The organism is Streptomyces sp. NPDC012935, assembly GCF_042900345.1.
In the GTDB taxonomy this organism is placed as follows: Bacteria; Actinomycetota; Actinomycetes; order Streptomycetales; family Streptomycetaceae; genus Streptomyces.
Window position 1 is genome coordinate 1 of the sequence record NZ_JBIBBC010000010.1, and the last position, 227,537, is coordinate 227,537.

A 227,537-nucleotide genomic window follows, 5' to 3' on the forward strand; every position below is an offset into this window, starting at 1 on the left:
GCAGAGCCGCAGAGCCGCAGAGCCGCAGAGCCGCAGAGCCGCAGAGCCGCAGAGCCGCAGAGCCGCAGAGCCGCAGAGCCGCAGAGCCGCAGAGCCGCAGAGCGGAACGACCGGCGCCCGGGATGGCAACCCGGCGCTCGGAAACGCGCCGGGCAGCCGGCCCCGTCCAGCGCGGGCGGGGCAGAGACGGGCTCGGTGTACTCGGTCCCTCGCGGCGGGGCGGATCCGAGCCCGGGGTTCCGGAGTCCCCGCCGGGTCCCATCCCGTCGCACCGGAGCGCACCCGTGCCGTTGCGCCGGGGTGAAAAGGGGTGGAAGGCTGGATAGCGGCACCGGTTCGGGGAGCACCCGGGAACCACGCGGTTCGCGCCGGGTGCGGCTTGTGCCCCGCGTCGCGGCGGCCCACCGCCGACCGCGGTGAGTTCGGGCCCGTCCCCACCACCTGGAGGTACCCGTGAACAGCGCCGACGGATGGGGTGACGACGTCTACCAGCCCGACGCATCCGATCAACGCGAGGACACAGGGCTGCTCGACGCCGAGGACACCCTGGAGAACGACGGCGTCGACGACCCCCTGGACCGCGGCTGGTCCCCACCTGACCGACCATGGGCGGTGGAGCACAGCGGTGTCACGGCCGCCGAGCGCCACCAGGGCGAGACACTCGACCAGCGGCTCGCCGAGGAGCAGCCCGACCTGGTCGCCCCCGACGGCGACGGCCTCGGCGACGCCGAGGGCACCGACGGGGAACTCGTCGACAACGAGGTCGGAGCCGCCCGCTCCGGCCGCCTCGTCGCACCCGACGAGGGCGCCCACGAGGACGAGGAGAGCGCGCTCGTCGCGACGGACGTGGGCATCGACGGCGCGGCGGCGTCCGCCGAGGAGGCCGCCATGCACATCGTCGACGAGGACGCGTACGGCTGACCTCCGCGGTCCCTGCTCGGCTGATCCCCGCAGCCTCCGTGCCACAGTCCCCGCGCCTTCGGCGCCACGCCTTCGACCGTTGCCGATTCCGTTGCCGAGGCCGCAACATGAGGAGCTCGCATGCAGCAGGACAAGCACCCTGACTACCACGAGGTCGTCTTCCGCGACCGCGCCGCAGGCTACGCCTTCCTGACGCGGTCCACCGCGACCAGCGACCAGACCATCGACTGGGACGACGGCGCGACCTACCCGGTCGTGGACGTCGAGATCTCCTCCGAGAGCCATCCCTTCTACACCGGGAAGGCACGGACGGTGGACTCCGAGGGCCGGGTCGCGGCCTTCGAGCGGCGTTACGGCGGCGGAGCCGGACAAGGCGGCTGATTCGCAGAGCGAACCGGAGGCCCAGGGCGCCCCGCTGCCCGACCCGTCACGGCGTGCCGCAGGCCGATCACCGGCGGGCCGGCCTGGGGGCCACCGCCCGCTCAGATCACGTTGAGCGCCGCCGCGCAGCCCACCCCACCGAGCACCATGAACACCGGCATCAGCACCTTGAGCTCGACCCAGCTGCCGGCCCGGAACCGCATGACCTTCGGCGGGCCCACCGGGTACCAGCGCTTGCGGCCCACCGGAATCGGCCACAGGATCGGGCAGCCGGACACCGTCAGCGCGTCGCCGATGTCGTGCACCAGCGCACCCAGCACGATCGGCAGCCCCAGCCACAGATACTCCTGGCCCGGCGCCGTGAACAGCCAGTCCGAGCCGTTGCCCGGCTTGTCCAGCACGCCCGCGAGGATCCACGCGCTGGTCGCCGCCAGCAACCAGACCAGGACGTCGGCACTGGAGCCCCGGGTCGCACGCCACAGCAGGCCCTCGATGGCCAGCACCATGTGCGCGAACAGGATCGCCAGCACCGCCCAACGCCCCCCGGTGATCGCCAGGGCGGAGGCGCCCCCGCCGATCATGACCGCCCACAGCCAGGTGTGTGTGAGCGTGCGATGCCCACCGGAGCGACGTGGGTCGCCCTGCTTCTTCGTCGCCTTGTAGACCGCGTACGACAGCTTGTCGACGATCTCGCACAGCCAGCGCGACAGGGGACCGAAGGCCCGCGAGATGGTGGCCGCCTTGTGATCGAGGTCCGGGGCGAGAGCGGCACCTGCGCAGATCAGGGCGCCGGCGAGGAGGACCGGCCAGGGCATTCCGTGCCCGGCAGCGGCAGCTGCCGCTCCGACGCCGAGCCAGGCGGCAGCGCCCGACAGTGAGTGTGCTGGTCCCATCATCGGTGTTGCCCGCCCCATTCCTCGTGTGCCGCTGTCCAGTTGACCGGGTTCGCTGACGTGTCGTCGGCGACACAGCGTAGCGTTCGCGATCTTCGCGCCCGCAGCCGATTCCCCTCTGGGCCAGGAGGGCAGGCAAGATGGGTGGGTGACCCTCATCGATCAGCTGCCGCCGACCGCCGACCCCGACGCCCTCTACGAAGCCTTCGAGTCGTGGGCCGAGGAGCGGGGTCTGACTCTGTACCCCCACCAGGAGGAGGCGCTGATCGAGGTGGTCTCCGGCGCGAACGTGATCGTGTCGACCCCCACCGGCTCCGGCAAGAGCATGATCGCCGCGGGCGCCCACTTCGCCGCGCTGGCCCGGGACGAGGTCACCTTCTACACCGCCCCGATCAAGGCGCTGGTCTCGGAGAAGTTCTTCGAACTGTGCAAGATCTTCGGTACCGAGAACGTCGGCATGCTGACGGGTGACGCGTCCGTCAACGCCGACGCCCCCGTCATCTGCTGCACCGCCGAGGTGCTCGCGTCGATCGCCCTGCGCGACGGCAAGCAGGCGGACGTCGGTCAGGTCGTGATGGACGAGTTCCACTTCTACGCGGAGGGGGACCGCGGCTGGGCATGGCAGATCCCGATCCTGGAGCTGCCGCAGGCGCAGTTCATCCTGATGTCGGCGACGCTCGGCGACGTCTCGATGTTCGAGGAGGACCTCACCCGGCGCACAGGCCGCCCGACCTCGGTGGTCCGCTCGGCGACCCGCCCGGTGCCGCTGTCCTACGAGTACAAGCTCACCCCGCTCACCGAGACTCTGACCGAGCTGCTGGAGACCAAGCAGGCGCCGGTCTACATCGTGCACTTCACTCAGGCTCAGGCCGTGGAGCGGGCGCAGGCGCTGATGAGCATCAACATGTGTTCGCGCGAGGAGAAGGACCAGATCGCCGAGCTGATCGGCAACTTCCGCTTCACCACCAAGTTCGGCCGCAATCTCTCCCGTTATGTCCGGCACGGCATCGGTGTCCATCACGCCGGCATGCTGCCGAAGTACCGGCGACTGGTGGAGAAGCTCGCCCAGGCCGGTCTGCTGAAGGTCATCTGCGGCACGGACACGCTCGGTGTGGGCGTCAACGTCCCCATCCGCACGGTGCTGTTCACGGCCCTGACCAAGTACGACGGCAACCGCGTCCGCACCCTGCGCAACCGGGAGTTCCACCAGATCGCGGGCCGCGCCGGGCGCGCCGGCTTCGACACGGCAGGCTTCGTCGTCGCTCAGGGCCCCGAGCACGTCATCGAGAACGAGAAGGCGCTCGCCAAGGCAGGCGACGACCCGAAGAAGCGTCGCAAGGTCGTCCGCAAGAAGGCGCCCGAGGGCTTCGTCGGCTGGACGGAGAACACCTTCGAGAAGCTCATCGGCTCCGAACCGGAGCCGCTGACGTCCCGCTTCCGGGTCACGCACACGATGCTCCTGTCGGTGATCGCCCGACCCGGCAACGCCTTCGAGGCGATGCGGCATCTGCTGGAGGACAACCACGAGCCGCGCAAGCAGCAGCTGCGGCACATCCGGCGCGCGATCGCGATCTACCGCTCGCTGCTGGACGGCGGCATCGTCGAGAAGCTCGACGAGCCGGACGCCACGGGACGCATCGTCCGCCTCACCGTCGACCTCCAGCAGGACTTTGCGCTCAACCAGCCACTGTCCACCTTCGCGCTGGCCGCGTTCGAGCTGCTGGACCCGGAATCGCCGTCCTACGCCCTGGACATGGTGTCCGTCGTCGAGTCCACCCTGGACGACCCGCGGCAGATCCTGGTCGCGCAGCAGAACAAGGCGAAGGGCGAGGCCGTCGCCGCGATGAAGGCGGACGGCATCGAGTACGAGGAGCGCATGGAGCGCCTCCAGGACATCACGTACCCGAAGCCCCTGGAGGAGTTGCTCTTCCACGCGTACGACACGTACCGCAAGAGCCACCCCTGGGTCGGTGACCACCCGCTGTCGCCGAAGTCGGTCATCCGGGACATGTACGAACGCGCCATGTCCTTCACGGAGTTGGTGTCCTTCTACGAGCTGGCCCGGACCGAGGGCATCGTGCTGCGCTACCTCGCCAGCGCCTTCAAGACCCTCGACCACAACATCCCGGACGACCTCAAGTCCGAGGATCTGCAGGACCTGATCGAGTGGCTCGGCGAGATGGTGCGCCAGGTCGACTCCAGTCTGCTCGACGAGTGGGAACAGCTCGCCAACCCGGAGGAGATGACCGCCGAGGAGGCCCAGGAGAAGGCCGACGAGGTCAAACCGGTCACCACCAACGCACGTGCCTTCCGCGTCCTCGTCCGCAACGCGATGTTCCGCCGCGTCGAGCTCGCCGCCCTCGACAACGTCGAGGAGCTGGGCGAGATGGACGCCGACGCCGGCTGGGACGCGGATGCCTGGGGCGAGGCGATGGACAAGTACTGGGACGAGTACGAGGACCTCGGCACCGGCCCCGACGCCCGTGGCCCCAAGCTGCTGGTGATCGAGGAGGAGCCGGCGAACCGCCTGTGGCGGGTCCGTCAGATCTTCGACGACCCGAACGGCGATCACGACTGGGGCATCAGCGCGGAGATCGACCTGACCGCCTCCGACGCGGAGGGCCGCGCCATGGTCCGCGTCACCGACGTAGGCCAGCTGTGAGCACAGGAGAATCCCACTCATGACGACGAACCCGGCCGAGAGGCTCGTCGACCTGCTCGACCTGGAGCAGATCGAGGTCAACATCTTCCGCGGCCGCAGCCCGCAGGAGTCCCTGCAGCGGGTCTTCGGCGGCCAGGTGGCTGGCCAGGCGCTGATCGCCGCCGCGCGCACCACGGACGGCGACCGTCCGGTGCACTCACTGCACGCGTACTTCCTCCGCCCGGGGCGGCCGGGCGTGCCGATCGTGTACCAGGTCGAACGAGTGCGGGACGGCAGGTCGTTCACGACCCGCCGGGTCACCGCCGTACAGCAGGGCCGCACGATCTTCAATCTCACCGCCTCCTTTCACAAGCCGGAGCAAGGGAGCTTCGAGCACCAGCTGCCGCCGGCCCGCAAGGTCCCGGACCCGGAGTCGCTGCCGACGGTCACCGACGAGATCCGGGAACATCTGGGCACGCTGCCCGAGCAGTTGGAGCGGATGGCCCGCCGCCAGCCCTTCGACATCCGCTACGTGGACCGGCTGCGCTGGACCGACGACGACGTCAAGGACGCCGAGCCGCGCAGTGCCGTATGGATGCGCGCGGTCGGGCCACTCGGCGACGACCCGGTCGTGCACACCTGCGCGCTGACCTACGCCAGCGACATGACACTCCTGGACGCCGTCCGTATCCCGGTCGAACCGCTGTGGGGCCCCCGGAGTTTTGACATCGCCTCGCTGGACCACGCCATGTGGTTCCACCGGCCGTTCCGCGCGGACGAGTGGTTCCTGTACGACCAGGAGTCGCCGATCGCGACGGGCGGGCGGGGCCTCGCCCGTGGACGGATCTACGACGTCGAGGGACGTCTGCTGGTGTCCGTCGTCCAGGAGGGACTGTTCAGGGCGTTGTAGCCCGCGGACTTCCGCGCCGGAGCCAGCTCAGCAAGCCGCGCGGCGGTTCCGGCTCCACGGGTCGGGACGAACTGAGGTGTCCTGCGTGGTGCGCCGGAGCCGGGGCCCGTTTCGCTGTCGGACGCGGCGCGGGCCGCCTCGCTCGGGCCTCCTGGAGAACCGCTGCCAGTTCGGCCCGAAGCAGGCTGATCTCGTCCGGGTCGTCCGCCGTCATGAGCCTCTCGGCGATGAGCGCGGAGGGTGAACCCGGTGCGCCGGATGCCGGCGGACCGGGGCGGAAGCGGTTGACGTGGGAGCGCTCATAGGGATCGGGGACGAGCTCGGCGATCTGGACGGGATCGAGGAAGGCGGCCAGCGCGCCTGCGCTCTCCCATGGGTCCTCGGCCAGTCGCAGCAGGAATCCCCGGTGGCGGCCCCGCCAGTTGCGTGGACGCAGATCCACGCCCGCGTCCAGCATGCCTCGCAGCCCTTCGGGCATGCGTCGGCCGTTCAGCAGTGGAGCGTTCTTCTCGTTGGCGGCGAACTGCTTCAGCTCCTCGGCCAGATACAGCCAGACCACGGCGCGATAGCGGTTCAGGTACCACTTCACCGGCACCGTCAGGCCCAGTCGTGCGAGGCGTGTGAACCTGCCGGGGGACACGTCGATGAGGTCCGCGCCCTCGGTCGTGCCCACCACCTGCACCTGGTCCACCAGGGACTCCGGGAACCCGTCCCCCGCACTCACCCGGTCGATCTCGGACCGGAGGACACGACGACCCCCGCCTCCCTCGTCGGGCACGGTCCGGATGAGGCCGAGATGGATGGCGAGGTCCAACTCTCCTCGCTTCACCCCCAGTTCCCGGGCGGCACGACTCGGCGTGCACGACAGGAGGTGTGGTTTCGTAATGGTGTCGCCTGACATGGTCGATCTCCCCCGTGGAGTCGGTGGCTCACGCTCTGTGCGTTCGCCGTGACAGAACCGTAGCCGCTCGGCGGGATCTCGCGGCGAGCCTGTGGATAACTCCGCGGGGGTCGACGAACCGGCAGGTCAGAGGTCTGTGAGAGGTGCCCGCTCGGGCTGTCGGGCGTCCACGTCGAGGTGCTCACCGACGCGGTTGACGAGCAGGGTCATCTCGTAGGCGATCTGGCCGATGTCGACCTCCGCACCGCTGAGCACGCACAGACAACTGCCGGTGCCCGCCGCGGTCACGAACAGCACCGCGTCATCGAACTCGACCATCGTCTGGCGAACCTTGCCCGCGCCGAAGTGCCGTCCGGAGCCCTTCGCCAGGCTGTGCAGCCCGGACGAGACGGCGGCCAGGTGCTCTGCGTCCTCGCGCCGCAGTCCCGTGCTCGCGCCCGTCACGAGTCCGTCGTTGGACAGCACCAACGCGTGCCGCACATGATCGACACGCTCCGTGAGGTCGTCCAGGAGCCAGCCAAGTCCCTGGTTCTGCGCCATGTTCCGGTCTCCCCGTGTAGATGTCTCCCCCTGCACCGGAGGAACTCTTCGCCACCCTTCCCGACGATCCGGCTCGCAAGCAAGGAGGATGGGGGGCATGGCGAAGAAGATGACCGATGAGGAATGGCGAGCGTTCGTCTCGCAGGGCACACGCACCGGAAAGCTGTCGACCGTGCGAGCCGACGGCAGTCCGCATGTGACGCCGATCTGGTTCGTGCTCGACGGGGAGGAGCTGGTGTTCAACACCGGCAAGTCGAGTGTCAAGGGGCGCAATCTGATCCGCGACGGCCGGCTGGCGCTGTGCGTGGATGACGACCGGCCGCCTTACGACTTCGTGGTGCTGCAGGGCCGCGCCCGGATTTCGGAGGATCGCGAGGAGCTGCGGCACTGGGCGGGTCGTATCGGGGCGCGTTACATGGGCGAGGAGCGCGCGGAGGAGTTCGGGGCCCGCAATGGCGTCCCGGGTGAACTCCTCGTCCGCGTCACGATCGACAAGGTCCTGGCGGAGAAGAACGTCGCCGAGTAGCAGCGGCGCGCACGCCGCTCGAAACAGGAGCCGGCGGCAGCTGAGGCACCCAGTCGGCTCCCCAAGCCGGCCGGTCGTCGTCCACGCGCGGAGCCAGTCAGCCCACCGAGTCGAGCAGCCGGGCGGTGTGCATCCGCCCGGCGTACTCGACGAGCCGGATCAGCACCTCCTTCCCCGAGTCCCGGTCCCGTGCGTCACAGAGCACCACGGGCGTGCCCCGGTTCAGGTCGAGGGCGCGTGAGACGTCCTGTGCGCCGTAGGTCCGCGCGCCCGTGAAGCAGTTCACGGCCACGACGAACGGGATGTGACGGTGCTCGAAGTAGTCCACTGCGGGGAAGCAGTCCTCCAGGCGCCGGGTGTCGGCGAGGACCACCGCACCGAGGGCTCCCTGTGACAGTTCGTCCCACAGGAACCAGAAGCGGTCCTGGCCAGGGGTGCCGAAGAGGTAGAGGGACAGGCCCGACCGGATGGTGATGCGCCCGAAGTCCATGGCGACCGTCGTGGTGACCTTGTGGTCCACCCCGTCGGTGTCGTCGACCCACTGCCCGGCTTCACTGAGCAGTTCCTCGGTGCGCAGCGGCCTGATCTCGCTGACCGCGCCCACCAGGGTGGTCTTGCCCACGCCGAATCCGCCGGCGACAAGTATCTTCAACGCCAGCGCGGCGGTCTCGCCGTCGGTGGCGTCGGAGTGCTCGGAGACCATCGTTCACTTCTCTCGGGAGTGCGGGTATCGATCGACGTCACTGTGCGAAGTCAGCATCATGACAACTGCCGCTGCCCTTCGTGGGATTGGACCGTTTCTTGCCGCCTGGTTCCGAAGTGTCATCTACAGCGCCCGCAATCCTTCGATCACCTCGCGCAGAATCCGTTCGTCAGGAAGCTGTGCCGGTGGCACCGGACGGCTGACGGTGACGCAGCCGAGTTCCAGGAGGTCCCCCAGGAGCACCCTGACGACCCCAACGGGCAGATCGGCGCCTGCGGCGAGTTCCGCGACCGACTGGGTCTCCGGCCGGCAGAGCTCGATGAGGGCCCGGTGTTCCGGCCCGAGCGCCGTGTCGTCGTCTGCAGCGGGGGCAGCCGCGTCCAGGGTGACAAGGGCGATCAGATCGAAGCTCACGCCCGTGGGGCCAGGTCTGGTGCGCCCGCCCGTCATGGCGTACGGACGGACAAGGGGCCCGGCCTCGCCGTCGTACCACTGGCTGCCCTGCTCGCGCGGGGCGCCCGTCGTGTCCTCGGTCATGTGCACGGACCGCCCTTCCGGCTCATCCCGCCGCGGGCGGTTGCGCGGAGGCCCGTGGCGGCGCGTAGAGGTGCTCGCCGACGCGCTTGACCAGCCGTGCCATCTCGTACGCCACGAGTCCGATGTCGGCGGTCACGGCGGTGAGAACGGCGAGACAGGAGCCGTCGCCCGCGGCCGCCACGAACAGGAAGGCCTCGTCCATCTCCACCATGGTCTGCCGCACGCCTCCGGCGCCGAAGTGCCGGCCGGCGCCCTTGGCCAGGCTGTGGAAGCCGGAGGCGACCGCGGCGAGATGCTCGGCGTCCTCACGGCGGAGGTCACTGGAGGCGCCCACGGCGAGCCCGTCGTTGGACAGCACCACGGCGTGCCGTACCTCGCTGACCCGCAGTACCAGGTCGTCCAGCAGCCAGTCGAGTTCACCGGACCGCTGGGCGGCTCTCATGCTCGGATCCTGCATCATGCGGGGTCTCCTTCGCTGCTGTCGCTGCGGGATCTGGAATCGGGCGTGGCGCCGCGACCCGGCTGCCTGCCGCCGCCGCGCGTCCAGCCGTCGCGGTAGGCCGCCATGCGGTCCCGGACGAGTTCGGGGGTGCGACGGCCGTCGTCGTTCGAATGGACCGTCCCCGCCTGTTCGTCGGGGCGTCCCTCGCGCAGTTGGGGGGCGAGGTTTGCCTGCCGTACACGGCGCGGCAGGTCGTCGGAGGCTTCGGAGTCGTCCGGGGGTCGGTGCAGTCGCAAGGTGGTGACTCCCGGGGGTGGGGTGTCGGTGTGGGGCTGCGCCGCGGCCGGCGCGGGAGCCACCAGCGCGGGCCGGTCGGCGACCGCGTGGACGGCCTCCTGGTGGGATTCGGCGGCGGGCACACGCGCGTACTCGTGTTCGTCGTTCCGATCGGTGCCCGCCGACTTCCCGGGGGAACGTTCCGCCAGGGCGTTGTGCAGCAGAGCCGTGGGCAGCAGGACGACCGCGGTGGTACCGCCGTAGGGCGAGGTGCGCAGGTGCACCTTGATGGCGTGCCGGGCCGCGAGCCTGCTGACCACGAAGAGGCCGAGCCGGTCGCTGTCGAACAGGTCGAGCGCCTCGGACTGTTCGATGCGCCGGTTGGCCTCGGCGAGGGTCTCCTTGCCCATGCCGAGCCCGCGGTCCTCGACCTCGACGGCATAGCCGTTGCCGACGGGCTCGCCGGTGATGCGCACCCGCGTGTGGGGAGGCGAGAACTGTGCGGCGTTCTCGACGATCTCGGCCAGCAGGTGGGTGAGGTCGGCGACGGCCGCGCCGATGACGGACGCCTCGGGGAGCTGACGTACCTCCACGCGCGCGTAGTCCTCGACTTCGGAGACGGCGGCGCGGACCACGTTGGTCAGGGAGACCGGCATCCGCCAAGCCCGTCCGGGCGCCGCCCCGGAGAGGATGATCAGGCTCTCGGCGTGGCGTCGCATACGGGTAGTGAGGTGGTCCAGCCGGAAGAGGTCGCTGAGTTCGTTCGGGTCGTCGGAGCGCCGCTCCATGCTGTCCAGCAGGCTCAGTTGACGGTGCACTAGGACCTGGCTGCGGCGGGCGAGGTTGACGAAGACGCCGGAGATGCCGCTGGCGAGTTCGGCGCGCTCGACGGCGGCCCGCAGCGCGGCGCGGTGGACGGTGCCCAGTGCTTCGCCGACCTGACCGGTCTCGTCCTCGGCGGGCGGCCCGGGCGGCGCCTCGGCCCGGATGTCGATCTCTTCGCCGGCGCGCAGTTTCCGCATGGCCTCGGGGAGTTTGCGCCGGGCGATCTCCAGGGCGCTGTTGCGCAGGCTCACCAGCTCGATGACGAGACCCCGGCCGATGCGGACGGAGATCACAAGTGAGGCGGCCACGGCAGCGAGACCGAGGAGCACAGCAGCGCCGGCCGGGGTCAGCAGACCTCGGGTGAACGGGTCGGCGCGATCCGCGACACCGCGCCCGGCGTCCTGCTCGATCGTCCGCATCGCGTCCTGCACGCGTGTGTGTGCCTGGCCCCAAGTGGCTTCCCCAGCCGCGTCGGCCGCCCGTGCGCCCGGCGCGGTGGCGAGGACCCGGTCCTCGACCGCGGCCACGGCCGCGTAATCGCTGCCGTCGGCGAGGCTCTCCCAGGCCGCGCGTTCCGGGCCACGCAGGTCGGCCACGGCCGCCTCGAGGAGGGTACGGCGGGTGTCGACAGCGCCGGTGAACAGCCGCAGCCGCTCTCCGTCGAGGCGCCCGGCGAGGCGTGCGCTGTCCAGCACCACGTCCTCTTGAGCCAACGCCTCCCCCGCGCGGGCGAATTCGAGCAGTACGCGCGCGTCGGAGCCGAGTTCGGCGTCCTGGATGCCGGTGAGCGCACCGCCCACCGAGAACGCGCTCGCGATGGTCGTGGTGTACCGCCCGTAGGCCTCGTCCCAGCCCGCGCGGCGGTCGAGAACGGCACTTCTTACGGTGCTCAGTTGCTCGGCGCCGCTGACGAAGGCTTCGAGTCGCCGGGCGACTCCGGCTGGGAGTTCCTCGCCGTCGGCGACCGTGTTGTGGTCGCCGAGCCGCAGTCGCGCCACCGCCTTGTCGGTGTCCTGCGCGAGCTTCTTGAAGTCGTCGCTCTGTCCGGCGGACGGGTCGGTCGCGTAGCGCACGGCGGCCTCGCGTTCGGCCTGCAGGGCAGCGACGGCAGTAGCGACGGGAGCCCTGACCTGGGAATCGACGCGCTGCAACTGGCGCAGCCTGGAGACGTCCTGTGCGGTCGTGACGGTCGCGTAGGCCCACAGGGCCAGCAGCGACACGACCGGCACCATCAGCAGGCAGACGATCTTGGCTCGGACGGTGCGCGGCCGGATGCGCCAGCGCTCCGCGCGCGTGGGTATGTCGTCGGGCGCCAGGCCCAGGCTCTCGTCCGGGCCTTCGTCGGCCGGCGGTCCGGCATGGGCGCGGCGGCCGCGCGCGGGGGGCTGTGCCGGCGTCCCGGCGCCGGCTGCGGTGGTCCTACGGGGTGTACGCATGGCCTCCTCGCTCGGAAGTGGTTCAGGGCGGGCCTCTCGGGCCGCCGCCGGTCCGGACTCGCCGCTAGCCGGTGACGCTCTCGACCGATCCTTGGGCCGACGCGGATGCCGCGCGCTCCCCCGTGGTGGGCGACAGCGCGACGAAGGCGGAGGTCAGGAAGAGGTAGGACCCGAGGCCGACGGCGAGGGGGAAGATGAACTGCATCGCCGTGGCCCCGGGCAGGACCTCACCGGCGGGCGTGACGTCCACGCTGACCGCGAACATCCCGGTGTAGTGCATGCTGCTGACTGCCGCGCCCATGATCAGGGAGGCGATGGTGACGGCGACGGGCGACTTGATGTTGAGTGCCGCCCACAGAGCCGCCGTCGCCGCGACGATGGCGATCAGGACGGACGCTCCGACGAGAACGGGGTCGTAGGTCACGTCGCCGTGGAGTCGTACGGCGGCCATGCCCAGGTAGTGCATGCTCGCGACGCCGAGCCCGGTGGTGAGCCCGCCGAGGAAGAGCGCGCGGGTCCGGTCACGGCTGTATCCGACCGCGAAGACGCCTGCGCAGACGACGGCCATGGCGACGAGCAGGCTCACGATGGTGAGCGGCACGTCGTAGCGGATGTCGGTGCCGCTGACGCTGAAGCCCAGCATGGCCACGAAGTGCATGGTCCAGATGCCGGTGCCGATCGCCGAGGCGGCTGTGACGAGCCAGTTGCGGCGCGACCGGCCGGTGGCGCCGAGGGCGCGGACGGTGCAGCGAAGTCCCAGCGCGGCGCCTATGCACGCCATCGCATAAGACAGTACGGGGGTCAGCCAGCCGAGGGCGGCGTGGTCCAGGTGTCCCATGGCTCCGGGACGCTAGCCGGGGCAGGGGCGCGCGCGAGGGGCGCATTTCGAAAGCTGTTGGAATATGACACGGAGATGCAGCGGAACGATCGCGTCACGCTCGAACGTGTGCACAGCGGCGTCATCCGTGCCGGTGAGGGATCATGCGGAGCATGAGCGACGACCACACACATGTGCAGGAGTTCTTCGGGGCCCGCGCCGCCGACTGGGACAGTCGGTTCCCCGACGACGGGCCCGCCTATGCGGCCGCGGCCGCGGCGGTCGGATTGCGCGAGGGGGATCGCGTGCTCGATGCCGGCTGCGGCACCGGGCGCGCCCTGCCGCCGCTGCGTGCCGCTGTGGGGCCCTCGGGAGTGGTCCTCGGGGCCGATCTGACCCCGGCGATGCTGGAGGCCGCCGTACGGGCCGGACGCGGCACGGACGGGCAGTTGCTGCTCGCCGACGTCGCCGCGCTGCCGCTGCGGTCGGAGTCGCTCGACGCCGTGTTCGCCGCAGGTCTCATCGCGCACCTGCCCGATCCGGCTCAGAACTTGCGGGAGTTGGCGCGTGTGGTGCGCCCCGGCGGCACGCTCGCGCTGTTCCACCCGATCGGCAGAGCGGCCTTGGCGGCCCGCCAGGGCAGGCAGATCACCCCGGACGACCTGCGGTCCGAGCCCAACCTGCGGCCGGTGCTGGCGGGGTCGGGGTGGCGCATGACGTCGTACGTCGACGAGGACGACCGTTTCCTGGCGCTGGCCGTGCGGGAGTCCTGAGGCATCAGCCCTGCCCGGCGACGGCGGCCACGAAGGCGTCCGGGTTGTCGAGCATGACGTTGTGGCCGGCACCGGGCACGGTGACCACGCGTACGCCGGCGGCCTCCAGGGCTGCGGTGCCCGGGAGTTCACCGGTGAGCTCGCCCTGAAGGTACACGCGGTCGATCGTCAGACCTTCGAGGATGTCGCGCATGATCGGCTCGGAACCGCGCCGCAGCCCCACGGCGCTGCGGTGCAGGGCCCGCGGGTCGGCCAAGCGCATGGTCGCAGCCCACAGGGGCCCGATCGCTTCCAGCACGCGCGTGTGCGCCTCACCGACGAACTCCTCCTCCCCGTAGGCCGTGATCCACGCGCTTCCGGCACTGGGCGGAGGCGACGCGTCGAGGTTGGCCTCGGTGAGCACCAGCCGGGAGACGAGGTCGGGCCGTCGGTGGGCCAGCACGATGGCGACGGAACCGCCCATGCTGTGCGCGATCAGCTCCGCGCCGCTCACCCCTGCCGCATCCAGAGCCACGGCCAAGGCGTCGGCGTGGTCCTCCAGCCGGTAGCCGAAGTCATCGGGCCGGTCACTGATGCCATGTCCCGGCAGATCGACGAACAGACTCCGTCGCCCCGCGAGTTCGGGCCGCGCTGCGACATGGGCGTGGTACACCGAGGAGATCGACCCCAGCCCGTGCACGTACACGCGCGCGGGTTCCTCTCCCGGAGCCTCCGTCCAGCGGATACAGCTGCCCTTGCCGTCGAACTCGGCCTGCCTCATCGCGTCCTCCTGGGACCCTGGTCGGCCACGCCTGGCCGACTTCGTGATGTCGATGAGCTCAACGATATACTTCGTCACCGATGTATCAAGACTTCAATGTATGACGAGTTGGATGTACAGCGGATGTGAGCGAGAATGTCAGCATGCTGGAGCTCGCCATCCTCGGATTCCTCTACGACACCCCGCTCCACGGCTATGAGTTGCGCAAGCGCCTCACGGCGCTGACAGGGCACGTGAAGCCGGTCGCCGAGAGCACGCTGTACCCCGCGATCAAGCGGCTGGAGAAGGCCGACCTGCTCGCCCGCACCACGGAGCCCGGGGCAGTGGCCGCTCCGCGTCACGTCCTGACGCTGACCGAAGGGGGCCGACAGGAACTGCGCCGCCGGCTCGCCGAGCCCGACCCGCGCGACATCAGCGACGAGAACCGGTGGTTCACCGTGCTCGCCTTCCTCCGCCACCTGGGCGACTCCGCCGCCCAGTGCGCGGTACTGCGACGCCGGCTCGCCTTCCTCGAAGAGCCCGCAAGCTTCTTCTACGACGGTGACCGGCCCCTGAGCGCCGAGGAGCTGGACGATCCCTTCCGACGCGGCATCCTGACCATCGCGCGGGCCACCTCCCGGGCCGAACTCAGATGGCTGCGCGAGACGATCGCCTCACTCGACGGCTGACGGGCCGACGCGCCGCGCCGGGCAGCCGCGGACGCCCGGCACCGGACGAGTGCCGAGATCATCGAGCCGGTAGCCGTTCGGGTAGCCCTTGATCTCCCAGTTCTGCCGTGCGAAGTGCGGCGCCCGGCGCGGCGGCAGCAGACGCACCGCACGGCCACGAGCGCGTACCGCTCGCCGCACGAGGGCGCGGGTGGCTGCGCTCGGCATCGGGTATCGGAAGGCCCGCAGGAGCGAGTCGTCGAGGAGAGCGAGTGTCGAGGTGCGCAGCAGGGGTGCGAGGAGGCGCGGGTACCAGGAGGCCATCAGGTCGAGCGTCGCGTCCGAGACCCGCCGCGCGTTCTCGTCCCAGCCGAAGTGGGCCTCCTCGTAGGCGTCGAGGCAGGCCTCGAACTCCTCATAGGACTCGGGGACGTCCTTGATGCCCATGTACCTGCCCAGCGTGCCGTAGTGGACGGTGGAGGCGACGATCTCGTGGCGCGAGAGCCTGCGCCAGCCGTAGGCGTCGATCCAGCGCCTGGGCATGACGACGAATGTGCACAGCACGTACCGCATGTCGTCGTTGCTGATGTCGTAGCTGCCGTGCATCTGGTTGATCCGACGGATCGCCGTGCGCCCCTGCTCGCTGTCGAAACCGTGCTCGACGACGGCACCCAGGAGCAGCGAGGTGTCGTCATAGCGCTTCTGTGTGCGGTCGGTCAGCTCGGCCGTCTCGGCGAGCAGCCGGCCGATGGCGGGCACGGCGTACGTGCGGTAGAGCGCGAGCTCGAGCGCCCGCGTGAAGTCCCAGGGGAACTCGTACGCCGCGGTGAGCCGGTAGATCTCCGAAGCTTCGCGGAACGGGTCCATCCGCCGGATCTGTTCGAGCCGCTCGAAGCGCTTCACCGTGCTGTCCCCCTTCTGTCGCCGAGGCTCCAACTCTACGTTGAGCAGTGGAAGATGGACGATCAGTCACGCAGGGGGAAGGTGGTCACTATGTGGGGCACGGTGCGCGAGTTGTGTGCGAGGGTTCTCCGCTCCTTTCGCGCGGAGGCGGACACCGGCAAGGACAAGCGCTCACACAATCTCTTCGAGGCCGCCGCCGTGTATGTGTCGGCCTGCGCGGAGGACGACCAGGAGCAGATCGACGAGGCCGCCGGCTGGGTCTCTCCGGAGGCGCTGTCGTTCGGGGTGAGCGAACTGGCGTGCCGGGCCGTCATCGCGCTCGCCCGGGAACGCGACGAGTCGCCGCAGGCCGTCGCCCGGACCCTCCTCGGGCTCCCGGCGGCCTGACACGGCGGACGATCTCGGCCGATTCGCCCGACCAGCCGGAAAACTGCAGCTCCGGGTGTGCCTGGGAGTCGTGACAAGCGGCTCCCGGTCGCACTAAGGTGCGCGCCGACGGACGAAGCGATGGGGAGGCTGGGATGGCAGAGACGGACGAGGAGGCCGTCGCCGCCGCGGACGATGCGCTGTACGTGCTCACGGCGGTGCTGCTGACGCCGGCGAAGTTCCCGAGCGTGCTGGGCGACGACTACCCGGAGGCCTGCGCGGCGCTCGGTCTCGCGCCGCTCGCCGACGGATACGGCCTGGTCATCGGCCAGGACAGCGACGGCGCCCGGTGGACGGTCGTCATCGACGACGTCTCCCTGGTCGCGGTCGCCATCGCGTCCTGGGACTGCGGCATGGAGTACGACCTGTCGCCCGACGAACGTACGGTCGTGGCCGCACTGCCCGGCTGGCCCCTGGCCGTCGCCGTGGCCGCCCCGAATGTGCCCGCCCCGCACGATCCCGACCCCGAGATCGCGGACGGTCCGCCACTCGAGCCGCCGGACACGAGCGTGTGGGGACCGGCCCAGCGGCGTCTGGGCGCCGACGAGATCGCCCTGCAGTGGGCTATGTGGCGCGAGCAGATCGACGACGCCGACTTCGCGACGCCGGGCGCCGGTTCGGACACCCCCGAGGACACGGCCGAGGGCGAGAAGGCCGGGGGCCAGAAATCCGAGGCCGAGAACACTGAGGCGACCGAGGAGACCGAGAAGCAGGGTGGCCATAGCGGTATCCGGCGGGTCCTCGCCGAGGCACGCGCGTACGTGGAGTCCCCGCCGCCCCTCGGCCGTGTCCGGTCCTCTTTCGCCTCGGGCGACGCGCGGACCCTGCGCGCGGACGGCCCCGGCTGGTCGCTGGTCGCCAGGACCGACGACATCGCGTTCGTGCTCCTCGACGACGAGCCCGGCGAGGTCCTGCCAGTGGGCCGCGGGTCGGAACTGCCCGGGCTCCTTGCAGCGCTCGACAAGATGGCCGTACGCCCCTCCTGAGCCCTCCCGAACCCCTCCTGACCTGCGCACCGGGCGGCCGGGCAGGGCGCCCGGCCGGACCTGCCGGTGTCTGGTGACCCTATTCGGCGGCAGCGTCACATGTGGCCCCAACCCATGGATGGCACGGCAGCAGGACCGCACCATGAGGCAGCCTTCACGGCTCCGCTCCCTCATGTGCCCGTCCCTTCTGCCAGGAGGCCGTCATGCGCCTGTCCCGAGGTCTTCCGTTCCTCACTGCCGCACTGCTGGCCGGCTCCCTCAGCTGGCCGACTCCCGTGGCGGCCACGGCAGTCGGCGAGCAGCACTGCGCCCGTCAGGAACGCGCACGGGTACCCGGCGCGGCCTTCCAGCAGAGCGCCTGCCTTCCGGATCTGACCACGTCGGGGCTCGCCGGCACGCCTTACACCGACATGGCCGACCAGGCCGGGCTCACGGCACGGGGCACCCGGACCCCGACCGGGGTGCCCGGCATTCAGATCGACGGCTACTTCCCGGACTCCTCCCGCTTCAATGCCACGCATGGATGGCGTCATGACGCACAGTTCGTGATCCGGCTGCCGGACCGCTGGAACGGCGGGCTGGTCGTCACCGGCGCCCCGGGCACCCGCAGGCAATACGCGACGGACAAGGCAGTCTCCGATCAGGTGCTCGCGCTGGGCTACGCCTACGCGGCGACCGACAAGGGCAACAACGGCTCCGACTTCTACCGCGACGGCAAGCGGCCCGGTGACGCAGTCGCCGAGTGGAACGCGCGTACCACTCAGCTCACCCGAGCCGCCCGCGAGGCGGTGGCCCAGCGCTACGGGCAGACTCCTCGTCATACGTACATGACCGGCATCTCCAACGGCGGCTACCTCACCCGCTGGCAGCTGGAGAACCATCCCGAGCTGTACGACGGTGGTGTGGACTGGGAGGGCGCCCTGTGGACCGCGGGCGGCCCCAATCTGCTGACCTCTCTGCCCACCGCAGTGGCACGCATGCTCGGCTCCGCACGGGACGAGGACCTGTACGCGGCCGGCTTCGCACGCGGCTCCGAATTTCTGTGGCCTTACCACGAACAGGCCTACTGGGGCGTCACGCAGAAGATCTACCGCGCCGAGTTCGACCCGGCCTATGACCCCGGCTGTCCTGGCCCGTCCGCCGGGACCACGCCGGAGCAGATCCTGGCACCGTGCGCCTCCGATGCCTCGTACGACTACGCGTCGCGCCCGGCATCCGTCCGTCGCGCCGTGGCCCGCGTCGCTCTGACCGGGCGTATTGGCAGACCGCTGATCACGCTGCACGGCGATCTGGACGCGCTGCTGCCGAAGGCGGCCGACTCGGACGTGTACGCCCGCATGGTCGACGCGAGTGGGCGGGGCCCACTGCACCGGTACTTCACGATCGCGGGTGGCACGCATGTGGACGGGCTGTACGACACCCATCCGGACCGGCTCCGGCCGATCCTGCCCTGCTACCGGTCTGCGTTCGACGCGCTGGTCGCGTGGGTGGAGCGGGGCACCCGACCGCCCGCGGACCATACCGTCGGCAGGCCCGCGAGCGGCGATGTACTCAACTCCTGCGCGCTGTCCACCCCGGTCGCATCGACGGCCGGGCGATGATCAGCGACCGAGTTCCTTGCGCGTGTTGCGGCGCAGCCTGCGCCGCTGTGACGGGTCGAGCGTGAGGTAGGCGGCGGCCGGGACTCCCAGGACTATCAGGAGCGCGGCCCACCAGGGCAGCCAGATCAACAGGATGAGACCGGCCGCCACACCTCCCGCGGCGATCTTCGCGTTCTTCGACATGTGCGTCGCCTCCTTCGCGGCCACTGCCGCTCTCTGTCCTGAAAACGGGCCCGCGCTTCCGGCGGTTCCGAACTGCGACCCTGAGACGACCCTGAGTACGGCCCCTACTGGTCGCGGAGATCGGGTGACGACCGATGCCCGATACACCTGTCTCGACCTTCGATGCCCGACCCTCGATGCCCGATGCCCGATGCCAGTGTCCGATGTCCGAGGGCCGAACGACACACCGGATTCCGCACAACGGGGATACCCACGCCTACCCGATAGTGACCCAGGTCACCGATCTGGCATTTCGGATAGGCGCCCGAGTGCTGTACCCTCGGCCACTCCAACCTGGGTAGTCAAATTTGAGGAGTGCTGCAGAGCTGTGCCGAGGCTTCCCGAGGCAACACCGTCCGAGATCTCCGACGTGTCCGGCTGCTGTGCCGTGTTCCTACCCGGTGACCCGGCCCGCACCAGCCGGGTCGCCTTCTGGCGAGCCGACGGGGGGACCGTTCCGCTCGCCGCAGCCGGATCCGCCGATGAACTCGCCATCGAGGACCTGACCGTCGCCCTGCCCGGCCAGGACGGTGTCGAGCTGGTGAGCGTGGCGGCGGTCCTGCTGCCTGTACGTGCCGCCCTGCCTGTCCTCACGCGTGCACGTGCGGCCGAGCAAGCCCACCGAGCGGGCGTCTTCTGGGGCACGGCGGCTGTGCTCGCCCTTCAACTCGTGGCACGCGGCCTGCTCCTGCCCGGCCTCTCCGCGGACGATCACGACGCCTGGCGCGCCGGTCCCCTGCGACCCGAGGACGTCGAACGCATTCGCGCCCTCGCAGCCGCGATGCCCCCCGAGGCGCACGCCGTACCGCTGAGCGGCGTGGAGCCGCTGGTGCTGCCGGATCCGGAGCGGCTGCTACGGGCCTTCCTGGACGCGGTCGCCGACACACTACCCCGCTCCCCCGCCGCGAAGCTCGTCACGGGCGGGGCCGCCTACGCGGCCCGGGAGCCGCAGCACCTGCCTGAACAGCGCGCATGGGCCGCAGATGTCGCCGCGGGCCACGACGCGGGCGTGCGGCTCTCCCTGCGGCTCGAGGTGCCCGGCCTCTCCGCGGCGGCGCAGGATGACGGGGAACTGTCGTTCCGGGCTGTTCTGCAGCTGCACAGCGTGAATGACCCGGCGCTGGTCGCCGACGCCGCCGAGGTGTGGGCGGGCTCCGGCGCCTTCGGCCCACGCGCGCGGCTGGACGCCCTGCTGGCGCTGCGCCGCGCGGCTCGCGCCTGGGCGCCGCTCACGCCGCTGCTCTCGGCTGCCGTGCCGGACGCGGTGGAACTGGCCGACGACGAGGTGACCGACCTCCTTCAGGAGGGCGCCCGGGCCCTCGCCGGAGCCGGCGTCGATGTGCACTGGCCCAAGGAGCTGACCCGCAGCCTTACCGCCCGCGCGGTGATCGGCCCGCCGGACGAGGAGTCCGCGCAGGGCAAGGCGTCCTCGGGCACGCCGTCCTTCCTGGCCGCCGACGCGCTGCTCGCCTTCAACTGGCGGTTCGCGCTGGGCGACCAGCGGCTCACGCGCGAGGAACTGGACCGACTGGCCGAGGCGAACCGCCCCGTGGTGCGGCTGCGCGACCAGTGGGTCCTCGTCGATCCTCAGGAGGTGCGCCGCGCCCGCGAGCACCAAGACCACAAAGTGACGCCCATCGACGCGCTCGGCGCAGCGCTGACGGGCTCCACCGAGGTGGACGGCCGCCAGGTGCAGGTCCAACCCACAGGCTGGTTGGCGGCGCTGCGCGAGCTTCTCGCGGATCCGGAGGGGCAGGAGCCGGTGGGCCAGCCTGCCGCACTCGCGGCCACACTGCGGGACTACCAGCGACGCGGCCTGAGCTGGCTGGCCCGGATGACGTCCCTCGGCCTGGGCTGCTGCCTGGCCGACGACATGGGCCTCGGCAAGACGATCACGCTCATCGCGCTGCACCTGCACCGGCAGTCCGACACCTCGTCCGCCGGTCCGACGCTGGTCGTGTGTCCGACCTCGCTGATGGGCAACTGGCAGCGCGAGATCGAGAAGTTCGCGCCCGGCACACGCGTGCGTCGCTTCCACGGGTCACGGCGTGACCTGAATGCCCTGGCGGACGGGGAGTTCGTGCTCACCACGTACGGCACGATGCGGCTGGATGCGCGTCGGCTCGCCGGGGTGCCCTGGGGCATGGTCGTGGCGGACGAGGCCCAGCACGTGAAGAACCCGTACTCGGCGACGGCGCGTGAGCTGCGTTCGATCGGCGCACGCGCGCGCGTGGCGCTCACCGGCACACCCGTGGAGAACAACCTGTCGGAACTGTGGGCGATCCTCGACTGGACGACGCCTGGCCTGCTGGGCCGCCTCGGCACCTTCCGCATGCGCTACGGCCAGGCCGTCGAGGGCGGCCAGGACCCGGCTGCCGCGGAGCGTCTCGCCCGGCTCGTACGCCCGTTCCTGCTGCGTCGGCGCAAGTCGGATCCCGGGATCGCGCCGGAGCTCCCGCCGAAGACGGAGACCGATCGCGCCGTGTTCCTCACCACGGAGCAGACGGGTCTGTACGAGGCAGTGGTCCGCGAGACACTCGCGGAGATCTCCGGCGCCGACAGCATGGCGCGGCGCGGCCTGATCGTGAAGCTCCTGACGGGCCTGAAGCAGATCTGCAACCACCCCGCGCAGTTCCTGAAGGAGGAGCGGCCGAGGATCGCCGGGCGCTCGGGGAAGCTGGAGCTGCTGGACGAGTTGCTCGACACCATCCTCTCCGAGGGGGCGAGCGTCCTGGTCTTCACGCAGTACGTGCGCATGGGACGCCTCATCGAACAGCACCTGGCGGCTCGTGGCATGCCCTCGCAGTTCCTGCACGGCGGCACACCGGTGGCCGAGCGCGAGGCCTTGGTGCGGCGCTTCCAGGAAGGTGAAGTGCCGGTCTTCCTGCTGTCGTTGAAGGCTGCGGGAACCGGTCTGAACCTCACCCGCGCCGAACATGTCGTGCACTACGACCGCTGGTGGAACCCCGCGGTCGAGGCGCAGGCGACCGACCGCGCGTACCGCATCGGCCAGACGCGGCCCGTACAGGTGCACCGGCTGATCGCCGAGGGAACCATCGAGGACCGTATCGCCGACATGCTGAGCCGCAAGCGGAAGCTGGCCGACGCTGTGCTCGGCGCGGGCGAGGCGGCGCTCACGGAACTGACGGACGCGGAGCTGGCCGATCTGGTGGAACTGCGAGGGGGCGCCCGATGACTCGACACGACGGTGACATGGAGCGCACGTTCGCCGCGCTGCCGCCCGCGCACGGGCGGGGATTCGCACAGACATGGTGGGGACAGGCCTGGCTGCAGGCGCTGGAGGAGTCGGCCCTGGACTCGGGGCAGCTCAAGGCCGGCCGCAGGCTCGCGCGCGCGGGAGCTGTCGGCGCGGTGTCGGTGCGCCCCGGCCGCATCACGGCGGTTGTGCAGGGCCGCGACCGTACGGCGTACCGGGCCGACGTGCTGCTGGAGGAACTGTCCGCGGGACAGTGGGACCGCTTCCTGGACATGGCCGCTGAGCGGGCCGGTCATGTCGCCGCGCTGCTGGACCGCGACATGCCACCGCACCTGGTGGAGGACGCGGCCGCCACGGGCATCGAACTGTTGCCGGGCATGGGAGATCTGGAGCCTGAGTGCGGCTGCGGCGCCTGGGACCACTGCGGGCACACGGCGGCCCTCTGCTACCAGGTGGCTCGACTCTTGGACCAGGACCCCTTCGTACTGCTCCTGATGCGCGGACGGGGCGAGCGCGGCCTCCTGGAGGACCTCCAGGCCCGCAGCGCCGCACCCGCGACCCCTTCCTCCGCGTCGTCCGAGGCGTCCACCTCGCCCGACGCGGAAGGCGTGGATGCCGCTGAGGCGTATGCGACCGGCGACATCCTGCCCCCGCTGCCCGCTCTGCCCGAGTTGCCCGCTGAGCCGGGAGTGCCGCCGTCCCTGGACACCGAGACGCCTCCCGCGCCCGGCGTCGACCCGGCTGCCTTGGAGTTCCTTGCCGCCCGGACCGCCGCCGAAGCGCACCGCATGCTCGCGGAAGCGCTGCGGCCGGGTCCGCGACAGCAGGGCCCGGAAACGGAGTTGACGCTCGACCAGGATGCGGTGCGCCTCGCCGCCGGCGCCCCTGTCGCCGACGTGGCGGAGCGGCTGGCCGACGGATCGGGACGCGGCCGGGAGGGCCTGGCGACGGCCGTATGCGCCTGGCACGTCGGAGGCGTCGTCGGGCTGTCCGTGCTGGACGGGGAGTGGACCGTCGAGGGCGAAATGCTCGCACGCGCGCGTGCCGCCCTCGATTCAGCCTGGGACGACGACGAACGGCCATCGCTGCGGGCGAAGGGCAACCGCTGGACAGTCGTCGGCGCGCCTCGTCAGCTCCGCCTGGGGCAGGACGGACGGTGGTGGCCGTACCGCAAGGAACGGAACCGTTGGGTGCCCGCAGGAGGCCCTGCGCAGGATCCGGCAACAGCACTGGCCTCGGCGCAGGTTGGGACCGAGGAGGCACAGCCCTAGGTCTTGTCTGGCGGCCCTAGGTCTTGTCTGGCGGCCTCACAAGGACCCCTCCCGCAGCACGACATCCGGCGAACGGACATGGCTGCTGGGCGAGCTCGGTCTCCTGAGGGCGACGTCGGCTCGACGAGACCGACCTCGGCTCGACGAGCGGCCGTCGCCCCGCGTTCATCCCGCAGTCGCACGGCGTTCCGCCCGAGCTTCAAATCTGGCCGCTGTCAGACAACTTGGTCCTCAGGAGGCCCGATGTCCCCGCACGCCACCGGCCGGCGCCACGCTCAACGTCTCGTCGCCGGGGGCGTACCCCTCGCCGTGATCGCGGCGCTCGCGGCCGCCGGGCCCGCCGCGGGCGCGGGGAACGAGGACAGCATCGCCGGCAAGGGCCGCGCTGCCCACGTCGTGCACACGGCGACGCTCGGCGACATCCCGCTCGGCGCGTTCAGCAACGCACTGCTGCCCGGCAGCGTGGGCAACGACCGGGGCGTGGACCTGGGGGGCATCGGCAGCGACATCTACCCGACGGGTCGCAAGGGCGAGTTCTGGACCGTCACCGACCGCGGCCCCAACGGCCAGATCAAGGTGGACGGCACGAAGCGGCGTACGTTCCCCGTGCCCGGCTTCGACCCGGCGATCGTGAAGATCCGCGTGGCGGGAGACACCGTGCGGGTGCTGGACGCGATCCCGATCACGACGGCTTCCGGGAGGCCTGTCACCGGGCTGCCGAACCAGGAGAGCCGCGACGAGGCGCCGTACTCCTATGACGCGCGGACGCCTCAGGCGTACAACCCGAACGGGCTGGACACCGAGGGCATCGTACGGGCCGCCGACGGGAGCTTCTGGCTCGTCGACGAGTACGGGCCCTCCCTGGTCCACGTCTCCGCGCGCGGGAAGGTCCTCACACGCTACGTCCCCGAGGGGCTCGACCTGACCGGCGCGGACTACCCGGTGGTGGAGGCACTGCCCTCAGTCCTGCTGCACCGGAAGATCAACCGCGGTTTCGAGGGGCTCGCCCAACTGCCCGGCGGCGACCTGGTGATGGCCGTGCAGAGCCCTCTGTCCCTGCCGGACACGGACGCCGGTGAGGCTTCGCGCACCACGCGCCTGCTGCGTTTCTCTCCGAAGAAGAAGGCGGTCACCGCGGAGTACGCGTACCGCTTCGACCCGGTGAACGTGGTGGACCCGAGCGAGGACGACACCTCCGAGCTGAAGATCTCCTCGGTCGTGGCCGTAGGCGGCAACCGGCTGCTGGTCGAGGAGCGCACCGACAAGGCCGCCCGGCTGCACCTGGTGCGTCTGGACCGTGCGGCGAACATCCTCGGCGGCCCCTGGGACGACGACACGACGTCTCCGTCGCTGGAGCAGCTCGACGACCCGGCGGGATCGGGTGTACCGGTCCTGTCCAAGCGGCTGGTCGTCGACCTGGGCACGGTCGAGGGCGTGCCCGGGAAGATCGAGGGCGTTGCCCGCGTGGACCGCGGCACGCTGGCTCTGATCAACGACAACGACTTCGGGATGACGGACGGCGAGGGCGCGTTCGACGCCCAGGGCAGGCTCGTCGACAGCGGTGTCGAGACGTCGGTGATCTACGTGCGGCTGCCGCGCGGCATCTGACGACCTGAGGCAGCTCGCCCGCCGCAGACGCCAGGGACTCCCTAGGGCAGTTCGTCCGGAAGTGACGGGAGCAGCGATTCGAGACCACTCGGAAAGCCGCTCGGCAGGTCGGTGGGGAATCCCGATGGCAGGTCGGTGGGGAATCCCGATGGCAGGTCGGTCGGGAACCCCGAGGGCAGAGACGTCGGCAGTTCGCTCGGCAGCCTGCTGGGGAGCCCCGTCGGGATGCTGAAGGACGGCCTGGGCGAGCTGCTGGTGCTCTCGGCGGGCGATTTCTCGTCGGGCGAGCCGTCGCTCCCGGACGCCATCAGGACCACGGCAGCCACGACTGCTCCGACGGCGACGATCGCCGCCAGCAGGATGAACAACGGATTCCGCCGCCTTGGCCCATCCCCTCCGTCGGGCGATTCCTGGGGCGGCCAACCACCGTACGTGGGTGGGCCACCGTCCCCCGGAGGAGGACCGTAGCCTCCAGGAGGCGGTCCGAAGCCACCGCCCGGCGGCGGCGTGTCACCAGGCGGTCCAGGCGGCTGAGGAGGTACGGGCGGCATGGCCATACCGACAAGACTCGCCTCGTACCGGTCAGGATGCGAGCCTCTCGCGGGAGTTGATACGGGCCCACGCCGTGGAGCACACAGTTCCGGAACATTCCGCGCTGAGACCGGTCGATTACCGGCATCAATCACCGGTACCCATTGCCCGTCCCGCGTGCGACTGCCTCTCAACAGGCGGGTCACACGCGGGACGGGCACACGCGCGTGGCCTCAGCCGCGCGCACCCAGCAGGTGGTCCATCGCCAGCTGGTCGAGGCGCTCGAAGGCCATCCCGCGCGCGGCGGCCGCCTCGACGTCGAACTCCTCGAAGGCCGTGCGGTCCGCGAGCAGCGACTTCAGGCCGTCCGCCGCCGTCGGCTGCGCCAGCTCGTCCAGGCGCGCGGCACGCAGGGCCTCCTGGACCTCCGGGTCGGCGCGGAAGGCGGCTGCACGCTCCTTGAGGATGAGGTAGTTGCGCATGCATCCCGCGGCCGACGCCCACACGCCGTCGAGGTCCTCGGTCCGCGGCGGCTTGAAGTCGAAGTGGCGGGGCCCGCTGTAACCGGCGCTCTCCAGGAGGTCGACCAGCCAGAAGGCGGCACGCAGGTCGCCGGCGCCGAAGCGCAGGTCCTGGTCGTACTTGATGCCGGACTGGCCGTTGAGGTCGATGTGGAAGAGCTTGCCCGCCCACAGCGCCTGCGCGATGCCGTGCGGGAAGTTGAGCCCGGCCATCTGCTCGTGCCCGACCTCGGGATTGACGCCGTACAGCTCCGGGCGCTCCAGGCGCTCGATGAACGCCAGCGCGTGGCCGACGGTCGGGAGCAGGATGTCGCCGCGCGGCTCGTTCGGCTTGGGTTCGATGGCGAACCTGAGGTCGTAGCCCTGCGAGGTGACGTACTCGCCGAGCAGGTCGAAGGCCTCCTTCATGCGGTCGAGAGCCATGCGAACGTCCTTCGCGGCGCCGGACTCGGCGCCCTCGCGCCCGCCCCAGGCGACGTAGGTCCTGGCGCCCAGTTCGGCCGCCAGGTCGATGTTGCGGATCGTCTTGCGCAGGGCGTAACGGCGCACCTCGCGGTCGTTGGCGGTGAAGGCGCCGTCCTTGAAGACGGGGTGGGTGAAGAGGTTGGTGGTGGCCATCGGCACCTTCATGCCGGTGGCGTCGAGGGCCTCGCGGAAGCGCTTGATGTGCGCTTCGCGCTCGGTGTCCGAGGACCCGAAGGGGATCAGGTCGTCGTCGTGGAAGGTGACGCCGTGGGCGCCGAGCTCGGCCAGGCGCTGCACCGTCTCGACCGGGTCGAGGGCGCGGCGGGTGGCGTCGCCGAAGGGGTCCCGTCCCTGCCAGCCGACGGTCCACAGGCCGAAGGTGAACCTGTCTTCGGGGGTGGGCTGGTAGCTCATGCCGCGGCTCCTCGCTTGCTGACAACTGCTTGCTACGACTATTTCGTCATGGCCGTTTACAAATTAGTATGCCGACGCGTCCCTGGGAAGGGACAAGATGTCCCCGAAGGGGTGAGGTCCGGGTCGTGACGCACCGGGCACCCTCGAAACAGCAGGTCGGTTCCCGCAGAGCCGCGGAAAAGGGAGAGCCCGATGTCAGCAGCCGAGGGTCCGCTCGTCGTCGGCGTGGACACGTCCACCCAGTCCACCAAGGCACTGGTTGTCGACGCGTCGACCGGGCAGGTCGTCGCGAGCGGCCAGGCACCGCACACGGTGTCCTCCGGCGTCGGCCGCGAGAGCGACCCACGCCAGTGGTGGGACGCCCTGCGCGAGGCGCTGAGGCAGTGCGGCGACGCCGCGCACGAGGCCGCGGCGGTGTCGATCGGCGGGCAGCAGCACGGCCTGGTCACGCTGGACGACCGGGGTGAGCCGGTGCGTCCGGCCCTGTTGTGGAACGACGTGCGCTCGGCGCCGCAGGCCCGTCGCCTGACCGAGGAAATGGGTGGCGCGAAGTTCTGGGCCGAGCGCACGGGCTCCGTTCCGGCCGCCTCCTTCACGGTCACGAAGTGGGCCTGGCTCGCGGAGAACGAGCCGGAGTCCGTCCGGGCCACCAAGGCCGTGCGTCTCCCCCACGACTACCTCACCGAACGTCTCACGGGGCAGGGCACCACCGACCGCGGCGATGCCTCCGGCACGGGCTGGTGGGCGTCGGGGACGGAGTCGTACGACGAGGAGATCCTCGCGCGCGTAGGGCTCGACCCGGCGATGCTGCCCCGTGTGGTCCGGCCCGGCGAGATCGCGGGCACCGTGCGCGACAGCCACGAGCTGCCGTTCTCCAAGGGCACCCTGGTCGCGCCCGGCACCGGCGACAACGCTGCGGCGGCACTGGGCCTCGGCCTGCGGCCCGGCATGCCCGTACTGAGCCTCGGCACCTCGGGCACCGTGTACGCCGTGTCGAGGCGGCGCCCCGCCGACCCGACAGGCACCGTGGCGGGCTTCGCCGACGCGCACGGCGACTGGCTGCCGCTCGCCTGCACCCTGAACTGCACGCTCGCCGTCGACCGCCTCGCGACCCTGCTGGGTCTCGACCGCGAGGCCGTGGAACCCACCACCGGCCTCACCCTCCTGCCCTACCTGGACGGCGAACGCACCCCGAACCTGCCGAACGCCTCCGGTCTGCTGCACGGCCTCCGTCACGACACGACCGCCGGCCAGCTCCTGCAGGCCGCCTACGACGGCGTCGTCCACGCGCTGCTCGGCGCCCTGGACCTGGTCCTGGACGAGGACGCGGACCGCTCCGCGCCGCTGCTGCTGATCGGCGGAGGCGCGCGGGGCACAGCCTGGCAGCAGACCGTACGGCGGCTGTCGGGGCGCCCGGTGCAGGTCCCCGAGGCCAGGGAACTGGTCGCGCTCGGCGCCGCGGCTCAGGCGGCCGGCCTGCTGACCGGCGAGGATCCGGCCGCGGTCGCCCGGCGTTGGAACACCACGCGCGGGCCGGTGCTGGACGCCGTGGAGCGCGACGACGAGACGCTGGCCAGGATCAGCGGGGTACTCTCCGACGCGGCCCCGCTGCTGGAGCGGAACCCCGAGGCTCACTGAGGACTGACGAGGATTGACTCAGGCATGACCGCACCGCTGCACGAGGCCCACCCGACGGGAGCCGGGCGCGCGCTGCCGGACACTCAGCAGGGCATGCGTCGCCGCAATCTCGCCCGGGTGATGCACACCGTCAGCGCCGAGGGTCCGCTCTCGCGTGCCGCCGTCGCCTCCCGTATCGGGCTGACGCGCGCGGCGGTGTCCACCCTCGTCGACGAGCTGATCCGCTCCGGCCTGCTGGAGGAACTCGGTCCCGAGCGCCCCGGCCGGGTGGGCCGCCCCGGCTCGGCGCTGGCCGTCAGCGGGCGCGGTCCGGCCGGGATCGGGGCGGAGGTCGGCGTGGACCATCTCGCCGTCTGCGCGGTCGATCTGCGTGGCGAGGTGCGGTACAGGGCGGTGCGGCACGGCACGAATCGGGGCCGTGCGCCCGCACCGGTGCTCGCGGAACTCGGCGAGTTGGTGCGCCAGGTCGTGGCGGAGGCCGAGCACGAGGGACTGTGGCCCGCCGGTCTGGCGGTCGCTGTGCCGGGTCTGGTGGCGCGGGACGCCCGCACGGTCGTGCGCGCCCCCAACCTCGCCTGGCGGGACGCTGACCTCGGCGGTCTGCTGCCCGTGGACTTCCCGCTGAGCGTGGGCAACGAGGCCAACTTCGGCGCGCTCGCCGAGCTCTGGCTCGGCGACGGCACTCCGCGCGACTTCGTGCACGTGTCGGCGGAGATCGGCATCGGTGCGGCGGTGGTGGTGGACGGCGGGCTGCTGCGCGGGACGCACGGTTTTGCGGGCGAGTTGGGCCATGTGCCGGTCCAGCCGGACGGACCCGAGTGTCCCTGCGGGGGGCGCGGGTGCCTGGAGCAGTACGCCGGCGAGGAGGCGGTGCTGCGCGCGGCCGGGCTGGAGCCGGGCGAGGACCGCGTCGGCCTGCTCGCCGATCGTGCCGCCGAGGGTGACGAGGACGTACGGCGCGCTCTGCACGGCGCGGGAACGGCGCTCGGTATCGCGCTGACAGGCGCGGTCAATCTGCTGGACCCGGAGAGCGTGGTGCTGGGTGGCGCGCTGGCCATGCTGGCGCCCTGGCTGCTGCCATCGCTGGAAGCCGAGCTGGACCGGCGGACCGCGGGGCCGGCCTGCCCGGTGTCCGTGTCGCGACTGGGTCCCGAGGGGCCGTTGCTGGGGGCGGCGCACTCCGTGGTGCGGGCGGTGCTGGACGATCCGGCGGTGGTGGCGGAGCGGGCGTGAATCCCGACGAAGCCGGGCCCGGGCCCAGGCCCACTCCTGGGCGTCCGGCGGTGCAAGGCTGCTTCGATTCCACAGCGGGCCCGGTTTTGATCTCTCAATGGGCCCGATTCCAGACTGAGTTCACTCGTGTGAGTGAGCGAGTTATCCACAATCCTGCCGCTGTCCACGGAAACGGACGCTCGCTTCTGCCCAACCCACCGGCGCCGTAACGTGATTCACGCGAGCCGCAGTCAGCGCAGGGCTCCGGCGCGGCGCGCGATCGGTTCCATTCCCCACCTGCTTCATGTGTCCCACCTGTCCCACAGGCCTTCCGCAGAACGGAGCTGTGCAGCGATGAGCGACCCCAGGATCCTGACCGTGCGCCCCGATCCCGGCGAGTATGCCTGGACGTTCGGCGGCGCACCGCCTGTGGCCCGCATCGCGCCCGGCACGGTTCTCGACCTGTACACGGAGGACTGCTTCGCCGGGCGGGTGCGGTCGGAGAAGGACCTGGTGTCCGAGGTGTGCGAGTTTCCCTACCTCAACCCGCAGACCGGACCGTTCCACATCGAGGGCGCCGAGCCCGGTGACACCGTCGCCGTGCACTTCGTTTCGATCGAACCTGCCCGGGACTGGGCCGCGTCGACCACAGTCCCCCTCTTCGGCGCGCTCACCTCCACGCACACCACGGCCACGCTGCAACCGCCGCTCCCGGAGACCGTCTGGATCTGGCAGCTCGACGGGACACGACGCACGGCGTTGTTCCGGGCCCACGACAGTGACATCGAGGCGGAGCTGCCCATGGACCCGATGCACGGCACCGTGGGGGTCGCTCCCGCCAATCTGGAGGTGCGTTCTGCCCTGGTGCCCGACACGCACGGCGGGAACATGGACACGCCCGAGATGCGGGCGGGCGTGACCTGCTATCTCGGGGTGAACGTCGAGGGCGCGCTCCTCAGTCTCGGCGACGGACACGCCAGGCAGGGCGAGGGCGAGACCTGTGGCATCGCGGTCGAGTGCGCGATGAACACCGTGGTCGTCGTCGAACTGCTCAAGGGACTCGCAACACCCTGGCCCCGCATCGAGTCGGACACCCACATCATCTCGACGGGCTCGGCCCGGCCGCTGGAGGACGCGTTCCGGATATCCCAGCTCGACCTGGTGCAGTGGCTGGTACGTGACTACGGGTTCAGCGAGCTGGACGCCTACCAGTTCGCGACCCAGGCCGTCGAGTCACCGCTGGCCAACGTGTGCGACACCAACTACACGTGCGTGGCCAAGATCCGCAAGCAGTGGCTGCCGGTACGCGAGACGCACCGCGGAGTGCACGCGCGACTTCGGGAGACGGCGGCGGCCCTGAGGTGAGCGCCCGGCCGGCTTCGACCGCCGATCCCCCGGCCACTCTGCGCCGAAGGCGCAACTGCTGACATTGAAAGGCAATCCTCCGACCCTGAAAGGCAACCCCTTTGGAACGCGCAAGACCACGCCCCAGCCGTCGGCTGATCCTCCAAGGCACCGCACTCGCCGCCGTCCCGTATGTCCTGCTCCCCGAGCGACCGGCCGGTGCGCATGTCCCCGCACCGGACTACGCGCTCGCCGTGTGGCGCCCAGCGAGCACGGCCAACTACACGGTGGCGAAGCGCCCAGCGGCCCGTCCTGTCGATCGGGTGATCATCCACGTGACGCAGACCACCTACCCCAAGACCCTGTTCGTCTTCGAGAACCCCAGGAAGCACGTGTCCGCGCACTACGTCGTCCGGTCGGCCGACGGCCACACGTCACAGTGCGTCCGCGAGGCCGACATCGCCTGGCACGCCGGGAACTGGGAGCACAACACACGCAGCATCGGCATAGAGCACGAGGGCTGGGTCGACGAGCCCTCCTACTTCACCGACGTCATGTACAAGGCGTCTGCCCGGCTCACGGCTGCCATCTGTACCAGGCACGGCATACGGAAGGACCGCGAACACATCATCGGGCACCACGAGGTGCCGGGCACGGACCACACCGATCCCGGCCCGCACTGGGACTGGGAGCGCTACATACGGTTGGTCAACGCGGTCTGAGGGTGCACAGGCTGCCACCGGCGGGGCCGTCGTTCGAGTGACCCGGGTCGAAAAGGTTGTCCGGGTGCGCACCCGGAGTGACGATGTCCTCAGCCGCATCGCCTTCCGGGAGGCCGAGTTGACCGATCCATGGGTGGCTCTGGAGCCGGGGGCCGACCCTGCCGAGAGGGTACGGGTGCTGCGTCATGCTCATGAGACGTTCACCGAGGTGGGCACGGTGCCGAAGCCGGTGCGTGCCGTCGTGGCCGACTCATGGCGGCGTTCGGCGCGGGCGGGCGTGGGTCCGGACGGGACGGCGAGTGTGGAGCTGGCGGACGGCGATCTTGGCGCCTATCGCGCTGAGCACCCGCTGGCGCGGGTGATGCCGCTGTTCCGGGAGCTGTTGGGCACCTTCGCCGCCGACGGGGAGCATCTGCTCGCGGTGTGCGACGCGCACGGCCGGCTGCTGTGGGTCGAAGGCGATCCGACGACCCGGCGCAAGGCAGGAGGGATGAACTTCGTGCCGGGTGCGCGGTGGGCGGAGACCGCGGTGGGGACGAACGCGCCGGGCACGGCTGTCGCGGTGGACCGGCCGGTGCAGGTGTTCGCGGCCGAGCACTTCATCCGCCGGGTGCAGCCCTGGACCTGTGCGGCGGCGCCCGTGCACGATCCTCGCACGGGGCGGGTGCTCGGGGCGGTGGACATCACCGGCGGCGACAGGCTCGCGCATCCGCACAGCCTGGGGTTCGTGCAGGCGGTTGCACGTGCCGCGGAGTCCCAACTGGCGCTGCTGGCCCCGCAGGTGTCCGCCACCGACACGCCCGAGCTGTGCGCGCTGGGCCGCGACGAGGCGCAGTTGCGCATCGGGGGCCGCCGGGTCAGGCTCAGCCGCCGGCACAGCGAGATCCTGGTGCTGCTGGCGCGCCACCCGGAGGGGCTGACCGGTGACGAACTGCTGTGTGCGCTGTACGAGGACGAGTCGGTGACGCCCGTGACCCTGCGGGCCGAACTGGCCCGCCTGCGCCGGATCCTCGCCCCGGGGCTGCTCGGCTCCCGGCCCTACCGGCTCACAGTGCCGGTCGATTCGGACGTGACGGTCGTCGAACGCCGGCTGGATGCCGGTGCGGTGACCGGCGCGGCCATGGCATACACCGGCCCGCTGCTGCCCGGCTCCCAGGCACCGGCGGTGATGCGGCTCCGGCGGCGCCTCGCGGACGGGGTCCGTACGGCGCTGATCGCCCGCCGTGATCCCGACCTGCTGGCCGACTGGGCGCACGCGCCGTGGGGCGAAGACGACCTCGAAGTATGGCGGGCCCTCGCGGCGGTGCGTCCGACGTCGGCCGTCCGCTCTCGGCTGGCCGCGCTGGAGTCCGAACTCACGGCACCGCCCGCTCGGGAGCGCCGCCCGGCCCGCTGACCCCGATTCCCGGCCCTCGGCAGAAGCCATCGGCGCACTGGCCCTACCCCAGGCGCGCGCAACGTAGTTGCAACCTCGCCTTCCCTAGCCTCGCGCCGAGAGCTGCCCAACGGCGGGCAGCGCTTCTTCGGGAGGCAGAGCAGTATGACCCGTTACGCGGCGCCCGGCACCGAGGGTGCGATCGTCTCCTACCAGGCACGCTACGACCACTTCATCGGCGGTGAGTACGTGCCGCCGATCGGGGGGCAGTACTTCGAGAACCCGTCGCCGGTGAACGGGCAGCCGTTCACCGAGATCGCGCGAGGCACGGCGGGGGACGTGGAGCGGGCGCTCGACGCGGCGCATGCGGCCGCCCCCGCGTGGGGCCGGACGTCGGTGACCGAGCGGGCCGACATCCTGCTCAAGATCGCCGACCGGATGGCGGCGAACCTGGAGCAGTTGGCGGTCGCGGAGAGCTGGGAGAACGGCAAGCCGGTGCGCGAGACGCTGGCGGCTGACATCCCGTTGGCCATCGACCACTTCCGCTACTTCGCGGGCGCGATCAGGGCGCAGGAGGGGTCGCTCGGCGAGGTCGACGACGACACGGTGGCGTACCACTTCCACGAGCCGTTGGGTGTGGTCGCGCAGATCATCCCGTGGAACTTCCCGATTCTCATGGCGACGTGGAAGCTCGCCCCCGCACTGGCGGCCGGCAACGCGGTCGTGCTCAAGCCGGCCGAGCAGACCCCGGCTTCCATCCACTACTGGCTCAGCCTGGTCGCCGACCTGCTCCCGCCCGGTGTACTCAACATCGTCAACGGCTTCGGCGTGGAGGCGGGCAAGCCGCTGGCGTCGAGCCCCAGGGTGGCCAAAGTGGCGTTCACCGGTGAGACCACGACCGGCCGGCTGATCATGCAGTACGCCTCGGAGAACATCACCCCGGTCACCCTGGAACTGGGCGGCAAGTCCCCGAACATCTTCTTCGACGACGTCTGGGCGGCGAACGACGACTTCCGGGACAAGGCGCTCGAAGGCTTCACGATGTTCGCGCTCAACCAGGGCGAGGTGTGCACCTGCCCGTCCCGGGCGCTGGTCCAACGCGGCCAGTACGCCGAGTTCATGGAGGCGGCGGTCGCCCGCACCGAGCAGATCAAGAGCGGCCACCCGCTCGACACGGACACGATGATCGGCGCACAGGCCTCGAACGACCAGCTGGAGAAGATCCTCTCCTACCTGGACATCGGCCGGCAGGAAGGCGCGAGGGTTCTCACCGGCGGCGAACGCATCGAGCACGACGGTGAGTTGAAGGGCGGCTACTACGTTCAGCCGACGATCTTCGAGGGCGACAACCGTATGCGGATCTTCCAGGAGGAGATCTTCGGCCCGGTCGTCTCGGTGACGTCCTTCGACGACTTCGACGACGCCATCAAAATCGCCAACGACACGCTGTACGGCCTCGGCGCGGGCGTGTGGACCCGCGACATCAACACCGCGTACCGCGCGGGCCGAGCGATCCAGGCGGGCCGGGTCTGGACGAACTGCTACCACGCCTACCCGGCGCACGCGGCGTTCGGTGGCTACAAGGGCTCGGGGATCGGGCGTGAGACGCACAAGATGATGCTGGAGCACTACCAGCAGACGAAGAACATTCTTTGTTCTTACAGCCCTCGGAAACTTGGCTTCTTCTAGAGCGTGAAGTCGGGTTGCCAGGAGGCATCGGTTGCGCTCCTGGCAACCCGACACGACACGTACCTGCCGGCATCAAGTGGGTTCAGTGCGTTGCTGTCTGACATCCAGCGAGTTCCCCCTGGAGCAGTCGCGGACCAAGAACGCCGAAGGACATCACCCCACGAGCCGCCCGCTCACGCAATGACCCGCCGACACCCGAAAGCAGCACCCGAACCGCCGACAGCCCGACAAACCCGAGGGCAATCCTCACGCCGGAAGCGGGCACTTGAGAAGGAGGCCCGGGTGGCGACGGACGTCATCGGAAGGATTCACGTGATCTGGTGCTGATCATGCGGGATGCCGGGCTCGAACCACTGGATGCCGATCCCGGGGCGACACCCCTTGGCGTTGCCGGGAACACGCCCAACATGCTCCTATCAGCGGGTGGACCAAGTACTCATCAGCCTCGTCGCCGTTGCTGGCACACTCATGGGTGCCCTGCTTGGCTACGTCCTCCAACGGCAGTCCGCCGACCGGAGTGAGCGCAAGGCCGCCGTTCTTGCCTACACCGGCGCCATCACCGAGACGATCCGTGGACAACAGGACTGGTGGCACCGCCAGGACGAGAACCCAGAAGGCCCCGAACACCGGGCAGCACGGGTCGAGGCACACAGGCTGCGTGGCGTGGCTCGGCAAGCCATCAACGGCATTGCGTTCTACGTCGACGACGCCGGACTTCTCGACCTCGCGGAAGCCACCTTCCAGGTCGCCAGCGACATCCACCGAGCAGATACCAGAGGCGAGTTGGACACCAAGACCGCAGTCGCCCGCGAATCGCTCCGTGTCTTCATCCACAGCGCCTCCGACAAGGTGCGGTAGGCGGAAGCTGTGGACAACGCAGGTCTCGGCGGCATGAACGGTCGACGGCACGAAGTCAGATCCGGCGAGAAGCCAAGACGGTCTGTGGGAGGGTGAGCCGGTCGACGTCCATACGTACGACGGCAGCCAGTCCAGGGGCGGCGGTGTCCACGAGTTCCAGCAGGGCGTCGTCCTGGTGCTGCAGCCGCCAGTTGACATAGGCCAGCAACACCTGGTGCAGCTCTTCGATGCCCTTGCGGGCCGCATCCAGGGTCGGTTCACCGATGAGGTGGGAGTTGTCCAGTACAAGATCGAAGCAGGAGCGATCGGTGTAGAGGTCGACTGTCCGCTCCTGCCAGAGATAGGCGCGGGTGAATGCGTCCTTCTCGTCGAGCAGGCGCAGGCTGTCGTCGGTGGAGATGACACCAGGCAGCCGCGAGACGCTGCACTTCCAGGCGCGCGAGGCCCGATCCGAACCGAGCCAGACATTGATCTGCCGACCCGGATGCAGCCAGGGTGCGAGCACTGCGTCCACCACCATCGGCTCGTCGGCGTCCAACAGAGCACCGATGGCTTCATCCGCCCGGCGATCGGCGGACCCGCCCGCGCGCATTGACTCGATCTCGCGCAGTCGACTGAACCAGATCTGATCAGACGAGCCTGCTTCCACCTGTAGTTCTCGGAAAAGCAGATCGGTGAAGTGCACCGCGCGGAAACCGAGCGTTTCGGCCAACAGTTTCGTGTGCGTTGTCTTGCCTGCGGCCGTGAGGCCACTGATCACGATCTTTTGAGTCATCCCCGCCTCGCGATCAAAAACGTCGACGTGCACCTAATCCCCAAGAGTGAACATGGCATTGTATTCGGCTTGGGGCCGCGTACTATACCTGGCAGCGAGTCGGGGAAGACGCTGCGCGCAGCACCTGTGGGGCGACGGGTGGTCGTGCCGACCAGCCGGGGATGCGGGGTGATCTTGTGGAAGCAGGGCCTCCGCCACATGACTGTGCGCACCCGGAGCACCCCGAGCACCCAGAGCAGCACGTGCGCAACGAGGCGGCCGGCGCGGTGTTCGGGCATCTGGTCCAAGTGGGCACCCTTCAGGGCGATATCGCCATCCGTGAGTCTCCACGCGTGCAGGTCGTCCCGCAGCAGGTGCCGCCGGCCAATCCACGTTTCACCGGCAGAGCGAACGAGCAAGCAGCGATGTCGGATGTGTGGGCTCACCGAGAGACCGGCCTTGGCGGTACCCCTTCAATCGTGGCTATCGACGGGATGGGTGGGATCGGCAAGACGAGTCTTGCGGTCCATTGGGCTCATCGCAATGCCGCTGAATTCCCCGATGGAAGTTTCTATGTGAACCTACGTGGGTTCGACCCGCAACTCCCCGCGGTTGAGCCTCAGAGCGCAATCAACGAACTCTTGAACTCATTAGGCGTGCCGCCGCGCGAGATTCCGCCCACGTATGTCGCTCAGGAAGCTCTCTATCGCAGTCTGCTGGCCGACCGGAGTGCGCTCATCCTGCTCGACAACGTCCGCTCGGTCCAACAGGTCCGACCGTTGCTCCCAGCCGCAACCAACAGCATGGTCATCGTTACCAGCCGAACCGAGTTGACGAGTCTCGTTGCCCACTTCGGCGCAAGAGTCATCAAGCTGGCACCGCTGTCACTCACGGAATCCGAGCAGCTTCTACGAGCCCATCTCGGCTCGGGCCGAGTGATGTCCGATCGGGCCTCGACGCGTGCCCTCGTCGACAACTGTGCGCGACTGCCGCTCGCATTGTCGATCGTGGCCGCACGCGCAGCCGCAAGACCCGGGTTCGAGCTGGCGGACATCGCTGACGAACTGAACGACGAGTCCAGCAGATTGGACTACTTCAACCTCGGCGAGATCGAGAACGACATACGTGCGGTCTTCTCTTGGTCCTCGGCGGGGTTGTCAGACCAAAGCGCTCTGCTGTTCCGGCTGATCGGTTTCTTCGCCGGTCCGGACATCAGCCTGGGCGCAGCGGCCAGTCTGATCGGCACCCGGATGCCCGCCGCCCTGAGCGCCCTTGGAGAACTCGCGCGAGCCAACCTGATCGAAGAGTACCGACCACATCGCTACCGTTTCCACGACTTGGTCCGGGTCTACGCCGCGGAACAGGCCCAGCACGAGGACCCCGGCGTCACAGAGGCTGCAGTCAGGCGGTTACTCGACCACTACCTGCACACGAGCGCGATGGCGGACCATCTCCTCGACCCGCCGCGGCGGATGATCAGCCTCGACCCGCCCACGGCGGACGTCCACATACCCGCCATGAGCCGATACGACGAGGCGCTCACCTGGTTCGACGACGAACACCGCAACATCCTGCACGCCGCCGAGACCTCTTCCGCACAAGGCTGCCATGCCCATACTTGGCGCTTGGCGTGGGCAGCAAATACCTACTTCTACTGGCGCTCGCAATGGAACGAGTGCGTCCGCATGCAACGGTTGGCGGTGCATGGGGCACAAGACCTCGGAGACCCCACGGCTGAGGCCAAGGCTTTACGGGGCCTGGGCCGCGCGCTGGCCAGACTCGGCGAGTTTGCTGAGGCTCGCGAGTGCCACCAGAGAGTTCTGGACATCTGCACCGGCCTCGACGACAGAGTCGGTCAGGCGACCACGCATCACGCACTGTCTTTCATGTTCGACAAGCAGGGCGATCTGGCTGCGGCGCTTCACCACGCGGAGGCCGCGTTACCCCTGTGGCGAGCAGAGGGAAACAGAGCGCGGGAGGCCCGCGCCCTCAGCGACCTGGGATGGGCCCATTTCCGGGCCGGCAGCGCAGAAGCTGCTCTGCAGGAGTGCCGTGAAGCCCTAGCGCTCTTCACCTCGCTGGCCAATCCGCACGGCGAGACACTGGTGCTGCAGAACCTGACTCGTATTGGCATAGCCACGGGCCAACTGCTCGATGCAGCCTTGTATGCGCAGCAGCAGATAGCGTTGGAATCACAACTGGGCAATCGGATATCCGAGGCGTCGGCGTACGACTTACTCGGTGACATCCGATACCGTCAGGGTCAGGAAAACCAGGCATTGGAAGCCTGGCGCGCCAGCGCGCGGATACTGAGTAGCTCCGGCCGTGCCGAGGCTCGCACCGTTGAGCAAAAAATTGAGAAACACACACAAAGGAACAGTCGTGGCCGTTCGCAATAGCCAGATCGAATCAACGGTACGTGAGTACCTCACGCACTGGCCCGACGAGACAGAGGGTCTGGCACCTTTGACCGCCGCACTCCAGGATGACGTCCCACTGTGTGGGCGGTACGAGTTCCAGGGAGGCGGACACGTGACGTGCGGGGCAGCCGTCCTGAACTCGTCCGGAGACGTGCTGTTCATCCTGAACCGGCCCTTGGACAAATGGCTGTTGCCCGGAGGGCATCTCGAACTCACCGACCCCTCGTTGCATGCTGCGGCAGTGCGTGAACTGGTCGAGGAGACCGGAATTCCTCGGAGTGCCATCGGCGCCGAACTCAACGAGCGGCAGCCGTTGGACATCGGCCTCTACCAGATTCCGGCGAACCCCAAGAAGAACGAGCCGGCCCACTGGCACGCGGACTTCTGCTTCGGATTCCTGGTGGACCGACCCGAACTCCACCTCCAGGTATCCGAAATCGGAGGGTTCGCATGGAAAAAGAGCTTCGACGACCTGATCCCCGGACTGACACAGAAACTCAAATCCATCGATCGATGACCGGCCTCATGTGAAGGACGTCATGAACCCACAGCAGCCCGCAGCATCCAGCGGCGATCCGCAGTCGGCACATTCCTTCGTCATCCGCAGCACAGGGCACGACATCGAGGGGGCACCAATTGGCGCCGCCTACGCTCCACTGCTGGATGTGATCATCGGGATCACACCGGGTGAGACGTCCGTGGACACCGAGTTCGCGAAAGCAGAAGAGGCGGCGCGGCTCGGTGTGCGGATCGTCACGGACGTCTCAACATCTGGCGACGCCACTCTGCGCCGCCAGATCTTGAAATCGCTGCCTGTGGCCGTCCGGACGGTTCCGACCTATGACATCCACCGTGCGTTCAAGGCAGGCGAGGACGCCCGCGACGCAACGCTGCGCGTGGTGCAGGAACATGTCAGTGACGGAGTCGACTGCATCACGATCCACGCCACTGGCACCAGCGCGGGCGTACGGGACAAGGAGGTCACCAGTCGGATCATCCCTGTCACCAGCCGTGGCGGCGCCATGGTGAACGAGATCTCCACCCACACCGGAGGACCCAACTGCTACGAGGAAGTCTTCGACGAGATCCTGGACATCTGCGCGGAAGCACACGTTGCCATCAGCCTGGCAACGACCGCGCGGCCCGGAAGCGTAGTGGACGCCCTCAGCGCGAGTCACATCCACGAGATCCACCGGCAGGGGGAGTTGGCACGACGCGCGCATCAGCGTGGAGTCGACGTCGTTGTTGAGCTCATGGGGCATGTACCGCTCCACCTCATAGCGGAGTACTGCACGCTGGCACGAACCGTGCTCGACGGCGCCCCCTTCGGCGCTCTGGGGCCATGTGTCACCGACGTGGCCATGGGACACGATGACGTTGCAGGAGCGATCGGCGCCGCCGTCGCCGCCATGCACGGCACGTCGTTCATCGCCTGCCTCACCGCCGGGGAACATTCCCACCTGCCGACACACGAGGAACTCCTGCGGTCGATCAGGTCATTCCAAGTGGCGCTACACGCCGGGTGGATCGCGTTCAGTGGTGACCTGACACGCGACGCAGCCATGTCGCGGGCCCGCAACGCCAACGACTGGCCACGGATGGTGGAACTCTCCCTGCACCCAGACGACTCCGAGCGCATCGTCGCAGCGGCCGGCTATCACGTCGGTCAGGTCTGCTCCATGTGTGGCAGCTCATGCCCGATCGTCCGAACAGGAGCCGCCGTGCGGAAACAGAGCTGAGTGAACTCCTTCGGATTCGCGGCCGCACGGCAGCAAGTCTTCTTTTCCTGACCGGAGTTGTCGCACCACGGGCCGTCAGGCTGCCGGGCGGCCCGACGGCCCATGGTTTCGGCGGGATGTCTAGGGTCGGCGGCTGTGCCGTAGTTACTTCTCTGCAACCACGGTGCCGTCAACCGAAGTTCAGGTCACCGTTGATGGTGCGGCTTTGGACGACCGCCCCCCTCACCTCACCACCGCTGATGACGTTGTGCACCGAGCCTGTTTGATCAGCTGAGTCGGCCACCAAAGCACGCACCTGTTCAGCCGTCGCCGGATCCTCTTGCAGCAGCACGAGGAGCCGCGCTTGCCACTGCGAAACGAACTGGGCGAGACGCATGTCATCGCTACCAGCAGCGGCGGCAACGTGCGTCTCGTCGAGTTCGGTCTCGACCGACTCCACGCCGTTCGCCCCTCTTCCGCCGAAAAGCGCCAGCACCCGGTCCTTCGTCGTGGCCCAGGCGTCCTGAGCCATCAGCTGCACGATCGTGGTGGCCCCTGACGCGGCCAACACCGCCAACTCCGCCTGCATGGCACCCCTGTCGCCGTCCGCACGTTCTGTTACCGACAGAGTACGCATCACGCACCCATTTGGTGGCTGCCAGGTGACTTTCGGTGAGCGCGAACCCTGGCCACCATCCCAGTCGACGGGCGAAAAGAAGCTCGGCTTCTTCTAAAGGCATTGGGGCGCCTGCCGTGGGTTTCTCCTGACACGCGCCCTGCTATCGCATCATCCACAGCGAGGGAGGGAGCCGCGCCCCGGCTCACGCGGCCCCACTCCGGCATGGACTGATGCATGAGCCGGTTCGCCTGCCCTCTGACGCCGTCCGACCTCACGCGAAAGCGACAGAGGCGTCCACACCCTGCCCCGCGGTCAGGCCCGGGGCGATCACGGTTCGGTACGCGAGAACGCCGAACCGGTCTTCAGCCATGTCAGCACCCCTCGGCACGGCCGTTGCGCCTCCGCCTCCGTGGCGACGATCCGTCGAACACCTACAGTAGCCTCCTGTGATCGACAAGTGACTGCGTGTGCGGCTCCGCGCCGGACGGCAGACATGCCCGTCACACACCGCGCGGGCGAAAGGGCCGCTCCCGACGCCGAGCGGGACAAGCCCGTCACCCTTCTCACCTCGTCGGAGTCACCATGGCCCCGCCCTCGCACTCGCCCCGTCCCCGCCGATTCGGGGCATCGATTCTGCCGGTCCTGATCCCTTTTGCCCTCCTGGTCCTGGTGGCGGTGTCCGTTGGGTCATGGCTGCAGTTCACCGAGCGGAACGCGAACGAGACGGTTCGCACGGTCGGATCCCGAGCCGTCGACCGGGTGGACGTCGAGGCCACCGTCCAGAGCGTCGACGCCGCGGCCAGAGAGCTGGTCCTGCGAGTCCGAGTCACCCCGCGCGGGACTCTCGGCGAGGAGGAAGGGACGGCCCCGGTGGCCGATCTCAGCCTCCAGACCTCGGTGGCGACCCTCAGCGACCTGGCGTTCGAGGCCCACGAGCGGCTCGCGCCCAAGGACGTACAGGTTGCGATCACGGGGGGATCGATCAGCGACTATCCGTTCGACACGTACGAGACCGACATCGAGTTCTGGGCACTGATGGGGGGCAAGCAGGTGCCGGTGCGGATGCTCTTCTCCAACAACGCCACGCTCTTCTCCATCTCCGCGGCGCCCCCTCCTTCCGGGCAAGAGGCCGTCGTGGAGTTGAGGCTGTCGCGGTCGGGCAGCCTGCTCGCCTTTGCGGTCTTCATGATGGTCGTCATGTGGGCGCTGGCGGGATCCGTGCTCATCGGGGCCTGGTATCTGACGACCAGTGGTGAGGGCGTGGTCTGGCCCGCCCTCTCCTGGATGGCCGCCACGCTGTTCGCTCTCGCGGCGTTCCGCAACACCGCCCCCGGCACGCCTCCGATCGGCTGCGTGTTGGACTGGTTCGCCTTCTTGTGGGCCGAGACCATCATCGCCCTGTGCTTGATCGCCGTGGTCGTCACCGGCGTCCGCACCGCCCTCCGCGCCGCCCTCCGCTCGGGCGACACCCCCATCACCCCCTAGGGCTTTGACAGTCAGGGTCCACGCCGCCGCCCGCCGGGCCACCAGGGCCGTACCGCCGACGCTTTGGCCGTGCACGGTCGTCAGTGAGCCCGGCCCGCGCCCCCGGGTGGAAGGAGTGGGCCGGGCTGGGGACGGTGTCCCGCGTTCGGCGCGGTCGGGGTGGCGAAGAAGGAGCGGGATGGCTGGGCGTGCGCACTGGGCGGGGTCGCGCCAGGACCTCAGTCACCTACAGCCCGTCGCCTGAGCCCCATGGGTACGACCACAGGCGGATCACCGTCAGAGCCAAGGGCACCGACGCAGGCTGAAGGGCCGGAAACAGGCCGCAGATCGGGACCGTCAGCCCTGAAATCTCGTCCGGCCGCAGCGCGTCGCGGCGAGGCCGACGACCTCAGTCGGCCTCGCCGTCGTGCAGAGACCTGCCATCCCACCGGCTTCGGCTGCTTCTCAGCCCCAGCGAGGCGCATAAGGGCGCCTGCCGGACACGGTCACCGCTGTGGGCGGCGGTACGCCTTCACCACACTGGCGTAGCTGTTCCTGGCGTGGCCCTGGGCGATGATGCCCTCCATCAGCGCCTCGGAGTACCGGGGCAGTTCGGTGTCGACGCCGAGCGCCTCGCTCTCCTCGACGAGGTGCTTGAGCGCACCCAGGTGCGTCTCCAGGGTGGCGTCGTTGGCCGGGAACTTCTCGTCGCCGGCGTCGATCTGCGCGGCGTAGTCGGCCGTGAACATCTTGATGGCGTCGAGCCACATGTGCGCCCACGGCAGGAACTCCTGTGCTTTGACGCCGCCGGTCTCCACGATGGCGACGCCGTGCAGGAAGCTGTTGAGGGCACCCCACATCAGGCCCAGCAGCGACACGTCGAACAGGGCGGGCTTGCCGTGGTCGGTGCCGAGGTAGGTGGTGCCGCCGCCGAGGAGTCTCAGGACCGGCTCATGGGCGTCGAAGATCGCCTGGTCGCCGGCGTAGAAGAGGACGGAGGTCTCGGCGCCGATGCCGGGCGGGGTGATCATGATGGCGCCGTCGAGGTACTCGACGCCGTTCTTCTCCGCCCACTCGGCGGTCCACCGGGCCTGCTCGGAGGAGCCCGTCGTCAGGTTCACCACGGTCTTGCCGTGCAGGGCCTCGCCCAGCGAGCCGATGACGTCGTGCACGACGTCGTACGTCGACACACACACGACGACGAGGTCACTCGCGGCGACGGCATCGGCGGGGTTCGCGGCGAGCACCGCGCCGTCCGCGACGAGTCCGTCGGCCTTGTCCGGCGAGCGGTTCCACACGGTCGTGGCGTGACCCGCCTTCAGGAAGGCGGCGGCCAGGGCCTGCCCCATCAGGCCGAGCCCGAGCACCGACACCGAGGTGTGGTTGTCGTCCATGAATCAATTCCTCCAGTACGAAGTGGCTCGAAGTGGCCTCGAAGTGGCCTGGGGGAACCCTGGTCCATGCCCCTTCGGATTCGCTTCGGACGGCTTCGGAAATGCTGCGTACAGGCACTTCGGGGAGGTGGCCGAGCCCTTTCGTCGCAAGTCGCCTCGGTCGACAGCCCGTTACGCTGAGATCATGGAATTCGGGGTACTGGGGCCGCTGGAGGTGCGCACGGATACCGGACGTGTCGTGCGGGTACCCGAAGTCAAAGTGCGGATGCTCCTCGCCGATCTGCTCGCGCACCACGGGCAGGTCGTCCCGGCGGGCCGGCTCATCGAGGGCCTGTGGGGCGGCTCGGCGTTCACGGCACGGCCCACGGCGTCGCTCCAGGCCAAGGTGTCCCAACTGCGGCGCGCGCTGGAGGACGCGGAGGCCGGCGGCCGCGAACTGGTCGTGCACCGGCCGCCCGGATACGTCCTGGACATCCCTGCCGGAGCGCTCGACACCGCGCGTTTCCGCGTCCTGGTCGCCCGGGCCAGGTCCGGCGAGGACCCGATGACGCGGGCAGCGCTGTACACCGAGGCGCTGGGGCTGTGGCGCGGCCCCGCCTTCGCCGAGTTCGCGGACCAGCCGTCCGTGCGGCCGACGGCGGCGAGCCTCGAGGAGGAGCGCCTCACGGCGGTGGAGGAACACGCCGGGGTACGTCTGGAGCTCGGCGAACACAGAGCGCTACTGGGCGAGTTGACAGAGCTGGTGGAGCAGCACCCGTTGCGCGAAGGGCTGCGGGGCGCGCTGATGTGGGCGCTGTATCAGGCGGGACGCTCCTCCGACGCGCTCGACTGCTTCACCGATCTGCGACGCCGGCTCGACGACGAGCTGGGGCTGACTCCCGGGCCGTCCCTGGAGGCGCTGCAGCAGGCCATCCTGCGCCACGACCCCGTTCTCGCCCGGCCGGAGCCGCCCGCGCAGTCGGCGGCGGGGCTGCCGGCCGGGCCGCGGCCGACCGGTTCGGCCTCGCCCCTGGTGGGCCGCGAACAGGATGTGCGGGCGATCCGGGCGCTGCTCTTACAGCACCGCCTGGTGACGCTCACGGGCCCGGGAGGGGTCGGCAAGACCCGCCTCGCCCAGGCCACGGCTCAGAGCCTGGCCGGCACGTTCGGCGGGGGCATCCGGCTGGTGGAACTCGCGGACACCGGGGGCTTGGAGAGTTTCGCCGGTGCGGAGTCGCTGGCCGAGCGGGTCATGGCGACGATAGGCATCCGCGAGAACGTTGCGGACGACGACGCCAAGGGCTCGACGGAACGTCTGGCGAGCGCGCTGGCGGGCCGGCGGCTGCTGCTCGTGCTGGACAACTGCGAACACGTCGTGGAAGCCGTCGCGCGCCTGGCCGGGCTGCTGCTGGGCCGGGCCCCGTACGTGCACATCCTGACGACCAGCCAGGAACCGCTGCGCATCCGGGACGAGACGGTGTACCCGGTGGTGCCGCTGTCGCTGCCGCCGGCGGATTTGCCGGACCTCGACGCGCTGACGAGCGCGGGCGCCGTACGCCTCTTCGTCGACAGGACCAGGGCGTCGGACCCGGACTTCGTGCTCGACGCCACCACCGCCCCGCTCGTCGCGGATGTGTGCCGGCGCCTGGACGGCATCCCGCTCGCCCTGGAACTGGCCGCCACGCGCGTGCGGTCGCTGGGCATCAGGGAACTGCACGACCGTCTCGACGACCGTTTCAAGGTACTCAACAGCGGTTACCGGGACGCCCCTTCACGGCACCGGACCCTGCAGGCGACGCTCGACTGGAGCTGGGGCCTGCTCGACGCCCGGGAGCGGACCGTGCTGGGCAGGCTGTCGGTGTTCAGCGAGGGATGCGGCCTGCGGGCAGCCGAGGACGTGTGCTCCGGGGGTGGCGTGTCTCCCGACGACGTCCTCGACGCGCTGAGCCTGCTCGTGGAGCGCTCACTGGCACTCCGCACTGAGGGACCGCAGGGACCGCGCTACCGGCTGCTGGAGTCCGTCGCCGTCTACGCGCGTGACAGGCTCGCCGATTCCGGTGACCATGCCGAGACCGCGGCCCGGCACCTGCTCCACTGCGTCCGCCTCGCCGAGCGCGCCCGGCCGCATCTGCACGGGCGGGAGCAGTCGCGCTGGTTGCAGTACCTCGGCCTGGAGGCGGGCAATGTGCAGCGCGCGCTGGCCGAGGCGGCCCGGGCCGGGGCCGCGCAGGAAGCACTGCGCCTGGTCAACTCGATGACCTGGTACTGGTACGTCCGGGGCCGGCTGGGTGAGGCCCGCAGGGCGCTGGCCACAGCCCTGGACACGCCGGGCGAGGCCGCGCCCGAGGAGCGCCGGGAGGCGGAGTTCTGGTACGCGGGAATCCGCCTGCTGCTCGGCGAGCACGACCGCGGGTGCGACGCCTTGGACGCGTACGGTCCCGCGTCCACCCTGGGGTCGACCAGGGCGCAGTGGTTCCTGGCGCACGCGCAGTGGACGGTGGGGGCGTTGGTCGCGGGCGAGCAGCGCGTCGAGCGCGTCCTGGTCCGCTTCCGCACCCTGCGCGACACGTGGGGCACCGCCGCCGCGCTGACCACACGGGCCTGCTTCGCCCTGGCCCGCGGTGACCTGGAGTCGCTGCGCGGCAACGCCGAGGACGCCCGCTCCCACTTCGCGGAACTGGGCGACCTGTGGGGCCGGTTGAAGACGACCGACGTGCTCGGCAGGCTCGCCGAGATCAACGGCGACTACGACCGGGCGGCCCGGTTGCACCGGGAGAGCCTGCAGATCGCGCAGGCCCTGGAGACCTGGCCGGAGATGTCCGCGAAGCTGTCGGGCCTCGGCAGGATCGCCTTGCTCGACCAGCGCTACGACGAGGCCGACGACCTGCACACGCGTGCCCTGCGGCTTGCGGTCGAGCAGGGCAACCAGCCCGCAGAGCAGTTCGCCGCACTGGGCCTCGCGCTGAGCGCCCGCCGCCAGGGCCGGCTGGACGCCGCCGAGGAGTGGCTGCGGCCCTGGCTCACCTGGAACCGCCGGCGCGGCGACGGACCGGGCCTCGCTCTGGTCCTGGCCGAGCTGGGCTTCATCGCCGAGCTGCGCGGCGACGCCGGCCGTGCGCTCGCGTACCACCGGGACGGTCTCGCGGCCGCCGCGACGACCAAGGACCCCCGCTCGGTCGCCCTGGCCCTCGAGGGGCTGGCGGGTGCGTACTCCCTGGCCGGGGCCGCGGAGCGGGCGATCCGTCTGCTCGGTACGGCGGCGGCGACCCGGGAACGGGCCGGGGCCCCGCACCCCGCTGCGGAGCAGGGTGACGTGGAGCGCATCTCCGGCCGCCTGCGCGCCATGGTCGACGAGGCCGCGTACACCCACGAGTTCACCGTCGGCGCCCAACGGGACCACGAGAGCCAGGCCACGGTGGAGGCGACGCAGCCGGCGAAACCGTGAGCGGCGGCGACCCACTGCGGGCGTCACCGTCGTCGGCGGGTGTTGAGGCGGGCGGCCTGGCGGGTCAGATAGTCGCGTTCGGCGAGGTTGTGGGCTTGCCGGGCCGCCTCGGCGTAGAGCCGTGCCGCCGTCGCCAGGTCGCCGTCGCGCTCGTGCAGGTACGCCGCCACCGCGGTGTGGCGGGGCAGTGAGTCGTCCAGCTCCGCGAGCGCCGCGAGGCCCGCGCGTGGACCGTCGGCCTCGCCCACGGCGACCGCACGGTTGAGGCGGACGACCGGGCTGTCGGTCAGGCGCGTGAGCTCGTCGTACCACAAGACGATCTGCACCCAGTCGGTCTCCTCGGCGACGGGTGCGTCGGCGTGGAGTGCCGCGATGGCGGCCTGGGCCTGGAACTCGCCGAGGCGGTCGCGGGCGAGCGCCGCCTGCAGGATGTCGACGCCTTCGGCGATCGACTTGGTGTCCCACTTGCCGCGGTCCTGCTCGGCGAGCGGCACCAGGCTGCCGTCGGGCGCGGTCCGCGAGGCGCGCCGGGCGTGGTGGAGCAGCATGAGGGCGAGCAGCCCCGCCACCTCGGGGTGGTCGATCGCCGCCGCGAGCTGCCGGGTGAGCCGGATGGCCTCGGCGGCGAGGTCGATGTCGCCGGAGTAGCCCTCGTTGAAGACGAGGTAGAGGACGCGCAGCACGGTGGCGACGTCTCCGGGCTGGTCGAACCGCACGCCGGAGACGGTGCGCTTGGCGCGGCTGATGCGCTGCGCCATGGTCGCCTCGGGCACCAGGTAAGCCTGGGCGATCTGCCGCGTGGTGAGGCCGCCGACGGCGCGCAGGGTGAGCGCGACCGCCGACGACGGCGTGAGCGAGGGGTGGGCGCACAGGAAGTAGAGCTGGAGCGTGTCGTCGACCGCGGGCGCGGGCCCGGGCGCCGGCTCCTCGTCCACGAGGTCCTCACGCCGGCGGCGGGCGGCGTCCGACCGGGTCGCGTCGAGGAACTTGCGCCAGGCCACGGTGATCAGCCAGCCCTTCGCATCGCGCGGAGGGCCGGCCGGCCAGACGCGGACCGCCTCGACCAGGGCGTCCTGTACGGCGTCCTCGGCCGCCGCGAAGTCGGCTCCGCGGCGGACGAGGACGGTCAGCACGCTCGGAGTGAGGCTTCTGAGGAGTGCCTCATCCACCGGCGTGGCAGTCCGTGACGGTGGGCGACGCGGTGAGGAACGGGCGCAGCTCCAGCCACTCGTGGATCGGCTTCCCGCCGGCGCCGGGGGCGGCCGACAGCTCGCCGGCCAGTTCGACGGCCCGCTCGTAGCTGTCGACGTCGATGACCATCCACCCGGCGATGAGGTCCTTGGTCTCGGCGAACGGCCCGTCGGTGACCGGCGGGCGCCCCTCACCGTCGTACCGCACCCACGTCCCCTCCGGGGCGAGCGCCTGCCCGTCGACGTACTCTCCGGCCTTCTCCAGCCGGTCCGCGAAGTCCCGCATGTACTGCACGTGCGCCGAGATCTCCTCCGGTGTCCACTGGTCCATGGGCACGTCGTTGGCCGCCGCCGGAGCGCCACGGTAGTGCTTGAGCAGCAGGTACTTGGCCATGATGTTCTCCTCGGTGCTGATGCGACCCATTGTGGTCGCGTTCACCCCGGGGACGGAGCAGGTCGCGGGTTCTCGACATCCGCGGCCAAATTTTTCCGGCTTTCTTCCGGCTCTTCCGCGGTCGGCGGGGCCGGCCGTCGAGGGACCCCCTTTACGGAGCCGCAGGCCGGGTCGTCTCTTCGCTGGGCAGCCTTCCGGGGCCGCCGTATAGTTGCGCTATGAGCAACCACGCGGCAGAAGGAGAAACAGCAGGTCCCACGGTGAGCGGCGTGCAGTCCGTCGACCGCGCTGTCAGCGTCCTGGAGATCCTCGCTCAACGCGGTGAGGCGGGTGTCAGCGAGGTCGCCGCCGAGATCGACGTCCACAAGTCGACCGCGTTCCGTCTCCTCGGTGCGCTGGAGGCGCGCGGTCTGGTCGAGCAGACGGCCGAGCGGGGCAAGTACCGGCTCAGCTTCGGGATCGTGCGTCTGGCGGGCGCGGTCACGAGCCGTCTGGACATCACGCAGCAGGGTCGGCCGGTGTGCGAGCGGCTCAGCGAGGAGATCGGCGAGACGGTCAACATCGCGGTCCTGCAGGAGCATTACGCCGTCAACCTCTATCAGGTACGGGGCCCGGGAGCGGTCGGTGCGCACAACTGGGTAGGGAGGCTGACCCCGGTGCACGCCACGTCGAGCGGCAAGATCCTGCTGGCCCACCGGCCGGCGAAGGAGCGCGCCGAAGTGCTCGCGGCGTCCGGGATGCAGAAGATGACCCCGCACACGCTCACCGCTAAGACCAAGCTGGAGAAGAACCTCGCCGAGACCCGGGAGCGCGGATACGCGGTGACGCTGGAGGAACTCGAGATCGGGCTGCACGCCGTCGCGGCCCCGATCCGGTCCCGTGAGGGCGACGTCGTCGCCGCCCTCAGCGCCTCAGGCCCCGCGTACCGCCTCACCGAGGAGCGCATCCACGAGCTCGCCCCTGTGCTGATGAGGGGCGCGGACGAGATCAGCCACCGGATGGGCTCCCCGGACTGATCACCCTCACCCGCGGAGCCGGGACATCGACGGATCGAACAACGGCTCCTCGGCCACGACCGCCTCGACCCGCTTGTCGAAGTAGCCGATGTGCAATGCCGTGCCGGGAGCAGCGAGTTCGGTCGGCAGCCACGCGTAGGCGATGCCCTTGCCGATCGTGTAGCCGTAGGCCGCGCTGGTGACGTAGCCGACCGCGCGCTCCCCGTCGTACACCGGCTCCTTGCCCATGACGACGGACTGCGGGTCGTCGATGGTGAGGCAGGTCAGCTTCCGCCGTGCCTCCGTCCTACGGCGCTCCAGGGCCGCCTTCCCGATGAAGTCGTCCTTGTCGGGCTTGACGGCGAAGCCGACGCCGGCCTCGTACGGGTCGTGCTCGTAGGTCATGTCGGTGCCGAAGGAGCGGTAACCCTTCTCCAGCCGGAGGCTGTTGAAGGCGCCGCGGCCCGCGATGATGCCGCCCAGCGGCTCGGCCGCCTGCCACAGGGTGTCCCACAGCTTCAGGCCCTGGTCGGCGGAGGTGTAGAGCTCCCAGCCGAGTTCGCCGACGTACGACAGGCGCATCGCCGTCACCGGGACGCTGCCGATGTAGGCGGGCTTGGCGCGGAAGTACTTCAGCCCGTCGTTCGAGAAGTCCTCGTCCGTCAGGGGCTGCAGGACCTTGCGGGCGAGCGGGCCCCACAGGCCGATGCAGCAGGTTCCTGGGGTGATGTCGCGGACCTGGACGGTGCCGTCGGCGGGGAGGTGGCGGGTGAACCAGTCGAGGTCGAGGTTGCCGTTGGCGCCGACCTGGAACCGGTCGCGGGCGAGTCGGGCGACGGTGATGTCGCTGCGGATACCGCCGTCGTGGTCCAGCAGGAGGGTGTACGTCACCGAGCCGACCGACTTCGCGACCTTGCCCGTGCACAGCCGCTCCAGGAAGGCCGCCGCACCGGGGCCGGCCACCTCCAGCCGCTTGAGGGCCGTCATGTCGTACAACGCGACCGTCTCGCGGGTCACTTGGGCCTCGGCGCCGACGATGGGCGACCAGTACTGCGCGGCCCAGTCGTTCGGGATGGGGACCGAACGGCCCTCGGTGAGCGCCGCGTTGGCCTCGTACCAGTGCGGCCGCTCCCAGCCGTTCGCCTCCAGGAAGAAGGCGCCGTGCTCGCGTTGGCGGACGTGGAAGGGGCTGGTGCGGATCGGGCGCGGGTCGCCCGACGGCTGAAGCGGGTGGAGGATGTCGTAGACCTCGACGAAGTTCTGGCAGTCACGGGCCAGGACGTACTCCGGGGAGAGCTGGTGCGGCTCGAAGCGGTTGACGTCGCACTCGTGCAGGTCGAAGGAGGAGCAGTACCCGTCGACCAGCCACTCGGCCATGGCCCGGCCGACGCCCGCTGAGTGGGTGACCCAGACGGCCTCGGCGACCCAGAAGCCCTTGACGTCCGGGGACTCGCCGAGAAGCGGGAAGTTGTCGGTGGTGAAGGAGAACAGGCCGTTGATGCCCTCCTCGACCTTGGCCTCCTTCGTGGCGGGGAGCAGGGACCGGGTCTCGGTCCAGGCCTCCTCGAAGTCCTCCTGCGTGAACTTCAGGACCGAAGGCATGTCGTCGGCCTCGTCGACGGAGAGGATGTCGTCGGCGGAGATCGGCATCGGGCGGTGGCCGTAGTAGCCGATGCCGATGCCGTCGAAGCGTTCGCGGTAGTAGAGGTCGGCGTCCTGGTGGCGCAGGATCGGGCGGACCGCCTCCTCGGTCTGGCCGGCCAGGGCCGGGACGGGGCCGGTCCAGGCGAGCTGGTGGGCGAGCGGGGTCAGCGGCAGGTTCATGCCGACCATGCGGGCGATCCTCGGGCCCCAGATGCCGGCGCAGCACACCACGATGTCGGCGGGGATCTCGCCCTGGTCGGTGTGGACTGCGGTGACGCGGCCGTCGGCCTGCTGGACGCCGAGGACCTCGTGGCGGGCGAGGAAGCGCACGCCGCGTGCGGTGGCCCGGCGGATCTGCGCCTCGACAGCGAGCACGGCCTTGGCGAGGCCGTCCGTCGGGACCAGAAGGCCGCCGAGGACCCGGTCGGGGTTGACCAGCGGGTGCTGCTCGACGCACTCCTCGGCGCTCAGGAGCCGGGAGTCGATGCCCCAGGCGGTGATCCAGCCGTGGCGGCGCCGCAGTTCCGTCAGGCGCTCGGGCGTGGTCGCCACTTCCAGGCCGCCGACCTGGAGGAAGCACGGCTTGCCGTCGACGTCCAGGGAGCAGAACTTCTCGACCGTGTAGCGGGCCAGCTCGGTCATGGTCTTGGAGGAGTTGGTCTGGAAGACCAGGCCCGGGGCGTGCGAGCTGGAGCCCCCGGTGGCGGGGAGCGGGCCCTGGTCGACCACGGTCACTTCGGTCCAGCCTCGCGCGGAGATCTCGTCCGCGAGCGCCGCACCGACGACTCCCGCTCCGATGATGACCACTCGGGGACCCGCCATCGCCGCACCTCCGGTTGGCTAACCAGTCGATCCGATCCAGTTGCTGCTCACGCAACTTGGTTCAGGTTGCGCAACTCAATGTGCCCGTCGTGCAGGTGGGTGTCAAGGGGTCCGCGACCTCGGGGAACACACCTGGACACGGCGATGCCCGGTGGGCGGTGCGCATCCCGCGCGCACCGCCCACCGGGCATCCGTGAAGGGCCTGCCAGGGGCCTACTTGATCCAGGCGTCCACCTTGGCGCGGTTGGCCTCGACCCACTTCTTGGCCGCGGCCTCGGGGGTCATCTTGTCGACCGCGATGTACTTCGCCACGGCGTTCTGGTCGTCGTTGGTCCAGGTGAAGTTCTTGACCAGGTCATAGGCGGGGCTGCCCGACTTGGCGAACTTCGCGCTGACGATCTTGTCCAGCTCGTACACGGGGTAGTCGCAGGCGATCTTCTCCGCGTCGGCGTCACAGCCCGTCTTGTACTCCGGCAGCTTGACCTTGACGAGCGGCACCTCGGACATGAACCACTGGGGCTCGTAGAAGTAGCCGATCACCCATTCCTTGTTCTTCTCCGCCTTGCGGAAGGCCTGGATGAGGGCGGCCTCGCTGCCCGCGTACACCACCTTGTAGTCCAGCTTCAGGTTCTTCACCAGGGCCTCGTCGTTGGTGACGAACGACGGGTCGCCGTCGAGGAGTTGGCCCTTGCCGCCGGACTCGGACGTCTTGAACTTCGCCGCGTACTTGTCGAGGTTGTTCCAGTCGGTGATATCCGGATGCGCCTTGGCCAGCCACGGCGGCACGTACCAGCCGATGAGGCCTTTGTTGCCGGTCAGGCCGGCGTCGACGGCGGTCTTCTGGTCGGTGATGTACTTCTTCTTCAGGTCGTCGTGGCCCCAGTTCTCGATGACGGCGTCGACCTCGCCCGTCCCGAAGCCCTGCCAGGCGATCTCCTCCTTCAGGTCCTTCTTGACCACCTTGCAGCCGAGGTCCTGCTCCGCGACGTACGCGACGACCGCCGCGTTGGCCTCGTAGCCCACCCACGGGTTGATCGCCAGGTTGAAGGTGCCGCACTTGCCCGAGCCGTCCGAGCCGCCGGCGCTGTCGTCACCGACCTTCGCGCCGCCGCATGCGGTGAGGGTGAGACCGAGGACGGCGATGCCGGCCACGCCGTATCTCCAGTGTGTTGCTTGCCTTGCCATGATCAGTGACTCCTTATGCGCCGGCACGTCGCGCCGCTGCCTGGGTGATCCGGTCGAACATGACTCCGAGAAGGACGATGGCAAGCCCCGCGGCGAGCCCCTTCCCGTACAGCTGGCCCTGTGAGAAGCCGGCCACGACGTCGTAGCCGAGGGCGCCCGCGCCCACCAGGCCGCCCACCACGACCATCGACAGCACATAGATCAGGCCCTGGTTGGTCGCGAGGGTCAGGGCGCTGCGTGCCATCGGCAACTGGACCTTGGTGATGATCTGCCAGGTGTTGCACCCGGCGGAGGTGGCCGCCTCCACGGTGGTCGCCGGCACGTTCCGCACCCCGTCGGCGATGATCTTCATGGCGACGGGGGCCGCGTAGACGACGGCGGCGACGATCGCCGTGAAGCGGGTCGCGCCGAACAGGGCGAGGAACGGCACGAGATAGACGAACGGCGGCATGACCTGGGCCGCGTCCAGGGTGGGCCGGATCAGCCGGTCCACCAGCGCGCTGCGGCCCATCCACACGCCGAAGCAGATGCCGAGCAGCATCACGAGGACCGTGGCGACGACGGTCGACGCCAGCGTGGTCATGCTGTCCGACCACACCCCGGTGCCGACCAGCAGGCCCACGCAGACCGCCGTGGTGATGCCGGCGCGCAGGCCGCCGACCACGACGCCGAGCGCGATCAGCGCCGCGCCGACGAGCCACCACGGGGAGTCCGTGAGGAGCGTCTGGAACGGGTTGAGCAGACCGGTGGTGATGACGTCACGGATCGCGTTGGTGAGGCCTCCCAGGTTGTCCTGCGCCCACGTGGTCACGTTGTCCGCCCCGCTGGAGACGGCGCTGCCGACGCCGCCCTCGCCGGGGAACTCCGCCGCCCAGACATAGGTGTGGGACATGAAGATCAGGACGGCCGTGACCGCCGCGCCCACGCCCAGCAGCGGGCGCCGCCAGGCCTGGAAGCGGTTCTTCGAACGCCGGGCCGCCTCCTCGCGTCCGCTCGCCGCGGTGGTGACCCGGTCCAGCACGATGGCCATGACGACGATGGCCAGACCCGCGTTGAAGGCCGTGCCGACGTCGAGGGACTGCAGTGCCTGGACGACGGTCTTGCCGAGCCCGGGCGCGTCGATCAGGGCCGCGATGGTGACCATGGCCAGGGCGGCCATGATGGTCTGGTTGACGCCCATCACCACGGTCCGCTTGGACATCGGCAGCAGCACCTTGGTCAGGGTCTGCCGACGCGTGGCGCCCATCGAGTCCGCCGCCTCGACCGTGGTCGTCGGTACGGAGCGGATGGCGTGCGCGGTGATACGGATCGCGGGCGGTGCCGCGTAGATCAGCGTGGCGATGGTGGCGGAGGCCGGGCCGATGAGGAAGAACAGCGTCAGCGGGGCCAGGTAGACGAAGGTCGGCATCGTCTGCATGAAGTCCAGGAACGGCGTCACGATCCGGTTGACCCGGTCGGACAGCCCCGCCCACACGCCCAGCGGGATCGCGAAGAGCAGTGCCACGAAGACCGCGGAGACGGTCAGCGCCAGGGTGTCCATGCTCTCCTGCCACAGGCCCTGAAGGCCCAGGAAGGTGAAGCCGGCCACCGCGAGCAGCGCGACCCGCCAGTTGCCCACGGCCCAGGAGACGTAGCCGGCGATGCCGACGACACCCAGCCAGCCGATCTGCGGGACGGGCCGGCCGGCGGCGGGCTGCGAGATCAGCTCCTGCACGAAGGTCACCAGGGAGTCGATGACCAGCCGGATCTCGTTGAAGAAGTACAGGAAGAGCGGGTTGGAGTTGCGGTTCGCGCCGACCGAGTCGTTGACGTCGTTGAACCACCGGTGCAGATCGGTCAGGTCGGCCGCAGCCAGGGTCAGGGTCTGCTTGCCGCGCAGCACGAGGAACAGCACCAGCCACACGACCAGGATCGCGGCCACCACCATGGGCCGACTGATCCTGCGCCCGGTCCTTGCGGGAGCGGCCGGTTCCTCGACGGCCCCGGTCTTCTCGGGTTTCTCCACGGCGACGGTCATCACGCGTCGCCTTCCCGCCCGGCGACCACCGCGAGGATCTCCTCGTCGCCGACGATGCCGAGCAGCTTGCCGTTCTCGACGACCTTGACCGGCTTCTCGGCGGCCAGCACGGCCCGGGTGGCCTCGCGCACCACGACGTCCGGTCCCAACTCCGGTCCGTCCAGGGCGTCGTCGGGCTGCGCGGGGCGCATGATCCAGCGCAGGGTCAGCACGTCGCCGCGCGGCACGTCCTTCACGAACTCGCGTACGTAGTCGTCCGCCGGGGCGCCCACCAGCTCGTCGCCGGTGCCGCACTGGACCATTTTGCCGTCGCGCATGATCAGGATGCGGTCGCCGAGCTTGAGGGCCTCGGAGAGGTCGTGGGTGATGAACACCATGGTCTTGCCGACCTCGTGGTGCAGACGGATGACCTCGTTCTGCATGTCGCGCCGGATCAGCGGGTCGAGCGCGGAGAACGGCTCGTCGAAGAAGAGCACGTCCGGCTCGCCGGCCAGCGCGCGGGCGAGTCCGACGCGCTGCTGCATGCCGCCGGAGAGCTGGTCGGGGTAGGAGTTCTCGTAGCCGGCGAGGCCGACCAGTTCGACGACCTCCATGGCCCGCTTGGCCCGTTCGGCCCTGCTCATGCCGCGGATCTCCAGCCCGAACGCCACGTTGTCGATCACGCGGCGGTGGGGCAGCAGACCGAAGTGCTGGAAGACCATGGAGAACTTGCGGCGCCGCAGGTCGCGCAGGCGTCCCGCGTCGGCCTTGCGGATGTCCTCGCCCTCGAAGACGATCTCGCCGGCGGTGGGTTCGATCAGCCGCGTCAGACATCGCACCAGCGTGGACTTGCCGGAGCCGGACAGGCCCATGACGACGAACACCTCGCCGGGCGAGACGTCGAAGTGGACGTCCCGTACGGCGGCGGTGCATCCGGTACGGTCCATGAGCTCGCGGCGGGTGAGGCCGCGCAACTCCTCGGAGTCCGGCACCTGGTCGGCCTTCGGCCCGAACACCTTCCACAGCCTGCGCACGGATATGACCGGGGTGGAGCCCGAGTCCTGGGGCGTGCCGCGCCGCTGCGGCACCTCGGTCTGTGTGGTCACGTTCGACCTCTTTTCGGCGTTCAGCCGCGGAACCAGTGTTGCGGCCGGGGTTGGATGTTCTGCCAGATGTGCTTGGGCTCCCGGTACTCGTTCAGGCCGGTCGGTCCCAACTCCCGGCCCACGCCCGAATGCCCGAACCCACCCCATTCCGCCTGCGGCACATAGGGGTGGTAGTCGTTGATCCACACCGTGCCGTGACGCAGCCGCCGAGCGACGCGCTGGGCCTTGCCCGCGTCCTGCGTCCAGACGGCTCCGGCCAGTCCGTACTCGGTGTCGTTGGCGATGCGTACGGCGTCGTCCTCGTCGGTGAAGCGCTCGACCGTGAGCACGGGTCCGAAGGACTCCTCGTGCACCACGCGCATGTCCTGTCGGCACTCGTCGAGCACGGTGGGCAGGTAGTAGTGGCCGGCTCCCAGCGCGGGGTCGTCCGGCCGGGCGCCGCCGCAGCGCAGTACGGCACCCTCGGCGAGGCCGGCCGCGACATATGCCTCGACCTTGGCCCGGTGCTGTGCGGAGATCAGCGCCCCGGTCTCGGCCTCGGGGTCGAAGGGGCCGCCGAGGCGGATCTGCCGGGCACGGCGGACGACCTCGTCGACGAAGCGGTCGTGCAGGCGGTCCTCGACGATCAGCCGGGCGCCGGCCGAGCAGACCTGCCCGGAGTGCAGGAAGACGGCCGTGAGCGCGAAGTCCACGGCCGTCTCGAAGTCGGCGTCGGCGAAGACCACGTTGGGGTTCTTGCCGCCGAGTTCCAGCGCCACTTTTTTCACGCTCGCGGCGGCGGTGGCCATGATGCGTTTGCCGGTCTCGACGCCTCCGGTGAAGGAGACCATGTCGACGGCGGGGTGCTCGCTGAGCGGTGCGCCCGCTTCGGGCCCGGCGCCCAGGACGAGGCCCGCGGCACCGGCCGGTAGCCCGGCTTCCTCCAGGGCCTTCATCAGCAGGATGGAGGTGGACGGGGTCAGCTCACTCGGCTTGAGGACGATCGTGTTGCCGGCCAGGAGCGCCGGGGCGACCTTCCAACTGGCCTGCAGCAGCGGGTAGTTCCAAGGTGTGATCAGTCCGCACACACCGACCGGCTCATGGACGACGCGGCTCACGGCGTCGTCGCGGCCGGTGTCGATCACACGTCCGGCGTCGGTGCCGGCGATGCCGCCGTAGTAGCGGAAACAGGAGACGACATCGGCGATGTCGTACTCGCTCTCCACCAGCCGCTTTCCGGTGTCCAGGGATTCGGCGCGGGCGAATTCCTTGGCGTCGCGCTCGATCAGGTCGGCGGTGCGCAGCAGCAGCGCCCCGCGCTCCCGCTCGGGAGTGCCCGGCCAGGTCCCCTCGTCGAAGGCGCGGCGGGCCGCGGCGATCGCCGCCTCGGTGTCGGCACGTGTCCCTTCCGAGACGGTCGCCACGAGCGTGCCGTCGGCGGGGCACCGGATGTCCCGCTGCCCGCCGGCCACCGGCTCCCGCCATTCGCCATCCACGTACAGGTCTGCCACGCGCCGAGCCTTTCAACGAAGTCGTTGCGCATCGTGCACCCGATTGCTTGTGGTGGAACACCCTTGCGAATGACCAGACGGACGTCAAGAGGTTGGCCGATGACGATTTGACCATGCGATCACGTTCCCGGCCACCCTTGACCGGAAGCGGCACCGAGCCGACCATGTTGCGCATCGCTCACCATGTTGTGCAATGCGCACCGACGGAGGCCGACGTGTCCCCCAATTTCCCCCGATCGCAATCCGGCCGCGAGTACGTTCTCACCCTCTCCTGTCCCGACAGTGCCGGTCTCGTTCACGCCGTGAGCGGCTTTCTCGTCCGGAACTCCGGAAACATCCTGGAAAGCCAGCAGTTCGACGACCGGCTCCAGGGCCGCTTCTTCATGCGGGTCCACTTCGACGTCTCCGATCCCGACGCCACGGTGGAAGGTCTGCGTTACCGGTTCGGCCCTGTCGCCCAGGCCTACCGCATCGCCTGGGCCCTGAGCGAGGCGGCCACGCCGGTCCGGACACTGATCATGGTGTCCCGGTTCGGACACTGCCTGAACGACCTGCTGTTCCGCATGCGCACCGGCGCCCTCAACATCGAGATCCCCGCGATCGTCTCCAACCACCGGGACTTCGAGGGGCTCGCGCAGACCTACGGCGTGCCCTTCCACCACATCCCGGTGACCAAGGAGACCAAGCCCGACGCCGAGGCGCGGCTGCTGGAGCTGGTGCAGGAACTGGACGTCGACCTGGTGGTACTGGCCCGCTACATGCAGATCCTCTCCGACGACCTCTGCAAGCAGCTCGAGGGCCGCGCCATCAACATCCACCACTCCTTCCTGCCCAGCTTCAAGGGCGCACGCCCCTACGACCAGGCGTACGAGCGCGGCGTGAAGCTGGTCGGCGCGACCGCCCACTATGTGACGCCGGACCTCGACGAGGGGCAGATCATCGAGCAGGACGTGGTGCGGGTGGACCACTCGCTCGACCCCGGCGAGCTGGTCACGGTCGGACGGGACGTGGAGGCGCAGGTGCTGGCACACGCCGTGAAGTGGCACAGCGAGAGCCGCGTCATGGTGGACGGCAACCGCACGGTCGTCTTCCGCTGAACGACTCGGCCACACGGGTGAGTGGGCCGGCTCTCCGGCCCACTCGTCGTATACGACGGCCCTTCAGCCGCGCGGCTACTTCGCCTGCTTGCGGGCGTCGGGGTAGCGGTAGTACGCGGCCGTGGACGGCTCCAGCGGCTTTCTGCCGAGGATGAGGTCGGCGGCCTTCTCGGCGATCATCATCACCGGCGCGTAGATGTTGCCGTTGGTGACGTACGGCATCACGGAGGCGTCCACCACGCGCAGGCCCTCCAGGCCGTGCACCCGCATGCTGGTCGGGTCGACGACGGACATGTCGTCGGTGCCCATCTTGCACGTGCAGGAGGGATGCAGGGCCGTCTCGCCCTCCTCGGCCACCCAGGCGAGGATCTCCTCGTCGGTCGCGACGCCCGGCCCGGGCGAGATCTCCCCGTCGTTGTACGGCGCGAGTGCGGGCTGTTCGAGAATCCTGCGGGCCACGCGGATCGCCTCGACCCATTCGCGGCGGTCCTGCTCGGTGGAGAGGTAGTTGAAGCGCAGCGCCGGGTGTTCGTTCGGGTCCTTGCTCTTGATCTTCACGGAGCCGATGGCATCTGAGTACATCGGGCCCACATGCACCTGGTAGCCGTGGCCGCCGGAGGGCGAGGAGCCGTCGTAGCGGACCGCGACGGGCAGGAAGTGGAACATCAGGTTGGGGTAGTCCACGTCGTCGTTGCTGCGGGCGAAGCCGCCGGCCTCGAAGTGGTTGGTGGCGGCCGGGCCCTTGCGGAAGAGCCACTGGAGCCCGATGAAGGGGGCACGCCACTTCGCCATGTACGGCTGCATGGAGACGGGCTGCTTGCAGGCGTACTGGACGTACACCTCCAGGTGGTCCTGCATGTTCTCGCCGACGCCCGGGAGGTCGTGGACGACGTCGACGCCGAGGGCACGCAGCTCCTCGGCGTTGCCGACCCCGGAGAGCTGGAGAAGCTGCGGGGAGTTGATCGCGCCACCGCAGAGGATGACCTCCTTGGCGCGGACCTGCTTGAGCGGGCCCCGGCCGCGCCGGCACTCGACGCCGACGGCCCGGTTGCCCTCGAACAGGACCCGGGTGACGAGGGTGCGGGTCATGACCGTGAGGTTAGGCCGGTCCATGGCGGGCTTGAGGTACGCCTTCGAGGCGGACAGGCGGCGGCCGCGATGGACGTTGCGGTCGAACTTGGCGAAGCCCTCCTGCCGGTACCCGTTGACGTCGTCGGTGGGGGCGTAGCCCGCCTCCTCGGTGGCCTTGAGGAAGGCGCCGAAGAGGGGGTTGGTCGCCGGGCCGCGTTCGAGCACGAGAGGGCCGTCGTGCCCGCGGAACTCGTCGTCCGGGTCGGCCGCCAGGCAGTTCTCCATTCGCCGGAAGTACGGCAGACAGTGCGCGTAGTCCCAGGTCTCCATGCCCGGGTCGGCCGCCCAGCGCTCGTAGTCCATGGGGTTGCCGCGCTGGAAGATCATGCCGTTGATGCTGCTGGAGCCGCCCAGCACCTTGCCGCGGGCGTGATAGACGCGCCTGCCGCCCATGTGGGGCTCGGGCTCGGACTCGTACTTCCAGTCGTAGAACCGGTTGCCGATCGGGTAGGTCAGCGCCGCGGGCATCTGGATGAAGACGTCCCACGGATAGTCGGTGCGGCCCGCCTCCAGCACCAGCACCCGGTTGGCCGGGTCCGCGGAGAGCCGGTTCGCCAGTGCGCTGCCGGCCGATCCGCCGCCGACGATGAGGAAGTCGAAGTGCACAGGTGCCATGGTGCCTCGTCTCGCTCGCGCCGTTGATACGCGAGGCATGCTAGCGGTGGGTTCGCGATACGCACCAGGTTGCGAACCGCGCAACTTTTCATGGGCCGATCACGGCTCTGTTGCTTGCCGTGGCGTTGTTTACTGCGCGTATAGTTTTACTGTGAGCAACTACAGCATGGACACGGAAACGTCGAACTCGCAGGCCGGCGGGGTCCAGTCGGTGGATCGTGCCATCAGCGTGCTGGAGATCCTCGCCCAACGTGGTGAAGCAGGCGTCAGTGAGGTCGCGGCCGAGATCGACGTGCACAAGTCCACCGCCTTCCGCCTGCTCGGCGCCCTGGAGGCGCGCGGTCTGGTGGAGCAGGCGGGCGAGCGTGGTAAGTACCGGCTCGGTTTCGGCATCGTCCGGCTGGCCGGCGCGGTCACCGGCCGTATCGACATCACCCAGCAGGGCCGTCCGGTCTGCGAGCGCCTTGCCGAGGAGCTCGGCGAGACGGTGAACATCGCCGTCATGCAGGAGCACTACGCGATCAACCTCTACCAGGTTCGCGGCCCGGGCGCGATCACAGCGCACAACTGGGTCGGCCAGCTGACCCCGCTGCACGCCACGTCGAGCGGCAAGATCCTGCTGGCCCACATGCCCGCCAAGGAGCGCGCCGCGCTGCTGTCCACCACGGGCATGAAGAGGGTCACCCCGCACACCATCACGGCGAAGACCAAGCTCGAGAAGAACCTCGCCGAGGCCCGCGAGCGCGGCTACTCCTTCACGCTCGAAGAGCTGGAGATCGGCCTGCACGCCATCGCCGCGCCGGTCCGCAACCGGGACGGCGAGGTCGTCGCGGCCCTCAGCGCGTCCGGGCCCGCCTACCGCTTCACCGAGGAGCGCCTGCACGAGCTCTCCCCGGTGCTGCTCAAGGGCGCCGAGGAGATCAGCCACCGAATGGGCTACCTGGGCTGACCCGCCCGGCTACGACCGGGGGACGCCGAGACGCTCGTTCACCCAGTCGTGGAAGGCACCGATGTGGTGCTCGCTGGGCACCAGTACTCCCCCCTTGGCGTACAGCCGGGAGCTCATGCCGGGCTGCGTGCGTTCGCACGCGTCGAAGTCCTGGCGGTTGACCCGGTCGAAGAGTTCCACGGACCGGCTGACGTCCTTGCCGCTCTCGACGACGTGCGGGAGGTAGAGCCAGTCGCACTCGACGATCGTGCGGTCGACGGACACCGGATACATCCGGTGGAAGATCACATGGTCGGGGACGAGGTTGATGAACACCTGCGGCCTGACGGTGATCGCGTAGTAGCGGCGGTCCTGGTCGTCGGCGACACCGGGGATGCGGTCCAGGCCCTCGGACCCGTCGACGGTGAAGCCCTGCACGTCCGCACCGAACTCGGCACCGTGGCCGACGTAGTACTGGGCGGCGTAACCGTCCGCGAACTCCGGGAGCACCTCGGTGAGTTCGGGGTGGATGGTGGCGCAGTGGTAGCACTCCATGAAGTTCTCGATGATGAGCTTCCAGTTCGCCTTGACGTCGTAGACGATCCGCTTGCCCACGGAGAGGTCCTCGACGCCGTACCGCTCGATCGACTCGACGTCACCGAGGCGGGCGACGATCTCGCCGATGACCTCCTCCTCGAAGGAGGGCGGGTTCTCCGCCAGGCACACCCACACATAGCCGAGCCACTCACGTACGGCCACACTCACCAGGCCGTACTCGGTGCGGCCGACGTCGGGCATCTTGGTGAGGTTGGGTGCCGCGACGAGCTTGCCGTTCAGGTCGTACGTCCAGGCGTGGTACGGGCACTGGAAGGCCCGTTTGACCTCGCCGGACTCCTGGGTGCAGAGCTTGGCTCCGCGGTGCCGGCACACGTTGAAGTAGGCCCGGATACTGCTGTCCCTCGCCCGGGTGACGAGGATGCTCTCGCGGCCCACGTCGAAGGTGCGGAAGGCGCCGGGCCTGGCGAGGTCGGACGCGCGCGCGACGCAGAACCACATGGTCTCGAATATGCGCTCCTGCTCCTGGGCGAAGATCACCGGATCGGTGTAGGAGGAGCCGGGGAGAGTGGCGATCAGACTGTCCGGCAGGCTGGTCGAGGTCACGGGGCACTCCTCGGAGAACGTCGTGGCGGGGTGTTGCCTCAAGGGCGGGGTCAGGACGTCGCCGCGGCGAGCTGCTTGCGCCAGCGGGTGAACAGGCGCGGCTGGTTCATGCCGAGCACGGCGACCGGGTCCCCGGCACGCCGGTAGACGGCCAGCACGTCACGGTCGTCCGCGGCGCCCGCCTCGACGGTCACGCTGTCGGCGCCGGCCGCGTGCCCGACGAACTGGATCTTCACGCCGTACTGGTCGGACCAGAAGTACGGCGGCCGGGGCACCCCCGGTGCCACCGCACCGCCCGCCAGCAGCGTGGCGACCGCGGCGTCGGGCCGCTCCCGGGCACCGGTCCAGTGCTCGACACGGCGGTGAAAGCCCGCACGGGGGTCGTACCAGTTGGCGCAGTCGCCGACCGCGACGACACCGGACACGCTGGTGCGGCCGTCCGCCCCGCACTTGACGCCGTTGTCGAGTTCGACGCCGGAGCCGTCCAGCCACTGCACGCACGGACTCGCGCCGACCCCGACCACGACGATGTCGGCGGGGAGGCTGCGGCCGTCCTCCAGCAGGACGGCGTCGACGCGGGTCTCCCCGCTCAGCCCCTTGACGCCCACACCGCACAACAGCCGTACGCCGTGGTCGGCGTGGAGCGCGGAGACGACGGCACCCATGGTCTCGCCGAGCGGTCCGGCGAGCGGCGTCGGCGCCACCTCCACCACGGTCACCTCGAGCCCGAGGGCGTACGCGGTGGAGGCGACCTCCGCGCCGATGAAGCCGCCGCCGATCACCACCAGCCGTCCGCCGCGGGCCAGTTCGTCGCGCAGGGCGCGGGCGTCGTCCAGGGTGCGCAGGGTGTGCACGCCGGACAGCCCCTCGGAGCCGGGCAGGGTGCGCGCCGCGGCGCCGGTCGCGAGGACGACTCCGTCGGCGCGCACCTGCTGCCCGTCGCCGAGCCGGACGGTGCGCTCCGTGCGGTCGAGTCCGACGGCACGGGTGCCGAGCAGCCACTCGGCCCGAAGGTCCTCGTCGTCCGTCTCCAGCGCGAGTTCCGTCTCGCCGAGGGTGCCGGCCAGGAACTCCTTGGACAGCGGGGGCCTGTCGTACGGGCGGTGCAGCTCGTCCCCGATGACGACCAGCCGTCCGTCGTAGCCCTGCTTACGCAGGGAGCGCGCCGCCGACAGACCGGCCAGCGAGGCGCCGACCACGGCCACCGTCCTCACGCGACTCCCCCGGCGAGCCGGGCTGCGACGCAGGGCGGCAGGTTGGGGGCGTCCATGGACAGCCGGACGTGGACCACGCCGTCCTCGACGACGACCTCGTGGGTCCGGACCGGGAGCTTCGCCGGCGGGGCGTCGACCGCGCCGGTTCGCAGGTCGAACTTCGAGGCATGCAGCGGGCATTCCACCTCGCAGCCCTCCAGCCAGCCGTCGGCGAGCGAGGCGTCCTGGTGGGTGCAGGTGTCGTCGATGGCGAAGAGCTCGCCATCGTCGGTGTGGAACACCGAGACCGGCGGATCGATATCGAGCCGGAGGGCCTCGCCTCGCGGGAGATCCGCGAGACGGCACGCGGGAATCATCATGACACCTCGGTGCGTATAGCGAAACGGATTGCGATGAGCGCAACGCCAGTCTGAAGGCCGCCCGGAAGCGTTGTCAAGGCATCCATGGGCCTCGTTCGGACCGGCTGTTCACGCGATTTCCGGGCAGCTCGAAACGCCCGAACCACCTGCGGAAACAGGTGGAACGGGCGCCGTACGAAGACCTTCCGGAAGGCGGTCAGAAGCCGCGGTCGATCCACTCCTGGAGGTGCGGGGCCTCCGCGGCCACGGTCGTGGTCTCCCCGTGCCCGGTGTGCACGACGGTGTCGCCCGGCAGCGTCAGCAGCCGCTCCCGGATCGACTCGACGATGGTCGGGAAGTGGCTGTACGACCTCCCCGTCGCCCCCGGCCCGCCGGCGAACAGCGTGTCGCCGCTGAAGAGCGCCGTCAGGGCCGGCGCATACAGACAGACCGCGCCGGGGGCGTGGCCGGGCGTGTGCAGCACGGTCAGTTCGATGCCGGCCACCGTGAGCACCTGGCCGTCGGTCAGGTCGCCGTCGGGCATCCGGTCGGGGTGGGTCTGCTTCCACAGCGGCAGATCGTCACCGTGGAGCAGGACCGGGGCACGGGTGCGCTCCGCGAGTTCCGGAGCGGCGTCGATGTGGTCGTTGTGGGCGTGGGTGCACACGATGGCCCGCACCGTGCGGCCGCCGAGGGCTTCGGCGATCGCCCCGGCGTCGTGGGCGGCGTCGATGACGATCGCCTCGGTGTCGTCGCCGACGATCCACACGTTGTTGTCGACGTCCCAGGTGCCGCCGTCCAGGGAGAACGTCCCCGAAGTGACCAGGCGTTCGATGCCGGCGCCGGCCATCAGAGGACCACCACCGAGCGCAGCACGTCGCCGTGGTGCATCCGCTCGAAGGCCTTCTCGACGTCGTCCAGCGCGATGGTCTCCGTGACGAAGGCGTCGAGGGGCAGCCGGCCCTGCAGATGGAGGTCGATCAGCATCGGGAAGTCCCGGCTCGGCAGGCAGTCGCCGTACCAGGACGACTTCAGCGCCCCGCCGCGTCCGAAGACGTCCAGCAGCGGCAGCTCCAGCTTCATCTCCGGAGTCGGGACGCCGACCAGCACGACCGTGCCGGCGAGGTCGCGGGCGTAGAAGGCCTGCTTGTACGTCTCCGGACGGCCGACCGCCTCGATGACGACGTCGGCGCCGAATCCGCCGGTCAGCTCACGGATCGCCTCGATCGCGTCGGAGTCCTGGGAGTTGACGGTGTGCGTCGCGCCCAGCTTCCTGGCGGTCTCCAGCTTGCGGTCGTCGATGTCCACCGCGATGATCTTCGCCGCGCCCGCCAGGTTCGACCCGGCGATCGCCGCGGCCCCGACGCCGCCGCAGCCGATGACGGCGACCGAGTCGCCCCGGCCGACGTTCCCGGTATTGATGGCCGCGCCGATGCCCGCCATCACCCCGCAGCCCAGCAGCCCGGCCACGGCCGCCGACGCGGCCGGGTCGACCTTCGTGCACTGTCCTGCCGCCACCAGCGTCTTCTCCGCGAACGCACCGATGCCCAGCGCCGGGGACAACTCGGTGCCGTCCGGCAGGGTCATCTTCTGCTTCGCGTTGTGGGTGGCGAAGCAGTACCACGGCCGGCCGCGCAGACAGGCCCTGCACTGCCCGCACACCGCACGCCAGTTGAGGACGACGAAGTCGCCGGGGGCGACGTCGGTGACGCCCTCCCCCACCGACTCCACGACACCGGCGGCCTCATGGCCGAGCAGGAAGGGGAAGTCGTCGTTGATGCCGCCCTCGCGATAGTGCAGGTCGGTGTGGCAGACCCCGCAGGCCTCGATCTTCACCAGCGCCTCGCCCGGGCCCGGATCCGGCACGAGGATCGTCTCCAGGCTGACGGGGGCGCCCTTGCCCCGCGCGACGACAGCACGGACCTGGTGCGTCATGGCCACTCCTCGGCTGGTCGAGACCGGAATCAGATGTTGCTCATTACGGCACGCATCTCATACATCGCAACACAGCATCAGGGAGAGCCGAACGGCGGTCAAGGGTCCGGCAAACCGTGGCGCGACCCCTTCCATGGACCCGACCGTCGTGGCATGCTCACGCAAACACGAGGCTGAACGTCATTCATATTCTTGAACAATGATCAACACCGACAGCCTGGGAGTGGCTCATGACTACAAGATCCCGCTTGGGCGTCCTCGTGGCAGTCCTGGCCGCGTTGACCACCGGCGCCGCCCCTGCCCCCGCCGCCTCGGCTCCGGCAGAGGCACAGCAGGCACCACGCATCCCGAACACCGCCGTCCTGGACGGCCGGCGCCTGCATCAGACGAAGATCCGCCTCGATCGCGGCGACCCCCAACTCCGGCAGGCTGTCCGGGCGTTGCGGACACGCGCGGACAGATGGCTGAACCAGGGCCCGTGGACGGTCGTAGACAAACCCCGGCCGGCACCCGGCGGCGACGTGCACGACTACCTCAGTCAGGCCCCGTACTGGTGGCCCACCAAGACCCCGACAGCGGACAATCCGTGGGGCTGCCCGTATGTGCAGCGCGACGGCGAGCGCAACCCGGAGGTCGACTCCGGCACCGACCGCCAGGACGTCGAGAAGACCTTCGACTCCACCTACGACCTCTCGCTCGCCTGGTACTACACCGGCGACGAGCGGTACGCCGAGAAGGCCGGCCAGGTGCTGCGGACCTGGTTCCTCGATCCGGCCACGAGGATGAACCCGAACCTCGACCACGCCCAGTTCATTCCATGCAAGTACGACGGCCGCGCCATCGGCATCATCGACTTCTCGCAGTCCTACACCAGCGTCCTCGACGCACTCGCCCTGCTGCAGACCGGCGCTCCCGGCTGGACCGCGAGGGACCGCGCCGGGATGGCACGGTGGAACACCGCCTTCCGCGACTGGCTCAGGAACAGCGACTTCGGCAAGCAGGAGGCCGCGGCCACCAACAACCACGGCACCTTCTACGACATGCAGCTCGCCGGCCTCGCCTGGGCAACCGGCGACAAGGAGCTGGCCCGCCGGACGGTCCTTGACGCCCGGAGCAAGCGCATCGCGCCGCAGATCGCGCCCGACGGCAGCCAGCCTCAGGAACTGACCCGGACCAGGAGTTGGCACTACTCGACGTTCGACCTGGTCGCCTACACCCGGCTCGCGGCCATCGGCCGGCACGTGGGGGTGAACCTGTGGGCCTACCGTGGACCGGACGGGCAGAGCCTGTTCAAGGCGGTGGACTATCTGCTGCCCGCCGCGACGGGGGCCGCCGCCTGGCCGCACCCCGAGATGGAGTTCCACCGGTACGCGGCGACCGACGTCGTGCACGCGGCCGCCGACGCCGGGGACAGGCAGGCGCAGCGAGCCGTACCCCTGCTGGAGGCACCCCCGGGCGGCGACCTGTGGGCCCTGCGCCCGGCGGCGGAACAGCTGGACTCCATCACGGGGTGACCGCCGGCCTGCCGGTTCAGACCCTGGAGAGGTCGATCGCGCGGTCGACGTCCCGCGGCTGCAGCACCCGCAGGATGCCTTCCAGCAGGTAGTAGTCGGCGTAGGGAAGGGAGATCTCGATCCCGTCCTCGGCCGGCCGGTTGCGCGTGCAGCGGGCCACCACCGCTTGCGCGCGGGCCGAGTTCCTCGTCAGGCACGTCTCCGACAGCGCGGTGAGCAGTCGCAGCGCCACCTCGCGGTAGGCGTGCCTGCCGGTGGCCGCGGCGAGGTCGAGCAGTCCGCACGCCATGATCGCCCCGGCCGACGCGTCCTTGATGTCGTACGGCTGTTGCGGCGCGCGGTAGTCCCAGACCGGGACGTGGTCCGGGGTCAGCGCCCCGATCGCGAAGTCCGCGAGTCTGCGGGCGGTGGCCAGGAACTCGGGGTTCCCGGTACGGCGGTACATCGTGGTGAACCCGTACAGCCCCCACGCCTGGCCTCGCGACCAGCAGGACGTGGGGCTGTACCCCTGCACGGTGTTCGGTCCGATCGCGGCGCCGCTCCTCGGGTCGAAGTCGTAGACGTGAGGCGTCGACCCGTCCGGGCGCAGGAAGACCCGCTGAGCCGTCTTCGCGTGTTCCACGGCGATGTCCAGGTACTTGTGGTCGCCGGTCTGGCTGCTCGCGAACGCCAGCAGGTCGAGGTTCATCATCGTGTCGATGATGACGCGGCCGGCGTTCCCCTCTTCGTTCAGCCCGCCCCACGCTCTGATGAAGCGCCCGCGCGGGTTGTACCGCTGGATCAGGGAGTCGGCCGCCCGTACGGCACCGGTCCGCCACGCCTCGTCACCCGTCAGTCGCCAGGCGGTGACCCAGGACGGGTAGAAGAGGAAGCCGAGGTCGTGCGTACCGGTGTCGTTCTGGCGGGGGGCCAGCTTCTGCGCCGAGGCCAGCGCCTGCGTGCGGAAGGCGTCGTCCCCGCTGTAGAGCCAGGCCATCCACAGCGTGCCCGGCCAGAACCCGCCTACCCAGTCGCCGTTCTGCGAGTAGGTCCACTTCTCGAACTTCGTGCCGACGGGGAAGGCGGTCACGCTCGGTGCGACGGTGTGCAGCTTTTCGACGGCGTAGTCGGCCGCCGCGCGGAGCTTGCGGAGGGTGGGTGCCGGCGTCCGACCGGCGTTCACGTCCGCGGCCGTGGCGGGTGTCGAGGACGCGCCCGCAGCCGCGGCGCCGACCGCCGTGGCCAGCACTGTCCGCCGGGAAACATTCATGCCGGTTCCTCCAACTGGTCGAGGGGAGAGCGGAGTTGACCGAGCGTTGCACGGCGGGCACATTGATGTACACCCACATGAGCAATGTTCATCAGTGTGAACACGTCTGTCGGGATGTATCGGGGATGCATGGACGGACCTCGTGGGACGTCAGTCGCGCAGCCACGGCGCGAGCATCCCGCCGCGCTTCAGCGAACCGAGAACCATGGACACGTCCACGGACACCGCCTCGCGCAACCACGGGGAGCGCGTGACGAAGTCATGGAGGGCCGTCTCGTCCGGGAACGCGGTCAGGACCTGCAGTTGGCGTTCGCGCGCCCAATCGGCGTCGGGCGGTGGCCTCGGACACCCCGGACACGCGGGCCAGTTCGTCGCAGGTGCACCGGCCGTCCCCCGCCAGCGCGTTCACCAACAGGCGGTCGGCGCGGGAGAGTTCGCCGACGGGCCGACAAGCGGCAGGCCGTCGGCCGTGCACGGGCGGGGACCTGCCCACTCGTCGGAGCGGTGGGTGAGGGGTGCAGGGGGCCCGGCCGCGCTGTCAGTGGTGGGTGACAGGAAGGGAGCCAGGGTTGGGTGGCGCACCTCTTCCTGGAAGAGACGGACGAGCTGGCCCCGGGCATGTTCGACCGCGGCACGCCCACCGGCACCACATGGAGCCGGCTCTGCGCGGGCATCACCGAGTGGGCGTGGACGGCTTCCAGAGTTCCCGGCTCTCGCCGATCACGGGGTCCTGAAGTCCTCCAGCCGTTCGCCCTCGGCCTGGGACGGCTCGGTCCTGGGGACGTCCGGGTGCTGCTGCACGGCCGTGCGCTCCGCCGGTTCGTCGCGTTCGCCCTCGGCCTGGGACGGGGTGTGCGAGTACAGCCAGCGGTCGTAGTCCGAGGCTCCGGTCTTCATGGCTGACCTCCGTTGGTCGCTCATCTCCATGCTGCGCCCGGCCCGTCGCACCGACCAGCCCGTCTCATCCGGTGAGTCCGAGCGTGGCACAGGCGGAGCGGAGCCTGGGCGTGCAGATCTGTTGGGTGGTGTAGAGGCCGCCGTCGACGAGGGTCTGCTTGAGGTTGTCGGCCGTCACCGCTCTCGGAGTGAGCAGGATGGACGGGATGTCCTCGTGCGTCGGGCTGTCGGTGGTCGTCGTCGAAACCTCGTCGGCCCCCTCTCCCTTTCCGAGGGCGACGGCCATGGCTGCGGCCGCGGCGGCCTCCTTCTCGAACGGCTTGTACACCGTCATGTACTGCTCGCCGGCGACGATGCGCCGCACGGCCTCGAGGTCGGCGTCCTGCCCGGTGATCGGGGGCGGCTTGCGGACACCGGCCTTCTTGAAGGCGGAGACGACGCCGGCGGCGATGGCGTCGTTGGCCGCGACGACACCGCTGATGCGGTCCGCCCCCAGGGCGGCGATGGCGGCGGTCATGTTGGCGTTGGCGTTCTCCGTACTCCATCCCACGGTGTCGTAAGACCTGGCGATCTTGGCCTTGTCCGCGATGACGGACAGCGCGCCCTTGCGGAACCATGCCGCGTTGGCGCTGCTCGGATCGCCGTTCATCATCACGACGGTTCTGCCGTTGGCCCTCTCCCGCATGGCCTTGAGGATCGCCTCGCCCTGCAACTTGCCGACCTGATCGCCGTCGAAGCTGACGAAGCCGGAGATCGGGCCTTCGGCGAGCCGGTCGTACGCGACGACCGGGACACCCGCCCTGCGTGCCTCCCGGATCGGGGAACGCAGGGCCTTGCTGTCGGCGGGGTCGAGGATCAGGACCTTGATCCCCTTGGTGATCATGGAGATCATCTGTTCCCGCTGCCGCGCCGCGTCGTTCTCGGCGTTGGCGTACGCCATGGTGCAGTCGGGGCAGAGCTGCCTGAGGTGCTGCTCGATCAGCGGCTTGTCGGCCTGCTCCCAGCGGGGTGTGACCCGGTTCGGGAGCAGCAGGCCGACCGTGAAGCTGTCCTCACCGGCCTCGCCGGCCTCACCGTCTCCGCCGCAGGCGGCCAGGGGCACCGCCAGCAGTCCCGCGACGAGCGCCGCGACGAGGTGCAGCGTACGGGTCCTCATGGCAGCTCGCCTCGTTCCGTCGTCGGGCTCGAGTCGGCGGCAGCGGGCCCGCGTCGCGGCACGGTGACCTCGCTCCACACCTGCTTCCCGCCGGCCACCGGCACCGAGCCGAAGGAGTCCGACACCGCTTCGACGAGGAGCAGTCCCCGGCCGCCGGTCGACTCCCAGTCCACGATCACCGGCTTGGCGGGCGCCCGCGGCGAGGCATCGCTCACGCTGACCCGTACCCGGTCGCCGCGCAGCATCAGGTCGAGGGTGACCGAGCCCTGGGTGTGCACCAGGGCGTTGGTGACCAGTTCGGAGACGACGAGCAGCACCGCGTCGGCGGATTCCTGGACGTGCCACTTGCGCAGGGTGCGCGCGGTGAAGCGGCGGGCGTGCATGACCGCGTCGGGCAGCCGCCACACGACCCAGCTGGACCGGATCGGCCGGGTCCGCATGCCGTCGTAGCGCAGCAGCAGAAGCGCCACGTCGTCCTCACGCCGGCCGATGTCGCCGAGCAGCGCGTCGGCCATCCGTGCCGGGTCCGCCGGGGCGGCCGCGGCGAGGGCCCTGCGCGTCCGCTCCATGCCGACGTCCAGGGGCAGATCGGCGGCCTCGACCAGGCCGTCGGTGACCAGGGCCAGCACCGAGCCCGGGGTCAGCGCGATCGCGGTCATGGGGAAGTCCGCCTCGGCGAGGATCCCCAGCGGCGGCCCTCCCTCGACCTGCACCTCCTCGGTGGCGCCGTCCGGGTGCCGCAGCAGCGGTGACAGATGCCCGGCCCGCACGAACAGGGTGTTGCCCTCCTCCATGTCCAGTTCGACATAGCAGCAGGTGGCGAACAGGTCGGTCTCCATGCCGACCAGGAGGCGGTTGGCATGGGAGACGACCACGTCGGGCGGGTGGCCCTCCACGGCGTACGCCCTGACCGCCGTGCGCATCTGGCCCATGATCGTCGCCGCCGCGGCACTGTGCCCCTGCACATCGCCGATGACCAGCGCCACCCGGTCCTGGGACAGGGCGATGACGTCGTACCAGTCACCGCCCACCTGGAGCCCGCGTCTGGCGGGCAGGTAGCGGGCGACGGCCGTGCCGCCGGGCAGTTCGGGCAGGCGCCGGGGCAGCAGGCTGCGCTGCAGCATGGTCGCGAGTTCCTGCTCGGCGTCGTAGGCGTGGGCCCGCTTGAGGGCCTGCCCGATCAACGCCGCGGTGGCGGTCAGCAGCGACCGCTCCTCGGGGATGAACTCGTGCGGCTGGTCCCAGCCGACCAGACACACGCCGGTGACCCGGCCCTTGGCCGGGAGCGGCAGGACCGCCAGGCCGCCGGCGCCGATACCCGCGAGGCCGGGTTCGAGGGCCGTGCCCGCGGGCCACAGATCCATCCGGCCGTCCTGCAAGGCCATCTGCAGGGTGGGCAGGGCGCTGACCGGCGCGTCGGGCCACTCGGAACGCCACTGGGCCCGCCACAGGTCGGGCCAGGCGTCGGGTTGCGGTGGGTCGAGCAGGGTCACGACGAGCCGGTCCTCGCGTACGTCTGCGAGCGCCACCCGGGCGGCGCCGAGGGGCTCGCGCAGCGCGGTGACCGCGACCCGGCCGACGTCGCGGACCGTCGCGGCGTCGTCGAGGGCGGCGGTCAGCCACTGGATCCGTGAGACGTCGTCGGTGCTGCGGCTCTTGACCGAGGTGGCCGTCACCACGCCCAGCACCTGCTCCGGCCGGTCGTCGGTGTGCGGGACGACCCGGCAGATCAGGCTCAGCCAGCGCATCTCGCCGGTCGGGCAGCGGACCCGGAACTCCAGCTCCCGCCGGCCGGACGTCTGGGCGGAGGGCTCCAGGACCGACATCAGCGCGGGCATGTCCTCGGGCAGGGCGTGCGCGAGGAGGGTGTCCGCCTTGCCGTCGAAGTCGTCCGAGGTCGTGCCGACCAGGTCGAGCAGGGTCCCGTCCGCCTCGATCAGTCCGGTGTCCGGCTCGAGCACGAAGGAGCCGACGCGCAGACTGCGCAGGGCACGGCCCAGCAGGCCCGAGGCTGCGGGCCGGCCGGACTCGGCCTGCAGCAGACCGGCGAGCGCGTCGGCGTACCGCTCCAGGAAGCGCTGTTGCCCGGCGTCGAAGCCGTCCGCGGAGGCTCCCACGACGACCAGACAGCCGAGCCGGATGCCTTCCCTCTCCAGAGGCAGCGCGCCGAGCGACGCCGCCCTCGCTCGCGGCGGGGTGGGGGCGCCCACGGGGTAGGAGGCGAGGGCCGCGGCGTTCAGCCACAGCGGGCGGTCGGTGCGGAAGGCGTGCGCGGCGGCCGATCCGCCCGACAGGGCGAGCCGCTCCGGCAGCCGGTACTCGGGAATGGCGCCGGCGGCTGTCTCCAGCAACTGAAGTTCGCCGTCTCCGCCAGCGGGCGCATAGACGGCCACCAGCGCCGCTCCGGCGAACGTCAGGGCCCGGTCGTTCGTGGCGGCCTGCGGCCCCGTTGACGGTGAACCGGTGTCTGCGGTGCCGACCTCGGATGCCCCCGGGGTCGAAACTCCGGTCCGGGCACGGCCGTCATGAGGCATGTCCGCAACCAACCTCCCGTCCGTGCCGGAGGTGCCGAAGGAGATCGGGGCACCTCCCGCCGCCCCGGTCGCTCCCCCACCAGAATCGCATACATGGATGAGCCGGACATATCTGCTTCATTGCTCTCGGTCATCATCATTGCTCTCGGACCGCTCATCGCTCTCGGACGGACTCATCGCTCTCGGACGGACTCATCGCGCTCGGCCGGACTCATCACTCTCGGACATCGTCATCGCGCTCGGACAGACTCACCGCGCTCGCAGAGACTCATCGCGCTCGGACAGACTCACCGCTCCTCAGTCATCCGACGGCCGCCGGCCGGCGGTCGACGGCGCGGCACCGGGGCATCCACCACCCGGCGGGACGCCCCCGCTGCGTTCGCAGATCACCGCGGCCGGTGTCAGACTGACGACTGAGAAGGCCAGATGTCGCCATGCTCCATGAGCCTGCCGCCGATGCAGGACCGGCCGGGTCGAGCCACCGCCGCGCCGGGGTGGACGAAGGCGCGCCGCACTGGCCGCACGCCTCGGCCGCCGTGGACACGAATCCTCGACACGGCGGTGCACGCGCACCGCTCCCTCCACACCCGCCACGCAGGCCGAACCCCGGACACCCACTGACGGCCGGTCATGGGCGACCACGAGCGCGGCCTCGCCACGCACGGTGAAGGACAAGGGAGATCTCTCACATGAAGGCCCCCCTACGGGACGCGGTTCTCGCCATGACCGCGGTGTCCACGGCCGTCGCCCTCACGGCCTGCGGGGCGGACGGCGGGAGCGACGCCGCCGAGAGCAGCGACCCGGTGATCGGCGTGCTCCTGCCGGACGCCACCACGGCCCGTTGGGAGACCCAGGACAAACCCCTGCTGAACAAGGAGATCAAGAAGCGGTGCGCCGAGTGCACGGTCGATCTGACCAACGCCAAGGGCGATGTGGCCCTTCAGCAGGAACAGATGAACTCGATGATCACCAAGGGAGTCGACTCCATCCTGCTCGTGGCGGTGGACTCCCGGTCGCTCGCCGCCTCGGTCCGGAAGGCGAATGAGGCGGGCATCCCGGTCATCGCCTACGACCGTCTCTCCGAGGGCCCGATCTCGGCGCACGTCTCCTTCGACGGCGAGGAGGTCGGCAGGCTCCAGGGCAGGGCACTGCTGACGGCCATGGGCGACGAGGTGCCCGGAGCCCAGATCGTCATGATGAACGGCGATCCCATCGACCCCAACGCGGTGTTGTTCAAGAAGGGCGCGTTGGACGTGCTCATGGGGAAGGTGAAGATCGGCAAGTCGTACGACACCCTCCAGTGGCGGGCCGAGACCGCCAACCTGAACATGTCCGGCGCCATCTCCGCCCTCGGCGTCGGCAACATCCAGGGGGTGTACGCCGCCAACGACGGCCTCGCCTCCGGCAGCATCTCCGCCCTCAAGGCGAACAAGGTGGAACCGCTGCCCCCGGTCACCGGGCAGGACGCCGAACTCGCAGCCGTGCGGCGCATCGTCGGCGGCGATCAGTACATGACCGTCTACAAGCCCTTCGAGCCCGAGGCCGCCGCCGGCGCCGCCCTGGCCGTGGCCGCGGCGCGCGGGGAGAACCTCGACCGGGTGGCCAAGGACGAGGTGACGACACGCGACGGGCCTACCGTCCCCGCGGTCATGCTCACCCCCATATCCGTCACCGCCGACAACATCAAGGACACCTTGGTGAAGGACGGGGTGTACACGGTCCAGCAGATCTGTACCCCTCAGCTCGGCGCCGCGTGCGAGGCGGTCGGGCTGACCTGACCACCGGTTCGCCCCGGCCGGACCCACGGGAAGGAGTCGTCTCCGTGTCTGCTCCCCCACTGCTGGCGTTGCACGGTGTGTGCAAGCGCTACGGCGCCGTCGAGGTCCTCGAGGACATCGACCTGGAGATTCACGCCGGCCAGGTCGTCGCCCTCCTCGGCGACAACGGAGCCGGCAAGTCCACCCTGGTCAAGGTGATCTCCGGTGTCACCCCCGCGGACAGGGGCGTCATCGAGTGGGAGGGCCGTACGGTCCACATCAGGCGCCCCAACGACGCACGGGATCTCGGCATCGCCACCGTCTTCCAGGACCTCGCCCTGTGCGGGAACCTCGACGTCGTCGGCAACCTGTTCCTCGGACGGGAGATCCGCAGGTTCGGCTTCCTCGACGAGATGGAGATGGAGCGCCGGACCCTCCAGCTGCTGGAGCGGCTGACCAGGGGCGTCCCCGAACTGCGTGCCCCCCTCGTGTCCCTGTCCAGCGGCCAGCGGCAGACGGTCGCCATCGCCCGTTCGCTGCTGGGCGACCCGCGGCTCCTCCTGCTGGACGAGCCGACCGCGGCGCTGGGACTCCAGCAGACCACCGAGGTCATGGACCTCGTCGACCAGCTGCGCGACCGCGGCCTGGGGGTCCTTCTCATCAGCCACAACATGGGCGACGTCAAAGCGCTCGCGGACAGGGCCGCCGTGCTGCGGCTCGGTCGCAACAACGGCTTCTTCGACGTGAACACCGCGTCCCAGGAGCAGATCATCTCCTCCATCACCGGGGCGACGGAGAACGCGCCCCACCGACAGGCCCACCAGGAGGCGGGATGGTGAAAGGGACGCGCGACATGGCGGACAGCCCTCAGGCCGAGGCCGCCGCACCCGCCACCGAGGCCCGTCAGGCCCACCGCGGGCAGACCGCCGCCCGCGCCATCGAGAACTGGATGGCCTTCTCGCGGCGCAAGCTGAGGGCAGGGGAGCTGGGCTCGGTCCCGGTCGTCGTCGTGCTCGCCGTCGTGTGGATCACCTTCCAGTCCCTCAACGAGAACTTCCTCTCCCCCCGGAACCTGTCCAATCTCAGCGTGGACATCGTGGGCACGGGCCTCATCGCGGTCGGCATCGTCTTCGTGCTGCTGCTCGGCGAACTCGACCTGTCCGTCGGTTCGATCAGCGGGCTCGCAGCGGCCGTCTTCGCCGTGCTGAACGTGAACAACGGCGTGCCCGAGTGGCTCTCCCTGATCATCGCGGTCCTCGCCGGCATGGCGGCGGGAACCGTGCAGGGCTACTCCTTCGCCAGGACCCGGGTACCGGCGTTCGTCGTCACGCTCGCGGGGCTGCTCACCTGGAACGGCCTCATGCTCTACATCCTGGGCACCAGCGGCACGATCAACCTCGACGAGAACGGGCTCGTCGCCAAGCTGACCAGCTACTACTTCACCGATGACGCCGTCGCCTATGGCATCGCGGCGGTCGCCGTGGGCCTGGTCTTCCTCGTGTCCTACCAGGACAGACGGCGCCGCGTGGCCGCTCGGATGCCGCACCGCTCGCTCCAGGTCATCGCGATCCGTGCCGGAGGACTCGCGGTGATCGCGTTCGCCACCGCATATCTGCTCAACCGCTTCCAGGGTCTGCCGCTCGCCCTGTTGATCTTCCTGGTGGTGGTGGCCGGCCTCGACATCGTCCTGCGCCGGACGCACTACGGGCGGCAGGTCTACGCCCTCGGCGGCGGGGTCGAGGCGGCCCGGCGCGCCAGCCTCCGCGTGACGCGGGTGCAGACGGCGGTGCTCGCGGTCTCGGGCACCATGGCAGCGATCGGCGGCATGTTCCTGGCCTCGCGCATCACCTCGGTGAGCCAGAGCTCGGGCTCGGGAGTGCTGCTGCTCAACGCCATCGCCGCGGCCGTCATCGGCGGCACCAGTCTGTTCGGCGGCCGTGGCTCCACCTGGTCCGCGGTGCTCGGCATGCTCGTCATCCAGTCGATCGCCTCCGGCATGGCGATCACGGACACCCCCGCCGCCGTCCAGTTCATGATCACGGGCGGGGTGCTCTTCGCCGCCGTGGTCATCGACGCACTGTCACGACGGTCGCAAGAAGCGCACGGGCGCGCTTGACGCTCGTTCCGGCCGGGACGAGCACCGCATCCAGGTGCACGCGATCCTGGAGGGGAGGGCGACCGACCAGGACGGCCGGAGGTGAGGGCGGTGATCGCCGTCAACCCGATGGACAGCGCCGCGGTACTCGCGACCTTCGGCGCCCTCGGCGTCCTCGTGGTGATCTTCGCGGAGTCGGGGCTGCTCGTGGTCGGTTTCTTCCTGCCCGGCGACACCCTGCTCTTCCCGGCGGGCGTCCTGTGCGCAGCGACCGCCGACCAGGCGCCGCGACTGGTGCTGTGGCAGGTCCTGCTCTGCGCGGCCGTGGGCGCTCTGGCAGGGGCCCAGGTCGGGTTCCTGCTGGGCCGACACGGCGGGCGGGCGCTACTCGCCCGCACCTCGAAACGGCGTGTCCGCGAGGCGGCGGCGCGAGCGGAGAAGCTCCTGGCCCGCTACGGCTACGGCAAGGCCCTCGTCATAGGCCGGTTCGTCCCCATGGTGCGGACTGTCCTTCACCCGGCAGCCGGCGCCCTCGGCGTGCCCACCAGGACGTTCACCGTCTGGCAGATCGTAGGCGGTCTGCTCTGGTCACAGAGCATCGTCCTGGCCGGATACACCCTCGGCGCCTCCGTCCCCGGCATCGACGACTTCCTGCTCCCGCTGATCGCCCTCGTCGTCGTGCTCTCCCTCCTGCCCATGCTCCCCGTCCTGACGGAGGCGCGTCGGGCGAAGAGAGACCGCTGAAGCGGAAGTTGAGGGAGTCCACCCTGACTCGTTCGACCTGCCGGACATCGTTCGAAAACTCTTGACGCCCCGCCACACCCCGATCGACACTCTCGCAACACGACGTCACACAGCCGAAACGGCAGGGTGCCCATGGCCGCGGCCCCGCCATGCCTCAGCAGGGAATCCACATGCCGCACATCGCACGCGTCCGTGTCCGCGCGAGACGTCTGGCGGGCCGACTCGCCGGGCTGACCGCAGCTTCACTGTTGCTGGGCCTCACCGCACCCACCCTTCCCGCGCAGGCGGCGCAGGCGGCGCAGAGGGCGCAGACGGACGAGGCGGCCGAGGCGGCGGAGATCACCGACGGTCTCGCCCTCTGGTACAAGCTCGACGCCGGCTCCGGCAGCACGGTGCCCGACGCCTCCGGCAACGGCCGCACCGGCACCGTCAACGGCGCCGCCGACTGGTCGGGCACCGGTCAGGGCCTCGCCTTCAACGGCTCGGACACCTACCTCAAGGTGCCGAACGACGTCATGAAGGGCATGGACGCGATCACCGTCTCGCTGGACGTGCGGATCGACTCCGCGCAGAGCACGCCGTACTTCCTGTACGGCTTCGGCAACTCCAGCGGCGGCAGCGGGAACGGCTACCTGTTCACCACCGGCAACTCCTTGCGGACGTCCGTCGCGACCGGCAACTGGTCGACGGAGCAGACCACCCGGCCCGCCGACTCCCACAATCTGACCCGCTCGGTTTGGAAGCACGTCACCTACACCCAGACCGGCACCACCGGCGTGCTGTACGAGGACGGTGTCGAGGTCGGCCGCAACACCTCGGTCACCATCACCCCGGGCGCCATCGGCTCCGGCACCACCGCCGCCAACTACATAGGCAAGTCCGTCTACTCCGACGACAAGCTCTTCAAGGGCCGGATGCGTGACTTCCGCGTCTACGACCGCGCTCTCGCCGCCTCCGAGGTCGAGCAACTCGCCCTCCCCGTCGCCACGCAGGGCGTCGCGGACGACAAGGCCGCGCTGAACCTCGGCGACACCGACGCCGTCACGGCCGACCTCGACCTGCCGAGGACCGGCACGGCCGGCGGCTCCGCGATCAGCTGGGCCAGCGACAACCCCGGCGTCGTGTCCGGCTCCGGCGCGGTGACCCGCCCCGCCGCCGGTGAACCGGCCGCCCATGCCACCCTCACGGCGACCCTGAAGAAGGGCACCGTGACCGACACCAGAACCTTCGAGGTCACGGTGCTCCCCGCCTTCGACGACCGGACCGCCGCCGAGCAGGCCGCCGCGGCCCTCGCCGTCCGCAACCTCGACGACGTACGCGGCAACCTCACCCTCCCGGCGACCGGTTCCCACGGCACCGACGTCACCTGGTCCTCCGCGAAGCCGGACGTCATCTCCACGGACGGCCTGGTCCACCGCCCCGCGCACGGCGACGGCGCCACCACCGTCGAGCTGACCGCCACCGTCACCAAGGGCGAGGCGAAAGCGACCCGTACCTTCACCGCGAACGTGCCCGAGATGCCGAAGCAGGAGGGCCTCAAGGGCTACATGTTCAGCTACTTCACCGGCGAGGGCACGGCCGACGGCGAGCAGCTCTACACAGCCCTCAGCAAGGGCAACGACCCCTTGCACTGGCGGGAGTTGAACGACGCAAAGCCCGTCCTGACCTCCACACTGGGTGAGAAGGGACTGCGCGACCCGTTCATCATCCGCTCCCCGGAGGGCGACAAGTTCTACCAGATCGCCACCGACCTCAGGATCTACGGCAACGGCGACTGGGACGCCGCCCAGCGCACCGGCAGCAAGTCCATCATGGTGTGGGAGTCCACCGACCTCGTCCACTGGACGAACCAGCGCCTGGTGAAGGTCTCACCGGACAGCGCGGGCAACACCTGGGCGCCGGAGGCGTTCTACGACGCACAGCGCGGTGAGTACGTCGTCTTCTGGGCGTCGAAGCTGTACGACAACGAGGCGCACTCCGGCGACACGTACAACCGCATGATGTACGCGACCACCCGCGACTTCTACACGTTCAGCGAGCCCAAGGTCTGGATCGACCGCGGCTACTCGGTCATCGACTCCACGATGATCCAGCACGACGGCACGTACTTCCGCCTCTCCAAGGACGAGCGGAACAATTCCTCCTCCACCCCCAACAGCAAGTTCATCTTCGAGGAGAAGAGCGACTCGATCCTCGACCCGTCATGGACCGCGGTCGCGGAGGGCATCGGCAAGGGTGCGATGAACGCCGCCGAGGGGCCACTGGTGTTCAAGTCGAACACCGAGGACAAGTGGTACGCCTTCCTCGACGAGTTCGGCGGCCGCGGCTACATCCCCTTCGAGACGACCGACCTCGCCTCCGGCACCTGGACCCCGTCCACCGGCTACGACCTCCCGGCCAAGCCCCGCCACGGCACGGTACTCCCGGTCACCCGGGCCGAGTACGACCGTCTGCTGCGCGCCTACCAGCCGGACCAGCTCGTGGAGAGCGTGGAGGGCGTGGAGGTGCGGACCGGCATCGGCCAGGCGCCTGTCCTGCCGGCCACCGTCGTCGCCACGTACGCCGACGGCGTCAAGCGTCCCGTCGCGGTGACCTGGGAGGACGTCCCGGAGTCCAAGTACGCGCAGTCCGGCGCCTTCACCGTGACCGGCAGCCTGCCGGACGGCGCAGCGATACCGGTCCGTGCCGAGGTCACGGTCTCTGAAGAGGGCGCCGACGTACCCGCCGACCTGCTCCTGCGCTACGACTTCGACGAGACGGGCGGCACCATCGCCCGTGACTCCAGTGGCCACGGATACCACGGCACCTACGTCCGTACGCCCGACTTCGGCACCGGCGTCGAGGGCGGCTCGTTCAGGATGTCCGGCGACTCGAACTCGCCGTACGTGAAGATCCCGAACGGCGTGCTGAAGGACGCCGGCAGCGTCACCGTCTCGACGTACGCCAAGTGGAAGGGCGGCGACAGCTTCCAGTGGCTGTTCGGCCTCGGGCCCGACAGCGACAAGTACCTCTTCGCCACCCCCTCCAACGGCGGTTCCAGCCTCTACTCGGCGATCACCAAGGCGAGTTGGTCGGCGGAGTCGAAGCTGACGGCGGGCTCGCAGCTCACGCCGGGCGAGTGGCGGCACGTCACCGTCACCCTCGACGGCTCGACCGGCACGATGGTCCTCTACGTGGACGGCATCGAGGCGGCCCGTACGACCACCACCGTCAAGCCGTCCGAGCTGTACGACGCGGACAAGGACCACGGCGGCTACATCGGCCGGTCCCTGTACGCGGCCGACCCGTACTTCGGCGGCGAGGTCGACGACTTCCGCGTCTACGACCGGGCCCTCACCGCCGCGCAGGTCATGGAGCTCAGCGGCAACACCGCGGGCATCGCGAAGGTGACGGCCCCGGCGCTCAAGGTCGGCGCGCTCGTCGACAACTCCGGCAGCAGGATCACTCTGCCGATGAAGGAGGGCACCGATCTCACCGCCCTCGCCCCGGAGTTCACCCTGGCCCACGGCGCGGCGATCAGCCCCGCCTCCGGCAGCGTCCAGGACTTCACCAAACCGGTGACGTACGAGGTGACGGGCTCCGACGGCAAGAAGCGCACCTGGTCGGTCTCGGCGCTCGTCATGAGGAGCCCGGTGCTGCCCGGCCTCAACGCCGACCCGAACATCGTCCGCTTCGGCGACACCTTCTACCTGTACCCGACGACCGACGGCTTCGAGGGCTGGAGCGGTACGCAGTTCAAGGCGTACTCCTCCACCGACCTGGTCCACTGGAAGGACCACGGGGTCGTCCTCGACCTCGGCCCGGACGTGTCCTGGGCGGACAGCAGGGCCTGGGCGCCGACGATCGCCGAGAAGGACGGGAAGTACTACTTCTACTACTGCGCCGACGCCAATATCGGCGTCGCGGTGTCCGACTCGCCGACCGGACCGTTCAAGGACGCGCTGGGCAAGCCGCTGCTCAAGGCGGGCGACTTCAGGGGCCAGATGATCGACCCGGCCGTCTTCACGGACGACGACGGCCGGTCGTACCTCTACTGGGGCAACGGCCGCGCGTACGTCGCGCCCCTCACCGACGACATGACGTCCATCGACACCTCGAACGTCACGGACATCACGCCGAGCGGCTACAACGAGGGCACGTTCGTCATCAAGCGCGCCGGCACCTACTACTTCATGTGGTCGGAGAACGACACCCGCGACGAGAACTACCGCGTCGCCTACGCCACCGGCCCCTCGCCCACCGGCCCGTGGACCAAGCACGGCGTGATCCTGGAGAAGGACCTCTCCCTCGGCATCAAGGGTCCCGGCCACCACTCGGTCGTGCACGTCCCGAACACCGACGACTGGTACATCGCCTATCACCGCTTCGCGATCCCCGGCGGTGACGGTACGCACCGCGAAACCACCCTCGACAAGCTGGAGTTCGACGCCGACGGCCTGATCGAGAAGGTCGTGCCCACCCTGTCCGGCATCGACCCGGTGACCGTCGTCCGCGCCGGTCCGGACGGCGGCGGCAAGGAGGGCGACGCCATCGCGCTGAACGGCTCGGTCTCCGGCGCGGCCACCCCGAAGTGGGCGGTGGCCGAGAGCGCCCCCTGCACGCTGGGCGACCCGACAGCCGCCCGGACCACGCTCACCTGCTCGGACGACGGCACCTACGAGGTGACCCTCACAGGCGGCCGCGGCAGCGACACCGCCACCGTGACCGTGGCCAACGCTGCCCCCGCGATCACCTCGGCGACCGGCCCCGCCTCCGCCGTGCCGACCGGCAAGCCGGCCGCCGTGACCGCCGACTTCGGCGACCCGGGCGCCCGGGACAGCCACACCTGCGCCGTCGACTGGAAGGACGGCACCGAACCGACGACCGGCACGGTCGACGGCACCACCTGCCGGGCCCAGCACTCCTACACCAAGGCTGGCATCCACCGCCCGGTGATCACGGTCAACGACGACGACGGCGGGACGGACAGCACCACCCTGCCCGAGCTGATCGCCTACGACCGCACCGCGGGCCCCGCCCTCGGCACCGGCGTGATCACCTCCCCGAGCGGCGCGTACCCGGCCAAGCCGACCCTGACCGGCAAGGCTGCCTTCTCCTTCGCCGCCACCTACGCCCACCCGAAGGGCACCACGGCCCCCACCGGCAAGGCCACCTTCGACTTCGGCCCGGCGAGGCTGAAGTTCCGCTCCACCGCCTCCGACTGGCTCGTGATCACCGGCGACCGGGCGGTCTACCAGGGCTCCGGCACCGTCAACGGCAAATCCGGCCACGCCTTCCGCATCACCGCCACCGACGGCCCGGACACCTTCCGCATCCGGATCTGGAAGAAGTCGACCGGCGACGTCCTCTACGACAACACCACCGCCGCGAAACCCGCGGGCTTCGTCACCGTCGGTGCCGATCGACGCTGACCCCGACAGGTACTCGCCCCAGCCGCCTGAACCGGTCGGTCGCGTCGTCGTAGCCGACGGCCGGCCGGTGCCCGGGCCCTCGCCGCCGTCCACGGACGCGATCTGCGAGACCACGACCTCTTCGGTGCAACCCTCTCGCAACGTTCCCCGTGCTCCCCTTGCTCCCATGGATGAGCAGACCCCGCCGTACGACGAGACCCCCCGCGTCGAACTCACCCCCGCAGCCGCCGCCCTGCTGCGCAGGCTGCGGGCGACGCACGGCCCGCTGATGTTCCACCAGTCCGGCGGGTGCTGCGACGGCAGCGCGCCGATGTGCTACCCGGAGGGCGAGTTCCGTACGGGCGGCTCGGACGTGCTGCTCGCGGAGCTGCATGTCGACGGCGTCGAGGAGCCGGTGACGTTCTGGATGGCGCGCAGTCAGTACGAGGTGTGGAGCCACACCCGGCTGATCGTCGACGTCGTGGAGGGCAGAGGCAGCGGTTTCTCCCTGGAGGCGCCCGAGGGGGTACGTTTCCTCACCCGTTCTCGCGTCGTCGGCGCCTAGCAACCCCGCAGGCCATCGCCATCTGGTGCACTTCCCCTGAGTCCTGCCACATTTGACGAGACATCAGGGGGATCTGTGACGCGTCGTCAGAAACGGTTCGGAACCGCCAGAGCGGCCCTCACGCTGCTCACGGCACTCAGCGCGCTGGCCGGTGCGGCCCTGGTGGGGGCGGCACCGGCCGGCGCCGCGCAGGGCACGCCGGTCGCGCCGGGTGTCTCGTACGACGAGTTCGACATCGCGGCGGCGAAGGGCACGGCGCATGCCCATGTCCTCACCGTCGACCTGCGCAATCCGCGTGTGCGCCTCGATCTGCTGCATCCGGGTGCGGTGGCCGCCCGGGCGACCATCTCCGAGCAGGCCACCGCGCAGGGCGCGGTCGCGGGCGTGAACGGCGACTTCTTCAACATCAGCGAGGCCCAGCACCCCGGCGTCCAGGCGACCGGCGCGAGTGTGGGACCGGCCGTCGCGCGCGGCACGGCGCTGAAGGGCGCGGTCCCGAACGGCCAGCGTTTCGGGCCCGCGCTGCCGCCCGGCACGAGCACCGAGGACGTGTTCGGCCTGGGCGTCGACCGCCGGGCCCGTCTCGACGGCCTGAGCCTCGACGGCTCGATCCGTACACAGGAGGGCCGGCTGCCGCTGCGCGGCCTCAACCAGTACGCCCTGCCGGTGGGCTCCATCGGGGCGTTCACCGCCAAGTGGGGCAGCGTCTCCCGGGTGCGCGCCACCTGCGGGACGGACACGGACCGGGCGGCTCCGTGCAGTACGGACACCTACGAGGTGACGGTCCGCCGGGGCCGTGTCGCGTCGACCGCCGACACCCCCGGCAGCGGGCCGATCGCGCCCGACACGACGGTGCTCGTGGGCCGCGAGGCCGGTGCGCAGCAGTTGCGGAAGTTCTTCGCGGGCGAGCGTGTGACGGTACGGCACCGGCTGGTGGCGTCGGACTCACGGGTTCCGTTCCGCTTCGCGCTCGGCGGCTATCCGGTCCTGGACGACGGACAGCCCCTGCCGGGCCTCGACAACCGGACCTCGGCCGTGCGCACGGCCGTGGGCATCGCGGACAACGGCCGGCGCCTGCTGCTGCTCGCGCTGGACGGCGCGCCCGAGTACCGCACCGGCCTGACCATCGCGGAGGTGGCCTCCGTCATGCGGGAGCTGGGCTCGGCCGACGCCTTCAGCCTGGACGGCGGCGGCTCGTCGACGCTGGTCGCCCGCGCGCCGGGAGCGGGGACGGTCTCGGTACTGAACCACCCGTCCGACGGCGTGGAACGCCCTGTCCCCAACGGCATCGGAGTGTTCTCGGCCGGCTGACGTTCACGGTCTGAGGCTGCTGACGATGTCCGCCGTGGCCGTCAGACCGCTGTTGATGGTGGGCGCCATGCTCGTGCTGGCCAGGTAGAAGCCGAGCAGCAGGCACACCAGCGCATGGGTGATCTTCAGTCCGCCGTTGCGGACGAAGATCACCGCCAGGATGAACAGCAACAACACCACAGAGATGGAAATGGCCATCGTCAACCTCCTCCGCCACGCCGCCTTGTCAAGGTTCGCGGCGTTCGGCCGCAAGTGTGGCGTAGCGGAGGGTTCGTCCGGGCGGCTGACCTGTCCTCCGAACGTGTGGTGTTCCCGCGCGGCGTTCTAGAAGGTCCGCCGCCGGGCGTCGAGGAAGGCCTCCAGGCCGGCGAGGTCGTCGGTGTTGAGGAAGTCGACGCCGGCGGCCAGCAGTTCGTCCCACAGCGCGTCCCGGGCCGGTCCGGCCACGTCCGGGGTGGCCCAGAACCGCACCTTCTGCCCGCGGGAGTGCGCCGTCCGGACGATGCCGCGCAGCTTCTGCCGCTCGGCGTCCGGGAAGGCGCCCACGCCGAGCCAGGTGAAGTTGAGCGTCCAGTTGTCGCTGATGAGCGAGATGAACGAGGAGGGCGTCGAGCTGCCGAGGTCGGCGAGGCGGCCGTCGTAGAAGGCGCGGCGGACGGTCTGGGCCTCCATCGGCGTACGGGCCGCACGGTCGCCGGAGATCACGGCGGTGACCGCCCCGGGGAGGACCCGGCCGTGGGCGTACGTCGTGAACAGGTGCTTGTAGCGCTTGAGGTGCTTGTCGAGTTCGAGGTACGCCGAGGCGCCCTCGGTCTTGATGTCGATGAGCAGCTGGATCGGCTTGCGGTGTCCCCGGTAGACGGAGCCGTGGTTGGCCCGCACGCGGGCGGCCAGCGGGTCGAGGTAGAGGGACTCCAGCGTGCGGGTGGGGTCGAGGTCCTCGGGGTCGTGGGCGACGAGGAGCTGGTCGCCGACGAGGTAGATGTCTGCTTCGAGGCTGCCGAAGCGGTGGTCGAGGGCGTCGAGGAGAGGACGCGGGTGCTCGTAGTCGTTGTGGGCGTGGGCGCGCCACAACGGGCGCGGGCGGTGCTTCTGTTCGCCGGCCAGCGCGCCGTTGGCGGGCAGGGCGACCGCGCCCGCGAGGGCGGCGCCGAAGGTGGTGAGGGCTCTGCGACGGGTGGTGAGGGCCATGTGCTCTGCCTCCCTGACAGGGGCGTTCCAAGGCGTTGGGAACCGCTGCGAGTATGCGATTCCGATGCCCCAAACAGCAGAGCTGTGCGGCGAGTTGGCCGGACTGCCGTCCCGTGTTCACTTCGCCCGTGCAGCGCACACGAAAAAGCCCGCCCCAGGTGGGGCGGGCTTTTCGCGCGGTTCGCTCAGGTGTACGTCAGGGAGCCTGCAGGTCGACGAGTTCGGCCAGGGCCGCACGGTGGGCGCCTGCCGTGCCGTAGGCGATGGAGTCGGCCTTGGCCCGCTTCAGGTACAGGTGGACCGGGTGCTCCCAGGTCATCCCGATTCCGGCGTGCAGTTGCAGCGCCTCCTCGGCGGCGTGCACGGCGACGGGCGCCGCGTAGGCCTGGGCGACGGCCACCGCCACGTCGACGTCGTTCCCCGTCGCGAGCGCGTCGGCGGCGCCCCGGGCGGCGGCGCGGAGGTTGACGACCTCCAGCCACAGCTGGGCGAGGCGGTGCTTGAGTGCCTGGAAGCCGCCGACGGGCCGGTTGAACTGCTTGCGGTCCTTCAGATAGCGGACCGTCTCGGTCAGCGTCCATTCGGCGAGCCCGAACTGCTCGGAGGCGAGCAGCCCGGCTCCGGCGCGCAGGGCACGTCGCACGGCCGGTTCGGCGGCTCCCAGCAGCCGGCCGGACGCGCCGTCCAGGCGCACCGTCGCCACCGGCCGGGTCAGGTCCAGGGACACCTGCGGGGTGACGGTCACGGCCTCGGAGTCGACCGCGTACAGCCCGCCGTCGTCCGCGGGCACGAGCAGCACGTCGGCGACGGCCGCGTCCGCGATGCCGGTCAGCTCACCGTGCAGGGCACCGCCCTCGTGCCGTACGGCCTTGAAGGCGCCGCCGGGAGCCACGTTCAGCGCCACGGCGAGGGCGCCGATCCGCCGCCCGGACGCCAGCTCGGCCAGCAGGCCCTCGTCGGTCTCGCAGCCGAGCAGGGCCTCGGTGGCCACGACAGCGCTGGTCAGGAACGGCACGGGAGCGACAGCGCGCCCCAACTCCTCCAGGACGACGGCGACTTCGCGGTGGGTGGCACCCTGGCCGCCGTGTTCCTCCGGGACCAGGAGCCCGGCCAGGCCCATTCCGTCCGCGAGCGCCTTCCAGGCCGCGAGGTCGTGCGGGGCGTCCGACTCTGTGCGCGCGATGACGCCGGGCGCGTCGCAGTGATCGGCGAGCAGGTCCCGTACGGCGGCCCGCAGTGCCTCTTCCTCCTCCGAGTACAACAAGTCGCGCTGCTTCGTCATCGGGCCAGGTCCTTCCATGCGACGTCCTTGTCGGTTCGCGGCTCGGACGGCAGGCCCAGGACGCGCTCGGCGACGATGTTCAGCAGGACCTCGCTGGTCCCGCCCTCGATGCTGTTGCCCTTGGAGCGCAGGTAGCGGTATCCGGCGTCGCGGCCGGTGAAGTCCACGAGCTCCGGGCGGCGCATGGTCCAGTCGTCGTACAACAGGCCCTCCTCGCCACGCAGTTCGACCTCCAGGCCGCTGATCTCCTGGTTGAGGCGGGCGAAGGCGAGCTTCATGCCGGCACCCTCGGGGCCGGGCTGGCCGGCGACGAGCTGCTGGCGCAGTCGCTCCGCGGTGAGGCGGGAGACCTCGGAGTCCACCCACAGCTTCAGCAGCCGCTGGTGCAGGTCGTGGGTGCGCAGTTCGGGCCGCTCGCGCCAGGTCTCGGCGATCGGGCCGATCATGCCGCCCTCGCGGGGCAACCGCATGCCGCCGATCGCGACGCGCTCGTTGTTCAGGGTGGTCTGCGCGACCCGCCAGCCGTCGCCGACCTCGCCGAGGCGACGCGAGTCCGGGATGCGGACGTCGGTGAGGAAGACCTCGTTGAACTCGGCCTCACCGGTGATCTGCCGCAGCGGCCGGACCTCGACGCCGGGGTCGGTCATGTCGCAGAGGAAGTAGGTGATGCCCGCGTGCTTGGGCACGTCCGGGTCGGTGCGGGCGATGAGGATGGCCCAGCGGGCGATATGGGCGCTGGACGTCCAGACCTTCTGCCCGTTGACGACCCAGTCCTCGCCCTCGCGGACGGCGCGCGTCCGGAGCGCCGCGAGGTCGGATCCGGCGCCGGGCTCGCTGAAGAGCTGGCACCAGACCTCCTCCCCCGTCCACAGGGGCCGCAGATACCGCTGCTTCTGCTCCTCGGTGCCGTACTTCAGGATCGTCGGCGCGGCCATGCCCAGCCCGATGCCGATGCGCCGCGGGTCGTTGTCGGGGGCGCCCGCGGCCTCCAGCTCGGCGTCCACGACGGCCTGGAGGGAGCGGGGCACGCCGAGTCCGCCGAGGCCCTCGGGGTAGTGCACCCACGCCAGACCGGCGTCGAAGCGGGCGCGCAGGAAGTCCAGCCGGTCGGTGCCGGTGGGCGGATGGGCGTCCAGCAACTCGCCTGTCCGGCGGCGGAGTTCGGATGCGTCGATCGTCATGCGGCGGCTCCGTTCTGCTGCGACGGCACGACGGCGATACGGCCGGTGGAGACACCGTCGGCGACCTTCTGGACGGCGACCGCGGCCCCGCTCAGCGGCACCCGCTGGCTCACCAGCGGCTTGATCGCGCCCCGCGCGGCCAGCTCGGTGAGCTGTTCGTGGCAGTGCTGGATCAGCTTCGGGTTCTTGGTGTTGTACAGACCCCAGTGCAGACCGAGGATCGAGTAGTTCTTCACCAGCGCGTGGTTGAGCGCCGGGCTGGGGATCGTGCCGCTCGCGAAGCCGACGACCACGATCCGGCCCTCGAAGGCGACGACCTTGGCGGACTGGGCGTAGGCCTCGCCCCCGACGGGGTCGTAGATGACGTCGGCGCCCCGGCCGCCGGTGGCCTCCTTCACGGAGCCGATGACGTCCTCGGCACGCCGGTCGATGACGACGTCACAGCCCAGCTCACGGGCGACGGCCGCCTTGTCCGCGCCGCCCACGACACCGATGACCCTCGCCCCGGCCGCCTTGCCGAGCTGCACGGCCGCGCTGCCGACCCCTCCAGCGGCAGCGTGGACGAGCAGCGTCTCGCCGGCTTCCAGACCGGCCCGCCGGTGCAGGCCGACCCAGCCGGTCTGGTAGCCGATGTGCAGGGCGGCGGCCTCGGCGTCGTCCAGCGCCTCGGGTGCGGGCAGGAGGGCGCGGGCGTCCGCGACGGCGTACTCGGCGAAACCGCCGTACGGCAGCGCGGGGTTGGCCAGCACCCGGCGCCCGTCCTCGGTCTCGCCGCAGATCTCCACGCCCGGCGTGAAGGGCAGCGGCGGCCGGACCTGGTACTGGCCCCGGCACAGCAGGGCGTCCGGGAAGTTGATGTTCGCGGCACGCACCTTCAGCAGGATCTGGCCGTCACCGGGCGTGGGCGTCTCGACGTCCTCGAGGCGCATCACCTCGCTCGGCTCGCCGTTCTCGTGCACTTGCCATGCCTGCATGCGGTGCCTCCACGGGGGACTGCTTCGTCTGACCGGGGTCGGTTCGCATACTAAGCGGTCGCTTGCCGATCAGGGAACAGTCATGTGGGGACAGTCGTGTGCGTCACTCCTTCTTGGGCCGCGCCCGCACATGCATCCGCTCCCCCTGCGGCCCGAACAGACTGAGGAACTCCACCGGCCCCTCCCCCGTCGACCCGAACCAGTGCGGCACCCTCGTGTCGAACTCGGCGGCCTCCCCCGCCGTGAGCACCACGTCGTGCTCGCCGAGCACCAGCCGCAGTCTGCCCGACAGGACGTACAGCCACTCGTAGCCCTCATGCGTACGCGGCTCGGGTTCGAGCCTGCGCTGCGGTTCGAGCACCTTGAAGGCCTGGAGGCCGCCGGGCTGGCGGGTGAGGGGCCAGTGCTTGCGGCCGTACTGCTCGATCGGTTTGGTGGCGCGCACCCTCGGATCGCCGACGACGGGATTGCCGACCAGCTCGTCCAGGGGCACCTGGTGCGCCCGTGCGATCGGCAGCAGCAGTTCCAGGCTGGGTTTGCGCAGGCCGGACTCCAGCCGGGAGAGCGTGCTCACCGAGATGCCAGTCACCTCGGACAGCGAAGCGAGGCTCACCTCGCGTTCCTTGCGCATCTGCCGCAGCCTGGGACCCACGCCCGCGAGAACTTCGTCGGTACTCATGCCGATATTGCAGTTTCGGCAAACTTGTTTGTCAATCCCGCACCCTTCGCGGCACGGTCTGGGTGGAGGTGGTCACCATGACCGAAGCGTACGAAGTGATCGTCGTCGGAGGCGGTGCGGCGGGCCTCTCGGCCGCCCTCGTCCTGGGCCGGGCCCGGCGCCGCACCCTGGTCGTCGACGCGGGCGAGCCGCGCAACGCGCCCGCCGCGCACATGCAGGGCTATCTCACCCGGGACGGCATGTCCCCCGCCGACTTCCTGGCGATCGGCCGCGAGGAGATCGCCCGGTACGGCGTGGAGCTCGTCGGGGACCGCGCCTTGGACGTCACGCGCGGCGAGGACTTCACGGTCGTCCTGGCGAGCGGCCGCAGCGTCCGCGCCCGGCGGCTCGTCGTCGCCACCGGCCTCAGGGACGAGCTGCCGGACGTCCCCGGTGTCGCCGAGCGCTTCGGCAAGGATGTGCTGCATTGCCCGTACTGCCACGGCTGGGAGGTCCGTGACCAGGCCTTCGGCGTGCTGGCGACCACCGCGCTGAGCGTGCACCAGGCGCTGATGGTGTCGCAGTGGTCGAAGGACGTGACCTTCTTCCTGCACGAGGTCGCCGAGTCGGACCTCGCGGACGACGACCTGCGCAGGCTGGCGGCGGCCGGGGTGAACGTGGTGCCCGGTGCGGTGGCCGAGGTGGTGATCGAGGACGACCGGCTCACGGGCGTGGGCCTGGCGGACGGAACGGTGCACTCACGTGAGGTGCTGTTCGTCGCGCCCCACGCGGTGCCGCAGACCGGCCTGCTGGAGAAGCTCGGCGCCGACCTCCAGGAGACCCCCTTCGGTTCGTACCCGGTCGTCGACCCGACCGGCCTCACGTCCGTCCCGGGTGTCTGGGCGGTCGGCAACGCGATGGGGTTCGGCGAGCAGGTCGTGAACGCGGCGGCGGGCGGCTACCGAGCAGGGGCCACGATCAACGGGGAGATGCTCATGACCGACATCGACGCGGCCGCGGGGGTGTAGAGCCGCCGCCTGCGGTGCACGATGGCTGCATGCTGCTGACCCGGCTGGCCCAGGTGTCCCAGGAGGTCGCCGCGACCTCGGCGCGGTCCCGGAAGATCGCTCTGCTCGCGGAGCTGTTCCGGGACGCCGAGGCGGACGACGTACCGATCGTGATCCCGTATCTGGCGGGACGGCTGCCGCAGGGGCGGCTCGGCATCGGGTGGAAGGTGCTGAGCCGACCGGTCGCCCCGGCCGCCGAGCCGACCCTCACGGTGCGCGAGGTGGACGCCCTGCTGACCGGGCTCGGCAAGGTCTCCGGCACCGGCTCGCAGGCCGAACGGGCTCGTCTGGTAGGCGAGTTGATGGGCGCGGCCACCGAGAACGAGCAGCGCTTCCTGTTCGGGCTGATCACGGGCGAGGTGCGGCAGGGCGCGCTGGACGCCGTGGCGGTGGAGGGGCTGGCGCAGGCGACCGGGGCGTCTTCGGCGGACGTGCGGCGAGCGGTGATGCTCGCGGGGTCGCTGCAGACGGTGGCCGAGGCCCTGCTCGCGGACGGCCCCGCCGCCCTCGAACGCTTCCGGCTCACCGTCGGCCGCCCCGTCCTGCCGATGCTGGCGCACAGTGCCTCCTCGGTGGCCGAGGCGGTCGACAAGCTCGGCGCCTGCGTGGTCGAGGAGAAGCTGGACGGCATCCGCGTCCAAGTGCACCGCGACGGCGACGCCGTACGGATCTACACCCGCACCCTGGACGACATCACCGACCGGCTCCCCGAACTGACCGCGACCGCAATCGAGTTGAGAGGCGAGCGCTTCATCCTGGACGGGGAGGTCATCGCCTTCGACGACCAGGGTCGCCCCCGTTCCTTCCAGGAGACCGCCGGCCGCGTCGGCTCCCGCGTGGACGTGGCGACGGCGGCCAGGGAGGTCCCCGTCTCCCCCGTCTTCTTCGACGCCCTGTCCGTCGACGACCGTGACCTGCTCGACCTGCCCTTCGCCGAGCGGCACGCGGAACTGGCCCGGCTGGTCCCCGAGCCGATGCGCGTGCGCCGCAGTCCGGTGCCCGGGCCCGAGGACCTCGCGCGGGCCGAGGACTTCCTCGCCGAGACCCTGAAGCGCGGCCACGAGGGCGTGGTCGTCAAGGCGCTCGACGCCCCCTACAGCGCGGGCCGACGCGGCGCGTCCTGGCTGAAGGTCAAGCCCGTCCACACCCTCGACCTGGTGGTGCTGGCCGCCGAATGGGGTCATGGCCGCAGGACCGGCAAGCTCTCCAACCTCCACCTGGGCGCCCGCACGGCGGACGGCTCCTTCGCCATGCTCGGCAAGACCTTCAAGGGCATGACCGACACGATGCTGACCTGGCAGACCGAGCGGCTCCAGGACCTCGCCGTGGAGCACCCGGGCTGGGGGGTGACGGTCCGCCCCGAACTGGTCGTCGAGATCGCCTACGACGGTCTGCAGCGCTCCACCCGCTACCCGGCCGGCGTGACCCTCCGCTTCGCGCGCGTGGTCCGCTACCGCGAGGACAAACGGCCCGATGAGGCCGACACGGTCGAGAACCTGCTCGCCGCCCACCCGGACGTGAAGCCGTGACCGCGGAGGTGAAGCCGTGACGCCGTCCGGCGGGAAGCGCGAGAAGCGCAGCGCGGGCCTGCTGCTGTTCCGCCACACCGATGGCGGTCTGGAAGTGTTGCTCGGCCATATGGGCGGCCCGTTCTTCGCCAAGCGCGACGCGGGGGCGTGGACGGTCCCCAAAGGCGAGTACGAACCCGACGAGCCCGCCTGGGACGCGGCCCGGCGCGAGTTCCAGGAGGAGCTGGGGCTGGCGCCGCCCGACGGAGCGGCCGTACCGCTCGGCGAGGTGAAGCAGTCGGGCGGCAAGATCGTCACGGTGTGGGCGGTAGAGGCCGACCTCGACCCGGCGACGGTCGTCCCCGGCACGTTCGTGATGGAGTGGCCGCCGCGCTCGGGACGGACCCAGGAGTTCCCGGAGCTCGACCGGGTGGCATGGCTGGGCGTCGACCGGGCGCGCGAGGTCATCGTGAAGGCCCAGGCCGCGTTTCTGGACCGGCTGGCGGAGCACTCGGTCTGAGCGGCCGTACACGCGTTGCGGTAGCCGGCGACGCGCGGGAAGGTCGAAGCATCAGCACGCTCCCAGGAGGTCGGTCATGCCCATCGCGACGGTGAACCCGGCGAACGGCGAGACGCTCAAGACGTACGAGGCCATGGGTGCCGAGGAGATCGAGCGCAGGCTCCAGCTCGCCGAGGCCACGTTCCGCACATACCGGACGACCAGCTTCACCGACCGGGCTCGCCTGCTGGTCCAGGCCGCGGATCTCCTGGAGGGGGACCAGGACGACATCGCCCGGACCATGACCACCGAGATGGGCAAGCCCATCAAGCAGTCGCGCGCGGAGGTCGCCAAGTGCGCCAAGGCGATGCGCTGGTACGCCGACCGTGCCGAGGAACTGCTCGCCGACGAGGAGCCGCCCGAGTCCGACGTGAAGGACTCCGGCGCCTCGCGGGTCCGGGTCCGCTACCGGCCGCTGGGTCCGGTGCTCGCGGTGATGCCGTGGAACTTCCCGCTCTGGCAGGTGATCCGCTTCGCGGCCCCGGCGCTCATGGCGGGCAACGTCGGCCTCCTCAAGCACGCCTCGAACGTCCCCCAGACCGCCCTCTACCTGGAGGACCTGTTCCACCGCGCGGGCTACACGGAGGGCTGCTTCCAGACCCTGCTCGTCGGCTCCGGACAGGTCGACGAGATCCTGCGCGACGAGCGCGTCAGGGCGGCCACCCTCACCGGCAGCGAGCCGGCCGGCCGCGCGGTCGCCGCCACCGCCGGGGAGATGGTCAAGAAGACGGTGCTGGAACTGGGCGGCAGCGACCCGTACGTCGTCATGCCGTCGGCCGACATCGACCGCGCCGCGCAGGTCGCGGTGACCGCGCGCGTGCAGAACACCGGTCAGTCGTGCATCGCCGCCAAGCGGTTCATCGTGCACACGGACGTCTACGAGGCATTCGCCGAGCGGTTCGTGGAAGGCATGAAGGCGCTGGTGGTCGGCGACCCGATGCAGGAGGAGACGGAGGTCGGCCCGCTGTCCAGCGAACGGGGCCGGGACGACCTGGAGGAGCTCGTCGACGACGCCCGGCGCAGCGGAGCGGCCGTGCTGTGCGGCGGCCACCAGCTCCGCCGCCCCGAACTGCCCGGCTGGTACTACGCCCCCACCGTGCTCGCCGGCATCACCCGTGAGATGCGGATCCACCGTGAGGAGGCGTTCGGGCCGGTCGCCACGCTGTACCGGGCCGACGACCTGGACGAGGCGGTACTGATCGCCAACGACTCACCGTTCGGGCTGAGTTCGAACGTGTGGACGCGCGACGAGGCCGAGGTCGACCGGTTCGTCCGGGACCTGGAGGCCGGGAGCGTGTACGTCAACGGGATGACGGCGTCCCATCCGGCGTTCCCGTTCGGCGGAGTGAAGCGGTCCGGATACGGGCGTGAGCTGTCCGGGCACGGAATCCGCGAGTTCTGCAACATCACCACGGTTTGGCAGGGTGCGTGAGCGCCGCGCGACTACGATCCCGGGTGTGAACCGCGAAGTTACTCTGCCGCTGATCGTCGATGACCGCGGGACCTTGCAGGTGGCTGCCTCCGATGTGAGCAAGCTGCTGCGCACGGTGGGTGGTCGGTGGCTGCACCTTGTCGAAGCCGGGGAGGACGGGCTCGACGAGGACACGGTGGCTGCGCTGACCATCGAGCTGGCGAAGCTCGCGGATCGCATCGACGTCGCGTGCATCGCGCACAGCAGCGGCACCGCACCATAGGAGAGCTCCGCAGGGCGCGAGGACGCCCTGCGGCAAACCCCTGCGGCGCTACCGGATCGACATGCCCGACAACGTACGGGCGATCACCAGCCGCTGGATCTCGCTCGTGCCCTCGAAGATCGTGTAGATCGCGCTGTCGCGGTGCATCCGCTCCACCGGGTACTCCCGCGTGTAGCCGTTGCCCCCGAGGATCTGTATCGCCTGAGCGGTGACCTTCTTCGACGTCTCGCTCGCGAACAGCTTCGACATCGACCCCTCGGCCGCCGTGAACGGCTTGCCGTTGACCGCCATCCAGGAGGCACGCCACACCAGCAGCCGCGCGGCATCGATCTGCGTCGCCATCTCGGCCAGCTGGAACGCCACACCCTGGTTGTCGATGATCGGCCGCCCGAACTGCTCACGCGTCATCGCGTAGTCGAGGGCCACCTCGTACGCGGCCCGGGCCGTACCCACGGCCATGGCGCCGACGGCCGGCCGTGAGGCCTCGAACGTGGCCATCGCCGCGTTCTTCACGCGCTCGCCGCCCGCCTTGGCCCGCTCACGAGCCCGCGCCAGGCGCTCGTCCAGCTTCTCCTTGCCGCCCAGCAGGCAGGAGCCCGGCACCCGCACGTTGTCCAGGACGACCTCGGCGGTGTGCGAGGCCCGGATGCCGTGCTTCTTGAACTTCTGGCCCTGGGCCAGGCCCGGCGTGTTCGGCGGGACGATGAACGACGCGTGCCCCTTGGAACCCAGGTCCGGGTCGACGACCGCGACGACCACGTGGACGTTGGCGATACCGCCGTTGGTCGCCCAGGTCTTCGTGCCGTTGATCACCCACTCGTCCTTGGCCTCGTCGTACACGGCGCGGGTGCGCATCGAGGCCACGTCGGAGCCGGCGTCGGGCTCGGAGGAGCAGAACGCGGCAAGCTTGACATCGTTGGCATCGCCGTACATCTGGGGCACCCAGGTGCCGATCTGCTCCTCGGTACCGTTCGCGAGGACGCCGACGGCGGCGAGGCCGGTGCCGACGATCGAGAGGGCGATGCCGGCGTCACCCCAGAACAGTTCCTCCATCGCCATCGGGATGCCGAGACCGGTCTGGTCGAAGTACTGCTGGGCGTAGAAGTCGAGCGAGTAGATGCCGACCTTCGCGGCCTCCTGGATGACCGGCCAGGGAGTCTCCTCACGCTCGTCCCATTCGGCGGCCGCGGGGCGGATCACGTCGGCCGCGAAGCCGTGCAGCCAGTCCCGGACCTCCTTCTGTTCGTCGTTGAGCTCCATGGTGAACTCGGCCATGTCCCCTCCAGCGGCGTACGTGCATGCTTGATGCTTGTTACTAGCGGTAACCTTAGTTTGTTACTCACGGGTAGATAAAGTCAACCCACGACGACCGGTCGGCAGTCCGTTCGATGATCCCGGCTGGTTGAGTGTTAGTTTGCGCATGCGTCATCGATTCACCACGGGTGGGGAGAGCTCATGGACACCACGCAGCGGACCGAGCAGCAGCGGTCCGCCGACCGCCGTCGGCGCGAGCTGCTGGAGGCCGCCGACAGAGTGGTGCTTCGCGACGGCCCGCAAGCCTCGATGAACGCGATCGCGGCCGAGGCGGGGATCACGAAGCCGATTCTGTACCGGCACTTCGGTGACAAGGGCGGACTTTACGCGGCGTTGGCCATGCGGCACACGGACGCGTTGCTCGACTCGCTGCGGGCGGCGCTGGACGCCCCCGCGGACCGGCGTGAGCGGGTCGAGGCCACGTTGGACACGTACCTCGCGGCGATCGAGGCGCGGCCTCAGGTGTACCGGTTCCTGATGCATCCGGCGGAGGGCGGCCAGCCGGGGGACCCTGGATTCGACGTCGGCAAGCACTCGGCGCCGCTGCTCCGCAGGATGGGTGAGGAACTGGCCACCGTCATCGAGGAGCGGCTGGACCTCGGACCCGGCAGCCAGCAGCTGGCCCGGGTGTGGGGGCACGGGATCGTCGGGATGATGCATGCCGCGGGCGACTGGTGGCTCGGGGAACGGCCGTGTTCGCGGGTGGAGTTGGTACGCAGTCTGGCCGATCTGCTGTGGGGACGGCTGGCTGCCGCCGGGGACAAGATGGGCGGCCCGGGGTTCTGACGGCGGCTAGGGCCTGCGCCAAGAGGCGCGGGCCACCTGTCGCATCAGGCGTCTGCGGCGCCAGCCCGTTACGCGGTCCGCGTACAGACTGCCCTCCAAGTGGTCGTACTCATGCTGGAGGCAGCGTGCGAAGAACCCCGTGCCGTGAATCGTCACCGGCTCGCCCGTGATCGTGAAACCCTCGACGACCGCATGGTCGTACCGCTCCGTGCCCGCCTCCAGGCCCGGCAGGGACAGGCAGCCCTCCGGGCCCCGGAGCACCACGCCGTCCGCCTCCACGAGCCGTGGATTCACCACATGCCCCAGGTGCCGGACGTCCTCGTCGTCCGGGCAGTCGTACACGAACACCCGCAGCGGCTCGCCGATCTGGTTCGCGGCGAGGCCCACGCCACGCGCCGCATACATCGTCGCGAACAAGTCCTCCACCAGCGTCGCCAATTCGGGGCCGAAGTCGGTGACATCCTTGCAGGGTGCCTGCAGCACCGGGTCGCCGAGCAGGGTGAGGGGACGGACGCGCCCGCGCGCGCCCGGAATGGAGCCGTTTCGCATGGCCGCAAGGGTACGGCGATTCGGGAGTGCGAATGGATCTCGATAGGCTGACCACCACCACGTTGCCGTCAGGCAGAGGCGCGGCGCGTACGCAAGGAGGATCGAGGACTGATGTCAGGCAACTCGGACCCGCTTTCGCCGCGGGCCAAGCTGGCCGTGACCGCGGGCAAGGCGGTCGCGGCGGCATCGCGTGCCGCGGGGCGCGGTAGCGGTTCGGTGATCGGTGGCCGGGTGGCACTGAAGCTCGACCCCGACCTCCTCGCCCGGCTCGCGCAGAACCTGGACGTGGTCCTGGTGTCGGCGACCAACGGCAAGACCACGACCACCCGGCTCATCGCGGAGGCCCTGCGGGCCGCCGGCCCGGTCGTCTCCAACGCCCTCGGCGCCAACATGCCCGCCGGCATCACCTCCGCGCTCGCGGGCAGCTCGGAGGCTCGCTACGGCGTCATCGAGGTCGACGAGAAGTACCTCGCCGGGGTCGCCCGGGACACCGACCCCAAGTGCATCGCGCTCCTCAACCTCTCCCGCGACCAGCTGGACCGCGCCGCCGAGACCCGCATGCTCGCCGAGAACTGGCGCGAGGGGCTCGCCGGCTCGAAGGCCGTGATCATCGCCAATGCCGATGACCCGCTGGTCGTGTGGGCGGCCTCCTCGTCCCCGAATGTGATCTGGGTCGCCGCCGGGCAGATGTGGAAGGACGACGCCTGGTCCTGCCCGTCGTGCGGTGGTGTGATGCAGCGGCCGGGCGACGACTGGTTCTGCGGTGAGTGCGGTTTCCGGCGGCCCACGCCGAGCTGGGCGCTGTCCGGTGATCACGTCCTCGACCCGCACGGGTCGGCCTGGCCCATTCACCTCCAGCTGCCGGGGCGCGCCAACAAGGCCAACGCCGCCTCCTCGGCCGCCGTGGCCGCCGTGTTCGGGGTGCCGCCGCAGGTCGCCCTGGAGCGCATGTATCAGGTGCAGGCCGTAGCGGGACGCTATGACGTCGTGCAGTTCGAGGGGCGGGAGCTGCGGCTGCTGCTCGCCAAGAACCCGGCCGGCTGGCTGGAGACGTTCTCCCTCATCGACCCGCCGCCGACCCCGGTGATCCTCTCCGTGAACGCGCGCGGTGCCGACGGCACCGACACCTCCTGGCTGTGGGACGTCGACTACACGCGGCTGACCGGGCACCCGATCTGCGTCGTCGGCGACCGCAGACTCGACCTAGCGGTGCGGCTGGAGGTCGCGAACCAGCAGTTCCAGGTCTGTGACACCCTCGACCAGGCCGTGCAGCTGTGCCCGCCGGGCCGGATCGAGGTCATCGCGAACTACACCGCGTTCCAGGACCTGCGCCGCCGCGTCGGCAACTGAGCACGAGACTTCAGGGGACTCAAGTGAGCGACAACCAACTGCGGATCGTCTGGATCTACCCGGACCTGCTCAGCACGTACGGCGACCAGGGCAACGTCCTCGTCGTGGAGCGCCGGGCGCGGCAGCGCGGCCTGGACGTGGCCCGTCTCGACGTGCGCAGCGACCAGCCGATCCCGACCTCCGGTGACATCTACCTCATCGGCGGCGGCGAGGACCGGCCGCAGCGGCTGGCGGCCGAGCGACTGCGCCGGGACGGCGGTCTGCAACGGGCCGTCGAGAACGGCGCCATCGTGTTCTCGGTGTGCGCCGGCTACCAGATCCTCGGGCACGAGTTCATCAACGACCTCGGCCAGCGCGAGCCGGGTCTGGGCCTGATCGACGTGGTGTCCGTGCGTGGCGAAGGGGCCCGGTGCGTCGGTGACGTGCTCGGCGACATCGACCCGCGCCTCGGTCTGCCTCCGCTGACCGGCTTCGAGAACCACCAGGGCGTCACCCACCTCGGCCCCACGGCCCGCCCGCTCGCCAAGGTCCGCTTCGGCAACGGCAACGGCACGGGCGACGGTACGGAGGGTGCGTACAACGACACCGTCTTCGGTACGTACATGCACGGCCCGGTGCTCGCCCGGAACCCGCTGATCGCCGACCTGCTGCTGAAGCTGGCGCTCGACGTGAACGCGCTGCCGCCGACCGACGACCGCTGGTACGAGGCGCTGCGCGGCGAGCGCATCGCGGCCGCGCAGCAGCCCGCCTGACGGCTACCGCACCGGCTCGTACACCTGGGTTCCAACCTGCTGTCACCAGCCCGTCTGACGGTGCGTCCGCACAGGTGAGCGGGGTCGTCCAGCAGGCGGACGCATGGTTCGGCCCCGCCCCCTGATGCCGCTAGGGTGGCGGGGATTCGAGCCGGACAGCGTGGTCCGGTCCCGGCCCACGTTGAGAAGGTTTTTCGGGCTATGCGCATTGGTGTCCTCACGTCCGGCGGCGACTGCCCCGGCCTGAACGCCGTCATCCGGTCCGTCGTGCACCGCGCAGTCGTCGACCACGGCGACGAGGTCATCGGCTTCCGGGACGGCTGGAAGGGCCTCCTGGAGTGCGACTACCTCAAGCTCGACCTCGACGCGGTGAGCGGCATCCTGGCTCGCGGCGGCACGATTCTCGGCTCCTCCCGGGTCCAGCCCTCCCATCTGCGGGACGGCGTGGAACGGGCGAAGGGCCATCTCGAGGAGCTCGGCCTCGACGCGATCATCCCGATCGGCGGCGAGGGCACACTGAAGGCGGCCCGGCTGATGTCGGACAACGGCCTGCCCGTCGTGGGTGTGCCGAAGACCATCGACAACGACATCGCGGTCACGGACGTCACCTTCGGCTTCGACACGGCCGTCGGCGTTGCGACCGAGGCCCTGGACCGGCTCAAGACCACCGCCGAGTCCCACCAGCGGGTGCTCGTGGTCGAGGTCATGGGCCGGCACACCGGCTGGATCGCGCTGCACTCCGGCATGGCGGCCGGCGCGCACGCCATCGTCGTGCCGGAACGGCCCTTCGACATCGAGGAGTTGACCCGGGTCGTCGGCGCGCGGTTCGAGGCGGGCAAGCGCTTCGCGATCGTCGTGGCGGCCGAGGGGGCGAAGCCGAGGCCCGGCTCCATGGCGTTCGACGAGGGCGGCAAGGACATCTACGGGCACGAGCGGTTCGCCGGGATCGCCCGTCAGCTGTCCATCGAGCTGGAGGGGCGCCTGGGCAAGGAGGCCCGGCCGGTGATCCTCGGACATGTGCAGCGCGGGGGTACGCCCACCGCGTACGACCGCGTGCTCGCGACGCGGTTCGGGTGGCATGCCGTGGAGGCCGTGCACCGGGGTGAGTTCGGCAGGATGACGGCACTGCGTGGCACCGACATCGTGATGGTGTCGCTGGCAGAGGCCGTGGAGACGCTGAAGACCGTGCCGGAGGACCGGTACGAAGAGGCTGAGTGCGTGCTGTAGCTCCGGTTCGCCCTTGAACTGATGCCCCCGGTCGAAGTGGCGACTGGGGGCAGTTCTAGTCTGTGTGCGGACAGACTTGCACAACCCCCACGAAACAGGAGCCGGCGGATGGATCACAGCGGGCACGGCATGATGATGGATTTGCCGCCGTTCACGCTGGGACGAGGGCTCGCGTGGTCCGCGGACCCGTTCTTTCTCGTCGCCTGTCTGGTGGGGCTCGCGCTGTACGCGTGGGGTGTCGTGCGGCTCACGCGGCGTGGGGACAAGTGGCCCGTGGGGCGGACCGTGTCGTACGTGGCCGGGGTGCTGTCCGTGATGCTCGTCATGTGCACCGGGCTGAATGACTACGGGATGGTCATGTTCAGCGTGCACATGGTGCAGCACATGGTGATCAGTATGTTGTCGCCGATTCTCCTCCTGCTCGGTGCGCCGATGACACTGGCGTTGCGTGCGATGCCGCCGGCGGGGCGGGGGCGCAAGGGGCCGCGGGAACTGCTGCTGGCCCTGCTGCACAGCCGGTACATGCGGATCATCACGCATCCGGCGTTCACCATTCCGCTGTTCATCGCCAGTCTCTACGCGCTGTACTTCACGCCGCTGTTCGACTTCCTGATGGGCTCCAAGACCGGCCACATCGCGATGATGGTGCACTTCCTCGCCGTGGGTGTGGTGTTCTTCTGGCCGATCATCGGCGTGGATCCCGGTCCGCACCGGCCGGGGTATCTGATGCGGATGCTGGAGTTGTTCGCGGGAATGCCGTTCCACGCGTTCTTCGGCATCGCGTTGATGATGGCGTCGGAGCCGATGGTCGAGACGTTCAAGAACCCGCCCGCCTCACTCGGCATCGACGCGCTCTCCGACCAGAACGCGGCCGGCGGTATCGCCTGGGCGTTCAGTGAGATTCCGTCCGTGCTGGTGCTGATCGCCCTGCTGTTCCAGTGGTACGGCTCCGAGCAGCGGCAGGCCAAGCGCAAGGACCGGGCCGCCGACCGGGACGGCGACAAGGAACTCGAGGCGTACAACGCCTATTTGGCCTCATTGAACGCACGCGGGAACTGAGGAAACCGAAAGGCTTCGCCTTTCAGTAGCATGAAGCGCGTCGGGGGAACCGCCGGGGGGAGCGGTAATGGCGTTTCGCGTTTTCGTGCACAGGTCCGAGATTTCGGCGATTCGGAGGATCGCCGTCCTGTTGGTCTTCGTTCTGGCTCTCAGTGGGTGTGACCGGAACACACCGTTGTCCGTGGTGAAAGCGGTGGCTGCGGGAGTTCCGTCGCTCGCGCCCTTCTTCAACGAGAACCAGGGGCTGGGGCGGGACGCGCAGGTCCGGGCGCAGTCGGCGCACGGCGGTCTGCAGCAGGGCGACACCCCTGGTCTGTACGGGGGTTCCAAGCAGCCGACGATCTGCGACGTCGCACGGCTGAAGGAGTTCCTCACCGACCCGGCCAATGAGCGCAAGGCCCAGGCGTGGGCAGCCGCGCTCTCCCTCACGACGGCCGAGATTCCGGATTATCTGGGCCGCCTCACACCCGTACTCCTGCGTCACGACACTCTCGTGAAGAACCACGACTACAAAAAGGGAAAAGCCGTCCCCTTCAACGCGCTGCTTCAGACGGGAATCGCGATTCTCGTCGACGAGCGGGGGCTTCCCGCGGTGAAGTGCTCGTGCGGAAATCCGCTGCGGCCCTTCGAGGGTGACACGACGCGGATAAAGGTCGAGTTCGACGACCGCAACGAGGAGTGGAAGGGCTACGAGAAGACATCCGTGGTGGCCGTACGGCCCGCGACGCGGGAAGTGGAACAAATCGCTCTCGTCGACGTCCATGAACCCGACCGAGGCGTCAACCGGCCCGTCGGCACCACGGGCGAGGAGGACACGACGTTCGACACGCGGGAGCGGCGTGCGGTGCCCGACCTCGCCGGGACGACGTTCGGGCAGGCGAGCCGGCGGCTGGCCGGCACGGGTCTGGCGACCGCCTTTGCCGGCGGAGGGCTGCCGCCGGACAACGCCCGGGTCACGGCGTCCGATCCGCCGGCCGGGACGGAGCTGCGGTTCGGGGAGTACGTGACGTTGAGCGTGGCCGGCGGGGCGACGTCCGGTGGCTCGTCGAGTGGGACGTCCACTCCCCCGCGATCGGGGTCGGGGCCGGGGTCCGGGCCTGGGTCGTCCGAGTCGGCGCGGGATCCGTCGGGCTCGACGCCGCCCACGTCCTCGTCGTCCTCGCCCCCGTCGTCCGGCTCGTCGCCGCCGCCGTCCACCGGATCATCCGGTGGCTCCGGGCCGAGCAGCCCGGGCCCCACCAGCGGGCCCCCGTCCGCGGGCCCGCCGTCCTCCGCGGCGCCGCGCCCGTCCGATCCGCCGTCCTCCGATCCGCCGCCCAGCTCGGCGAAGCCCCCCTCACCCGAGGACCCCACGTCCAGCTCGCCACCCCCGCCCACGACCAGCGCACCGCCGGAGACCACCAGCTCGCCCCCGACCAGCGCCCCGGTCACCAGCAGCGCGCCGCCGCCCGACACCGGCCGGCCCGCGACGAGCGCCCCGTCCACCGGCGGGCCCACCGCGAGCACGACCGCCTGACAACCACGCAGCGCACCCGCAGAACCCGGGAGTCACCGGATGCCCTCAGGATCATCGACGTCGGGAGTGGGCCGGGTCGTCGCCGGCCGTTATCTGCTGCTGAACCGGCTCGGCAGCGGCGGTATGGGCCATGTCTGGCTCGCCCACGACCAGAGACTCGCCTGCGAGGTCGCGCTGAAGGAGATCGTGTTCCGGGATCCGGTCGAGGCCGAAGAGCGCGAGGCCCGGGTGGCCCGTGCCCGTACGGAGGCCCGGCACGCCGCTGGGCTGCGCGGCCACCCGCACGTGGTGACCGTGCATGACGTGCTGGAACACGAGGGGCTGCCGTGGATCGTCATGGAGTACGTGACGGGCGCCGTCGATCTGCGTGACCTGATCGATCAGCGCGGCCCGCTGGCGCCCGCGGAGTGCGCCCGCATCGGGCTCGCCGTACTCGACGCGCTGACGGCCGGACACCAGCGGGGCGTCATGCACCGGGACGTGAAACCGGCGAACATCCTTTTGGCTCCGGACCGCACCGGGGCGCCGTACGGGCGGGTGCTGCTCACCGACTACGGCATCTCGGTGCAGCCGGACGCCGGTGAGACGCGGTACACGCTGGCGTCGGCGCTCGTGGGCACGGCGGGCTATCTTGCTCCGGAGCGGGTCACGGGCGGGGCGCCCACGCCGGCGACCGATCTGTTCTCGCTGGGCTGCACGCTGTACCACGCCGTCGAGGGCCGGGGGCCCTTCGATCGCGAGTCGCATCTGGCCCAGGTCACCGCGGTGGTCATGGAGGAGCCGCCGCCGGCCACACGGGCCGGTGCACTGGGGCCCGTGCTGCAGGCGCTGCTGGAGAAGGACCCGGCACTGCGGCTGTCGGCAGCGGAGGCGGAGGCGGCGCTGTCGCGGATCGTCGCTCCGGAGGTCGACGCGTATGCGCGGACTCAGACCGACCTGGGTTCGCAGCCGCACTGGGGCGGCGCGCCGCCGGGGCACATGCCCGACGCGGCGCGCTTCGGCTCGCTGCCCGTGTCCGAGCGGCCCGGCGGCCACCCGGGCTTCGGTCCCGCGTCCGGTGCGCACGGCGGTCCGCGGGTCCTCGGCCCCGGACCCGGCCCCGGGCCTGGCCCTGGTCCTGGTCCCGGCGGGCAGCGCCGAACCCGTCCCCGCATACTCCACGCGGTCCTCGGCGGCGTCCTCGGGCTGGCCCTCGCGGGGGCCGGCGTCTGGTACGCCATGGCCCAGTCGCCGGACACCAAGCGGACCGCACGGCCCTACGGCGACACCGTCGGACTCGGCAGTGCGCTGCAGGACGGTGATTGCGTGCTTGCCGACTGGCCCGGCACGGTCCCCTTCCGGGGCACCCCCCGGCTGAGTCTTGATCGCAGTTGCCGGGAGAAGGTGCCCGACGGGCAGGTGATGGCGTTCGTCGGTGCCGCGTCCGCCGCCGAGGCACGGGAGAAGGGGCCGGGAGCGTGCGAGCAGCGGACGGAGGACGTCCGCGGGCGGCTCGCCGACGTCCGCAGCTTCGCCCTCGTGCCGACCGAGGCGGGCTTCGAGGCGGCCGGGCGGCGCACCGCCTGTCTGGTGCTGGGCGCGCACGGGCCGGTGTACGGGCCGCTGGGCGGCCATCGGAAGCCGGGGTCGGCGTTCGCCGACACCGCGACCATGCAGCGGCGGGACTGTCTGGACGTCCGCTCCCACCGGGACGCCCGCCTGGTGTCCTGCGCGGGCCCGCACGACGAGGAGGTGCTCGGGTTCACCCGACTGGGCGCCGACGTCACGCTGACCGAGGCGCGCACCGAATCGGACACGGCGTGCGCCCGCCAGGTGCCGCCGCGCGACTACGGCTTCGATCCTTCCGTCTACACGGCGGGCTCCTGGACGAGCGAGGGGTCCTGGAAGACGGGCACTCATTTCGTCGTGTGCACCGTCAGGAAGCAGAACGGGGGCACCATGGAGGGTGACGAAGCCTAGGAGGGTGTTGCGATGCCCGGTTCTACGGACGGTTCTACCAAGGCGATGGGGGTGGTCACCGTCGGCGGACTCGTCGTGGTGACCGCCTACACGGTGGCGCTCGGGAGCAATGGCTGGCTGTGGTTCGGGTGGGTGGTGCTGGGGCTGATCACGCTGGGGATGGTGGCCAGCCGCGGCAGCTGAGCCTCACTCCCGGGTGAGCCGCCCCGCGGAGTGCACGCCCGGCTGGTACTTCGGCAGCCGGGCGGTGATCTTCATGCCCGCTCCCGGGGCGGTCTCGATGACGAGCCCGTAGGCGTCGCCGTACACCTGCCGGAGACGGTCGTCGACATTGGACAGCCCGATACCGCCCGACGGGCTGACCTCGCCGGCGAGGATGCGGCGCAGCAGGACGGGGTCCATTCCGGCACCGTCGTCCTCGATGACGACGAGGGCCTCGGCGCCGGCGTCCTGTGCGGTGATGCTGATGTGGCTCTTGCCCGCGGACGCCGCCTTGCCCTCCAGGCCGTGCTTCACGGCGTTCTCGACGAGCGGCTGGAGACAGAGGAAGGGCAGGGCCACCGGCAGCACCTCGGGGGCGATCTGCAGGGTGACCGACAGGCGGTCGCCGAAGCGTGCCCGCACGAGCGCCAAGTAGTGGTCGATGGCGTGCAGTTCTTCGGCGAGGGTGGTGAAGTCGCCGTGCCTGCGGAAGGAGTAGCGGGTGAAGTCGGCGAACTCCAGGAGCAGTTCGCGGGCGCGCTCGGGGTCGGTGCGCACGAAGCTGGCGATCACCGCCAGCGAGTTGAAGATGAAGTGCGGGGAGATCTGCGCGCGCAGGGCCTTGATCTCGGCCTCGATCAGGCGGGTGCGGGACTGGTCGAGGTCGGCCAGCTCCAGCTGGACCGACACCCAGCGGGCCACCTCGCCTGCTGCGCGCACCAGCACGGCCGACTCCCGGGGCGCGCAGGCGACGAGGGCGCCGTGCACCCGGTCGTCGACGGTGAGCGGGGCGACCACCGCCCAGCGCACCGGGCAGTCCGGGGCGCTGCAGGTGAGCGGGAAGGCCTCGCCGCGGCCCGACTCCAGGGGACCGGCGAGGAGTTCCATGATCTCCGTACGGTGATGGCCGCCGACCCCGTCCCAGACCAGGACGTCCTTTTGGTCCGTCAGGCACAGCGCGTCCGTGCCGAGCAGTGAGCGGAGCCTGCGGGCCGACTTGCGGGCGGTCTCCTCGGTGAGTCCGGCGCGCAGCGGTGGTGCGGCGAGGGAGGCGGTGTGCAGGGTCTCGAAGGTGGCGTGCTCGACGGGGGTGCCGAGACCGCCGGAGTTCTCGGGGCGGGCGGTGCGCCGGCCGAGCCAGAAGCCTGCGGCCAGCAGCGGGAGGATCGCCACGCACAGGCCCGCGATGAACCCGCTCATGTCGTCTCCGTTTCGCGCCGCCCGGCGATGGGGCACCTCATAGCCCCTGCCGACTCACGCCTTCCGGCGATGGGACACGTCATGCCTTCACCTCCGCCCGCAGTTCCTCCGGCAGATGGAACCGGGCCAGGATCGCCGCCGTCCCGGCCGGCACCCGGCTCGGCGTGGCCAGGGAGACCAGCACCATCGTGAGGAAGCCCAGCGGCACCGACCAGAGCGCGGGCCAGGCGAGCAGCGCGTGCAGGGCTCCGGAGCCGGGGAAGCCGGCCATCGTCGCCGCGACGGCCAGCAGTGCGGAACCGCCGCCCACCAGCATCCCGGCGGCCGCGCCGGGCGGGGTCAGCCGTCGCCACCAGATCCCGAGGACGAGCAGCGGGCAGAACGAGGACGCCGACACGGCGAACGCGAGGCCCACCGCGTCGGCGACGGGGAGCCCGCCGACCAGGGCGCTCGCGGCGAGCGGGACGGCCATGGCGAGGACGGTGCCGAGCCGGAAGTGGCGTACGCCGCGCGACGGGAGGACGTCCTGGGTGAGCACGCCCGCGACGGCCATGGTCAGGCCCGACGCCGTCGACAGGAACGCGGCGAAGGCGCCGCCCGCGACCAGCGCGCCGAGCAGGTCACCGCCGAGGCCGCCGATCATCCGCTCGGGCAGCAGCAGCACGGCGGCGTCCGCGTCGCCGGAGAGGGTGAGCTCGGGGGCGTAGAGGCGGCCGAGGGCGCCGTAGACCGGGGGCAGGAGGTAGAAGGCGCCGATCAGGCCCAGCACGGCGACGGTGGTGCGGCGGGCGGCGACGCCGTGCGGGCTGGTGTAGAAGCGGACGACGACGTGCGGCAGGCCCATGGTGCCGAGGAAGGTGGCGAGGATCAGCCCGTACGTGGCGTACAGCGGGCGTTCGCCGCGGCTCTCGGCCTGCGAGGGCGACAGGCTGCCGCTGCCGCCGCGGTCGGGGTCGGGAACGGGGGCGCCCTTGTCGAAGGTCAGTCGGGTGCCGGCCTCGATGTGGTGGGTGCCGGCCGGGAGCCGGACCTTCTGGTCCTCGTGCGTGCGGCCGTCGACCGTGCCGTTCACGGTGAGTGTCAACGCGCTGTCGAGCTTCAGGTCGACGGTGTCGTCGACGCGGACGACGCTCTGTTCGCGGAAGGTCGCCGGTTCGTCGAAGGCGTGGCGGGGGGCGCCGTCGCCCTGCCAGGCGAGGATCAGGAAGAGCGCGGGGACGAGCAGGGCGGTGAGTTTGAGCCAGTACTGGAAGGCCTGCACGAAGGTGATGCTGCGCATGCCGCCGGCGGCGACGATGGCGACCACGACGACCGCGACGATCACTCCGCCGAGCCAGTCGGGCGCGCCCGTGAGCACGGTCAGCGTCAGTCCGGCGCCCTGGAGTTGGGGCAGCAGATACAGCCAGCCGGTGCCGACGACGAAGGCGCCCGCGAGCCGCCGTACGGCCTGCGAGGAGAGGCGCGCCTCGGCGAAGTCGGGGAGGGTGTAGGCGCCGGAGCGGCGCAGCGGGGCCGCGACGAACAGCAGCAGGACCAGGTAGCCGGCGGTGTAGCCGACCGGGTACCAGAGCATGTCGGGGCCCTGTACGAGGACCAGGCCCGCGATGCCGAGGAACGAGGCGGCGGAGAGGTACTCGCCGCTGATCGCGGCGGCGTTGAGGCGGGGGCCGACGGTGCGGGAGGCGACGTAGAAGTCGGAGGTGGTGCGGGAGATGCGCAGGCCGAAGGCGCCGACGAGGACGGTCGCGAGGACGACGAGGGCGACGGCGGGGACGGCGTAGCTGGAGTTCACGACCCTGTTGGTTCCTCTGGCTCAGCGGTCTTCGACGAGCCGTACGAAGTCCCGTTCGTTGCGCTCCGCTCGGCGCACGAACCAGCGGGCGAGCAGGACCAGCGGGGCGTAGAGGCCGAAGCCGAGGATCGCCCAGACCAGGGGGCGGGCGTCCGGCATCGCCGCGAAGAGCAGGGGCAGCGGGCCGATGAGCAGGCCGAGGACGGCGAACACCGCGAGGGCGGTGCGCAGTTGGGTGCGCATCAGGGAGCGGACGTAGGTGTGGCCGAGGGTGGTCTGCTCGTCGATCTCGGTGCGGGGCCGGTAGTAGCCGGAGACGTGGGGGTACCGCCCGCGCGAGCGAAGCCGAGCGTGGGGGAGGGTCTGCCGGGGCGGGCCGGTGACCACGACGCGGCGTTCGGCGGGGTTCTGCGGCATCGTCACGGCCTCCTCATCAGCAGGTCGCGCAGCTCGCGCGTGTGCCGTCGGCTGACCTGTAGTTCCTCGGAGCCCACCATGACGCTGACGGTGCCCGCGTCCAGGCGGAGTTCGCCGATGTGGCGCAGGGCGACGAGGTGGCGGCGGTGGATGCGGACGAAGCCGCGGGAGCGCCAGCGCTCCTCCAGGGTGGACAGCGGGATGCGGACCAGGTGGCTGCCCTTGTCGGTGTGCAGCCGGGCGTAGTCGCCCTGGGCCTCGACGTGGGTGATGTCCTCGACGGCGACGAACCGGGTCACGCCGCCGAGTTCCACGGGTATGTGGTCGGGGTCGGGCTCGCTCACGGGTATGCGGGGCGCGGCGTCGCGGAGCTCGGCGGCGCGCAGTTCGACCGCCCGGCGGACCGCCTCGGCGAGCCGCTCCTTGCGGACGGGTTTGAGGACGTAGTCGACGGCCTTGAGGTCGAAGGCCTGGACGGCGAAGTCCTCGTGGGCGGTGACGAACACGACCAGCGGTGGCTTGGCGAACCCGGTGAGCAGCCGGGCCAGGTCCAGACCGTCCAGGCCGGGCATGTTGATGTCGAGGAAGACGACGTCGATCGCCTCCGGCCCGCCCGGCCCCGACTCCAGGGCGCGGTTGATGCGGCGCAGCGCCTCGGTCGCGTCGCCGGCGCCCTCCGCGCTGCCGATGCGGGGGTCGGCGTTGAGCAGGTAGAGCAGCTCCTCCAGCGAGGGGCGTTCGTCGTCGACAGCCAGGGCGCGCAGCATGAACCCGGAGTGTAGGAGCAATTCGCACGCTTGGACATGTGCTCCGGCGGGACGTTCGCGCTGGGTGGCGGGCCGCTTACAGTGCCCTCATGAACAGCGGCGCGGCCTCCTTCGACGAACTCGACCGGAAGATCATCACCGCCCTCATGGCGAACGCCAGGAAGAGCTTCGCCGAGATCGGCACGAGCGTCGGACTGTCCGCGACGGCGGTCAAGCGGCGCGTGGACCGGCTGCGCGACACGGGCGTGATCACCGGCTTCTCGGCCACGGTCCAGCCGTCGGCGCTGGGCTGGCGTACGGAGGCGTACGTCGAGGTGTACTGCGAGGGCGCGGCCCCGCCGCGGCGGCTCGCGGAGGTGGTGCGCAACCATCCGGAGATCACGGCGGCGATGACGGTGACCGGGGGCGCGGACGCCCTGCTGCATGTGCGGGCGCGGGACGTGGAGCACTTCGAGGAGGTGCTGGAGCGCATCCGTGTCGAGCCGTTCATCCGCAAGACGATCAGCGTGATGGTGCTGTCCCACCTCCTCCCGGAGAGTCCGGAAGCGGGCGCCGCGGGCCTCGCCCCTCCGGAGGAAGGCGCCTGATCCCGGGGCCGCGCAGCAGGCGTGCGCCAGCTCGGCCAAATACGCAGCATTCCTGCGTGGACACGCAATTTTCGTTGCTTGTCGCTCGTCGGGGTGCCTTCTTACCTTGGTGTCAATCCTCATCGACACCGCAGGAAGCGGAGGAACCCCTCTGTGACCGATACCCGTGTGCCGCGCCGGCGGCGCTTCCTCGTCTGCGAACCCAGACACTTCGCCGTGCAGTACGCGATCAACCCCTGGATGCAGCCCGACGTCCGCGTCGACGTCGATCTGGCTCATGGGCAGTGGCAGTCGCTGATCCGTGCCTACCGCTCCCACGGCCACGACGTGGACGTCGTAGAGCCGGTCCCCGGTCTGCCCGACATGGTCTTCGCCGCGAACTCGGCCGTCGTCGTCGGCGGCCGCGTCTTCGGCTCCCTCTTCCACGCCAGCGAGCGCCGCCCCGAGTCCACGCACTACGACACGTGGTTCAAGACGGCGGGCTTCGACGTGTACCGGCCCGAGTCCGTCTGCGAGGGCGAGGGCGACCTGGTGTGGACGGGCCGCTATGTGCTCGCCGGCACCGGATTCCGTACCACGCGTGAGGCGCACCGCGAGGTGCAGGAGTTCTTCGGCCACCCGGTGATCAGCCTGACGCTGGTGGACCCGTACTTCTACCACCTCGACACGGCGCTGTTCGTGCTCGACGACGACAACATCGCCTACTACCCGGAGGCGTTCTCGCCCGGCAGTCGTGAGGTGCTCGCGCGGCTGTATCCGGATGCGGTGCTCGCCACCCGCGACGACGCCACCGCGTTCGGCCTGAACTCCGTGTCCGACGGCCGTCACGTCTTCATCGCGCCGCAGGCCGAGGCCCTCGCTGCCCGGCTGGACGAGCGCGGCTATGTCCCCGTCCCCGTCGACCTGTCGGAGTTCCGCAAGGCCGGCGGCGGCATCAAGTGCTGCACCCAGGAGATCCGCTCATGACCGCGCCCGCGCAGACCCGTTCGTCCGCCGATCTGATCCGCGCCGAGGAGCCGGTCCTGGCGCACAACTACCATCCGCTGCCCGTGGTCGTCGCGCGTGCCGAGGGCACCTGGGTGGAGGACGTGGAGGGCCGCCGCTACCTGGACATGCTGGCCGGCTACTCGGCGCTGAACTTCGGCCACCGCCATCCCGCGCTGGTCGAGGCGGCGCACGCCCAGCTCGACCGCCTGACGCTCACCTCGCGTGCCTTCCACAACGACAGGCTCGCCGAGTTCGCCGAGCGCCTGGCCCAGTTGACGGGCCTGGACATGGTCCTGCCGATGAACACCGGCGCCGAGGCTGTGGAGAGCGGCATCAAGGTGGCCCGCAAGTGGGCGTACGAGGTGAAGGGCGTCCCGGCCGACCAGGCGACGATCGTGGTCGCGGCGGACAACTTCCACGGCCGTACGACGACGATCGTGTCGTTCTCCACGGACGAGACCGCGCGGCAGGGCTTCGGCCCGTTCACGCCGGGTTTCCGGGTCGTGCCGTACAACGACCTGGCGGCGCTGGAGGCGGCGGTCGACGAGACGACGGCGGCGGTGCTGCTGGAGCCGATCCAGGGCGAGGCGGGCGTCCTCATCCCTGATTCGGGCTACCTGGCCGGCGTGCGCGAGCTGACCCGGCGCAAGGGCTGCCTGTTCATCGCGGACGAGATCCAGTCGGGCCTCGGCCGCACGGGCCGTACGCTCGCCGTCGAGCACGAGGGCGTCGTCCCGGACATGGTGCTGCTGGGCAAGGCCCTGGGCGGCGGCATCGTGCCGGTGTCCGCCGTGGTGGCCCGCCGTGACGTACTCGGCGTCCTGCGGCCGGGCGAGCACGGCTCCACGTTCGGCGGCAACCCGCTGGCCGCCGCGGTCGGCACGGCCGTGGTCGGGCTCCTGGAGACGGGCGAGTTCCAGCGCCGGGCCGCCGAGCTGGGCGCCATCCTGCGCAGCGGCCTGTCGGACCTGGTCGGCAAGGGCGTCGTCGGCTTCCGTGCGCGGGGCCTGTGGGCGGGCGTCGACATCGACCCGGCGTTCGGCACGGGCCGGGAGATCGGCGAGCGCCTCATGCGCGAGGGCATCCTGGTCAAGGACACCCACGGCTCCACGATCCGTCTGGCCCCGCCCCTGACGATCACGGCGGAGGAGCTGGTGGCAGCGCTGGGAACGCTGGAGAAGGTACTGAAGTAACCCGACCCGGCCCGACGGCCCGCTTCCCGACGCGGGAGCCGGGCTGTCGGCATCCCGGCCTCGCCGCCGCAGCCCCGGCCAAGGACCCCGCCACGCGAGCACGCCCAGCAGCGACGCCGGACGCAACCCCCACCAACCGGCTCCACCCCCACGCGCCCGGCCCCGCAAACGCGCGAGAACGAACTGAAACACCCCAGCCCGACGGCCCGGCCCCCGACGCGGGCGCCGGGCTGCCTGCATCCCGGCCTCGCCGCCGCAGCCCCGGCCAAGGACCCCGCCACGCGAGCACGCCCAGCAGCCGGCACCGGACGCAACCCCCACCAACCGGCTCCACCCCCGCACCTGGCCCCGCAAACGCCGGAGAACGAACTGAAACAGCCCAGCCCGCCGGCCCGGTCCCCGACGCGAAGGCCAGGCTGACGGCATGCCGGTCGAACCCCCGAAGCCTCCGCCCCAGAGGCCCCGCCACGCGAGTGCGCCCGGCACCGGCGTCAAACGCGACTCCCGCCAACCGGCTCCACCTCGCCCCCACCCGGCCCCCGCAAAGAGGCAACGCCCACCGGAAGGGTGAAGATGGGGACAAGAGGTGGTAGACCGCTCTAAGCGACAGAGAGGTCGGCCGTGGGCACACACGAGGAGCGGGGCGCTGCCCGGCAGTGGTTCGACGTGGCGGACGCCGCGCCTGTGCTGCTCGATGCGCAGGGTCGGGTGACGGGGTGGACCAGGGAGGCACAGCGGCTGCTGGCGTACGGGGCCGACGAGGCCGTCGGGCGGAACGTCGCCGAGCTGCTGAGTGCCGAGGACGCGGCGCGGGTGCCGGAGGTGATGGAGCGGTGCCGAGCGGACGGCGGATGGGTGGGGCTGCTGACCGGCCTGCACGAGGACGGGCGGACTGTCGGGATCATGGTGCGGATCACCGCGGCCCTCGACACCGAGGGCTCCTCGCGGTGGCTCGCCCTGCTGTCGGAGCTGGACGAGGCACCCGGCTGGGACATGAGCCGGGCCGTGCTGGAGCAGATGGTCGCCCGCTCCCCCGTCGGGATAGCGATCGTCGACACGGATCTGCGCTACGTCTGGTCGAACGACGCACTCGCCCAGTACGGGGGCGGCCCGCCCAGCCGCCGGCTCGGGCTGCGGCTCGCCGACATACAGCCCGGACTGGACTCCGAGTCCATCGAGGCGCAGATGCGCCATGCCCTGACGACCGGCGAACCGATCGTCGGCTACGAGCACGTGGGCCACGCCCGCTCCCAGCCGCTGCGCGAGACCGCGCACATGATGTCGTTCACCCGGCTCGACGACGGCCACGGGCACCCCATGGGCGTGTACTACACGGTGGAGGACATCTCCGACCGGCACCGGGCCCGCCAGCGCCTGGCGCTGCTCGACCGGGCCGGCGAGCGGATCGGCCGGACCCTGGACATCAACCGCACCGCCCAGGAGCTGGCGGACGTGGCCGTACCGGGCCTGGCCGACCTCGTCACCGTGGACCTTCTGGAGTCGGTGCTCCGGGGCGGCGAGCCCGCGGCCGGGCCGTTTCGCGACACGGAGCCGGTGACGCTGCGCCGCGCGGGACATCGTTCGGCCACCGAGCGAGTGCCGGAGGCCGTCGTGGGCATCGGCGACCTGGTCGCCTACCCGGCGGGGTCCCCGCCCATCCGCTCCCTCAGGACGGCCACGTCCTGGCGCGCGGAGAGGCTCGATCCGCTCGGTGAGGCATGGGCCGAGCACGCGCGCGGCGGAGAGGCCGCCATCTTCCTCGAACTGGGCCTGCACAGCGTGATGATCGTGCCGATCCGCGCGCGGGGCGTCACGCTGGGAGTCACCTCCTTCTTCCGGCGCCACCGTCAGGAGGCCTTCGAGGAGGACGACCTGAACCTGGCCGAGGACCTCGTCTCACGGGCGGCCGTCTGCGTCGACAACGCCCGGCGCTACACCCGCGAGCGCGACGCGGCGCTGGTCCTGCAGCGCAGCCTGCTGCCGCACGTCCTGCCCGAGCAGGACGCGCTGGAGGTGTCCGCCTGCTACCGGCCGGCCGACGAGCTGACCGGCCTCGGCGGCGACTGGTACGACGTGATCCCGCTGTCCGGCGCTCGCGTCGCCCTCGTCGTGGGCGAAGTGCCGGGCCACGGCATCGACGCCGCCGCGGCGATGGGGCGGCTACGGACCGCGGTACGGACCCTCGCCCTGCTGGATCTGCCGCCCGAGGAGGTGCTGGCACATCTCGACGACCTGGTCGTCAGGTCGGCCAGGGAAGAGGGCGTCCACATGGACGAGGAGGAGGCCGTCGCCCAGTCCGTGGGGTCGGGGTGTGTGTACGTCGTCTACGACCCGGTCGACGGGCAGTGCACGATGGCGGCCGCGGGCCATCCGGCGCCCGCCGTCGTCATGCCCGACGGCGGCGTGGCCTTCGTCGATCTCCCGCAGGGCCCGCCGCTGGGCGTGGGCGGTCCCCCCTTCGAGTCGGTCGAGCTGGCACTGGCGGAGGGCAGCACGCTCGCGCTGCACACCGACGGGCTGCTGGCCCACGGGGACGACTGGGCCGTGGACGCCGACCGGGACCGGCTGCGCGAGGCGCTTGAGCAGCGCGCGCCCTCGATCGAAGTGCAGTGCCGGACCGTGGTCGACGCCCTGACGCCGGACCGCCCGCATGACGACGTGGCCCTGCTGATGGCTCGCACCCGGCTCCTGGGCTCCGAGCAGGTCGCCGACTGGGACCTGCCCTCCGACCCCGCCGCGGTCGCGGACGCCCGCAAGACGGCCTCCCGGATGCTGGCGGATTGGGGCCTGGAGGAACTGATCTTCACGACGGAGCTGGTCGTCAGCGAGCTGGTCACCAACGCGATCCGCTACTCCGACGGCCCCATCCGGCTGCGTCTGATCAAGGAGCGCGCGCTGGTCTGCGAGGTCTTCGACGGCGGCGCCACGGCCCCGCATCTGCGCCATCCGCGCACCACCGACGAGGGCGGCCGCGGGCTGCTCCTGGTCTCCCAGGTCACAGAGCGCTGGGGCACCCGCTTCGTTCCCGACGGGAAGATCATCTGGGCCGAGCAGTCCCTGACGGATCCGTCGCCCTGAAGAGACGAATCACAGCACATGTAGTACATCGGTACATACGACGCACAGCATGGGAAACTGATCTGATCCCGGTGGTGAGGCGGGAGCCATGAACGAAAAGGCGATCGACTACGAGGCGGTGTTCCAGAGCCTGCCCGGAATGGTGGCCCTGCTGACCCCGGAGTTGGTCTACGCCGACGCCAACGAGGACTTCCAGCGCCTGTCCGGGCGCAGCCGCGCGGAGCTGGTGGGCCGGTACATCTTCGACGTCTTCCCCGAGAACCCCAACGACCCCGCCGCCACCGGCATGCGCGACGTCCAGGCGTCGATGATGCGTGTGGTGACGACCGGCGAGCGCGACACGATGGCGCTGCAGCGCTACGACGTGGAGGACGCCGCCATGCCCGGCCACTGGGAGGAGCGCTACTGGAGCCCGATCAACGCGCCCGTCTTCGGCCCCGACGGACAGGTGGCGTTGGTCGCGCACCGGGTCGAGGAGGTCACCGCGCTCATCCGCATGCGCGGCGGCACCAGCGGTGACAGCCGGGCGCGAGTCCTGGAGGCCGAGCTGTACACCCGCGCCCGGGAGCTGCAGGAGGTCAACGAACGGCTGCGGCAGTCCCACGCCCGCGAGCGCGAGGTGGCCCTGGCCCTGCAGGAGGCGATGCTGCCCGCCCGCCGGCAGGTGGGCAATCACCGGGCCGCCGTGCGCTACCGGCCCGCGGTGGGCGCCCTGAACGTGTGCGGCGACTGGTACGACCTGATCGACCTGGTCGGCGGCAACCGCATCGGCGTGTCCGTGGGTGACGTGGTCGGCCACGGCCTCGCAGCAGCCGGTGTGATGGGCCAGCTGCGCAGCGCGCTCAGCGCCACCTCCCGGGTCGCCGACGGCCCGGCGCAGGCACTCGACGTGCTGGGGCGGTACGCCCATGTCGTGGACGGCGCCGAGTCGGCCACCGCGGTCGCGACGTTCATCGACTTCGACGCCCGCACCATCACGTACAGCAGCGCCGGCCACCCGCCGCCGGCGCTGGTGCACGCCGACGGCAGGGTGGAGTTCCTGGACCTGGCCACGGATCCGCCGCTGGACGCCCGCCCCGACCCGCAGCCGAGACCGCAGGCGGTCACCACCTACGCCGAGGGCGCCACGCTCGCGCTGTACACCGACGGCCTGATCGAGCGCCGCCGCGAGGACATCGACACGGGCCTGGCCCGTCTCGCCGACGCGCTCGTGCGCCATCGCACGTCCGACCCCGAGGCCCTCGCCGACTCCGTTCTCCTGGAGCTGCTGCCGCCGGGGGGCGCGACGGACGACACGGCGCTGATCATTGTGCGGCTGTGATGGACGAGCAGACCCGACGGCTCCCCGCAAGGGCGGCCCACCTGCCACGCGGCAAGCGTGATCACGCCAAACACCGCCATCGAGTTGCCGCACGCCGACCCCGGACACCAGGCTGGTCCGGCGGTCCTCCCCATCCGCAAACGCCGCCGCCCGCCAACTACCTGACATCCACTCAGAACGGTCTCTGCCGGTCGGCATCCGCCCGTCCCGGCCCGGTTCCGGCCTGTCACCCCTGCGCCTACACTGACAGCCCCACGGCACGCTGGGTGACCTGCCAGAACGCGGCGGCCCAAGCTGATCCGCCGGAGTGAGGAGCGCCCCCTTGTTCTACTACGTACTGAAATACGTGTTGTTGGGACCTCTGCTGAGACTGGTCTTCCGGCCCCGAATAGAGGGCCTCGAACATGTACCGGCCACGGGTGCGGCCATCGTCGCGGGAAACCACCTGTCGTTCTCCGACCACTTCCTGATGCCGGCGATACTCAAGCGGCGCATCACCTTCCTCGCGAAGAAGGAGTACTTCACAGGCCCCGGCCTCAAGGGCCGTCTGACCGCGGCCTTCTTCCGCAGCGCCGGCCAGATCCCGGTCGACCGCACCGGCAAGGAGGCGGGCCAGGCCGCGATCCGCGAGGGACTGGGGGTCCTGAGCAAGGACGAACTCCTCGGCATCTACCCGGAGGGCACCCGCTCGCACGACGGCCGGCTCTACAAGGGCAAGGTCGGGGTCGCGGTGATGGCGCTCAAGGCTCGTGTCCCGGTCATCCCCTGCGCGATGATCGGCACCTTCGAGGCGCAGCCCCCCGGCAAGGTCATCCCGAACGTCCACCCGGTGAAGATCCGCTTCGGCGAGCCCCTCGACTTCTCCCGTTACGAGGGCATGGAGAACGAGAAGGCGATCCTGCGCGCCGTGACCGACGAGATCATGTACGCGATCCTGGCGCTGTCCGAGCAGGAGTACGTCGACCAGTACGCGGCCGTCGCGAAAGCGGAGCAGGAAGCCGCAGCCAAGGCTCAGGCCAAGGCCGGGAAGGAGCGCAAGCTGCCGCGGCTGCCCATAAGCTGACGCGCCCCCGGGGGACTCAGCCGAGCAGGTCGAGGGCCTCGTCGAGCAGTCGGCGCAGCCGCAACGCGTCCGCCGCCACGGCGCTCACCAGGACGGCGGGCCCGGCGAGGGGCATGACAGCGGCGTTCTCCGCCAGCACCCGTGCCGGCACCGGAGCCTCCGCGAATTCGGGCCGTACGACGACGAGTTGCCCGACTGCCCGAAACCCGCCGAGCCCTGCGGGCCCGTCCCAGCCACCCGGCGCACCGGGCCCGCAGGCCAGCTCCTGATCAAGGACGACCCGCCCCGCAACCCCCACCCGGATCCGGCTCCCGAGCCGCCCGGGCGCCTCCCCCACCCGCCCGAGCACCTGCTCCTCACGCAGCACGAGCCGCCCGGTGGCACCGACTTCGACGCGGGTGGTCACCTGCAGATCGCTGCCCCCGGCGGAGATCAACTGCTCGGGCAGCCAGTGCAGTTCACCCCCGTCGGCCACGGACAGCCGTACCTCGTAACGGGCCTCGCCCTTGCTCTGCCCCGGCAGCGCGATGGTGGCCGCCGCCGACCCGACGCGCAGCCGGGCACCGGCCTCCACGTCAGCCTCGATGGCGAACTGATCACCACCCAGCGGCCCGCTCATCGCCCCCACGAGCACCACCCGCGCCTCGGCACCGCTCCCCCGCGTCCGCCTCAGCGCCAGCGGCCCGTCACCGTCGAGCACGGGCAGCGACGTGCCGCCCCGCCCGTCGTCCCGGGCCACGATCCGTGCCCGTGCCCGCACCCCGGCGACGGTGGTCGTCATGCCGTCCACGCCACGAGCTGAGCCCGCACCCAGTCGGCGACGTCCTTGACTCCGGGCTCGCTCCTCAGCGACTGGAACACGACCGGCAGTTCGGCCCGCTGCGCCTTGGCGTCGGCCGCCATCCGCGCCAGGTCGGAGCCGACGTACGGCGCGAGGTCGGTCTTGTTGACGACGAGCAGATCGGCGGTCGTCACCCCCGGCCCGCCCTTGCGCGGGATGTCGTCCCCACCGGCGACGTCGATCACGAAGATTTGCGCGTCGACGAGCCCCTTGGAGAAGGTGGCGGTGAGGTTGTCCCCACCGGACTCCACGAGAATGAGCTGAAGCGGCCCGACCGCGTCCTCCAGGTCCTCGACGGCTTCGAGGTTCGCGGAGATGTCGTCCCGGATCGCGGTGTGCGGACAGGCCCCCGTCTCCACGGCCGTGATCCGTTCGGGCGGCAACACGGCCTCCCGCAACAGAAACTCGGCATCCTCGCGTGTGTAGATGTCGTTCGTGACAACGGCCAAGGACAGCTCGTCCCGCAGAGCACCGCACAGCGCGGCAACCGTGGCCGTCTTACCGGACCCCACGGGCCCACCGAGCCCGATCCGCAGGGCACGACGCGACCCGTCGGGACGGCGGGCGTCGGCACTGACGGCGCGGGGGCCGTGGTGGGAGTGGTCGAGGTGCATGAGCGGCTCCTTTGTTTTGAGCTGGCGGTCCAGGCATTCCAGCCCGTCCGGCGTTTGAGGACGAGGCCCGTTCAGGGCCGAAGCGGGGGTCTGGGGGCGGCAGCCCCCAGGGACGGGAAGGGTAGGGGCGGCGGGGGCGAAATCACTCAGGACGCAAACAACCGCACACCCCAAGCCGCATGCACCTCCGCCCCGACCTCCAACAGCGGAGCAGAAACCGCAGGCAACTCATCGACTCCGCCGTCGACAACACCCCGCCCCGCCTCCACGGCCCGATCCACCACCAGGTCCACCTCCGGCGCCAACCGAGCCAGCACGCCCGTGGCGTCAAAGGGATCAAGACTCAGCAACCGGACCGTGGCACTCGCCGGCCCACTCACACACTCGTATGCCGCGCAGTAAGCCGCCTCCCCGGCCCCCAACCCCGCGGCCCGAGCCGCAACCCCCAGCACGACCGGCTGATGTGCTCCTTTGGGAAACCGCCGAGCCAGCTCGTCCAGCTCCCCGGACGGCCACGTGGCCCGAGCGGCCCGCATCAACTGCCGGCCCAGCTTCCGGGCGGCGAGCCGCAAGGCGGGCGAAGGCGTACGCGCGTCGGCCGCCGCGTCGAGGGCCACCGCATCGCCTCCGAGCGCAGCGGCCGCGGCGAGCGAGCCGGCGACCAGGCCGGCCGTGTGCAACCGCCCCCGGCAGAAGTCCTCCAGGCTCGCGGCCCCGGTGATCCGCCCCGCCTTGACGGCCGCCTCGGCCCCGCCGGAGTGCGCGTGGCCCCCGGCGGGAAAGCGACCGTCGGCGAGGACGAGGAGTGCAGCTCGTGACATCAGAACCAGCCCCCAGCCCTCAGAACAGGAAGTACCGCTGAGCCATGGGCAGTTCGGCGGCGGCCGTGGCCTCCACCAGCTCCCCGTCGATGTGCACGGCGAAGCTGTCGGGATCGACCCGCACCTCGGGCCGAGCGTCGTTCTCCCGCATGTCGGCCTTGGTGACCCCACGCGTCGACTCGATGGCAACGAACCGCTTACCGAGCTGAAGCCGCTCCGGCAGCCCGTCCTCGATCGCGAGCGGGGCGACGAAGTTGACCGAGTTCGACGCCGGTGCCCGGCCGATCGCGCCGAACATCGGACGGGGCAGGATCGGCTGCGGCGTCGGAATGGAGGCGTTGGCGTCGCCCATCTGCGCGTACGCGATCTGTCCGCCCTTGATGACGAGTTGGGGCTTGACCCCGAAGAACGCCGGCTCCCACAGCACCAGGTCGGCGAGCTTGCCGGTCTCCACGGAGCCGATCTCGCGGTCGAGGCCCTGCGCGAGCGCGGGGTTGATCGTGTACTTGGCCACGTACCGCCGCACCCGCAGGTTGTCGGCCTGCCCGTCCCCCGGCAGCGCGCCCCGCCGCCGCTTCATCACATGGGCGGTCTGCCAGGTCCGCATGACGACCTCACCCACCCGCCCCATGGCCTGCGAGTCGGACGAGATGATCGAGATCGCGCCGAGGTCGTGCAGTATGTCCTCCGCCCCGATGGTCGACGGCCGGATCCGCGACTCGGCGAAGGCGAGGTCCTCCGGCACCGCGGGGTTGAGGTGGTGGCACACCATCAGCATGTCGAGGTGTTCCTCGGCGGTGTTGACGGTGAACGGGCGCGTCGGGTTCGTCGAGCTCGGCAGCACGTGCGGCTCGGAGACGACGGTCATGATGTCCGGCGCATGCCCGCCGCCCGCGCCCTCGGTGTGGTAGGCGTGGATGCCCCGGCCGGCGATGGCGGCCAGGGTGTCACCGACGAAGCCTGCCTCGTTCAGCGTGTCCGTGTGGATGGCGACCTGGATGCCGGTCTGGTCGGCGACGGTCAGCGAGGCGTCGATGACGGCCGGGGTGGTGCCCCAGTCCTCGTGCAGTTTGAGGCCGAGCGCGCCGCCGCGGATCTGGGACAGCATCGCCGCGTGGGAGACGGTGTTGCCCTTGCCCAGCAAACCGAAGTTGACGGGGTGGCCCTCCATCGCCTCCAGCATCCGGGCCAGATGCCAGGGGCCGGGGGTCACGGTGGTCGCCTTGGAGCCCTCGGCGGGTCCGGTGCCGCCGCCGATGAGGGTGGTGATGCCCGAGGCGAGCGCCTCGTCGGCGATCTGCGGGCAGATGAAGTGGACGTGCGCGTCGATGGCGCCGGCGGTGAGGATCCGCCCGTTGCCGGCGATGATCTCCGTCTCGGGGCCGATGACGAGGTCCGGGTGCACCCCGTCCATCGTGTCGGGGTTGCCCGCCTTGCCGATGCCGGTGATCCGGCCGTCGCGGATGCCGACGTCGGCCTTGACGATGCCCCAGTGGTCGATGATCACGACGCCCGTGATGACCGTGTCGGGCGTGCCCTCCGCGCGCGTGGCCCGCGACTGGCCCATCGACTCGCGGATGACCTTGCCGCCGCCGAACACCGCCTCGTCACCGGCGAGTCCGGGACCGCCGGAGCGGTCCTGATCGATCTCGATCAGCAGATCGGTGTCGGCGAGCCGGATGCGGTCACCGGCGGTCGGGCCGAACAGGTCGGCGTACGCGGCACGCGAGATCTCAGGCATCGAGGGCACCTCCGGTCTCCCCGCGCAGGCCGGGCACCACGCGGGCGCCGGTCAGCGGGACGAGTTCGACGTCGACGGGGATACCGGGCTCGAAGCGCACGGCGGTGCCGGCGGCGACGTTGAGCCGCTTGCCACGGGCGGCGTCGCGGTCGAAGTCCAGACCGGGGTTGGCCTCGGCGAAGTGGTAGTGGGAGCCGACCTGGACCGGCCGGTCGGCGGCGTTGAGGACGGTCAGCCGGGTGACCTCACGGCCCTCGTTGTATGCGATCGGGCCGTCGGCGAACAGGATCTCTCCGGGGATCATCGAGGCCCCCTCACACGATCGGGTCGTGGACGGTGACGAGCTTGGTGCCGTCCGGGAAGGTCGCCTCGACCTGGACGTCGTGGATCATCTCGGGGATGCCCTCCATGACGTCGTCCCGCGTGAGCAGCTTGCGCCCCGAGGACATGAGCTCCGCGACCGTGCGGCCGTCGCGGGCGCCCTCGAGGATGTGCGACGTGATGAGCGCGACCGCCTCGGGGTGGTTGAGCTTCAGCCCGCGGGCCCGGCGCTTCTCGGCGACGTCGGCCGCCACGTGGATGAGCAGCCGCTCTTGCTCGTGCGGGGTCAGTTGCACGTCCCACCTCACAGTCCTCGCTCCGGACCGTGCGGGGTCCGGTTGCCGCAGCCGCCACGGGGCAAAGTGCCAGGTGGCGTGGATCGGCAGGCTAGTTGGACCGAGTTTCGGGCACGTTAACCAAGCTGTGATCCCTCGGTCGCTCCCTGGTCGTCCCGCATGCTCATCAGCGCCCGCAGTCCTTCCCGGAGTACGTCGACCGGGGCAGGCCCGAAGAGGGACTGCTGGGCGATGAATCCCAGCACCGCGGCGATCATCGTGCGGGCCACATGGTCCGGCTCCGCGTCGGCAGGCATCATCCCGGCCTCCTGGTAGCCCTCGACGATCCGCGCCCACGCCGTGCGCACCGAGCCGTAGCCCTCCCGCAGGATCGCCGCCAGTTCCTCGTTGCGCAGTGTCTCCGTCCACACCTGGATGACCAGCCGCGGAAACGCGGGCCTGCCGTCGACGACCAGGGACTCGCGGGCGGCGAGCGTCCTGCCGAGGACCGAGGCGACCAGTTCGTCCGGCGGCGGGGGCGGGCTCCGCCGCGCCGCCTCCTCGAAGGCCGCCCGCACCGACCCGAGCACCTCGGCGACGATCGCGCCGATCAGCGCCTCCTTGCCGCTGAAGTAGCGGTACACCGCCCCTGCCGAGAGGTCGACCTCCTTCAGCACGTCCTGCATGGACGTGGCGTGGAAGCCGTTGCGGGCGAAGCAGATCGCGGCGCCGTCGAGGATCTGCCGGCGGCGGGCGTCGAGGTGTTCCTGGGATACGCGGGCCATGGTCCCAAAGTAAAACGAACATTCCTTCTTGACAAGGAGCGGCATCAGCAGGACGGTGGGAGCGTCATCAAAAACGAACGATCCTTCTTTTTAGCCGGGAGACTCCATGCCCACCCCGTCCGCTACGCCGCCCACGTCCGCCGCGCCCCGGCGCCTGATCGCGGTCGTCGTCCTCGTCCCCGTCCTCGCCGCCCTCGCCCTGTGGGCCTTCGCCTGGCCCGCGGCCCGAACCGCTCCACGCGACCTGCCGCTCGGGGTGGCCGGACCGGCCGCCGCCACGGCCCAGGTGGAGAAGCAACTCGGGCGGCACGAGGGTGCGTTCGAGATCCACCGCTACGCCGACGCGGCCGCCGCCCGGGACGCGCTCGAGGACCGGACCGTATACGGCGCGGTCGTCGTGACCCCGCAGGGCCCCGAGCTGCTGACCGCGTCGGCCGCGAGCCCGGCCGTCGCCCAGCTGCTCCAGCAGGCGGTGACCCAGCAGGCCGCGGCCGGGGGCACCCAGGTCAAGACGGTCGACGTCGTCCCCACACCCGGGAACGACCCGCGCGGTGCGGCTCTCGGCGCGAGCGTCCTGCCGCTCGCCCTGGCCGGTATGGCGGCGGGCGCCGCAGTGACCCTGCTCGGACTGCGCGGCATCCGCGCCGTGAGCGCCCTGACCGGTGCCGCCGTCCTGATCGGCGTGGTCGCGGCCGCGCTCGCGCACAGCTGGCTGGGGATCCTCACCGGCGACTGGTGGGCGGAGGCGGGGGTGTTCGCGCTGACGACACTGGCCGTGAGCTCGGCCGTCGCGGGGCTCGCCGCCCTGATCGGCAACGCGGGCATCGGCATCGTGTCGTTCCTGGTGATGTTCCTCGGCAACCCCTTCTCCGGGGCGGCCTCGGCGCCGCAGATGCTGCCCGAGCCGGCCGGCGTCATCGGTCAGTGGCTCCCGCCGGGCGCGGGCACGACCCTGCTGCGCTCGGTGTCCTTCTTCGACGGCGCGGCGGCGATCGGCCCCGCCATGACGCTGACCTGGTGGGCCGCGCTGGGCCTGGGCACCGTACTGCTCGGGAACGCCCTGAGGTCCCGCACGTCCCGAACCGGGCCCGCGGCCGAGAGGGAACTCGCCCCCGTCGGCTGAGCAACCGCCCGGACACACCGAACCGACCGTGCACCCCCGCTGTAGCGGACGGGGGTGCACGGTCCTGTCGTTCCAGGGCGTGGCGGACGGAGGACCGAAAGCCGGCCCGGCGCCCGGACGGGCAGCGGCCCTACGAGGGGCTCGACCCCCGATGCTCCGCGGCGATCCCGAAGCGCTGTCGTTCGCGGGGAGCGGATCCGACCTCGCGGACGCTGGAGACCGCGCTGATCACCTGCTCCTCGGTGAGCTCCGCCGGCTCCCCGAGCTTCTCCAGTCGTTCGAGGTCAGAGGCGGAGACAAGGGCGACGAGGGGCTTTCCGTGGCGCGTCACGACGACGCGCTCACCGCCGTACACCACGCGATTGATCAGTTCGGCGAGCTCAGCCCTGGCTTGCGTCACCGGAATCTCGTAGGCCATGCTCCCTACATTACGTCATGTACGTCCTGTACATTTTTTACAGGCACCCCGGCTAGGGAGCGTGAGTCATGACCCGACCGTCCGCCCGCTATGTACTGCCCGAGTTCACCGAGCGCACGAGTTCAGGCCTCAGGACGCAGGATCCGTACTCGAAACTGCTGGAGGAGCGGATCGTCTTTCTCGGCACACAGATCGACGACACCTCGGCGAACGACGTGATGGCCCAGTTCATGTATCTGGAGCACAAGGACCCCGACCAGGACATCTCGCTCTACATCAATTCGCCGGGCGGCTCGTTCAGCTCCATGTCGGCGATCTACGACACGATGCAGTACGTCACCTGCGACGTGGAGACGATCTGCCTGGGCCAGGCCGGCGCGTCCGGTGCGGTGCTGCTCGCCGCGGGCACGCCGGGGAAGCGGTTCGCACTGCCGGGGGCCCGTGTGGTGATCCATCAGCCGGGGCTGCCAGAGCCGATCGAGGGCCAGGCCAGCGATCTGGCCATCCAGGCCGACGAACTGACGCGGATTCGGACCCGCCTGGAGGAGATGCTCGCCCGGCACACCGGACGCAGCCGCGAGCAGGTGACGCAGGACATCGAGCGGGACAAGATCCTGGGCGCCCAGGAGGCGCTGGAGTACGGGCTGGTGGACCGGATCATCCCGAGTCGCAGGGCGACCCTCGCGCCACCCACGGGGCGGTGATCGACCGGTGCTGCCACCCGAGTTGCCGCCCCTGCCCGCGCTGACCCGTGCGGAGGGCGAGTTGATCGACCGTTATCTCGATGTGGTGGACCTGCTCGGCCGGATCAACCCGGCGCAGGACGGCGACACCTACCGCGGACTGCGTGCCGCCCAGGCGCTCGTCCGCAAGGCGGCCGAGCTGCGGGACGCGCTGGCGCTGATGCATCAGCGGGGCGAGACGGAGCTGCACGCCCCCACGCTCGCGCGTGCGCTGCGCGTGCTGGACGGGGAGCGCCGCACGGCTCGTGTCACGGTGCCGCCACGCTCCGACAGTTGACGACGCGTACGGGCCGGCCCCGGGCGTCTCGATCCCACCGACGAGGCGTCCGGCACAAGGCTGAAACGGACCAAACGGCGTACCCCCAATCGGCGTAGCCATGACTCCTTTTGCGGGCCCGTCAGGGTTGCGCACCGGGCATGAGTCCAGGGCGGAACGAGGCACTCCACCGCTGGTCCGGGACTCCTTCGCCCCCTGGACACCCTCTCGAACACGCGGGTACCCACCCGAACGGGTGAGTGGTGACTAACACCACAAATCCCCGGTTCCGTTGGGTATTTCGCTCATCCGTGCGTCAAGATCCCTGACTGACGACAAGCCCCCGCCACAGCGGCGGGGCGGTCCGGGCGGACGCCGAGTCCTGCCGCCGCCCGGACGACCGGTCGACAGGAGTGGATCGGCAGGAGTGGAGGACCCGAGCAAGACGGGTCGCCGGAGCGGACGTTCGTTCGAACCGAGCAGCCCTTGGGGTGAAGCCGCGACCACGCGGCCGGGCAACTTCGCCAGCCCGAATCCGACAGGTCATCCTTCTCAGGCGGCTGACGAAGGGTTGCGCATGACTGCGCTCAATCGTGTCCCGTCGCTCATGGCCCGGGCCGGTACGGCCTCGGCTCTCACCATCGCCGCCGTGGGCGGCTCGATAGTGGCGCCCGGCTTCACGTCCGAAGCAGAGGCGGCCACACCGGCGACGAAGGCACTTCAGGTCGCGGCCTCCAAGAAGGGCTCCCCGTACAAGTGGGGCGCCACGGGGCCGAGCCGGTTCGACTGCTCCGGGCTGACGCTGTATTCGTTCAAGAAGGCGGGCAAGAAACTGCCCCGCACGGCGGCCCAGCAGTACAACAAGACCCGCCACATCTCCGCCAAGAGCCGCAAGGCCGGAGACCTGGTGTTCTTCCACTCGGGGTCGTACGTCTACCACGTCGGCATCTACGCCGGGAAGGGAAGGATCTGGCACTCCCCCAAGAGCGGGGACGTCGTAAAGCTGCAGAAGATCTGGACCAGGAGCGTCTGGTACGGCCGGGTCAAGTGACCCACCCCGGGGCGATGGCGGCGGCCTGACACGCCGTCATCGCCCTCGGGGCACGAGAAGGGCCGTCAGAGGGCCGTCAGAGGGCCGGCGAGGAGCCCGACGCCGAAGGCCGTCAACGCGACGCCGGTGACGGTCGTGACCGCCCGGGCGACGCGCGGCCGGCGCAGCCACCGCCCGAGCCGGTCGACCAGCAGGGCGACCACCTGGAACCACACCAGCGCGATCGCGAGCACGATCAGGGCGAGCAGCAGCGTCCTGGGCAGCGCGGGAGCGCCCGCGGGCACGAACTGGGGCAGCACGCTGAGGAAGGTGAGGGACGCCTTCGGGTTGAGGGCGTTGGTGACGAAGCCCTGCCGCAGCGGTCGCCCGGTGGAGTCCTCGCGCGTGTCCGCCACTTCACTGCGCCGCTGCCGCAGGGTCTGGACGCCCAGATACAACACATAGAGCCCGCCGACCATTTGGAGCGCACGGAAGAGCGCCGGTACGGCGGCCAGGACCGCGGCGACCCCCAGCACCGCCAGTGCCACGTGCACCAGCAGCCCGGCCCCGATCCCCAGCGCGCAGGCGATGCCGGCCCGGCGCGAGACGAGGGCGTTGCGCACGACGACGGTGAAGTCGGCTCCGGGCATGGCGACGAGGCCGGCGGAGACCCCGGTGAAGGCGATGAGCTGAGCGTCCATGGCCCCCAGCGTGCCGCGCGGAAGCCTTCAGCAGGTATTTCCAATATTCTGGATCAGCCTAAAGCATTGGTTTAGGCTGGCGAGCTCGGACAGACGAGCCCGGACGGATGAGGAGCCCCGCATGTACGACCCGACCAGGCTCGCCGCCCTGGTGGCGGTCGCCGAGGCGGGTTCGATCACCCGGGCGGCCGAGCGGCTCGGCTACACCACCCCCGCGCTCTCCCAGCAGCTGGCCAAGCTGGAGCGCGAGGCGGGTACCGCCCTTCTGGTACGGCACCACCGCGGGGCGCGGCTGACGGGTGCGGGCGAGCTGCTGGTGGCGCGGGCACGGCGGGTGCTCGACGAGCTCGATCGGGCACGGCACGAGCTGGCCCGGCTGACCGGCCTGTCGGGCGGCACGCTCCGGCTCGGCACCTTCCAGACCGCGGGCATCCATCTGCTGCCACCGGCCCTCAGCGCGTTCCGGCGGGCCCATCCGGAGGTGGAGCTGACGGTCGCCGACTACGAACCCTCGGCCGGCGTCGCCGCCGTGGCGGCCGGGGAGGTGGATCTGGCTCTGACGCACGCCTACGAGCCGGGCGACCCGGTCCCGCTCGCGTCCTCGGTCGCCGTCGAGCCGATCCTCGTGGAGGAGCTGGTCCTGGTGTCCGCACCGGGCCACGCCCTCACCAGCGGGACCGCACGGCTGCCGCTGGCCGAGCTCGCCGGGCAGCCGCTGATCAGCATGGCGCCGGACGCTCCGGCCCGGCGGGGCGTGGAGGCGGTGCTGGCCCGGGCGGGGGCCCTGCCCTCGGTGCTGGTGCCGACGCCGGGGTATCTCCTGGTGTGCGCGCTCGCCAGTGCGGGGCTCGGCGTCGCGGTCGTACCGGAGATGGTGGCGCGTACGTCGGTCACACCGGTCGGTGTACGCGCGCTGGAGGGCGCACAGCTGCGCCGTACGATCTCCGTCGCCTTCCGCAGCGAGGAGGCGGCTCCCGCCGCGGACGCCTTCCGGGCTCTGCTGCGCGCCACGTTCGGCCGGTCGCGGCAGCCCTGAGGGGGCTCTCGGCTACGGTTCCTGAGGTCCTGCGGTCGGCACGGGTTCCGCGGGCACCGTCCACGGCAGTTCGATGGAGATGGTCTTGCCGCCTTCGCGCGTCGGGCGCACTCTCAGCTTGCCGCCGCATTCCGCGGTCAGCCAGCGGATGATGACCAGGCCACGGCCATTGTCCTGCTGGACGGCTGCGGGCAGCCGCTTGGGGAAACGCGGGTGGCTGTCGGTGACCCCGATGCGCAGGTGTTCGTCACGGTCGAGCACGAGCTCCACCGTGAAGGTGGGTGACTGGCCGAGGGTGTGCTGTACGGCGTTGGTGGTGAGTTCCGAGACGATCAGGCGGATGGTGTCGGCCACTTCAGTGTCCGGTGGCAGTCCCCACTCCGCGAGGGTGGTGACCACATAGGTCCGGGCCGCGGAGACCGAGGCGGGATCGCTCGGCAGAGTGACGGATGCTTCCAAATGGTCTGCCATGGCGATGTCGTCCCTTTCCCAACGGGACCGCAGTCCGACACGGAGCGGAGGGTTCGAGTACGGTCCCGGACTGGTGCTTCGTCGCCAGACTGCCATTACCAGGGCCGTGACGGTGCCGATCCCCCGAGATATGCATATATCTGTCGCTCGAAGCGGTGAACTCTGCGACGGCAGACCGTATTTGGGCGGCTCGGTTGGAGTAAGGAGTTGCCCATGCAGCACGGTCCCGCGGTGCGCCGCCGGAAACTGGGCGCGGAACTGCGTGCGTTGCGCACCGGGGCGGGGCTCACCAGTGGTGAGGCGGCCCGGCTGGTGGGCTGGCACCAGTCCAAGGTGAGCCGGATCGAGACGGGCGCCAGCGGGGTGAAACCGGCCGATGTGCGGTTACTGCTCGACGTCTACGGCGTTCAGGATGCCCAACTACGTCAGTTGCTGGTGGTGTTGGCGGGCTCGGACGAGGGCGGCGGCCGGGATCACTGGTGGCACGCGTACCGCGGCGTGCTGCCGCCGACGTACCGCGACTTCATCAGCCTGGAGTCCCAGGCGAGCGCGATGCGCACCCTGGAGACCTCCGTGGTGCCCGGGCTGCTGCAGACGCCGGAGTACGCCCGTGCGGTGACCCGGGCCGCGGTGGGCGGGCTCGACGACGACGCCGACGAACGTCTGGACGCGCTGGTCGCGGTCCGTCTGGCCAGGCAGGACGTGCTGCGCGCCGAGCCGCCGCTGGAGCTGAGCGCCGTGCTCGACGAGGCGGTGCTGCGCCGGGAGATCGGCGGGCCCGAGGTGATGGAGCGGCAGTTGAGGCGGCTGATGGAGGCGGCGCGACTGCCGCAAGTCAGGCTGCAGGTCCTGCCGTTCGCGGCCGGCGAGCATATCGGCATCACCGGGCCTTTCGTTATCTTCTCATTTTCGCGCACTTCTGATCTGGATGTGGTTGTTCTCGACCACTTGACGAGTAGCCTCTACCTCGAACGGAAAGAAGACCTCCAGGCCTACACGGAGGCCTTCAACGCCCTTCGGATCCACGCCCTTTCGCCCGAGGAATCGATGGATTACATCGCCGCCCTGGCTGGCGGCGCGTAAGGAGGCACCATGACCGCTCTGCCTCGGAAGGTGAGTTCAAGCACCGAACTGCCTGGTGCACGGTGGCTGCGCAGCAGCTACAGCACCGGAGCCAACAACTGCGTCGAGACGGCACGGCCGCACTCGGGTCCCTGGACCGGACTGCTCGCCGTGCGCGACTCCAAGGACCCGGCCGGACCCGCACTGCTCTTCTCCCCCGAGAGCTGGGCGGGCTTCACGGCGGCGTTCCAGTCCTGAGAATTTCCCGATCAGCCTGACCGATTCCGATCATTTTCGATCGGTTCCGCCGGGCGCGACGGCAGGGCCGTGTCACGCCGACTCATGGTCGTGTCTCGCCGATGACCCGTACAGCGCGTTCGATCTGCCCCTCGGAGAGGTCCGCGCGGGCGGTCAGCCTCAGCCGTGAGATGCCGTCGGGGACGGAAGGGGGTCGGAAACAGCCCACGGCCAGGCCTGCCGCACGGCACTCGGCCGCCCAGCGCACGGCCCCCTCCGGGGACGGCGCGCGCACGGAGACGACCGCCGCGTCCGGCCGTACGGCTTGATGGCCCGCCGCGGTCAGGCGTGCGTGCAGTTCGCTCGCCACCTCGCGGGCCCGTGCCGCGCGCTCCGGCTCGCGGCGCAGCAGTCTCAGTGCCGCCAGGGCCGCGCCCGCCGCCGCGGGGGCGAGGCCCGTATCGAAGATGAAGGTCCGGGCCGCGTTCACCAGGTGGTCGATCACCCGGGCGGGGCCGAGCACGGCGCCGCCCTGGCTGCCCAGCGACTTGGACAGCGTGACCGTGACGACGACGTCGTCGGCGCCCGCGAGCCCCGCCGCGTGCGGGGCGCCGCGGCCGCCGTCGCCGAGCACGCCCAGACCGTGGGCGTCGTCGACGACCAGCCCGGCGCCGTGTTCCCGGCACGCTTCGGCGAACCGGGCCAGCGGGGCCGCGTCGCCGTCGACCGAGAAGACGGTGTCGGACACGACGACGGCGGGCCCGTCGTGCGTCTGGAGCGCCTTGCGCACGGCATCCGGTTCGGAGTGCGCCACGACCTGCGTCGTACCGCGCGCCAGCCGGCAGCCGTCGATCAGCGAGGCGTGGTTGCCGGCGTCGGAGACGATCAGCGAGCCGTGCGGCGCGAGCGCGGTGACCGCGGCGAGGTTGGCCGCGTAGCCGGACGAGAAGACCAGGGCCGCCTCGACGCCGCAGAAGTCGGCCAGCTCGCGCTCCAGCTCGCTGTGCAGCTCGGTCGTGCCGGTCACGAGCCGGGAACCGGTCGCACCGCCGCCCCATGCCCGTGCGGCCCGCGCCGCGCCCTCGGTGACCTCGGAGTGGCGAGCCAGGCCCAGGTAGTCGTTGCTCGCGAGGTCGAGAAGCGGCGATTCGGCGGGGCGGGGGCGCAGGGTCCGCACGAGCCCGGCGCGGCGGCGCAGCTCCGCCTGCTCGTCGATCCAGCCGAACGCCATGACTCCTCCGGGCTTTTGTAGGCAGTGGACAGACACTAGCCGCAGCGGCGGGCCCCCACGGTGTGGCAATACCCACACATCGAATGGACAGGGTTGTGCAAACTCTCCTTGGCTCGGAGCCCCTCCGTACGTCAGGATCAGCTCCCATGGACCTGCTGAACACGCTGGTGGACAAGGGGCTTCGGCGCGAGCTGCCGACCCGCGAGGAAGCCTTGGCCGTCCTCGCCACTTCCGACGACGACCTGCTCGATGTGGTGGCCGCGGCCGGGAAGGTGCGCCGGCAGTGGTTCGGCCGACGGGTGAAACTCAACTATCTCGTCAACCTCAAATCGGGCTTGTGTCCGGAGGACTGCAACTACTGTTCCCAGCGGCTCGGCTCGACCACCGGCATCCTCAAGTACACCTGGCTCAAGCCGGACGAGGCCTCCCAGGCCGCGGCCGCCGGTTTGGCGGGAGGCGCCAAGCGCGTCTGCCTGGTGGCGTCCGGACGCGGCCCGACCGACCGGGACGTGGACCGGGTCTCCAAGACCATCAAGGCGATCAAGGACCAGAACGAGGGCGTCGAGGTGTGCGCCTGCCTCGGTCTCCTCTCCGACGGCCAGGCCGAGCGGCTGCGCGAGGCGGGCGCGGACGCCTACAACCACAACCTCAACACCTCCGAGAGCACGTACGCGGACATCACGACCACGCACACCTACGCCGACCGCGTCGACACCGTGAACAAGGCGCACGCGGCGGGACTCTCGGCCTGCTCGGGCCTGATCGCGGGCATGGGTGAGAGCGACGAGGACCTGGTCGACGTCGTCTACTCGCTGCGCGAGCTGGACCCGGACTCGGTGCCGGTCAACTTCCTGATCCCGGTCGAGGGCACCCCGCTCGCCAAGGAGTGGAACCTCACCCCGCAGCGGTGCCTGCGCATCCTGGCGATGGTGCGGTTCGTCTGTCCCGACGTCGAGGTCCGGATCGCCGGCGGCCGCGAGGTCCATCTGCGCACGATGCAGCCCCTCGCCCTGCACCTGGCCAACTCGATCTTCCTCGGCGACTACCTGACCACCGAGGGCCAGGCCGGCAAGGCCGACCTCGAGATGATCGCGGACGCCGGGTTCGAGGTGGAGGGCACCGACCAGGTGACGCTGCCGGAGCACCGGGCGACGGCCGGCGGCGGGTGCGGCTCGCACGAGAGCGCGGGGTGCGGATCGCACGAAGGTGCCGGGTGCGGGTCGCACGAGAGCGCCGGGTGCGGGTCGCACGAAGGTGGCGGCGTGTGCGGTACGGCCGACCCGGCCGCGCCGGTCGGCGAGCCTCGCACCGACCAGGTCACCGAACCGCGCACCGACCTGGTCGCCGTGCGCCGCCGGGGCGCCGGAACGGACCTCGCACCCAATGCCTGACCCGCGTCACGGGGCCGGCCTGACCGTGCCCGAGCTGCTGGAGCTGGACCGGCGGCACGTCTGGCATCCGTACGGTCCGATGCCCGGCCGTACCGAGCCGCTCGTCGTGGAGTCGGCGAGCGGGGTGCGGCTTACCTTGGCGGACGGCTCGGGCGAACTGGTCGACGGCATGTCGTCCTGGTGGTCGGCGATCCACGGCTACAACCACCCGGTGCTCAACGACGCCGCGCGCGAGCAGCTGTCGCGGATGAGCCATGTGATGTTCGGCGGGCTCACCCACGAGCCCGCCGTGCGCCTGGCGAAGCTTCTTGTCGACATGTCGCCCGACGGTCTGGAGCACGTCTTCCTCGCGGACTCCGGGTCGGTGTCGGTCGAGGTCGCGGTCAAGATGTGCCTGCAGTACTGGCGTTCGCTGGGGCGCCCCGGCAAGCAGCGGCTGCTGACCTGGCGCGGCGGCTACCACGGCGACACCTGGCAGCCGATGTCGGTGTGCGACCCCGAGGGCGGAATGCACGAGCTGTGGACCGGGGTGCTCCAGCGCCAGGTGTTCGCGGACCCGCCGCCGGCCGAGTACGAGGAGTCGTACGCCGATGGGCTGCGCTCCCTCATCGAGCGGCACGCCGACGAACTGGCGGCGGTGATCGTCGAGCCGGTCGTGCAGGGCGCGGGCGGGATGCGGTTCCACTCCCCCGCGTATCTGCGGGTGCTGCGCGAGGCGTGCGACGCGCACGACGTGCTGCTGGTGTTCGACGAGATCGCGACCGGGTTCGGACGCACGGGTGCACTGTTCGCGGCGGACCACGCGGCGGTGACGCCGGACGTGATGTGCGTGGGCAAGGCGCTGACCGGCGGCTACCTGACGATGGCCGCGACGCTGTGCACATCGCGCGTGGCGGACGGGATCTCGCGGGGCGAGGTGCCGGTCCTGGCCCACGGCCCGACGTTCATGGGCAACCCGCTCGCCGCCGCGGTCGCCTGCGCCTCGATCGAGTTGCTTCTCGGCCAGGACTGGCCGGCCGAGGTCAAGCGGATCGAGGCGGGGCTGCGTGAGGGGCTCGCCCCCGCGGCGGACATCCCGGGCGTCAAGGACGTACGGGTCCTCGGTGCGATCGGGGTCGTGCAACTCGACCACGCCGTCGACATGAAGGCGGCGACGGCGGCCGCCGTGCGCGAGGGCGTGTGGCTGCGGCCGTTCCGCGACCTCGTCTACACGATGCCGCCGTACGTCACGGGCGACGCGGACGTGGCACGGATCGGCCGCGCGGTGTGCGCGGCAGTGCGGGAAGGATGAACATGCCGATCCTGGTGATCACAGGGACGGGCACGGAGGTCGGCAAGACGGTCACCACCGCCGCGGTCGCCGCGGCGGCGCAGGCCGCGGGCCGGTCGGTGGCGGTGCTCAAGGCCGCGCAGACCGGCGTACGGCCGGACGAGTGCGGGGACGCCCAGGAGGTGGCGCGGCTCGCGGGCGCCGTTACGACCACCGAACTCGCCCGCTATCCCGACCCGTTGGCCCCGGCGACGGCGGCGCGACGGGCCGGCCGGCCTGCGGTGCGCCCGCAGGAGATCGCCGAGGCGGCCGCCAAGCTGGCCACCGAGCACGACCTGGTGCTGGTGGAGGGGGCGGGCGGACTGCTCGTCCGCTTCGACGACACGGGCGGCACGCTCGCGGACGCGGCCGAGCTGATGGCGGCGCCGGTCCTCGTGGTGGCCTCGGCGGGCCTCGGCACGCTGAACACGACAGAGCTGACGGCGCGTGAACTGCGCTCACGCCGAACTGACTTGCTGGGCGTGGTGATCGGCAGCTGGCCTGCGGCACCGGATCTGGCGTCGCGCTGCAATGTCGCGGACCTGCCGGACGTGGCGGGGGCGCCGCTGCTGGGTGCGGTGCCCGCAGGCGCGGGGGCGCTGGCACCGGCCGACTTCCGCGGTGCGGCGCCGGGTTGGCTGGCGCCGCGGTTGTTCGGGACGTGGGATGCGGAGGGGTTCCGAGGGCGGGAGGGGGCGTGACGCCTGAAGCTCCCGCCGAGTGGGACGACCTGATCGACACGTGGGACGAGATCCGCCAGGGCTACTACCTCGGCGATGCGCCTGAGGTGGTGCTCGACTGCGCGAAGAACCTCGAGGCGAGCGTCCGAGCCGACAGCGCGGACACCGCTCTGTGGACCCTCGGACTGGTGCTGACAGGGCCCTGTGTGATCTACGCCCGTCCGGACGCGGCGGCCGAGGCTCGTGCGCTGGAGGCGATGGGCACCGTCGAGCAGGCTCTCGGAGGGGCGACCTGCACCCATGACGAGCATCCGTGTGACGGCATGCCGCTCGACGACGAGTTGGACAACCTTCGCGATGTCCTGGAAATGCTGGTCCGCCCGGACCGGGACGCTGCGAGGGAGATCTGGGCCTGCCCGCGCAATCTCGCCGGGTTCGCCCGCGCCTTCACCGACGCCTGGCCGGCCTAGCCTCCCGCACTCTCGTCGACCTCGGCGATGAGCCGGACCAGCTCGATACGGGAGCGAATCCCCAGGCGGCTGAAGACGCCCCGCAGGTGGTGGTCGATGGTGCGCGGGCTGAGGGCGAGGCGTGCGGCGATCTCGCGGTTGGTGGCTCCCTCGGCGGCCATCCGGGCGACCAGGAGCTGCTGGGCCGTGAGGCCGGCGGCCGGGCTGCCGGGGCCGGTTCGCGTGGGGGTGGCCGGGGTGCCCAGGGCGCGCAGTTCACAACGGGCCTGGGCCGCGCAGTGCGGAGCACCGAAGGAGTCGAAGGCTTCCAGTGCGCTGTGCAGGCGGTCGCGTGCCTCCGTACGGCGGCGCAGTCGGCGCAGGGCGCTGCCGAACAGCAGCTCCGTGCGGGCGCGTTCGAAGTCACGAGTGCCGTGGGAGTGCAGGTCGAGGGCCACACGGTAGTGGTCCACGGCTTCCGCGCCGGGCGTGAGCAGGGCTCGGCAACGGGCGCTCAGGGCCAGGTCGTCGGGGCTGCGCACGGCGTTCGCCCAGTGGTGGTAGTCGGCGTGCGCGACGCGGGCGACCCGGGTGTCGCCGGTGCGGACGGCGGCCTCCACGTAGTGCGGGGTGGCCAGGTGACGGACGGCCCGGTGGCCGTGCCCGGGGCCGAACCCGGCCAGGGCGCGCAGTCGGGCGGCCGCGGCGGCGAAGCGCCCGCTGCTCAGGTCGAGGACGGCGAGCGCCCACTGGGCGAGCGCGGCGGGCAGGCCCAGGCCACGGGCGAGGGCGTACGACCGTGCGCTCGCGGCGCGTTCGCGGCAGAGGTCCGAGTCTCCGGTGAGCGCCGAGAACATGGCCAGGGCCGCCTGCAGGTGACAGGCGCCGTTGTCCTGACCGGTGGCGTGGGCCTGCCACAACGCGTCCGCGGCGGCGGCCTCACCGGCACGGGGGCGTCCCGTCCAGAAGTCGGCGTACGCACGGAACTCCATGGCCTGCGACACGGTCACCAAAGTGCCCCGAGCCCGGGCGGAGACGGCCGCACGGATGGTCGCGGTGGCCGCGCGCCCGTGGTCGCCGAGGAGCAGGGCGGCGATCCCCGCGTGGAGGAGAACGGTGGGATCACCCCCTGGCCCGCACCGCCCGGCTGCCGCCTTCAGCAGCTCCCGCGCATCCTCGTACCGCCCGTCGGACGCCGCCACCAGCCCGCCCATCGTCCCAGGCGGGACGGCCCCGAGCCGATCGGCAACCCGGGCGGCCTCGCGCAGGCGACGCAGGTCTCCGGTGTAGATGGCGGCTTCGGTGGCGCGTGCGAGGAGGTGGGTGGCGGAGGCATCCACGGCACTGATCACCGCTCCCCCCGATGCAACGGACCCCACTGCGCCCTCCCCCTTCCCGCCGTCACCCCCCGCCCGCACCACTGCCGCAAGCAACGCGTCGAACGCCTCCCCCGCGTTCCCCGCCCGCAGGGCGAGCACCCCGGTCAGGGCGTCCTCGGCGCCGGCAGCCGCCAACCGCCGTGCCCGGTCACCGTCGCCCGATCGCCAGGCGTACCCGGCCGCCCGGGACAGCAGGCGGGCCTGCTCGGACGGTTCGGGGCACAGGGCTGCGGCCCGCTCCGCCAACGCCCGTGCCAAGGGGAGGCGCCTTGCAGCGGCTGCCTTGCGCGCGGCGGAGCCGAGCTCCGCAGCGAGCCGGCCACTGGGGCCGGGCGCGCCGGCACCCCGGTGCCAGGAGCGCCACGGCGTCTCGCCCGCGCCGCCCAGCACACGGGCGAGCAGGCGGTGGACGTCGCGGCGGTCGGCCGGGGACGCCGTCTCGTAGGCCGCGATCCGCGTCCACGCGTCACGGAACACCACCCCGCCGGCACCCGCGTGTGCGATCCCGGCAGCCTCGGCGGCGTCCAGGGACCGGGTGTCGAGGCGGGCGGCCATGACGGCGCGCAGGAAGGCGTCGGTGGGGACCGGGTACTGGTCGGCCGCGGCGAGGAGCAACAGCAGACGGGTGTCGTCCGGCAACGTCTGTATCTCCGCCCGGCGTTCACGCAGCAGGGCAGGGGCCAGCTCGGCCGGGTCCGTGGGCAGCGGGTCGAGGCCTGTCGCCTGACGGCCGGTCAGACGGGGAACGAGTTCGGCGGCGGCGCGCGGATCGCCGTACACGGCACGCAGCACCCGTACACCGACCCCGTCCGCAAGGGTGGCTGCCAGCTCGCGCCATGTGTCCGTGAGGTGCTGCGGCGAAGTGCGGTCAAGAGGTGGGGGGTTCACCGGTGTCACCACACACATGACGTTACTGGCGGGTTATTTGAACCGTAAAGACCGGCGATTACACCGATGCGGCGCGCGTAGACCCGGCTCGACACTCCTGACAACCCCACACGTTTCAGGAGGCATCATGCAGCGCCACAAGCGTCGCATCGCCACGGCCGCCTCGGCCCTGGCCGCATCGCTCCTTCTGTCACTGTCCCTCTCCCCCACACCCGCGCACGCCGCGACCCATGACCCCGTCGTCTTCGTGCACGGCCTGAGCAGCTCGGCGAGCAGCTGGGACGACTGGGCCGGTTACTTCGAGGCCGACGGTTACACGGCGGCCGAGCTGGACGCCTGGTCGTACGACTGGGCCCAGTCCAACGCCACCACCGCCCAGCAGCTCGCGACCGAGATCAGAAACGTGCTCGCACGGACCGGCGCCTCGAAGGTCGACCTGGTCGTCCACTCGCTGGGCGCGCTCAGCTCCCGCTACTACCTCAAGAACCTCGGCGGCACGTCGTACGTCGACGACTTCGTCTCCACGGCCGGGGTGAACCACGGCACGTCCACCGCCTCGTGGTGCGCGTGGCTGTACACCTCCTGCGCGGAGATGAACACCGGCAGTTCGTTCCTCACCGCCCTGAACTCCGGCGACGAGACCCCGGGCGGCGTGTCGTACGCCAGCTACTGGTCGAACTGCGACGAGGCACTCACGCCCGACACCACGGCGATCCTCAGTGGCGCGACGAACGTCGAGGTCGGCTGTGTCTCGCACACCGACATGAACAACGACCACGGCGTGTACGAGCAGGTCCGGGACTTCATCGGCTGAGCCGGCCCGGAACGGCAGCCACCGCAACGGCGGGGGGTGCGTCGGCCCCGTACGGGGGACAATCAGGGTGAGTCCCGTCCCGCCCGGGAGGTCCACATGGCCCTACGGTCCCCACGGTCCGCCGCCTCCGGCAAGGTGCCACGAGATGCCGTGCACCACCCGCTGTTCGCCCGCTTCTACGCCCGGACCAGCGTCAATGCCGAGACCCGGATGGGTATGGGCGGGGTCCGCGACCGGCTGCTGGCCGGGCTGTCCGGCCGGGTGATCGAGATCGGCGCGGGCAACGGCCTGAACTTCGCGCACTATCCGAGTGCCGTCTCGGAGGTCGTCGCCATCGAACCGGAGCGCCTGCTTCGGCAGTTGGCGGTGGAGTCGGCGCTACGGGCGGGCGTGCCCGTGGACGTCGTGCCGGGCGCGGCGGAGGCGCTGCCGGTCAAGAGCGAGGCCTTCGACGCCGTGGTGCTCTCGCTGGTGCTGTGCAGCGTGCGGGACGTGCCGCGGGCGCTCGGTGAGGTACGGCGGGTGCTGCGGCCCGGCGGGGTCGTGCGGTTCTTCGAGCACGGCCGGGGCGGCGGGCGCGGCATGCTCCTCACTCAGCGCGCCCTTGACCGGACGGTGTGGCCGCTGGTGAGCGGCGGCTGTCATGTCTCCCGCGACCCGGTCGGGGCGCTGCGCGGGGCCGGCTTCGAACTCGGCCCCGTCCGGCGGGTGATGATGCCGGAGCGTGGGCCCACGTTGCCCTCGTCGTACTGCGCGCTCGGGACGGCGTGGCGACCGCCGATCAGCGAGTAGTCACAGGCTCCACTGCCGCAGTTCCCGCGCGATGTCGTGCACCGTCGCCTCGCCGCTCTTCACCAGCCGGGCCAGGTCGCGCACCTGCTCGGGCGAGGTGACGACCTTGAGTCCGCTGGCGACCAGATAGGCGTAGGCGACGGCGGAGGCGAACAGGGCGTTGGAGCGCTCCAACGCGGGGACGTGGATGAGGAGCTGGAGCAGGGAGGCGGCTCGGGTCTGCGGGCTGTCGTAGACAGGGACGTCGAATATCTCGGCCTCATGGCGTGCCACGGCGGCGACGAGGGCTCCCCAGTCGGTGACCTGGGGGTCCCCCGGCGTGTTCTGTTCGGCGAGCATCAGCAGCCAGGCGAGGTCGATGTTCAGATGGCTCAACGGATCAGTGGCGACCTTCGCGCGTGCCCTCACGGTCCGCGCCGAACTCCTCGGCGAACACGGACTCGTACTGCTTCATGAAGTCGGCGGCGGCTTCCACGAACGTGTTGCCGACCTCGCCGGTGTCCTGCATGACCAGCTCCTCGATGTAGCGGTTGACGCTCACACCTCGGGCCAGCGCGCGTTCGCGGGCGGCGCGGGCCGTGCCCTCGTCCACTCTCACGTTCAACTGGGTCTTCGCCATACTTCGAAGCTAGCGCGATTGCGCTAGCACGGCAAGGGTCCCACCCTGACGATCGGCAGAGACCGACGGAGCGACCCGGATCGGCGGATACGGCGGATGTCCCTTACATCGATATCAGGGACCCGACCTGGGACGGAGACGGACCAGGACCTCGGAGGGATACCGGGTGTGCGGTGGATCACACTAGTCTCGGCGGTGACGGCGAGTCGTTCCGTCCGTGAGGAGGCGGTCTTGTCCACAGCAGCTGCCCAGTACGCCCCGGGCCCCGCATCGGCCGACGGCATCGCGGCCCGCGCCCGCGGTCTGACCAAGGCGTACGGCTCGGGTGAGACCACGGTGCTCGCCCTCGACTCGGTGGACGTGGACATCGCGCGCGGGCGCTTCACCGCGGTCATGGGGCCGTCGGGCTCCGGCAAGTCCACGCTGATGCACTGTCTGGCGGGCCTGGACAACGTCTCGGCGGGGCACGTGTGGCTCGGCGACACCGAGATCACCGGGCTGAAGGAGCGTGAGCTGACCCGGCTGCGGCGGGACCGGATCGGGTTCATGTTCCAGTCGTTCAACCTGATTCCGACCCTGAACGCGGTCGAGAACATCACGCTGCCCATGGACATCGCGGGCAAGAAGCCCGACGAGAAGTGGCTGGACCAGGTGATCGACACACTCGGGCTGCGGGACCGCCTCAAGCACCGGCCGTCCCAGCTCTCGGGTGGCCAGCAGCAACGCGTCGCCTGCGCCCGCGCGCTGGCCTCGCGGCCGGAGCTGATCTTCGCGGACGAGCCGACCGGCAATCTCGACTCACGAGCAGGCCTGGAGGTGCTCGGCTTCCTGCGCGAGGCCGTCGACCAGCTCGGGCAGACCGTCGTCATGGTCACCCACGACCCGGGCGCCGCCGCCCACTCCGACCTGGTGCTCTTCCTGGGCGACGGGCGGATCGTCGACGAGATGGAACGGCCGACGGCGGATGCCGTACTGGAGCGGATGAAGCGTTTCGACGTGACCCGCGGCCCATTCGACGGCGGCGGGCCCGCGCCGGGGGCGATTCCCGACAACCGGCCCTCGTCCGCCTCGCCCGCGCCGTCCGAGTGGCCCGCCCCGCCCGAGGAGCGCTGAACCGGTGCTCAAGGCGACACTCAGGAGCTTCCTCGCCCACAAGGGGCGGCTGCTGCTCTCCGCCCTGGCGGTGATCCTGTCCGTCGCGTTCGTCGCGGGCAGCCTGATCTTCTCGGACACCGTCAGCCGCACCTTCGACCGGCTCTTCGCCTCGACGGCCGCCGACGTCACCGTCACCCCGAAGGAGACCTTCGACGAGACGATCCCCTCCGGGCAGACCCTGACCCTGCCGGCCGCGCTCGCCGACCGGCTGGCCCAGGTCGATGGCGTCGCGGCGGCACGCCCGGACGTGGACGTGGAGGGCCTGACCGTCGTCGACAAGAACCGCGAGTCGGTGGGCCCGACCACCGGCGCCCCGACCCTCGGCACCGCCTGGAACCCGACCGAGCGCAGCCCGGTGGAGCTCACCTCCGGGCACGCCCCCGAGGGCGACGCGCAGGTGCTGATCGACGCGGAGACCGCCGACAGCAAGGACGTACGGATCGGCGACCGTCTCACGGTCATCGGGCAGGAGGGCTCCTTCCCGGTCGAGGTCGTCGGCATCGCCACCTTCACCACCACCAACCCCGGCGCGGCACTGGTCTTCTTCGACACCGACGCGGCACAGACGAGGCTCCTCGGCGATCCGCAGGCGGCGACCAGCATCTCGCTGGACGCGGCCGAGGGGGTCAGCGACGCGGACCTCAAGAGGCGGGTGGCCGAGCAGCTCGGCGGTGACTCCGGCGCCTACGAACTGCGGACCGCCGACGAGCAGGCCGAGTCGGACGTCGAACAGCTGGGCGGGTTCCTCGACATCATCAAGTACGTCATGCTCGGCTTCGCCGGGATCGCCGTACTTGTCGGCGTCTTCCTCATCGTCAACACCTTCTCCATGCTGATCGCCCAGCGCACCCGCGAGCTGGGCCTCCTGCGGGCCCTCGGCGCGGACCGGCGCCAGGTGCGGCGCTCGGTGCTCGCCGAGGCGCTGCTGCTCGGCCTGGTCGGCTCGACGCTGGGCCTCGCGGCCGGCATCGGGCTGGCCGTCGCGCTCATCGAGCTGATGGGCCTGCTCGGCATGAACATCAGGGCCGCAGAGATGGTCGTCGGCTGGGGGACGCCGGTGGTCGCGTACGTCGTCGGCCTCGGAGTCACCTTCGTCGCGGCCTACCTCCCTGCCCGGCGCGCGGCGGGCGTCTCGCCGATGGCGGCCCTCGCGGACGCCGAGATCGCCGACATCGGACGGCCGCTGCGGCTGCGGGCGGTCGTGGGCGCGGTGGTCGGGACGGCCGGGGCGGCGGCACTCGTGGGCTGTGCCGTGTCGTCGAAGACATCGACGGCGGCGTCCCTGCTGGGCCTCGGCGTCATCCTGACGCTCATCGCCACCGTGATCGCCGGACCGCTGCTCGTACGGCCCGTGATCCGGGTCCTCGGCGGGGCCTTCCCCGCGCTGTTCGGCTCGATCGGCCGGATGAGCCAGCGCAACGCCCTGCGCAATCCGCGCCGCACCGGCGCCACGGCCGCCGCCCTGATGGTCGGCCTCGCGCTGGTCGGCGGGATGTCGGTGGCGAGCGCCTCGATGACCAAGTCGTTCGACGAACAGATCGACAAGACGCTGGGCGCCGACTTCGTGGTGCAGAACAGCAACTTCGTGCCGTTCCCCCGGGAGATCACCGAGCGGATCCGGGACACCGAGGGTGTGGGCCTCGTCGTGCGCTCGCAGTTCACGACGATCGCGGTGGGCCTGCCGGACGGCGACCGCGTGCAGACGACCGCCGCCGCCTACGAACCGCAGCTCGACGAGGTCGCCAACATCACCTACGCGCAGGGCGACAGCCCGGCGGCCCTCGCGGCCGGGCACCTCGCCATGGACAAGGACTTCGCCGAGGACCACGGCGTACGCATCGGCAGCACCGTCCCCGTCGAGTTCCAGGGCGACCGGCGGGCCGAGCTGACGGTGGGCGCCCTCACCGACCAGGAGTCCGCCGACGGGTTCGGCTCCCAGGGCGGGATCTACTTCGGCCTGGCCACGCTGGAGAAGTACGCGCCGGGCGGGCAGGACGCCGCCGTGTACGTCAACGCCGCCACCGGCACGAGCGCCGACGACCTGCGGGCCGGCCTGGAGAAGACGCTCGACCCGTACCCCCAGGTGCAGGTCCGGGACATCGCCGACTACAAGGAGCTGGTGCACAACCAGATCGCCGTGCTGCTCTACCTCGTTTACGCCCTGCTCGGCCTCGCGATCATCATCGCGGTGCTCGGCGTGGTCAACACCCTCGCGCTGTCGGTCGTCGAGCGCACCCGGGAGATCGGGCTGCTCAGGGCCATCGGACTCGCCCGGCGGCAACTGCGCCGCATGATCCGCCTGGAGTCGGTGGTGATCGCCGTGTTCGGCGCGGTCCTCGGGCTCGCGCTGGGGCTGGTGTGGGGGGTGTGCACCCAGCAGGTGCTGGCGTTGCAGGGCATGACGGCGCTGGCGATCCCCTGGGGCACGATCGTGGCCGTGGTGATCGGCTCGGCGGTGGTGGGCGTCGTGGCGGCGCTGCTGCCCGCGTTGCGTGCATCGCGCATGAATGTGCTGGCGGCCATCGCACACGAGTGATGAAATCGCGGCAGCTGCTCAAGTCCCTGCAAAGTCAGGAGAGTTCATGTCGCGACCCGTGGACCCGCGTGCGTTCCGCTTCGGCGTCAACCTGATGACCGCCGCCCCTGCCGACGAGTGGCGCGCCAAGTGCCGCCGGGCCGAGGAACTCGGCTACGACGTGATCCTGGTCCCGGACCATCTGGGCATGCCCGCGCCGTTCCCGGCCCTGGTCGCGGCGGCCGAGGCGACCGAGCGGCCGCGCCTGGGCACATTCGTGCTCAACGCGGGGTTCTGGAACCCGGCCCTGCTCGCCCGGGAGGTGGCGACGACCGACGCGCTGACGGGCGGTCGGCTGGAACTGGGGCTGGGCGCGGGTTATGTGCAGGCGGAGCACGATACGGCGGGTCTTGCGTTCGGCACTCCTCGCGAGCGCGTGGACCATCTGCGGCGCACGGTGGAGGAACTCGGTCGGCTGCTCGGGGCCGAGTCGTACCAGCCGCGGCCGGCGCAGCAGCCGCGGGTGCCGCTGCTGGTCGGCGGCAACGGCGACCGCGTCCTGCGGCTGACCGCCGAGCACGCCGACATCGCGGCGTTCGGGGGCGCCTACCCGGACCCGAAGAGCTCGACCGGCCGACTGCTCCCGGTCACGGCCGAGCAGCTCGACGAACGGGTGGCCCGCTACCGGAAGTTCGCGGCGGGCCGAGCGGAACCCGCCGAGCTGAACCTGCTCCTGCAGATGGTGACCGTCACGGAGGACCGCGAGGCCGTGATCCAGCCGCTCCTCGACCGGGTGCCGGAGCTGACCCTGGAGCAGGCCCTGGCGCTGCCCATCATCATGACCGGCACCCTGGACCAGATCACCGCGCAGGTGCTGTCCCAGCGCGAGCGGTACGGCTTCTCGTATCTGACGGTCCTCGAGCCGTACATGGAGGCGTTCGCCCCGGTGATGGCGCGGCTGCGCGGCAAGTAGCCGTCCGGATGCCGGAATCCCGCTACTTGGGCTGCCGTCCGTGATGGGATCACGGCATGACTGATCTGCGGATACGGCCCGCGACGGCCGACGACCTCGACAGCGTGCTGGCCTTCTGGAAGACGGCCGCCGAGGGCACGAGCATCAGTGACGACCGGGACGGTGTGGAGCGGCTGGTCGGCCGCGATCCCGCGGCGCTGATCCTGGCGGAGCTGGACGGCGAGCTGGTCGGCACGGTGATCGCGGGCTTCGACGGCTGGCGCTGCCATCTGTACCGGCTGGCGGTGCACCCGCAACGCCGCCGCCGGGGCGTCGGCTCGGCACTGCTGGCCGCCGCGGAGGAGCGGTTCGTACGGCTGGGAGGGCGCCGTGGCGACGCGATGGTGCTCCAGCGCAACGAGAGCGCGCACCATGCCTGGCGCGCGGCCGGGTACTCGCCGGAGGACCAGTGGCGGCGGTGGGTGAAGCCGCTGAACGACTGAACCGCCTCGGACAGGGATCAGACACGGACCACATACCGAACTACTTTGCCCGTCCTTTACTATTGCTGGACCACTTCGGTCCTCCAGTGAAAGGTGTGAGCGTCCGCCCATGGGCGAGCCTCCCAGTACCCGACATCGCGCGATCCTCCCCACCCTGTCCGACCATGGGACGGAGGTGACCCGATGACCGAAGTGCTCCTCCTGCTGGTGGCGATCCTGCTGTCGCTCGCCTGCGGTGCCTTCGTCGCGGCGGAGTTCTCGCTGACCACGGTCGAGCGCAGCGAGCTGGAGCGGGCCGTGGAACGCGGCGAACGGGGCGCGTCCGGTGCCCTGAAGGCCGTACGGAATCTGACGTTCCAGCTCTCCGGTGCGCAGCTCGGCATCACGGTCACCAACCTGGTCGTCGGCATGCTCGCCGAGCCGTCGATCGCGAGGCTCATCGCGGGCCCGCTGGAGTCGATCGGCATCTCCCACTCGGCGGCCGGTTCGATCGCGCTGGTGATCGGCACTGCGCTGTCGACCATCGTGCTGATGGTCGTCGGCGAGCTGGTGCCCAAGAACTGGGCGATCTCCTCGCCCCTGGCCGTGGCCAAGCGGGTCGGAAACGCACAGCGCTGGTTCAGCGCGATCTTCCGCCCCTTCATCACCCACCTCAACAACACGGCGAACCGCATCGTCCGCCGCTTCGGCGTGGAGCCCACCGAGGAGCTGGCCGCCGCGCGCGGACCCCAGGAGCTGGCCGCCCTCGCCCGGCACTCCGCCCGTGAGGGTGCGCTGGAGGCGGACACCGCCGAGCTCTTCGTGCGGACGCTCAACCTTGCCGACCTGACCGCGGAGAACGTCATGACCCCGCGCGTCCAGGTCGTCGCCCTCGACGCCCAGGCGACCTGCGAGGACGTGGCGAACGCGACCCGGGCGACCGGGCTGTCCCGGTTCCCCGTCTACCGCGGCAGCCTCGACTCGGTCGTAGGGACCGCGCACATCAAGGACATCCTGGCGGTGCCCGCCGCGAGCCGTCCGCGCGTCTCCGTCGCCGAGCTGATGCGCGAGCCGCTCCTCGTCCCCGAGACACTCACCGTCGACCGGCTCCTGGACCGGCTGTCCGGCAAGCGCACCATGGCCGTGGTGATCGACGAGTACGGCGGCACGGCGGGCGTGGCAACGCTGGAGGACATCGTCGAGGAGGTCGTCGGCGAGGTGCGGGACGAGCACGACCCGCACGAGACACCCGACCTCGCCCACGCGGGCAGCGACGACGAGGGCCGGGCGCTGTACTCGGCCGACGGCTCGGCGCGGGTGGACCAGCTCGCGCGCGTAGGACTGAGGGCGCCCGACGGGCCGTACGAGACCCTGGCTGGCCTCGTCGCGACGGAGCTCGGCCGCATCCCCGCGGAAGGTGACTGTGTCGAGGTCGCCGGCTGGCGCCTCGACGTCGTGGACGCCGCGGGGCGCAGAGCCGCGCGGGTGCTGATGCACGCGCCACTCGACGCGGCGGAGCAGGACGAGAAGGAGGGCGAGCGATGACCGCCGTACAGCTGCTCATCGGTTTCGCCACGCTGGTCGTGAACGCCTTCTTCGTGGGCGCCGAGTTCGCGCTCATCTCCGTACGGCGCTCGCAGATCGAGCCGTACGCCGACCAGGGCGACCGACGCGCCAAGAGCGTGCTGTGGGGTCTGCAGCACGTGTCCGCGCTGATGGCGGCGGCACAGCTCGGCATCACGCTGTGCACGCTGGTGCTCGGTGTGGTCGCGGAGCCCGCCATCGAGCACCTGCTGGAGCCGGTGTTCCACGCGGTGGGCGTGCCGGAGGGCGCGGGGCACGTGGTGTCCTTCGTGATCGCGCTGACGCTGGCCACGTATCTGCACATGCTGCTCGGCGAGATGGTGCCGAAGAACATCGCGCTGGCCGAGCCGGTGCGCAGCGCCCTGATGCTCGGCCCGCCGCTGGTCACGCTGTCGCGGGCGCTGCGGCCGGTGATCTTCACGATCAACGCTTTCGCCAACGCGCTCCTGAAACTGCTGCGGGTCGAGACCAAGGACGAGGTCACCGCCACGTTCTCGGACGCCGAGCTGGCTCGCCTGGTGCGGGACTCCGGCGAGGCCGGCCTCATCGACGAGCGTGCGCGGGAACGGCTGCACGACGCCCTGGAACTGGGCCGCAGGCCGGTGCGCGACGTGGTGCTTCCGCTGGAACGCGTCGTCTACGCGCGCGTGGGCGTCACGCCGGAGGAGCTGGAGGGGCTGTCGGCCGAGTCGGGCTTCTCCCGCTTCCCGGTCGTCGACTCCGGCCGCCACATCGTCGGCTATCTGCATGTGAAGGACGCGCTGGACGCCTCCCCGCGGGACGTGCCGTTCCAGGTGGACGACATGCGGCCCATCGCGCGCGTACGGGAGAGCACCCCGCTGGACGACGTGCTCACCGCCATGCGCGGCAGCCGTACGCATCTGGCGGCCGTGCTGGGGAGCGACGGGCGGCTGGGCGGGGTGGTGACCATGGAGGACGTGCTGCGGGAGCTGTTCGGTCAGCGGGCGTAAGTCCGGCGAGGGAGGCCGACCGACCGACGGGTATGTGCACGGGATACCATTTCTGTCGCCATGCAGACGAACCCCACCTACAGCAGCCTGGTCGCGGTCGGCGACTCCTTCACCGAGGGCATGTCGGACCTCCTCCCGGACGGGTCCTACCGGGGCTGGGCCGACCTCCTCGCCGGCCGGATGGCCGCCCGTACGCCCGGCTTCCGGTACGCCAACCTCGCGGTGCGCGGGAAGCTGATCCGCCAGATAGTCGACGAGCAGGTCGAGGTTGCGGCGGCCATGCAGGCCGACGTGATCACGCTGGTCGGCGGGCTCAACGACACCCTGCGTCCCAAGTGCGACATGGTGCGTGTGCGCGCTCTGCTCACCGAGGCCGTGGAGCGGCTGGCCCCGTCCTGCAAACAGCTGGTTCTGATGCGCAGCCCCGGCCGCCAGGGCCCGGTGCTGGAGCGGTTCCGGCCGCGCATGGAGGAGCTGTTCGACCACGTGGACGAGCTGGCGGCGCGGCACGGCGCGGTCGTCGTCGACCTGTACGGCGCCCCGTCCCTCAGGGACCCACGCCTGTGGGACGTGGACCGGCTGCACCTCTCGGCCGAGGGGCACCGCAGGGTCGCGGAGGCCGTGTGGCAGACGCTGGGGTACGACCCCGAGGACACCGAGTGGCGCACCCCGATGCCCGCCACGCTGCCGCCGGGGTGGACCTCGCGACGGGTCGCCGACGCACGGTTCGCCCGGCAGCACCTGCTGCCCTGGATCGGACGCCGCCTGACCGGCCGCTCGTCCGGCGACGGCCGCCCGGCCAAGCGGCCGGATCTGCTGCCGTACGAGGACACGGTGGAGTAGCGCCGGAGCCGGCGGCGCGGCGTGACGCACGTCTCGTACGTTCCGCCCAACCAGGCCGCGGCGCTGGCCTGCACAAACCGCCAGTAGAATCTGGACACGTGACTTCTGCGCCCGCCAAGCCCCGCATCCCGAACGTCCTCGCCGGACGCTACGCCTCCACCGAGCTCGCCACGCTCTGGTCCCCCGAGCAGAAGGTGAAGCTGGAGCGCCAGCTCTGGCTCGCCGTGCTGCGGGCCCAGAAGGACCTCGGCATCGAGGTGCCCGACGAGGCGCTCGCCGACTACGAGCGTGTCCTCGACACCGTCGACCTGGCCTCCATCGCCGAGCGCGAGAAGGTCACGCGGCACGACGTGAAGGCGCGTATCGAGGAGTTCAACGACCTCGCCGGACACGAGCACGTCCACAAGGGCATGACCTCGCGCGACCTCACCGAGAACGTGGAACAGCTGCAGATCCGGCTCTCGCTGGAGCTGATGCGCGACCGCACGGTGGCCGTGCTGGCGCGCCTGGCCAAGCTGGCCGGCGAATACGGCGAGCTGGTCATGGCCGGCCGCTCCCACAACGTCGCCGCCCAGGCCACGACGCTCGGCAAGCGCTTCGCGACGGCCGCCGACGAGCTGCTCGTCGCGTACGGCCGGGTCGAGGAGCTCCTCGGCCGCTACCCGCTGCGCGGCATCAAGGGGCCGGTCGGCACGGCGCAGGACATGCTGGACCTGCTCGGCGGGGACGCGGCGAAGCTGGCGGAGCTGGAGAACCGGATCGCCGGGCACCTGGGCTTCGGACAGGCGTTCACCTCGGTGGGCCAGGTCTACCCGCGCTCGCTGGACTACGAGGTCGTGACCGCGCTGGTGCAGCTGGCGGCGGCGCCGTCGTCGCTGGCGAAGACGATCCGGCTGATGGCCGGGCACGAGCTGGTGACCGAGGGCTTCAAGCCGGGCCAGGTCGGCTCCTCCGCGATGCCGCACAAGATGAACACCCGCTCCTGCGAGCGCGTCAACGGCCTCATGGTCATCCTGCGCGGCTACGCCTCGATGACCGGCGAGCTGGCGGGCGACCAGTGGAACGAGGGTGACGTGTCCTGCTCGGTGGTGCGCCGGGTCGCGCTGCCGGACGCGTTCTTCGCGCTGGACGGCCTGCTGGAGACGTTCCTGACGGTGCTCGACGAGTTCGGCGCCTTCCCGGCTGTCGTCGCCCGCGAGCTGGACCGCTACCTGCCGTTCCTCGCCACCACCAAGGTCCTGATGGGCGCGGTGCGCGCCGGCGTCGGCCGTGAGGTCGCGCACGAGGCGATCAAGGAGAACGCCGTCGCCTCCGCGCTGGCGATGCGCGAGCAGGGCGCCGAGCGCAACGAGCTGCTCGACAAGCTGGCCGCGGACGAGCGCATCCCGCTCGACCGCGCCGGGCTGGACGCCCTGATGGCCGACAAGCTGTCCTTCACGGGCGCCGCGGCCGACCAGGTCGGGGTCGTGGTGAGCCGGATCGAGGAGATCGTGAAGCAGCGCCCGGAGGCCGCCGGTTACACGCCCGGGGCGATCCTCTGACGTCGGCCGCGGCATGACGCGCTTCACCGCCGAGCAGTTGGAGGCCGCCCGCGACCGTCTGGTGCCGGACGTCGTCGCGGACGGTCTCCATGTGCTGTTCTGCGGCATCAATCCCGGTCTGATGACAGCAGCGACCGGCCATCACTTCGCCCGCCCGGGCAACCGTTTCTGGCCGGTCCTGCACCTGTCCGGCTTCACGCCGAGGCTCTTGAAGCCGTCGGAGCAGGAGGAGTTGCTGTCGTACGGGCTCGGCATCACGAACGTCGTGGCGCGGGCGAGCGCGCGAGCCGACGAGCTGAGCGCACAGGAGTACCGCGACGGCGGACGGCTGCTGGCGACGAAGGTGGTTCGGCTGCGGCCGCGTTGGCTGGCCGTCGTCGGGGTGACCGCCTACCGGGCGGCGTTCGACGACCGTAAGGCGCAGGTGGGGCCGCAGGAGCGGGTGATCGGGGGCACGCGCGTGTGGGTGCTGCCGAACCCGAGCGGGCTGAACGCGCATTGGACGACGCAGACGATGGCGGAGGAGTTCGCCAGGTTGCGGGTGGCTGCGGAGCAGGCCTGACCAAGTGTCATGGTGGGTCGGACGTCACCTGACGCGTCACGGTGGGTCGACGTCCGTGACCACGGCCAGGAGTTGGATGTCGTCCGCCGGGTCCCGGTCGGCCACGGCCACCGCGATCCAGCGGCCCGTCCCCTCCGCCTCCCAGAGGTGGGCGAGGTCGGCGCCGGCACTGAGAGACCGCCAGGGCTCGGGTATCTCCTCCCGCTCGGTGCGCAGCAGTATGGTCTGCAGGTTCAGCGGATGCGTGTGCCGCCATTGCGGCGCGTACACCTCGTACAGGGCGTCCCGGTACTTCTCGAACTGCTCCACCGCCGCCGCGCGCGTCCCGCAGTCGCCCTCGCTTCTCTCTAACACCGCGACGTGATACCCGGGCCCCCCGTCGCCGACGTCCGACGGGCCGTGCTCCGCCGGAAAGGGGCGGAAGCACAGCTCGTCGATGAGGGCGATGTGCCGTGCGATGTTCATGGGTCCAGTAAACCCGGCCGCACTGACAATTGGTGTGCCGTCAGGCGTCCCGGCGCCGCACACTCCACGCGCCCGCCAGCAGCGCCGCGGCCGTCCACAGGGCGGTCACCGCGAGTCCCGTCCAGGGCCCTAGTGTGCCGTCGTAGGTCTGGTGAAGGGCGATCTGGCCCGCCTTGTCGGGCAGGAAGTCCGCGACGGTGCCGGCGGCATCGCCGATCACGAACGACACGACGAGGATGAACGGGATCAGGACGGAGAGCGTGGCGACACCGCTGCGCAGCACCGCGGTGAGGCCGGCCGCGAACAATGCCATCAGCATGAGGTAGATCCCGCAGCCCACGACTCCGCGCACCTGCTCGGCCGTGGCGAGCCCGCTCGCCGCGGAGCCGAGTCCCGCGCGCGCCACCACCAGCGCGGTGAAGGCGGTGACGAGTCCCACGAGAAGTGCCGGCACCGCGATGGCCGTCAGCTTCGCCGCGAACCAGCGTCCGCGCTGCGGGACCGCCGCGAAAGTCAGCCGGAGCGCACCCCCGTGGTACTCCGACGACACGGCCAGCGCCCCGAACGCGATGGCGGCGATCTGGCCCGGCAGCACGCCGAACATGGCCGTGAACAAGGGGTCGAACTCCGGGTCGGTGCTCCCGTCGGTGCCCGCCAGAGCGGAGAACGCCGTGGTCACGGCGAACAGCGCCAGCAGCGCTCCCGGCAGTGAGCGCAGCGTACGGATCTTGAGCCACTCCGAGTGGAGTACGGGCGCGAATGCCATGGTTCAGGCCTCCTGGTGCTGTGCGGTGAATTCGGCCTCGGACGCGGTCAGATCGAGGTAGGCCTGCTCCAAGGTGCCCTCTTCGGTGGCGAGTTCGAGGATGGGGACGCCGGCCTCGGACATGAGGCTGCCGATGTCGTCCACGCGCGCGTGGTGCACGCTCCAGTGCCCGTCCTCGTGCTGGACGGCGTCGTGACCGTGCCGGGCGAGAGCGGTCCTGAGTGCGGTGGCGTCCGGGGTACGAATACGGACGCGGGGTTCCACGCGTGCGTGGATGAACTCCCGCATGGGGGTGTCGGCCAGCAGGCGCCCCCGGCCGAGGACCACGAGGTGGTCCGCGAAGGACGCGGTCTCGTTCATGAGATGGCTGGAGACCAGGACCGTGCGCCCCTCCCCCGCGAGCCGGCGCAGCAACTCACGGATCCAGATGATGCCTTCGGGGTCGAGACCGTTGGACGGCTCGTCCAGCAGGACGACCTCGGGGTCACCGAGGAGGGCCGCGGCGATGCCCAGCCGCTGGCGCATGCCCAGGGAGTACGACTTCACCCTGCGGCCCGCCACGGACGCCAGCCCCGTCTCCTCCAGGACCGCGTCGGCACGGCGGTTCGGGATGCGGTTGGTCGCGGCGAGAACGCGCAGATGGTCTCGGCCGGTTCGGGAGCCGTGCGCTGCCTGGGCGTCGAGCAACGCGCCCACCCGGCGCAGGGGTTCGCTGAAGGTGGCGTAGGCGCGACCGCCGATCGTCGCGGCTCCGGAAGTCGGCCTGTCGAGGCCGAGGACGAGCCGCATGGTGGTGGACTTTCCGGCGCCGTTGGGGCCGAGGAAGCCGGTGACGCGGCCGGGGAGGACGGTGAAGGTGAGGTCGTCCACGGCTCGCCGGTTGCCGTACTCCTTGGTCAGGGCTTGGACTTCGATGCTGGTCATGGCGGTAAGCCTGGCCGCCGGAGGTGGTGCGGCTCCTCCCCCGCGGGTGGAGATCGTCTCCCCCGTGCGGGGGAGGTCCGTTGTCAGTGGCGGCTGGCACGATGACGAAATGGTCCGCTTGCTGCGCCCGTTCGGTCGGGCGGTGACGTACACACGATTGCTGCATCTGTTCATCGCCATCGTGTGGCCCAGCATGTGGCTGTTCATCGAGGAAGCCTGGTGGACCTGGGTGGTGGCGGCCGCGCTGCTCGCCCCCGTCGGGCTGGTGCCCGCCATGCGCACCGTGGAGGGCCTTCAGGCCAGACTGCTGCTGACCGGTCACGGGCACGACGGTGAGAGCGGGGGCGTCGTCGTCGCGCCGTCCGCCGCCTGGGGCGACCGTTGGCGGCTCGTCGTCTGGCTGGAGGCACGGCTGCTGCTCGGCTGCGCCACCGCGATGCTCACCGCCCAACTACTTCTGGGCTCAGTGGACTTGGTCTCGGCGGCGTTCGGCCGTGACATCGACGAAGGCGAGCCGTTGCTCCTCGAGGGCCACGCCTGGTGGCACGTGCTGTTGGTGCCCGTGGCGCTGGTCGCGCTGGCGGGGCTTGTGGTCGGCTCGGGCCATCTCATCGCCGCGCTCGCCCGCCACCTCCTGGGCCCGACGCCGGCCGAGCGCCTCGCGGCCATGGAGGAGCGCACCGAACAGCTCCTGGAACGCACGCGCATCGCCCGTGAACTCCACGACTCCATCGGCCATGCCCTGACCGTGGCAGTGGTGCAGGCGGGTGCCGCGCGCGCGGCCCGCGACCCCGACTTCACCGACCGGGCCCTGGACGCCATCGAGGAGACCGGCCGGGCCGCCCTGGAAGACCTGGAGCGGGTCCTCGGCATCCTGCGCGAGTCGGAGCGGCCGGTCAGCAGCCGGCCGACACTGACGGACGCGGACCGTCTGCTGGAGTCGGCGCGAGCGTCGGGTGCGAAGGTCGACATCGAGCTGACGGGACCTTTGGACACCGTGCCCAAACCGGTGTCCCGGGAGGGCTATCGCATCCTCCAGGAGTCGCTGACCAATGTGCTGAGGCACGCGGGCGCGGTCCCGGTCAGGACACGTATCGCCGTCGCGGACGGCACACTCACCCTCGAGGTCCGCAATCCGCTCACCGCGGACATACCCGGGCCCGGCCGGGGCAGCGGTCTGCGCGGCATACGCGAGCGCGCTGCCCTGCTGGGCGGCCATGCGCGAACCGGGCCCGACGAAGGCGACTGGCAGGTACATGTTGAGCTGCCCCTGAGTTGATCTAGGCTGACCGGATGCCGGTCACCGTTCTCCTCGTCGACGACGAACCCCTCGTACGCGCGGGTCTGCGGGCCGTGTTGGAGGCGCAGCCCGACATCGAGGTCGTCGGGGAGGCCGCCGACGGGGCGGCGGTGATCCCGCTGGTGCGTCAGCTGCGGCCGGACGTGATCGCCATGGACGTACGGATGCCGCTGCTGGACGGGATCGAGGCCACGCGCGCGGTGCTGCGCACGGTCGACGAACCGCCGAAGATCCTTGTCGTCACGACCTTCGAGAACGACGAGTACGTGTACGAGGCGCTGCGGGCCGGTGCCGACGGGTTCCTGTTGAAGCGGGCCCGGCCTGCCGAGATCGTGCACGCGGTGCGGTTGGTCGCCGAGGGCGAGTCGCTGCTGTTCCCGGCGTCCGTGCGGCAGCTGGCCGCGCAGTACGGGGACGACGGCGGCAACCGGGCGGCGCGCGCGGTGCTGGAGCGGGCCCGGCTGACCGAGCGGGAGGCCGAGGTGCTGCGGCTGATGGCACGCGGACTGTCGAACGCGGAGATCGCGGCCCGGCTGGTGGTCGGGACGGAGACGGTGAAGTCCCATGTGAGCGCCGTCCTGTCGAAACTGGGGGCGCGGGATCGCACGCAGGCCGTGATCACGGCGTACGAGTCGGGATTCGTGGCGCCGGGGTGACCCCTCCCCCGGACCGCCGCGAGGACAGCCGGACGGACCGACCAGTAGGTCCGGGGGTGCCCGACACTCGCCCGGGTTCGCCACTGCGAGTACCATCCGCCCAACATGCGCACGAGCTGGGAGGACGGACGTTGGGGCCACTGACCGGCGGGGATCCCTCGCTGCTGCGAAGGATCAACTCCGCAGTGGTGCTGCACGCGCTGCGTGCCACGGACGCCGCCACGCTGACGGAGATCACCCGGGTGACCGGACTGTCCCGGCCGACCGTCGAGGGTGTCGTCGAGGGGCTCATCGAGGCGGGGTACGTCGTCGAGAAGGCGGCCGACGAGAGTGTCGTGCGGCGCCAGGGCCGGCCGGCGCGCCGGTTCCGGTTCCGGGCCGAGGCCGGTCATCTGCTCGGCGTGGAGATCGGGTCGCATCGGGTCGCCGCGCTCCTCGCCGACCTGGACGGCCGGATTCTCGGCGCCATCGCCAAGGACGTCGACGAGACGGCTCCGGCCGACGAGCGCCTCGAGCGGGTGCGTACGGGCGTGGCCGAGCTGCTGCGCCGGGCCGGCGTGGCACGCGGCTCGCTGCGGGCTGTGGGGGTCGCGACGCCGGGCATCGTCGAGGCGGACGGGACCGTGCGGCTGGGCGCAGCGCTGCCCGAGTGGACGGGGCTGAGGCTGGGCGAGCGGCTGAGCCGTTCCTTCAAGTGCCCGGTCCTGGTGGAGAACGACGCCAACGCGGCGGCCGTTGCCGAGCATTGGAAGGGCTCCGCCACCGAGTCCGACGACGTGGTGTTCGTACTGGCCGGGCTGAGCCCGGGCGCGGGTTCGCTGATCGGCGGTCAGCTTCACCGGGGCTTCGGCGGCGCGGCCGGTGAGATCGGCGCACTGCATCTGCTGGGCCGGGAGGCGACACCGGAGACGCTGCTGTCCACCACGGACGAGCCGCTGCGCCCCCTCGACGAGCACGCCGTGGCCAAGGTCTTCGCGCAGGCCCGCGACGGCGACCAGCAGGCCCTCGCAGCCGTCGAGCGCTTCATCCAGCGCCTGGTCCACGACGTGGCTGCGCTCGTCCTCGCCCTCGACCCCGAGCTGGTCGTCGTCGGTGGCTGGGCGGCCGGCCTGGACGGCGTACTGGAGCCGCTGCGCCGCGAACTGGCCCGCTACTGCCTGCGCCCGCCGAAGGTCGCCCTGTCCCTCCTCGGCGAGGCCGCCGTGGCGACCGGCGCGCTGCGGCTGGCACTCGACCATGTCGAGGAGCAGCTGTTCGCGGTCGAGGGGACTGTGACGGGGCGACGCTGACGGTCACCCGGTCAGGCATCGGTCCGGCGTGCCTCCGGCAGGCAGCGGCGCGACCTGTGCGCTACTCGACGCGACCTGTGCGCTACTCGACGCGACCTGTGCGCTTCTCGACGCGACGCGCCCCGGAGTCGATCCGGGGCGCGAGGCATGTGCCGGTACGACGGTCAGGACGCCTTGCGCTCCGGACCCTGGTGGATCTCCACACCGCCGGAGTCACCGAAGGTCAGCCGGCAGGTGTCCGCGCGGTACGTGGCGACGGAGAGCGCGGCGGTGCGGCCGTCAGCGAGGTAGCGGGTGGTCACTACGAGGACGGGCGCCCCGGGGAGGCGGTCCAGCTCCTTGGCGTCGTCCGCGCGGGCCGACCCCAGCTCGACAGCGCTGTCCTGGCCCTCCAGCTCCAGGCGCTGCAGCTCGCGCAGCACGGCACGCGCGCGTGCCGCTCCGGACGGGGCGTCGATGGCGGAGAGGTCGGGCACCGACGACTGCGGGATGTAGAGCAGTTCGGCGGCGACGGGCTGGCCGTGCGTCACGCGGGAGCGGCGCACGGTGTGCACGGCCTCGTCCCGGCCGCTCTCCAGGGCGTCCGCGACGGACGCGGGCGGAGCGGCCAGTGTGCAGTCCGCGGGCTGCCACACGTCGTCGGTCGCCCCTGGCCAGGCGTGCTGCTCGCCTCCGACGGACACGCCCACGCGCGGCGGCGCGACAGTCGTGCCCACACCGCGGCGGCGCTGCAGCCTTCCTTCCAGTTCGAGCTGTTCCAGGGCCTGCCGGAGCGTGGCCCTGGCGACGCCGAAGCGGGCTGCCAGGTCGCGTTCGTTGGGCAGAATCTCGCCCACGGTGAACTCGGAGTCCAGTGCCTCGCTGAGCACGGTTTTCAGATGCCAGTACTTTGGTTCCGGCACCGTTTCCAGCTGCGTGGTCCCCACCCTGTCCTCCGCAATCGCCGTGGCCCGTCGGCGTTTTAGCGCCCTTGTTTATTAAAGGTTGTTGCACTTATCTGCGACCATAGGGCGGCCCTCACCCTTGGTCAATACCAATCGCCGGGAACGTTCACGGGGCCGGCTCGCGCCGCCACCGCCGGGAGGGGGCGGTGAGAGCTACGCCGTCGCCAGGGAGGTCAGCTTGTCGGGGTTGCGGATGATGTAGACGGACTGGATCTGCCCGTCCAGGACGTCCAGTTGGAAGACACTGTCGGGCTTGTCGCCGGACCGCACCAGCACCGCGGGGCCGCCGTTGATCTCCAGGAACCGGAAGGTGACATCGGGGACGGCGTTGCGGGTGGCGCCCACGAGGAAACGCCCGACCTTGTCGGCCGTCTCCAGGACCCGCACCGGCGCCTTGGCCTTGCCACCGCTGTCGCCGATGAGACGGACGTCCGGGGCCAGCAGCGACATGAGCCCCTCCAGGTCGCCCCCCGCTGCCGCGGCCAGGAACCGTTCGGTCAGATCGCGTCGCTGGGCGGGGTCCACCTCGTACCGCGGCCGCCGTTCGTCGACATGCTTGCGGGCCCGCCCGGCCAGCTGACGCACCGCGGCCTCGCCCCGGTCGAGCATGGCGGCGATCTCGGCGTACGGGTATCCGAAGGCCTCCCGGAGGACGAACACCGCCCGTTCCAGCGGCGACAGCGACTCCAGGACGACGAGGACTGCGAGGGAGACGGAGTCGGCGAGGACGGCCCGCTCGGCGGTGTCCGGGACGGCGTCCCCGAAGTCGGTGACGTACGGCTCCGGCAGCCAGGGGCCCACGTAGGTCTCGCCGCGCGCCTTGACCTGGCGCAGTCGGTCGATGGCAAGGCGGGTCGTGATGCGGACCAGGTAGGCGCGCGGTTCGCGCACCTCGGACCGCCCGGCGCACGACCAGCGCAGCCAGGTCTCCTGCACCACGTCCTCCGCGTCGGCCACGCGGCCGAGCATGCGGTAGGCGACCCCCAGGAGGACGGGGCGGTGCTCTTCGAAGACGTCGGTCTCGGTGTCGGTCGTCACCGCTCCATCCCAGCCGACACGTCCGGCCGTGTCCAGGCGAAATCGGCGCCCTCGACTCGGTGTCCTTCAACTTCGGGGAGTGCGGGGCGGGTTGAGGGACACACGTTCCCGATGTCCGCGACCATCAGGGACTACCCGCCGGTAGCAATTGCTGACAAGCTGTCTACGGCCGTCCGTCAGCGTGTCCCAGACGAGGAGCATCCCATGTCCGCCACCGTCTCCTTCCAGGTCGCCTCTCCCCACGGTCCGCAGAGCGTGAGCGTCGACTACACGCGCGTGGGCAGCGGCGAACCGCTGCTCCTGCTGCACGGGATCGGGCACCACCGGCAGGTCTGGGACCCGGTGGTGGACATCCTCGCGACCGAGCGCGATGTGATCTCCGTGGACCTGCCCGGCTTCGGAACGTCCCCGGGCCTGCCGGACACCCTGTCGTACGACCTGGCGACGACGACGGCCGTGTTCGGCGCCTTCTGCGAGGCGATGGAGCTCGACCGGCCGCATGTGGTGGGCAACTCGCTGGGCGGCCTGATCGCGCTGGAACTCGGCCGCGAAAAGCTCGCGCGGTCCGTCACCGCCCTCTCCCCGGCCGGGTTCTGGTCGCAGGCCGAGCGGCGTTACGCCTTCGGCGTGCTCCTCGCGATGCGGCACCTCTCTCGCCGGCTGCCGCTGCCGCTGGTGGAACAGCTGTCCCGGTCGGCGGCCGGCCGTACGGTCCTGACCAGCACGATCTACGCCCGCCCCGGCCGCCGGTCACCCGACGCCGTGGTCGCCGAGACCCTGGCGCTGGCGAGGGCCACGGGCTTCGAGCAGACTCTCGACGCCGGCCGGGCCGTCCGGTTCACCGACGACATCCCCGGGGTCCCGGTGACCGTGGCCTGGGGCACCAAGGACCGGTTGCTCGTGCGCCGTCAGGGAGTGCGCGCCAAGCAGATCATCCCCCGGGCACGCCTCGTCAGGCTGCCCGGCTGCGGCCACTGCCCCATGAACGACGACCCGGCCCTGGTCGCGCGCGTCATCCTCGACGGCAGCCGCTGACCCGCGCGGGGCGCGTGCCAACGCGCCCGAGCCCAGGGCGACTCCGACGCCGACCAGGGCGCTCCCGAGCCCCTGGACGGCGCCGTAGGAGCCGGTTCCGACGAGTGGGGCGGTGCAGGCGGCGGCCACCGGGATGAGACCGGAGAACAGCGTGGCGCGCTCGGCGCCGATCCGCTGCATGCCCATGTACCAGCACACGAAGCCGACCACGGTCACGACCACCGCCTGCCACAGCAGAGCGGCCACTTCCGTGGTGTCGGGCCGTCGCAGCCACGCGGTGCCGTCCAGGAGCACTCCGGCCGCCGCGGACTCGACCGCCGCGACAGCGCACACCGTGGCGGAGAGCAGACGCGGGCCCAGCGGGCGCAGCACGGGCACGGCCAGGACGGCGAAACCGACCTCGCCGACGAGCGCGCACGCGGAGAAGGCGATGCCGGCGCCGTCCGTGCGCCCCCAGCCCTGGACCGTGACCGCGCCGGCTGCGACGAGCAACGCCCCGTACAGGACCGTCCGCTGGGGGCGGCGCTTGTCCAGCAGGGGGACGACGACGGCCACGACCACCGGCGCGCAGCCGACGAAGACCCCGGGAACCGCCGGTTCGGCCGTCCGCTCGGCGGCGATCACCGCCAGGTTGAAGCCGACCATGCCGACGGCGGCGAGCACCACGAGTCGGGCCCACTGACGGGCCGCGAGCGCGCGCAGCCGGGCCGCGGCGCCCCGCCCGGCCAACGGGACGAGCAGGAGGCAGGCGAGGGCGTACCGCAGGAACTGACCGCCGGCGTACGGGTAGGCCCCGAGAAGGCTGTTGGCGGTGAAGGATCCCCCGACGAGGATGCAGGCGAGCGCGGCAAGGAGGGCTCCGCGCGTGGTGGTGGCGTTCATGGCAGCGACGCTAGGAAGCGCAGCGGTCCGGATTAAGGTCCACTTTCATGACGCCATCGCAGACCAATCCGGCCGGGGGGACGGCACGGCCCGCCTCGGAGGCCTCGGCGGCCTCGGAGGCCTCGCCGGGCGAGCCCGGGGGGCGGGAGGAGCACACGGCGAGGTCGTCCGCAGGCGATGCGGGGGAATCGGCCGGATCGGCCGGATCTACTACGGCAGGCCGGTCGAGCGGCCCCGGCGGGCGGTCGCAGCCGTCTGTGAAGCCTTCCGCGGAACGTCCGGCGCCGCAGACACCCGTCGCGGACGGACGGGCGACATCGACTCCGTCCGCCGCGACACGACCGCTCGGCCGTCCCAGCGATGACAGCGGCCGAACTGAGGGCCCTGCGACGCCTGCGGCGGGTGGCCCGCAGCCTCATGTGGACTCGGCCGCCTGGGAGTTGCTGCTGCCCGCGGCTTCGGCGCCGGCACGCGCGCGTGGGCGTTCGCTGCAGGCGGCGCTGCGTGAGGCGGTGCGGTCGGGGCGGCTGGCGCCGGACACACGGCTGCCGTCGAGCCGGGATCTCGCGGCCGACCTCGGCGTGTCGCGCGGGCTGATCACCGAGGTGTACGAGCAGTTGACGGCGGAGGGCTATCTGCGCAGCGGCCGGGGTGCCGGGACCTGGGTGGGCAGTGCCGTGCGGGCCGCACGGCCACGCGCGCGCGATCTCGCTCCCCGCGCCATCGGCACCCACGCCGACTTCGTACCCGGGACACCGGACATGTCGCTGTTCCCGCGCGCCGCGTGGGCCGCCGCACAGCGCGGGGTGCTGGCCGAGCTGCCGCACCACGAGCTCGGCTATCCCGACCCGCGCGGGCTGCCCCGGCTGCGTACGGCGCTGGCCGAACTGCTGGCACGACGCCGGGGTGTGGTCGCGGACCCTGAGCGCATCGTGGTCGTCTCCGGGGTGGCGCAGGCGACGACGTTGCTCGGGTTCGTGCTGCACGCGCGCGGGATGCGCGAAGTGGGCGTGGAGGACCCCGGGAGCCCGCAGCACGACGCCCTCTACGCGGCAGCGGGTGTGACGACCGTGCCGCTGCCGCTCGACGACGCGGGGCTGGCCGTCGGCCCGTTGCGGGAGTCGGGCGTACGGTCCGTCGTCACGACCCCGGCCCACCAGTTCCCCACTGGCATTGCCTATGCCGCGCGTCGCCGTGCCGAGCTGCTCGACTGGGCGCGGTCCGTCGACGGGTTCGTCCTGGAGGACGACTACGACGGCGACTTCCGGTACGACCGTGCGCCCGTCGGCGCCCTCCAAGGGCTCGACCCCGAGCGCGTCGCGTACGCGGGGTCGGTCAGCAAGTCCCTCGCACCGGGGCTCCGGCTCGGCTGGCTGCTCGTACCGGAGGCGCTGGCCGACGACGTCGTGGAGCGCAAGCGGACCATGGATCTCGGTCATCCCACCCTCGATCAGGCGCTGTTCGCCCGGTTCGTCGAGCGCGGCGACTACGACCGCCAGCTGCGCCGGTGCCAGCGCGCGTACCGGGAGCGCCGGGACACCCTGGTCTGCGCCCTGGAGGAGCACTTCCCGGGCGCGGAGGTGTCCGGGATCGCCGCGGGCCTGCACGTCATCGCCGCGCTGCCGGACCGGTACGGGTCCCAGAAGCGGTTCCTCGCGCGCGTGGCCGCGGCCGGGGTCGCGGTGCGCCCTCTGACGCACTACACGCACGCGCGTGCCGATGAGGGCGGGCGTACGGGTGTACGGCTGGTCCTGGGATACGCGCACCTGGCGCCGGCGCGGATCCGGGCGGGTATTCGGCTCATGGCCGAGGCGGTCGTCGCGGGTCCGCGCTGATCGGGATTGCTTCAGCGAGCCGGTTCCCCTGCCCATGCGGTCAGTTGTTCACTTGTGGTTTCCGTGTGCGCTGCGGCGCACCAGTAGTTGTGGCACTGCACACTGGCCGGATCCCGCCTCTGGAGGCCTCCATGTCACACCGTCCGTCCCCGGGCCGCCGCAGCGTTCTGCGCGGCTCGCTCGCCGCTTCGGCGGCGCTCACCCTGCCCACAGCTCTCGGCTCGGCACCGGCGTTCGCCCTGTCGGGACGTCCCAAGGCGGGCTGGGGCGTACAGACGGGCGACGTGACCTGCGACTCGGGGCTGGTGTGGGTGCGATCCGACCGTCCGGCCCGCATGATCGTCGAGACGTCCGCGACCGAGTCGTTCCGCAAACCCCACAGATGGCACGGCCCGCTGCTCGGCGCGGACACGGACTTCACCGGCACGACCCGGCTGCGTGGCCTGCCGTCCGGCGAGCAGATCCACTACCGCGTACTGCTCGCCGACCCCGACGACCCGCGCCGCACCGGCGAGCCGGTCACCGGCACGTTCCGTACGGCCTCCGCGCGGCGCCGCGACGGGGTGCGCTTCGTGTGGTCGGGCGACCTCGCCGGGCAGGGCTGGGGCATCAACCCGGACTTCGGCGGCTACCGGATCTACAACGCGATGGCCGCGCTGGACCCGGACTTCTTCCTCTGCAGCGGCGACAACGTCTACGCCGACGGTCCGATCACGGCGTCGGTCACCCTGCCCGACGGCAGCACCTGGCGGAACATCACCACCGAGGAGAAGTCCAAGGTCGCCGAGACCCTGGCCGAGTTCCGCGGCAACTTCCGCTACAACCTGCTCGACGACAACCTCAAGCGGTTCAACGCCCAGGTGCCGTCCATCATCCAGTGGGACGACCACGAGGTCACCAACAACTGGTACCCCGGCGAGATCCTCGCCGACTCCCGCTACACCGAGAAGAACGTCGACGTCCTGGCCACCCGCGCCCGGCAGGCGTTCTCGGAGTACTTCCCCATCTCCACCCTGCGCCGCCCCGACGGCCGCGTGTACCGGGTGGTAAACCACGGTCCGCTGCTGGACGTGTTCGTGCTGGACATGCGCACCTACCGCAACGCCAACTCGACCGACGACCAGGCCACCGACGCGCAGGGCATCCTCGGCGCCGAGCAGCTGCAGTGGCTCAAGCGCGAGCTGTCCCGCTCCCGGGCGGTGTGGAAGGTGATCGCCTCCGACATGCCGCTGGGCCTGGTGGTGCCGGACACCGGTGACGGCAAGCCGAACATCGAGGCCGTCGCACAGGGCGACCCCGCCGCTCCGCTCGGGCGGGAGCTGCAGATCGCCGAGCTGCTGCGGTTCATCAAGCACCGCAGGATCACCGGCACCGTGTGGCTGACCGCTGACGTGCACTACACCTCGGCCCAGCACTACCAGCCGTCGCGGGCCGCGTTCACCGACTTCGAGCCGTTCTGGGAGTTCGTCTCCGGCCCGCTCAACGCGGGCGCGTTCCCGGCGAACACCCTGGACAACACCTTCGGTCCGGACCGGGTGTTCATCAAGGCGCCGACGACCGCGAACGTCTCGCCCGCCGGTGGCTACCAGTTCTTCGGCGAGGTCGACATCGACGGCGGCAGCGGCGAGCTGACGGTGCGGCTGCGCGAGTCCGACGGCACCGTGCTGTTCACACAGGTCCTGCAGCCGGGCCGGGTCGGTCAGTAACTCCCGTGACCGGGCGGCCTTAGCCTGGAATCCGTGCCGCGCACCGGCGTCATCCCCCGGGGCGCGGCACGGTCGTACTCCCTGACCCAGACAGCGTTTTCGCAGGTCAGGGTTGATTGTCAGTGGTCGCCTCTACGGTTTTTCCATGACGCGATCTTTGCAGGCCGTGGCCTATTGCCGCCCCTCCGTGCTGGAGTCCGCTGCGGACGGACGGCACCTGGGGCTCGAGACCTCACGAGGTGCGACGCCCTCGGGCGTCGAGGACCATCCGCGGTTCTTCGCGGGCTTTGTGACGTCTCCTCAGGTGGCCTCCGCCGGACTGCTCGCGGTGGCCGACGTGGCGGCAGCGCGCTACTACCAGCGGCAGCTGCGCGCCTCCCTCGACCCGGTGGTGACGGGGAACGGCGACCGGCTGCGCTTCGAGTCCTTCTCCGGCTGCTGCGGGGTGTACGCCCGCCTGGACGTGCTGGAGTCCGGCCTGGACGGCGGCGAGGTGGGGCACGGCACGACCAACGTGGACGTCAACAACCCCCTGCGCGAGGCCTTGTCGAGGATCGGCGCGGACGATCCGCTCCATCTGCGGGTGGGCCCGGAGGAGTTGGCGGTGACCACGCTGGACGGGCCGGTCGTGGAGAAGAAGGTGCCGCTCCCCGACCGCTGGCTGCGGGGCTTCGCGGAGGCCCAGGTGGTAGCGGCCGGCTTCGACCTGCGGGCCGAGCTGCCGACCGTGGATGCGGTGCGGTTCCTGCGGGCGCTGCCGCGCGGTGGGGCGCGGGGCGCCTCGACCGGCGCGCGGTGGGTGGTGCCTTCGGGGAGCGGGTTGCGGCCGACCACGCGCGCGGTGCCCGGCGCGGTGTCCCTGCCCGGCCCCGAGAGGCTGGTCGCGCTCCAGCGGGTCCTGAGGCATGCCACGGCCCTGCGGGTGTACGGCCCCCCGGTCACGGGCGGCGCCGCCGCGACGGCCAGTGCCTGGGAGGTGGTCCTGCCGGGCATGCGGCTGACGCTGACGCTGTCACCAGACGCCTCGCGCGGCTTCTCCGGCGAGGGCGGTGTCCTGGACTCCCTCGCGGAGGGCGAGGCCGCCGAGGACGCGGAGCTGATCGCGGTGCTCCTCGCGTGGGAGCCCCGCGTCGACGTGTCCGACCTGGCCGCCGCTTCAGGACTCACGCCCGAGCGCGTCCGGGCGGCGCTGGTCCGCCTGGGCACGTCGGGGCGGGTCGGATACGACACGGCTGAGGCTGCCTACTTCCACCGGGAACTGCCTTACGACGCCGACCGCGTGGAGCGCCACAACCCGCGGTTGCGTTCGGCCCGGGCACTGGTGGCGGCGGGCGCGGTCGCGCTGGACGGCGCCGTCGGGACGGTGACGGCCGAGGACGGGCATGTGCACCGGGTGCGCGACGAGGCGGGCGTGCTCAGCTGCAGCTGCCTGTGGTGGGCGAAGTACCGGGGCGGGCGCGGGCCGTGCAAGCACGCGCTGGCGGTGCGGATGGTGCGGCGAGGCATCGCCGCTGCGGAGCGGGACATGGCTCGAGTCGACGGGGGTGCGCGATGAGTTCGCTGATGGAAGCGGTACGGGCCGGGCGGACGGCCGAGGTGGTGAGCCTGCTGGATGGGATGACGGACTCCGAACGGCGGGCGTTCTTCCCGGAGTTGAAGGCGCTGCGCAAGGAGCTGAGGGCGGATCAGTGGACGGCGCAGGCCCGCAGCGCCTATCCCACCCTGCATGCGGCGGGGACCGCCTGCCAGACCGGTGCGGCCGGCGTGGCGAGCTGGCTCGCAGCCTCCGACATGCGCTGGTGGCCCGCTCCACCAGCGGTGCTGATCGACCTCCTGGGCGACCGGTCCCCCGGCTGGCTCGGCGACGTGGCCCACCGGCTGGCCGAGCGGCCGATCAACTCGCGCGTGCCGTACGAGCTGATGGCGGGCCTGGTACGGCTCTCCGGCTGCCCGGTGCCGACCACGGAGGCGTATGTCCACGGGTGGGTGGAGCACATCGGCCATGTCTGGCAGCGCGGTGACACTGTCCTGGACCGGCTGCGCAAGGACCCGCACCTCGCTCGGCTCACGGCCGCGCTCTTCGAGACGAACGACATCGGCAGCCGTCTGGCATGGACCGCGGACGAGGGTCCGAACAGCTGGACCGAGGCCCTGGCGACGCTCACCACCGAAGGCGTTCTGGACCGGAAGGCCACCGTCCATGCATGCCTGGCCCGGCTGCTGCGAGGCGGTCCGGCCGCCGACCACCGGGTCTTCCTGCGCATGCTGCGCGCACTCGCACTCACCCGGGACGAGGAGCGCGAGCACACGGCCGAGTGGCTGGCGCTGTCTTCCGACGCCGCGTCCGTCGTGGCCGCGCACGCCCAGTCGGTGCTGGCGTCGCTGGCACTGGACGGTGAACTGACCACACGGCAACTGGCCGAGATGTCGAGCGCGGTCCTCTTCCGCGCCGAGAAGAAGCTCGTGCGCGCCCAGTTGGTCCTGCTCGGCAAGGTCCTCGCCCGCGACGCGTCCGCCGTCGACGAGCTGTTGCCGGCCGCCGCCCAGGCCTTCGGGCACGAGGACTCGGACGTACAGCAGCGGGCGCTGAAGCTGGTGGAACGGCACGCGGGCAGAGCCGGTACGCCCGGGACACGTGAGGAACTCGCCTCGGCCGCCGCACAGTTGATTCCCACGCTCCGGATGCGTGCCGCCCGGAGCCTGGGGAGTTGCTCCGTGACTTCGGAGCCGATGCCCTACGAGGAGGTGCTGCCGCCCGCACCGGAGCCCGAGCGGCTCGCGCCGGCGCCACAGTCCGCGGAGGAACTGGCCGAGGAAGTGGGAGCGTTGCTCGCGTCCGACGGCGACGTGGCGGCGTTCGAGCGGGCCCTCGACGGAATCGTGCGTCACGCGTACGGCGATCGGGACGGGCTGCTGGAGGCGCTGGACCCCGTCGTCGCGCGCCGCTGGTGGGACGGCCGTGAGCAGGCGTACGCCTACAGCGCGGACGACTACTTCACCAGGCACCACGGCCTGATCAACGCGGCGCACGGTCTCGAACTCCTGCTGGCGACGCTCCGTGGGAAGGTGCTCACGGCCACGCTCAACAAGGCCGTGCAGCGCGGGACCGGGACCAGCGACTGCGGCCACAGCCCGCTCACCCGGGCCTTCGAGGCCCGCATCTGGGAGGTGGCGTACCGGATCCGCACCGAGCCCCTGCCGTTCCTGCTGTCCACGCCCACCTGGGGCACGGGCCTGCTGGAGCCGGACGAGCTGGTGACGCGTCTTGAAGAGTACCGGCGACTCGGCGCACGGGTGTCGGAGGCCGACTTCGCGCAGGCCCTGCTGCGGGTCCGGCGCGGCGACCGTGCAGTGGCCGAGAGGGTCGCGGAGCGGGCGGCGGCGCTGGGCACGGCGGAAGGGACGCATCTCGCCGACTGGCTGCTGGCCGGGGCTCCGGCCGTGCCGACGTTCCAGCGGCACACGTCAGGGGACCGCATACTCGTCGAATCCGGGGAGCTCGCGGAGTTGCAAGGTGACTTTCCGGCCGAATTCCGTCCGTTGGGACGGCCGGTGAGCTTCGGCCGCGACGGCCGGCACTGCTGGCACTGGGGCGACGGCATGCACCAGCACTGGCTGGCCCTGCTGCCCGAGCAGCGCGAACTGGTGACGGTCCGAATGCTGCGCGAGCTGTCGGCGGTCGCCGTCGACGACACCCGGGGCGACGCGGCGGTTCTGCCGCGGCTGGCCGAATCGGGCGGCGAGGCCGGTGCGGCGGTGCACTTGGCCGTGGCGTACGGGCTCGGTGCGCGGCACCCGGAGGACCGGCTTGCAGCCGTGGACGCCCTGTTGGTGCTGGCGGCGCGCGGGCAGCTCGACGCGGACCGGATGGGCGCGGATCTGGGGCAGTTGGTGCGGCGCGGGGCCGTGAAGCCGTCGCGGCTCGTGGAGTCGGCGCGCACAGCGGCGGCCACGGGGGCGAACGCCACCATCTGGGGGATGCTCCGGCACACCCTGCCGGTCCTGCTCGCGGACCTCGCGGGCGATGGGGCTACCGGTGCGGCGACCGGTGGCGCTACCGGAAGGGCGGCCGTGCCCCCACGGGGACTCGCGGATCTCCTTGCCGTCGGCGCGGAGTGCGTTGAGCGAACGGGGGCACACGAGGAGCTGCCGCACCTGGCGCGGACGGCGGACCGCCGTGGCTCGTCCCGGCTCGTGACCCAAGCCCGGCGCCTGCGCAGTGCGTTGGCGGCCGCGTGACCGACCGAAAAGGTATAAAACAATACAAAAGGGTTCTTTACCGCCCGGTCACAAAGCGTTCGTGATCACGCAACACCGTTCCTTCACAGTGGGTGCATGAGTCGAGACATATCTGATGTGACGCGTGCGAAGTCCGGACGTCCTGTCCACCCCTGGCGGAGGAACGTGGTCCAACTCACCGAACTGTTCACGGCGGGGTTCCACTCATGGTGGTCACGCCGCCACGGTCACGCGCCTCCGACGGGCGATACCGGTGCCCGGCCGCGCTCCGACGCGCAGGCCGGGCCGTCGGACCGGTCCCCGGAGACGTCCGCGACGGTGTCCGATGAAGGCGCCCTCTGGCGGATGCGGACGACGGTGCAGGACGAACCGGGATCGCTGGCCACTCTGTGCACGGCCCTCGCCGGCCGGCGGGTGGACATCCTGAGCCTGCAGACGCACCCGCTGGCCGAGGGCACGGTGGACGAGTTCCTGCTGCGTGCGCCCGGCGGGCTCACGGCGGCCGACATCGCCCGTGCGGTCTCGGAGGCCGGTGGTGCCGGGACCTGGATCGAGCGGGCCGACGCCCACGACCTGGTGGACGCGCCGACGCGCGTACTCGGCCTCGCCACCCGTACCGCACTGGACGCCGCCGAACTTCCTTTGGCGCTGCGGCAGTTGCTCGGCCGGTGCACCATCCGCTCGCTGCCCGCAGTACCTGCCGTCGGCGGAAGGGGACCCGAACCGGTCCCGGTGGAGGGCGCGCTCGAGGACACCGTGATGCGGCTGCGGGCGCCGGAAGGCGGAGTGATCACCGTGGAGCGGCCGTATCTGCCGTTCACGCCGACCGAGTTCGCGCGAGCGCGGGCCCTCGTCGAACTGGACGCCCGGCTGGGCCCGCGCGTGCCGCGCAGCCAGGACGTGCTGACGCTGCCCGAGGGCAACGACATCACCGTGCGCCGGGCGGACACCGGTGATCTCCGCGCCGCGAAGGAGATGCACGAGCGGTGCTCGACGCGGACGCTCGGGATGCGCTACCACGGGCCTGTCGGTGACGCGCACCGCTACCTGAGCCACCTGCTCAGCCCCCGCTTCGGCCGCACACTCGCCGTGCAGACCGCGTCGGGCCGCATCGTCGGGCTCGGTCACCTGTTGTGGGACGGTGACGAGACGGAGGTAGCGCTGCTCGTCGAGGACGCCTGGCAGCGACGCGGCATCGGCAGCGAGTTGCTGCGCAGGCTGGTGGCCATGGCGCTCGAGGCGCGCTGCGAGAGCGTGTACGCCGTGACGCAGTCGTCCAACACCGGCATGGTCGCCGCGATGCGTGCCCTGGGTCTCCCCCTCGACTATCAGATCGAGGAGGGGACCCTGGTGATCACGGCCCGCCTGGGTACGTCGCGGGCTGAGCCGGAGGGCGCCGCCGGGGTTACGGAGCGGCTGTCGGGTGCGGGCGGGACGGGGAGGGTCGAAGCGACGTAGCGGCCAGGGGCCGCTTGACGGCTGCGGGTGCGCTGTTGCCGGTCGCGCCCCGCGGCCGCGCCGCGTGTCGTTGCAGCCCCGCCCCCCTTTCGGGGCGCGCAGACGTGCCCAGCGCTGCGTCCAGATCCGCCCACAGGTCCTCTACGTCCTCCAGCCCCACCGACATCCGCAGCAGCCGGTCGCTCACCCCGGCGTCCCGTCGGTCGTCCGCGTCGACGATGCGGTGGCTGATGGACGCCGGGTGCTGGATGAGAGTGTCGACGCTGCCGAGGCTCACGGCGGGAGTGATCAGCCGGACGTCGGCGATCACCTCGTGCGGGTCGCCGTGGACCTCGAAGGCGACCATGGCGCCGCCGATGCGCGGATAGTGGACGCGGGCGACGCGCGGGTCGTCGGCGAGGCGTCGGGCGAGTTCGGCGGCGCTCTCCGAGGCGGCTCGCACCCGCACCGGGAGGGTCGACAGGCCACGCAGCAGGAGGTAGCCGGCCAGGGGATGCAGGACGCCGCCCGTGGCGAAACGTATCTGCCGCAGCCGCCCGGCGAACTCCTCGTCGCAGGCCACCACGCCCGCCATCACGTCTCCGTGCCCGCCGAGGTACTTGGTGGCGCTGTGCAGCACGAGCCGCGCTCCCTGTTCGGCGGGGCGCTGGAGCACCGGCGTGGCGAAGGTGTTGTCCGCGAGCAGCGGCACGGAGCCGCAGGCGTGGGCCACCGCTCGCAGGTCCACCTCGGCGAGGGTGGGGTTGGCCGGGGACTCGACCATCACCAGGCCGGTGTCCGGACGCAGCGCCTCCGTGATTCCGGCCGGGTCGGTCCAGGTCACCTCCGAGCCCAGCACTCCGGCGGTGAGCAGATGGTCGCTGCAGCCGTACAGGGGGCGCACGGCGACGACGTGGCGCAGGCCCATCGAGGCGCGCACGAGAAGAACGGCGCTCAGTGCCGCCATCCCGCTGGCGAAGGCGACCGACGCCTCGGTGCCCTCCAGCCGGGCGAGGGCGGTTTCGAAGCGGGCGACGGTCGGGTTGCCCAGGCGGCCGTAGACGGGCGGGCCGTCCGGCTCGGCGCCGGTGGCGGCGAACGCGTCGATGCGGTCGGCCTCGCCGCGGCTGTCATAGGAGGGGTAGGTGGTGGACAGGTCGATCGGCGGAGCGTGCAGGCCCTGCCGGGCGAGGTCGTCGCGGCCTGCGTGCACGGCCTCGGTGGCGAGTGCTCTCGGTGCGGTGCGTACGTCGTCGTACCCGTGCATAAGGTCGTATGCCTCCCTGCTCGCGGGGTCCATGGGCAGCCATGGGCTGAAGGCGGAACAGCGGAAGACTGAACAGCGGGCGGGGTTGAGTGGTGAAGGACCGTGTTAGGTTCGGCCAATGGCCGAATCTGTCGTACTGGATCCGGTCGATCTGCATCTGCTGCGGCTCCTGCAGAACGACGCCCGGACCACCTACCGCGACCTCGCCACGCAGGTCGGGGTCGCCCCGTCGACGTGTCTGGACCGGGTGACACGGCTGCGCCGCTCTGGCGTGATCCTCGGCCATCAGCTCAGGCTGGACCCGGCCAAGCTGGGCCGGGGGCTTCAGGCGCTGCTGTCCGTGCAGGTCAGGCCGCATCGGCGGGAGTTGGTGGGGCCGTTCGTGGAGCGGATCCGGGCGATGCCGGAGTCGCTGACCGTCTTCCATCTGACCGGGCCGGACGACTATCTGGTCCATGTCGCGGTCGCGGACATGGCGGATCTGCAGCGGCTGGTGCTGGACGAGTTCACATCCCGGCGCGAAGTTGCGCGGGTGGAGACGCGGTTGATCTTCCAGCAGTGGGACTGCGGCCCGCTTCTGCCATACGAGACGCCGGAGAACACGCCCTCAGCGAAATCGGGCTGATGTGGGACAAGCGCCGGTGAAACCGGGCTGACGCGGCGCCGGTCGCCGTATGAGGATGGACCGCATGTCTGAGACCAACAGCCCGCTGCCCCGTGAGGTCGCCGACGCGTATGTCGACGAGCTCATCGCCCTCGACCCGGTGACCGGTACGTACCTCGGCGTGAAGGAGAGTTCGAGCAAGCTTCCCGACCTCTCGCCCGCCGGCCAGGAGGCCCTCGCGGACCTCGCGCGGGCCACGCTCGCCCGGCTCGACGAGGCCGAGCAGCTGCCCGGCGCGGACAGTGACATCGAGCGCCGGTGCGCGCGCCTGCTGCGCGAGCGCCTCACCGCGGAGCTCGCCGTGCACGAGGCCGAGGAGGGCCTGCGCGCGGTCGGCAACATGGCCACACCCGCACACTCGGTGCGCGAGATCTTCACCGTCACCCCGAACCAGACCGACGAGGACTGGGCGGCGATCGCCGAGCGGCTGCGGGCGGTGCCGACGGCGTACGCGGGCTACCGCGAGTCCCTCGCGCTGGGCCTGGAGCGCAAGCTGTACGCGGCCCCGCGTCCGACCGCCACGTTCGTAGAGCAGCTCACCGAGTGGTCCGACACGGGCGAAGGGCGTGGCTGGTTCGAGGACTTCGTGTCGGCCGGGCCCGATGCGCTGCGCGCGGAGCTGGACGAGGCCGCCCGCGGCGCGACGGCCGCCGTGGTGGAGCTGCGGGACTGGATGCGTGAGGTGTACGCGCCGGCGATCGAGGGCGGCCCGAACACGGTCGGCCGCGAGCGGTACGCCCGCTGGGCGCGCTACTTCAACGGCACGGACCTCGACCTGGACGAGGCGTACGCGTACGGCTGGTCCGAGTACCACCGGCTGCTCGGCGAGATGAAGAAGGAGGCGGAGAAGATCCTTCCCGGCGCCGCGACCCCATGGGTGGCGCTGGCGCACCTCGACGAGCACGGTCACCACATCGAGGGCGTCGACGAGGTCCGCGACTGGCTCCAGGGCCTGATGGACGAGGCGATCGAGAAGCTCGACGGCACGCACTTCGAACTCGCCGAGCCGGTACGCAAGGTGGAGTCCTGCATCGCCCCGCCCGGCGGCGCGGCGGCGCCCTACTACACGGCCCCCTCCGAGGACTTCTCACGGCCGGGCCGCACTTGGCTGCCGACGATGGGGCAGACCCGCTTCCCGGTCTACGACCTGGTCTCGACCTGGTACCACGAGGGCGTACCGGGCCATCACCTCCAGCTCGCGCAGTGGACGTACGTCGCCGGGAACCTCTCCCGCTACCAGGCCACCATCGGCGGGGTCAGCGCCAACGCCGAGGGCTGGGCGCTGTACGCGGAGCGGCTGATGGACGAGCTCGGCTTCCTCACGGACCCGGAGCACCGGCTGGGCTACCTCGACGCCCAGATGATGCGTGCCGCGCGGGTCATCGTCGACATCGGCATGCACCTGGAGCTGGAGATCCCGGCCGACTCCCCGTTCCACCCGGGCGAGCGCTGGACTCCGGAGCTCGCCCAGGAGTTCTTCGGCGCGCACAGCAGCCGTCCGGCGGACTTCGTGGAGAGCGAGCTGACCCGTTATCTGACGATTCCGGGCCAGGCCATCGGCTACAAGCTCGGTGAGCGGGCGTGGCTGCTGGGCCGCGAGAAGGCACGCGAGCGGCATGGCGACGCCTTCGACCTCAAGGCATGGCACATGGCGGCCCTGTCCCAGGGGTCCCTGGGCCTGGACGACCTGGTGGACGAGCTGGCCCGGCTCTGAGGCGGACGCCGGCGCCCGCTGCGAAGGTCAAGACGTCCACTGCGGAGACCGACGCAGGCTGCGGGCGCCGGCATCGTCACCCTCAACCCGGCATCGTCGCTTCAACGCCCGAATCCTCCTTCGGAGTTGATGACCTCACCGGTGATCCAGCCCGCCTCGTCCGTCGCCAGCCAGGCGATGAGGCGGGCGGGGTCGTCGGGCATGCCCCACCGGCCCGCGGGGAAGCGGGCGGCCACGGCCTCGTACGCGTCGCCGGACAGGTAGTCCGTGTCGACTGGTCCGGGATTGACGGTGTTCACCGTGATGCCCTGCGCGGCGAGTGTGCTCGACAGCGAGCGCGTGATCGAGGCCAGGGCGCCCTTCTGAAGGGCGTAGGCGATCTCCCCGGGCATGCCGCCCGCGATGTCCTGCCCGGAGGTCATCATCACGACGCGGCCGCCGGGACCGGGCGGCCTCAGGCGGGCATGGGCCTGGACCAGGAGCAGGACCGCACGGGTGTCGACCGCCCAGTGCGTGTCGAGCATCGCGGCATCGATCTCGTCGAGGGTGCCGTCGGAGCCGCTGACGGCGTGGTTCGCGATCAGGATGTCGAGCCGTCCGCCCAGTGCCGCGGCGGCCGTGGCGATCAGCTCGGCGGGCGCGGCCGGGTCGGACAGGTCGCCGGGTCCCGCGAGCACCTGGGCATCGGGGTCGCCGAGCGCCTCACGCACGGAGGCGACGACCTCGTGCGGGCTGTCGGCTCCCCAGGGCATGGCAGCGTCATGCGGCACGTGGTGGTGCAGATAGACACTCGCTCCGTACGCGGCGAGCCGCCGCGCCACCGCATGGCCGATGCCGGCGCGTCTGCTGGCCCCAGTGACCAGAGCGGTCCGGCCGTGCAGCGGCAGAGGGTCGCGGCGCAGGTCTTCAGGGGTGGGGTGGGGAAGTCGGGGCATGGCAGATCATGATGGTGATCGGCCGGGTGCCGCGCACCTGGTTATTCACGCACGTACGTGGCGTCAGTGCGGCAGCCGGCGCAGCTGGACGAGCCCCAGCCAGATCTCCGGGCCGGGCTGCACCTGCGCGGCGCGGACAGCGTAGGCCCCCGGTTCCAGGGCCACCCGCAGATGCTCGGTGCGTTCCGTCTCCCGTCCCGGCCAGGCGGAGTCGAACAGGACCACCGTTCCCGGCACGTTCCAGCGCACCTCGTGTCCCCAGACCGCTGTGGTGAGGGCCTCCGGAACCCGGGCCAGCAGTTCCGCTTCGGAGTCGGCCGCGCACCAGCGCACGAAGGTGCCCTGGTCGGGCAGGTAGGAGGTCGAGGCAGGCTCGTCGCCGAGCACCAGTGCCGCACTGTCTCCCACGGGCAGGAGTCCGACGAAGCCGTCGATCTCGCAGGCCCGGTCGTAGTCAGAGGCCGTCTCGTCACCGTCGGCGCCCGCCCAGAACGGCAGCACCGTCTCCGGCACCGCTATCAGCGGGCCGCCGCCCGACTCCACCCACTCCACCGCGCCCGGTTCCGCGTATCGCACCATGGCAGCAGAACCTACACGCAACGCGTTGCGCTCGGATCACGGTGCCCAACTCACGCTTCAGCAGCCGCAGTCATCGGCAGCCACCCGCGGCGCGGTCAGCGGGTCGGCCTCCCGACGCTCCCGCCCCTGCCAGGTCTCGTACTCGAAACCCTCACGCGCCCAGTACTCGAATCCGCCGAGCATTTCCTTGACCTGGTAACCGAGTTCGGCCAGGGCGAGGGCGGCCCGGGTCGCGCCATTGCAGCCGGGGCCCCAGCAGTACGTCACGACCGGCACGGACCTGTCGAGGAGCTGCCCGGCCTGCTCGGGGATCAGCGCGGTGGGGAGGTGGATCGCGCCGGGGACATGGCCCTGATCCCAGGAGTCGGTGGAACGGGAGTCCAGGACGACGAATCCGGGGTCCCCGTCGGCCGCGAGCGCGGCGGCGACGTCGGACACGTCGGCGTGGAAGACGAGGCTCGCACGGAAGTGGGCGGCGGCCTCGGCAGGCGTGGCGGGCGCGACGCGCAGGACAGCGTTGGGCGTGGTCGTAGTCGTCATGACCGGAAATCTACGACCGGTGATCCGCGCCCTGAAGAGGAAATCCCCTGCGCTCGTCTTGATCCGCCGTGGAATGCCCTGCTATCTCTCACCCATGACCACGTATTCCCCGGACGCCACCGACTGGCGCATCCTCGACGTCCTTCAGCGCGACGGCCGCGCCAGCTTCGCCGAGCTCGCCAGGGCGGTGTCCATGTCCGCGAGCGCGGTCACCGAGCGGGTGCGGCGGCTTGAGGAATCGGGCGTCATCCAGGGCTACGCCGCCGTGGTGGACCCCGAGCGGCTGGGCCTGCCGATCCTGGCCTTCGTCCGCCTCCGGTACCCGAACGGCAACTACAAGCCCTTCCACGACCTGGTCGCCGCGACGCCCGAGATCCTGGAGGCGCATCACGTCACCGGCGACGACTGTTTCGTCATCAAGGTCACGGCCCGTTCGATGCGGCATCTGGAGGAAGTGTCCGGCAAGATCGGCACACTGGGCTCGGTGACGACGAGCGTCGTCTACTCGTCCCCTCTGCCCCGCCGCCCGCTCGGCCACTGACTCACCCCTGCCCGGCCCCCCTGGGCCACTGATGTCATCAGACACCCCGCTGCCGCAGCACGGACCCCGTTCTCCCCTTCACGACCTCCAACTGCGCATGGATCCGGCGCCGCAGATCCGCGACATGGCTGACGATCCCGACGCTGCGGTCGCGCTCGCGCAGGGAGTCGAGCACGTCGAGCACCTCGTCGAGGGTCTGATCGTCGAGGCTGCCGAAGCCCTCGTCGATGAACAGCGTGTCCAGGCGGACTCCGCCGGCCTCGTCGGTCACGACGTCCGCGAGGCCGAGAGCGAGGGCGAGAGAGGCGAAGAACGTCTCGCCGCCCGACAGCGTCGCCGTGTCCCGCTCCCGCCCGGTCCAGGCGTCGACGACATGCAGCCCGAGCCCGCTGCGGCCACGGCCGGCCCGGTCGTCGGAGTGGACGAGGGTGTAGCGGCCGGACGACATGCGTTGCAGCCGTACGGTCGCGGCGGCGGCGACCTGTTCGAGCCGGGCCGCCAGCACGTACGACTCCAGGCGCATCTTGCGTTCGTTGTCCGACGAGGTTCCGGCGGTGAGCGTGGCGAGACGGGCCACGCGGTCGTACTCCCGCCGCAGCGGGGCGAGTTGGCGCACCGCTGCGGTCGCGCGCGTGGACAGCCGGTCGAGCTCGGTGCAGCGCCGGGCGGCGGCGTCACGCGCGGAGGCGGCGTCGCGGGCCCGCTGGACCGCCGCGGAAGCGGCCCGCTCCGCGGATCCCACCTCGGCCGGCGGCTGCTGGGCGGCGGCTGCGGTGTCGGCCTCGGCGAGGACGGCACGTACGGCGGACTCTTCGGACTGCCAGGCGTCCAGCCGTCGTTGGAGGTCGCGGTGGGCGGCGGCGTCGAGGAGCGCGGCCGCGGCGGCGTGCGGGGTGTCGAAGCCCGCGCGGAAGGCGGCGTCGGCCAGGCGGGCGTCGGCGTCCTTGAGCCGTTGGGCGACGTCCTCGGCGGCGCGCGCGGTGTCGGCGGCGTCGGTGAGCAGCTCGGCCTGCCGCTCCAGTTGGGCGGCTCGCGCGGCCACGCTGGCGGCGGCGCCGCGGGCTTGGTCCAACTCCGCCTCCAGAGTTGCCCGTTCCCGGTCCAGCCGCTCGCGGTGGCCCACCCGGGACGCGACTCTGACTGCCGCCCGCTGCCGGTCGGCGGTCCGCTGCTCGCACTCCGCCTCGGCCCGGCGCAGCTCTTCCTGCGCCGGATGCAGCGCGGACGCCTCCCGGCGGGCCTGCGCCCACGCGCGCTCCAGCTCCTCGCAGTGCGCGGCGAGTCGGTCGGTCGGCGAGTCGCCGGCCTCGGCGGTGGCGGCTGCCAGTGCCTCGCGTACGACGCCCAGGTGCCGTTCCTTCTCGCTGTGCCGTTCCTCCGCCTGCTGGTAGGCGGCCAGCGCGCGCTCCTCCGCCTCCCGGTCCACGTGCCCGGCATCCTTGCGGGCGGGGGCGGGGTGGTCGGTGGCCCCGCAGACCGCGCAGGGTTCGCCGTCCCGCAGCTGGGCGGCCAGTTCGGCGGCGATGCCGTTCAGACGCTGTTCCTTGACGTCGAGCCAGTGCCCCTTGGCATCGAGCACCTGTTCCTGGGCGAGCCGGGCCTGCTCGGCGGCCGCGTCCGTGTCACCGGCGAGCTGGTCACGCATCCGCGCGGCACCGAGCCGCTGCTGCGCGGGCTCGCGCTGTACGGCAAGCTGCTCTGCCCGGGTCGCGGACTCCTGGGCGGTGTCGATACGGGCCTGGAGTGCGGCGCGGCTCTCCTCCCACCCGGCGAGCCAGTCCTCCGCGTCCTGCAGCAGGCCCTCGTCGGCCCGTTCCTGACGGTCCAGCTCGTCGCGCTCGTGGACGAGGTCGGCCAGTCGCTGTTCACCGCGACGCGCCGACTCCAGTCCGCCCAGTTCCTCGGCGGCCCGGCGTGCGGCGACCGCGAGCCCGGCGGCGCCGGCCCCCGCGAAGGTCTCCGGCAACAGTCCACGCGCGTGTGCCTCGGCCGCCGCCGCCCGCCGGTGCTCCGCCTCGGCGGCCTCACGCAGCTCCAGCGCGGGCGCCACGGCCTCCGCCTTGCGGGACCGCTCCATCCGGATCTGCGCCTGCCGGTAGCCGTCGGCGCGTTCGTCCAGCAGCGCCGCCCGCTCCCGTGCCTCGGTGAACCGCCGCTGCAACCGGGCCACTTCGCGTACGTCGGCCAATGTCCGCTCGGCGGCTGCCTGGGCGGACTCGGCGGCCAGGAGGCTGCAGTGGGCGACGGTCAGCTGCTCGCGGGCGGCGCTGCGGGCGATGGCGGCAGCACCGAGGATGGCCTCGGCAAGGCCGGGATCGCCCGGTGCGAGGTCGGGCGGCAACTGCATGGCGCTGCCCGCCGCCTGCTGCATCCGGTGTGCGTCGGCCAGCAACGCGGCGTCGCCGTCCCGCACCTGGGCCTCGGCCGCCCGTCGGCGCTCGGCGAGACGCTTTTCGACCTCGGCGAAGCGGTGCGTGTCGAAGAGGCGGCCCAGCAGCTTGCCGCGCGCCTCGGCGTCGGCGCGCAGGAAGCGCGCGAAGTCACCCTGGGGCAACAGCACGACCTGGCAGAACTGCTCACGGCTCATGCCGAGCAGCTGGGTGATCTCCTCGCCGATCTCCTGGTGCGAACGGCTGAGGTCCTTCCAGGTCCCGGCCTGCGCGTCGTACTCGCGCAGCCAGGTCTGGGCCTTGTCGAGCGTCGTGCCCGAGCCGCGCTTCTTCGGGCGCTCCCAGGGCGGCTGCCGGGTGACCTCCAACCGGCGTCCGGCGACGGTGAGTTCGAGCCGGACCTCCGTGCGCGTGCCGGCCGCGGCGTGATCGCTGCGCAGGGCCATGCCCTGGCCACTCTGGCGGGCACCCGGCACGGAGCCGTAGAGGGCATAGCAAACGGCGTCCAGGACGGAGGTCTTACCGGCGCCGGTCGGTCCGTGCAGCAGGAAGAGGCCGGCCAGGGAGAGCGCGTCGAAGTCGACGGTCTGCGAACCGCCGAAGGGCCCGAAGGCCGTCACGTCGAGGCGATGGAGCCTCACCGCGCCACCTCCCGCACAACCTCGTCAGCCCGCACCGCGTCGAACGCGTCCCTCAGCACGCCCTGTTCGTGCTCGTCCGGCCCGGCCCCGCGCACATGCGCCACGAAGTCCTCCGCGATCTCCTGATCGCTCCTGCCCGCGAGGCGCTGCGCGTAGGACACTTCGGGATCGTCGGGCGCCCGCTCGGGGTCGAAGACGAGACTGAGCGTGTGCGGGAAGCGCTCGGCGAGGCGGGCCATGGGGTCCGCCGGGCGCACCGCGTCCGTAAGCGTCGCCTCGACCCACGCCTCCTCGCACCGCGTGAGCGCGGGGTCGGCGAGCAGGTCCTCCAGCGTCCCGCGGATCCGGGTCAGCGCACGCGGCACCGGGCACTCGACCCGCTCCGCGGTGATCGCTCCGTCCCCGTCCAGGTCGACGAGCCACATGCTCTTGCGGTGATCGGCCTCGGAGAAGGAGTACGGCAACGGTGAGCCCGAGTAGCGGACGCGGTCGGTGATGGTCTGGCAGCCGTGGAGGTGGCCGAGCGCCACGTAGTCGACGCCCTCAAAGACCCCGGCGGGCACCGAGGCCACCCCGCCCACGGTGATGTCCCGCTCACTGTCGCTGGCCTCGCCCCCGGTGACGAAGGCGTGCGCGAGGACGACGGACCGCGTGCCACGCACGCGTGCGGCGAGGTCCGCGCGCACCCGCTCCATGGCGGCGGCGAGCACCGCCTCGTGCGCGGGCTTGCCCACACCGAACTCGTCCTTCACCAGGGCGGGTTCGAGATACGGCAGCCCATAGAACGCCACATCGCCGAAGTCGTCCCGCAACACGACCGGCGTCCCGCACGCCGAGGGCTCGGTCCGCAGATGGACACCTGCGCGGCCGATCAGCCCCGCCCCCACACCGAGGCGACGCGCCGAGTCGTGGTTCCCGGAGATCATCACCGTCGGTACACCGAGGTCGGCGAGCCGGTGCAGTGCGTCGTCGAACAGCTCGACCGCGGCGAGCGGCGGCACCGCCCGGTCGTACACGTCTCCCGACACGACCACCGCGTCCACACCGCGCTCACGCACGGTCGTGACGAGGTGACCGATGAACTCGGCCTGGGCCCCGAGCAGGTTCACCCGGTGGAACGCCCTACCCAGATGCCAGTCGGAAGTGTGCAGAATTTTCATGAAATCGCTCTGCCCTGCACATTTACCCCTACTGCGCCTCTCAAACCAGCACGAACCAGCACGGGGCTCGCTGTCAACACCCGCCACGCTAACGCATGCCGCCACCTGGTCCGGTATCACAGCCGAAGTCGTGCGAGGTGCAGGCCTGTTGAACCACCGGGTCTGACATCACGGCGATGAATCCGTCGGGCGTGTGGTGGTGAAGCGTCTGCGGTAGTCGGTCGGGGTGGTGCCCAGGTGGCGGGCGAAGGCGCGGCGCAGGGTTTCGTCGCTGCCGAGGCCGCTGTGCTGCGCCGCCGAGGTCACGCTGTGCCCGTCGAGGAGGAGTTGCTGCGCACGATCGAGGCGGACGCGTTCGACCCAGCGCGCGGGTGTGGTGTTCAGCTCACTCTGAAACAGCCGGGTCAGGTGCCGGGTGCTGACGGCGGCGGATGCGGCCATTGCGGGCAGGCTGTGGTCGGCGGCCGGGTCGGCGAGCACGGACGCGGTCAGCGAGCCCAGCAGATCGGTGCGGGCTGGTGGGGTCACCAGTGCCGTGGAGAACTGCGACTGCCCGCCCGGGCGCTGCATGAAGACGACCAGTTCGCGGGCGGCTTGCCGGGCCGCATTCGCTCCGTGGTCGTCCTCGACCAGCGCGAGGGCCAGATCGATGCCCGCGCTGATGCCTGCGGAGGTGACGTACCGGCCGTCCCGGATGTGGAGGGCGTCCGGTTCGACATGCACCCGGGGGTGGCGGCGGGCAAGTGTCCTGGCATGCCGCCAGTGGGTGGTCGCCCTGCGCCCGTCGAGCAGGCCCAGCTCGGCGAGGACGAAGGCACCGCTGCACACCGAGGCGATCCGCGGCGCCCCCTCGGCGAGGACTGCGGCCGCTGCCAGCAGCTCCTCCTCAGGAGGCTGCTCGGCGAGCCGGTCGGCTCCCGCGACCACGAGCGTGTCGACCGGCCCGGCATCGGCCGCCACCATGGTCCGGGCCAGCGCCACGCCCGAGGAGGTCATGACGTCACCGCCGCGCGGGGATACCAGCACCGGTGTGTAGGGGTGACCGAGCCGTCCCGCCTGGTGCAGCACCTCCAAGGGGCCGCTGACGTCGAGCAAAGTGACCTCACCGAACACCAGGAAGGCAACACGATGCGTCATGTCTGAATCTGTGGGTTGCATGGCAGCAAGGACATGGCGCCAGAATATGGCACCGCGCGACTCTGAAGGAGGTCACCGATCGAGCAAGGACAGGAACGGCAGGCATCATGAGTGAATCAATCGCGGGCGTGCAGATCCCCGACAGCACACTGGCGCGGGAGGCGACCGAGCTGGTACGGGAGGTGGCTTCGCCGCTGCTGTTCGATCACTCCCGGCGGGTGTTCCTGTTCGGGGCGATGCGCGGCCGGGAGCAGGGGCTGCACTTCGATCCCGAGCTGCTGTACGTGGGGTCGATGTTCCACGACCTGGGGCTGACCGCGCGCTTCCGCCGCACCGACCAGCGTTTCGAGATCGACGGTGCCGACGAGGCCCGCCGCTTCCTGCACGCCCACGGCATCACCGGCGAGCTGGCCGACCGCGTCTGGACCGCCATCGCCCTGCACACCACCCCGGAGATCCCCCTGCACATGGCGCCCGAGGTGGCCCTGGTCACCCGGGGCGTGGAACTGGACGTCCTGGGCATCGGGTACCACGCCGTCTCCGACGAACAGCGAGCGGCGGTAGTCGCGGCCCACCCCCGCCCGGACTTCAAGAACCGGATCCTCGCCGCCTTCACCGAGGGCATCGAGGACCGGCCCGAGACGACCTTCGGCAACGTCAAGGCGGACGTACTGGCCCACTTCCTGCCGGGCTTCACGCGCGGTGACTTCGTGGAGATCATCAAGAACTCCGACTGGCCCGAGTAGCCATCTGCGCAGGCTGAGACGCGCAACCCAGGATCGCGGACCCGGCCCGCTCCTTGGCCTCACGGCCGGGGCCGATGCCCTGCATCGGCCCCGGCCCTAGCGGTCACAGACGGCCGAGCACCTCGAACGGGTCCGCGCCGCCGCCGTTGTCGACGGCGGCGATGCGCCGGCGGAGGGTGTAAGTCTCCGCCGGCCCCAAGGTCACCTGACGCTGGCTCATGATCCAGATGCCACACGCGTACGCGGTGAAAGCCACGTCCTCGTACAGCAGGCCGTAGGTCTGCCGGTCGGCGCCGGTCATGCCGATCCACGGTGCTGTGGGCGTGAAGTCCGCGGGCTCGCCGTTGGTGAGGGTGCCGGCGCCCGGGACGCCGCTGCGCTGGCCCGCACCGTCGTGGTCGAGCACGTCGCCGGTCCAGAAGGTCCGGATGGTGGTCCCGCGGTTGGTGAAGGCAGTCTCCGCCGTTACCCACGGCTCGCCCGTGTGCACCGTGTACGTCGTGACGACCTCCAGGTCGGGCACGCTCGAACCGGCGCCGACGACGCGCACGGACGCCGTGTCAGCACCGGAGTTCAGGACCTCGACCGATGCCGAGCGGACGGTCAGTTGCTGCCAGGCGTTGCCTCCCCGAGGCTGTGCCGGGGAGGCGTAGGGCAGGTTCAGCCAGTCGAGCTGGTCGAGGTGGCCCACCGCGGCAAGGTCGAGCGGCTTGCCGACCGTCGCTCCGGGCAGCTGCGGATCGGCAGAGCCGGCCGAGACGGCAAGCGCGACCAGATCGTTGCCGATCACGATGTCGGAGGTCGTGGCCTGCGACTGCGGGCCGGGTACGGTACGGCCCTTCCCGGCGTAGGCGACGGCACGGCGCAGGCGCAGGTCGGCTCGTGCCCCCTGGCTCTCCCCCACAGTGACCGTCACATCGCCCGGGTCGTAGCCGACGCCGTTCGCGGCGACCGTGTAAGTGCCGGGCGGCGCGAAGGCGATGTACTCGCCGGAAGGGTCGGTCGTCGTCGCCGCGACCCGGGTGCCGTCGGCCGCGGCAACCGTCACCGCCACGTTGACCAGCGGCGCAGCGGTCGCCGCGTCGACGACCGTCCCGAGGAGGCCATCCCCGTCGTCGATCCGCCGTGCGCCGGGGACACCGTCCCGTACCTCGAACGCGGCGATCGTGTAGGCCGGGGAGGACGCGTCACGGGAGTTGAGCACGATGCGCAGATCACTGCGCCACCGTCGCTCGGTGACGTCACAGAGCACGTAGCCCCGGTAGGTCCCGTTGTAGAACTTCACGTGCGGATTGGCTGCAAGGCCCTGCCGTACGTCGTTGTCCCAGCCCGCGCCGGAGGAGATCGACGTACCCACGAACTCGGTGGCGACCGTCTTGGACTTGGGGTCGGTGAAGTCGGTCTTGAGGTCGTTGACCCAGTGGGTGTGCCAGTCGCCGCTGAGCACCACGGGGTTGGAGGGCCGGTGCCCGGCGATGAAGTCGAGGATGCGGGACCTGGCGGCGGGATAGCCGTCCCACTGGTCGAGGTTGACGATCTGGCCCGGACCGAGGTCGTAGTCGAAAGCCGCCATGATCGTCTGCTGGGCGATCACGTTCCACCGGGCCTTGGACCGGTCGAGCTGGTCGAGCAGCCAGCGCTCCTGCTCCGGACCGGTCATCGTGCGGGACGGATCGTAGACCTCGTCGTTCGGTGGCTTGCGGCCGTCGCCGTTCGCCTGGTCGCTGCGGTACTGCCGGGTGTCCAGCACGTTGAACTGGGCGAGCCGGCCCACCGTCAACTGCCTGTACATGAGCGCGTCGGGCCCCTCGGGGCGTTGCTCAGGGCGCATCGGCAGATGCTCGTAGAAGGCCTGGTAGCCGTTGGCCCGCCGCTCCAGGAACGGGCGTCCGTCCCCGGCGCCGCCCGGGACGTCCGCCGCGTAGTTGTTCTGCACCTCATGGTCGTCCCAGGTGTGGACGAACGGGAAGCGGGCGTGGGCGGCGCGCAGGTCGGGGGAGGTCTTGTACAGCGCGTACAGGCGCCGGAACTCCTTCAGACTCCCGTTGGCCGTCTCATAGATGTAGTCCCCGAGGTGCAGCACGGAGTCCAGGTCCTGCTCCGCCAGGTCCCGGTACGCGGGATAGGGGCCGCCCGCCCAGGCCTGGCAGGAAACCATGGCGAACCGCAGCCGGTCGGCCTCGGCGCCCGGCGCGGGCATGGTGCGGGTACGGCCTGTGCGGCTGTGCACGCCGTCCGCCCGGAAGCGGTACCAGTACCAACGGTCCGGCGCGAGATCCTCCACGACGACGTGCACGGTGTGCGCCGACTCGGCCCGGGCCGTGACCTCACCGGACTGCAGTACGTGCCGAAAGCCTGCGTCACGCGCCACCTCCCAGCGCACCGGCACGTCCTGGGCGGGCATGCCGCCGGTGTCGGCGAGCGGGTCGGGCGCAAGGCGGGTCCACAGGACGACGCTCCTGTGGTCCGGGTCACCGGAGGCGACGCCGAGGCTGAAGGGTGCCGGGTCCAGTTCTGCGGCCTGTGCGTCGGGCAGCGGGTCGATCAACTGGCTCGTCGCCACGGCGCCGAGCGTTCCGCCTGCCAGGGTCAGGAATCTGCGTCGTGCGATGGGTCTGACCATCATGGTGCGGTGTCCTTCGTGAGCTGGGTGAGTTCGGGCGGGGTGAAGGGGGCATGCTCGAGTCCGGCCCGCACACTCATGTGCCCACGTGTCGGGAGGGTCGAGTCCGGGCGTACGGACCGGCACGGGACGTTGAAGAAGGCGGCTCGCGCGGGACGGAGCAAGCAGTGATCCGGTCGCCGGCAGGAGAGGGAGAGAGCCGGGGCGCCCACGTCGGGTGGCTGCGCGGGCCTTCCGATCCGGCGCGGTGCCGCAGCTTCGGCGGGGCGACGCGTGGTTGCCTACGAGCCGATGGGATATGTCAACCGGCCACGGACGGGCCGTATTCGCGTGCCGGGCCAGGGCGTCCCCTGGGCTTTCGACGTCGCTCCTCGGTGTACCGCCGTCGCACGGCGGGTGGCAGCGATCGATGCGGGCGGGAGCGATTTTCCGGGCGGGCAGTCCCGACGGAAGCAGCTGACGGAAGCAGCTACATGGCGTCGAGTCGTGCGTACTCCTCGGAGGTGAGGATCAGGTCGGCGGCTGCCGCGGAATCGATGATGGTCTCCGGGCGACTGGAGCCGGGAATCGGGATCACCACGGGCGAGGCGGCCAACATCCAGGCCAGACAGACCTGTTGAGGGCTGACCCTGTGGTTCTGTGCAACGTGCTGTGACCCACGGACTCTAGGAGCGCGGCGCTCCCCCGCCCGGGACGCCGTGCGCCCGGCCCCGAAGGGCATCGAGGCCGGGCACCAGGCTCAACAGCTGCCGGGCGGCCGGCGCCATCCGTTCCCGATCCGGTACGGCAACGGCCGCTCGCCAGAGGGCAGCCTCCCCGTCGGCGAAACGCACGGCACTCAATGCGGCTGCTTGCGGCTTGCGCGCGACGTGCTGGGGCACGAGGGCCACTCCCAGGCCGTGACCGACCAGGTCGAGCAAGCTGTGTACATCGTTGACCTGCAGCGTGACCAGCCGCTGGTATCCGGCGTCGGCGAAGGCACGGTCCGAGACGGCGCGCGCACCCCATTCGGGCGCGAAGTCCACGACGCTCTCACCGTCGAGTTCCTTCCACTCCAGGGCCTCGCGTCCCGCAAGAGCGTGATCGGCGTGGCACAACAAGAGCATCGGTTCCGTTGACAGGGGCAAGAGCCGAACCCCGGCCGGGGGTTGGCCACCCACGGCCACGAACGCCAGGTCGAGTTGTCCGGCGGCGACATCCTGGATCAGGGCCTGTGAGCCATCCTGCCTCATGCGGATCTCCACACGAGGGTGACGACCGCGGAAGCCGGACAGGAGAGAGGACACGTGGACCGCGCCGAGGCACTGTTCGCTTCCGACGGCCACAGCGCCTCGCAGGAGTCCTTGCACGGCGGCGACCGCGTCCTTGGCGGCGCGCGCTCCGGCGAGCGTGCGGCGTGCCTCGTCGAGCAGCGCCCGGCCCGCCTCGGTGAGATCCACGCTGCGGGTGTTGCGCAAGAACAGCTGGGCGCCCAGCTCCTTTTCAAGGGAGCGCACTGAGGCGGACAGCCCCGACTGCGACACCAGCAACCGCTCGGCGGCACGGGTGAAGTGCCGTTCCTCGGCTACAGCGACGAAGTACTCCAGGTGTCTCAGTTCCACAATCACTCACCTTTCCCCTACTTAGTCAGACTTTTCCACTCGAATCCATTGGTGATGAACCTCTTCCCGCGACTCCCGTCGTCCGGGAGAGTTCCAGTGCCGTTCTCACTGACTCCGCGAGCAAACCGATGAACACCTCGCGGCCCCAGAGCGACAGCCCCAGAGCCGCTGTGCAGGCAGCCAGTGCGTGGAGGGTCCCGAGGGTGTCCTCCAGAGAAACCTGCTGCCCCTTGGTTTCGCCCCCCAGGGCAAAGCCACGCACTGCCTCGCCCACTGCGAACTCGAAGTGCGGGGGAGCCACCGAACTCACTCGGTCGACGAGACGCACGAGTGCGTCGCCGCTGACGCCCTGACCTACGATGCCTGCAATCGCCAGCGTCGAGCGCAGCAGCCCATCGACAATCACGCACATCTCCGCATGAGCCGCCTCCCCCACACCATCCACTGCCGCACTCACCGCGCCGGCATCGTGACTCGCGTATCCCCGCACCATGGCCATGGCCATCCGCACGGGCTTGTTCTCCGGGACACCTCTCACAGCAGCGAACTCCTCCACCGGTCAGCCGCTCAGCCGCTCAGCCGCTCAGCGACGAACGAGCGAACCGGCGCATCAAGAGGATCGCCGCAGCCACGACCAGGCCGGCGAAACCCAGTACGGCGTCGCGAACCGGCACCGCCTGCACAGCCAGTCCCAGACCCAGCACCGGAACGGACAGCCCCAAGTACGCGGCGAGGAACAGCCCTGTCAGGGTTTCGCCGCGCCGCTCGGGCACGGCCAGCGACAGCACCGTACTGACGCAGCCCTTGAAGGCTGTGCCCCCACCCGCTCCGGAGACCGCTCCCCCGACGAGGAACAGCGGGAGGTCGGCCGTCCAGACCGCCGCGGCCACTACGGCCATGCCGACCGCGAGGAGCCCCAGGCCCGCTTGTAGTTGGGTGCGGGTACCCACACGAGCGAGCAGGATCTGAGCCAGCGCCGCAGAACCGAAGACCAGGAAGGCCGCGAGCCCGGTCACGGTGGGAGAAGCGACGTGCAGACCACCCAGGACGAGGGGGGTCAGCGAGGTGAACAAACCGAGCACCGCGAACGTGACCAGACCCGCACCGGCCGCGGCGAAGAACGCGGGACGGGCCCCATCGGGAACGCTTACGCGCTGCGGGCGGTAACGCGGCCGCGGCTCGGGCCGCGCGACGGTTTCCGGAACCAGGAGCACGGCCACCGCTGCCAGGGCGAGCAGGCCGAGGAAAATCAGGTAGGGCGTGCGCAAGGGGGCTGGGGCGCGTTCGGCGAGCAGTCCGGAGACCAGCGGCCCGATTCCCAGCCCACCGAGGTTGGCGCCCGTGGCCACCACATTGGCGCGGACGGAAGAGGCGTGGGGCCGGGCACGCCTGTGCAGGTCGTCCAGGTGCGCGGTGGCCGTCGCCGTCAGCAGTCCCACACTCAGTCCCGACAGCAGGCGGGCGACGATCAAAGCCGGAACGGAGTACCGGCTCGCGAACACCATCGCGGAGGCGATGCTGAGCGCGACCGCCGGGAGCAGCACTGTTCTGCGCCCGAGCCAGTCCGACAGGTGTCCCGCCAGGAAGAGCGCAGCCAGCACGCCGACGGCGTAGGTGGCGAAGACGATCGTGACGACGAACGGCCCGAACCCGTCGGCCTGCTGGTACAGCGGGTAGAGCGGGGTGGGCACGGTGGAGAAGGCCATGGTCAGGGTGAAGGTCGCGGCGATGAGCCAGAAACCGGTCTGATGGCGAGCGACCGAGCGGCGCCGGCGGGCGTCTCTACGACCATCCCCGGCCACCTGCTCCATCGTGCGTCGAAGCCCCGTTGCTGGGGCCCTCGTGCCCTGGGCGCCGGCGGTGCCGGCGGCGGACTGGGACATGACGGACCTGCTTTCTCGACGCCTGCCGTGTTCGGCATGGCACCTGGAGCAACGCCGGTCAGGAGGCCCCCCTTCCACACTCGGCGCGATAATTGGTGAGGACTGTTATCTCTGTGGGAGATGACGTTCCCAGCCAGGAGAGGTGCTCATGGACCTGCGCCAGATGGAAGTCGTCGTCGCCGTCGCCGAAGAAGGGGGATTCACGGCTGCGGCCCAGCGGCTCCACGTAGTCCAGTCCGCCGTGTCGGGCACCGTGCGGACACTGGAGCGAGAGCTGGGTGCCCAGCTGTTCGATCGCACCACCCACCGGGTGGCCCTGACACCGGTAGGCGAGGCATTCGTACCGGCCGCACGTGCGGCGTTGCGTGCTGCGGAACAAGCACGGTCGGCGGTGGACGCGGTACGCGGTCAGCTGCGGGGCACGGTGACGGTCGGCACGATGCAAGGCCTCTGGGCCGGCCTGCACCACGCTCTGGCCAAACTGAGGGCACAGCACCCCGGCGTGGTGGTCAGGCTCCGGCAGGCAGCTGTTGCCGACATCCGTCAGGCGCTGCGCGACGGCACAGTGGATCTGGCTGTGGTCGCTCTCGACCGTCGACAACAGCGTGCGCTGGACACCCGGCTGCTCGCCCGCGAGGAAATGGTGCTGGTCGCCTCACCCCAACGGGAGTTCGGCGGAACGGGAGCGCAGGACACGGTCACGCTCGACGAGGCGGCAAGGCTGCCGCTGGTGGACTTCGCTCCCGGCTGGGCGATCCGCGACGCGGTCGACCGCGCGTTCCGTGCCGCCCTCGTCGAGCGCGACACGACGTTCGAGGTCAACGACATCATCGCGGCGTCCGAACTCGTCCGCCACGACCTGGGCGTCTGCATCATGCCCGAGTCGATCGCCGCACGCTTCCCGGACCTGGCCGTACGCCGGTTCGAGCGGCACGCGCCGCACTGGAACGTCATGGTCGTACGGCCCCGGGGCGAAACTCCCCCGGCAGTCGCCGCCCTGCTGCAGCACATCACCTGACGGCGACGAGGCCTGACGCCTGGCGGCAGTGCGTGCAGTCCGGCGAACCGGCTGCTGTCGCGCGGCGGCTTGGGCTCCCCGTCACCGTCGTCGTGGCACATGACTGCTGCGCGGTACCGGCTCCGGTCGTTCCGACGGCCGCCGTTGGTCAGCGGTACTTTGGCAGGCGGATGATCCCGCCTTCCTGGAAGGGATCGCGACCGAAACCGGACTCATGTTCCATGAAAAAATCATGCAGCTCAGGGCAACTGACCTCGGTAACAGCCGTGCCCACTACGTACCGCTCAGGGAACGAGACGCGGATGCCGGTCCGGTCGTCGGGTGGTGAAAGCTAGTCGTCCGCGGAGATCGGCTGCCAGCCGGCGTTCTCGATCCGCAAAAGCACGAGGGACGTGTCCCTCAACTCTTCGCCGGAGTCTGTGCTCATGATTCTCAGCGATCCCGCCATCGCCCAGGGGGCCGCGTCGGTGCTCAGCGTGTCCATCAGCACGCTGTAGCCGAGCCTTTTGCGGCTACCGACGGCGATCCACGCGAAGGCAGCGAACGGAATCACGCCACATAACGCAACGCCGACCTCTGTCCAATCGGCCATGCGCACTCCACCCCCGCGGCCTCATCACGGCACGTCATGATCTCGTACAGCGGTTCAAGGCTGTCAAGGCCTGTCTCGCCCCGTCAGGCTTCCATCGTCGGCGCGGGCCGCCTGGTGCCCGAACCGCGTACGCCGAACCTGACGCAGCCCAGCCGAAGGCGATCGGACATCGCTGCCGACGGCGTCAGCGGTACCGAGTCAGGAGCCGTATGGACCGCCCCATCCTGGCCGCATCCCCATGGGTTTCGGCTACTTCCGGCCATAGTGAGAGGAAGCACTCCGGGTCTCGCAGACGCCGCCTACAGTGACTCCCTGTTCATGCAGGACTTCGGGGGAACGACATGGATCCAGTGACGGCCGTCGCAGCGGCAGGTGTGGCGCTCGTGGTCAAGGGAGCGTTGGAAAGCGCGGGGCAGGAGGCCGGTCGCTCGGGCTGGGCCGGTGGTGCCCGCCTGGTGGAGCGGATCCGAGCACGGTTCCGTGGCAACGCGGCAGCGGAGCAGGCTCTGGAGCAGGTGACCGGCTCCCCGGGCGACGAGAATGCCCAACAGGACCTGGAGCGGCAGCTCGCCGCGCACATGCTGCTCGACTCGGACTTCGACGTGGAGATCCGAAGGCTGGTCGACGAGGCCGTCGCCTCGCAAGGCCGGTCCGGTGCGCAGATCAGTGCGGGGCTGATCAAGAACGCCCAGGTGTTCAACGGCAAGGTCGAAGTGCAGGGGGACTGGAGGACGTCGTAGCACTGCCGACGTCGTCAGCCGTTTCGACCGGGGCCTCCCCGCGACACGTCCGCCTTCCCCGCGTCCCGATCCGCACCCGCGGCCTTCCGCGCAGCGCCCCGGCGCGCGCTGGACACCGCACCGACAACTCTGCTGATCCGAAGGCCGAAAGACCAGAACATGAGCGAGGACAGCTCCTCCGAGAGCGCCCGGCCCGGAGCCGGTACGGGGGACCGCAGAGGCGGGGACCGCAGAGGCGATCCACCGCGAGGCAAGGACAAAGAAGACGCAAAGCGGGGCGCCGCCGGCGGCGAGGACACGGCCGAGCCGAAGAAAGACGACAAATCGCCCGGCGCCGAGTCACCCCGGGCGGATGCCGAGGAGCACGACGGGCCGGTCAGCGAGAAGGACGCGCTTCTTTCCCTGACGGAGGGGATCGGGCGCGGCGACGCCGAGCGGTCCGAGGCGCTGCGCGCCGGGGCCATCGCCGACGAGATCGCCCGCCGGCTGAGCGCAGACGCCTCCGGTACCCACATCGGCACGCTCGCCCTGTTCAACGCGGACGTGAGCTTCGGCGGGGGCTTCCACGCCGGCGGCGCTCGCTCCGGTCGGCCGCGGCCGGGCGGGGTGTCCGTGTTGGCCATGGACGCGGCCGACATTGCCGACCACACCGAACTGTTCGTCGCGCCCGAGGACTACGGCGAGGCGCTGGACGCCCTGTGCGAGCGGCGGGTCCTGGTCCTCACGGGTGTGCCCGGAAGCGGCCGGGAGGCAGCCGCCGTGAACCTGCTGGGAGAGGCCCTGGCCATGGCGGGCGGCGGGGCGGGCTGCCACCGCATGCTGACCCCCGCCGCCGTTCTGGACGGGGGTTGGGAGCCTCCGGTGAAGCACTCCGGATACCTGGCGGCACTCGACGACGGGTCCCCCGTCGTCGAGAAGTTCACCTCCGCCTTCCTCAGCGGGCACTCCCACGGAACGGCCCAGTGGGCCGCCGTCGTCGCCACTCTGCGCGCCACCGGCTGTTTCCTGGTCCTGACCGGCGGCCACGACCTTGAGGTCCTCGCGACCGGCCCCGGCGGCGACCAGGTGGCCCGGCACGCGCTCGCTCCCGTGGACCCGTTGACAGTCGTCGAACGCCGAGTCCTCGGCCACAGCGGCGGGGTGGATGCGTCCGCCGACCTTCACTCGCTCCTGGAGCGCACCGGGGCCACGACAGCGCTGCGAGAACAGCCCTCGGCTCGCAACGCGGCCCGGCTGGCCTCCGTGATCCGCGCGGACGCCGATGTGGCCGCTGCCGTGGCGCAACTGCGGGACCCCAGTGAGCAGGTGCGCGCCTGGTTCAACCAGTACGGCGCACCGGACGCCGTGGCCTTCGCGCTGGCCGCGGCCGTGCTCGAGGAGTGCGGTTACCTTACCGTCGCGGACGCCGCGGTGAAGCTGCGCGCGGCACTCACCGAGCCCGAATCTGCCCCGCCCGACGTGAGGTTCGGGGACCGGCTCGGCCACGAGCAGCAATGGATCCGGCTGGACCTTCCCCCGGAGGGCGGCTTCGGCGCCCCGCGGGTCCGGTTCCGCAACGCGCTGCTGGGCCAGGTCATCCTCGCCTACGCCTGGAATCTGCTCGACGGCCGCCGTGACGCCGTACTCGACTGGCTTCGCCGTCTGCTGAGCCATCGTGACCTGGACGTGCGTGCCCGGGCCGCCGTGGCGGCGGGCGTGCTGGCCCTCGCTGATCCGCACTATGCGGTGCACCGCTTCCTGACCATCTGGGCGGGCAGTACGTCCTGGCCGTTGCGGCAGGGAGCCGCCACCGCGCTCAGCGTGGCGGGCAGCCGTCCGGAGACGGCGGAGGCGGTGTGGGAAGTGCTGCACCAGTGGGCACGCGGCGACGCCTCCGCCTACCAGCGCCGTCTGGCCGGGACGGCGGCACACGCTGTGGGAGGGCTGCTCGGCCGTACGGCGCCCATGCGGGCCGTGGCCATACTGCGCAGTGCGCTGGACCGGGAGGACGACTGGGGCACTCTGCCGTCGGTGGCATGGGGCGGCGTCCACCTCATCCACCAGGGGCAGACCGCCACGGTGCTGGACGCCTACCTGGAGTGGTCCGAGCCGCAGGACCTGTCACCCATGGTCGTCAAGTCGCTGTCGGCCTTCGTGTTCGCCGTGTCCCAGCCGTATGAGGAACCGGTCCTCGACACCGCCGACGGCAGACACGCGCGCGTGCCGGGCGTACCCGTCCTCCTCGGTGAGCTGCCACGCCACCGTGCCCGGCTCGCGGAGCTGTGGGCACGTGCCCTGGCCCGGCGGCCGGTGCAGGACGCGGCGCTGGACGCCCTGCACAAGTGGATCGACGACTACGCGGGCAAGTCCCCCGGGTCCCTCGACGCCATCGAGGCCCTGCTGGTGTCCGTGGCCGCCCGGCCCGGCCGGCACCGCGAGCGGCTGACCTGGTGGCTGGAGAAGTGGGCCCGCGACCGCGAGAAGCCCTCGGCGGGCGCCGCCCGCCTGCTCCGCTCGCTCGGCCGCTCCCGATGAGCGGCCTCGCACCATCGGCCATCGCGACATCCCTGAGAAGACTCCAAAGATAGGGGGAGACATGGAGGAACAGACCTACGACCCGGTCCTGAGCATCGATGACGTGCCCAAGTGGCGGCTGGTGAACCCGCTGCGGCCGCCCGCTCCCGGCCGGGCCCTGGTTCTCGTCCGGGACAGCGGTCCCTCGCTGACGGTCCGCAGCGGCGAGGAGATACCCTCCTCGCGGTTCGGGGCCTATCTCAGCGTGTTCACGGTCGACATGGCCGAGCACCGGTTGATCCTGGACATCCCGCTGCTCAGCCGCGATCCCACGTTCTCCTTCCGCAGCCGGGTGGACCTCGTGTGCCGGGTTGCCGACCCCGCCAAGGTGGTCGAACGCGGGATACGCGACATGAGCGGTGCGCTCTACGGCTATCTGCGCAAGTCGTTGCGCTCGGTCGCCCGGGACTACGACATCGCCGAGTTCCACGAGGCCGAGATGGCGCTGAACGCGGCCCTGGCCGGGTTCAGCGGCGACGACGCGATCCGGCTGCGCAACATACAGATCGAACTCCTCGTCGACGAGGACGAGATCGCCGCCAGCGGCCGGGAGTTCCGGGACGTCGTGCGCGAGACACGGCTGGAGGGCATGCGCCGCAAGCGGCACCTGGACATGATCCGCGAAGAGGGCGTCGACGGTCTGATCGCCGGGATCATGGAGAAGGAGGGCCCGCGCGCCGCCCTCGCCTGGATCGAGAAGGGCGAGGCGGAGAAGCGGGAGGTCCGGCGCGAGGTGATGCGCATGGTCCTGGAGCGCGGCGACGCCGACCGGGAGCCCTTCGAACAGGCGGAGTTGGAGCGAGCCGTACTGGAAGAGGTGCTCCGGGACGGCGACGGCCTCTTCGAGACAGCCACCCGGCGTGGGCGACTGCGCGGCAGCCTCGCGCGCGCTCTGGAACCCGGCGGCGAAGGCGACGGCCCGGGCATACGGGACTGGGAACCCGAACCGCTCAAGGGCGTGGTTCTGCGGGACGAGTACGACGGCAGTGCGGAGTACGGCCCTGCCCGCTCGCGCCCGAGGGACGAGGGCGGCACACCCCGTTCCCGGCTGTCCGGTACCGGTGGTCGCCGTTCCGGCTCCGCGCCCGCCGGACGATCTGGCGAGCCACCCGCTGACGAACCGTTGCCGGGAGCCTTCGGCGGACGGGCGGACGACCGGGCGACGGAACGCCACCGGGACGGCCCTGCCGACCGCGCCGACAGCGGCAGAACACGGCCCTGGCGGGAGCCGGCGGCCGACCGGGAGAGCGAAGCCGCCAGGAGGGCGGGCGAGGACCACCGTTCCGACCGCACCGCCGGCGATCGTCGCGGCGACGGCGGCACGGACCGGGACGTCGACGGACGCACTGACCGTCGTACCGAGGACACCGCGCCGAAGGTGAGCCGCGTCCGCGGAACCGCCAAACGGCGCCGCCCGGACACGTCCGACGGCAACGGGGAGCGACGATGACCCACCACGACACCTCGGCCCAGCCCCCGCTACCGACCGGCACGCGGCCGGCGCACGCAGCGCAGCCACGTCCGGGGTGGCCCCCCACGTCCCCCCGCGGGACGCAAACCCCGTCCCCGGGCGCGGCGTCCCCGGCCCTCGTCGCCCCACCGGACGGGACACGGTCCGCACGGGACGGGGCTCCCGCGGATCGACCGGTGCCTCAGCGGATCTGGTGTGTCGACGACGACCGGATGGGGCTGCTGGCGGTGTCCGTGTGGAGCGAGCAGGTGCCGGGCCGCGGCGAGGACGCGGAGCCGTTCGTCGCCCACCATAGTGAGAGCAACCAGGGCGTGCTCGCGGTCTTCGACGGCTCGGGCGGAGCCGGGGCGGCACCCGCGTGGCAGGCGTCCGACGGGGAGTACCGCACCGGTGCCTGGGTGGGCGCGCGAGTGGCGCGGCTGGCCACGGACGTCTGGTTCCACGACGTGGTGGACGGCGAGCCGGCCGCGCCGCAGACCCTGCACGAGTATCTCCGGTTCTTCCAGGAACGCGCCCCACAGCGCCGCAGCAAGATCAGCGGCACCATGCGCCGCCAACTGCCCACCACCCTGGCCGCTGTGCACTACCGCCTGGTCAATCCCCAGGGCCAATCACAACTGGAGCTGCGGCCGCTCTGGGCCGGCGACTCGCGCGCGTACGTGCTGCGTCCCGAGTCCGGGCTGCGGGTGCTCACCCGCGATCACACCCGGGAGAGCGACGCCCTGGAACTGCTGCGCAGCGACCCGCCGATGACCAATCTGGTGTGTTCGGACCGGGACTTCGAGATCGACAGTCAGCGGCTCGCGTATTCGCTGCCCTGTGTCCTCCTGGTCGCGACCGACGGGTTCTTCGGCTATGTGCACACCCCTGCCGACTTCGAGGTGATGCTGCTGCGCACCCTGGCCGAGGCCGCCAGCGCCGACGAGTGGGCCGACCGGATCCGCCGGGACGTGCAGTCCTACACGGCGGACGACGCCTCGCTCGCGGTCGTGGCCCTCGGCTACCGCGGCTTCAAGGACCTGCGGGACCGGTTCGCGGACCGTCTGGAGACACTGGCCGATCGCTACGTCCGCAACCGCCCGCGCGGCATGGACCTTCCCTGTCCACCCGCCCGGGGCGAGTCGGGACCCGGCCCGGTGACAGCGCCGGAGGATCCCGCGGACCTGCCTGCCCGTGTGCGCGCCTGGCAGGACCACACCTGGCACACGTACCGCGCCGACTACGAGACCCATCTGCCCCCGGCACCCGAGGAGCGCTTGTGAAGCAGGGCGATGTGATCGGGGGCTACCGCATCGTCAGCGAGCCCACGAACGCCAACGGCGGCAAATGCATATGGGCCTTCGCCGAGAAGGACGGCCACCAGTACTTCATCAAGCGCTTCCTGGAGCCCAAGCGGCCCCGCGACGACGCGGCCGACTCACGGAGCGTACGGATCCGGCGGCAGCTGGCCGGGGAGTTCGAGGACCGGCACCGCACGATCATGAACCGGCTGCGCCCGGACGCACGCGGCGGGGGCAACCTGGTACTGGCCACCGACTTCTTCCACGAGGGCAGCACCTACTACAAGGTCACCGAGCGGATCGACACCTCCAGTCTGGAGAAGCCGCAGGTCCTGGAGCCGCGCCACAAGGTGGTGCTGCTCAAGACCCTCGGCAACAGCCTGAAACAGCTGCACGACATCGACATCGTGCACGGCGACCTCAAACCGCTGAACGTGCTGGTGCAGAAGCGGCCCGACGCCACCTTCCACACGGCGAAGCTGATCGACTTCGACGACTCCTACGTCTCCGGAAACCCTCCGGAGCCCGACGACATCGCGGGCGACTCGGTGTACGGAGCGCCGGAATGGCGCCGGTACATGCAGCGCGACGGCTCGGTCGCCCCGGACCAACTGACCTGTGCGGTGGACATCTTCGCGCTCGGGCTGATGACGCACCTGTATCTGACCGGCGAACTGCCGCACCACGACAAGCGGTACGGCTCACCGGCCGATGCCGTGAGTGCGGGCGAACTCCTCGACCTGGACACCCGGCTGTCGGACGAGATGCTCGGTCTGCTGCGCGCCATGACCGCCAGGGCCCCGCACAGCCGTCCACGGATCGCGACGTTCCTGAAGAAGCTGTCCGACCCGAAGGTGTGCGCCCTCCAGCACCGGCGCCCCGGCACGACCAAGGCGGCATCGTCCGCGGCGGCTCCCGCTGCGGCGACGGAGGCGGCGGCGCCGTCCGGACCACGCACCAGCCGGATCAAGACCACCTTCGCCTCGACCCCACGCCCCCGTGCCGCGACACCCCCGCCGGGGCCGTCCCGGCCGACCGCCGCTGAGGACAAGCCCGCTCCCGCCGTGACCCCGCCGGCCACCGACGGCCCGGCGAAACGGACCTCCCGCGTCCGCATCAACCTCGGCGACCGCGGCAAGCGCCGCGACTCGTCCTGAGCCCGGCACCGGCAACGACCCGACGCACCCGCCCGTACCACCCAGGAGACTTCGTATGACCAACGCCGAGCAGTACCAGGGGAATCTGCAGTACGCCGTCGACATCGTGCTGTGCGTCGACGCGACGGGCAGCATGCACCCCGTCCTCGACACCGTGAAGTCGAGCGCCTTGCAGTTCCACGACCGGCTCGACGACGTGATGGCCAAGAAGGGCAAGGCGATCAGTCAGCTACGGCTGAAGGTCATCGCCTTCCGCGACTTCGGCGACGACCCCTCGACCGCCATCCAGCAGACCGACTTCCTCCACCTGCCCTCGCAGGCGGGGAACTTCGAGGACTTCGTGCGCGGCATCGACGCCTCGGGCGGCGGCGACATCCCGGAGTCGGGCCTGGAGGCGCTCGCCCTGGCGATCAACTCGCCCTGGGAGACGGGTCTGGACCGCAGGCGTCATGTCATCGTGATGTTCACCGACGCACCGGCCCACGCTCTGGGCACGCACGCGGCCACCCAGTCGTATCCGGCGAGCATCCCGCGCAGCATGGACGACCTGTTCGAACAGTGGGGATACTCCCGCAGCCAGACCGCGGTGATGGAACAGTCGGCGAAGCGTCTGGTGCTGTTCGCACCGGACCTGGCGCCCTGGTCCGATCCGATCGCCGAGGAGTGGGACCTCACGCTGCACTTCGCCTCCAAGGCTGGTCAGGGGCTTGAGGAGTTCGAGATGGACGAGATCATCGAGACGATCGCGAACAGTCTGTGAAGCTCGACTTGCCGGACTTCACGCTGGAGTGCCGCGAGGACGACCGTCTGATCTTCACGTGGCGCCGTTACAGCCGCATCGAGTCGAGCGTGCGCCACTGCACCCGACTGCGGCTGCTCCCGCCCGGCTCCGACGGGTTGTCCCAGTGGGTCTTCCACCTGCGCTTCCCCGAGGGTCCGACGCCCGGACTCCTCGTGGTCCGGGTGGACGTCCCGGCCGACCGGCTTCAGGAGGCGCAGGACTACACCGATCTGCTGCGACGCCGCTACGACATCCCCGAACAGGCTCCCGACGGCACCGAGGACGAGGAGCTGCTGCGGGTGCCCCTGGACGAGCCCGGGTGGATCGCCGCGCCCGCGTCGAACGCGTCAGAGGAGTTGTTCACCACCGTGATGGCCCGCGCCGCGAGCGACACGGCCTGACGGCACTGCGGCACGGAGACGAGAGGGAGGGCAGGAGGAGGTGGCGGCATCGGCCAACTGGCGTTGCGCGGACTGCGACACGTTCAACGACCCCACGGAGGCATCCTGCAGGAGCTGTGGCGGGACCCGGCGCCGGGCCACGACACCGACGCCCCCGGCGGCGCCGAAACCGTCCGCCGCAGCGCCGCCCAAGGCAGGTCCCAAGCTGGGCCCGAAGCCGGACACGAAGACGGCAGGTTCCGGCAGAAGCGCCGCCAAGCGGCCCGGGGGCGGCGGCCGCCCGCCCGGCGCCTGGAAGTGCTCGGAATGCGACACGAACAACGCGCGCACCGACCTGTCCTGCATCGGGTGCACCACGCCCTGGAAGGCGGCGAAGCGGAGCACTCCGAAGCCGCCACCGTCCGGGGCAGCCGGCACCACGGGCGCGAAGGAGGCCACGCCCCGCACGACGACGCCCGGGAAGGCCACACCGTCGTCGCCTTCGACACCCCGAAGTACGCCGAGGAGTACGCACAGAAGTACACCGAGGAGCACACCCCGGAGCACTCCGAGACCCTCGCGGCCCGGCACTGCCGCGTCGGGCGCGGCTCGGCCGGGTGCCGGGGGCGGGGTGTTCTTCCCGTCGACCGGTTCCACGGGCTACCGACCGACCGCACCGCACGCCCCCGTCACCCCTCCAGTCCACACCCCACCGCCGGTCTACACGCCGCCTCCCGCACCCGGCTACACCACACCGTCCAGGCCCTCGAAGGGCTGCAGCGCTCTCCGTGGCTGCGGCGGGCTCGTGGTGGGGTTCTTCCTGCTCAGCCTGTTCGCTCGCGGCTGCGCCGACGCCTTCGACTCCGACGGATCGGACTCGGGCGGAAGCGACGGCACCACCGTCGCCGCCACCTGTCCCGACCGCATCGCCGCCGAACTCCCCGACGGGGACGGCGCCGAACTGGTCCGGGCGTACCGCACCAAGAACAAGCAGATCACGCTGTGCCGCACGACATCCGGATCGCTGTACTACTACGGCGAGTTCAGCGACGGGCGGGAGAAGGGCATCGCCATGGAGGCGGAGGAGACGAGCGACGGCTACGAGGCTCGTAACGGCGAGTACCGCTATGTCATCCACGACGGTGTCGTGACGGTCTACCAGTCGGGCACACAGATCGGTGAGGAGGAGGTGACCCCGGAGCCCTCACCGTCGTGACTCACGCGTCCCCGTACGCCTCTCCCCCGAGCTCGAACCCCGCCGCCCCTGCCGTCGCGTCCGCCAGCCACGCCCGGAACGTCTCCACGTCGGCGTCCGGCAGACCGATCTCGATCGTGACCGCCTCGCCGTATCGCACGTCCCGGACCTCGCGCCCGGTCGACCTGAGGTCGTTCTCCACCTTGCCCGCACGCTGGTGGTCGACGGTCACCGTGGCCAGCCGGAAGCGACGGCGGGTGAGTGTGCCGAGCTCGTCCATCGCCTCCCCCACGGCACCGCCGTAGGCCCGGATGAGCCCGCCGGCGCCGAGCTTCACGCCGCCGTAGTAGCGGGTGACGACAGCGACGACGTAGCGCATGTCGCGGCGCAGCAGCATCTGGAGCATGGGGACGCCGGCCGTGCCGCCCGGTTCGCCGTCGTCACTGGCCTTCTGGATCGCGGCGTCGGCGCCGATGACGTAGGCCCAGCAGTTGTGGGTGGCGTCCGCGTGCTCCTTGCGGATGCCGGCGATGAACTCCTGGGCCTCCTGTTCGGTGGCCGCCGGGGCGAGCGCACAGATGAAGCGTGAGCGGTTGACCTCGGTCTCGTGCACGCCCGCGTGGGCGACTGTGCGGTACTCGTCCTGCATCCGGCCAGCCTATGCCGAGCTTCCGCCCACCCTCGTCCCGAGGCTCAAGGCTCGAGCGGCTCAAGGACCGAGACCCGAGACCCCAGCCGGTCACCGGTTCACGTCTTCTTCTTGCCGCGCGCCACCATCACCCCCGTCAGCAACGCGGTGCCCGGCGCGAGAGCCCGCCAGGTGGTGCCGTGCCAGGCCAGAACGGCGATCGCCGACGTCGGGAATTTCGTACGGACCTCGTCGAGCGCATCGTCGAGGTCGTCGCCCGCGAGGCCGAGGACGAGTTCCTCCAGGCCGGGGTTGTGCCCGACCAGCAGCAGTGTCTCGACCTCGGCAGGCACCTCGTGCACGACCGCCAGCAGGTCGGGCACGTCGGCCGCGTACAGCCTCGGGTCGTGACGCACCGGTGGCGGCGTGCCCCACTGGGAGGCCGCCAGGTTCCAGGTCGCACGCGCGCGTACAGCGGTCGAGCACAGGGCGAGGTCCGGCAGGCAGTCGGCCTCCGCGAGCATCCGGCCGGCGACCGGGGCGTCGCGGCGGCCGCGTGGGGCGAGCGGGCGTTCGTGGTCGGCGACGCCGTCCGGCCAAGCGGACTTGGCGTGCCGCAGGACGACGAGGCGGCGCAGCGGACCCGCTCCCATGCGCGCGGTCATGCCGGGCTTCCCAGGTCGCGAGCGAGGTCGAGGCCGAGGAGCCGGTCGGCGTAGGCGTACGTCTCGAAGCGGGCGCCGTCCGACAGCTCCGGCGCGGTCTCCACCCAGCGCAGGACCCCGAGCACACCGGGTACGTCCAGGTCGTCCTCCCAGGCGGTACGCAGCTCCGTGCGCACCTCGTCGGGGATGGGCCGTGACGGCCGCTGCGCCCAGCCGGCGACAGCGCGACGCCAGCTCACGAGGGTGTCGTGGGCCTCGGTCAGCGCGGCCACGTCGAGCCGTACGGGGACGCCTCTGCGCCGGGAGAGCAGTGCGAGGCGCAGGGCCGCGGGGTCGCCCTCCTCGGGGGGCGCCTCCGAGTGCACGGGCGCGACGGCAACCCGTACACCGTCGGGTTCCGCGTCGCCGCCTTCGCGCACGACGTGGATCACCTGCGCCTCGCCCAGGCCGCCCGAGGCCGCGTCCCGGCCGTCCTCGAAGGGCCGGACACCGAGCGCCGCGGCGCCCGCCCGGAGCTCGGCCTGCTGCCGCTCCTCGTCGAGCAGTGCCCAGACCGGCGTACCGCCGAGCTCCAGGGCACGGACGAGGAGGTCGGCGACCAGCAGCACGCGTAGGGCGGTGACGTCGAAGCCCTCCGTATGCGCCTCGATGCGGGTCAGGCCGCGGCGGGCGGGCGCGGCGTCGACGGACTTGCCGGTTCGGGCGTCGATGATGCGCAGCACGGAGCGAGCGTAGGCGCCCGCACGGTCGTCCGCAGCCATCCGGCCCGCTTTCCCGTCAGCGTGGCGGGCATCGGGTCTGCCGGGAGTGCGCTGGTCACCCATGGTCGTACGGCCCGATCACGCGCGCGAGGCGTCTGTCGTACCCGGGCATCGCCACCCCCTGCCGTGCGGACTGCCCGAACGGTACTGCGCACCGGCCCGCCCGGACAGGAGTTCGGGCCAGGGTTCCGGGGATCCGCGGCGTGTCGGGGAATCCTCCCGGGCCGTCGGCCGTTGTGGGGCATGAGAGCAGCTGGACGGCAGTTGTACGAAGCACTGGTACGTACGCGACATAGGGAGGCCGACGGTGTACGGCGACGAGGCAGCGGTCCGCAGGATCCTCACCGAACTGGGCGACACCTGGGCCGTCGTGGGCCTGTCGTCGAACGAGCGGCGGGCGGCATTTGGGGTCGCCGATGTACTGCAGCACTACGGCAAGCGCATCGTTCCTGTCCATCCCAAGGCGGAGACGGTCCATGGCGAGCGCGGCTATGCCTCCTTGGCCGACATCCCCTTCGAGGTGGACGTGGTCGACGTCTTCGTGAACAGCGACCTCGCCGGCCCGATCGCCGACGACGCGGTCGCCAAGGGCGCCAAGGCGGTCTGGTTCCAGCTGGGTGTCATCGACGAGGCGGCGTACGAGCGCACGCGCGCGGCGGGGCTGGAGATGGTCATGGACCGCTGCCCGGCGATCGAGATACCGCGCCTCGGCCGGCCCGGCCATTGAGTCGCCGCTGCGCCGAGCCGCGCATTCGCCGAGCCGCCCCTGAACCCTCCCCTCCCTACGAGGACCACTCCATAATGCTCGGGTGACTTCCACCTCCCCCCACCCCAACTCCGGCGCCCCGCAACGCTTTCCGGTCGTCATCGTGGGCGCCGGCCCGGCCGGCCTCACCCTCGGGAACATCCTGCGGGCGGCGTCCGTCGACTGTCTGGTCCTGGAGATCGAGACACGCCCGTTCATCGAGCAGCGGCCGCGGGCCGGCGTCATCGAGGAGTGGGCCGTACGCGAACTCGAGCAGCGAGGTCTCGCGGACACCCTGCTGGAGCGGGCACAGCGGCACACCGAGTGCGAGTTCCGGTTCGCAGGGGAGCGCTACCGGTTCGAGTACGCGCAGCTGACGGGCGCTCATCACTGGGTCTACCCACAGCAGTTCCTGGTGACGGATCTGGTGCGCGAGTACGCGGACGTGCGCGGCGGCGCCGTACGTTTCGGCGTGCGGGACGTGCAGCTGCACGACATCGACACCGACCGCCCCTCGGTGTCGTACACCTGCCCGGAGACGGGGCAGCGGGAGGTCGTGCACTGCGACTTCGTGGCGGGCTGCGACGGGGCGCGCGGCGTCACGCGGGCCGCGCTGCCCGCCGACCGCGCCCGCATCTCCCGCAGCGACTACGGCATCGGGTGGCTGGCGCTGCTCGCCGAGGCGCCGCCGTCCTCCGACTGCGTTCTGTTCGGCATGCACCCCAGCGGGTTCGCCGGCCACATGCCGCGCAGCGCCGAGGTGACCCGCTACTACCTCGAGTGCCCGCCTGGCGACGACCCGGAGAACTGGTCGCACGACCGGGTCTGGACGGAGCTGCAGCAGCGGCTCGGGGCGAACGGCGTGCCGCCCCTGACGGAAGGGCGCCTCATCGAGAAGCGCGTCCTCGACATGCACAACTACGTGGTCGAGCCCATGGTGTTCGGCCGTCTCTTCCTGGCCGGCGACGCCGCCCACCTGACCGCCCCCATCGCCGCCAAGGGCATGAACCTCGCCCTGCACGACGCCTTCCTGCTCGGCGACGGACTGGTCGCCCACCTGACGAAGGGCGACAGCACCGGCCTCGACGGCTACTCGCAGGCCTGCCTGAACCGGGTGTGGGACTACCAGGAGTTCTCCCACTGGCTCTCCGAGGTCTACCACGGCACGTCCTCGGGCGACCCGTACCGCGCGGGCACCACTCTCGCCCGCCTCCGCCGCATCTTCGGCTCCCCGACGGCGGCAATGGCCTTCGCGGAGCAGTATCTGGGCAAGCACACGGACGCATGACTGCGCCGACTCGAGGTCGGCGGTTCGCCCGCCGGGCCGGGCGGCCGGCTTCAGTCGTGCAGCGGCCGGTCGCTGAGCCGATGGTCCGCCACGTTCAGCGCCTCGTCGACGAGGCGGCGCAGATGGCCGTCGCCGAGCGAGTAGATCACCCTCCTGCCCTCCTTGCGCGTGTTCACCAGACCGGCCAGACGCAGCCGCGCCAGATGCTGGCTGACGGCGGGCCGGGCCGCGCCGCAGGCCTCGGTGAGGGTCGTGACGTCGGCCTCGCCCGCGGTCAGGGCATGCAGCAGCGTGAGGCGGGTGCGGTCGCCCAGCAGGGCGAGGAGTTCGGCGGCGAGCGCGAACTGTTCCTCGCCCGGGGTGCGCGGGTGCGCATCGTGCGCAGTTGATAGGTGCATGCGTGCGCTCATACGCACATAATGGCCTCGTGGACGGCCCACGTCCACACCCGCGCAACAGACCTGCACACTCACGCAACGGAAGGGGAGCGCCGTGGGCGACCGGCACGAGCACGACCACCACCATGGCCACCGTCACGGTCACGGCCGGGACTCGGCGAACGAGCACGCGCACGACCATCCCCACCCGCACGACCATCCCCACCCGCACGACCACTCCTCCACCGGCCTCCGCCACCGCCTCGCCCACCTCTTCACTCCCCACTCCCACGAGACGGCCGACAAGCTCGACTCCGCTCTGGAGTCCTCGGCACGTGGCATGCGCGCCCTGTGGGTCTCGCTGGCAGTGCTCGGCCTTACAGCAATCGCCCAGGCGGTCGTGGTGGCCGCGTCCGGGTCGGTGGCGCTGCTCGGCGACACGGTGCACAACACCGCGGACGCGCTGACCGCCGTACCGCTCGGCATCGCCTTCGTACTGGGCCGGCGCGCTGCCACTCGCCGCTTCACCTACGGCTACGGACGGGCGGAGGATCTCGCAGGCATCGCCATCGTGTTGACGATCGCGGCGTCCGCGGCCTTCGCAGCGTGGACGGCCGTCGACCGCCTCCTCGACCCGCGCCCCATGCAGCACATCCCGGCGGTGGCCGTGGCCGCGCTCGTCGGATTCGTGGGCAACGAGTGGGTGGCCCGCTACCGGATCCGGGTCGGCCGGGCGATCGGCTCGGCCGCGCTCGTGGCGGACGGCCTGCACGCGCGGACGGACGGATTCACCTCACTTGCCGTCCTGTTGAGCGCGGGCGGTGCGGCGCTCGGGTGGCAACTCGCGGACCCGATCGTCGGGTTGGCGATCACGGCCGCGATCACGCTGGTGCTGCGGGACGCGGCGCGCGAGGTGTTCCGGCGGGTGCTGGACGCCGTGGACCCGGCCCTGGTGGACCGGGCAGAGCTGGCGCTGCGGGAGGTCGAGGGCGTGCGCGAGGTCGGCGAGTTGCGGCTGCGCTGGATCGGGCACCGGCTACGCGCCGAGGTGGCGGTCGTCGTGGACGGCGAGGCGACGGTACGGCAGGCGCACGCCATCGCCGTCGACGCCGAACACGCGCTGCTGCACGCCGTGCCCCGGCTCACCGCGGCCCTGGTTCACGCCGACCCGGCACCGGTGCCGGGCGAGGCGGATCCGCACCACGCCCTCGCCCACCACACCGCGGCCTGAACCCGCGTACTCAGGCGACGCCGAGCCCCTCCAGTACGACTGCCCCCGGCAGCTCGGCGAACGCCTTCCCCGGCACCAGCAGCTTGCCGCGCCGCCGGCCGCTGCCGACCAGGACGTACGGCAGATCGAGGACGGCCGAGTCCACCAGCACCGGCCAGCCGTCGGGCAGCCCGATCGGGGTGATGCCGCCGTACTCCATGCCGGTCTCGCTCGTCGCCGTGTCCATCGAGGCGAACGACGCCTTGCGGGCGCCCAGTTGACGGCGCACCACGCCATTGACGTCGACCCGGGTGGTGGAGAGCACGACGCAGGCGGCCAGTGTCGTCTCGCCGCCGCGCTTGCCGGCGACGACAACGCAGTTCGCGGACTGTTCGAGCAGCTCCCGCCCGTAGTGCTCCACGAACACGGCGGTGTCGGCCCACTGCGGATCGGTCTCGACGTAGATGATCTGCTCGGCGGGGACGCTACCGCGCCACTGGCGTACGGCCTCGGCGACCGGCCGGGTGAGCTCGTCGAGGCAGTCCGGGGCGGGGGCGGCGTGGTCGAAGTGACCGATGGGTGCGTCCATGAGCGCACGCTAACAGGACCGCGGAGGCTTCCGGCCGGGCGTCTCAGTGAGCGAGGGGGACCGAGACCGTCAGCGTCATCTGCATCGGGACGTCGCCCTGATTGGCGTAGGTGTGCGGGGCGTTGGCGTCGAAGGTGACACTGGAGCCGGCCGCGACGCGGTATTCCACACCCTCGACGGTCAGAGTCAGTTCGCCTGTCGTGACATGGGCGATCTCGACCGTGCCGGCGGGATGCGGGTCCGATCCGCTGTGCTCGCCCGGCATCAGCTTCCAGTCCCACATCTCCAGCGGACCGGGCGCTTCCGTACCGGCGAGAAGCCTGCTGTAACTGCCCGCGTCCGTGTGCCACAGCCGGACCACCTGCTCGGGCGGGACGACGCGCACCTTCGGGCCCTGCTCGTAGTCGAGGAGGGTGGTGATGCTGACCCCGAGCGCGTCACCGATCTTGACCACGGTGCCGAGGCTCGGGTTCGTGCGGGCCTGTTCGATCTGGATGAGCATGCCGCGGCTGACCCCGGCACGCGCGGCGAGGGCGTCCAGGGTGAAACCGCGCTCGGTGCGCCAGCGCTTGACGTTGCGCGCCAGGGACTGGGTCAGCAGGTCGAGGTCCGACACATTCCGTCCAACATTGCGGAGTCCAATATTCTGGATGACAGGGTTTATCTGACTGCACTACGGTGGGGTGCACCCCATCGTGCACCGAACTGTACTGCGAGGCACTCGTGACAGCACTCTTCGCCCTGGCCACCAGCCTGCTGTGGGGGCTGGCGGACTTCGGGGGCGGACTGCTGACGCGGCGCACCCCGGCCCTGACGGTGGTCGTCGTATCGCAGGGGATCGCGGCGACCGTGCTCGGCGTGATCGTGGTCGCCACCGGCGCCTGGAGCGAGGCCGGTGACCAGCTCTGGTTCGCGGTCGCCGCCGGAGTGGTGGGCCCGGTCGCCCTGCTCTGCTTCTACAAGGCGCTCGCGCTCGGACCGATGGGCGTGGTCTCACCGCTCGGTACCGTCGGCGTGGCCGTCCCGGTCGGAGTCGGCCTCTTCCTCGGCGAGCGGCCCGGACTCATGCAGGTCGCGGGGATCGCCGTCGCCGTGCTCGGTGTCGTGCTCGCGGGCGGACCGCAACTGCGGGGCGCGCCCGTGCAGCGGCAGGCCATCCTGCTCACGCTGGTCGCGGCCTTCGGTTTCGGCACGGTGTTCGCGCTGATCGCGGAGGCGTCGACCACCATCACGGGCCTGTTCCTGGCGCTCTTCGTCCAGCGCGTGGTGAACGTGGTGGCGGGCGGCCTCGCCCTCTACGCCTCCGTGCGGCGGGGCGCCGACGCCCTCCCGGACGGCACCTTCCCCTGGCGGACCTTGCCGGCGCTGGCCTTCGTCGGCCTCGCCGATGTGGCGGCCAACGGCACCTATGTCGTCGCCGCCCACCAGGGCCCGGTCACCGTGGCCGCGGTGCTCGCCTCGCTCTACCCGGTGGTGACGGCGGTGGCCGCGCGCGGCTTCCTCAGGGAGCGGTTGCGGGGAGTGCAGGCGGCGGGTGCGGGGCTCGCACTGCTGGGGACGCTGCTGCTGGCGACCGGCTGACTCAGGACTCCACGTCCAGATCGGCGAGTTCGGCAGCCACCGGCTCATCCGGCTTCGCCGCCGCTTCCTCGTCCAGCACGCCCCGCTTGGCCGCCGCCTTCTCGTCCAGCACGCCCCGCTTGGCAGCCGCCTCCTCGTCCAGCACGCCCCGCTTGGCAGCCGCCTCCTCGTCCAGCACGCCCCGCTTGGCCGCCGCCTTCTCGTCCAGCTCCGCCAGCCTCGCCACCGTCTCGTCGTCCAGCTCGGCCAGCGCCTGCAGCTGCTCGGGGGTGATCCCGTCGGGTATCGGCACGGGCGCCGGGGTCCGAAGGGGCGGCTGCCAGCCGTCGTCGGGCGTCCAGCGCCGTACGACACGGGCGGGCGCCCCCGCGACAACGGCATGGTCGGGCACCACGCCCCGGACCACAGCGCCGGCCGCGACCACGACGTTCCGCCCGATCCGTGCCCCCGGCAGGATCACCGCCCCGGTACCGATCCAGCACCCCGGGCCGATCTCGACCGGCTCCATCCGCGGCCACTGCTTGCCGATGGGCTCGTGCGGATCGTCGTACGAGTGGTTCGTGGACGTGACGTACACGTACGGCCCGAAGTAGCAGTCGCTGCCGATGGTGACCGTCGTGTCGGCGATGACGTGGCTGCCGCGGCCCAGCACGACGCCGTCCCCTATCCGCAGGATCGGCTCCGGGCCGAGGTCCAGGTCGGGCATCAGACCGGCGGTCAGCGTCACCTGCTCGCCGACGATGCAGTGGGAGCCGAGGTGGATCCAGGGTTCACCGAAGACGGTCCCGAGCGGGAAGGCCAGCCGGGTGGCCTCGCCGATCGAGCCGAAGTGGAAGCGGCCGGGGTTCTCGGACGTCACCGAACCCGTGCGCTGCACCCAGGCCCAGCCCGCATGGACGGCGCGCTGCGTGAGGCTGCGCCGCCAGGACGAGAACGTGTTCTTGCGCTTGGGCACCCGCTTACCGTACTGAGCGCGCCGGGCCCTTATGAGGTCGAGGACCTGTGATCTTCGCCCTACCGGGTGGCGTACGGTGCCGAGTGTCTACGACGTTTGTGGTGAGGAGAGGGCGATGACGCAGAAGGCGCTGGTCATGGGCATCGGGGGCCGGGAACCGAAGATCGACGAGGCTGCGTTCGTGGCGCCGACCGCATCGGTGATCGGGGACGTGACGCTGGAGGAGGGGGCCAGCGTTTGGTACGGCGCGGTCGTGCGGGGGGACGTGGAGCGGATCTTTGTCGGGGCTGAGTCCAACGTCCAGGACAACTGCACGCTGCATGCCGACCCCGGGTTCCCGGTGAGCATTGGTGAGCGGGTTTCCGTCGGGCACAACGCCGTGGTGCATGGCGCGACCGTCGAGGACGACTGTCTGATCGGGATGGGAGCGACGATCCTGAACGGTGCCGTGATCGGGGCGGGGTCCTTGGTCGCTGCTCAGGCTCTGGTGCCGCAGGGGATGCAGGTGCCTCCCGGGTCCCTGGTCGCGGGGGTGCCGGCGAAGGTGAAGCGGGAGCTGACGGAGGAAGAGCGGCAGGGCGTCACGCTGAACGGAACCATGTACGCGGAGCTGGCGAAGGCTCACCGGAAAGAGCACGGGGCATAGGGTCCTGCGCGGGCTACGGGTTCGCGGGGGCTGCGGGTTCGCGGGGGCTGCGGGTTCGCGGGGGCTGATCGCGCAGTTCCCCGCGCCCCTTGAGGGGCGTTCAGTCCCCGGCAGCTACCGGTTCCGGCTCCTGGTGTGCCACCTGGGCCTTCTTCGCCTTGCGCTTGATGATCAGCATCGAGGCCAGGCCGATCAGGACCGCCGCGACCAGGCCCAGCCACGAGAAGCGCTTCAGCCAGGACTCGGCGACCACTCCGACGTAATAGATGACAGCGGTCGTGCCGCCCGCCCAGAGGATGCCGCCGAAGACGTTGGCGATCAGGAACTTCCAGTACGGCATCCGCAGGACGCCCGCGAGGGGCCCGGCGAAGATGCGCAGGAGGGCGACGAAGCGGCCGAAGAAGACGGCCCACATGCCCCACTTCTGGAAGGAGCGCTCGGCGGTGGCGATGTGGCCCTCGCTGAAGTGCTTGGGGAATTTCCCGCCCAGCCAGGCCAGCAGGGGGCGGCCGCCCCTGCGCCCGATCGCGTAGCCGATGGAGTCACCGATGATCGCGCCCGCGGTCGCGCAGGCACCCAGCACGAAGGGGTCGATCTCACCGTGCTGTGAGGCGAGCAGCGCCGAGGAGACCAGGATGATCTCGCCGGGCAGCGGGATGCCCAGGCTCTCCAGACCGATGACCACGCCGACCAGCAGATAGATCGCGAGCGGGGGCACCGTTTCGAGCCATTCCTGGACGTGCAACGCCGCTTCCTCCCATGTCGTGCACCCTGCGTTTCCCGGCGCGCGCTCGGTCGTGAGCGTGCGCCGGGGCAGCCTACCCGTTCTGAGTGACGGTCTCGGAGTCCCACAGGTTGCACCGGTGCTCACGGTGCACAGCGGTGCTCGGCACGTTCCCCCGGCGGACCGTGTGCGCAGCGACAGCACCGCCCCGGGCCGGGTCGGCATCACGGGCCGCCCTGTGGCGCGCGGCACTCCGTCGCGGACGAAGGAGCCCCATTACTGGATCATCTGCCGCGCCGGCGTTCGCTGCTCGGCGTTCAGCGAACCTTCGCCGACCGGAACGACGGAGGGGTCACCCCGGCGGGGTGACCCCTGACCTGACAGAGGCCTGGCGAAGGACCGAGTCGAGCGTCGTGCCGGCCGCGCCCACGGCCGTGGAGACCGTGGCCGGCACCTTGGCGGGGAGGGCCACGACGGCGGCGACGGGGGTGGCGGGCTCGGCTTCGCCACCGGAGTCGTCCTGGACGTATCGCGTCTCGTAGTGCGACTGCGGGTCCCTCTCCGGCAGGTCCTGCTCATCGCGCGGGGACTTGGCGTCCGGCGGCTCGGGGGCGACGGTGCCCGGCGACTCGTGCTCGGGCCCCGAGGGGCCGTCGGGCTGCGCGGGCGCCCCGTCCTCCTGCCCCTTCTTCTTCCCGTCCGGCTTCTCCTCTCCCTTCTCCGCTCTCTTCTCCTTTGTCTTCTCCGACCCGGACCTCTCCCCGCGAACGTCTGCGAGCCCGCCGTCGAGCATCCAGCGCTGCGCGTCGGACCCGTCCCGTTCGGCGACGACCACGCTCACGCCCTCACCCGGCGCGACGGCCGACCCTTCGGACCGGCGTGGCAGAAGCTCGCCGTGGACGGTGAGGTCGTAGCGCACCTCACCCGCGTGCGCGAGGCAGTTCGCGAGGAGAACCGTGCCCTCATCGGCGTCGGAGTCGAGGCAGAGGGTGGGGTCGGCGGCGCTGCCCAGCAGACCGTTGTCCCGGTACGACCACTGCTGGGAAGCGGCGGACGAGCAATCCGCCAGCTCGGCCCGGGCACCTGTGCGGAGCTCGCCGTCGCGGAGGTCGAGACACAGGCCCCGATCGAGGTTGCGGAGCCGCCCCTGAGCGATCTCGACAGGGTCCTCGGCCGAGGCGGCCGACGGCGAGCCGCCGGACGAGGGCGGGGACACCGCACCCGGATGGACGGTCTTGCCGCTGGGCGCGCCCCAGGTGGCGCCCGGGGCGGGGACGCCGCTCTCCTCGGTCCAGCCCTTGGCCGCGAGGACCGTCACGAGCAGCGCGAGAGCGGTGAGCCCGACCCCCATGGCGACGGCCTTCGGACGGACGCGCGGCGGAGCCAGGCGGTCCGGGCGGTGGCGGCCACCGTGGCGCGGGCCCTCCAACGGTGTCGGTCCCGAGCCGCCCCGCCGGGGCCGGGAGTCGAGATAGCGCCGGGCGCCCCACCCGAGCACGGTCTCGGCGAGCAGCACTTCGAGGCCGCCCTCGAAGTGGCTGAGCTGCTCGGCGGCGTGACGGCAGTAGCGGCATTCCATCAGATGGTGCTGGACATCGGGCAGCAGGGCACCGCCCCGGCGAATGGGGACATCAAGGAGACGGTTGTAGTAACGGCATTCCCGGGTGGGCGCGAGTTCGCCATGGGCGCGGACGCAACCCCTCCTGAATTGCTCGCGCGCTCCCTCCAGCGCCGCCGAGGCGGTGGCCGCGTCCACTCCCAGCAGACCGGCGGGTATGGTTATCGGTTCCGCCTCGACCTCGGTGTGCCAGAGAAGGCATTGCGAGGCCCCGGACAGAGCACGGAAAGCGCGTTCGGCGATGTGCCGCCTTTCGGGCGTCACGGACCGCGCGGCGCGCAACCCGCGGCCGCCCGTCGGTTTGCCGAGTTCCGGCAGCAGAGCGGAAATTTGGCCGTCTGCCGCCCACTCCTTCACCAGATCCCTTACGGCGGTGAGAAGTTGGGGACGCAGAGCGCCGCCACCCGGTCGGCCGAGCACGCGGTGGAAGGCCGCGGCGGCCACCATGGTGGCCGAACTCTCCGTGGAGGCCAGGCAGATGGCCGCATAGTCGTAGGTGGGGTGCCAGTGCCGGGCGATCAGCAGCGCGACGGCGTGGGCATCCGCACCGGCCTTGCCGAGACTCGCGACGAGATCGCGGTCGGACTCTCCGGGGCCCAGCCCGGGGCGTGGCGGGTAGGGCGGTCGTGGGGGGTAAGGGGATTGCACTGAACCATTTCCTTCCCGGCCTCAGGACGGCATGGGGAATGCACGTCCGTCGGAAAGCAGGCGCCTGATTGGTGCATACCTAGGCCGCGTCACCTGTGGACCGGCTATCGGGCCGCTCACTTTCGCACAAGCGACGTCCAGGAAACAAGAAGTTCGAGTGACCGACGTTCAAAAGGCGAGAAATTAAGATTAGTTACCGGCGGTATCCGCACCCGCATTCGATAGCATCACCGAAGGATGCACCAAGTTGTGTGCAGCCAAGGACACTTGGTCCACGGAATCTTCAACTCCGCATCGATCGGCGGCATGAGGGCTGCCGGTCGGCCGGGACACGAAAGAGGGGCCCCGCACGTTCGGCGGGGCCCCTCTTCGCAGTCGTACGGCCGACTCAGCCGTTCGGCCTCAGCGTCCAGACGACGGTCATCTCCCCGGTGACGGCTCCGTCACCGCGCTGGATCTCGATGGCCACGGGGAACTCGGGCCGCTCCCCCGCATCCAGCTCCGCGACGACGTCGGCGGCCGGACGACCCAGCGTCGCGGTGGCGGTGACGGCGCCCATGGCGAGCTTCTTGTAGGCGATCTCGGCGCTGACGGCGAGCGGGACGGCGCGCGAGAGCTGTTCACCGAACGCGGCCAGCACGATCGCCCCGCTGGCGGACTCCCCGAGCGTGAACATGGCGCCGGCGTGCGGCCCGCCCACGTGGTTGTGGTACTCGCCCTGGTCCGGCAGAGCCACCACGGCCTTCTCCGGCGTGGTCTCCAGGAACTGGAGGTTCAGGGTCCGGGCCATGGGCACGGTGGCGGCGAGCATCTCGCCGATCGACATCTGGTCTGCGCTCATGGCGGTCATGTTACCCACGAGTAGAGTCCAGGGAACAGGGCGTGTGACGGAACAGATAGGCGGTCGATGTAAGGGGACGGTGGAGGTGACGGGCGGCGGACGGCGTTCGGGGCGAAGCAGTGCATCCGACCCGTGACCTGCAATCCGTTTGGCAAATCGAGGGCCCGGCGGCGATAGTCGGCCGGTGACCTCCGCCGTCGATCCCCGCCGCCGATCCCGCCGCCCCGCCTGGGCGGGCCGCAACTACAGCCTGCTGACCGCCTCGGCGTTCGTCACGAACCTCGGCAGCCATGGCGCGCTGATCGCTGCGGCGTTCGCGGTACTGGAAGCCGGCGGCGACAGCGGTGACGTGGGCCTGGTGGCCGCCTCCCGCACATTGCCCCTGGTGCTGTTCCTGCTGATCGGCGGCGCCGTCGCGGACCGGGTCCCACGGCACCGGGTGATGGTCGCGGCCAACGCCCTCAACTGTCTCTCCCAGGCCGCCTTCGCCGTGCTCGTACTCGCCGGCGAGGCCCAGCTGTGGCAGATGATGCTGCTGACCGCCCTCGGCGGCACCGGCCAGGCGTTCTTCAGCCCGGCGGCCGAGGGCATGCTGCTGTCGTCGGTCCAGGGCGAGCAGGCGAGCAGGGCGTTCGCCGTGTTCCGGATGGCCATGCAGGGGGCGGCGGTCGGCGGTGCCGCGCTCGGCGGTGCCATGGTGGCCGCGATCGGGCCGGGCTGGGTGCTGGCGGCGGACGCGGTGGCCTTCGCCGTCGCCGGGTCCATGCGGGCGTTCCTCGACGTGAGTCACATTCCGCAGCGTGCGCCGGACGGCGGCATGCTCGCCGATCTGCGGGACGGCTGGCGGGAGTTCGCCGGGCGGCCGTGGCTGTGGGCAGTCGTCGTCCAGTTCTCCATCGCGAACGCGGTCGTCGCCGCGGCCGACGCGGTCTACGGCCCGCTGGTCGCCCGGGACCATCTGGGCGGGGCGGGCCCCTGGGGTCTGGCGCTGGGCTTCTTCGGCGCGGGCACGGTCGCCGGCGCCCTGCTCATGACCCGATGGAAGCCACGCCGCCTGCTCCTCGCAGGCACCCTGTGCGTCTTCCCCCTCGCCCTCCCCTCGGCCGCGCTCGCCATTCCCGCGCCGATCAGCGTGCTCTGCGCGGTGATGTTCCTCACCGGTGTGACGCTGGAGGTGTTCGGCGTCTCCTGGATGACGGCACTCCATCAGGAGATACCGGAGGAGAAACTGTCCCGGGTCGCCGCCTACGACTGGTTCGGCTCGGTCGCGCTGGTCCCCCTGGCGACGGCGCTGGCCGGCCCGGCGGAGGCGGCGGTCGGGCGCACGTCGGCGCTGTGGGGCTGCGCCGCGCTGGTCGTGGTCGTCACGGCGGCGGTCCTGTGCGTACCGGACGTACGGAACCTTCGGCGTCGTACCAAGCACGTGACCGCGAGCGGCCACCTCGGCTCAGCCGATGCTGAAAGCCCCGTCCGGGGGCTCGGGTGACGCTACGGCGTCCTCGTCCCGCACCGGCCGCGCCCCGCCGATGAAGTCCCGCAGGCCGGGCCCGTGTTCAACCCTCGCCGCAAAGGCGTCGGAGGCGGTGAGGCGGGCCAGGGCCGCCGTGTCGAAGGGCCGGCGCGCGGCGACGAGCACCGCGTTGCCGAACCGCCTGCCGCGCAGCACACCCGGCTCGGCGATCAGCGCCAGCTCCTCGAACACCGAACCGTAGGTGGCGAGTTGGGAACGCAGGAAGGCGAAGGGCGCGGCATCCGCGAGGTTCGCCATGTATATGCCGCTTCCCCGCAGAACGCGCTCGGCCTGACGGACGTACGCGTCCGACGTCAGGTGCGCCGGCACCCGTGACCCACCGAAGACGTCGGCGACGAGCACGTCTACCGAGTCGTCCGCGGCCGCCTCCAGCCAGTCCCGGGCGTCCCCGGCGTGCAGCCGGATGCCGGCCCCGTCCGGAATCGGCAGATGCTCCGAGACCAGCTCCAGCAGCCCCCGATCGGCCTCGACCACATCCTGCTGCGAGCCGGGCCGGGTCGCGGCGACGTACCGGGGCAGCATGAGCGCACCGCCCCCGAGATGCAGCACGTCCAGCGGCCGCCCCGCCTCGGCGACGCTGTCGAGCACATGCCCGAGCCGCCGGGCGTACTCGAACTCCAGGTGTGTCGGCTCGTCAAGATCCACGTACGACTGAGGAGCCCCGTCGACAGTGAGCAACCAGGCCCGCTTCCGATCGACGTCGGGCATCAGCTTGGCGGTGCCGTAGTCGACGGGCCGGGTGACGGGTATGGGCTCATTCACCTTCTCATTGTGCCGGGGGGACTCCGAAGAAGTGCGCGGGAGCGCCCCGGCAGGGGCCCGGGGAACTGCGCGATCGGCCACGGCGATCCCGCAGTCCCCCACGAACCGGACCCCTCACACGACGGCGGTCACGGTCCCCGCCCCGACGGTCCTGCCACCCTCACGGATGGCGAACCCGAGCCCGGGCTCCAAAGGCACCTCACGCCCCAGCTCGACGGTCATCGCAACCGTCTCCCCGGGCCGCGCGACACCCACCTCACCCAGGTCGATGTCACCCACCACATCCGCCGTACGGATGTAGAACTGCGGCCGATACCCGGTGACGACAGGAGTCGTGCGCCCGCCCTCGCGGGCCGAGAGCACGTAGACCTGCGCGGAGAAACGACGGCGCGGAACGACACTGGCCGGCGCGGCAACCACGTGCCCCCTGCGCACCGCGTCCCGAGGGACCCCGCGCAGCAACAGGGCCACGTTGTCCCCGGCCTGCGCCTCGGCCATGGGCTTGCCGAACGTCTCCAGGCCGGTGACCACGCTCTCCAGCCCGGCCCCCAGCACTTCGACCCGGTCGCCGACCCGCACGGTGCCCCGCTCCACGGCGCCGGTCACCACGGTCCCGCGACCGGTGATCGTGAGCACGTTCTCGACGGGCAGCAGGAACGGCGCGTCCACATATCGCTCCGGCATCGGAACGTACGTGTCGACCGCGTCGAGCAGCGCTTCGACCGATCCCGTCCACTTGGGGTCCCCCTCCAGGGCCTTCAGCCCCGACACCCGGACGACGGGCGCGGCGTCGCCGCCGTAGCCGTGCTCGGTGAGCAGGTCGCGGACCTCCAGCTCGACGAGGTCGATGAGCTCCTCGTCACCCGCGTCGGCCTTGTTGAGCGCCACCACGATGTGGTCGACGCCCACCTGCCGAGCGAGCAGCACGTGTTCGGCGGTCTGCGGCATGATCCCGTCGAGCGCGGAGACGACGAGGATCGCCCCGTCCAGCTGCGCGGCGCCGGTGACCATGTTCTTGACGTAGTCGGCGTGGCCCGGCATGTCGACGTGCGCGTAGTGGCGGGTGTCGGTCTCGTACTCGACGTGCGCGATGTTGATGGTGATGCCGCGCGCGGCCTCCTCCGGCGCCCGGTCGATGCGGTCGAACGGAACGAACGTGGAGGACCCGCGCTCGGCGAGGACCTTGGTGATGGCGGCGGTCAACGTGGTCTTGCCGTGGTCGACATGACCCATCGTGCCGATGTTCAGATGCGGTTTGGTGCGCACGTATGCCGTCTTGGACATGGCTGTACCTCGAAGTCTCTGAAGTCTCTGAAGTCTCTGCAAAGGTGATCTCGCGTACGAGCGCTCTCGTGCGAGATGGGGACCCCAAGGACCTGCCGACCCTCCCCCTGCGGGGTCCGCCGGACTATCCGGAGAGGGTCAGCTTCGGGCGCCGTCGACGGCGGTCAGAAAGACCAGAACGGCAGCCTTCGTGGCATCCGCGACTGCGGATGCTGCGAGGACGAAGGCGTGCCGGAACATGAGCTCGATCATCGTCGACGCCGTGCCCGGCGTCGAATGGTTTTTCGCGGATGGGGAGTTCGGGGCTTTATGCCCCGATGTTCTTCAGCGCCTCCCGCACCGACAGCGGCGCGAACCTCCCCCGCTCCCGCGCCAGGAACTCCCGTACGGCCTCCGGGTCGGTCTTGGCGTACTCGCGCAGGCACCAGCCGATGGCCTTGCGGATGAAGAAGTCGGTGTGCCCGGACTGGCGCAGGCAGTAGGCGAAGAGGCGCCGGGTGTCGGTCCGGTCCTTGTAGCGCAGCTGGTGGAGGAGCGCGGTGCGGGCGACCCACAGGTCGCCGTCGGCGATCCAGGCGTCCATGTCGGCGGTGAGCTTCGGGTCGGCGGCGACGAGGCCGCCGACGACGTGCGCGGCGAGTGCGTCGACGGTGTCCCACCAGGAGACGGTGGTGATGAGGTGCCGGGTCACCGGCAGGAAGCCGGAGGAGCAGCGCCCCACGTGCCGGCGCAGGTAGTCGACGGCGAAGTAGTGGTACTCGCGCTCCGGCAGCTCCCAGCAGCGCAGGGCGATCGCGGTGCAGTCGGCCTCGTCGGGGCGTGGTGTGCCCTTGAGAACGGCGCGGGAGAGGGCGCGGCGCTCGGGGGTGGGGATGCCGAGGAACGGGGCGGCGTCCTTCATGTACGCCCGGGCGGCGGCAGCGCGCTGCGGGTCCGCGGCGACGGCGTACGTGGCGGTGAGCCGCTCCAGGACCGTGTCGGCCAGACCACTGCGGGGAACTTCCGTTGTTCCCCCTCCTGTGACGCTCATGAGACGAACCATACGGCGATCACACATCTTTGTCGGTTAGTGTCGCCGGATGCTCGACGATGCCACCACCCGCTCTGGGGGCACCGCCAAGGCCTCTTCCCGGGCCGCCGCCACGGAGCTCACAGTCCCCGCCCCCGCAGCCGTACCTGTTGCCGTACCCGTGCCCGCGGGCTTCGCCGCGCGCTGTACGAGAACGCTGCTGTCGCCGTGGTCCCGGCTGTCCCTGCTCCTGGGCCTGCTCGCGGCGGCGGCGTCGTCGGTGCTGCTCTTCGAGCCGCAGAGGCTGCTGGCGAACGGCTGGCCGCCCCAGGTCGCGGGCCCGGCCGCGGTGGTGTTGTTCGCCGTGGCGTACGGGCTGATCACGGTGGCGTTCGTGCCGCGGCCGCTGCTGAACCTCGCGGCGGGCGCGCTCTTCGGCTCCGAGTGGGGCATCGGCGCGGCCATGGCGGGCACGGTGCTGGGGGCCGGGATCGCCTTCGGGCTGGGCCGGTTGCTCGGCCAGGAGGCGCTGCGCCCGCTGCTGCGCGGCCGGTTGCTGAAGGCGGCGGACGGCCAGTTCAGCCGGCACGGTTTCCGCTCGATGCTGGCGGTGCGGCTGTTCCCCGGTGTGCCGTTCTGGGCCGCGAACTACGCCGCCGCCGTCTCCCGCATGGGCTACGTCCCGTTCCTTCTCGCGACGGCCATCGGGTCGATCCCGAACGTCGCCGCGTACGTCGTCGCCGGTGCCCGTGCCTCCACGCCGACGTCGCCCGCCTTCCTGATCGCGCTCGCCTGTATCGCGCTGCCTGCGCTGGCCGGTGCTGTGGTGGCGTGGCGCAAGCGCCACCACCTGCGGGGCCGCTGAACCGTTTCGCCTGCCGCCAGGCTGGGTCGTCGCGCCTGCAGCCACGGCGGCCGACGCCCCGCCGCCGGCGCGGCTACACCGACTCCAGGATCATCGCGTTGGCGAGGCCACCCGCCTCGCACATCGTCTGCAGGGCGTAGCGGGCGCCGCGCTCGCGCATCGCGTGCACCAGGGTCGTCGTCAGCCGGGTTCCGCTGGCGCCGAGCGGGTGGCCGATCGCGATCGCGCCGCCGTGCACGTTGACCTTGGCGAGGTCGGCGCCGGTCTCCTGCCGCCACGCGAGCACCACACTGGAGAAGGCCTCGTTCACCTCGAACAGGTCGATGTCGCCGAGGGACAGGTTCGCCCGGCGCAGCACCTTCTCCGTCGCGGGTATCACGCCGGTGAGCATCAGGACGGGATCGGAGCCGGTGACGGAGAAGCTGTGCAGCCGGGCAAGGGGACGCAGGCCGAGCCGGGCCGCCGTCTCACTGGACGTGATGAGCACGGCGGAGGCGCCGTCGTTGATGGGGCTGGCGTTGCCGGCGGTCACGTTCCACTCGATCTGCGGGAAACGCTCGGCGAAGACCGGGTCGTGGTACGCGGGCTTGAGGCCGGCGAGGATCTCGGGGGTGCTGCCAGGTCGAACGCATTCGTCGCGCGACACGCCCTCCAGGGGCGCGACCTCGGCGTCGAAGAGGCCCTTGTCCCAGGCTGCGGCCGCCTTGTGGTGCGAGGAGACGGCGAACGCGTCCATCTGCTCGCGCGTGATCGACCACTTGGCCGCGATGAGCTCGGCGCTGATGCCCTGCGGGACGAGCCCCTCGCGGTAACGCTCGGCGATGCCGGGGCCGAAGGGGTCCTTGCCGGGCGGCACGTTGGACCACATCGGCACGCGGCTCATCGACTCGACCCCGCACGCGACGACCAGGTCGTAGGCGCCCGAGATGACGCCCTGGGCGGCGAAGTGCACGGCCTGCTGCGAGGAGCCGCACTGGCGGTCCACGGTGGTGGCCGGGACCGTCTCCGGGAAGCCCGCCGACAGGGCGGCGTAGCGGGTGGTGTTCATGGCCTGCTCGCCGACCTGGTCGACGGTGCCGCCGATGACGTCGTCGATCAGCGCCGGGTCGACGCCCGAGCGCTCGACGAGGGTGCGCAGGGTGTGGGCGAGGAGTTCGACGGGGTGGACGTGCGCCAGGGCGCCGTTCGGCTTGCCCTTGCCTATAGGAGTGCGTACGGCTTCGACGATCACTGCGTCACGCATGGTGCGGGCCTCCTTGGCCGCCGGGGCGTTCTCCGGGGCGATTACCGACGAGTAGGAAATTCAAACTCACCCTAGCCTGGTAAGTAGGAAAATCAAACCCTCAAGTTGGAAAGTCGAACCCTCCGCCTAGACTGAGCCGCATGGCCGCCACCAAAGACCCGCGCCCTTGCTCCATCGCCGACGCCCTGGCGCTCGTCGGCGAGAAGTACTCCCTGCTCGTCCTGCGCGAGGTGTGCCTGGGCAACGGCCGCTTCGACCAGCTCGTGCGCAACATCGGAGCCCCGCGCGACATCCTGGCCGCCCGTCTGCGTCGCCTCGTCGACGTCGGCATCCTCACCAAGCGCGCCTACAGCGAGCGCCCGCAGCGGTTCGAGTACCGGCCCACGCCGGCGGGGCTGGACCTGGAGCCGGTCCTGATGGCCCTGATGGCGTGGGGCGACCGCCACCTCCGTGCGCCCGACGACCGTCCCATGGTGATCGAGCACACCTGCGGAAACGAGCTGGTCGCCGTCGTCACCTGCCGGGCCTGTGGCGGCGCGGTGCACCACGAGGACCTCACGGCCCACCCCCAGGCGCCCGGATGGACAGTGAAGGGACCGACGGCGGCCTGAGGCCCGTCGCTCCAGCCGGAGCCAGGCCCCTGTGCCGGAGCCGACTTCGAGGGGCGCTACGCTGCCCCTCGACACCCGCGATCACTGCGCCGCCGACGCGGTGTCCCCCTTCATCCCTTGCCACCATCAGCACTTGGACTCCGTAACTTCATGTCTTGGTTTGAATCGCTCATCCTCGGACTCGTCCAGGGGCTGACCGAGTTCCTCCCCGTGTCCTCCAGCGCGCACCTGCGCCTGACCGCGGCGTTCTCGGGATGGGAGGACCCCGGTGCGGCCTTCACGGCGATCACGCAGATCGGCACGGAGATTGCCGTACTGATCTACTTCCGCAAGGACATCGGGCGGATCATCTCGGCGTGGCTGCGCTCGCTGACCAACAAGGAGATGCGGCAGGACCACGACGCCCAGATGGGCTGGCTGGTGATCGTCGGCTCGATCCCGATCGGCGTGCTGGGCCTGACCCTCAAGGAGCAGATCGAGGGCCCCTTCCGCGACCTGCGCATCACGGCGACGATGCTGATCGTCGTCGGCATCATCATCGGCATCGCGGACCGGCTGGCAGCCCGCGACGAGTCGGGCGGCCGGCACCGCGCAGCCAAGCAGCGCAAGGGACTTGAGGACCTGGGCGTGAAGGACGGCCTGATCTTCGGCCTGTGCCAGTCCGCGGCCCTCATCCCCGGAGTATCCCGCTCCGGCGCCACCATCAGCGGCGGCCTCTTCATGGGGTACTCCCGCGAGTCCGCGGCCCGCTACTCCTTCCTCCTCGCGATCCCGGCCGTCCTCGCCTCCGGTCTGTTCGAGCTCAAGGACGCGATGGAGAGCGACCACGTGTCCTGGGGCCCGACGATCTTCGCGACGGTGATCGCCTTCGTGACCGGCTACGCCGTCATCGCCTGGTTCATGAAGTTCATCTCGACGAAGAGCTTCATGCCGTTCGTCTGGTACCGCATCGCACTCGGCATCGTCATCATCGTCCTGGTGGCGGCGGGCGTACTGAGCCCGCATGCGGCGGAGTCGGCGGGCTGACGCCCACGAGCCGCACAGGGCGCTCACCCAACGGTTCGCCCGCGTCACCCCGGCCCACCTCGAGCGCTGCCGCACCTCGGCACTCGACTCGCCGGGGGCAGCGCCGGGTTGTGATCCACCGCCCGCCGATCTGCTCGACACGGGCCGGGCGATCTGGGGCCTCATCCACTACTGCCGCGCGACGGGAACCGACGCGGACCTGATCACACTGCTCGACGGGACCGTCTCCGGGGGCCCCGGCGGTGACGTCGGTTTCCTCGACCACGACGAGGTCTACGACGGCATCGAGAGGCCGCCCCGCCTCCTCGCCCCTGCCGAGGTCGCAGTCGCAGTCGCAGTCGTTACCCCCGCCCTCTACGCCGTCGACCTGGACGACCTCCTGGCCGACCTGCCGCTCCACCCCAAGGACGCGGGCCGCCGCGTGCGGCGTCGGACGTGACTTCGCCGGTGGTGACATACGGCCCTGTCTTGTCGAGCACTTCACCGCTATGCGGGAGTTCTACGGCGGCGCAGTGCAGCGTGGGCAGTGCATGGCCGTGTGGGCCGACTGACGTCCGACCTGCTGATCCACGACTCAGTGCGGACGCTCATCGAAACCTTCGCCCCGGAATCCGTGACCAATCACATACGTTCTGCGTAGCCGTCCGGTAGCGCACTGTCAGTCCTTGCCCCTAGGCTTGCCTGCATGTCCCCCCATTCCTTAGGCCCTGGTTCCGTGCGGTCTGCTGCCGAGGTGAACGAGGAGATTCGCGCCCTGTGGCTGCGCGCAGGCGGCTCACTGTCGGCGCAGGAGCGCGCGGAGTACGAGCTGTTGGTGGTCGAGTGGGCCGCCGCGATCCGCAGTGCGGTCATCGAGGCGGCTTGAAGCAGGGAATCCGGGTCGAACAGCGCCGGTTGACGCTCGACCACGTCTAGGCGGCCAGGTGCGCCAGCACGTCCTCACCCAACGGGTACGGCCGCTCGTTCGGCAACAACTCGGCCGCACGCTCCAGTTCACCCGCCCGCACGCCCGTGCATCTCCCTGGCGAGCGGCGTCACATCCTCGATGCCGAGAATCCATTCGTCGGCGTACTGTCGCCTCCCCTCCGATGCCCAGCTGCAAGGACCGGTACGGCAAAGGGTGCCGCTTCCAGGCCTGACGCAGCGCCCGTTCGAAGCCCTCGCGACTGATCTCGACGGCGAGGACGGTCTTCTGGTTCTCCTTCGTGGCCCAGCCACAGCGGTACATCATCCAGAGGAACGACGGCTTGATCCACGTCAAACAGCGCTCACAGACCCGGTGCGCAGAGAGAGCCACACGGCAGGTCACGACATGGCCGTATGCGGATGGTGGCTTCGTGACATGAGGGCACGCAGCTGCCACCAGCGACGTGTCGGCTCGCGCGTCAGCCCCGACGCAGACCAGCTCGAAGCTGTTCGCGCCGGGGCTGACGCCGATGAATGCCGGTGGACCGACACACCCATGCGGCAGAACCCATGCCTAGGGGCAGCTGATCCGGGTGTCGCCCGAGTCCGTCGTGCAGGTGTCCGTGCCGGAGCCGCCGTTGGCGCTGTCGTTGCCGGATACGTTGTCGACCGTGTTGAGGCCGTCGTTGCCGTCGTTGCCGATCAGGTTGTCATTGCCAGGGCCTCCGTTGAGGGCGTCGTTTCCGAAACTGCCGTCGAGGCGATCGTTGCCGTAACCGCCGTACACGGTGTCACCGCCGAAGCCGGCGTTGACGGTGTCGTCCCCTCCGAGAGCGCAGATCACGTCGGGGCCGAACGTGCCGTTGAGGGTGTCGTTGCCGCTGGTTCCGACGCGGGTGCAACCACGGGCGTTGTTCACCGTGGTAGTCGCCGTGGCGGTGTTGTTGCCTGAGTCCGGGTCGGATTGTGCGGCGCCGACCGTGGCCCGGTCGGAGAGGGTGCCGGTGGCCCGCGGCTCGGCCGCGATCTGCACCGTGGCGCTGGCTCCGGGGGCGAGGGTGCCCAGGGAACAACTCGCGCTGGTGGCCGTGAGGGTGCAGGTGCCCGTGCTGGGGGTCGCTGAGACGACCGAGGCGGCTGGGCCGCTGAGCGTCTCGGACAGGGTGACGCCGGTGGCGGAGGTCGTGGTGCTGTTGTTGGTCACGGTCACGCTGTACGTGGGCCGGTCGCCGATGCTGACCGTAGTGGGACCGGTCTTCCTGACCGACAGGTCCACGCCGGGCGGTGGCGGAGGCGTGCCGGCCACCTGGTACCGGACCAGGCCGCGGTCGTCGCCGGTGTTGCCGGAGGCGACGATCTTTCCGTCGGGCTGCAGCGCCACCGCGCTGGCTGTGTCGAAGAAGCCGTTGGCAACATCGGTGGTCACCTTGCCGCCGGTTCCGAAGCCGCCGTCCAGGTTGCCGTCGGGGTTGTACCTGGACACCGCGAAGTCGGCCTGACTCATGCCTGCGACGACGATCTTCCCGTCGGACTGCAACGCCAGGTCGGAACCCCTGTCCAGGGTTCCGCTTCCGAAGTCGGTGGTGACTTTGCCGTCGCCGCTGAAGCCGCTGTCGAGAGTGCCGGTGGGGTTGTAACGGGCCAGGGCGAAGTCGAAGTCGCTGAATCCTGCGACGACGATCTTTCCGTCGGACTGCAACGCCACCCCACCGATCACGTCGGCATCGGCGAAGGGGGTGGTCACCCTGCCATCGGCGTCAAAGCCTGTGTCGAGGCTGCCGTCGCCGTTGTAGCGCGCGAGCGCGAAATCGGAGGCGTTGGCCGGATAGTTGTACCCCGCGCGACCAGCAGCGACGATCTTCCCGTCCGACTGCAACGCCACGTCGAAGGCGGTCGCCGCACCGCCCGCAAAGGCGGTGGTGACCCTGCCGTCGCCGTCGAAGCCGGTGTCGAGGCTGCCGTCGCCGTTGTAACGGGCCAGCGCGAAAGCGGCGCCGCTACTGCCGACGGCGACAATCCCGCCGTCGGCCTGCACTTTTACGGAGAACGCCTCGGACGGTCCACCCGTTCCGAATTCCGTGACCACCGTACCGTCGGTCCCGAAACCGGCGTCCAGCGTCCCATCAGGGTTGTAGCGGACCACCGTGAACTCGGGGTTCATGGTCTCGGGGTCCGATGTGCGGCCGACCACGACGATCTTGCCGTCGGCCTGCACCGCCACCCCGTTGGCGTAGTCCTCACTGCCGCGAACGTCGGTGATCACCTTGCCGCCGGTCCCGAATCCGGAGTCCAGAGCCCCGTTGGGGTTGTAACGGGCAAGGGCGAAGTCGACCTCTCCGCTTTCGTAGGGCTGGACGAGACCGACGGTGACGATCTTGCCGTCGGGCTGCAGCGCCATGCCGCGGCTCTCGTCGTAGCCGCCGAAGTCGGTGACGACTCTGCCGTCACCGTCGAAGGTCGGATCGAGGTCGCCCGGTGCGGCGAGCGCGACTCCGGGCACGGTCAGCACGAGCGCCAGGCCCGTGGCCGCCGCGATACCGGTTCGCCCCAGTGCTCTTCGCAGACCAGAGGTGAATGTGTTCATATGGGCTTGCTTCCTGCCCCTCGTTGCCTCGCAGCGGATCGCTGCGTCCAGTGACAGCCCAAAGCCTGTGGGAACCGTTGCGGCAAGATCCTTGCGGCGGGCTGAGCTGGGCTTACTGGACGTCGAGATCCATCCCCACGGGTGAGAGCCACGCAGGGGCTCGGAGTGCGCGCCGGCCGTGCCGTTGACCAGCGCGGCGGTCGGCCGAACGCCCGTCGAACAGACGTGAGTTCGACGGACTACCGCTCCCCACCTCTAGCGCCGACGCGGCACGCGTCGGCGCACAACGCTCCAGGTTCGAATCGACCAGGCCCCCAAGGCGAAGCCCGCATCGGCGAGCCTGGGCCGCGAGGTGACCTCTGGCGTACCGGGCCTGATGTCCCCTCTCCGGAGCCGGGCACTCGAGCCACGGAGAGGGGTTGTGAGCGCGGCTTGATGACCCGGGTCAAGCATGGCTCACAGACCCTTTTGGGTCCGCTGAGTCAATGGCTCCCTCGCAGTTGAGAAGATCTCGGCATGGTGCCCTCCAACGAACGCGTGACCGGCGACTGGCCCTTTCATGAGATCGGCGACCCGACCTTGGTTGTCCGGGATGAGCCGAGCGGTCTCCTGAGCGTGGCGGGGCGTTCGCGAGGACAGTGGAACTGCGACGGTCGCGGTCTCCAACACCAAAAGCTTCGCCCCTCAGGGGCTCATGCGCCCGCGTTTCCCTGTGCATGCCATGGCTTTCCACCCCACGCTCCCGCTGCTCACGGCAGGCACCGGTAAGTACGACGGTGGCTACTTCTTCGAGGGTGAGCTGCTGCTTCTACACCTCAAATCGGGCGCGGTCACCTCTCATCGAGCACGAATCGGCGTCACATCTTGGGACTGGAGTGGCTCAACGAACAGTCGCTCCGTGTCCTCATGGCACCGCCCGACGACTGGCAGGACAAGGCGGCACACGAGGACGGACACATCGCCGTGGTACGCCGAACCAACTGAACGGCCGTCCCTGCGCGGTCGCTCAACGGTCCCGACCTGGCCGGCCCACGGACAACTGCGCCGCGCCCCGACGGCCGTAAGGCAGCTCAGCGAGCAGTCAGCGAGCTGCGGTCGATGTGGGGAGCCGAAGAGGGCGTGCATCCAGAGGACCTGTGAGGGCGGCTCTGTCCCTACCTGCCCGATCGGGGCGTCTCAGCCTCGCAAGGAGGCTGTGAACGCGGCTTGATGACCATGTCGAGCCGTGCTCGCAGCAGAACGCTCGCGCGCGACGGAGGCCGCGCTCCGATGCCCTGCGGCGAGTACGGCCTTGATGATCGTCCGCGGATTCCATGGACGAGGAGGCGCGATTGCCTATACGAATGAAACCGTGTACTCACTGCGCCAGCGTGACAACCGACGGTCACTGGCCGAGCGCTTGTTGCTCTACATGCTGCCGGGCCTGGCAGTCGCGAGTGGGGCCTTGCTGGGGCTCCTCACGTCTGACCGCATCTCCCCTGTCCTGGTGGTCCTCACAGCCCTGGTCATGGTGTGCGGATTTGCGGTACCACCTGCGGTTGATGCGCTTAGCGATCGAGTTTCGAGGCGGGCGCAGCACCAGCAACTGCTGGCTAACAGGTCTGATGCCGCGGCTGCGCAGCGGGCGGAGCAGTTGCGCAGTCACTTCCACCCCAGAGGGCGTGGAATTCTGCCTTCGCTCGTGCGCGAGGGCTCATACTTCATGGGTCGGCTTCGAGTGCTGCGTGAGCTGGTGGACTGGATCAACGGCGCCGGTTTGGACGTTGCGTGTTCTCGTGTCGTGACCGGTGCCCCGGGATCCGGTAAGTCAGCGGTGCTCGGAAGGCTGGTGAGTCTGGCCGATGCCGGACAACCCAATGAGGTGCTTGCCACCGCACCAGCCGGGACGCGACCGCCGGTCGGCTCCATCAGCATGGCGGTGCACGTACGTGGCCGCACGGCAGACGAAGTGGCCGCCGAGATCTCACAGGCCCTGACGATCGACGAGGGGACGTGCAGCGGTCTCCTCGCGCATCTCCGCGAGGACTTCGAGCATCGACCAACTGTGGTCGTCGTCGATGGGGTGGATGAGGCTGCCGACGCCCATCGGCTCATCGTTGACCTACTCGAGCCGCTGGCGGCGGCGTCGGAGCGGACGGGCATCCGCCTGCTCGTCGGTACGCGCCGAGGTGGCGAGGACCACCTGGTGCGGCTGTTCGGAGCTTCGGCGCTCGTACTCGATCTGGACGAGGAACAGTATCTGGATCGACGCGATGTTGCTGAGTACGTCTGCAGCACATTGCTGGCCGATCCGG

Annotated in this window: 202 protein-coding genes, 4 pseudogenes and 1 riboswitch (1 of these 207 running past the window's edge); of the genes and pseudogenes, 111 read left to right on the plus strand and 95 right to left on the minus strand. The window is 70.8% G+C overall.

Annotated features, from left to right (window positions below):
- Positions 1–453: 453 nt before the first annotated feature.
- Positions 454–921 (plus strand): DUF5709 domain-containing protein, encoded by a 468-nt coding sequence (locus ACFY5C_RS23660; protein WP_389447221.1) that lies wholly within the window; start codon positions 454–456, stop codon positions 919–921.
- Positions 922–1,041: 120 nt separating this feature from the next.
- Positions 1,042–1,302 carry a type B 50S ribosomal protein L31 gene (locus ACFY5C_RS23665; RefSeq protein WP_389447223.1) on the plus strand — a complete coding sequence of 87 codons (261 nt, stop codon included), beginning with the start codon at positions 1,042–1,044 and terminating at the stop codon, positions 1,300–1,302.
- 101 nt (positions 1,303–1,403) lie between these two features.
- Here the strand turns inward: ACFY5C_RS23665 and ACFY5C_RS23670 are convergent, their stop codons facing one another.
- A complete protein-coding gene (locus ACFY5C_RS23670) occupies positions 1,404–2,198 on the minus strand; it encodes a metal-dependent hydrolase (RefSeq protein ID WP_389447225.1) in 795 nt (264 codons plus the stop codon).
- A gap of 145 nt (positions 2,199–2,343) precedes the next feature.
- Here ACFY5C_RS23670 and ACFY5C_RS23675 point away from each other — a divergent pair, with 145 nt between their 5' ends.
- Entirely contained in the window at positions 2,344–4,857 is a 2,514-nt protein-coding gene (locus ACFY5C_RS23675; RefSeq protein ID WP_389447227.1) for a DEAD/DEAH box helicase, read from the plus strand.
- A 19-nt stretch (positions 4,858–4,876) separates the two neighbouring features.
- Positions 4,877–5,746, plus strand: coding sequence for an acyl-CoA thioesterase (locus tag ACFY5C_RS23680; RefSeq protein WP_389447229.1), 870 nt, complete (start codon positions 4,877–4,879; stop codon positions 5,744–5,746).
- Here the strand turns inward: ACFY5C_RS23680 and ACFY5C_RS23685 are convergent.
- On the minus strand, positions 5,733–6,647 hold the full coding sequence (locus ACFY5C_RS23685; RefSeq protein WP_389447232.1) for a DUF6397 family protein: 915 nt from the start codon (positions 6,645–6,647) through the stop codon (positions 5,733–5,735). The genes ACFY5C_RS23680 and ACFY5C_RS23685 overlap by 14 nt on opposite strands.
- Positions 6,648–6,773: 126 nt before the next feature.
- Positions 6,774–7,187: a roadblock/LC7 domain-containing protein gene (locus ACFY5C_RS23690; protein ID WP_328883211.1), complete on the minus strand. Its 414-nt coding sequence runs from the start codon at positions 7,185–7,187 to the stop codon at positions 6,774–6,776.
- Between the two features lie 97 nt (positions 7,188–7,284).
- On the opposite strand from ACFY5C_RS23690, the gene ACFY5C_RS23695 reads away from it, so the two are divergent.
- Positions 7,285–7,713 carry a PPOX class F420-dependent oxidoreductase gene (locus tag ACFY5C_RS23695; protein WP_389447234.1) on the plus strand — a complete coding sequence of 143 codons (429 nt, stop codon included), beginning with the start codon at positions 7,285–7,287 and terminating at the stop codon, positions 7,711–7,713.
- Between the two features lie 97 nt (positions 7,714–7,810).
- On the opposite strand, the gene ACFY5C_RS23700 is transcribed toward ACFY5C_RS23695, so the two are convergent.
- From ACFY5C_RS23700 to ACFY5C_RS23720, 5 genes are all read right to left on the minus strand, one after another.
- A complete protein-coding gene (locus ACFY5C_RS23700) occupies positions 7,811–8,416 on the minus strand; it encodes an ATP/GTP-binding protein (protein WP_389447236.1) in 606 nt (201 codons plus the stop codon).
- A 123-nt stretch (positions 8,417–8,539) separates the two neighbouring features.
- Positions 8,540–8,953, minus strand: a complete 414-nt coding sequence (locus tag ACFY5C_RS23705) for a DUF742 domain-containing protein (protein WP_389447238.1) — start codon at positions 8,951–8,953, stop codon at positions 8,540–8,542.
- A gap of 22 nt (positions 8,954–8,975) precedes the next feature.
- Positions 8,976–9,413 carry a roadblock/LC7 domain-containing protein gene (locus ACFY5C_RS23710; RefSeq protein WP_389447240.1) on the minus strand — a complete coding sequence of 146 codons (438 nt, stop codon included), beginning with the start codon at positions 9,411–9,413 and terminating at the stop codon, positions 8,976–8,978.
- A complete protein-coding gene (locus ACFY5C_RS23715; RefSeq protein ID WP_389447242.1) occupies positions 9,410–11,932 on the minus strand; it encodes a nitrate- and nitrite sensing domain-containing protein in 2,523 nt (840 codons plus the stop codon). Before ACFY5C_RS23715 ends, ACFY5C_RS23710 begins: the two co-directional genes overlap by 4 nt.
- A gap of 64 nt (positions 11,933–11,996) precedes the next feature.
- The gene (locus ACFY5C_RS23720) at positions 11,997–12,770 is read right to left on the minus strand and encodes an MHYT domain-containing protein (RefSeq protein ID WP_389447244.1); all 774 of its coding nucleotides are present in this window, start codon (positions 12,768–12,770) and stop codon (positions 11,997–11,999) included.
- 152 nt (positions 12,771–12,922) lie between these two features.
- Between ACFY5C_RS23720 and ACFY5C_RS23725 the strand changes: the two genes are divergently transcribed.
- Positions 12,923–13,522, plus strand: a complete 600-nt coding sequence (locus ACFY5C_RS23725; RefSeq protein WP_389447246.1) for a class I SAM-dependent methyltransferase — start codon at positions 12,923–12,925, stop codon at positions 13,520–13,522.
- A 4-nt stretch (positions 13,523–13,526) separates the two neighbouring features.
- Here ACFY5C_RS23725 and ACFY5C_RS23730 read toward each other — a convergent pair whose 3' ends face one another.
- The gene (locus ACFY5C_RS23730; RefSeq protein ID WP_389447247.1) at positions 13,527–14,282 is read right to left on the minus strand and encodes an alpha/beta fold hydrolase; all 756 of its coding nucleotides are present in this window, start codon (positions 14,280–14,282) and stop codon (positions 13,527–13,529) included.
- Positions 14,283–14,425: 143 nt separating this feature from the next.
- Here ACFY5C_RS23730 and ACFY5C_RS23735 point away from each other — a divergent pair, with 143 nt between their 5' ends.
- Complete coding sequence (locus ACFY5C_RS23735; protein WP_389447249.1) at positions 14,426–14,950, plus strand: PadR family transcriptional regulator; 525 nt, start codon at positions 14,426–14,428, stop codon at positions 14,948–14,950.
- Here the strand turns inward: ACFY5C_RS23735 and ACFY5C_RS23740 are convergent.
- Positions 14,936–15,832 (minus strand): oxygenase MpaB family protein, encoded by an 897-nt coding sequence (locus ACFY5C_RS23740; protein WP_389447251.1) that lies wholly within the window; start codon positions 15,830–15,832, stop codon positions 14,936–14,938. The genes ACFY5C_RS23735 and ACFY5C_RS23740 overlap by 15 nt on opposite strands.
- Positions 15,833–15,922: 90 nt before the next feature.
- Between ACFY5C_RS23740 and ACFY5C_RS23745 the strand changes: the two genes are divergently transcribed.
- The 3 genes from ACFY5C_RS23745 (at position 15,923) to ACFY5C_RS23755 (ending at position 18,845) form a co-directional block, all read left to right on the plus strand.
- The gene (locus tag ACFY5C_RS23745) at positions 15,923–16,219 is read left to right on the plus strand and encodes a hypothetical protein (RefSeq protein ID WP_389447664.1); all 297 of its coding nucleotides are present in this window, start codon (positions 15,923–15,925) and stop codon (positions 16,217–16,219) included.
- A 134-nt stretch (positions 16,220–16,353) separates the two neighbouring features.
- Positions 16,354–17,244, plus strand: a complete 891-nt coding sequence (locus ACFY5C_RS23750) for a hypothetical protein (RefSeq protein ID WP_389447253.1) — start codon at positions 16,354–16,356, stop codon at positions 17,242–17,244.
- 203 nt (positions 17,245–17,447) lie between these two features.
- Positions 17,448–18,845: a tannase/feruloyl esterase family alpha/beta hydrolase gene (locus tag ACFY5C_RS23755; RefSeq protein ID WP_389447255.1), complete on the plus strand. Its 1,398-nt coding sequence runs from the start codon at positions 17,448–17,450 to the stop codon at positions 18,843–18,845.
- Here the strand turns inward: ACFY5C_RS23755 and ACFY5C_RS23760 are convergent, their stop codons facing one another.
- On the minus strand, positions 18,846–19,028 hold the full coding sequence (locus ACFY5C_RS23760) for a hypothetical protein (protein ID WP_389447257.1): 183 nt from the start codon (positions 19,026–19,028) through the stop codon (positions 18,846–18,848).
- A 367-nt stretch (positions 19,029–19,395) separates the two neighbouring features.
- Here ACFY5C_RS23760 and ACFY5C_RS23765 point away from each other — a divergent pair, with 367 nt between their 5' ends.
- The 3 genes from ACFY5C_RS23765 (at position 19,396) to ACFY5C_RS23775 (ending at position 25,163) form a co-directional block, all read left to right on the plus strand.
- Complete coding sequence (locus ACFY5C_RS23765) at positions 19,396–22,263, plus strand: SNF2-related protein (protein ID WP_389447259.1); 2,868 nt, start codon at positions 19,396–19,398, stop codon at positions 22,261–22,263.
- On the plus strand, positions 22,260–23,555 hold the full coding sequence (locus tag ACFY5C_RS23770; protein WP_389447260.1) for an SWF or SNF family helicase: 1,296 nt from the start codon (positions 22,260–22,262) through the stop codon (positions 23,553–23,555). The genes ACFY5C_RS23765 and ACFY5C_RS23770 overlap by 4 nt, the downstream gene beginning before the upstream one ends.
- A 243-nt stretch (positions 23,556–23,798) precedes the next feature.
- A complete protein-coding gene (locus tag ACFY5C_RS23775; protein WP_389447262.1) occupies positions 23,799–25,163 on the plus strand; it encodes an esterase-like activity of phytase family protein in 1,365 nt (454 codons plus the stop codon).
- Positions 25,164–25,204: 41 nt separating this feature from the next.
- Here ACFY5C_RS23775 and ACFY5C_RS23780 read toward each other — a convergent pair whose 3' ends face one another.
- Together ACFY5C_RS23780 and xylA are read right to left on the minus strand one after the other, a co-directional pair.
- Positions 25,205–25,531, minus strand: a complete 327-nt coding sequence (locus ACFY5C_RS23780; RefSeq protein WP_389447264.1) for a hypothetical protein — start codon at positions 25,529–25,531, stop codon at positions 25,205–25,207.
- 396 nt (positions 25,532–25,927) lie between these two features.
- Positions 25,928–27,094: a xylose isomerase gene (gene xylA / locus ACFY5C_RS23785; RefSeq protein WP_389447266.1), complete on the minus strand. Its 1,167-nt coding sequence runs from the start codon at positions 27,092–27,094 to the stop codon at positions 25,928–25,930.
- 192 nt (positions 27,095–27,286) lie between these two features.
- On the opposite strand from xylA, the gene xylB reads away from it, so the two are divergent.
- From xylB to ACFY5C_RS23820, 7 genes are all read left to right on the plus strand, one after another.
- The gene (xylB, locus tag ACFY5C_RS23790) at positions 27,287–28,732 is read left to right on the plus strand and encodes a xylulokinase (protein WP_389447268.1); all 1,446 of its coding nucleotides are present in this window, start codon (positions 27,287–27,289) and stop codon (positions 28,730–28,732) included.
- Between the two features lie 24 nt (positions 28,733–28,756).
- Positions 28,757–29,965, plus strand: a complete 1,209-nt coding sequence (locus ACFY5C_RS23795) for an ROK family protein (protein ID WP_389447269.1) — start codon at positions 28,757–28,759, stop codon at positions 29,963–29,965.
- Between the two features lie 333 nt (positions 29,966–30,298).
- Positions 30,299–31,309, plus strand: a complete 1,011-nt coding sequence (locus tag ACFY5C_RS23800; RefSeq protein WP_389447271.1) for an acetamidase/formamidase family protein — start codon at positions 30,299–30,301, stop codon at positions 31,307–31,309.
- 101 nt (positions 31,310–31,410) lie between these two features.
- Positions 31,411–32,010, plus strand: a complete 600-nt coding sequence (locus tag ACFY5C_RS23805; RefSeq protein ID WP_389447273.1) for an N-acetylmuramoyl-L-alanine amidase — start codon at positions 31,411–31,413, stop codon at positions 32,008–32,010.
- A 118-nt stretch (positions 32,011–32,128) separates the two neighbouring features.
- Positions 32,129–33,406, plus strand: coding sequence for a GAF domain-containing protein (locus ACFY5C_RS23810; RefSeq protein ID WP_389447666.1), 1,278 nt, complete (start codon positions 32,129–32,131; stop codon positions 33,404–33,406).
- Between the two features lie 144 nt (positions 33,407–33,550).
- A complete protein-coding gene (gene adh / locus ACFY5C_RS23815; protein WP_389447275.1) occupies positions 33,551–35,074 on the plus strand; it encodes an aldehyde dehydrogenase in 1,524 nt (507 codons plus the stop codon).
- 423 nt (positions 35,075–35,497) lie between these two features.
- Positions 35,498–35,932 (plus strand): hypothetical protein, encoded by a 435-nt coding sequence (locus ACFY5C_RS23820; RefSeq protein ID WP_389447277.1) that lies wholly within the window; start codon positions 35,498–35,500, stop codon positions 35,930–35,932.
- Between the two features lie 55 nt (positions 35,933–35,987).
- On the opposite strand, the gene ACFY5C_RS23825 is transcribed toward ACFY5C_RS23820, so the two are convergent.
- A complete protein-coding gene (locus ACFY5C_RS23825) occupies positions 35,988–36,740 on the minus strand; it encodes a hypothetical protein (protein ID WP_389447279.1) in 753 nt (250 codons plus the stop codon).
- A 209-nt stretch (positions 36,741–36,949) separates the two neighbouring features.
- On the opposite strand from ACFY5C_RS23825, the gene ACFY5C_RS23830 reads away from it, so the two are divergent.
- Genes ACFY5C_RS23830 through ACFY5C_RS23840 form a run of 3 tightly spaced genes read left to right on the plus strand, consistent with a single transcriptional unit; the run spans position 36,950 to position 40,845 of the window.
- The gene (locus ACFY5C_RS23830) at positions 36,950–39,085 is read left to right on the plus strand and encodes an ATP-binding protein (RefSeq protein ID WP_389447281.1); all 2,136 of its coding nucleotides are present in this window, start codon (positions 36,950–36,952) and stop codon (positions 39,083–39,085) included.
- A complete protein-coding gene (locus ACFY5C_RS23835; RefSeq protein WP_389447283.1) occupies positions 39,069–39,623 on the plus strand; it encodes an NUDIX hydrolase in 555 nt (184 codons plus the stop codon). The genes ACFY5C_RS23830 and ACFY5C_RS23835 overlap by 17 nt, the downstream gene beginning before the upstream one ends.
- A 22-nt stretch (positions 39,624–39,645) precedes the next feature.
- Positions 39,646–40,845 carry a phosphomethylpyrimidine synthase ThiC gene (locus tag ACFY5C_RS23840; protein ID WP_389447285.1) on the plus strand — a complete coding sequence of 400 codons (1,200 nt, stop codon included), beginning with the start codon at positions 39,646–39,648 and terminating at the stop codon, positions 40,843–40,845.
- A 169-nt stretch (positions 40,846–41,014) separates the two neighbouring features.
- Here ACFY5C_RS23840 and ACFY5C_RS23845 read toward each other — a convergent pair whose 3' ends face one another.
- Positions 41,015–41,464, minus strand: a complete 450-nt coding sequence (locus tag ACFY5C_RS23845; protein WP_389447287.1) for a hypothetical protein — start codon at positions 41,462–41,464, stop codon at positions 41,015–41,017.
- A gap of 561 nt (positions 41,465–42,025) precedes the next feature.
- Here ACFY5C_RS23845 and ACFY5C_RS23850 point away from each other — a divergent pair.
- Positions 42,026–42,928 (plus strand): DUF4436 family protein, encoded by a 903-nt coding sequence (locus tag ACFY5C_RS23850; protein ID WP_389447289.1) that lies wholly within the window; start codon positions 42,026–42,028, stop codon positions 42,926–42,928.
- A 485-nt stretch (positions 42,929–43,413) separates the two neighbouring features.
- Here ACFY5C_RS23850 and ACFY5C_RS23855 read toward each other — a convergent pair whose 3' ends face one another.
- Positions 43,414–44,301: an NAD(P)-dependent oxidoreductase gene (locus tag ACFY5C_RS23855; RefSeq protein ID WP_389447291.1), complete on the minus strand. Its 888-nt coding sequence runs from the start codon at positions 44,299–44,301 to the stop codon at positions 43,414–43,416.
- 184 nt (positions 44,302–44,485) lie between these two features.
- On the opposite strand from ACFY5C_RS23855, the gene ACFY5C_RS23860 reads away from it, so the two are divergent.
- Entirely contained in the window at positions 44,486–47,725 is a 3,240-nt protein-coding gene (locus tag ACFY5C_RS23860) for a BTAD domain-containing putative transcriptional regulator (protein WP_389447293.1), read from the plus strand.
- A gap of 23 nt (positions 47,726–47,748) precedes the next feature.
- Here the strand turns inward: ACFY5C_RS23860 and ACFY5C_RS23865 are convergent, their stop codons facing one another.
- Positions 47,749–48,894, minus strand: coding sequence for an RNA polymerase sigma factor (locus tag ACFY5C_RS23865; protein WP_389447295.1), 1,146 nt, complete (start codon positions 48,892–48,894; stop codon positions 47,749–47,751).
- On the minus strand, positions 48,887–49,309 hold the full coding sequence (locus ACFY5C_RS23870; protein WP_389447667.1) for a YciI family protein: 423 nt from the start codon (positions 49,307–49,309) through the stop codon (positions 48,887–48,889). Before ACFY5C_RS23870 ends, ACFY5C_RS23865 begins: the two co-directional genes overlap by 8 nt.
- 218 nt (positions 49,310–49,527) lie before the next feature.
- On the opposite strand from ACFY5C_RS23870, the gene ACFY5C_RS23875 reads away from it, so the two are divergent.
- Entirely contained in the window at positions 49,528–50,325 is a 798-nt protein-coding gene (locus ACFY5C_RS23875; protein WP_389447297.1) for an IclR family transcriptional regulator, read from the plus strand.
- A gap of 6 nt (positions 50,326–50,331) precedes the next feature.
- On the opposite strand, the gene ACFY5C_RS23880 is transcribed toward ACFY5C_RS23875, so the two are convergent.
- From ACFY5C_RS23880 to ACFY5C_RS23900, 5 genes are all read right to left on the minus strand, one after another.
- Positions 50,332–52,770 (minus strand): FAD-dependent oxidoreductase, encoded by a 2,439-nt coding sequence (locus ACFY5C_RS23880; RefSeq protein WP_389447299.1) that lies wholly within the window; start codon positions 52,768–52,770, stop codon positions 50,332–50,334.
- A gap of 213 nt (positions 52,771–52,983) precedes the next feature.
- Positions 52,984–53,955, minus strand: a complete 972-nt coding sequence (locus ACFY5C_RS23885) for an ABC transporter substrate-binding protein (protein WP_389447301.1) — start codon at positions 53,953–53,955, stop codon at positions 52,984–52,986.
- Positions 53,956–53,968: 13 nt separating this feature from the next.
- The gene (locus tag ACFY5C_RS23890) at positions 53,969–55,972 is read right to left on the minus strand and encodes an ABC transporter permease (protein ID WP_389447303.1); all 2,004 of its coding nucleotides are present in this window, start codon (positions 55,970–55,972) and stop codon (positions 53,969–53,971) included.
- On the minus strand, positions 55,972–57,057 hold the full coding sequence (locus ACFY5C_RS23895) for a glycine betaine/L-proline ABC transporter ATP-binding protein (protein ID WP_389447305.1): 1,086 nt from the start codon (positions 57,055–57,057) through the stop codon (positions 55,972–55,974). Before ACFY5C_RS23895 ends, ACFY5C_RS23890 begins: the two co-directional genes overlap by 1 nt.
- 20 nt (positions 57,058–57,077) lie before the next feature.
- Entirely contained in the window at positions 57,078–58,547 is a 1,470-nt protein-coding gene (locus ACFY5C_RS23900; RefSeq protein WP_389447307.1) for an aldehyde dehydrogenase family protein, read from the minus strand.
- A 215-nt stretch (positions 58,548–58,762) separates the two neighbouring features.
- Here ACFY5C_RS23900 and purU point away from each other — a divergent pair, with 215 nt between their 5' ends.
- The gene (gene purU / locus ACFY5C_RS23905) at positions 58,763–59,644 is read left to right on the plus strand and encodes a formyltetrahydrofolate deformylase (RefSeq protein WP_389447309.1); all 882 of its coding nucleotides are present in this window, start codon (positions 58,763–58,765) and stop codon (positions 59,642–59,644) included.
- A gap of 75 nt (positions 59,645–59,719) precedes the next feature.
- On the opposite strand, the gene betA is transcribed toward purU, so the two are convergent.
- Complete coding sequence (betA, locus tag ACFY5C_RS23910) at positions 59,720–61,390, minus strand: choline dehydrogenase (RefSeq protein WP_389447311.1); 1,671 nt, start codon at positions 61,388–61,390, stop codon at positions 59,720–59,722.
- A gap of 166 nt (positions 61,391–61,556) precedes the next feature.
- On the opposite strand from betA, the gene ACFY5C_RS23915 reads away from it, so the two are divergent.
- The gene (locus tag ACFY5C_RS23915; RefSeq protein ID WP_389447669.1) at positions 61,557–62,339 is read left to right on the plus strand and encodes an IclR family transcriptional regulator; all 783 of its coding nucleotides are present in this window, start codon (positions 61,557–61,559) and stop codon (positions 62,337–62,339) included.
- 9 nt (positions 62,340–62,348) lie between these two features.
- Here the strand turns inward: ACFY5C_RS23915 and ACFY5C_RS23920 are convergent, their stop codons facing one another.
- The 5 genes from ACFY5C_RS23920 to ACFY5C_RS23940 all read right to left on the minus strand — a co-directional run bounded on the left by ACFY5C_RS23920 (position 62,349) and on the right by ACFY5C_RS23940 (position 66,966).
- Positions 62,349–63,479 carry an aromatic ring-hydroxylating dioxygenase subunit alpha gene (locus ACFY5C_RS23920; RefSeq protein ID WP_389447313.1) on the minus strand — a complete coding sequence of 377 codons (1,131 nt, stop codon included), beginning with the start codon at positions 63,477–63,479 and terminating at the stop codon, positions 62,349–62,351.
- Positions 63,480–63,529: 50 nt separating this feature from the next.
- The gene (locus tag ACFY5C_RS23925) at positions 63,530–64,693 is read right to left on the minus strand and encodes an NAD(P)/FAD-dependent oxidoreductase (protein ID WP_389447315.1); all 1,164 of its coding nucleotides are present in this window, start codon (positions 64,691–64,693) and stop codon (positions 63,530–63,532) included.
- Complete coding sequence (locus tag ACFY5C_RS23930; RefSeq protein WP_383599170.1) at positions 64,690–65,052, minus strand: bifunctional 3-phenylpropionate/cinnamic acid dioxygenase ferredoxin subunit; 363 nt, start codon at positions 65,050–65,052, stop codon at positions 64,690–64,692. The genes ACFY5C_RS23925 and ACFY5C_RS23930 overlap by 4 nt, the downstream gene beginning before the upstream one ends.
- A gap of 196 nt (positions 65,053–65,248) precedes the next feature.
- Positions 65,249–65,881: an MBL fold metallo-hydrolase gene (locus tag ACFY5C_RS23935; RefSeq protein WP_389447317.1), complete on the minus strand. Its 633-nt coding sequence runs from the start codon at positions 65,879–65,881 to the stop codon at positions 65,249–65,251.
- Complete coding sequence (locus ACFY5C_RS23940; protein ID WP_389447319.1) at positions 65,881–66,966, minus strand: S-(hydroxymethyl)mycothiol dehydrogenase; 1,086 nt, start codon at positions 66,964–66,966, stop codon at positions 65,881–65,883. Before ACFY5C_RS23940 ends, ACFY5C_RS23935 begins: the two co-directional genes overlap by 1 nt.
- A 230-nt stretch (positions 66,967–67,196) precedes the next feature.
- Here ACFY5C_RS23940 and ACFY5C_RS23945 point away from each other — a divergent pair, with 230 nt between their 5' ends.
- On the plus strand, positions 67,197–68,480 hold the full coding sequence (locus ACFY5C_RS23945) for an alginate lyase family protein (RefSeq protein ID WP_389447321.1): 1,284 nt from the start codon (positions 67,197–67,199) through the stop codon (positions 68,478–68,480).
- A gap of 16 nt (positions 68,481–68,496) precedes the next feature.
- Here the strand turns inward: ACFY5C_RS23945 and ACFY5C_RS23950 are convergent, their stop codons facing one another.
- The 5 genes from ACFY5C_RS23950 to ACFY5C_RS23970 form a co-directional block, all read right to left on the minus strand.
- A complete protein-coding gene (locus tag ACFY5C_RS23950) occupies positions 68,497–69,729 on the minus strand; it encodes a glycoside hydrolase family 88 protein (RefSeq protein ID WP_389447323.1) in 1,233 nt (410 codons plus the stop codon).
- A gap of 259 nt (positions 69,730–69,988) precedes the next feature.
- Positions 69,989–70,222: an AsnC family transcriptional regulator gene (locus tag ACFY5C_RS23955; protein WP_389447324.1), complete on the minus strand. Its 234-nt coding sequence runs from the start codon at positions 70,220–70,222 to the stop codon at positions 69,989–69,991.
- 227 nt (positions 70,223–70,449) lie between these two features.
- A complete protein-coding gene (locus ACFY5C_RS23960; RefSeq protein ID WP_389447326.1) occupies positions 70,450–70,626 on the minus strand; it encodes a hypothetical protein in 177 nt (58 codons plus the stop codon).
- A 64-nt stretch (positions 70,627–70,690) separates the two neighbouring features.
- Positions 70,691–71,782 carry a sugar ABC transporter substrate-binding protein gene (locus ACFY5C_RS23965; RefSeq protein WP_389447328.1) on the minus strand — a complete coding sequence of 364 codons (1,092 nt, stop codon included), beginning with the start codon at positions 71,780–71,782 and terminating at the stop codon, positions 70,691–70,693.
- Complete coding sequence (locus ACFY5C_RS23970) at positions 71,779–74,316, minus strand: SpoIIE family protein phosphatase (protein ID WP_389447330.1); 2,538 nt, start codon at positions 74,314–74,316, stop codon at positions 71,779–71,781. The genes ACFY5C_RS23965 and ACFY5C_RS23970 overlap by 4 nt, the downstream gene beginning before the upstream one ends.
- A 689-nt stretch (positions 74,317–75,005) precedes the next feature.
- Between ACFY5C_RS23970 and ACFY5C_RS23975 the strand changes: the two genes are divergently transcribed.
- The 7 genes from ACFY5C_RS23975 to ACFY5C_RS24005 all read left to right on the plus strand — a co-directional run bounded on the left by ACFY5C_RS23975 (position 75,006) and on the right by ACFY5C_RS24005 (position 86,178).
- Positions 75,006–76,094, plus strand: coding sequence for a sugar ABC transporter substrate-binding protein (locus ACFY5C_RS23975; RefSeq protein ID WP_389447331.1), 1,089 nt, complete (start codon positions 75,006–75,008; stop codon positions 76,092–76,094).
- Between the two features lie 44 nt (positions 76,095–76,138).
- On the plus strand, positions 76,139–76,912 hold the full coding sequence (locus ACFY5C_RS23980) for an ATP-binding cassette domain-containing protein (protein WP_389447333.1): 774 nt from the start codon (positions 76,139–76,141) through the stop codon (positions 76,910–76,912).
- Between the two features lie 14 nt (positions 76,913–76,926).
- Positions 76,927–78,189, plus strand: a complete 1,263-nt coding sequence (locus ACFY5C_RS23985; protein WP_389447334.1) for a sugar ABC transporter permease — start codon at positions 76,927–76,929, stop codon at positions 78,187–78,189.
- 90 nt (positions 78,190–78,279) lie between these two features.
- Positions 78,280–78,912 (plus strand): DedA family protein, encoded by a 633-nt coding sequence (locus tag ACFY5C_RS23990; protein ID WP_389447336.1) that lies wholly within the window; start codon positions 78,280–78,282, stop codon positions 78,910–78,912.
- Positions 78,913–79,082: 170 nt separating this feature from the next.
- A complete protein-coding gene (locus ACFY5C_RS23995) occupies positions 79,083–84,323 on the plus strand; it encodes a family 43 glycosylhydrolase (RefSeq protein WP_389447338.1) in 5,241 nt (1,746 codons plus the stop codon).
- A 166-nt stretch (positions 84,324–84,489) separates the two neighbouring features.
- On the plus strand, positions 84,490–84,867 hold the full coding sequence (locus ACFY5C_RS24000; protein ID WP_389447340.1) for a DUF779 domain-containing protein: 378 nt from the start codon (positions 84,490–84,492) through the stop codon (positions 84,865–84,867).
- 75 nt (positions 84,868–84,942) lie between these two features.
- Positions 84,943–86,178: a phosphodiester glycosidase family protein gene (locus ACFY5C_RS24005; protein WP_389447342.1), complete on the plus strand. Its 1,236-nt coding sequence runs from the start codon at positions 84,943–84,945 to the stop codon at positions 86,176–86,178.
- Between the two features lie 3 nt (positions 86,179–86,181).
- Here the strand turns inward: ACFY5C_RS24005 and ACFY5C_RS24010 are convergent, their stop codons facing one another.
- The 6 genes from ACFY5C_RS24010 to ACFY5C_RS24035 form a co-directional block, all read right to left on the minus strand.
- Positions 86,182–86,376, minus strand: coding sequence for a hypothetical protein (locus ACFY5C_RS24010; protein WP_107912016.1), 195 nt, complete (start codon positions 86,374–86,376; stop codon positions 86,182–86,184).
- 126 nt (positions 86,377–86,502) lie between these two features.
- Positions 86,503–87,369 carry a phosphatidylinositol-specific phospholipase C/glycerophosphodiester phosphodiesterase family protein gene (locus ACFY5C_RS24015; RefSeq protein ID WP_389447344.1) on the minus strand — a complete coding sequence of 289 codons (867 nt, stop codon included), beginning with the start codon at positions 87,367–87,369 and terminating at the stop codon, positions 86,503–86,505.
- A gap of 196 nt (positions 87,370–87,565) precedes the next feature.
- Positions 87,566–88,651: an acyl-CoA dehydrogenase family protein gene (locus ACFY5C_RS24020; RefSeq protein ID WP_389447345.1), complete on the minus strand. Its 1,086-nt coding sequence runs from the start codon at positions 88,649–88,651 to the stop codon at positions 87,566–87,568.
- Complete coding sequence (locus ACFY5C_RS24025; protein ID WP_389447347.1) at positions 88,648–89,832, minus strand: acyl-CoA dehydrogenase family protein; 1,185 nt, start codon at positions 89,830–89,832, stop codon at positions 88,648–88,650. The genes ACFY5C_RS24020 and ACFY5C_RS24025 overlap by 4 nt, the downstream gene beginning before the upstream one ends.
- The gene (locus tag ACFY5C_RS24030; protein ID WP_389447349.1) at positions 89,829–90,806 is read right to left on the minus strand and encodes an NADPH:quinone oxidoreductase family protein; all 978 of its coding nucleotides are present in this window, start codon (positions 90,804–90,806) and stop codon (positions 89,829–89,831) included. The genes ACFY5C_RS24025 and ACFY5C_RS24030 overlap by 4 nt, the downstream gene beginning before the upstream one ends.
- Before the next feature lie 103 nt (positions 90,807–90,909).
- Positions 90,910–91,485, minus strand: coding sequence for a helix-turn-helix domain-containing protein (locus ACFY5C_RS24035; protein ID WP_389447351.1), 576 nt, complete (start codon positions 91,483–91,485; stop codon positions 90,910–90,912).
- Positions 91,486–91,562: 77 nt separating this feature from the next.
- On the opposite strand from ACFY5C_RS24035, the gene ACFY5C_RS24040 reads away from it, so the two are divergent.
- The 5 genes from ACFY5C_RS24040 to ACFY5C_RS24060 all read left to right on the plus strand — a co-directional run bounded on the left by ACFY5C_RS24040 (position 91,563) and on the right by ACFY5C_RS24060 (position 96,292).
- Positions 91,563–92,492: an NAD(P)/FAD-dependent oxidoreductase gene (locus ACFY5C_RS24040; RefSeq protein WP_389447353.1), complete on the plus strand. Its 930-nt coding sequence runs from the start codon at positions 91,563–91,565 to the stop codon at positions 92,490–92,492.
- A gap of 29 nt (positions 92,493–92,521) precedes the next feature.
- On the plus strand, positions 92,522–94,060 hold the full coding sequence (locus ACFY5C_RS24045; RefSeq protein WP_389447355.1) for an ATP-dependent DNA ligase: 1,539 nt from the start codon (positions 92,522–92,524) through the stop codon (positions 94,058–94,060).
- Positions 94,061–94,076: 16 nt separating this feature from the next.
- On the plus strand, positions 94,077–94,559 hold the full coding sequence (locus ACFY5C_RS24050; RefSeq protein ID WP_389447356.1) for an NUDIX domain-containing protein: 483 nt from the start codon (positions 94,077–94,079) through the stop codon (positions 94,557–94,559).
- Positions 94,560–94,635: 76 nt separating this feature from the next.
- Entirely contained in the window at positions 94,636–96,030 is a 1,395-nt protein-coding gene (locus ACFY5C_RS24055) for an NADP-dependent succinic semialdehyde dehydrogenase (RefSeq protein ID WP_389447358.1), read from the plus strand.
- A gap of 25 nt (positions 96,031–96,055) precedes the next feature.
- The gene (locus tag ACFY5C_RS24060; protein ID WP_328429254.1) at positions 96,056–96,292 is read left to right on the plus strand and encodes a DUF6213 family protein; all 237 of its coding nucleotides are present in this window, start codon (positions 96,056–96,058) and stop codon (positions 96,290–96,292) included.
- A gap of 48 nt (positions 96,293–96,340) precedes the next feature.
- Here ACFY5C_RS24060 and ACFY5C_RS24065 read toward each other — a convergent pair whose 3' ends face one another.
- Positions 96,341–97,567: an acyl-CoA dehydrogenase family protein gene (locus tag ACFY5C_RS24065; RefSeq protein ID WP_389447360.1), complete on the minus strand. Its 1,227-nt coding sequence runs from the start codon at positions 97,565–97,567 to the stop codon at positions 96,341–96,343.
- 180 nt (positions 97,568–97,747) lie between these two features.
- On the opposite strand from ACFY5C_RS24065, the gene ACFY5C_RS24070 reads away from it, so the two are divergent.
- Complete coding sequence (locus tag ACFY5C_RS24070) at positions 97,748–98,392, plus strand: TetR family transcriptional regulator (protein WP_389447362.1); 645 nt, start codon at positions 97,748–97,750, stop codon at positions 98,390–98,392.
- A gap of 6 nt (positions 98,393–98,398) precedes the next feature.
- Here the strand turns inward: ACFY5C_RS24070 and def are convergent, their stop codons facing one another.
- The gene (gene def / locus ACFY5C_RS24075) at positions 98,399–98,941 is read right to left on the minus strand and encodes a peptide deformylase (RefSeq protein WP_389447364.1); all 543 of its coding nucleotides are present in this window, start codon (positions 98,939–98,941) and stop codon (positions 98,399–98,401) included.
- A gap of 111 nt (positions 98,942–99,052) precedes the next feature.
- Here def and ACFY5C_RS24080 point away from each other — a divergent pair, with 111 nt between their 5' ends.
- From ACFY5C_RS24080 to ACFY5C_RS24110, 7 genes are all read left to right on the plus strand, one after another.
- Entirely contained in the window at positions 99,053–100,291 is a 1,239-nt protein-coding gene (locus tag ACFY5C_RS24080) for a MurT ligase domain-containing protein (RefSeq protein ID WP_389447366.1), read from the plus strand.
- A gap of 23 nt (positions 100,292–100,314) precedes the next feature.
- Positions 100,315–101,043, plus strand: coding sequence for a type 1 glutamine amidotransferase (locus ACFY5C_RS24085; protein WP_389447368.1), 729 nt, complete (start codon positions 100,315–100,317; stop codon positions 101,041–101,043).
- Between the two features lie 201 nt (positions 101,044–101,244).
- Positions 101,245–102,270, plus strand: a complete 1,026-nt coding sequence (locus ACFY5C_RS24090) for a 6-phosphofructokinase (protein ID WP_389447369.1) — start codon at positions 101,245–101,247, stop codon at positions 102,268–102,270.
- Positions 102,271–102,378: 108 nt separating this feature from the next.
- A complete protein-coding gene (locus ACFY5C_RS24095) occupies positions 102,379–103,329 on the plus strand; it encodes a cytochrome c oxidase assembly protein (protein ID WP_389447371.1) in 951 nt (316 codons plus the stop codon).
- Between the two features lie 193 nt (positions 103,330–103,522).
- Entirely contained in the window at positions 103,523–104,845 is a 1,323-nt protein-coding gene (locus ACFY5C_RS24100; RefSeq protein WP_389447373.1) for a DUF6777 domain-containing protein, read from the plus strand.
- A gap of 39 nt (positions 104,846–104,884) precedes the next feature.
- On the plus strand, positions 104,885–106,804 hold the full coding sequence (locus ACFY5C_RS24105; RefSeq protein WP_389447375.1) for a protein kinase: 1,920 nt from the start codon (positions 104,885–104,887) through the stop codon (positions 106,802–106,804).
- A 12-nt stretch (positions 106,805–106,816) separates the two neighbouring features.
- On the plus strand, positions 106,817–106,987 hold the full coding sequence (locus ACFY5C_RS24110) for a hypothetical protein (RefSeq protein ID WP_328429244.1): 171 nt from the start codon (positions 106,817–106,819) through the stop codon (positions 106,985–106,987).
- A gap of 3 nt (positions 106,988–106,990) precedes the next feature.
- On the opposite strand, the gene ACFY5C_RS24115 is transcribed toward ACFY5C_RS24110, so the two are convergent.
- The 4 genes from ACFY5C_RS24115 to ACFY5C_RS24130 form a co-directional block, all read right to left on the minus strand.
- Positions 106,991–108,205, minus strand: a complete 1,215-nt coding sequence (locus ACFY5C_RS24115) for a sensor histidine kinase (protein WP_389447377.1) — start codon at positions 108,203–108,205, stop codon at positions 106,991–106,993.
- A gap of 79 nt (positions 108,206–108,284) precedes the next feature.
- Positions 108,285–109,997, minus strand: a complete 1,713-nt coding sequence (locus ACFY5C_RS24120) for a cation acetate symporter (protein WP_389447379.1) — start codon at positions 109,995–109,997, stop codon at positions 108,285–108,287.
- A 21-nt stretch (positions 109,998–110,018) separates the two neighbouring features.
- On the minus strand, positions 110,019–110,414 hold the full coding sequence (locus ACFY5C_RS24125; protein WP_389447381.1) for a hypothetical protein: 396 nt from the start codon (positions 110,412–110,414) through the stop codon (positions 110,019–110,021).
- A gap of 2 nt (positions 110,415–110,416) precedes the next feature.
- A complete protein-coding gene (locus ACFY5C_RS24130; protein WP_389447383.1) occupies positions 110,417–111,181 on the minus strand; it encodes a LytR/AlgR family response regulator transcription factor in 765 nt (254 codons plus the stop codon).
- 89 nt (positions 111,182–111,270) lie between these two features.
- Between ACFY5C_RS24130 and ACFY5C_RS24135 the strand changes: the two genes are divergently transcribed.
- From ACFY5C_RS24135 to ACFY5C_RS24160, 6 genes are all read left to right on the plus strand, one after another.
- On the plus strand, positions 111,271–111,768 hold the full coding sequence (locus ACFY5C_RS24135) for an Lrp/AsnC family transcriptional regulator (RefSeq protein ID WP_389447385.1): 498 nt from the start codon (positions 111,271–111,273) through the stop codon (positions 111,766–111,768).
- Between the two features lie 153 nt (positions 111,769–111,921).
- Positions 111,922–112,734, plus strand: a complete 813-nt coding sequence (gene ddaH / locus ACFY5C_RS24140; protein WP_389447387.1) for a dimethylargininase — start codon at positions 111,922–111,924, stop codon at positions 112,732–112,734.
- On the plus strand, positions 112,731–113,948 hold the full coding sequence (gene rocD, locus ACFY5C_RS24145; protein ID WP_389447389.1) for an ornithine--oxo-acid transaminase: 1,218 nt from the start codon (positions 112,731–112,733) through the stop codon (positions 113,946–113,948). The genes ddaH and rocD overlap by 4 nt, the downstream gene beginning before the upstream one ends.
- A gap of 621 nt (positions 113,949–114,569) precedes the next feature.
- The gene (locus ACFY5C_RS24150; protein WP_389447391.1) at positions 114,570–117,026 is read left to right on the plus strand and encodes a SpoIIE family protein phosphatase; all 2,457 of its coding nucleotides are present in this window, start codon (positions 114,570–114,572) and stop codon (positions 117,024–117,026) included.
- Between the two features lie 88 nt (positions 117,027–117,114).
- Positions 117,115–118,347, plus strand: coding sequence for a PP2C family protein-serine/threonine phosphatase (locus ACFY5C_RS24155; RefSeq protein WP_389447393.1), 1,233 nt, complete (start codon positions 117,115–117,117; stop codon positions 118,345–118,347).
- Between the two features lie 322 nt (positions 118,348–118,669).
- Positions 118,670–119,410: a lysophospholipid acyltransferase family protein gene (locus ACFY5C_RS24160; RefSeq protein ID WP_389447394.1), complete on the plus strand. Its 741-nt coding sequence runs from the start codon at positions 118,670–118,672 to the stop codon at positions 119,408–119,410.
- Positions 119,411–119,426: 16 nt separating this feature from the next.
- Here ACFY5C_RS24160 and ACFY5C_RS24165 read toward each other — a convergent pair whose 3' ends face one another.
- From ACFY5C_RS24165 to ACFY5C_RS24195, 7 genes are all read right to left on the minus strand, one after another.
- Complete coding sequence (locus ACFY5C_RS24165; RefSeq protein ID WP_389447396.1) at positions 119,427–120,191, minus strand: urease accessory protein UreD; 765 nt, start codon at positions 120,189–120,191, stop codon at positions 119,427–119,429.
- Positions 120,188–120,865 carry an urease accessory protein UreG gene (gene ureG / locus ACFY5C_RS24170; RefSeq protein ID WP_389447398.1) on the minus strand — a complete coding sequence of 226 codons (678 nt, stop codon included), beginning with the start codon at positions 120,863–120,865 and terminating at the stop codon, positions 120,188–120,190. The genes ACFY5C_RS24165 and ureG overlap by 4 nt, the downstream gene beginning before the upstream one ends.
- A gap of 146 nt (positions 120,866–121,011) precedes the next feature.
- Positions 121,012–121,686: an urease accessory protein UreF gene (locus ACFY5C_RS24175; protein WP_389447400.1), complete on the minus strand. Its 675-nt coding sequence runs from the start codon at positions 121,684–121,686 to the stop codon at positions 121,012–121,014.
- A 19-nt stretch (positions 121,687–121,705) separates the two neighbouring features.
- Complete coding sequence (locus ACFY5C_RS24180; protein WP_389447402.1) at positions 121,706–123,427, minus strand: urease subunit alpha; 1,722 nt, start codon at positions 123,425–123,427, stop codon at positions 121,706–121,708.
- Positions 123,420–123,731 (minus strand): urease subunit beta, encoded by a 312-nt coding sequence (locus tag ACFY5C_RS24185; RefSeq protein ID WP_389447404.1) that lies wholly within the window; start codon positions 123,729–123,731, stop codon positions 123,420–123,422. Before ACFY5C_RS24185 ends, ACFY5C_RS24180 begins: the two co-directional genes overlap by 8 nt.
- Before the next feature lie 10 nt (positions 123,732–123,741).
- A complete protein-coding gene (locus ACFY5C_RS24190) occupies positions 123,742–124,044 on the minus strand; it encodes an urease subunit gamma (RefSeq protein ID WP_010988499.1) in 303 nt (100 codons plus the stop codon).
- A 116-nt stretch (positions 124,045–124,160) separates the two neighbouring features.
- Positions 124,161–124,808 (minus strand): TetR/AcrR family transcriptional regulator, encoded by a 648-nt coding sequence (locus ACFY5C_RS24195; RefSeq protein WP_389447406.1) that lies wholly within the window; start codon positions 124,806–124,808, stop codon positions 124,161–124,163.
- 106 nt (positions 124,809–124,914) lie between these two features.
- On the opposite strand from ACFY5C_RS24195, the gene ACFY5C_RS24200 reads away from it, so the two are divergent.
- Positions 124,915–125,931 (plus strand): ABC transporter permease, encoded by a 1,017-nt coding sequence (locus tag ACFY5C_RS24200; RefSeq protein ID WP_389447408.1) that lies wholly within the window; start codon positions 124,915–124,917, stop codon positions 125,929–125,931.
- 130 nt (positions 125,932–126,061) lie between these two features.
- On the opposite strand, the gene ACFY5C_RS24205 is transcribed toward ACFY5C_RS24200, so the two are convergent.
- Positions 126,062–126,349 (minus strand): type II toxin-antitoxin system Phd/YefM family antitoxin, encoded by a 288-nt coding sequence (locus ACFY5C_RS24205; RefSeq protein WP_383599320.1) that lies wholly within the window; start codon positions 126,347–126,349, stop codon positions 126,062–126,064.
- Between the two features lie 68 nt (positions 126,350–126,417).
- On the opposite strand from ACFY5C_RS24205, the gene ACFY5C_RS24210 reads away from it, so the two are divergent.
- From ACFY5C_RS24210 to ACFY5C_RS24220, 3 genes are all read left to right on the plus strand, one after another.
- The gene (locus ACFY5C_RS24210; protein ID WP_389447410.1) at positions 126,418–127,053 is read left to right on the plus strand and encodes an ATP-dependent Clp protease proteolytic subunit; all 636 of its coding nucleotides are present in this window, start codon (positions 126,418–126,420) and stop codon (positions 127,051–127,053) included.
- A 7-nt stretch (positions 127,054–127,060) separates the two neighbouring features.
- Positions 127,061–127,369, plus strand: coding sequence for a hypothetical protein (locus tag ACFY5C_RS24215; RefSeq protein WP_369269637.1), 309 nt, complete (start codon positions 127,061–127,063; stop codon positions 127,367–127,369).
- 420 nt (positions 127,370–127,789) lie between these two features.
- Positions 127,790–127,923, plus strand: a riboswitch (cyclic di-AMP (ydaO/yuaA leader).
- Between the two features lie 2 nt (positions 127,924–127,925).
- Positions 127,926–128,399: a C40 family peptidase gene (locus ACFY5C_RS24220; protein ID WP_389447412.1), complete on the plus strand. Its 474-nt coding sequence runs from the start codon at positions 127,926–127,928 to the stop codon at positions 128,397–128,399.
- Between the two features lie 65 nt (positions 128,400–128,464).
- Here ACFY5C_RS24220 and ACFY5C_RS24225 read toward each other — a convergent pair whose 3' ends face one another.
- Positions 128,465–129,079 (minus strand): LysE family translocator, encoded by a 615-nt coding sequence (locus ACFY5C_RS24225; protein ID WP_389447414.1) that lies wholly within the window; start codon positions 129,077–129,079, stop codon positions 128,465–128,467.
- Between the two features lie 121 nt (positions 129,080–129,200).
- Here ACFY5C_RS24225 and ACFY5C_RS24230 point away from each other — a divergent pair, with 121 nt between their 5' ends.
- Complete coding sequence (locus ACFY5C_RS24230) at positions 129,201–130,115, plus strand: LysR family transcriptional regulator (RefSeq protein ID WP_389447416.1); 915 nt, start codon at positions 129,201–129,203, stop codon at positions 130,113–130,115.
- 12 nt (positions 130,116–130,127) lie between these two features.
- Here the strand turns inward: ACFY5C_RS24230 and ACFY5C_RS24235 are convergent, their stop codons facing one another.
- Positions 130,128–130,586, minus strand: a complete 459-nt coding sequence (locus ACFY5C_RS24235; RefSeq protein ID WP_389447418.1) for an ATP-binding protein — start codon at positions 130,584–130,586, stop codon at positions 130,128–130,130.
- Between the two features lie 213 nt (positions 130,587–130,799).
- On the opposite strand from ACFY5C_RS24235, the gene ACFY5C_RS24240 reads away from it, so the two are divergent.
- Entirely contained in the window at positions 130,800–131,669 is an 870-nt protein-coding gene (locus ACFY5C_RS24240) for a helix-turn-helix domain-containing protein (RefSeq protein ID WP_389447419.1), read from the plus strand.
- A gap of 9 nt (positions 131,670–131,678) precedes the next feature.
- Positions 131,679–131,906, plus strand: a complete 228-nt coding sequence (locus ACFY5C_RS24245; RefSeq protein ID WP_389447421.1) for a DUF397 domain-containing protein — start codon at positions 131,679–131,681, stop codon at positions 131,904–131,906.
- A gap of 82 nt (positions 131,907–131,988) precedes the next feature.
- On the opposite strand, the gene ACFY5C_RS24250 is transcribed toward ACFY5C_RS24245, so the two are convergent.
- Complete coding sequence (locus ACFY5C_RS24250) at positions 131,989–133,116, minus strand: 8-amino-7-oxononanoate synthase (RefSeq protein ID WP_389447423.1); 1,128 nt, start codon at positions 133,114–133,116, stop codon at positions 131,989–131,991.
- 146 nt (positions 133,117–133,262) lie between these two features.
- Here ACFY5C_RS24250 and bioB point away from each other — a divergent pair, with 146 nt between their 5' ends.
- Genes bioB through ACFY5C_RS24270 form a run of 4 tightly spaced genes read left to right on the plus strand, consistent with a single transcriptional unit; the run spans position 133,263 to position 136,966 of the window.
- On the plus strand, positions 133,263–134,507 hold the full coding sequence (gene bioB, locus ACFY5C_RS24255; protein ID WP_389447425.1) for a biotin synthase BioB: 1,245 nt from the start codon (positions 133,263–133,265) through the stop codon (positions 134,505–134,507).
- A complete protein-coding gene (locus ACFY5C_RS24260; protein ID WP_389447426.1) occupies positions 134,500–135,798 on the plus strand; it encodes an adenosylmethionine--8-amino-7-oxononanoate transaminase in 1,299 nt (432 codons plus the stop codon). The genes bioB and ACFY5C_RS24260 overlap by 8 nt, the downstream gene beginning before the upstream one ends.
- Positions 135,799–135,800: 2 nt before the next feature.
- Complete coding sequence (gene bioD, locus ACFY5C_RS24265; protein ID WP_389447428.1) at positions 135,801–136,517, plus strand: dethiobiotin synthase; 717 nt, start codon at positions 135,801–135,803, stop codon at positions 136,515–136,517.
- A complete protein-coding gene (locus tag ACFY5C_RS24270) occupies positions 136,514–136,966 on the plus strand; it encodes a hypothetical protein (protein ID WP_389447430.1) in 453 nt (150 codons plus the stop codon). The genes bioD and ACFY5C_RS24270 overlap by 4 nt, the downstream gene beginning before the upstream one ends.
- On the opposite strand, the gene ACFY5C_RS24275 is transcribed toward ACFY5C_RS24270, so the two are convergent.
- On the minus strand, positions 136,963–139,224 hold the full coding sequence (locus tag ACFY5C_RS24275; protein ID WP_389447431.1) for a LuxR C-terminal-related transcriptional regulator: 2,262 nt from the start codon (positions 139,222–139,224) through the stop codon (positions 136,963–136,965). The two genes, ACFY5C_RS24270 and ACFY5C_RS24275, sit on opposite strands and share 4 nt — an antisense overlap.
- Positions 139,225–139,339: 115 nt before the next feature.
- On the opposite strand from ACFY5C_RS24275, the gene ACFY5C_RS24280 reads away from it, so the two are divergent.
- Together ACFY5C_RS24280 and ACFY5C_RS24285 are read left to right on the plus strand one after the other, a co-directional pair.
- Entirely contained in the window at positions 139,340–140,026 is a 687-nt protein-coding gene (locus ACFY5C_RS24280; RefSeq protein WP_389447433.1) for an esterase/lipase family protein, read from the plus strand.
- Positions 140,027–140,122: 96 nt separating this feature from the next.
- Complete coding sequence (locus ACFY5C_RS24285) at positions 140,123–140,818, plus strand: class I SAM-dependent methyltransferase (RefSeq protein ID WP_389447435.1); 696 nt, start codon at positions 140,123–140,125, stop codon at positions 140,816–140,818.
- Here ACFY5C_RS24285 and ACFY5C_RS24290 read toward each other — a convergent pair whose 3' ends face one another.
- Both ACFY5C_RS24290 and ACFY5C_RS24295 read right to left on the minus strand, forming a co-directional pair.
- Positions 140,819–141,193 carry a fic family toxin-antitoxin system, toxin component gene (locus tag ACFY5C_RS24290; protein WP_328429210.1) on the minus strand — a complete coding sequence of 125 codons (375 nt, stop codon included), beginning with the start codon at positions 141,191–141,193 and terminating at the stop codon, positions 140,819–140,821. It abuts the gene before it with no gap.
- Between the two features lie 4 nt (positions 141,194–141,197).
- The gene (locus ACFY5C_RS24295) at positions 141,198–141,437 is read right to left on the minus strand and encodes a toxin-antitoxin system HicB family antitoxin (protein WP_328429209.1); all 240 of its coding nucleotides are present in this window, start codon (positions 141,435–141,437) and stop codon (positions 141,198–141,200) included.
- Positions 141,438–141,668: 231 nt separating this feature from the next.
- Here ACFY5C_RS24295 and ACFY5C_RS24300 point away from each other — a divergent pair, with 231 nt between their 5' ends.
- The 9 genes from ACFY5C_RS24300 (at position 141,669) to mug (ending at position 152,042) form a co-directional block, all read left to right on the plus strand.
- Entirely contained in the window at positions 141,669–142,550 is an 882-nt protein-coding gene (locus tag ACFY5C_RS24300; RefSeq protein WP_389447436.1) for an ABC transporter ATP-binding protein, read from the plus strand.
- Between the two features lie 4 nt (positions 142,551–142,554).
- Positions 142,555–145,128 (plus strand): ABC transporter permease, encoded by a 2,574-nt coding sequence (locus tag ACFY5C_RS24305; RefSeq protein WP_389447438.1) that lies wholly within the window; start codon positions 142,555–142,557, stop codon positions 145,126–145,128.
- A 46-nt stretch (positions 145,129–145,174) separates the two neighbouring features.
- Positions 145,175–146,080, plus strand: coding sequence for an LLM class F420-dependent oxidoreductase (locus tag ACFY5C_RS24310; protein ID WP_389447440.1), 906 nt, complete (start codon positions 145,175–145,177; stop codon positions 146,078–146,080).
- 56 nt (positions 146,081–146,136) lie between these two features.
- A complete protein-coding gene (locus tag ACFY5C_RS24315; protein ID WP_389447442.1) occupies positions 146,137–146,562 on the plus strand; it encodes a GNAT family N-acetyltransferase in 426 nt (141 codons plus the stop codon).
- Positions 146,563–146,745: 183 nt separating this feature from the next.
- Entirely contained in the window at positions 146,746–148,086 is a 1,341-nt protein-coding gene (locus ACFY5C_RS24320; RefSeq protein WP_389447444.1) for a hemolysin family protein, read from the plus strand.
- Positions 148,083–149,096, plus strand: coding sequence for a hemolysin family protein (locus tag ACFY5C_RS24325; RefSeq protein WP_389447446.1), 1,014 nt, complete (start codon positions 148,083–148,085; stop codon positions 149,094–149,096). Before ACFY5C_RS24320 ends, ACFY5C_RS24325 begins: the two co-directional genes overlap by 4 nt.
- Before the next feature lie 60 nt (positions 149,097–149,156).
- Positions 149,157–149,939: an SGNH/GDSL hydrolase family protein gene (locus tag ACFY5C_RS24330; RefSeq protein WP_389447448.1), complete on the plus strand. Its 783-nt coding sequence runs from the start codon at positions 149,157–149,159 to the stop codon at positions 149,937–149,939.
- A 98-nt stretch (positions 149,940–150,037) separates the two neighbouring features.
- Positions 150,038–151,480 (plus strand): adenylosuccinate lyase, encoded by a 1,443-nt coding sequence (purB, locus tag ACFY5C_RS24335; protein ID WP_389447450.1) that lies wholly within the window; start codon positions 150,038–150,040, stop codon positions 151,478–151,480.
- Between the two features lie 13 nt (positions 151,481–151,493).
- The gene (gene mug / locus ACFY5C_RS24340) at positions 151,494–152,042 is read left to right on the plus strand and encodes a G/U mismatch-specific DNA glycosylase (RefSeq protein WP_389447452.1); all 549 of its coding nucleotides are present in this window, start codon (positions 151,494–151,496) and stop codon (positions 152,040–152,042) included.
- A 36-nt stretch (positions 152,043–152,078) separates the two neighbouring features.
- Here mug and ACFY5C_RS24345 read toward each other — a convergent pair whose 3' ends face one another.
- From ACFY5C_RS24345 to ACFY5C_RS24355, 3 genes are read right to left on the minus strand one after another with little or no spacing between them, the layout of a single operon-like run.
- Positions 152,079–152,507, minus strand: coding sequence for a hypothetical protein (locus tag ACFY5C_RS24345; RefSeq protein ID WP_389447454.1), 429 nt, complete (start codon positions 152,505–152,507; stop codon positions 152,079–152,081).
- 40 nt (positions 152,508–152,547) lie between these two features.
- A complete protein-coding gene (locus ACFY5C_RS24350) occupies positions 152,548–153,273 on the minus strand; it encodes an ABC transporter permease (protein WP_389447455.1) in 726 nt (241 codons plus the stop codon).
- 3 nt (positions 153,274–153,276) lie between these two features.
- Positions 153,277–154,197 (minus strand): ABC transporter ATP-binding protein, encoded by a 921-nt coding sequence (locus ACFY5C_RS24355; RefSeq protein WP_389447457.1) that lies wholly within the window; start codon positions 154,195–154,197, stop codon positions 153,277–153,279.
- A 109-nt stretch (positions 154,198–154,306) separates the two neighbouring features.
- On the opposite strand from ACFY5C_RS24355, the gene ACFY5C_RS24360 reads away from it, so the two are divergent.
- The 3 genes from ACFY5C_RS24360 to ACFY5C_RS24370 all read left to right on the plus strand — a co-directional run bounded on the left by ACFY5C_RS24360 (position 154,307) and on the right by ACFY5C_RS24370 (position 157,442).
- Positions 154,307–155,476 carry a histidine kinase gene (locus tag ACFY5C_RS24360; protein ID WP_389447459.1) on the plus strand — a complete coding sequence of 390 codons (1,170 nt, stop codon included), beginning with the start codon at positions 154,307–154,309 and terminating at the stop codon, positions 155,474–155,476.
- 14 nt (positions 155,477–155,490) lie between these two features.
- A complete protein-coding gene (locus tag ACFY5C_RS24365; RefSeq protein ID WP_389447460.1) occupies positions 155,491–156,153 on the plus strand; it encodes a response regulator in 663 nt (220 codons plus the stop codon).
- A gap of 131 nt (positions 156,154–156,284) precedes the next feature.
- On the plus strand, positions 156,285–157,442 hold the full coding sequence (locus ACFY5C_RS24370; protein ID WP_389447462.1) for an ROK family protein: 1,158 nt from the start codon (positions 156,285–156,287) through the stop codon (positions 157,440–157,442).
- A 164-nt stretch (positions 157,443–157,606) separates the two neighbouring features.
- On the opposite strand, the gene ACFY5C_RS24375 is transcribed toward ACFY5C_RS24370, so the two are convergent.
- Positions 157,607–158,368 (minus strand): GntR family transcriptional regulator, encoded by a 762-nt coding sequence (locus ACFY5C_RS24375; protein WP_389447464.1) that lies wholly within the window; start codon positions 158,366–158,368, stop codon positions 157,607–157,609.
- Between the two features lie 171 nt (positions 158,369–158,539).
- Entirely contained in the window at positions 158,540–159,424 is an 885-nt protein-coding gene (locus ACFY5C_RS24380; RefSeq protein ID WP_389447466.1) for an RNA polymerase sigma-70 factor, read from the minus strand.
- Between the two features lie 204 nt (positions 159,425–159,628).
- Here ACFY5C_RS24380 and ACFY5C_RS24385 point away from each other — a divergent pair, with 204 nt between their 5' ends.
- The gene (locus ACFY5C_RS24385; RefSeq protein WP_389447467.1) at positions 159,629–160,459 is read left to right on the plus strand and encodes an alpha/beta fold hydrolase; all 831 of its coding nucleotides are present in this window, start codon (positions 159,629–159,631) and stop codon (positions 160,457–160,459) included.
- 93 nt (positions 160,460–160,552) lie between these two features.
- Here the strand turns inward: ACFY5C_RS24385 and ACFY5C_RS24390 are convergent.
- Positions 160,553–161,341, minus strand: a pseudogene (locus ACFY5C_RS24390) (EamA family transporter); the annotation flags it as partial.
- Between the two features lie 419 nt (positions 161,342–161,760).
- Between ACFY5C_RS24390 and ACFY5C_RS24395 the strand changes: the two are divergent.
- From ACFY5C_RS24395 to ACFY5C_RS24415, 5 genes are all read left to right on the plus strand, one after another.
- Entirely contained in the window at positions 161,761–163,176 is a 1,416-nt protein-coding gene (locus ACFY5C_RS24395; protein ID WP_389447469.1) for a PLP-dependent aminotransferase family protein, read from the plus strand.
- A 131-nt stretch (positions 163,177–163,307) separates the two neighbouring features.
- Positions 163,308–164,882 carry an alkaline phosphatase D family protein gene (locus ACFY5C_RS24400; RefSeq protein ID WP_389447471.1) on the plus strand — a complete coding sequence of 525 codons (1,575 nt, stop codon included), beginning with the start codon at positions 163,308–163,310 and terminating at the stop codon, positions 164,880–164,882.
- A gap of 145 nt (positions 164,883–165,027) precedes the next feature.
- On the plus strand, positions 165,028–166,437 hold the full coding sequence (locus ACFY5C_RS24405; RefSeq protein ID WP_389447473.1) for an SWIM zinc finger family protein: 1,410 nt from the start codon (positions 165,028–165,030) through the stop codon (positions 166,435–166,437).
- Entirely contained in the window at positions 166,434–169,121 is a 2,688-nt protein-coding gene (locus tag ACFY5C_RS24410; protein ID WP_389447475.1) for a DUF6493 family protein, read from the plus strand. The genes ACFY5C_RS24405 and ACFY5C_RS24410 overlap by 4 nt, the downstream gene beginning before the upstream one ends.
- Before the next feature lie 96 nt (positions 169,122–169,217).
- Positions 169,218–170,579, plus strand: coding sequence for a GNAT family N-acetyltransferase (locus tag ACFY5C_RS24415; protein ID WP_389447476.1), 1,362 nt, complete (start codon positions 169,218–169,220; stop codon positions 170,577–170,579).
- On the opposite strand, the gene ACFY5C_RS24420 is transcribed toward ACFY5C_RS24415, so the two are convergent.
- A complete protein-coding gene (locus ACFY5C_RS24420) occupies positions 170,527–171,825 on the minus strand; it encodes a trans-sulfuration enzyme family protein (RefSeq protein ID WP_389447478.1) in 1,299 nt (432 codons plus the stop codon). The genes ACFY5C_RS24415 and ACFY5C_RS24420 overlap by 53 nt on opposite strands.
- Before the next feature lie 118 nt (positions 171,826–171,943).
- Here ACFY5C_RS24420 and ACFY5C_RS24425 point away from each other — a divergent pair, with 118 nt between their 5' ends.
- Positions 171,944–172,450 (plus strand): Lrp/AsnC family transcriptional regulator, encoded by a 507-nt coding sequence (locus tag ACFY5C_RS24425; RefSeq protein ID WP_389447479.1) that lies wholly within the window; start codon positions 171,944–171,946, stop codon positions 172,448–172,450.
- Between the two features lie 64 nt (positions 172,451–172,514).
- The gene (locus ACFY5C_RS24430; RefSeq protein WP_389447481.1) at positions 172,515–174,203 is read left to right on the plus strand and encodes a DUF885 domain-containing protein; all 1,689 of its coding nucleotides are present in this window, start codon (positions 172,515–172,517) and stop codon (positions 174,201–174,203) included.
- Positions 174,204–174,304: 101 nt separating this feature from the next.
- On the opposite strand, the gene ACFY5C_RS24435 is transcribed toward ACFY5C_RS24430, so the two are convergent.
- From ACFY5C_RS24435 to ACFY5C_RS24445, 3 genes are all read right to left on the minus strand, one after another.
- Entirely contained in the window at positions 174,305–175,138 is an 834-nt protein-coding gene (locus ACFY5C_RS24435; protein WP_389447482.1) for an SDR family oxidoreductase, read from the minus strand.
- A 63-nt stretch (positions 175,139–175,201) separates the two neighbouring features.
- Positions 175,202–175,717 (minus strand): immunity 21 family protein, encoded by a 516-nt coding sequence (locus tag ACFY5C_RS24440; RefSeq protein WP_389447484.1) that lies wholly within the window; start codon positions 175,715–175,717, stop codon positions 175,202–175,204.
- Between the two features lie 57 nt (positions 175,718–175,774).
- Positions 175,775–176,257 carry a rhodanese-like domain-containing protein gene (locus ACFY5C_RS24445; protein WP_389447485.1) on the minus strand — a complete coding sequence of 161 codons (483 nt, stop codon included), beginning with the start codon at positions 176,255–176,257 and terminating at the stop codon, positions 175,775–175,777.
- A 94-nt stretch (positions 176,258–176,351) separates the two neighbouring features.
- On the opposite strand from ACFY5C_RS24445, the gene ACFY5C_RS24450 reads away from it, so the two are divergent.
- Positions 176,352–176,798 (plus strand): Lrp/AsnC family transcriptional regulator, encoded by a 447-nt coding sequence (locus ACFY5C_RS24450; protein ID WP_389447487.1) that lies wholly within the window; start codon positions 176,352–176,354, stop codon positions 176,796–176,798.
- Between the two features lie 37 nt (positions 176,799–176,835).
- On the opposite strand, the gene ACFY5C_RS24455 is transcribed toward ACFY5C_RS24450, so the two are convergent.
- The 3 genes from ACFY5C_RS24455 to ACFY5C_RS24465 form a co-directional block, all read right to left on the minus strand.
- Positions 176,836–179,829, minus strand: coding sequence for an AAA family ATPase (locus ACFY5C_RS24455; RefSeq protein ID WP_389447489.1), 2,994 nt, complete (start codon positions 179,827–179,829; stop codon positions 176,836–176,838).
- The gene (locus ACFY5C_RS24460) at positions 179,826–180,989 is read right to left on the minus strand and encodes an exonuclease SbcCD subunit D (protein ID WP_389447491.1); all 1,164 of its coding nucleotides are present in this window, start codon (positions 180,987–180,989) and stop codon (positions 179,826–179,828) included. Before ACFY5C_RS24460 ends, ACFY5C_RS24455 begins: the two co-directional genes overlap by 4 nt.
- Before the next feature lie 168 nt (positions 180,990–181,157).
- On the minus strand, positions 181,158–182,126 hold the full coding sequence (locus tag ACFY5C_RS24465; protein WP_389447493.1) for a GlxA family transcriptional regulator: 969 nt from the start codon (positions 182,124–182,126) through the stop codon (positions 181,158–181,160).
- Positions 182,127–182,233: 107 nt separating this feature from the next.
- On the opposite strand from ACFY5C_RS24465, the gene ACFY5C_RS24470 reads away from it, so the two are divergent.
- The gene (locus tag ACFY5C_RS24470; protein ID WP_389447494.1) at positions 182,234–182,872 is read left to right on the plus strand and encodes an HD domain-containing protein; all 639 of its coding nucleotides are present in this window, start codon (positions 182,234–182,236) and stop codon (positions 182,870–182,872) included.
- 103 nt (positions 182,873–182,975) lie between these two features.
- On the opposite strand, the gene ACFY5C_RS24475 is transcribed toward ACFY5C_RS24470, so the two are convergent.
- The 5 genes and pseudogenes from ACFY5C_RS24475 to ACFY5C_RS24495 all read right to left on the minus strand — a co-directional run bounded on the left by ACFY5C_RS24475 (position 182,976) and on the right by ACFY5C_RS24495 (position 188,979).
- A complete protein-coding gene (locus tag ACFY5C_RS24475; RefSeq protein ID WP_389447496.1) occupies positions 182,976–185,498 on the minus strand; it encodes an alkaline phosphatase D family protein in 2,523 nt (840 codons plus the stop codon).
- A 466-nt stretch (positions 185,499–185,964) separates the two neighbouring features.
- A pseudogene (locus ACFY5C_RS24480) lies at positions 185,965–186,213 on the minus strand (aldo/keto reductase); the annotation flags it as partial.
- Positions 186,161–187,096 (minus strand): LysR family transcriptional regulator, encoded by a 936-nt coding sequence (locus tag ACFY5C_RS24485; RefSeq protein ID WP_389447497.1) that lies wholly within the window; start codon positions 187,094–187,096, stop codon positions 186,161–186,163. The pseudogene ACFY5C_RS24480 and the gene ACFY5C_RS24485, both read right to left, overlap by 53 nt.
- Positions 187,097–187,121: 25 nt before the next feature.
- Positions 187,122–187,652: a hypothetical protein gene (locus ACFY5C_RS24490; RefSeq protein WP_389447498.1), complete on the minus strand. Its 531-nt coding sequence runs from the start codon at positions 187,650–187,652 to the stop codon at positions 187,122–187,124.
- A 19-nt stretch (positions 187,653–187,671) separates the two neighbouring features.
- Positions 187,672–188,979, minus strand: a complete 1,308-nt coding sequence (locus ACFY5C_RS24495) for an MFS transporter (RefSeq protein WP_389447500.1) — start codon at positions 188,977–188,979, stop codon at positions 187,672–187,674.
- Between the two features lie 148 nt (positions 188,980–189,127).
- Between ACFY5C_RS24495 and ACFY5C_RS24500 the strand changes: the two genes are divergently transcribed.
- Positions 189,128–189,997 carry a LysR family transcriptional regulator gene (locus ACFY5C_RS24500; protein WP_389447502.1) on the plus strand — a complete coding sequence of 290 codons (870 nt, stop codon included), beginning with the start codon at positions 189,128–189,130 and terminating at the stop codon, positions 189,995–189,997.
- Positions 189,998–190,328: 331 nt separating this feature from the next.
- Here the strand turns inward: ACFY5C_RS24500 and ACFY5C_RS24505 are convergent, their stop codons facing one another.
- A complete protein-coding gene (locus ACFY5C_RS24505) occupies positions 190,329–190,589 on the minus strand; it encodes a hypothetical protein (RefSeq protein ID WP_389447504.1) in 261 nt (86 codons plus the stop codon).
- A 341-nt stretch (positions 190,590–190,930) separates the two neighbouring features.
- On the opposite strand from ACFY5C_RS24505, the gene ACFY5C_RS24510 reads away from it, so the two are divergent.
- From ACFY5C_RS24510 to ACFY5C_RS24545, 8 genes are all read left to right on the plus strand, one after another.
- Positions 190,931–191,329 carry a hypothetical protein gene (locus tag ACFY5C_RS24510; RefSeq protein ID WP_389447506.1) on the plus strand — a complete coding sequence of 133 codons (399 nt, stop codon included), beginning with the start codon at positions 190,931–190,933 and terminating at the stop codon, positions 191,327–191,329.
- Between the two features lie 159 nt (positions 191,330–191,488).
- Positions 191,489–193,843 (plus strand): hypothetical protein, encoded by a 2,355-nt coding sequence (locus tag ACFY5C_RS24515; protein WP_389447508.1) that lies wholly within the window; start codon positions 191,489–191,491, stop codon positions 193,841–193,843.
- A gap of 61 nt (positions 193,844–193,904) precedes the next feature.
- Positions 193,905–195,332 carry a hypothetical protein gene (locus ACFY5C_RS24520; protein WP_389447510.1) on the plus strand — a complete coding sequence of 476 codons (1,428 nt, stop codon included), beginning with the start codon at positions 193,905–193,907 and terminating at the stop codon, positions 195,330–195,332.
- A 197-nt stretch (positions 195,333–195,529) separates the two neighbouring features.
- Entirely contained in the window at positions 195,530–196,615 is a 1,086-nt protein-coding gene (locus tag ACFY5C_RS24525) for a serine/threonine protein phosphatase (protein WP_389447512.1), read from the plus strand.
- A complete protein-coding gene (locus ACFY5C_RS24530; RefSeq protein WP_389447514.1) occupies positions 196,612–197,790 on the plus strand; it encodes a lipopolysaccharide kinase InaA family protein in 1,179 nt (392 codons plus the stop codon). The genes ACFY5C_RS24525 and ACFY5C_RS24530 overlap by 4 nt, the downstream gene beginning before the upstream one ends.
- A gap of 55 nt (positions 197,791–197,845) precedes the next feature.
- Entirely contained in the window at positions 197,846–198,550 is a 705-nt protein-coding gene (locus ACFY5C_RS24535) for a vWA domain-containing protein (RefSeq protein WP_389447516.1), read from the plus strand.
- Positions 198,547–198,972, plus strand: coding sequence for a hypothetical protein (locus ACFY5C_RS24540; RefSeq protein ID WP_389447517.1), 426 nt, complete (start codon positions 198,547–198,549; stop codon positions 198,970–198,972). Before ACFY5C_RS24535 ends, ACFY5C_RS24540 begins: the two co-directional genes overlap by 4 nt.
- Before the next feature lie 784 nt (positions 198,973–199,756).
- Positions 199,757–200,167, plus strand: a complete 411-nt coding sequence (locus ACFY5C_RS24545; RefSeq protein ID WP_389447519.1) for a hypothetical protein — start codon at positions 199,757–199,759, stop codon at positions 200,165–200,167.
- A 1-nt stretch (position 200,168) separates the two neighbouring features.
- Here the strand turns inward: ACFY5C_RS24545 and ACFY5C_RS24550 are convergent, their stop codons facing one another.
- The 3 genes from ACFY5C_RS24550 to ACFY5C_RS24560 all read right to left on the minus strand — a co-directional run bounded on the left by ACFY5C_RS24550 (position 200,169) and on the right by ACFY5C_RS24560 (position 202,200).
- Positions 200,169–200,795: a YigZ family protein gene (locus tag ACFY5C_RS24550; protein ID WP_389447521.1), complete on the minus strand. Its 627-nt coding sequence runs from the start codon at positions 200,793–200,795 to the stop codon at positions 200,169–200,171.
- Positions 200,796–200,893: 98 nt separating this feature from the next.
- A complete protein-coding gene (locus ACFY5C_RS24555) occupies positions 200,894–201,439 on the minus strand; it encodes a SixA phosphatase family protein (RefSeq protein WP_389447523.1) in 546 nt (181 codons plus the stop codon).
- Positions 201,436–202,200, minus strand: a complete 765-nt coding sequence (locus tag ACFY5C_RS24560; RefSeq protein ID WP_389447524.1) for a hypothetical protein — start codon at positions 202,198–202,200, stop codon at positions 201,436–201,438. Before ACFY5C_RS24560 ends, ACFY5C_RS24555 begins: the two co-directional genes overlap by 4 nt.
- A 307-nt stretch (positions 202,201–202,507) precedes the next feature.
- Here ACFY5C_RS24560 and ACFY5C_RS24565 point away from each other — a divergent pair, with 307 nt between their 5' ends.
- Together ACFY5C_RS24565 and ACFY5C_RS24570 are read left to right on the plus strand one after the other, a co-directional pair.
- On the plus strand, positions 202,508–202,927 hold the full coding sequence (locus ACFY5C_RS24565) for a CoA-binding protein (RefSeq protein WP_389447526.1): 420 nt from the start codon (positions 202,508–202,510) through the stop codon (positions 202,925–202,927).
- A gap of 82 nt (positions 202,928–203,009) precedes the next feature.
- Positions 203,010–204,233 carry a 4-hydroxybenzoate 3-monooxygenase gene (locus ACFY5C_RS24570; protein ID WP_389447528.1) on the plus strand — a complete coding sequence of 408 codons (1,224 nt, stop codon included), beginning with the start codon at positions 203,010–203,012 and terminating at the stop codon, positions 204,231–204,233.
- 50 nt (positions 204,234–204,283) lie between these two features.
- Here ACFY5C_RS24570 and ACFY5C_RS24575 read toward each other — a convergent pair whose 3' ends face one another.
- Positions 204,284–204,643 carry an ArsR/SmtB family transcription factor gene (locus tag ACFY5C_RS24575; RefSeq protein ID WP_389447529.1) on the minus strand — a complete coding sequence of 120 codons (360 nt, stop codon included), beginning with the start codon at positions 204,641–204,643 and terminating at the stop codon, positions 204,284–204,286.
- Positions 204,644–204,725: 82 nt separating this feature from the next.
- Between ACFY5C_RS24575 and ACFY5C_RS24580 the strand changes: the two genes are divergently transcribed.
- Positions 204,726–205,841, plus strand: a complete 1,116-nt coding sequence (locus tag ACFY5C_RS24580) for a cation diffusion facilitator family transporter (protein ID WP_389447531.1) — start codon at positions 204,726–204,728, stop codon at positions 205,839–205,841.
- A gap of 10 nt (positions 205,842–205,851) precedes the next feature.
- On the opposite strand, the gene ACFY5C_RS24585 is transcribed toward ACFY5C_RS24580, so the two are convergent.
- On the minus strand, positions 205,852–206,409 hold the full coding sequence (locus ACFY5C_RS24585) for a YbaK/EbsC family protein (RefSeq protein WP_389447533.1): 558 nt from the start codon (positions 206,407–206,409) through the stop codon (positions 205,852–205,854).
- Positions 206,410–206,452: 43 nt separating this feature from the next.
- On the minus strand, positions 206,453–207,025 hold the full coding sequence (locus tag ACFY5C_RS24590; protein ID WP_389447535.1) for a helix-turn-helix domain-containing protein: 573 nt from the start codon (positions 207,023–207,025) through the stop codon (positions 206,453–206,455).
- 107 nt (positions 207,026–207,132) lie between these two features.
- Here ACFY5C_RS24590 and ACFY5C_RS24595 point away from each other — a divergent pair, with 107 nt between their 5' ends.
- Positions 207,133–207,990 (plus strand): EamA family transporter, encoded by an 858-nt coding sequence (locus ACFY5C_RS24595; protein WP_389447537.1) that lies wholly within the window; start codon positions 207,133–207,135, stop codon positions 207,988–207,990.
- 169 nt (positions 207,991–208,159) lie between these two features.
- Here the strand turns inward: ACFY5C_RS24595 and ACFY5C_RS24600 are convergent.
- Positions 208,160–208,945, minus strand: a pseudogene (locus tag ACFY5C_RS24600) (acyltransferase); the annotation flags it as partial.
- Between the two features lie 115 nt (positions 208,946–209,060).
- Here ACFY5C_RS24600 and ACFY5C_RS24605 point away from each other — a divergent pair.
- Entirely contained in the window at positions 209,061–209,591 is a 531-nt protein-coding gene (locus tag ACFY5C_RS24605) for a gamma carbonic anhydrase family protein (protein ID WP_389447539.1), read from the plus strand.
- A gap of 100 nt (positions 209,592–209,691) precedes the next feature.
- Here ACFY5C_RS24605 and ACFY5C_RS24610 read toward each other — a convergent pair whose 3' ends face one another.
- From ACFY5C_RS24610 to ACFY5C_RS24620, 3 genes are all read right to left on the minus strand, one after another.
- A complete protein-coding gene (locus ACFY5C_RS24610) occupies positions 209,692–210,336 on the minus strand; it encodes a DedA family protein (protein WP_389447541.1) in 645 nt (214 codons plus the stop codon).
- Positions 210,337–210,667: 331 nt separating this feature from the next.
- On the minus strand, positions 210,668–212,581 hold the full coding sequence (locus ACFY5C_RS24615) for an RICIN domain-containing protein (RefSeq protein WP_389447543.1): 1,914 nt from the start codon (positions 212,579–212,581) through the stop codon (positions 210,668–210,670).
- Between the two features lie 388 nt (positions 212,582–212,969).
- On the minus strand, positions 212,970–213,407 hold the full coding sequence (locus ACFY5C_RS24620; RefSeq protein ID WP_389447671.1) for a DUF4442 domain-containing protein: 438 nt from the start codon (positions 213,405–213,407) through the stop codon (positions 212,970–212,972).
- Positions 213,408–213,606: 199 nt separating this feature from the next.
- On the opposite strand from ACFY5C_RS24620, the gene ACFY5C_RS24625 reads away from it, so the two are divergent.
- Positions 213,607–214,908 carry an MFS transporter gene (locus ACFY5C_RS24625; RefSeq protein WP_389447544.1) on the plus strand — a complete coding sequence of 434 codons (1,302 nt, stop codon included), beginning with the start codon at positions 213,607–213,609 and terminating at the stop codon, positions 214,906–214,908.
- Here the strand turns inward: ACFY5C_RS24625 and ACFY5C_RS24630 are convergent.
- The 3 genes from ACFY5C_RS24630 to ACFY5C_RS24640 all read right to left on the minus strand — a co-directional run bounded on the left by ACFY5C_RS24630 (position 214,870) and on the right by ACFY5C_RS24640 (position 218,029).
- A complete protein-coding gene (locus ACFY5C_RS24630) occupies positions 214,870–215,715 on the minus strand; it encodes a spermidine synthase (RefSeq protein ID WP_389447546.1) in 846 nt (281 codons plus the stop codon). The two genes, ACFY5C_RS24625 and ACFY5C_RS24630, sit on opposite strands and share 39 nt — an antisense overlap.
- Positions 215,716–215,829: 114 nt before the next feature.
- The gene (gene tuf, locus ACFY5C_RS24635; RefSeq protein WP_389447548.1) at positions 215,830–216,999 is read right to left on the minus strand and encodes an elongation factor Tu; all 1,170 of its coding nucleotides are present in this window, start codon (positions 216,997–216,999) and stop codon (positions 215,830–215,832) included.
- Positions 217,000–217,306: 307 nt separating this feature from the next.
- Positions 217,307–218,029, minus strand: a complete 723-nt coding sequence (locus ACFY5C_RS24640) for a DNA alkylation repair protein (RefSeq protein WP_389447550.1) — start codon at positions 218,027–218,029, stop codon at positions 217,307–217,309.
- A gap of 49 nt (positions 218,030–218,078) precedes the next feature.
- On the opposite strand from ACFY5C_RS24640, the gene ACFY5C_RS24645 reads away from it, so the two are divergent.
- A complete protein-coding gene (locus ACFY5C_RS24645) occupies positions 218,079–218,873 on the plus strand; it encodes a TVP38/TMEM64 family protein (protein WP_389447552.1) in 795 nt (264 codons plus the stop codon).
- A 73-nt stretch (positions 218,874–218,946) separates the two neighbouring features.
- Here the strand turns inward: ACFY5C_RS24645 and ACFY5C_RS24650 are convergent, their stop codons facing one another.
- Positions 218,947–220,116, minus strand: coding sequence for a thiolase family protein (locus ACFY5C_RS24650; RefSeq protein WP_389447554.1), 1,170 nt, complete (start codon positions 220,114–220,116; stop codon positions 218,947–218,949).
- A gap of 140 nt (positions 220,117–220,256) precedes the next feature.
- On the opposite strand from ACFY5C_RS24650, the gene ACFY5C_RS24655 reads away from it, so the two are divergent.
- The 4 genes from ACFY5C_RS24655 to ACFY5C_RS24670 all read left to right on the plus strand — a co-directional run bounded on the left by ACFY5C_RS24655 (position 220,257) and on the right by ACFY5C_RS24670 (position 222,618).
- Positions 220,257–220,727: a winged helix-turn-helix transcriptional regulator gene (locus ACFY5C_RS24655; protein ID WP_389447555.1), complete on the plus strand. Its 471-nt coding sequence runs from the start codon at positions 220,257–220,259 to the stop codon at positions 220,725–220,727.
- Between the two features lie 150 nt (positions 220,728–220,877).
- Complete coding sequence (locus ACFY5C_RS24660; RefSeq protein WP_389447557.1) at positions 220,878–221,753, plus strand: undecaprenyl-diphosphate phosphatase; 876 nt, start codon at positions 220,878–220,880, stop codon at positions 221,751–221,753.
- Positions 221,731–222,192: a DUF1877 domain-containing protein gene (locus ACFY5C_RS24665; RefSeq protein WP_389447559.1), complete on the plus strand. Its 462-nt coding sequence runs from the start codon at positions 221,731–221,733 to the stop codon at positions 222,190–222,192. Before ACFY5C_RS24660 ends, ACFY5C_RS24665 begins: the two co-directional genes overlap by 23 nt.
- Before the next feature lie 246 nt (positions 222,193–222,438).
- Positions 222,439–222,618: a hypothetical protein gene (locus tag ACFY5C_RS24670; protein ID WP_389447560.1), complete on the plus strand. Its 180-nt coding sequence runs from the start codon at positions 222,439–222,441 to the stop codon at positions 222,616–222,618.
- A 46-nt stretch (positions 222,619–222,664) separates the two neighbouring features.
- Here the strand turns inward: ACFY5C_RS24670 and ACFY5C_RS24675 are convergent.
- Positions 222,665–223,062: pseudogene (locus ACFY5C_RS24675) on the minus strand (DUF4291 family protein).
- A 171-nt stretch (positions 223,063–223,233) separates the two neighbouring features.
- The gene (locus ACFY5C_RS24680; RefSeq protein ID WP_389447562.1) at positions 223,234–225,243 is read right to left on the minus strand and encodes a calcium-binding protein; all 2,010 of its coding nucleotides are present in this window, start codon (positions 225,241–225,243) and stop codon (positions 223,234–223,236) included.
- Between the two features lie 1,225 nt (positions 225,244–226,468).
- Between ACFY5C_RS24680 and ACFY5C_RS24685 the strand changes: the two genes are divergently transcribed.
- Positions 226,469–227,537, plus strand: the 5' portion of a protein-coding gene (locus tag ACFY5C_RS24685; RefSeq protein WP_389447563.1) for an AAA family ATPase. The gene runs 2,798 nt beyond the window's last position; only the first 1,069 of its 3,867 coding nucleotides appear in the window; the start codon lies at positions 226,469–226,471; the stop codon falls past the right edge of the window.

What these genes read in the sequence shown, in the direction of transcription:
- ACFY5C_RS23665 (WP_389447223.1), top strand. Translation starts at nt 1,042, where the DNA reads ATGCAGCAGGACAAGCACCCTGACTACCACGAGGTCGTCTTCCGCGAC.
- ACFY5C_RS23670 (WP_389447225.1), bottom strand. Translation starts at nt 2,198, where the DNA reads ATGATGGGACCAGCACACTCACTGTCGGGCGCTGCCGCCTGGCTCGGC.
- ACFY5C_RS23680 (WP_389447229.1), top strand. Translation starts at nt 4,877, where the DNA reads ATGACGACGAACCCGGCCGAGAGGCTCGTCGACCTGCTCGACCTGGAG.
- ACFY5C_RS23685 (WP_389447232.1), bottom strand. Translation starts at nt 6,647, where the DNA reads ATGTCAGGCGACACCATTACGAAACCACACCTCCTGTCGTGCACGCCG.
- ACFY5C_RS23690 (WP_328883211.1), bottom strand. Translation starts at nt 7,187, where the DNA reads ATGGCGCAGAACCAGGGACTTGGCTGGCTCCTGGACGACCTCACGGAG.
- ACFY5C_RS23695 (WP_389447234.1), top strand. Translation starts at nt 7,285, where the DNA reads ATGGCGAAGAAGATGACCGATGAGGAATGGCGAGCGTTCGTCTCGCAG.
- ACFY5C_RS23700 (WP_389447236.1), bottom strand. Translation starts at nt 8,416, where the DNA reads ATGGTCTCCGAGCACTCCGACGCCACCGACGGCGAGACCGCCGCGCTG.
- ACFY5C_RS23705 (WP_389447238.1), bottom strand. Translation starts at nt 8,953, where the DNA reads ATGACCGAGGACACGACGGGCGCCCCGCGCGAGCAGGGCAGCCAGTGG.
- ACFY5C_RS23710 (WP_389447240.1), bottom strand. Translation starts at nt 9,413, where the DNA reads ATGATGCAGGATCCGAGCATGAGAGCCGCCCAGCGGTCCGGTGAACTC.
- ACFY5C_RS23715 (WP_389447242.1), bottom strand. Translation starts at nt 11,932, where the DNA reads ATGCGTACACCCCGTAGGACCACCGCAGCCGGCGCCGGGACGCCGGCA.
- ACFY5C_RS23720 (WP_389447244.1), bottom strand. Translation starts at nt 12,770, where the DNA reads ATGGGACACCTGGACCACGCCGCCCTCGGCTGGCTGACCCCCGTACTG.
- ACFY5C_RS23725 (WP_389447246.1), top strand. Translation starts at nt 12,923, where the DNA reads ATGAGCGACGACCACACACATGTGCAGGAGTTCTTCGGGGCCCGCGCC.
- ACFY5C_RS23730 (WP_389447247.1), bottom strand. Translation starts at nt 14,282, where the DNA reads ATGAGGCAGGCCGAGTTCGACGGCAAGGGCAGCTGTATCCGCTGGACG.
- ACFY5C_RS23735 (WP_389447249.1), top strand. Translation starts at nt 14,426, where the DNA reads ATGCTGGAGCTCGCCATCCTCGGATTCCTCTACGACACCCCGCTCCAC.
- ACFY5C_RS23745 (WP_389447664.1), top strand. Translation starts at nt 15,923, where the DNA reads ATGTGGGGCACGGTGCGCGAGTTGTGTGCGAGGGTTCTCCGCTCCTTT.
- ACFY5C_RS23750 (WP_389447253.1), top strand. Translation starts at nt 16,354, where the DNA reads ATGGCAGAGACGGACGAGGAGGCCGTCGCCGCCGCGGACGATGCGCTG.
- ACFY5C_RS23755 (WP_389447255.1), top strand. Translation starts at nt 17,448, where the DNA reads ATGCGCCTGTCCCGAGGTCTTCCGTTCCTCACTGCCGCACTGCTGGCC.
- ACFY5C_RS23760 (WP_389447257.1), bottom strand. Translation starts at nt 19,028, where the DNA reads ATGTCGAAGAACGCGAAGATCGCCGCGGGAGGTGTGGCGGCCGGTCTC.
- ACFY5C_RS23770 (WP_389447260.1), top strand. Translation starts at nt 22,260, where the DNA reads ATGACTCGACACGACGGTGACATGGAGCGCACGTTCGCCGCGCTGCCG.
- ACFY5C_RS23775 (WP_389447262.1), top strand. Translation starts at nt 23,799, where the DNA reads ATGTCCCCGCACGCCACCGGCCGGCGCCACGCTCAACGTCTCGTCGCC.
- xylA (WP_389447266.1), bottom strand. Translation starts at nt 27,094, where the DNA reads ATGAGCTACCAGCCCACCCCCGAAGACAGGTTCACCTTCGGCCTGTGG.
- xylB (WP_389447268.1), top strand. Translation starts at nt 27,287, where the DNA reads ATGTCAGCAGCCGAGGGTCCGCTCGTCGTCGGCGTGGACACGTCCACC.
- ACFY5C_RS23795 (WP_389447269.1), top strand. Translation starts at nt 28,757, where the DNA reads ATGACCGCACCGCTGCACGAGGCCCACCCGACGGGAGCCGGGCGCGCG.
- ACFY5C_RS23800 (WP_389447271.1), top strand. Translation starts at nt 30,299, where the DNA reads ATGAGCGACCCCAGGATCCTGACCGTGCGCCCCGATCCCGGCGAGTAT.
- adh (WP_389447275.1), top strand. Translation starts at nt 33,551, where the DNA reads ATGACCCGTTACGCGGCGCCCGGCACCGAGGGTGCGATCGTCTCCTAC.
- ACFY5C_RS23840 (WP_389447285.1), top strand. Translation starts at nt 39,646, where the DNA reads ATGAACCCACAGCAGCCCGCAGCATCCAGCGGCGATCCGCAGTCGGCA.
- ACFY5C_RS23850 (WP_389447289.1), top strand. Translation starts at nt 42,026, where the DNA reads ATGGCCCCGCCCTCGCACTCGCCCCGTCCCCGCCGATTCGGGGCATCG.
- ACFY5C_RS23855 (WP_389447291.1), bottom strand. Translation starts at nt 44,301, where the DNA reads ATGGACGACAACCACACCTCGGTGTCGGTGCTCGGGCTCGGCCTGATG.
- ACFY5C_RS23860 (WP_389447293.1), top strand. Translation starts at nt 44,486, where the DNA reads ATGGAATTCGGGGTACTGGGGCCGCTGGAGGTGCGCACGGATACCGGA.
- ACFY5C_RS23870 (WP_389447667.1), bottom strand. Translation starts at nt 49,309, where the DNA reads ATGGCCAAGTACCTGCTGCTCAAGCACTACCGTGGCGCTCCGGCGGCG.
- ACFY5C_RS23875 (WP_389447297.1), top strand. Translation starts at nt 49,528, where the DNA reads ATGAGCAACCACGCGGCAGAAGGAGAAACAGCAGGTCCCACGGTGAGC.
- ACFY5C_RS23880 (WP_389447299.1), bottom strand. Translation starts at nt 52,770, where the DNA reads ATGGCGGGTCCCCGAGTGGTCATCATCGGAGCGGGAGTCGTCGGTGCG.
- ACFY5C_RS23885 (WP_389447301.1), bottom strand. Translation starts at nt 53,955, where the DNA reads ATGGCAAGGCAAGCAACACACTGGAGATACGGCGTGGCCGGCATCGCC.
- ACFY5C_RS23890 (WP_389447303.1), bottom strand. Translation starts at nt 55,972, where the DNA reads ATGACCGTCGCCGTGGAGAAACCCGAGAAGACCGGGGCCGTCGAGGAA.
- betA (WP_389447311.1), bottom strand. Translation starts at nt 61,390, where the DNA reads ATGGCACCTGTGCACTTCGACTTCCTCATCGTCGGCGGCGGATCGGCC.
- ACFY5C_RS23915 (WP_389447669.1), top strand. Translation starts at nt 61,557, where the DNA reads ATGGACACGGAAACGTCGAACTCGCAGGCCGGCGGGGTCCAGTCGGTG.
- ACFY5C_RS23930 (WP_383599170.1), bottom strand. Translation starts at nt 65,052, where the DNA reads ATGATGATTCCCGCGTGCCGTCTCGCGGATCTCCCGCGAGGCGAGGCC.
- ACFY5C_RS23935 (WP_389447317.1), bottom strand. Translation starts at nt 65,881, where the DNA reads ATGGCCGGCGCCGGCATCGAACGCCTGGTCACTTCGGGGACGTTCTCC.
- ACFY5C_RS23940 (WP_389447319.1), bottom strand. Translation starts at nt 66,966, where the DNA reads ATGACGCACCAGGTCCGTGCTGTCGTCGCGCGGGGCAAGGGCGCCCCC.
- ACFY5C_RS23945 (WP_389447321.1), top strand. Translation starts at nt 67,197, where the DNA reads ATGACTACAAGATCCCGCTTGGGCGTCCTCGTGGCAGTCCTGGCCGCG.
- ACFY5C_RS23950 (WP_389447323.1), bottom strand. Translation starts at nt 69,729, where the DNA reads ATGAATGTTTCCCGGCGGACAGTGCTGGCCACGGCGGTCGGCGCCGCG.
- ACFY5C_RS23960 (WP_389447326.1), bottom strand. Translation starts at nt 70,626, where the DNA reads ATGAAGACCGGAGCCTCGGACTACGACCGCTGGCTGTACTCGCACACC.
- ACFY5C_RS23965 (WP_389447328.1), bottom strand. Translation starts at nt 71,782, where the DNA reads ATGAGGACCCGTACGCTGCACCTCGTCGCGGCGCTCGTCGCGGGACTG.
- ACFY5C_RS23970 (WP_389447330.1), bottom strand. Translation starts at nt 74,316, where the DNA reads ATGCCTCATGACGGCCGTGCCCGGACCGGAGTTTCGACCCCGGGGGCA.
- ACFY5C_RS23975 (WP_389447331.1), top strand. Translation starts at nt 75,006, where the DNA reads ATGAAGGCCCCCCTACGGGACGCGGTTCTCGCCATGACCGCGGTGTCC.
- ACFY5C_RS23985 (WP_389447334.1), top strand. Translation starts at nt 76,927, where the DNA reads ATGGCGGACAGCCCTCAGGCCGAGGCCGCCGCACCCGCCACCGAGGCC.
- ACFY5C_RS23995 (WP_389447338.1), top strand. Translation starts at nt 79,083, where the DNA reads ATGCCGCACATCGCACGCGTCCGTGTCCGCGCGAGACGTCTGGCGGGC.
- ACFY5C_RS24000 (WP_389447340.1), top strand. Translation starts at nt 84,490, where the DNA reads ATGGATGAGCAGACCCCGCCGTACGACGAGACCCCCCGCGTCGAACTC.
- ACFY5C_RS24010 (WP_107912016.1), bottom strand. Translation starts at nt 86,376, where the DNA reads ATGGCCATTTCCATCTCTGTGGTGTTGTTGCTGTTCATCCTGGCGGTG.
- ACFY5C_RS24015 (WP_389447344.1), bottom strand. Translation starts at nt 87,369, where the DNA reads ATGGCCCTCACCACCCGTCGCAGAGCCCTCACCACCTTCGGCGCCGCC.
- ACFY5C_RS24020 (WP_389447345.1), bottom strand. Translation starts at nt 88,651, where the DNA reads ATGACGAAGCAGCGCGACTTGTTGTACTCGGAGGAGGAAGAGGCACTG.
- ACFY5C_RS24025 (WP_389447347.1), bottom strand. Translation starts at nt 89,832, where the DNA reads ATGACGATCGACGCATCCGAACTCCGCCGCCGGACAGGCGAGTTGCTG.
- ACFY5C_RS24030 (WP_389447349.1), bottom strand. Translation starts at nt 90,806, where the DNA reads ATGCAGGCATGGCAAGTGCACGAGAACGGCGAGCCGAGCGAGGTGATG.
- ACFY5C_RS24035 (WP_389447351.1), bottom strand. Translation starts at nt 91,485, where the DNA reads ATGAGTACCGACGAAGTTCTCGCGGGCGTGGGTCCCAGGCTGCGGCAG.
- ACFY5C_RS24040 (WP_389447353.1), top strand. Translation starts at nt 91,563, where the DNA reads ATGACCGAAGCGTACGAAGTGATCGTCGTCGGAGGCGGTGCGGCGGGC.
- ACFY5C_RS24045 (WP_389447355.1), top strand. Translation starts at nt 92,522, where the DNA reads ATGCTGCTGACCCGGCTGGCCCAGGTGTCCCAGGAGGTCGCCGCGACC.
- ACFY5C_RS24055 (WP_389447358.1), top strand. Translation starts at nt 94,636, where the DNA reads ATGCCCATCGCGACGGTGAACCCGGCGAACGGCGAGACGCTCAAGACG.
- ACFY5C_RS24065 (WP_389447360.1), bottom strand. Translation starts at nt 97,567, where the DNA reads ATGGCCGAGTTCACCATGGAGCTCAACGACGAACAGAAGGAGGTCCGG.
- ACFY5C_RS24070 (WP_389447362.1), top strand. Translation starts at nt 97,748, where the DNA reads ATGGACACCACGCAGCGGACCGAGCAGCAGCGGTCCGCCGACCGCCGT.
- def (WP_389447364.1), bottom strand. Translation starts at nt 98,941, where the DNA reads ATGCGAAACGGCTCCATTCCGGGCGCGCGCGGGCGCGTCCGTCCCCTC.
- ACFY5C_RS24080 (WP_389447366.1), top strand. Translation starts at nt 99,053, where the DNA reads ATGTCAGGCAACTCGGACCCGCTTTCGCCGCGGGCCAAGCTGGCCGTG.
- ACFY5C_RS24090 (WP_389447369.1), top strand. Translation starts at nt 101,245, where the DNA reads ATGCGCATTGGTGTCCTCACGTCCGGCGGCGACTGCCCCGGCCTGAAC.
- ACFY5C_RS24095 (WP_389447371.1), top strand. Translation starts at nt 102,379, where the DNA reads ATGGATCACAGCGGGCACGGCATGATGATGGATTTGCCGCCGTTCACG.
- ACFY5C_RS24105 (WP_389447375.1), top strand. Translation starts at nt 104,885, where the DNA reads ATGCCCTCAGGATCATCGACGTCGGGAGTGGGCCGGGTCGTCGCCGGC.
- ACFY5C_RS24110 (WP_328429244.1), top strand. Translation starts at nt 106,817, where the DNA reads ATGCCCGGTTCTACGGACGGTTCTACCAAGGCGATGGGGGTGGTCACC.
- ACFY5C_RS24115 (WP_389447377.1), bottom strand. Translation starts at nt 108,205, where the DNA reads ATGAGCGGGTTCATCGCGGGCCTGTGCGTGGCGATCCTCCCGCTGCTG.
- ACFY5C_RS24125 (WP_389447381.1), bottom strand. Translation starts at nt 110,414, where the DNA reads ATGCCGCAGAACCCCGCCGAACGCCGCGTCGTGGTCACCGGCCCGCCC.
- ACFY5C_RS24130 (WP_389447383.1), bottom strand. Translation starts at nt 111,181, where the DNA reads ATGCTGCGCGCCCTGGCTGTCGACGACGAACGCCCCTCGCTGGAGGAG.
- ACFY5C_RS24135 (WP_389447385.1), top strand. Translation starts at nt 111,271, where the DNA reads ATGAACAGCGGCGCGGCCTCCTTCGACGAACTCGACCGGAAGATCATC.
- rocD (WP_389447389.1), top strand. Translation starts at nt 112,731, where the DNA reads ATGACCGCGCCCGCGCAGACCCGTTCGTCCGCCGATCTGATCCGCGCC.
- ACFY5C_RS24155 (WP_389447393.1), top strand. Translation starts at nt 117,115, where the DNA reads ATGAACGAAAAGGCGATCGACTACGAGGCGGTGTTCCAGAGCCTGCCC.
- ACFY5C_RS24165 (WP_389447396.1), bottom strand. Translation starts at nt 120,191, where the DNA reads ATGACGACCACCGTCGCCGGGGTGCGGGCACGGGCACGGATCGTGGCC.
- ureG (WP_389447398.1), bottom strand. Translation starts at nt 120,865, where the DNA reads ATGCACCTCGACCACTCCCACCACGGCCCCCGCGCCGTCAGTGCCGAC.
- ACFY5C_RS24175 (WP_389447400.1), bottom strand. Translation starts at nt 121,686, where the DNA reads ATGTCACGAGCTGCACTCCTCGTCCTCGCCGACGGTCGCTTTCCCGCC.
- ACFY5C_RS24180 (WP_389447402.1), bottom strand. Translation starts at nt 123,427, where the DNA reads ATGCCTGAGATCTCGCGTGCCGCGTACGCCGACCTGTTCGGCCCGACC.
- ACFY5C_RS24185 (WP_389447404.1), bottom strand. Translation starts at nt 123,731, where the DNA reads ATGATCCCCGGAGAGATCCTGTTCGCCGACGGCCCGATCGCATACAAC.
- ACFY5C_RS24195 (WP_389447406.1), bottom strand. Translation starts at nt 124,808, where the DNA reads ATGGCCCGCGTATCCCAGGAACACCTCGACGCCCGCCGCCGGCAGATC.
- ACFY5C_RS24200 (WP_389447408.1), top strand. Translation starts at nt 124,915, where the DNA reads ATGCCCACCCCGTCCGCTACGCCGCCCACGTCCGCCGCGCCCCGGCGC.
- ACFY5C_RS24205 (WP_383599320.1), bottom strand. Translation starts at nt 126,349, where the DNA reads ATGGCCTACGAGATTCCGGTGACGCAAGCCAGGGCTGAGCTCGCCGAA.
- ACFY5C_RS24210 (WP_389447410.1), top strand. Translation starts at nt 126,418, where the DNA reads ATGACCCGACCGTCCGCCCGCTATGTACTGCCCGAGTTCACCGAGCGC.
- ACFY5C_RS24220 (WP_389447412.1), top strand. Translation starts at nt 127,926, where the DNA reads ATGACTGCGCTCAATCGTGTCCCGTCGCTCATGGCCCGGGCCGGTACG.
- ACFY5C_RS24225 (WP_389447414.1), bottom strand. Translation starts at nt 129,079, where the DNA reads ATGGACGCTCAGCTCATCGCCTTCACCGGGGTCTCCGCCGGCCTCGTC.
- ACFY5C_RS24230 (WP_389447416.1), top strand. Translation starts at nt 129,201, where the DNA reads ATGTACGACCCGACCAGGCTCGCCGCCCTGGTGGCGGTCGCCGAGGCG.
- ACFY5C_RS24235 (WP_389447418.1), bottom strand. Translation starts at nt 130,586, where the DNA reads ATGGCAGACCATTTGGAAGCATCCGTCACTCTGCCGAGCGATCCCGCC.
- ACFY5C_RS24240 (WP_389447419.1), top strand. Translation starts at nt 130,800, where the DNA reads ATGCAGCACGGTCCCGCGGTGCGCCGCCGGAAACTGGGCGCGGAACTG.
- ACFY5C_RS24245 (WP_389447421.1), top strand. Translation starts at nt 131,679, where the DNA reads ATGACCGCTCTGCCTCGGAAGGTGAGTTCAAGCACCGAACTGCCTGGT.
- ACFY5C_RS24250 (WP_389447423.1), bottom strand. Translation starts at nt 133,116, where the DNA reads ATGGCGTTCGGCTGGATCGACGAGCAGGCGGAGCTGCGCCGCCGCGCC.
- bioB (WP_389447425.1), top strand. Translation starts at nt 133,263, where the DNA reads ATGGACCTGCTGAACACGCTGGTGGACAAGGGGCTTCGGCGCGAGCTG.
- ACFY5C_RS24260 (WP_389447426.1), top strand. Translation starts at nt 134,500, where the DNA reads ATGCCTGACCCGCGTCACGGGGCCGGCCTGACCGTGCCCGAGCTGCTG.
- bioD (WP_389447428.1), top strand. Translation starts at nt 135,801, where the DNA reads ATGCCGATCCTGGTGATCACAGGGACGGGCACGGAGGTCGGCAAGACG.
- ACFY5C_RS24280 (WP_389447433.1), top strand. Translation starts at nt 139,340, where the DNA reads ATGCAGCGCCACAAGCGTCGCATCGCCACGGCCGCCTCGGCCCTGGCC.
- ACFY5C_RS24285 (WP_389447435.1), top strand. Translation starts at nt 140,123, where the DNA reads ATGGCCCTACGGTCCCCACGGTCCGCCGCCTCCGGCAAGGTGCCACGA.
- ACFY5C_RS24295 (WP_328429209.1), bottom strand. Translation starts at nt 141,437, where the DNA reads ATGGCGAAGACCCAGTTGAACGTGAGAGTGGACGAGGGCACGGCCCGC.
- ACFY5C_RS24310 (WP_389447440.1), top strand. Translation starts at nt 145,175, where the DNA reads ATGTCGCGACCCGTGGACCCGCGTGCGTTCCGCTTCGGCGTCAACCTG.
- ACFY5C_RS24315 (WP_389447442.1), top strand. Translation starts at nt 146,137, where the DNA reads ATGACTGATCTGCGGATACGGCCCGCGACGGCCGACGACCTCGACAGC.
- ACFY5C_RS24320 (WP_389447444.1), top strand. Translation starts at nt 146,746, where the DNA reads ATGACCGAAGTGCTCCTCCTGCTGGTGGCGATCCTGCTGTCGCTCGCC.
- ACFY5C_RS24325 (WP_389447446.1), top strand. Translation starts at nt 148,083, where the DNA reads ATGACCGCCGTACAGCTGCTCATCGGTTTCGCCACGCTGGTCGTGAAC.
- ACFY5C_RS24330 (WP_389447448.1), top strand. Translation starts at nt 149,157, where the DNA reads ATGCAGACGAACCCCACCTACAGCAGCCTGGTCGCGGTCGGCGACTCC.
- mug (WP_389447452.1), top strand. Translation starts at nt 151,494, where the DNA reads ATGACGCGCTTCACCGCCGAGCAGTTGGAGGCCGCCCGCGACCGTCTG.
- ACFY5C_RS24345 (WP_389447454.1), bottom strand. Translation starts at nt 152,507, where the DNA reads ATGAACATCGCACGGCACATCGCCCTCATCGACGAGCTGTGCTTCCGC.
- ACFY5C_RS24350 (WP_389447455.1), bottom strand. Translation starts at nt 153,273, where the DNA reads ATGGCATTCGCGCCCGTACTCCACTCGGAGTGGCTCAAGATCCGTACG.
- ACFY5C_RS24355 (WP_389447457.1), bottom strand. Translation starts at nt 154,197, where the DNA reads ATGACCAGCATCGAAGTCCAAGCCCTGACCAAGGAGTACGGCAACCGG.
- ACFY5C_RS24360 (WP_389447459.1), top strand. Translation starts at nt 154,307, where the DNA reads ATGGTCCGCTTGCTGCGCCCGTTCGGTCGGGCGGTGACGTACACACGA.
- ACFY5C_RS24365 (WP_389447460.1), top strand. Translation starts at nt 155,491, where the DNA reads ATGCCGGTCACCGTTCTCCTCGTCGACGACGAACCCCTCGTACGCGCG.
- ACFY5C_RS24385 (WP_389447467.1), top strand. Translation starts at nt 159,629, where the DNA reads ATGTCCGCCACCGTCTCCTTCCAGGTCGCCTCTCCCCACGGTCCGCAG.
- ACFY5C_RS24400 (WP_389447471.1), top strand. Translation starts at nt 163,308, where the DNA reads ATGTCACACCGTCCGTCCCCGGGCCGCCGCAGCGTTCTGCGCGGCTCG.
- ACFY5C_RS24405 (WP_389447473.1), top strand. Translation starts at nt 165,028, where the DNA reads ATGACGCGATCTTTGCAGGCCGTGGCCTATTGCCGCCCCTCCGTGCTG.
- ACFY5C_RS24410 (WP_389447475.1), top strand. Translation starts at nt 166,434, where the DNA reads ATGAGTTCGCTGATGGAAGCGGTACGGGCCGGGCGGACGGCCGAGGTG.
- ACFY5C_RS24415 (WP_389447476.1), top strand. Translation starts at nt 169,218, where the DNA reads ATGAGTCGAGACATATCTGATGTGACGCGTGCGAAGTCCGGACGTCCT.
- ACFY5C_RS24420 (WP_389447478.1), bottom strand. Translation starts at nt 171,825, where the DNA reads ATGCACGGGTACGACGACGTACGCACCGCACCGAGAGCACTCGCCACC.
- ACFY5C_RS24425 (WP_389447479.1), top strand. Translation starts at nt 171,944, where the DNA reads ATGGCCGAATCTGTCGTACTGGATCCGGTCGATCTGCATCTGCTGCGG.
- ACFY5C_RS24430 (WP_389447481.1), top strand. Translation starts at nt 172,515, where the DNA reads ATGTCTGAGACCAACAGCCCGCTGCCCCGTGAGGTCGCCGACGCGTAT.
- ACFY5C_RS24435 (WP_389447482.1), bottom strand. Translation starts at nt 175,138, where the DNA reads ATGCCCCGACTTCCCCACCCCACCCCTGAAGACCTGCGCCGCGACCCT.
- ACFY5C_RS24440 (WP_389447484.1), bottom strand. Translation starts at nt 175,717, where the DNA reads ATGGTGCGATACGCGGAACCGGGCGCGGTGGAGTGGGTGGAGTCGGGC.
- ACFY5C_RS24445 (WP_389447485.1), bottom strand. Translation starts at nt 176,257, where the DNA reads ATGACGACTACGACCACGCCCAACGCTGTCCTGCGCGTCGCGCCCGCC.
- ACFY5C_RS24450 (WP_389447487.1), top strand. Translation starts at nt 176,352, where the DNA reads ATGACCACGTATTCCCCGGACGCCACCGACTGGCGCATCCTCGACGTC.
- ACFY5C_RS24460 (WP_389447491.1), bottom strand. Translation starts at nt 180,989, where the DNA reads ATGAAAATTCTGCACACTTCCGACTGGCATCTGGGTAGGGCGTTCCAC.
- ACFY5C_RS24465 (WP_389447493.1), bottom strand. Translation starts at nt 182,126, where the DNA reads ATGACGCATCGTGTTGCCTTCCTGGTGTTCGGTGAGGTCACTTTGCTC.
- ACFY5C_RS24470 (WP_389447494.1), top strand. Translation starts at nt 182,234, where the DNA reads ATGAGTGAATCAATCGCGGGCGTGCAGATCCCCGACAGCACACTGGCG.
- ACFY5C_RS24475 (WP_389447496.1), bottom strand. Translation starts at nt 185,498, where the DNA reads ATGATGGTCAGACCCATCGCACGACGCAGATTCCTGACCCTGGCAGGC.
- ACFY5C_RS24495 (WP_389447500.1), bottom strand. Translation starts at nt 188,979, where the DNA reads ATGTCCCAGTCCGCCGCCGGCACCGCCGGCGCCCAGGGCACGAGGGCC.
- ACFY5C_RS24500 (WP_389447502.1), top strand. Translation starts at nt 189,128, where the DNA reads ATGGACCTGCGCCAGATGGAAGTCGTCGTCGCCGTCGCCGAAGAAGGG.
- ACFY5C_RS24505 (WP_389447504.1), bottom strand. Translation starts at nt 190,589, where the DNA reads ATGGCCGATTGGACAGAGGTCGGCGTTGCGTTATGTGGCGTGATTCCG.
- ACFY5C_RS24510 (WP_389447506.1), top strand. Translation starts at nt 190,931, where the DNA reads ATGGATCCAGTGACGGCCGTCGCAGCGGCAGGTGTGGCGCTCGTGGTC.
- ACFY5C_RS24515 (WP_389447508.1), top strand. Translation starts at nt 191,489, where the DNA reads ATGAGCGAGGACAGCTCCTCCGAGAGCGCCCGGCCCGGAGCCGGTACG.
- ACFY5C_RS24520 (WP_389447510.1), top strand. Translation starts at nt 193,905, where the DNA reads ATGGAGGAACAGACCTACGACCCGGTCCTGAGCATCGATGACGTGCCC.
- ACFY5C_RS24535 (WP_389447516.1), top strand. Translation starts at nt 197,846, where the DNA reads ATGACCAACGCCGAGCAGTACCAGGGGAATCTGCAGTACGCCGTCGAC.
- ACFY5C_RS24550 (WP_389447521.1), bottom strand. Translation starts at nt 200,795, where the DNA reads ATGCAGGACGAGTACCGCACAGTCGCCCACGCGGGCGTGCACGAGACC.
- ACFY5C_RS24555 (WP_389447523.1), bottom strand. Translation starts at nt 201,439, where the DNA reads ATGACCGCGCGCATGGGAGCGGGTCCGCTGCGCCGCCTCGTCGTCCTG.
- ACFY5C_RS24560 (WP_389447524.1), bottom strand. Translation starts at nt 202,200, where the DNA reads ATGGCTGCGGACGACCGTGCGGGCGCCTACGCTCGCTCCGTGCTGCGC.
- ACFY5C_RS24575 (WP_389447529.1), bottom strand. Translation starts at nt 204,643, where the DNA reads ATGAGCGCACGCATGCACCTATCAACTGCGCACGATGCGCACCCGCGC.
- ACFY5C_RS24585 (WP_389447533.1), bottom strand. Translation starts at nt 206,409, where the DNA reads ATGGACGCACCCATCGGTCACTTCGACCACGCCGCCCCCGCCCCGGAC.
- ACFY5C_RS24605 (WP_389447539.1), top strand. Translation starts at nt 209,061, where the DNA reads ATGACGCAGAAGGCGCTGGTCATGGGCATCGGGGGCCGGGAACCGAAG.
- ACFY5C_RS24620 (WP_389447671.1), bottom strand. Translation starts at nt 213,407, where the DNA reads ATGTCGATCGGCGAGATGCTCGCCGCCACCGTGCCCATGGCCCGGACC.
- tuf (WP_389447548.1), bottom strand. Translation starts at nt 216,999, where the DNA reads ATGTCCAAGACGGCATACGTGCGCACCAAACCGCATCTGAACATCGGC.
- ACFY5C_RS24640 (WP_389447550.1), bottom strand. Translation starts at nt 218,029, where the DNA reads ATGAGCGTCACAGGAGGGGGAACAACGGAAGTTCCCCGCAGTGGTCTG.
- ACFY5C_RS24645 (WP_389447552.1), top strand. Translation starts at nt 218,079, where the DNA reads ATGCTCGACGATGCCACCACCCGCTCTGGGGGCACCGCCAAGGCCTCT.
- ACFY5C_RS24650 (WP_389447554.1), bottom strand. Translation starts at nt 220,116, where the DNA reads ATGCGTGACGCAGTGATCGTCGAAGCCGTACGCACTCCTATAGGCAAG.
- ACFY5C_RS24655 (WP_389447555.1), top strand. Translation starts at nt 220,257, where the DNA reads ATGGCCGCCACCAAAGACCCGCGCCCTTGCTCCATCGCCGACGCCCTG.
- ACFY5C_RS24660 (WP_389447557.1), top strand. Translation starts at nt 220,878, where the DNA reads ATGTCTTGGTTTGAATCGCTCATCCTCGGACTCGTCCAGGGGCTGACC.
- ACFY5C_RS24665 (WP_389447559.1), top strand. Translation starts at nt 221,731, where the DNA reads ATGCGGCGGAGTCGGCGGGCTGACGCCCACGAGCCGCACAGGGCGCTC.
- ACFY5C_RS24670 (WP_389447560.1), top strand. Translation starts at nt 222,439, where the DNA reads ATGTCCCCCCATTCCTTAGGCCCTGGTTCCGTGCGGTCTGCTGCCGAG.
- ACFY5C_RS24680 (WP_389447562.1), bottom strand. Translation starts at nt 225,243, where the DNA reads ATGAACACATTCACCTCTGGTCTGCGAAGAGCACTGGGGCGAACCGGT.